This window comes from Amycolatopsis oliviviridis (genome assembly GCF_014654365.1).
In the GTDB taxonomy this organism is placed as follows: Bacteria; Actinomycetota; Actinomycetes; order Mycobacteriales; family Pseudonocardiaceae; genus Amycolatopsis; species Amycolatopsis oliviviridis.
In genome coordinates, this window is record NZ_BNAY01000010.1 from 1 (window position 1) to 230,686 (window position 230,686).

Below are 230,686 nucleotides of genomic sequence, written 5' to 3' on the forward strand. Positions count from 1 at the left end.
TACCTGAACACCTACGGCATGCACTCGATCCACGGCCGCGCGCCGTCGATCGCGACCGGTCTCGCGACCGCGCGGCCGGACCTGTCGGTGTGGGTCGTCACCGGCGACGGCGACGCGCTGTCCATCGGCGGCAACCACCTGATCCACGCGTTGCGGCGCAACGTGAACATCAAGATCCTGCTGTTCAACAACCGGATCTACGGCCTCACCAAGGGCCAGTACTCGCCGACGTCCGGGCCGGGCATGGTCACGAAGTCCACCCCGATGGGCTCGGTCGACACCCCGTTCAACGCGCTCGGCGATGTACTCGGTGTTACGGCGCAAGATCGTCCTGAATGTGCTGTAGGAGATGTGTTTGAGATCGGCGACCGCGTCGTCGGGTACGTCCACCGGGCGAGCGGCCGTTGCCCCGATTCCCTTGCGAATGACCGCGTCCGAACGCCTCGGCCAGATCAGCGGGCCGAACGGCGGGCTCAGCAGGAGCCGAAGGATCAGCGGCTGGGAAAGCAGTGCGCCGGGATGCGGACCGCAGCTGATCAGCGCGACCGACCGCACCAGATCGGGGCGCTGTTCGGCGAGGGCGGTGGCGACGTAGCCGCCGCTGGAGTGCCCGACGACGGTGACAGCGCTGAGGCCGAGGTCGTCGAGTACCGCGGCCACCCGGCTCGCCTGCGCGGGTACGTCGTAAGGCGGTGAAGGTGGGGATTGGCCACAGCCTGGAAGGTCGACCCGGATGACGTGGTGGTGACCGGCAAGGGCCGGGACCACCGGGCTCCACGAGGCACCCGAAGCACCCGATCCGTGGATGAGCAACAGCGACGGCGCCCGCCGCGGGCCGGCAAGCACACGGCCCATGCGTGGCGCCGCAGTTGACGGCGTAGCGGCTTACCTGCCCGACGATGACGCGGACGTCTACGACATCACCGACTCCGCCATCGGAGCGGACGCGATGGTGGCGGAAGCACGACCTCGCGACGCCGCAGTCACTGCTGGCGCCCAATCGAACTCGGACCCGCATCAACTCTGGTAGCTCACTGCGGCGCGGGTTCCTTCGAGTGACGTCCCAGGCTGCCGATCGCGGCCATGATCAGGACGACGCCCACGACACCGGCCACCGTCAGCCGCTCCCCCAGGAAGACGACGGCGATCACGACCGCGGTGACCGGCTCGAGCAGGGTCGCGACCACCGCAGCGCCGCTGGGTGTGGTCCGCAGGCCGGTGAACAGCAGCGCGTAGGCGAGCGCCATCGTCACCGCTCCGAGGTAGCCGATCAGTGCCCACGAGCCGATGTCGGTGGTCCAGACCCCGTCGCCGCTCGCCAGGGGCACGATCAGTCCGGCGGGAACGAGGACCATCGCGGCGACGGAGGTGGTCGTCGTGGTCATGGTCAACGTGTCGAGCCGCAGTGACAGCGGCGCGGCGGCTTCGGCGGAAAAGGCGTAGGCGGTTCCGGAGGCGAGTGCGGCGAACACTCCCAGAACCGGGTGCGGCGCTTCGCCGCCAGGGCTGCTGACGAGCAGAAGTCCTGCCACGGCGACCGTGATCGTGAGGAACTGGCCGACGGAAGGACGGCGACGACGCCGGACGCTTCCGGCGATCAGCAACAGCACCGGCGCGAACCCGAGACACACCACGGTGGTGACGCTCACCCCGGTCCACAGGACCGCCACGAAGAAGAAAAGCTGGAAGAGCGCCGTCGAGACCCCGACCGCGGTCACACGCCGCCAATGCCGCAGGCCGAGCCGCAGGCATTCGCGCAACCGGCGCATCGCGGCGGCAGCGATCACCAGGACGGCAACGGCGACGAAAGCGCGGTACCCGCCGATGGTCATCGGCGAGAGACCCGAGGCGTCGTGTACGACCGGGATCGCCGGACCGATCGTGCCCCAGAGCACGCCGGCCGCACACACCAGGACCAGCCCTCTCATCTGACCGGCGGGCGCTTGACCAGGCCTGGTTTCCGTTGATGCCACACCGGCAGCATGTCAAACGGACTCAAGACCGGCCGGGGCAGCGCCCCTTCCCCTTTCGGTCCACAGTGGACATATGGCCTCGCCGCGGGAATTATAGGATCTTTGTGGTGTTCGCGTGGGCCTGCTGTGGATCCGGTTGGCAGAGTGAGCCCAATGGCCAGTCGATGGTTTCCTCGATCACCCGCGAGCCAGGCGCCTTTGCGGCGTGTGGTGCTGACCTGGCTGACGACGGCGTCCGGCGGCGCGGAGCGTTCGACAGTCGAACTGGCCCGAGGTCTTCGCGCGCTGCTGGGGATCGAGGTCGTCGTCATCTGGTGGGACGGCGCCGGTGCCCCCGCGCCCGATCCGCGAGGTGTCCGGGTCCGGCAGGTAGCGGATTACGACGCCTACGAACGGGTGCTGCGCGCCGAACTCGGTGAAGATCCGGGCGGAACGGTGCTCATCGGTGCGCACCGGACGGCGATGGTCGACATCGTGACGGCGGAATCGTTCGCCGTGCCGGTCGTCTCGGTACTGCGGGGAATCCTGGTGGCGGATCAGCGCCTGCGCACGGTCGATGCCCGGGTCCGGCGGCTGGTCCCCCGGCTCCCCGGCGAACTCGACTGGGACGTGCTCTCCCGCGCGAGCCGCTGGGTCGGTGTCAGCCGGGCCGCGACGACCAGCATCCGGGAACTGGCCGGGAAACCGCTCGACGCGATCACCATTCACAACGCCGTCCGCCTCGGCCTGTACCGAGGACCGCGGAATCCGTCTTCGCCACGCAGGTTCGCGGTGGTCGCCCGAGCCGAGCCGTGGAAACTGATCGACAGGGTGATCCGGGCCTTCGCGCTGCTGCCGGACGATCTGGCCGCGCACGCGCGGCTCGACATCTACGGGACCGGTTCGGCGTTACCGGAGCTGCGGCGGCTGGCTGAGGGGCTCCGTTCCAGCCGCGACATCCACTTTTGGGGCGAGGTTCCGGATCACCGCTGGCTGGCCGCCGCCGACGTCCTCGTCGCCGCCTGTGACATCGAGGGCTTCGGCCGGTCGGTCCTCGAAGCGGGCGGTGCCGGGATCCCGCAGATCGTGCCGGATCGGGGAGGCAGCACGGAACTCGTGCTACCTGGGGTCACCGGCCTCGTCTATCCCGCCGACGATCCCGACGGACTCACCTCCGCGCTGGCCGAAGCCGCCGCCTGGTCAGCGGTCAGGCTCGAGGCCCTGGGCAGCCGCGCCCGGCTCAACGCCCGATCGTTCTCCCAGACCCGCTGCTTCCTCGCCTACGCCCGGCTCGCGCGACAGGTTCGCGCGGAGAACCGGACCTTCCCGCAGCTGTCGGTACCCGACCGGACGGCATAGATCGAAAGGATCACCAGAATGGGTCACGAAGCCGAACGTAACCACATCATCCGGGCCGTCAGCGACATGACCCGCTGGGGGACCCTGGACCCGGCAGGCGGTTCGGTCAGCGTCCGGGCAGGCACCGGGAACATCGTCAGCACCACCGCGAGTTCCGCGTTCGTCCGGTGGGACATCACCGCCCGCAACCTCATGGTCTACGGACCCGAGGGGGCGATCGTCGAACGCGCCACGGATCTCGCGCCCCCGGACGCGCCGCTGCATCTGGCGATCTACCGGGAATTCCCGGACTGCAACGCGATCGTGCACTCCCACGCGCCGTACAGCCTGGCATTCGCCTCACTCGGCCTTGGCGTGCCTTCCTGCACGAACAAGCTCGACACGATGGGTGAGGTGCCCTGCTTCACCTCCGATGACCCCTCGGTCAAGGAAGACGTCCTCGCCGGACGGGTGACCATCGACGTTGCCGAATGCATGGGGTCGCGCCCGGACGTGATCGCGGGCTACGTTCACACGGTGAACCCGCAGATGCTGGAGCATTTCGGCCCCCGCGCGGCCGAACTGAACCGGCACGGCCTCGGCTTCGTGGTCTACCGGCACGGTGTCTTCGTCTTCGCCCGCCACCTGGACGAGGCCGTCGAGAACCTGACGCGGATCGAGGTCAGCGCCCGGACCGCGTTGTTCCAGGCCACCCTGCACGGCGGGATCAGCGGGATCAAACCCGACGTGTTGCACCACCCCGGCGCCGCCTTGGCGGACGGCGTGTACTCGGGAAACAGCCGCTGAGCACGCGACAGGGCAAGAGAGGTGCGTCCGCGGGCATGCTCTTCGACGACCGCGGGCGCATTCTCGTCGTCAAACCCACCTACAAACCGGGCTGGGGGCTGCCGGGCGGGGTGATCGAGGAGGGCGAATCTCCGCTCGCGGCGTGCGAGCGGGAACTGCGTGAAGAACTCGGCATCGCGCCGGTGCTCGGCCCGCTCGCCGGGGTCGACTGGATACCGCCGCGGGACGGCCGCGACGACGCGAACGTGTTCGTCTTCGACGGCCGGATCCCGGACGAGCTGGTCCCCGCGATCCGGCTCCCCGCCGACGAGCTGTCGGACTGCCGGTTCGTCGACATGCCCGGCTTCCGGGAACTGATGGCCCCGCATATCGCCCGGCGGATAGCGGCCTGCCGCCGGGCGCGTGACGCGGGCCTGGTGGCCTACTTGGAATTCGGCCGCGAGATGCTGCCAGGCGCGTTCTGATCCGCCGTCCCGCGGAAGGCGAGCCAGCCGAAGCAGCCGAACCAGAATTCGCGCTCCAGCTCGAAACCCGCCACCCCGGCCTCGGCGATCACCTGTGCGCGGGTACGGGGACGCGCGGCCGGGCTTCTTTGCGCGTAACGGAGATCGACCAGTTCCTGGTCGTAGCTGCCGGTGCGGAAATACGCCATCGCCAAGCACACCACGCCGCCGGGCCGCACCAGCCGCGCCATGCTCTGCCACAGCGGCGCCGGATCCCGCAGATAGTGATAGGCGCCGACCAGCATCGCACCGTCGAAACGCCGCGCCTCGGAAAGCGCGAGGGGTTCTTCCAGATCTCCTTGGACGACGTGGATCCGAGGGTTGCCGGCGGTCCGTTCGGCCGAGACCCGGACGAAATCGGGGCTGACCTCCACCCCGACGAGCCGGCCCTGGGTTCCGCCGTTCGCGTGACGCGCGAGTTCCAGCAGCCCCAATCCGGTCCCGGATGCGAGATCGAGCAAATCGGCGCCCGCGGAAACCAGGGTGCGCACCGAGCACAATCGCGCGTACCGATAATACGGGAGCAGCATTCCCTGATCCCAGAGGTCGGCGTTCGAGGCGTCGAAACCCGACAGCGCCTGCTTTTCCACACGGGTCAGCGATGCCACCACGCGACCGAAACTCCCGCTGTATCCGAGTTCCCGGTAACTCGATTTTCCGGTGGCCAGCCGGATCAGCTCGTCGTCGATCGATCGCGATGGACGGTAATCGGTCACCGCGGCGAACCGCGCGGGCCGATCGCCGACACGGCGGACCGCTCCGCACCTGGTCAGCGCTTCGAGAAGCAGTTCGGCCACCACTGTTTTGCCTGGTACGACCCCGTGCCGGGCCACGAACTGCGCAACGGTCACCGGGGTACCGAGTGCGTCCAGAACCCCGTTCTCCACGGCCGCGTGATAGACGAACTCGTATCCGGAGCGCCGATATTCCAGGTAGGCGGCCGCCATCCGCTCCGGCGGGATGCGCAGAAGTTCCTCATCGGTGAAGTTCACGACACACCTCTCCGCGAGAAGATTTCGCAATGAATACCTCGATGGTCATCTTACGTCATTTCGAACGATTCGGAGATTCATTCCAACTCCGGGTTCCGGACATATTCGGCGAGGAGTACCGATTACGCCATCGGCGCGCGGTACGACTCGAACCGGAGGGCCATCCGGTCGACAGCGGTAGCCTGGATGCGTTGCACGAACCCCGACGTTGTGACACTCTGACTAAAAGTGTCACAACGTGAACGCGCAGTTGTCAGTTCGATCCCCGGGGCGGCTCCCCGGGGGCCTTGGGGGGCATGACCAATGGATTTCCGTGTTCTGGGTCCCGTCGAAGCCGGCCCGACGACCTGGGCAGGCGGCCTCGGCACGCCGAAGCAACGAGCGCTGCTGAGCGTATTGCTGCTCAACGCCAACCACATCGTCTCGGTGAACCGTCTCACCGGGATGCTGTGGGACGGCCCGGCTCCACGCTCGGCGACGGCGAACGTCTACAGCTATGTCGCCGGTGTCCGCCGCTTGCTGGAGTCCGCCGGCGACGCCGGGCGGGACAGGCTGATCACCAGGATGCCCGGGTACCTGTTGCGAGTGCGCTCCGACGAACTCGACCTGTCCGTCTTCGACCGGCTCACGACGCAGGGCCGGGCCGCGCTGCGGCGATCCGAGCACGAACTCGCCGCCGAGTGCCTGAGCAGCGCTTTGGCTCTGTGGAGGGGAAAACCGCTCGAAGACGTCCGCGTCACCCCCGCGCTGGTGGCGCCCATCACCGCATTGGAAGGCCGCCGGATCGACGCGCTGAACGACCTCGTCCAGGCACGGCTCCGGCTGGGACAGCACAAGGAGGTGGTGGGTGAACTTCGTGAGCTGGTCACGGCTTCCCCGATCTCGGAACTCACCTGGTCGCAGTACATGTTCGCGCTGTACAGATCCGGGCGCAAAGGCGAGGCGCTGGGCGCGTATCTGGACGCGCGGCGGAACCTGGTCTCGCAGACCGGGGTGGAACCCTCCACCTACCTGCGCCGGGTCCACCAGGCCATCCTCGCCGACGCGCCGTCCACCGAAGTACTCGCACACTGCTGGCGGGACTGACCTGTCCGTTCGACCGTCACCGGCAGCAGCGCCCCGCCGGCGAGCGGGGCGACCGCGATCACGGCGAACGCCCCCGCGTATCCGGCGCTGCCGATGACCGCACTCAGCGCCACCGGGCCGAGCGTGGTCACCAAGCCCTGCAACGTGTGCTGCACTCCCAGTGCCCGCCCCAGCCGGGCCCGCGCGGCGAATCCGGCGACGGCCGTGGAGGCCAACCCGTAGCCGGTGACCGTCGAGACGCAGGCGAAGAGCACCATCACCGCGCCCAGCCAGGTCCCGGTCACCGCGCCGATCACGACGAGCGCCAGCACGACGGCGTTGCCGAAGGCGAAGATCCGCATCAACCCCATCGGGGCACCGAGGCGGTCCGCGAGGTGACCCGCCAGCGGCCGGGTGAGCACGGTGAGCAGGAGCGCCCCGCCGAGCAGCCATCCCGCCTGGTCCGGGCGCCAGCCCCGATCGTCGACGAGATAACTGACACTGAACGTGAGCAGCGCCGACTGCGGCAGAATCAGCAACGCGCAAGCCCCGTAGATCCGTCGCCACGGCACCTTCCCTGGTTCGCCGGACACCGCGTCCGCCGGGCCGACGTCCACCCTCGGCTGTCCGCCGAACAGCAGCACCGCCACCGCGGCCAGCAGGCAGAGTCCGGCCATCCCGAGCCAGACAGTCGCCAGGCCGTGGCGGGCAGCGACCCCCGGCACGATCGCCGCCGCCACGGCCGAACTGAGCGGTGTCGCGGTCTGGGTCAGACCGAGGGCCAAGGCCCGCTGCCGCACCGGGAACCGCCGCACCACCGCCTGCCCGCTCGGCGCGTACACAGAACTCGCGGTCATCCCGACGAGGGCGAAGACGGCGAACAGGGCAGCGACGCCGTCGGTGGCCGCGGCCACGCAGAGGAACACGGCGCACAGGGTCAGGCCGCACGTCATGGCGCACCGTTCACCGAAGCGGTCGGCGAACAGTCCCCAGCCCAGCATCGCCACGGTCAGTCCGCCATTGGCGACCCCGACCAGTGCGCCCCCCAGTGCCAGCGACATCCCGGTCGTTGCCCGCAAAGCAGGCAGTACCAAGGAAAGCTGGAACACCGCGGTGGCACCGACCGCCCAGGCGATCAGGCTCACCGAGAGCAGCACCCAGCGGTTCGGGGCACGGACGTCGTCAGCGCCCATGAGCGCGCACCCACGCGGCCAGGTCGCCGAGGCCACGCAGATGTTCGTGCCTCCCCGGCGGATCGGGACAATCACGATGCGGGTCGAGGTGCAGGGGCCGGATACCGGCGGCGAGCGCGCCGTCCACGTCGATCCGGGCGGTGTCACCGACGTAGACGGTCCGTTCCGGTTCGGCGCCCAGTTCCCGCAGCGCGAGGTGGAAGATTCCGGGATCCGGTTTCGCGACGCCGACCAGCGCGGAGTCGATCACGAGGGACACCGGGGTCCCGGCGCCCGGCCCCACCTGGCAGATGCCCGCCCGCCGCAGCTGCTCGGCCACCAACCCGACCGAATTGGACACCACGCCGAGCGCGACCGGCAACGAACTCAACGAACGCAACGACTTCGCGGCTCCGGGGAGTTCGCGAGTCCACTTAGGACCGTCATAGGCGGCGGAGAGTTCGGCGATCACCCGCTCCGCCCGGTCGTCGTGGATCCCGCACGCCCGGGCGAACGCCTTCAGGTACGACAGGCGGTTCCGCGGCGGGAACCGGTCGTTCACCGCGGTGGCCGCGTAATGGGCGCGATCGATCAGGGCCAGGTCGGCTCGCGCCCCGCCGTCCCGCAGGCTCCGGAGCACGGCCTCGGCGGCCGGCATGATCAGCACACCCCCGGCGTCCAGCAGCACGGTGTCGACCGGTGCGCGGGGGCTCATTCCTTCGCCTCCGCGGAATCGCCGTACCAAGCCGGTTTCGTGGATTCTTCGTAATAGACCGTTCCGCCGCCGAGATAGCCCTCGACGCACGAGCGGACCCGGCGTTCGGTGTGCGGTTCCACCTCCGGCAGGTCCGACACCGGGAAGAAGCCGAATTCGGCGATCTCGCCGGGGTCCGGCACGATCGCCGCCAAGGCGGTCTCGGGCATCCGGCCGGCGAACACGAACAGGTTGGACGCCGCACGGCGCGGCCGGGGCGGGAACCACACCACCCCGACCAGCCGTTCGAGCACTGGGGTGAAACCCAGTTCCTCCCGCACCTCGCGCACGCACGCCGCCATCGGGGACTCCCCGGACTCGATCACGCCTCCCGGCAGGTCCCAGACCGGCTTGTACCCGGGCCGGACCAGGAGTACGCGGCCGGCGCCGTCGAGCTGCACCGCCCCGGCCGCGCCCCTGGTCCGGGCGAGTTGCGCGTAGTACGCGCTCTCGGCGGAGCCGTCAAACATCCGCGAGCTGCTGTTCGACGGCCAGTCCCGGTTTCGGGAAGAGCAGGTTGGGCTCGATCCCGGCCAGCCCGCCACGCAGGATCGCCTGGAAGACCGCCGTCCGGGCGCTCATCTCGACCCTGGCCAGGTTCTCCACGGCCTCGGTCAGCCCACGGGCGAAGGTGAAGGCGCCGTGGCGGTACAGGACGCACGCGAGGCCGTGCCGCTTGAGTTCGTCCGCCCGCGGACCCAGCTTCTCCTTCAGCTGCGGAATGAGCTGATAGGTGTCGACGGCCGCGATCTCCGGCCGCTGGGCGATGCCGTCGGGCAGCTTGACCTCGGGCCGCTCCGACTCGCCGCTGAGCACCCCGCCCTTCACCGCGGTGTCGTCGGCGATCAGGCAGGGCACCTCGCCCAAGGTGTCCAGCTGGTTGACGCAGGACGGGATGCCCATGCCCAGCGAGGCGAACGCGAGCACGTAGGCGCTGTGCGCGTGCACGATCGCGCGGCAGTCCGGGAACATCTCGTAGGCGGCCATGTGGATCAGCGCGCCCACCGGCGCCACTCCTCCGGTGCGTTCCCTCAGCTCGCCGGTCGCCGAGATCACCGTCATGTCACGCGGTGTCACCTTCCAGCGCGCGAAGGCCGAACCGGTGGAGGTGACGACGATGTCGCCGTTGTCGGCCCGCACGCTCAGACCGCCGCCGGTGGTCTCGATCAACCCCCAGCGGGCCATGTCGTTGATGCTCTCCACCAGCAGCTGCCGCTCGGCTTCGTACAACATGTTCTCTCCTTCGTCGTGGGTTTCCGGACCGGGAGGCTCAGCGGTGCAGGCGCGCCAGTTGTCCCGGGGTGGTGCTCTCCTTGCTCTGGAACCGTTCCCGCGGCCCCAGCCCGAATTCGGGCAGCGGCTGCTCGCGGCCCTCGATCAGGTCGACGGTGTACTCGCCGTACGCGGGCCCGAACTTGAACGCGTGCCCGCCCCCTCCGGCCAGCCAAGCGCCCTCCGAATCGGCCACCGGGGCGAGCAGGAAGTGCTGATCGGCGGTCAATTCGTATTGGCAGACGTGCCGGGACACCAGCGGCGCCTCCGCCAGCGCCGGGAACCGGTACCCCAGCGCCCGGCGGGCCGCCTTCTCCGCCTCCGGATCGGGACGGCGGTCGGCCAGGTCGGGATCGATGACCGGTGCGGCGCCGAGCGCGCCGCCGACCTTGAAACCGCTGTCGTCGACGTCCCCGGCCCCGTACGCGCCGCCGTCGACCCACACCGGCAGGCCCGGTGTGCGCCACCGCGGTTCGACGCCGAAGTAGAAGACGTTCTGCCGGACGGACTCGATGTCCACCAGCCGCGGGAACCAGCGGCCCAGCCACGGGCCGCAGGCCCAGATCGTCCGGTCGGCGCGCAGCACCTCGCCGTCCACGATCGCCCGGCCCCGCGCGTCCGGCCGGGCGAGGGCGATGCGCAGCCGGGCTCCCGCCCGCAGCGTCCGGCGCATCAGGGTCAGTACGCCCAGCCGGGCTCGCAACACTCCGCTGCTCGGCTCGTACAGCACGAATTCGAGGTCGTCGCAGCGCACGTCGGGGAAGAAGTCGCGGGCCGCTTCGGGTGCCAGCCGCTCGACCGGGAGGCCCAGCGCTTCGAGACCGCGGGCGCTCTGTTCCTCGAATTCGGCCTCCCCTCGGGCGAACCACACGACGCCGACGTTGTGGAACAGGTCGATTCCCTCCTCCGCCCCGATCTCCTGCCACAGTTCCCGGGCCCGCCAGGCCCGGCGGGTGTACCAGGCGTCGATGTCGCGGCCACCGCCGTAGGACAGCCGCAGTACCCGGGAGGTGTCGTGGCTGGAGCCACGCACGTGTCCCGGGGTGTACTGCTCGACGACGGTGACCGACCATCCTCGGTGGACAAGGCTGTGCGCGATGGACGCGCCGACGATCCCGGCACCGACCACCACCGCGGTGGGTGCGTCAGGCATGGGCTCTCCTTTCCCGCCCGGCGGTGTCGCCGAGCTGTGCGATCGCGTGGTCGATACAGGACAGGAGCGCTTCGGCGTCGGCGATGTCGATCGCCGGGAACATTCCGACGCGGATCTGGTTCCGGCCGAAGCTGCGATGGGGTTCCAGGTCGAGGATTCCGTGCGCTCGCAGCCCGGCGACCATCGCCGTCGCGTCGACGTGCCCGGCGAACTCGACGGTCGCGACCACCGGCGAGCGCTGGGCCGGGTCGGCGACGAACGGTGCCGCGTAGGGCGAATCCTCGGCCCAGCCGTAGACCAGCTCGGCCGTTTTCGCCGCCTTGGCCGCGGCGGCGGCCAGCCCGCCGAGACCGAGCAGCCAGTCGATCTGCTCGGCGAACAGGAACAGCGACGCCACCGAAGGGGTGTTGAAAGTGAGGTCCCGCGCCGAATGGTCGAGGGCTGCGGGCAGGCTGAAGAACTCGGGGATGTACCGGCCGCTCGCCGCGATCTCCTCGGCGCGGGCCACCGCAGCCGGGGACATCAGCGCGATCCACAGCCCGCCGTCGGCGCCGAAGCACTTCTGTGGAGCGAAATAGTAGACGTCGAACGCTTCCGGCCGCACGAGCATGCCGCCCGCGGCGCTGGTCCCGTCGACCAGCACCAGGCCCTCGGCGCCGGGCACCCGGCGGATCGGCATGGCCACGCCGGTCGAGGTCTCGTTCTGCGTGAGCGCGTAGGCGTCGACGTCCGGCTCCGCGCGCGGTTCCGGATGGGTTCCGGGCGGGCTCTCGATCACCGAAGGCTCGGCGAGCCAGGGCGTGCCTCTGTCAACCGAGGTGAACCGGCCGGAGAACTCGCCGAAGGACAGGTGCTGGGCGCGGCTCCGGACGAGTCCGTAGGTGGCGATGTTCCAGAAGGCCGTGCCACCTCCGTTGCCGAGCACCACCTGGTAGTCCTCGGGCAGGGCGAACAGCTCCCGCAGCCCGGCGCGGACCCGGCCGAGCAACGCGCGCACCGAGCCGCGCCGGTACGAGGTTCCCAGGAAATCCGCGCCGCGCGAGGCGAGCGCGGCCAGTTGTTCGGGCCGCACTTTCGCCGGGCCGCAGCCGAATCTCCCGTCGGCGGGCAAAAGGCCGTCCGGAAGGCTGAAATCCACCACTCGATCGTCAGGCACAAGACCGGATCGTAGAGCCTTTCCACGCACGTCGACGTTCACCGGAGCTTCCCTGTGGGACATTTGTGGGACGCCTATGGAAATCGTGTGGAACTGCGAAAAAGGGTCGATCATCGGCGGATTTCGGGTTGACCTCGGCAAGCGGGACGAAGCAATATCGGACCGGCAACCCAGGCCACCGAGGGGACACCAGTCATGCGAATAACCGTTCTCGGGACCGGCTATCTGGGTGCCACGCACGCGGCCTGCATGGCCGAAATGGGATTCGAAGTACTCGGTATGGACACCGATCCGGAGAAGATTTCCGCGCTCTCAGCCGGAACACCCCCGTTCTACGAGCCGGGCCTCGAGCCTCTCGTCCGCCGTCATCTGAGATCCGGCAGGCTCAGATTCACTTCCTCGTACAGTGAGGTAGAAAAGTTCGCCGCCGGCGCACTCACCCTGCATTTCCTCTGCGTCGGAACGCCGGAGAAGAAGACCGACAGGGCGGCCGATCTCCGTTTTCTCGAAGAGGCGATCGACCGGTTGGCCGTCGTCCTGCGCGGGCCGAGCCTGGTGGTCGGGAAATCGACGGTCCCGGTCGGCACCGCGGAACGGCTCGCTCGCCGACTGAACGCACACGCGCCCGCCGGTGCGCACGTCGAACTGGCCTGGAATCCGGAGTTCCTGCGCGAGGGTTTCGCCATCGGCGACACGCTCGACCCGGCGCGGCTCGTCTTCGGCGTGAGTTCCCCGCGTGCCGAATCGCTGCTGCGCGAGGTGTACCGGATCCCGCTCGGCCGCGGCGTGCCGCTCGTGGTCACCGATCTGCCCACGGCGGAACTGGTCAAGGTGTCCGCCAACGCGTTCCTGGCCACCAAGATCTCGTTCATCAACGCCATGGCCGAGGTCTGCGAGAGCACCGGTGCCGACGTCACCCACCTGGCCCGCGCGCTCGCCCACGATCCGCGCATCGGCGGGCAGTACCTGCTTCCCGGCCTCGGTTTCGGCGGCGGCTGCCTGCCCAAGGACCTCCGGGCCTTCCGGGTCCGCGCCGGCGAACTCGGCATCGGTCACACCTTGGGTTTCCTGCGCGAGGTCGACGCCGTCAACCTCCGTCGACGACGCCGGATGGTCGACCTCACCCGCGAGCGGTGCGGCGGTTCCTTCCGCGGCAAACGGGTCGCCGTCTGGGGCGCGGCGTTCAAACCCGGCTCGGACGACATCCGCGATTCGCCCGCGCTCAGTGTCGCCGCGTCCATCCAGCTCCAAGGCGCCGAGGTGACCGTGTACGACCCGAAGGCCGCGGACAACGCGTACAAGAGTTTCCCGAACCTCACCTTCGCGAGTTCCGCGCTGGAGGCGGCGATCGGTGCCGACGTGCTCCTGCATCTCACCGAATGGCAGGAGTTCCGTGAACTCGACCCGGCGGTGATCGGCGCCGTGGTCACCACGCGCCAGGTCGTCGACGGCCGCAACACCCTGGACGCGCGGCGGTGGCAAGAGGCGGGCTGGAGTTTTCACGCGCTCGGGCGTCCCGCCCGCCGATGACCAGGGCCCTGGAGTGTTTCCCCTGTCCCCGCCGGTCGTCCGGCTTGGCTTGGAGCGCGCTCCAGGTCCTAGCGTCGGAGGCGTTCGTCAGCCGTTGAGGTATCGAGGAGACCGTCGGGGCGATGGCCGAGCTGGTCGAGGCGGGCGAGGTCCGTCATCTGGGCCTGTCCGGGGTCGACGGCGAGCTGCTGCGACGGGCGCACGCGGTGCACCCGATCACCGCGGTGCAGAGCGAGTACTCGCTGTGGACCCGCGACGTCGAGACGGTCACCCCGGTGCTGGCCGAGCTGGGAGTCGGGCTCGTGCCGTACTCGCCGCTGGGGCGGGGGTTCCTGACCGGCACCCTGGACCACTCCACACTGGGCTAGAAGGACTTCCGGCGCACCGAAGCACTGTCCGCGCTGGACCCGCTGAGCGACCAGGTGACAGGCGAGCGCTACACCCCCGCGCACACCGCTGAGGTCGCGCGGGGTTAGCGCCCGCGGGCCGTTCGGCCCGAGAGTCCGTACGCTGGATCCTGTCGGCTGTCTCTGGGGGTGGTCATGGGAAGAGTCGCCATCATCGGTGATGTCGGCGGGCACCCGGTTCAATTGCGCCGGGCCTTGGCCTGGCTCGGTGCCTCCGAAGGGGAACTTCCACCGGATCTGACCGTGATCCAGGTGGGCGATCTCGTCGATCGCGGCCCGGACAGCGCGGGAGTGCTCGACATCGTGGCGAAGTTGCTGGACGGGCGGCGCTGGATCCAGCTCGCGGGAAACCACGAGACGCAGTACTTGCCGGGCGGGGCCGTCTTCTGGCGCGAACCTCTCGCGGAGGGCGACGTGGCTCGGCTGCGGCAGTGGTGGGCCGATGGGCGGTTGCGTGTGGCCGAAACCGTCCGTACCGCAGCGGGCGAGGAACTACTGGTCACTCACGCGGGCTTGACGCTCGCCTGCTGGCAACGGCTGGGAGAACCGATGTCGGCGACCGCGGCCGCGGAGTCGCTCAACGAGCGTCCGGAGTTGATCTGGGAAATCGGTGCACACGGCCGCGACGGCAATGCGGGTCCGCTGTGGGCCGAATCGGGCGCGGCGCTGCACGAACCCTGGATGGGCTATCGCGGTGTCGTACCCTTCGGCCAGATCCACGGGCACTCCACGGTCGCGCGGTTCGCCGATCGAACCTGGCGGTGCGCCGGGCGGGTCCGGCAACGCGCGGCGGTCGATTGGCAAGCCCGCCACGTTCACGTGCGTGTCGGAGGACGCGTGTTCACCGGCGTCGACCCGGGGCACGGCCGGACCGGCGCCGCCGATTGGCAACCGCTGGTCCTCGACGACGCCACCGTCACGACCCCGAGCCTGCGCTAGGACGATGGACTGACCTCGGGTCCGGGTCCCGTTCAGCAAAAGGCTCTGTTCAAGTCATCTGGCGTTCGAAGGGCACTGATTGACTCTGTCGCGTCGGCCACCTTCTCGCGACGAGGACAAATGACTCAGCCCGTATCCCCCGGCAGCGGCGACGGCGATCCGTTGGCCACATTCGCCGCCGAACTCGAGGGAATCCAGGCGAAGGCCGCAGCGGCGCAGGAACGCCTCCGGTCCGCCGTCGCCACCGTGCAGGCACCCGACGGAGCGGTCTCGGTGACCGTCGGCCCGAGCGGGGCCCTCCAAGACCTCAGATTCGGTGCCCGCGCGTACGAACGTTCCCCGCAGGCCCTGTCCGGTCTGGTGATGCAGCTGATCGGCCGCGCGCAGCAGAAGGTGTCGGCCGAGGTCGCCGAGGCCTTCGGCGGCTTGGTGGGCGAGAGCTCGGCCGCCCGCGAGCTGCTGGACGAGTTCCTGCCGGAACCCGGACAGGACAACGAACCGCCCCCGGACAACCGGAACGAGTTCCCGCCGGCACAGGACGCCGGACCGCGGCCGCCCTCGCCGCCGCACCGCCCGCCGACTCCCCCGCCGGCTCAGCAGGGCCAGCCACGCCGCCGTCCCCGGCCCGCTCAGGAAGAGGACGAAGGTGAAAGCAATCCTTGGTAGGACAGAGGAGTAACAGTGGTTTCCGGAGCAGGTTTCTCGGTCGACCCGGCCGAGTTGCGGAAGTTCAGCCGGTTCCTGTCGGACACCACGCAACCGGCGGTCCAGGACGCGGCGAACCGGATGCAGGCCGCCAACGGGTTCGACAACGCCGCGTTCGGGTTCCTGCTCGCACAGGCACTGGCCGTGCCCTCGCGGATCACCATGGCGACGATCACCGGTGAGATCGACAAACTCGTCGGCGACATCGGCAAATCCGCGGCCGACGTGAAGAAGGCGGCCGACATGTACGCGAATCAGGACGCGGACGCGGCCACGACCATCGGGACCTTCAAGACGGAGCTGGGCCAATGACCGTTCCCATCACCGGGGCGAACTCCACGACCGGCGCGGGTGTGTTCGACAGCTGGCATATGGTGGCCGATTCGATCGGCAAGGTCCAGACCGCCCACGGCGGCGACCTCGCCGCCGTGGGCGTGGAGCTGGGCGTCAACATCGTCAGTGCGGCGCTCGACACCGTCGCGTTCGTCATGGACCCGTTCGCGAAATTGGTCGCCGCCGGCCTCGGCTGGCTGATCGAGCACATCTCGTTCTTGAAGTGGCCACTGGACCAGGTCGCGGGCAATCCCGCGGAGGTCACGAAACTCGCCAACGAACTGCACAAGATCGGCGAAAGCCTGCGCAACACCGGCACCGGGCTCGACGAGACGCTCAAAGCGACCATCACCCAATGGGAGGGTGAAGGCCACGACAGCTTCATGAAGTCGATCAAGGACCGGAAAGGCTGGATCGACGCCAACGCCAAGGCCTCCGACGTCGCCGGCTACATGGTCGAAACCACCGGAGCCCTGATCGCGGCCGTCCGCACGCTGATCCGCGACATCATCACCACGATCCTCGGCGACATCATCGCCACCATGCTGATCGCCCTCGCGATGGCCGCGTTCACCTTCGGCGCGTCGATCGTCGTCGGGGTGGGCAAATGCGTCGTGACGGTCTCGGTTCAGGTAGCGGCGATGGTGGCCAAACTCGGCAAGGTCGTCGCCTACGCCGGGCGCACCCTCGCCCGGCTCACTCACCTGTCGAAACTGGTCAAGCCGAAGGCCGGCGCGAACCCGGCCCACGAGATGACCACCCGGCCCACGAACGTCCCGAACTTCTCGCGGCCGCTGCCGCCGGGTAACCGGCCCCCGGGACAGCAGCCACCGCCAGGCACCGCGATCAGCCACGACGGCCCGCCCGTTCCCGCGGGCGCCACCCCGAGCACCCGGCCACCCGGTGACGGAACCACACCGAACTTCTCGCGGCCGATGCCCAAGCCCGCGGATCCGCCGCCGCCGAAGTCCTACCTGAGCAACTACGACATCCCCATGATCAAGAAGCACGAGAACTGGCTGAAGACCAAGTTCGGGGACAGCTACGCGAAGATGAAATGGGTCGACGACTGGCTGAAGAGGAAAGCCCCCGACTACTACCCCATGCTGAAAGCCCTCTCCGACGCCAAGAGTTCGAAGAACTGGGTCGGCTGGGGCGGCAAGAGCATAGTCCAGGTCGACCGCGGCCTCACCGACATCCAATCGCAGGCAGAGGCCGCGTGGGCCGAGGAAGACAAGAAGCAACAGCAGCCGCACTAGGGTTTGCCTGGCGATTGTCGTAACGGGCCGCCGGGCCGTGTCCTTGCCTGATCCGTGCGGCCGTCGGACCGGACGGCGGCCTCGGCCACCAGCGCCATCACGTCGTCCGACGCTGCCGCTTCGCGAATTTGGACCGGACGGTCCACGATGGGTAGCATCGAGCCTGTGCCACGTCCACGTCAGTTCGATGAGCAGCGCGTGCTGGCAGCTGTGCAAGCGGCGTTTTGGGACAAGGGCTACGCGGGCACCTCACTCGAAGATCTCTTGGCGGCCAGCCGGCTGGGCAAGGGGAGTCTGTACGGGGCGTTCGGGGACAAGAAGAGCTTGTTCTTGCTTGTACTGCGCAAGTACGACGAGGCCAATGACCGAATGCTGCGTACGTGGCTCGAACAAGCCGATCGCGGTATCGATGTGATCCGGAACTTCGTGACCGGACCCGTGCGTGACCCCGATGGCGAACAGGCCCGCCGGGGTTGCCTGCTGGCAAACACGGCGATGGAACTCTCGGCGAGCGCCGCCGAGGTGGCCGCGGAGGCGCGCCGCAGCTACGCCTCGACCACGGACGCGCTGACCGACGCCATACGACGAGCGCAGCGCGAGGGCGACGTCGCACCTCACCTCGATCCGGACCTCACTGCCCGCGCGGTGCTGTCCGGTCAGCTCGGGCTGATCTTGCTCGGCCGAATCGGTCAGGACCCGGCCGCGTTGTCGGCCACGGCCACGGCTCTGCTCGACGGCTTGCTGCCTAAGCCCTGAAACCCCCTGCCGTAGTGGCGTGTGACACACCACCACGCGAGTTATTGACCGCGCGGTCCATAACGAAACATTATGGACCGCACAGTCAACAACCTGGATGGAGTCGTCATGAAGGTGCTGGAGGGCAGGGTCGCGGTCGTGACCGGCGCGAACGCGGGTATCGGGCTGGCGATCGCGCGGGCTTACCGTGCCGAGGGGGCACGGGTGTTCGTCGCCGGCCGTCGCCAGGACCAGCTCGACAAGGTCGAGGCCGATCTCGGCCCTGAGGTCACCGGTGTCCGCTGCGACGTGGGCCGGCTCGAGGACCTCGACGGGCTCTATGCGACCGTCGCCGAGCGGGCGGGTCATATTGACGTTCTGGTGGCCAATGCCGGGATCGGGATCGCCGCCCCGCTGGGTGAGATCACCGAAGAGCAGTTCGACGCCATGTTCACCACCAACGTCAAGGGCTCGCTGTTCACCGTGCAGAAGGCGTTGCCGTTGCTGTCGCCAGGGGCCTCGATCATCCTCACCGGGTCGACGGCGATTTCGCGCCCCCAGCCGTACCTGCCGGTGTACGGGGCGACCAAGGCCGCGATCCGCAACCTGGTTCGCGGGTTCGCCCACGACGCAGGGAAGCGTCGGTACCGGATCAACGTGCTCTCGCCCGGCGGTACCCGCACGCAGGGTTTGCAAGAGCTGGTCTCACCCGAGGAGCTCACCGCCGCCGGGGCGTCGGTGCCGCTCGGCCGACTGGCCGAACCCGACGAGATCGCCGCGGCGGCCGTCTTCCTCGCCTCGGACGCGTCCAGCTACGTCAACGGGTCCGAGCTCGCCGTGGACGGCGGCTTCGCGCAGATCTAACGCACGCCGGTGATCCATCGCGCCGGGTGGGTCTCAGACCAGGAGGCTGGTCTTCAACGCGTCGATGGTCGCGTCGTCGAGGTGGAGTCCTTGACGAGCGTAGGCCTCCATGGACCCGTAGAGATGGTCGACCTCGTCGAAAGCCGCGCGCAGCCAGCTCAACTCGACGGCCTTGGAGTCGCCCAGTTTGTCATTGCTGAGCATGAAGTCGGCCTCGACGGCCGCACGCGGCACACCGAGCAGGCTCAGCAGGATCGCCGTCCCCCAGCCGGTGCGGTCCTTGCCCGCCGAACAGTGGAAAACAGTGGCACCGGAACCGTTCGCCGCGATAGCGCGCAGCAGGTCACCGAACGCGTGGTCCGCACCCACGAAGTCCACCATGAACGGGTAACCGATCGACTGGCCCAGGTTGTCGGATCCGTTGAGCAGCCCGGCCGCGATGGCCTTCATCAGCGTGACGGCGGCGTTGTCATGGAACCGCAGCCCGTGTTCCAGCGAGACCACGTCAGCCACCTGGTATCGAGCGCCCGAAGGCACCCGGTCCGGCTCGTCGTGGCGCTCCTTCACGTTGCGCAGATCGACATCCAGCGAGACGTTCGCCGCGGTGAGCCGCCGGAGATCCGCATCGGTGAGCCGGGAAAGCCTGTTGGACCGGAAGACCACGCCGGTACGCACCGTGCGGCCGTCGGCCGTGGTGTATCCGCCGACATCGCGGAAGTTCTTCGCCCCCTCCAGGCTCACCGCGCCGGCGACGACGGCCGGGGCATCGACGGTCGCCCACGCCGGCACGGTCACCCCACCGGCGACCGCGGTCGCCGCAATGACGGCCACGAGCAGCTTTCGCACGCGCATCTCGCTTCCTCCAACGACATTCCGGACCGAACGCGAATATTTCCCGCGTACACCGGGGAGGACAACGGCAAATGCTGAAGGGTTCGCGGGGAATTCACCATGCGGACACCGGCACCCACCAGCCCGCCGACGATCGCGAGCCGACACCGCGTGAGCGACTGGGTTTGACGGAGGGTTGAGGCCTTGGCATCGTCGAGGAACCAGCTGTAACGAAAAGGGGAGATCATTGCCCAAGAGCCATCACTACATCGCCACGGTGCGCTGGACCGGCAACACCGGGACGGGCACCACCGGCTACCGCGACTTCAGCCGGGATCACGAGATCAGCGCGGGCTCCAAACCGATGATCCCCGGTACCGCCGATCCGGCTTTCCGCGGCGTGGCGGAGCGGTGGAACCCCGAAGAACTCCTGATCGTCAGCCTGTCCCAGTGCCACATGCTGTGGTATCTCGTGCTTTGCGCACGTGAGGGCATCGTGGTCACCGAGTACTCCGACAGTCCCTCCGGCACCATGGTCGAGAACGCCGCCGGCGGTGGCCGGTTCGAAGAAGCAATCCTACGCCCGCTGGTGAAACTGGCGTCCCCTGCCGACCGCGAACGAGCCCTCGCGGTACACGAAGAGGCCCACAAACTGTGCTTCATCGCCAACTCCGTCAACTTCGAGGTCCGAACCGAGCCGACCTTCGCCGACGAGTGACATCTGGACAGCGACCCGGACCGCTCGACCCGCCGTCCTCGGACAGGCACGGGTCAGGTGGTCGCGTCGATCAGGTCCCGGATCGCGGCGATGCCCCTCGCCACCCGGTACGGCGACTCCGTGCCCACTGAGATACGGATGTGCCGGTCGCACGAGTCACCGTAAGCGATGCCCGCCACCACGCTGACCGAGCTTTCCCGCAGCAACCGGGCGGCGAACTCCATCGAGTCCAAAGTGGACCGACCGAGCGAGGCGAACAGATGGAACGTCGCCGAGCCCGGCAGGGTCTCGATACCGATGTCGGCGAGCTGGCCCGACCGGTACGTCGAAGCCGGCCCAATACCCGGCGAGCCGCTGCCTCAGCTCCGGCAACCCCCGCGAGCGCCAACCGCGACGAAGGGAACTTCCGCCTTACCGCTTACTAGAACAGCGGCAGACCGGGTTCCAGGCCCAGCCGGACACGACCCGAACCGCCGAAGAACTCCGGCGCCTGGTTGACGTGCTGCAACGCGACCATCCCGTCGCGGTGGAGCCGTTCGAGGGTGTTGCCCCGGTAGAGCGAGGTGGAGCTGCCCAGCCGGTACATCGCGACCAGGGCGTCCCTGCCGACGGCGGCCGCATGGGCCATGGCCGAGTGCAGATCGGCGTGCAGGTCGAGGGTGGTCTCCCCGGCGCGTTCGGCGGTCTCATCGATCCGCCGGGCAACGTCGAACAGGAACAGGCGCGCGGCCTTGACCGCGGCCTCGTGACGGGCCAGCGTTTCCTGGACGTGAGGCTGCTCGGCGAGCGGACCACCGAACGGCGTCGTCTTGCCGGGGGCGAGCGCGACCAGCTCGTCGATGGCCTCCTCCACCGTGCCCAGCGCGACGGCGGTGCAGCCTGCGAAGACCAGCAGGATGGGGTTGAGCCGGTAGGTGGGCCGGTCCAGTCGCAGCGGCTCGTCGATGTTCGCGGTCAGTTCGGCCGGGACGAACGCGTCCTCGACCACCACCCGGTGACTGCCGGTCGCGAGCAGGCCGCTGACGTCCCAGGTGTGCTCGATCTTCAGCTGGTCCTGCCGGACGTGGAACAGCCGCACGTCCGGTTTGCCCGCCTCGGTCATCGCGGGCTGCTCGCCGTCCAGCACGACGCCGAGCGGCACGAACCACTCGGCCGCCTCGATCCCGCTGACGATGTTCCACTGTCCGGAGAGCCGGTATCCGCCGTCCACCGCGACAGCCTTGCCCGGCTGGCCCGCGTTCGCCAGCACCGGTTCCGGGCCGCCGGTCCAGACTTTCGCCGCGCCTGCTTCACCGAGCATCGCCGCGGTGAACCCGAAGTTGGCGTTCCACACGACCCAGGCGACCGAGGTGTCGATCCGGCCCAGCCGCTCGTACACGGTCAGCGCGGTGGTGAGCGACACCTCGAGCCCGCCGTACTCGGCGGGGGTGAACAGGCTGAAAGCACCCGCGTCGCGAAGTTCGGCGACCAGGTGACCGGGCAGACGGCCGAGTTCGCCGGCTTCGTCCCGCGCGGACTCGATCGCCTCCTTCAGCAGGTTCGGCAGGGCGAGTGCCCGGGTGTCCCCGGGAGTGGTGTCGGACATGGGTCCAGGCTCCCAACGCGGCGTATACAGGCGATCTACGTCGCCGTCTCACGGAAACGCCGTTGTCAACCCGCGAAAGACGGTGGTGTGCCGGGAGCCTTCGTCGCAGACTGTCGCTTCGAGGTGAGCCATGACCCGAACCGACGAATTCGCCGAGGTGCTGCGGACCGGGCCGTTCTGCCGTGCGTTGTCGATGGCGGTGCAGGCCCGCGGTCTCAGCCTCCGGCAGTTGCACTACCGCCTCGACGCCCGAGGCGCTTCGGTGAGCGCGATGACGCTGAGCCATTGGCAGAGCGGCCGAAGCGTGCCGGAACGGGAAGAATCGCTTCGCGCGGTAGAAGTCCTCGAAGAGGTGCTCGCGTTGCAGGCTGGTTCCCTGCGCCGGCTGGTCGGTTCCCGGCGCCCGCGAGGCCGCGGCGTACGTTCCGCGATATCGCTTCATCGCCGACATCGGGCGTGGGGACATCCGGCCTTCCTGCCGCCGCTGCTCGAAGAATTCCGGGACAGCCTGGTGAACCCGGCCCGCAAGATCGAGCTGCACGAGACCTTCCATATACGGGCCGACCGGCGCACCGGCCGTCTCGTGGTCCGGGAGCTCATCGAGGCCAGACAGGACCGGACCCGCACGATGATCTTCGCGGCGAGGAGCAAACCGGGCATTCCGCCGCCCATGGTGGCCGAGACCCGCGGTTGCCGACCGGGTACGGTGCTGACACTCGAAGAAGAGGGCTTCTCGCTGACGGAATTGGTGCTGGACAGGACGTTGCGGCGCGGCGAACGGCTGGCCATCGGTTTCGTCCAGGAGTATCCGCGGCCGATCGTCGCGGAGAACCACCACCGCAGGATCGCGGAATCCGTGGGTCACTACCACTGTGAGGTCGTCTTCGCCGACGGCGCGGAGCCGGTCGCGTGCCGGACCTGGCGGACCCGCACGCCCGAGAACCGGACCACCGGCTGGGTCACCGTACGCCCCGACGCCGAGCACATCGTCCACGTCTCGCGGCGGAACGCGGCTCCCGGAATCCACGGTCTGCAATGGACCTGGGAATAGCTTTTCTCTGTTTACGGATTCTTTCGCCGAGGGTTTCCCGCGCGGAGCCGTCTGGTTATTTTCGAGACACACAGTTCCTGTGTCACAGGAAGATCCCGACGAAAGCAGGTCCACAGTGAACAGCAGAACCGCCCGCGTCCTGGCCGTCGCCACCCTCGCCGGCACGGTGTTCGGCATCGCGGCCCCGCAGGCTTCCGCGAGCGCGGTACCGAGCTACCGGACTTGGGTGTCCGACGTGCACACGGCGATGCAGGGCGGCACGACGTACCTCGACCAGCGGATCGCCAAGGGTGGCACGAAACTGGCCGTCGTCACCGACATCGACAACACCGCGCTCGAGACCTACTACCATCCCGGCGAGCCGACCGCGGACGTGCTCGCCTTCATCAAGCACGCCAAGGAAAAAGGCGTCTCGGTGCTGGTGGCCAGCTACCGCAGCAGCGCGAGCAGCGCCAAGGAGGCGCTCACCGACGCCGGTTACCCGGTGGACCGCGTCTGCGTGCGCAAGAGCTCGGAATCCCACGCGACCGACACGAAACAGCGCTGCCGCAAGGAATACGCCGCCGCCGGGTACACCATCATCGCCAACGTCGGGAACCGTCCCGGTGACTTCACGGGCGGCAACTACGAGAAGGGCTTCAAGCTGCCCGACTACGACGAGCAGCTTTCCTAGCCCACGAAGCTTTCTTCCACGCGGGGGCAGCACAGGGGTGTGTGGAGATAGGGACCCTCGACGTCCCTATCTCCACACCCCCCGAGGATATCGGCCCGGTCGTCCTGCCTCCGGGCATCGGTTGGTGCTCAGCGGCCCTGATGAGTGAAACCGGCCCAATGTTCGACGTCGATTTCGACGACGGTCGCCGGGCGTAAGTTCTTCAGCTCGTCGGGCATCGTCTCAGGCAGCTTCGGCTCCGGGTCGAGCAGGGATATCTGAGCACGACGGAGCGCTTCGCCGGGCGGAAGCAGCTCGTGGCGAAGGTTGTGGTGGAACAGGAACATCAGGTGAGCGGTCACCCAGCCCGCGGGGACCCGCCACAGTGAGCCGATCACGGTCCGCGTGCCGAGAGCGAGAAAGGTGGTGGAAAGGGTCAAGGCCTCGTCGTAGTCCGATCCGGACACGTGAGTGGTGCAGCCCGCGAGTACCACCAGACCGACATCGAGTGGCCGGGTCGGGCTCAGTGCGAGCAGTTCCGTGGCGGACAGGTCGCTCCTCGGCTCCCCCGCCAGCTCGATCGTCGACAGCAACGGATCCCGCATGTTCGCGACAGCGTGGCAGGCCAGATGCATGAGCCGCAACGGGCTTCGCAGATGGTCGAGCACTTCGGACGGCTTACCCGGGCCTTCCGGGGCGGGAACCCAACGCCGCGGTTGTTGTCCCGTGCCGCCCAGGAGCACGCCGTCGGCGTAGAACGAGTCTCGGACGGCTTTGGCTTCGACTCCGCCCGCCAGCAGGTTGCGTCCGGGGTTCCCGACCAGCACAGCGCACTCCGAGTCCACATCGGTACGCCCGACGGCTTCGCAGAACAAACGGCCCGAGGGAACATACGAGATGGTCGCGTCCTGAAGCAGGTATCGGCGGCGGTCGCCGACCAGCCGGTTGGCGGCGTGCCACGGCACCTGCCCCAGCATGCCGATCGGGACCAGGACGATCCTCGGATCACGATCGCCCGCGTGCTGCCGCCCGAACTCCAGCAGTTGCTCGCCGGCCGCTCGCCAAGACCAGTCACAGAGGTCCTTGAGCGCGTCTCTCCAGCGGAGGTATTCCGGCCCGACCCGATCGGCGGCGCCGTCCCACTCGCCATAGGCCGCCTGGTACCGCTCGACTTGGCTCCCCCGTCCCAGCGCGGGCAGCGATCGGACCACCGGTTCTCCTTCGCGCGGGACCATGACCGCCACCGCTTCGTGCTGGTCGTTGGCCGGGAGCAGGTAAGCCAGCACGTCCGACCCTTGAGCCCGCAACGTCTTCTGGAGTTCTTCGACGGTGGGAGGAGTCAGGATGCCGCGAGACTCCCTCGTCAACGCCATCAGCACCTTACGGCGCAGGACACCCCAGCCGTTGCCAGGACCGCCGTGCTCATGCAACAACGCCTGTTCGAGCCCACCGGCGGCCTCCCATTCGGCCGCGAGGTCCGCCCGGCCGATCCCGGTCAGCAGCGCCGAGACCGAACGACTCGTGTTCGCGGCGTGCAGCACGAGACTCCGCCGGGAATCGAGGATTCCGATGAGATCGGCGACAGCGTCATCCTCGATGCACCAACCGACGAGCTTCTCAGCGGTCGGCACCGCGGTACGCGCGATCTCCAGTGCCTCGGCACTCTCCGACTGCAGCAGCACGCGCCAGCCGGCGTTCTCCAGGACATCCATGCCGACCCGCCTGCTGCCCACGAGATCGTCCGGGCCACCACGGCGCCGAAGCAAGTCGGCGAGCGATTGGAGTTGGTCTTCGAGACCAGGGTAATCGTCGCCACGAAGCCAATCCAGCAGCTCGGTATGTGCGTCGATCGCGTCGTCGAGTACTGCGGGATCTGATGGGTTCAAAGTGGACAGACACCCGTAAGCCGTGGCACGGATACCCTGTACCGCCTGGTTGACGGTCGGGTCGGAGCTCCTTTCCATCAGATCATCGAGTCTGCGACAGACGACTCGGACGCCCTCGACATCACGATTCAAAGCGGCGTTCGACAGTTCCTCGCTCAGGACGAACGGTTCGAACAGACGCTCCAGCCAGAGATCCTCGGTCACCGAAGGGTGCAATGCGGGCAACGGATCCGCGCCGACCTTCCGGGTCACCGGCCGCAAGATGATGTCGGTCAGTTTGAGGATCGGTGCGAGACCGCTGGATTCCGGCAAGGAGACCATACGCTCCCAAGCCGCCTTGCCCAGAGCATAGATCCGGGCCGGACTCTGCCGTGCGTGAAAGGCCCGTAACAAGCGGAAGATGCCTTGCAACGCGTCGGCTTCCGCCTGCTTGACCGGCCGCTCGGCGATGCGCCCGATCACGACACACAGCTCGATACCCGCGTCGATGGCGCGCAGTGATCCCGACACCGACCCCACCATGAGCAGCAACGAGGCCGCGAAGCCGAGCAAGTCGGCGCGTTCCTGCCTGAGCGACGGAGCGGCGGCGAGTTGTTGCAGGTTGGAGAAGTCCACAACCCCATCACCGTTCACCGCTTGCCCCAGGTTGACCACGAGTTCGTGCATCGCCGCGAACGACAGCCGTTCTTCGTCCGACATGTCGTCGAACACGTCCGCACCCTGGAACAGTCCCTGCATTCTGTCGATCAGTTCGTACAGGTCGGCGGGGTAGGTCACGACCAGGTTCGGGGCCGCGGTCATGATCGCGAACCACGACAGTCCCAGTTTGGCCGCCAGGAGCTCGCCGGTTTCGGTCGGCTCGCCTCGGCGGGATTCGTCGACCACCTGCCCGGCGTCCCGGAGCCAGTCCAGCACCGGATGCTCCTGAAAGAACCGGGACAGATCCGGCCGCTCGCCGTTCTGGAAAACCGCATCCAGCCGCCGCCAATGCATTTCCTCGACTAGAACCGGTTCAGGCATCGGGAACTCGAGAGCACGGGTTGCGCATTCGACCGTCCGATCCGCGTGCTCCTGCTCTCGCGTGAGATCGAAGATCAGACTGTGCGCTTCGGTGATCATGCTCCACGGAAGCCAAGCGTCTTCGCCTGCCGGATCCTGCAGCTCGGCCTGCTCTTGGAGCCAGGAGATCGCGGCGCGCAGATCGGCAGGATCCCCGTTCTCCTTGCCACGGTTGAAGAGCTCGCCACCGAGGGTCCAGCCAAGATCCGGATCAGGGTCTGCCGCCACCACGATCCGCAGGCTTTCGATCAGGCGGTCACGGTCGTCCGGATCATCCTGATCACGCAGGTTGTTCTTGGCCATGAGCAGCCGGGCCAACAGGAGATGCCGTTCTCCTCGCGCCGGGTCGTCGTGCCCGGTCATCCCGATCACCCGGACCGCGGTATCCAGGGCGGCCGTCAGCTCGACCTCGTTCTCGGTCAGCCTGAACCGCAAGCGACGCAGCTCTGCGAGCAGGTATAGGGCTTCGGACAGGCAGGGATGATCATCCGGGAGCCGCGTCGGCGCGCCCAGCTTAGCTATCGCCCGCTCCAGGTCATCCGGCTCGTCCATCAGGTCGAATCGCGTGCCAAACACCCTCGCGGCCTGGTAGTCCAGGGTCGCTTGGTCGAAGGCGTCGGCAAGAGTCCCGTCGAATCCGCGCAAGACAGCCGACACTTTGTCGAGCTCGGCGACCTGCTCGGCAACGGATAAGTTCCCCTTTTCCCAGAGGTCTTCCACCCAGGACATGTGCAGGTTCACCAGGTCGAGCACGGCTTCGGCGTACTCTTCCGGCTTTCCCGCCGTCGCCACGGCCAGTCCGCCCCAGTGGAACGCGGGCTCCCATTCGGCGGCATCCCCCGCGATAGCGCGATAAGTGTGGCCGAAAGACAAGGAAATCCGCCAGGAACAGGCGAGCGGGTCGTCCGGCGCGAACTCGGCACCATGGCGCAGCAGGCGCATCGCTTGCTCCAGCCGGGTCGCGAAATCGTGGTTGTCCTCGTCGAGAACGTCCATCAGGAGGTAGCCGACCGCACCGGTTCCGGTGGCGTCGAGAACGGTGGGATTCTGGTCGGCAATCACCGTCAACCGGTCGGCCTCGGCACGAATTCGCGCTGCTCCCCAGTGGTTTTCACTCATCGCACTCCTCGGGCCACCGGCTTTGTCATGCACAGATCGAGCAAGCTGTCCGCGCTGTTTCGCCGCCGGGGCCGGATCACCCGGAAGGCGCATTGCACCCTGTCCTTCATGGACGGTGCTCAGGACGTTCCCGCCAGCTCGGCGAGCCGCACGAGCGCCTGATTCCGGCTTTCGCCGTCCGCCAGCAACACTTCGGCGCGCCTTCGCGGCAATACACCCTGGTGGGCGAGCCGGCGAATCAGGTCGCGAAGGGCCTCGTCCCGATCCGATTCGGGCTTCGACCACACATCCGTCACCAAAAGCGGCACGACCGCTTCGTCGCCGAGATCGGCGATCGGATCGAACTCGCGCAAGGCGATCTCCTCGGCTTTGTCCAGCGCCGGATCGCCGGTGAGGTCGTCGGGATCCGCCCGCCTGCCCAACGGGCGTTCGACGTAGGCCTCCCACCAAGTGACCAGCTCCGGCGCGGTCACGGTGCCGACATTGACCCGCGGCCCGGTTCGGCAGACCCGCTCCACGGTCCGGAGGACTTGCGGCAGGACGGCCGCATGACTCGCCGGATCACCTCCGAACCGATCGGTGCACCGGTCGGCGAGCCTGCGAAGCAAACCCGCTTCACCGCGAAGTGGCCCCTGGAAGCCGGCTTCGTCGACGAGCATCACCAGCACTTCGCGATGGAGGTCGTCCGGGAGCGCCCGGCCGTGGCGGTTGTCCCGCACCGCCCGGGGCTTCACCGGGGCTCCGCGGTCACGCCGGGCTCGGCGGTCCAGTTCGACCAGCCGGAATCGCAGTTCCTTGCGCACCGCACCCGCGAGGTTGTCGAAGCGGTGGCCACGATCGACGACGAACTGCCAGGTGAGCTCGAAGGCGTCCGCGACCAGGTCACGACAGGGGCAGATGCCGGACAACCGATAGCCCCCGGCCGCCGCCGACGCTCCGCGCCCGGAAAGCCGCAGGCCCGCGATCCGCAACTCGGTGTCGCACCGGCCGACACGGTGACACCGGTGAGTCAGCGCGCGAGGACCGCGCAGTTCAGCCCAGAAGGCTTGGGCGACGTCTCGGCTGATCGGTGGATCGACGGGAACCGCTGCAGGCATGGCATACTTTTATATGCGAGAGAAGATCGATTCTAGTGGTCGATCTCGAACTGTGACCGAGGACACCTTGACCGCCACTTTCCTTACTGATGGGTATACGAGTAGCCCTTGACCGGATCGAAGTGAGACGACGATGCCCCTCCTGCCTGCCGTCGTACCCTTGACGACCGAGAAGCGCGCCGAGCGCGTTCCGGGGCGGCTCGCTCGCAACATCGCTCCGCTCTTCGGCGTGCCTTTCCCCGAAAGTCAGTTCGGTCCGATCAGCTGGCTGTGCGACTTCACCCGGATAACGCTCACGGAGATCTCTCGCGGCGCCCCGTCCCCGCCACGTGCCCACGCGGCGGAGATTCGCGAGCACGGGGACGTGGACGGCTGGTGGATGCATCGCCGGGCGATCGTCGCGCGCTCGCTGCCCCAAGAGATCGTCAACGCCACCACCAACAGATTCGGGCCGGACACCAAGGCGGCCGTGGTGCTGACTGCGGCCAATGTCCTGTTCGAGCCGGTGACGACGGCGATCGAGACCGTGCTGTCGCTCGTCAACGGGCCGGAAGGCGGCGAGCTGCCGATCTCACTGCGGATCACCGTCTGGGCGTCCTGTCTCGTGGAGGTGTTCCGCTCCCAGCCCGCGCTGGTGGTGGCCGCGGCCAAGGCCAGGGTGATCCAGCGCGAATCCCTCGATCGGCCACGCTTCCCGCGCGCCGCCCGGCTACGCGGCATGCCCGTGGCACGGTGCGAAATAGGCGACTCCGACGATCTGCCGGATCCGGCCACGCATCCCCGCGATCTTCAGGTCTTCGACCGGACGGTCGACCGGCTCCGGTTACCGGAACAAGGAATCCCGCCGGACGGGCTCGACCTCGACGACGACGAAAGGACCCGCTCGGCGGGCCGGAACCTCGGCGACGAGCTGGTCGACCGACTCCTCCAGTTGCTCGTCGATGCCGGTGAGCCCGAAGGGGTCGGCTACGTGTGGATTTCCGAACGGGCTCCTGATCAAGTCGTCGCGGAAGCCCTCCTGCCCGCCTCGGGCCTCGTGGAGGAGTTGCTGGACTACTGGTCGTCGGTCCACGGGAAGGTCGCGGAACCCGGCGGGACCGTGGTGCCGTCACTGCCGTCGCCCGCGGAGTTCGCCGCTTTGCCCGAACTCGTACGCCGGGCTCTCGCACTCGGCGTGCTCGGCGTGGCACGACGGCTTCGGCCGCGGGCCGGTTCGGCGGAACTGCCCCTCGGAGAGTTCCTGAACCTGCTGACCTCGCTCGAAACACTCGTCGACGAGGGCCTTGCCCCGGCCGACCCTGGTTCGGCGGTGGTGCGGGCCCGGATCGCGGTGTTGCGGGTGACGGTTCTCCGGCACGACCGGGCGAACCAGCTGGCCGGGCCGTTCGGAGAGCTCATCGTGCGTACAGCGCACTGCCTCGCGCTCTTCTCGGACGGCGTCCTCGACCGGGGAGCCACGGCCGACGTGCTCAGCGCGGCGTGCGTCGAACTCAACGCCGTCCGGTGGACGAACGCCGAGGACCCGAACGCCGGACTCCCCAATCCCGCCACCCTCGACGGGATGCTCCGCGATCACTGGAGGAGCTACGGCGAGATCCTCGAACTGGACCTCACCTCGCTCGATACCGAGGACCGTCGCGGAGCCGGCCACCATCTGCACAACTACGCGGCTTTCCTGGGAAGTCACCAGGACGACATCACCGACCTGACCGAAGCGGCGAGGCTGTTCCGGGGCACCGTCATCCCGTCCCGCCAACGGCTGTACCGGCGGACCGGCGCGTTCGGCCCGCTGGGCCGCACCTGCTACGTCGCGACCGGTGCCACGACGAAACTGGCCGAGGCCGCACTGGCGGACGGGCGTATCGAGGATGCCGCCGAATGGGCCGCACTCGGATTCCGCTGGATCGGGCGGGTCCTGGAGGATCGCGAGTTCGACAGCCTGCAGGACGGATCGGGCGACCAGGCCGGTCTGTTCGCGCTCCGAGCCGCGGCGGCCTTGGTGATCGCACTCGAACTCGAAGTTCCCGGCACCGGAGAGCGCGAACTCGACCGCCTGCACCGGCTGCTGGACACCTTGGACCGCTGGCAGTTAAATACGACTCGCGGACGTGCCGAAAACTACGTACGTCACCAGGAAGTCGAACTCGTGCGCAAGCGGGCGGCCGAACTCGTGGCCGCCCGCTGATCACCGCACCTCGTGGATCCAGTACTCCCAAGGTCCGGTATATCGGCGAAGCTGCGCGCGGGTCGCGTCCGGGGTGGAGTATTCAGCGAAGGCGGTCAGCGTCGAGTAATCCTCGACCGCGCCCCATTCCTCCCAGCTCCGGTGCGGGCAGGCTTGGTCCGCCTGGACCGGCTTGCGGTTCGCCGGTGCCCGTCCTTCACCCACGCCGCAAGCACAGATCGCCGGACGTTCCGGAGCGACGCGGAGAAATCCCTGCGCCGGGGCCCGGACCACGACGGCGGCGACCATCGCCGAACGCGCCGACGTCGTCGCACCACGCGTCATCCGGACGCGGAGCTTGCTCTGCACGAGCTTCACCGCGGCCGATCGCTTCGTCCACAGTGGAGGAAGAATGATCTGCGCGATGCCGATTCGTTTTTCCCCCAGCAGAAGTGCGTCGGCCACCTTGGCGGAGACCAACCTGAGGTGACCGAGCGATTCGGGATCGAGCGCCGGCGGGGAGGCAGGCGGGTCACCGAGCAGAGCCGCCACCCGGCGCACGCGATCGACGAGGAACGGCAGTTCGTGCTGATCGTCGGGCGGGCGCTCGCCGGTGAGCCACTGGGTCACGATGTGTCTTCTCGGTCCGGCTCCGGTGTAGAGGGCGTCGAGCACGTGGCGCGCCAGTGTGTCCGCCGCGACCGACGACGTCTCCACCGGCTCGGCGTCCCGGGCGGCGAACGTGCTGTCGTCCTCGACCGGAATGGACGAGGACGCGCCCGCCGACATGAAGGTCAGCTCGCGGTGGAGCAGGCCGAAGACCTCCGCCGCGACGGGACCGCCGATCGTCTTCGCGAACTCGCGGAACGTCACCACGATGTCGGGTTCCGACCCGCCACGCCACCAAGACTGCCCTGGCGCTCTGGTCAGTCCACGACGCAGCCGCAGGGCGACCACTTCCGCTATGTCGGCGACATCGGCGATCGGGTCGACCGAAGCCCCGGCGGCCTCCGCCACCGCCACCCGGTACGCCGCGACCTGACCGACGATGTCGGCGTTCCCGAGTATCGGAAACGCCTGGTCCGTTCCGTCGGCCACGCCGAGTCCGGCGCGGTGCGACGCCGCCAGTTCGTCGGCCCTCACCAGCACCGCCCGCACTTCGCTCGCCGCTGTCTCAACCCCCGTCTGGGCCAGCAATGCCGCTGCCACCATGGTGACGAAGAGGGGCGGCACGTTCTCCGCGCCCACTTCGCCGGTGACCCGCGCGGTCGCCACGAGCAGGCCGATCGCGGCCTCGTTCTGGGCCTTCCGGCAGGGTACGGCCAGTTCGGCGGGCACCTGAAGAGCGAGCAGTTCGTCGTGCACCTTGACGATGTTCGTCACGTTCGCCTGCACGGAAGCCTTGGACCTGACCGAAAGCACCGCCGCGGCCAGGAAGTCGTACTCCGCCTCCGGCAAGGACCGTTCACGGCGTGCGAACGTCGCGCGCACCGACCGCGCTCTCGTGGTCATCAGATCGAGAACGGCATCGAGCGTTCCGTGCTGGGCCAGCAGGTTCTCGATGTCCTCCTCGACGAGACACTCGACCGCCTTGGCCGCGCTCAGCCGGAACCGGGCGTCGTCGAACGGCGTGGCTGTCGTCGTCATCGTTCCTCCGTGTCGGTGCGGAACCGCAGCGCCGGTTCACTCGACAGGTCACCCAGCGGGAGCTCCGCCAGCAGGACACCTTCTTCGCCATCCGGCTCGAACGGGGCCCACGTACCCGAACCGTCGTCCAAACCCGCGAGGAGGCTCACCTCGCCGACCGCGTGTGCCCGGACCACGATTCCCCGCTCCCCCAGCTGTTCGTAGACCGCCCACGCCAGCTCGGCATCCACCCCGGCGGTCGCGGCCATGGCCTCCGGGATCGTGAAGGCATGCCAGGCGACTTCGCCCCCGTCACGGAATCCTTCGCCCGCCGAGGCGAGTGCGCCGACCGCCTCCCGGAGTTCGCCACCGCCGATCCACGTCCACAGATCCCGCGCCCAGCTGCCCGCCGAGACGGCGGGAGGATCCGGTTCGGGCGCCAGCACCCGATCCCGGTAGGGCGCCCAGGTCTCGGCGATCTCTTCGAGTTCGAGAAGATCCAGCCGCACGGAACCCGAGCCGCCGCCGTCGCGGACGAACGACGAGGCCAGGGCGGCGAGCCGATCGCCGAGCAGCACCGGGACGTCGCCGGTGATACCGGTGGCCAGGGTGAGTTCGACGAACGCGGGTGGCCCGGTCCGGTCGTCCTCGACGAAGGCACACGCCAGCCCCGAGTGCAGGCGCCGGAACACCGTCGGTTCGGCGGTCAGCAACGTCACCTGCAGGCGGCCGAAAGCAGGAAGCCAGTCGAGCCGCGCGTATCCGTCCCAAGCCGTGAGCATCCGATCCCTCCCTCTCAGCCGAGCACGACGCGCCGCGCGCCGGCTTTCTCGGCCGTGTCGCGGACCTTGCCCGACGCGGGAATTGCGCGGTCACGCAACTGACGCACCTCGTCGATGCGCTCCGGCGCGGACCGGACGAGCGGCACTATGTTGCGGAAGGCGCTCCGGTAGTACTCCACCGGAACGGCTTCGTCACCGACGCGAATGGCTTCGTAGCCGATCTCCGCGACGGCGGCCTCGACGTCCGACCCGGCGAAACCGTCACTCAGCCGCACGAGTTCGTCGACGACGTCATCGGCCACCGGGACACGCAGGTACTTGCGAAGATAGATCTGGATGATCTCCCGCCGCTCCTCCGCATCGGGAAGGTCGACGAAGAACATGTCGTCGAACCGGCCGCTCCGGAGAAGCTCCTGCGGCAACGCGCGAACGTCGTTGGCGGTCGCGACGACGAACACCCGTGAACGCGATTCCTGGAGCCAGTACAGGAACTGGCCCACGAGCCTGGTCGTGACGCCCGTGCTGTCGGTGCCCGAACCGGCCAGTCCCTTTTCGATTTCGTCGATCCACAGCACACAAGGCGCGACCGTGTCCGCGGTGGCGAGTGCTTCCCGGAACCGGCTTTCGGACTGACCGACGTAGGTCCCGAGTACGGAACCGATGTCGAGCCGGTAGAGCGGAAGCTGCCAGTCGCTCGCTATCGCCTTGGCGGACAACGACTTCCCACAGCCTGGCACGCCGACCAGCAGCACTCCGCGCGGCGGGCGCATCCCCCGGTCACGCAGATCCATGGTGAGCAGGGGACGCTTGCGGTCCAGCCATTGCCGCAGCCCCTCCAGCCCTCCGACCGGATGGTCGCCGCTGCGCACGGCGACTCGTTCGATCCCCGCCAGCTCGCTGAAGATCGAGTCCTTCGCCCGGCCGAGTTCGACGAGCTCGGCTTTGGTGATCGACTTCTTGACGACGAAGGTCGCGAGGATGTTCAGTGCTTCGATCTTGGTGACGCCGGTCAGGATGGACGCGGCCTCCTCGCATTCGGCTCTCCCCCATTCGATCCGGATGACGGACTCGTACTGGTGAAGGAACTCTTCGATGTCGGCGCGCATCTCGTCCACGTCGGGCAGGTCCAGGGTGACGGCCATGCCCATCCGCTGCAAGGTGCTCCAGGTCGGATCGGCGGAGATCACGACGATGCATCCGCCGTGTTCCTCGGCCAGCTGGGCGAGGTCGACGAACCGCCTCGAAATCTCGTTGTCCTCGCCGAGATGCTGGACATCGGTGAAGACGACGGTCAGGTTCGCGCGTGCCTGGAACCACTCGCCCGCGAGGTCGAGCGCGCCGAGCAGCGACTTGTCATCCGAGACGACCTGCTTGTTCCGCAGGTCCCGCAAACCCTGGCTGAGCGTGTGCACGATGATCTCGAGCTGCTTCCCTTTGGCGAGCTCTCCCAGCATCTCCAGGGCCCGGCCGCGTTCGACCGTGCGCACGGACACAAACGGAATCCTTGCGAGCAAATAGGATTCGATCCTGGACTTCGTCTCGGCGCCGTTGGGCATGCCTGTCCTTTCCGCTACTTCAGTATGATCCGCCGCCTGGTCGGCGCTCCACCGGACGGTGCGACGGCGCTCCGGGTGAGCGCGGGAATCAAGCTGTTCTGCCGGATGGCGTTGCGCAGCTCGACCGGCGCCTCACGGGCCGAGTCCTCGAGGCTGCGCTGAGACGACGTGACCGTCTCCTTCAGCGCCGTGGCCAGGCTTTCCCGGAGTTCGGCGGGGAGGGCCGGATGGCCGGTCAGCGCGACCAGCGGCCTGAGCCGTCTGCGGGCGTCGGCCAAGATCACCGCGATAGCGGTCACGGCCCGGGCGGGATCGGCGAGAAGCATCTGCTGGTCCCGGATCAGGGCATCGCTCCACTTCCGTTGCCTGGCATGGAAAGCCTCCGCGATGTGGCGGGTGAGCCGTTCCAGCATCTGCGGTCCCAGGTCGACCCCGACGGAGACCAGGTGCCCTGACGGCAGATCCTCGCCGCGGCCGAACGCGCCGAGCCAGTGGACCCAGGCGGCGTAGGCACCCGGAGTGCGGTGCATCGGTCACGTCCTCTTGTGACGTTCGAGGAACTCCGCCAGCGGAAGGAGGTTCCATTCGGGCAATTCCAGGGCGATTTCCTCGTCTTTCAACGCGTGCGCGGGCTTCGGTTCGGCCGGGACGGCTAGCTCGCGCTTCTCCCCGGGAGGACCGACAGTCGGATTCGGCATGCTCAAGCCCCTCGTCTCTGATCCGGCGCCGGCCCGGCGAACGCCACCTCGTTCAACCTGTTCAAGAAGTCGCGCAGACTCGTCGCCGACGCGAGTTCGCGTTCCCACTCCGCACGCAGGTCGACGAGTTCCGCGATCCCACCCCGTAACTGCGCGACCGCGACCGCCTTGCGCTGCTCTCCCTGTTTGCGAAGTTCGGCGCGCTTCGCGGGCAGACCGCGCGCCTGGAATCCGGACCAGGCTCCGGCCGCACCCGCGCCGATCAGCAGGAAGACCGCCAGTCCCGGATTGTGGGCCAATGCCGCCCAGAGCGTGAAGATCAAGCAGATCCCGGCCGCGATCGCGGAGTTCAGCGGTGGGCCGACGAACCGGACACGGGAGACGGCGGCCTCGGTTTCGGCGTCGATGTGGTCCGCGAGACCGGCGACGAGGTCGTCTTCCCTGGTCGTCGTGTCGATACGTTCGGTCCAACCCTCGATCTGGAATTCGACGGCGGCGGGCTGAGCCGAGACGTTCGCCGCTTCGAGCCTTCCGGCCCCCTGCACGATCCAGTCCTTGGCGAGCGCGACGGCGAACCTGCGCGTGCCGAGCGACGCGTCCGAATCACGGGTCCCGACGGCGGCGTTGCTGATCAAGGTCAGGAAGTCGACCGTGGTCTCGTGCAGTGGCCGCGCCGCTTGGACGGCCTTCGTGGCGATGTCCTTGTCGCCCTCGGCCTTGACGATCTCCTGCAGCTCGTGTTCCTTGCGGCGCAGGGGGCTCTCTTCGACGTCGTAACCGGTGACGAGGCCGTCGAGGATGTCGTCGACGCGCTCCCGGAGGTCTTCACTCTGCGGGACAGGGCCGGTGAACATCGCGCGGAACCGCTGCTCCGCCTCACCATGCACCGTCGCACCCTCGTAGAGCTCCTTGAGTTGCGGCCAGGTGGGACTTATTTCGGACAGCACCTGGTACCGGCCGTCGACGGGTCGCCGGTAGGTGTCGATGAGCTCGGCCCAGCGGGCGATCTGCTTGTCGACGGTCTCCGACTCGCCCGACAACCGGTCGTACCAGATGCTCATCTGGCCCATGACCAGCGGCCTCGACTCGTGGCCGAACGCGCCCTGGCTGACCGCGTCGAGGATCACGGTGAACTCACGGGAGAGCTTCTCCGGATCCTGCCGGGCCGTGTACTGGCGCAGCCATCGGGCTGTCGCCGCGTTTCGCTGGTGCCGCCGCAGGATCAGCGCGAAGAACAGGGACGCCTTGTCGCTGTCGCGGCGGGTCGCCTCGGCGAGTGCCTTACGCGCCAACTCGGGATCGTCGCGGATCCAGGCGGCGACGGCGACCAGGGCGGGAGCCAGCCAGTACCGCGGGGTGACCAGCATGAGTTCTTCGGTGAGGCTGCGCATCGTGCCGTGCGAGACGATGCCGACGTCGAGCGCCTGCAGCGTGCCGGTCGCCAGCCTGCGCACCTCGCCGAAATGCCCGTACTTGGTCTCGAGTTCCTGCCGTACCTGGAGGATCTCGGTATGCGCGACCTGCAGGTTGTGCCGCAACTCGTCGCGGCGCAGGTACTCGTGGAAGTCGCGCTTCAGTTCGAGCAGATCCTGCTGCGTCCGGTCCTGGGCGTCGGCGACCACACCGATCGAAGACTGCATCAGATCCTGCTTGCGTTGCAGGTCGCTTTGCGTGTCGGCCACGTGCGCGACCATCCGGCCGAGCTTGGTGAGGTCGGCCGTCGACACCTGTACCATGTTCACGAGTCACTCTCCATGATCACGATCGAACCGTCCGCACGGGCACAAACCATGCGGTCGGGATACACCTCGACGGCGAGGTAGGCCGGGGACACGGCCAGCGCCCGGGCCCGTTCGAGTCCACCCGGCAGCCCTTGACCGTGGTGATAGTGCTCGATGATCGAGCCGTCCAGAGCCAGCGTGTGCACCTCGAAAGGTTCACCGAGATAACATTTACCGACGATGCCCAGCGGGGTGCTGCAGTATTTGTCGGCGAATTCTTTCCGGATCCCGTCGACGAACTCGTCGATTTCCACCGCGCCCAGACTGCCGGAACCGTCGAGCGCCCGCAGTGCGCGAAGATAGTTTTCGGATCTTTTCCCGGTATGCAGCCGCCCACCTGTTCGCGTGGAGTTCTTCGAGGCCGGAACAGATCGCGTGAGCGCACCGCTCCGACTGTTGATCAATGGTCTCGGCACGCCGCCGTCCCCCTGTTCTCCAGCATTTTCCGCCTATAGTCGCCGTTTCACGCGAAAGCATTACGGACCGCCTTCGCACGAGGCGGTCTTCACTCGGATGGCCCATTCACCGCGGCAAGATCGAAAGTGCCAGCAGCGCGAGTGCCGCACCACCCCAGAGGGCCACGGCCAGGAAACCCGCGGCCCGCCCGAGTCTCGCGCCGCCAGGCAGGCGGGGCGTCACGACGTCACCGGTGTCGACCTCGGCCAGCCTGCGCACGCGCACATCACCCGTCTTGTCCCTGCGCCCGTAAACCTCGACCACGACCCCGGACGCCGGCGCGGCGGGCGCCCATTCTCCCTGCGCGACGCAGCGGTGCTCTCCCCCCTCGACGTCCTTGACCAGCAAAGACAAACCGCCGACGGTCCGAGATCGGGCGATCTTGCGCAGTGGCAGGGTCCACGGCCAGCCCGCCCCGCCACCCGCGGCGGCCCGGTGCTCCGCGGGCAAGGTCCATCGCAGCACGACACCGGGTACGGCGAGCAGGATCGCCGCACCGCCGAGCACCAGGAGCACCATCCCGAGAGGCGCCCCCACCACGATGGCGAAGACGAGGGTCAGGCCGGCGAACGCGGCACCGATCCGGGCCGACCGCACGAAGTTCTGGCTCATGACCGGCTCCTGACGGACGGCGCCGAAACGCACCACGGTGCCCGTGAGAATCCGGCCCGGCACTCCCGCCCGTGGTCCGTCAGATACCGGAGCCGCGGAGATCACCATTCTCTTCGGCGGTTCGGTCGGTGTCTTTCCCACTTCGCCGCCACACGCCGGACAATGCGTGTCCTCGACGGTCAGTGGCACACGACAGGAAAGGCAGATCGAGATCATGACAGTGACGCTCCTTTTCGACCGATCGAAACAGAATGCAGTCCGTCGACGATTGTGTCGAGTGCCGTCGTGTCACGAAGGTCTCGATCCGAGAACGGTCCATCCGCTTCGCCGGAGGATCTGAAAGGTGTTACCAGTGGACGAATCTCCTGATTCCGCCGCTTCGGGAAACAGCCCTTCCCCGAGCCGTCCGCTATGGGGGCCGGCGCGCGGTCCCGAGGAAATTCCACCGCCGTCACGTGGCGGCGGGGCTCCGGCTCCGCCCCCAGCGGAGCCGCCCTCGGAGCGGATACCCGCCGACGACGCGACCGTTCCCCTCGCGCCCGTCACGCGGTCCTCGCGTTCCTATCGGCCGATGATCGCCGCGGGAGCCGCCACCGCGGTCTTCATCGGCGTCGCCACGGTCGTGGCGGTCACGGCGATCGCCGACAGCGGCAAGCCCGCCGCCGGGCAGGCGACCGGCTCCGCCTCGGTCGCCATCACGACGTCGTATCCCGACGCTTACACGACAACCGACACGACAACCGAATCGGCACCGGTCTCCACGACGACGTCTTCGGAGACGCCGACGGTGACCACCGGTTCCGTACCGGCCGGTTATCGGAAGGTCGAAGGCCCGGCGGGGGTCGAGGTGACGATCCCCGCCGGCTGGCCGGTGAAGAGCGGGACGATCCCTTCCAACAATCAAGCCGACGCCCCGGACGGCTCGGGCAGCTTCCTCCGCTACGGCGGTACGCCGACGCCTTCGATGCCGCTTCGCGAGGCGGTGGCAGAGAACGAAACCTCGAACTCAGGCATCCGCGCCGGCTATCAACGCCTGCGGCTGGACTACGTATCGACCGAAGCCAATGAGACGGTGGTGTGGGAGTTCCTGTTCACGAAGAACGGCGAACAGCGCCATTCCCTGGGCTGGTTCTGGCGGAAGAACGGCTACGACTACGTCGTGTACGCCTCGGCGAAGGCCTCCCGGTGGGACGAACTCCAGCCGGTCCTCGACGTTCTCACGCGGACCGCCGGTCCCCGGTAGCGCGCCCGGCCCGCCACCGGAGGTGACGGGCCGGGCGGTGTTCAGCTGTCCAGCCACTTCCGGAACAGCGCGAGGATCGTCGCGGCCAGGGCGGCGATCCGGCCGAGGGCGCTCAGGACGACGAACCACCGAGGCTCGCGGTCATGGGGGCGTCTCGCGTGTTTCCTCATCGATCCTCCTTCGGATGTGCCGCTCAAACGTTGTTGGGGTCGTCCTCGTCGCCACCGCGCATCGGTCCTCCTCCGCGTGGTCCGTGGCCCGCGGGCCATTCGGTCGGGTTACGACCGAATGGGCGGCGGCGGCGATCGGCGCGCGGTTGTTCGCGAGGCGCCGACGGTGCGCACGCGCGGCCGGATCACGAGCTTAAGGACTGGAGGAACCCACGGACGCAACAGCGGTCCCCGCGGCCGGCAGAACGGTGCATTGCCGACGACCGCGGAGACCGCTCGCCCGTGCCGATGAAGATCACTTACGAAAAGGTCACCCGAACAGCTTCGCGTTCATGGCGCCCTCCTTGGTGTCCGAGACCGCGGCCTGGAGGCCGGAGACGACCTCCGCCACCTTCGGCTGCGCCGCGTCATCGGGGAGAGGTTCTTTCTTGAGCTCTTCGCCCATCTTCTTGAGCTCTCGTTCGAGGATCTGCTGCAACGACGCGTGGTCCTGCTTCTCGGCGTCCTCGATCGACGCGAAACCGGTCCGGATCCAAAGCGAGGTCTTCTTGTCGAGCAGGTTGACCTGGAAGACAGCCTCGTTCCGCTTGACCCCGTCCGTGCCCACGACCGGCACCACGCTGATCGTGGCGGGGTCGATGGAGATGGACGGCGCAAGCGGACCTGTTCCGGCAAGGCCCAGCTTCTGCCGGTCGAGCCCGTAGGGTGGCTTGTCGCCCGGACGGGACACCGCCCGGGCGATCACGGCGATGGCGTAGGCGATCTCAGCCTTGATCTTGAACCAGCGGTTCTGACTGGCGGGCGACGGTTTGCGCCGTCCGTCCAAGAACGCCCCGATGCCGCCATCAGGGTCGACCGAGCGGCCTTTCACCTTGCGGTCGAAAGCGGGCATGGACAGGCTGCCGTTTCCGAGAGTGGTGCCGGATTCCAGCGAGGACGGCGAGACCACGGCGTAGGACATGTTCTTCTGGCCGAACTGGCTCGTGATCTCGGCGGTGTGAGCGGCGCCGATGTTCATGGCGATCGGCGCGCATTCGCCCGCGTGCGCGCCGGCGATCCCGGTCGTCAGCTCGGTCATCGTGGTACTGCGCCGCGTGGACATGTCGAAGAAGGCCCGGGCGTCTTGGAGGGCCTTGCGGTACTTCGAGACGTCGGCTCCGACTGCCGTGGCCTTTTCCTCGAGTTCGGAGCCCAGCCGCTGCATTTCCTCGGTGGACGGCACAGGCGACTTCCGTTCCATGAGGTCGTACCGCTCCTTGGTCCAGGGGACCGAGCCGATGATGAACTCGACCGCTTCCTGGTTCTTCTTCTGCTTGAGGAGGGATTCCGCTTGCGTGACCTGGCTGTCCGTCATGGACATCACCGCGATGGCCACCAGGTACGAGGTATACGACTGGGTGGCCGTTCCCGGCGCCTCGACACGGTGCTCGCTCTCGTGCTCGATCGGCTGAATCTGGAAGCCGGGCAGCACCATCGCCGCGAACTCCGCGGCGCTCACCTCGCCTTGCTTGAGCATTTGCAACGCGACCTTGAGACGGTCTTGAGGGTCTGGTTTCGCGGCGAACCAGCCGAGGTCCGGCCGGGGTTTCTCGACGACGTCTCCCTCGACACCGAGGTTCCGCAGACCGGCGGTGTGGTAGAGCCGGTTGAGCATCGTGGCGATTTCCACCTGCCCGATGCGCGATGCGTGCTGCTCGTCGAAAACGACCACGAAGGGGCTACTGTTTCCCTTGGCGTCACCGGGTTTTCCGACCCCGGCATAGGTGCCCGGGCTCAGCGAGTAAGACGTCTTGTCAACTGGACAAGCAGATTTCGGCTGATACTGCTCCGCCGGCGCGTCACAGCCGGTCGTTCCGGCGCAGAGAAGAATCGCCACCATGACGACGATTCTCGCTCTTCTGGTCCGGATTCGATGTTCCATGGAGTGGATCTCCTTCAATCGAATTGTTCCTGCCACGCCTCGAGCGCGCTCTCGATGACGAGCCGCTCGATCGGATAGCGCGGGCTCAGGGCTCTCAGTGCATCCAAGGCGGCGGTGGTTCCCAGTCGCCCCAGTGCCTCGACGATCCGAACGGTCACTTCGGGATCGAAGATCTCGTGGAAGCCTCGCTTCAGCACCGCCACGGCGTTTTCGTAACGGCCGCTGCCCAAGGCTTTCGCGGCCGCGATCTGCTCATCGACGTTTCCGGACAGCAGGTCCGCTTCCAGCGCGCGGACGGCTCCCGGCGACGCGGCCCTGCGTGTGGGCACGGATTCCGTCAACAGGGTCGCGGCGAACGCGGCCGCGTTGCGCGAAGCTTGTTCCTGCCAGCCTTTCCGGTCGGTCTCTTCCTTCCGGCTGTCGGCGTAATCGCTGATTCCCCGGATGACCACCATCGGCAGCCCGTCGTTCAAATGGCTCGCGACCGCCGCCCCCGCTCCCTCCATTTCGATGGCCGCGGCGTCGTCGTACCGGGTCTCGCACAGTCGCGCGAGTGACGACTTGACCGAATCCAGCACGACCTCGCCGGAGGCGATCGCGCGCACGACGGCTTTCGCATTCGCCCGCCGGTCGCCGATACGCGCACGCGTCCACGCGCCGCTCCCGGCGATCTGTTCCGCTCGCTGGAGACAACCGTGGTCGAGGTGCCAGCCGGTGGGGCGGGGCTGGAAACCGGCGTCGTTCTCCTTACCACTGTGGATCGCGTAGATCTTCTTCGCCACCACCACGTCGCCGAGTTCGAGGTCGGTGTGCAACCGGCCCGCCACGCCGACGAACAGCGCCATGTCCGGCTCATAGGAAGCGATCGCCCGTTCCGTCAGGACGGCCGCGGACGAATTCCCTTGCCCTGTCCTGGCGAGCACGATCCGCCATGGACCGTGCCTCGAGCGGCCGACGGTGAAGATCGTGCCGGCGGAGTGGACCTCTTCTCGAACGTCGAGCAGATGTTCCAGCACGGCTTTGTACTCGACAGGGATCGCCGTCAGGACGACGGCGAGTGGAGCCGGATCGACCACGATGTCCTCAGCAAAGGAGATGACCCTTTGGGTCAGTCTGACGATAGTGGGCGATGGTAGGACGAGGATCACTTGGCGTCAACCTGACGAGAAGCTAGAGTTCGGCCGTGCCCACCAAGTCCAAGGATTCCTGGAAGATACCGAAAGTGGCGGTGGCCGTGGATCTCGCGGTCTTGACCGTCCGCGACGACGAACTGCAGATCCTGCTCATCGAGCGCGCGATTTCACCCTTTCGTGGGCAATTGGCCCTGCCCGGTGGATTCATCGCGTCCGAGCGGGAGGACATCGACGCCGCAGCCGTGCGCGAATTGGCCGAGGAGACCGGACTCGACGCGAATACGCTGCATCTGGAGCAGATGCGTACTTACGGCACCCCCGAACGGGATCCGCGCGGCCGGGTCGTGACCGTTTGCTATCTCGCCGTCGTCCCGGACCTTCCCCTGCCCACCGCGGGCGGGGACGCGCGCGCGGCGCACTGGGAACCCGTCCGGACCGTGCTCGACGACAGCACGTCCGTGGCGTTCGACCACGGATCGATCATCGCCGACGCCGTCGACCGGGCCCGCGGCAAACTCGAGTACACGACTCTCGGTGCCGCCTTCTGCGCTTCTCCCTTCACCATCAGCGAGCTGCGCCACGTGTACGAAACCGTCTGGGGCCAGCGGCTCGACCCCCGCAACTTCCACCGCAAGGTCACCGGCGTCGAAGGGTTCCTCGTCGCCACCGGCGAGCGGACGACCCGCGACGGCGGGCGCCCGGCGGCACTCTTTCGCCGAGGAGACGCCCGGCTCATGCACCCGCCCATCCTGCGCGCTGCGAAGCAGTGACCGACCACGTTCCGAGGTGAGACCGCGATGGTGACCGCCGTGACGATCTCCGTCGTCTGCCTGGCGGCGGCCATCGTCCTGTGGTGGAACACTCGCCTGGTACGGCGGCGAAGCCCGCGGGTTCTCGACGCCGGCGAGATCACCCTGTACCGGGTGCGGCGCAGACCGGAGCGCCACCTCGGCATCGTCACCGGCGATCTGCGCCGGGCCCGCTGCGCCGAGCTGTGGGTCAACCCGGAGAACACCGCGATGCGGATGTCCCGCGTCGACGAACTGTCCGTCTCGGCCATCATTCGCTACGAAGGGGCCTGCCGCGACGCCGCGGGACGTGTCACCGCGGACGTCATCGCCGACGAACTCGAACGCCGGGTCGGCCCGCGGCGCCCCATTCCCGCCGGCACGGCCATCATCACCGGAGCGGGTGACCTGGCCCGGCTCGGGGTCCGCTACGTCGCGCATTCGGCCGCGGTGCAAGGTGAACCCGGCGGCGGCTACCACCAGATCCGCGACGTGGGCCGATGCGCCACCGCGGTGCTCGCGGCGATCGACCGCACCACCGACCCCAAGCCGGTGCGGTCCGTGTTGTTGCCCTTGCTGGGCGCGGGACAGGGCGGGGGTGATCCGATGTCGACCGCCCGCGCACTGGTCGGCGCGACGCTCGACTACTTCGCCGCCACACCCGCCTCGGCGATCACGGCCGTGTACTTGCTCGCTTACACCGACGTCGACCTGGCCGCCTGTCGGAAAGCGTGCGACCGCGCGCCTCTGCTCCCCTTGTCGCCCGGCCGGGAGGGACATCACAGCGAACCGGTCCGCACGACGGCGGTGGCCGCACCGCCGTATCGACAGGCGCGCAAGACCTTGCGGATCGGGCTCACCCTCGACGTCGTCGGTTTCGGCGGCCGCTCCACGACCGGCCGCGAGAGCCTCGAACACCGGATCCCGGCCTTGCTCCGCCGGGCCCTTGCCGACGCGGGCGCCGATCTCGACCAGGTCGATCATCAGTGGCACGGCGACGGCGCCTCGGTCTACCTGCCGAACGACACCGACCCGTCCCGGACGCTGCCCGATCTCGTCGAGGCGATCGTCCGGTGGCTCGACGACGACAACCGGCGCCACGAAGACCGGATCAGGCTGCGCATGGCCGTGGCACTGGGACTCCTCGGCCACAGCGGCACGACCGGGTACACCGGGCCGCTCGTCGTGGACCTCGCCAGGCTGATCGACGCCCCTCCCCTGCGCCAGGCCATCGCCGACGAGCCGGACCGGGACCTCGCCGTGCTGACCTCGGACCACGTGTACTCCGCCGTCGTCCGTCCGGGAACCTTCACGCTCCCCGGACGGTTCCGCCGGGTCGAGGTCACGGTGAAGGAATTCGCCGCGTGCGCTTGGCTGTGGACACCGGGACGCGTCACCCGAAGACCCACCGTGCCGGCACCACGGCCACAGCCGCCCGCCGACCTCGTGGATCCATAGTGGACGGTCACGGGCGGCACGGGCCGAAAGTGACCGGCGTCACTCTTCGCCGGGCCGCGGCAACCTCCGGTGAACGTGGACGCCTTCAAGCTCAGGAAGAGAACCTCTACCGAAAAACTGGGGAACGAATGAAGAGACTTTCCGTCGTCTTGACCGCGCTACTGGCGGTTCTCGCGTTGACCCCCGCCACGCCCGCCGGCGCGACGCCCCGCTTCGACCGGGAACTCCAGGCCCGCATCGCGCGCGCCCAGGCGTACGCCGACAGCAGGCCCGGTGACACCGGAATCGTCCTCCGGGACCGGTGGACCGGCGCCGTCTACCGGAGCGCGGCCGCCGGGACCCTCATCTGGGCCTGCTCCACCCCGAAGCTGGCCATGGTCGTCGACCTGTTGCTGCGCAACGATTCCGGAGCCGTCCGGCTGACCGCCGAAGACCGGGACCTGATCCACCGGATGCTCAACTCCAGCGACGACGCCGCCGCCCACACCCTGTGGACCCGGTACGGCGGGGAAGCCGAGTTCGCCAAGCGATTCCCGTCCTACGGGATGACCGACATGCGGTTCACCGACCAGCACCCGCACCACTGGGGCTGGATCCTGACCACCGCGAACGACCTGGACCGACTGGTCAACTACGTCCTGACGAAGCTGCCCTCACGGCACCGCGACTACATCGTCCGCGAGATGCGCACCGTCGACGTCAACCAGCAGTGGGGAGTCTGGGGTGCGGGTGCCGCCGCGCGACCGGGCAACAAGGACGGCTGGTCCGACGACAACGACGACGGCTCCTGGATCATGAACTCCGTCGGCTTCGTCGGCCCGCACGAGCGGTACACCCTCGCCCTGATGAACAACACCAAGGTCATCCAGAACGGCTACGAAACCGGTCAGGAGACCACCACCAAGATCAGCGAGATCCTGTTCAAGGGTTACTTCGGGGACTGACCCGCCGCGTCGGGCCCGGCGGATCCCGCCGGGCCCGACGCGGTCCTCAGGACCCCCCGGATCCGTAGGGCCGGGTGAGTATCTCCAGCACATGACCGTCGGGGTCGTCGAAGTAGACACCCCTCCCCCCGTCATTGGTGTTGATCTCACCGGCGCCGCTGTGCCTCGGCCCCGCCCAGTACGGCACCTCTCCTTCGCGGATCCGCCCGAAGATCGTGTCGAACTCGTCCTCCTCGACCAGGAACGCGTAATGCTGCCTGGTGAACTCCCCGGTGGCGCGCATGACATCGAGCGAGACCCCGTTATCGGTCTGGACCACCAGGAACGGGCCGAATTCGGCAGGTTCGGGCAGCCCGAGGATCGAAACCAGGAAATCCGCCGTGGCGGCCCGGTCGGTGGCGTTGATGATGGTGTGGTTCAGCTGCACTGTCATGAAAGTACGGTAGAACCTCAGGTTTACTGGAGGTCAACCCGCCGTCACCGTCGGTCCTGGTCAGTAACACTTCCCCGGCCCTCGCGACTTGTGTACTGCAAGCCGACACGAAGGGGACGTGATGCGTGCTTTGGTGATGGCCGGCGTGGCCGGTCTGCTGACCCTGACCCTCGCCCCGCCCGCGGCGGCGACCTCCGGCGTACCGGAACAGTGGTCGGCCGGACCGTTCACGGCGCAGGTCGCGGTCATGGCGGGGGATGTCGACGGCGACGGCAAGGACGATCTGGTCAGCTACAACACTTACCTGTACGGATGCTATGTACTGCGGTCGAACGGTTCCGCCTTCCAGCCACAGCAGAACTGGGGCGCGGGCAACTTCCTGAGCAGCGGCTTCAACGGTAACGCCAACTTCGTCGGGGACATGGACAACGACGGCCGGGCCGACGCCGTCGCGGTCCGGCGGCCCACGACGTCGACACCGCGTGGCATCTTCGTGGCGAGGTCGATCGTCGACTACTACGGCGTGGAACGCTTCGGCACACCCAAGCAGTGGCTCGACAACACCATCGCCGGCGACTACGGGAACCTGGCCGCGGATCTGGACGGCGACGGGGACACCGACATCATCGGCCTGTTCGACGTGGCCACCCTGGCGGCGCGGTCGGAAGGCGGCACGACGCTGCCGCTGGTCGCGTGGGCACCGCCCATCCGCGGCCAGAAGGCGACACTGGCGGCAGACGCCACCGGGGACGGCAAAGCCGATCTCATCCTCGTCGACGCGGGCGGCACGAGAGTGGTGCCCGGCAGCGCGAACCGCTGGTTCGATCCGCCGGTGTCGTGGTCGGCGGTTCCTTTCCACGGCAGCAAGAAAACCCTCACCGCGGACATCGACGCCGACGGCGACGCGGACCTCATCGCCGTCAACGACACCGACGTCCAGGTGATGCGCTCCACCGGTTCGGGCTATTCCGCGCCGGAGGTGTGGTACGCGGGTTCCTTCTCCGGCACCAAGGAGACTCTCACGGCCGATGTGGACGGAGACGGCGACGCGGACCTCGTCGCGGTGAACACCGGCGACGTCTGGGTGCTGCGCTCGCAGTAGGCGGACCGTGAGCAGGGTCCGGACGACGGACCGCCGCCGGCCTCGGCCGGGCCCGCCTGTTCGCGGGCCCGGCCGAGGCCGGTGATTCTCAGCCGACCGGGGTCAAGGCCGCCAGGTGTCGTTCACCGCCGACGTGCAGCCGCTCGAAGCGGCGCCGACGCGATCGGCACCCGACTCCCACGTGACGGCGCCGCCCTCCTTGCGGATGTACTTGTACCGGAAGGCGGTCCCCTTCGGCAGGGTGACGTTCACTGTCCACAAGGGATAGCCGACCGACGACAGCGGGACGGCGTTCGCCGGGTTCCACGCACCGAGTTCGGGACGATCTCCGACGACGAAGATGTTCTGGCCCCAGGAAGTGGTGGCGTTCACCGTGAACTTCGTCGAAACACCGGTGCACGCCGCGCTGTAGCGCTGCTTGACCACCGACGGGGTCTCGACCGGGGCGCCGGCGTCGATCGAATGCGCCAGCCGGACGAACTGCGCCATCGACCACGCCAGCGGTGTCGCCGCGCCGGTGCCTTCGCCGAAGGTGAACCCGCCGGCGCTCTGCCGGTCCCAGACCTGTTCGGGGATCAGGAAACCGGGATTCGCCGAGGCGGCCATGGCGGACAGATGCGTCGTCGCCGGGCGGCCATTGGCCAGTTCGTATTCTCCGCGTTCACCGGTGAGCAACGGCCACAGCCGTCCGACCCCGGCGCCGGTATAGGGACCACCGGAAGCGGTCTCGCCGTAGCCGTCGTGGTTGTACCGGTACCACATCGGCCCGTTCGGGGTGTCCACCTTGAGGGTCGAATCCACTTCGGGCAGCGAGGCGGCGACCTCGGGATCGGCCGCCGGTTTCACGCCCAGCCGGACGAGATCCAGGAAACCGGCGTCGATGATGGCGCGCTCGTCGTGGTTTCCGCCGCCGTTCTGCAGGAAGACGTTCTGGCCGTCGTTCGGAGCGCCGTTGCCGTCGATGCGGTGGAAGTACCGGCCGTCGCCGAGCGGCCCGGACGTGGTGAACGTCCAGGCGTTGACCTGCGCCTGCCACCTGTCGGCGGTCTCGCGGTACCGGGCTGCACTCGCGGTGTCCCCGTTCCGCTCGGCGACGTCGGCGGCGCAGATCAGCCCGGCGATCTCCGCGGCGATGGTGGACGGCGAGTAGCCGCCGTTCTCCTCCCAGCGTTCCTGCGGGGTGGAGGGACCGTGCGCGACGAGGAAGTCCGCGGACTTCTTCACCTTCCCCCACATCCCCGCGTCGAACCGGCCCAGCTGCCACGCGAGCACGATCGGGAAGGCGACCTCGTCCATCTGCAGGCTGGTCCAGCAGTTGGTGCCGTCGAGCCGGGTGTTCTGCGGGAAGGAACCGTCCGGTCGCTGCTGCACGGTGAACAGATAGTCGACCGAACGGTCGGCCGCCGCCGAGTCGCCCGCCGCGATCTGCGCGGTCGAGACCTGGTACAGGTCGCGGGACCACACGGCGTGGTACCCGCAGTCCCCCGTCGTGTTCGCGTCCTTCGCCTCACCCCACGGATTGGTGAGCGAGGCGACGTTCGCACCCGGGTAGGTCTTGTCCTCGTGCGCCTTGAGGGTCATCAGCGCGACGTTGTACTGCGTGGTCAGACCGGCACCGGTGATCGAACGGGGTACCGCGGCCAGCGAGGAGAGGTAGCCGCTCCAGCCGGACCGGTACGCGGTGTCGGCCGCCGCGAAACCACCCGCGAGCGAGGCCGACGCGTTCGCCGACGCGGCGCCGCGATCGCCGCCGAAACCGAGCGCGAGCGTGAAGGTGGTGTCGGTGCCCACCGGAATCTGCCCCAGCTGCACCAGGTTCCCGGGTGTCGAGGCCGAGTCGTACTGCGCGCCGAGAACGTGATCGCCGCTCAGGTCGACGTAACCGTCGCTCGCGGTCCCGCTGTAACCGCTGGTCGCCTTGACGAAACCGGTCGAGGAGGCCAGCGCGCTGGACACCGGCCCGTCCGAAGCGACCAGCTGTCCGCCGGAAGTGGCGCCGGTGTCGCCCATTCCGCTGTTGTTCAGGGACGGGTTGTACAACGCGTACAACTGCAGCGGACCGCCGCTGAGCACCTCGAACCTGGTCTGGATCAGCACGGTGGACCGGGCCGGGTCGGCGGTGTGGGTCTTGGTGATCCGGTAGCGGCCGTCGGTGGCGGTGTTGATCTGCCGGTAGCTCAGGGACCGCGGATCGGTGAGCACCAGCTGTTTGGTGGTGTGATCGCGTTCCAGCCGGGTGAAACCGGCGCCGTCGGAAACCACGTACTGCAGGTCCTGGACGTTGGCGACGTCCACGGTCGGATAGTAGATCTCGTGACTGATGCCCTGGCCGAGGGTGAACCACACCTTCGACGCGGCGCCGGTGGCGGTGCCGAAACCTTCCTTGCCCCCGGTCGTCCAGGCCGCCCCGGTGCCCGGTGCGCCAGGGGCGTCCGCCAAGGGCGCGGCGCTCGCCGGCGTGGACGCCAGGAGCGCTGCCGCGGTCAACAGCGCTATCGGCGCACGACGGCGCCTCGGAAACTTCATGACGGTCCTTCCCACAGGCTTCATCGACGGCAGGATTTGTTGTTAGCGGCAACTTATTACCTGGCCGCCTGGACCGTCAGGGCCGATCGGAGTAACCCGGACCACTCGGACCGGTGGTCCGGTCCCCTGCCCGGCACCGGGCCACGGCGTCGCTCAGTCGGCCTCGACCGCCACCGGGGGACGCAAGACGGGTTCGGCGACTCGCGACTCCGCAGGGATCTGAGCGACCACGAGGTACCCGCTGCCGAGCCATCGGCCGGGCCCCCGGCTCACCGTGCGCTCGGGGGCGTACCGCCAGCGGTAGGTCCACGGCCGCACCAGGCGGTCGAAAGGCGGGACCAGCGCGGTGATGTCGTAGAACAGGACGTCGTGTGGCCGCAGGCCCGATTCCCGCATCCGGCCAACCAGTCGGGACGCCGGCAGGGCGTGGATACCACTCTTGTCCGCGCGGTGCCTGCGCTCTTCCGGGACCCCCAGGAGCCCCTCCAGCCGGCCGAGCAGGCGCCGCGCCGGCCAGAACGCGCCCCATTCGAACAGCCGGTACGGGCTGAGCGGGTTGAGCATCGTGATCACGACGAACCCGCCGGGCTTCGTCACGCGCGTGATCTCGCGCAGCACGCGGTCGGCATCGACGTACTCCAGCACTCCCATCGCCAGCACGATGTCGAAGCTGCCGCCGGGGAACGGCAGGTCGCCGATGTCGGCGACGTGCAGCCGGACCTTGTCGTCTTCGCGCAGGCCGCGCGCGGCGATGTCGATCATCGCGGCGGACTGGTCGCACGCGGTGATGCGGAACCTCCCGCCGTCACCGCCGAGCAGGTGGTGGACCATCATGCCCGGTCCACACCCCACATCGAGCAGGTCACCGGACGGGAAGGACCGCAAAATCTCCGCGATGGCATACAGCCGCGACGCGAAATAACGCTCACTCGGACCGGATCGATAAGCCTGCGCGTAATCGTCGGCAAACCGGGGATCCTGATAGTGGAGACGGACCTGTCTTCCATGATCTGAATGGCTGTTTCGACCGAACACCTGCCTACCTCCGTACTTTTGTCAGGCACCGCAAGAGATTCCGGAAATCATCGGCAGCGTAGACCAGCTTCGGCGTTTCATTGCGCGATTCGCAGAATGCGAGGAATATTCCGGACTCCGAGTACCGGAATGAGAGGAATCCATCGGACCATTCGTACCGATCTTCCAGCCCGGGATCGGTGGCAAGATTAAGGAAAGATATTTCGGCGGGCAAAGCAGACCGACGGTCGCCGTTCTTCGCCGATTCGCGAAACGAGCGAACGCGCTCGCGACGGTCCGGACCGTGAGGTGCGGTGTCCGAGGCTGCGGCCGGGCGGGCTAGTTTGCTCGGGTGAGTCTTCTTGATGACGTGGCCGAGCGCGACGGCTGGCGGTGCTGGGTGTGCGACGAACCGGTCGACCCCGGCATGTCGGTGAACGACCCGCGGGGCCCCAGTGTCGACAGCCGGACCGCCGACCGGAAGGCCAAGATCGCCGAACGGCTCGCGCATCGCGGGTGCAACACCCGCAAGGGCGCGGTCAAGGTGGTCATCGCCTGGCCCGACCGTCTGCACGTGGTCGAACCCGCGCCGCTGATCACCGTCGCCGGACGGCTGGAACGCAAGGGAGGCCGCGAGATGGTCGCCCGCTGCCCGACCGAGCAGGACGCCAAGGAGGCGGCGGACTGGCTGGTGGACCGGTTCTCCCGGCTGGTACCGGGGCTGCCGGTGACCGCGGCCGTCGAGCCGGGTGGCGGCCAGTTCCTCGTCATCCTGGCCGCCGGTCGCCGCTGAGCCGCACCCCGCGGCGGTGCGTCACGACAGAAGGCGCCGCACCTGGCCGTCGTGCACGTCGCTCACCCATTCCCAGCCGGGCTTGGCCGACGGGCCGATCCGCGGGTCGTCGGGAGCCTCGCCCTCGCGCAAGGCGAGCACGTACGCCCGATCCCGCTCGATCCGTTCGCGAACCTGACCGGCTCCCCCGGCCGACCCGTGGCCGGGGACGACGACATCGACGTCGCCCGCCACGTCCTCCAGCAGCCGCAGCGCCGCCAGATAGTCCTCGATCGGGTCGGCGTCGCCGTCGAAGTCGAGCATCGGGACCAGGACGTCGGAGAGCATGTCGCCGGCGACGAGCACCCCGCGCTCTTCGATGACCAGCGCCGCGTGGCCCGGTGCGTGCGCTCGATGCTCGACGAGCCGGACCCGAGGACCGTCCCAAGGGAACCACTCCGTCCCGGCGGGCAAGGCGGAGATGAGGCCATACAGATCCAACGAGACCTTCTCGGCGATGCCTGTCGGCTCCAGGTGCTCGGTGATGAGGGCCTTCGCGTCCGGGCCGGACAGTTGCTCCTCGACGGCGGCCGCGCAGCGGGCGGTGCCGTAGCGGGGAACCGCGCCGAGCCGGGCGTGCCAGAGCAGGTGATCCCAATCCGGATGGGTCGAGAAGCCCGCCACCACGCTCTGGCCCGCACTCGACAGATCGTGCGCGAGGCAGACCATTTCGTGGTCCTGGATTCCGGGATCGACGAGCAGTACCCCGGCCCCGCCCCGCACCACGACGGTGTTGCTCCGCACGAACTCGCTCTCGTGGATGAGCACGCCCTCGGCGACCCGCGTCAGCACGGGCGGACCTCTTTTCGCTTCCCGTCCGCCGTCCGCGGTTCGGTGCCGCTCATTTCGTCGCCTCCTGGGTCAGCCGATGAGTCGACCGATTCTGGCCCGCGACAACGCTGCGGGCAACGACCGGCAAAGGCGGGAATGTTCCATTTCATCGCGCCGCGAACGGAAAATGGCAGGCCGGACCGGCGTCTCGTTCCGCGCCGAAAACATCCACGGCCTTTTCACCGGCTATTCCGAACGCGAGGTCCGGTTCATTCACGAGCCGGCGTTCAGGCGATGTCCAGCACCGCCTTGCCGTGCAGTCGCCGCTCGAGCAGGGCCAGGGCCGCCTCCTCGTGGGAAGTCCATGCCGCTCGCCTGCTGATGCCGGGGTCGATGCGGCCGGCGGCGATCTCGGCGGCGAGCCAGGTCAGGTCCGCGGAGAAGTCTTCGCCCGCGTCGGCGAGCAAGAAGTAGGTGCGGATCGACCGGTCGTGCCGTCCGTCGGTCGGTGTCAGCGCCGCCGCGGGGAAGATCGAGTCCGCTCCGGACGACCGGCCGACACTCACCACCGTGCCACCGGCCTGGACAGCGGCGAACGCGTCGACGAGCTGTTGCCCTCCGACGTTCTCCAGCACCCCGGACACCGGCCGTTCCACGTGCGCCGGGTCGGCGTGCACCTCGTGCGCGCCCAGCGCCCGGAGGCTGTCCTCCAGCGCGGGATTCCCGCTGATCGCCACGACTTCGGCACCCGCGCGGGCGGCGAGCTGGATCGCGTAGCGGCCGACTCCGCCGGAAGCGCCGGTGATCATCACCCGGCGGCCGAGGAGCGGCCCCATGCCCCGCAACACCTGCAACGCGGTCAGGCCGGCGACTGGGATCGTGCTCACCGCGCCGAGATCGGCGCCGTCCGGCACGGCGCCGAGCCGGGTGGCCGGAACCGCCCGCAGCTCGGCCCAGCCCGCGGTCTCGCCGAGGGTGACCACCGACGTCCCGGCCGCGGGGCCCGAACCGTCGACGGCGGCCTCGACCACCACGCCCGCCGCGTCCCAGCCGATCAAGGCGCCGTCCGGGGTCGCCGGGTCGGTCGCGCCCTTGACCTCGCCGTAGTTGAGCGAAACCGCTTCCACCCGGACGAGCGCCTCGTCGGGCGCGGGTACCGGATCGGCCACGTCGGCCTGGGAGAGATGAGCCTTCGCGGTGTGGTCGACGACGAGTGCGCGCACGATCTGGTCTCCTCTGCTCAATGTGCCACAGTGTGGCGTTTGCTCCATTGAAGCATATGCTCGCCCGGGGCGGGGTCGGTTAGACTCGGCTCCATGACGACCACCGGGGAGCCCGCGACACTGCGTGAGCGCAAGAAGCTGCGCACTCGCCAAGCCCTGGCGGAAACGGCGATCTCCCTGTTCGGCGAGCACGGTTTCGACGCCACGCCGCTCGACGCGCTGCTGGACGAGGTGGAGGTGTCGAGGCGGACCTTCTTCCGCAACTACCGCTCGAAGGAGGACGTCGCCCTCACCGCCGTCAAACGACTCTGGAGCGATTTCCTCGTCACCCTGGACGAAACGGAGAAATCCGGGGCGCTGGTGGACGTCTTCCGCGACGCACTCCTGACCACGCTGGCCCGCATGGACGACGGCTGGTATGAGCGTTTTCCCGCGACACTCAGGTTGATCGATCAGTCGGCCTCGTTGAACGGCCATTCGCTCAGGCACTGCGCGGAGATCCAGGCGGAGGTCGCGCACCGGCTCGGTGACGCGGACGATCTCGAACTGCGCATGCTCGTCGAATTCTGCGTGGCCACCTGGCGGTGCGCCCTGGACGAGTGGCTGCCCGACTGCGCCCCCGGCGAACTGCCGGGTCACGTGCGGCGAGCCTTCTCCGCCATGAACGACAGCCTGCTCCGGCGAGCGTGACGGCTCAGATCGCCCCGGTCCGCAAGGCGTACGCCACCGCGTGCGACCGGTTCCGCAGCTTCAACCGGGAGGTCATGGCGTAGATGATGTTCTTCACGGTCCGTTCCGAATAGGACAGTTCGGCCGCGATCGCGTTCGTGTCCAACCCTTCGGCCATCAGCCGCAGCACCTCGGTCTCCCGCGGGGAAAGGCCGGTCGCGGCGGGCTCGGGAATCCTGAGGAAACCACCGCGGAACCGCTCGGCCTGCTGGAACAGCGTGCCGAACGGAGTCACCCCGGCCGCGGCGGCACGGACGATGTCCGGCAGCTCTTCGCCCGCCACCGCCGCCCGCGGCAACAGCCTGACCACCCGGCATTCCACCACGACCGGCAGTTCGCTTTCCCTGATCCGGTCGAGCATCAGCACGATCGGTTTCCCTGTCCCGGCGCAGCGGCGCAGTGCCGCGATCGCTTCGGCGGTCAGGCTTTCGAACGCGGCCACGACGACGTCGGCATCCTCGCGCGGCGAGCCGTCGACGACCTTCATGCCCGTGCGGGATCCGAAGCAGCTGACCATCCCGGCCACCGTGAGCGGATCCAAGGCGCAGACACGCACCCGCACTTTCACGGCCGCCCGACGGTCGTGTCGATCAGTTCGTGGGCGAGATCGAAGCGGACGCCGTCGGGGTTGGTCAGGCCCGCGTCCTCGTACCAGGTCTCGTCGGCCTCCGGATGCGGTCCGCTGACCCCGATCCGGCCCTTCCCGTACGGAGCGACGACGACCGCGGCGGCTCCGTTGTCGTAAGTCGCCAGGACGGTCGCGTCGGCTCCGTCGTCCAGGCGGAAAGCAGGTCCGTCCTGGAAGTACATATGCCGGGACTCGCCCTTCCAGGTCACCTCCAGCACGGTGTCGCGTTCGTCGGGGACGCCGGAACCGGGAGAACCGGCGTATCCGTAGCTGTCGCCGGGCAGCAGGTCGAAGCCCGGGTCGCGGCCCGCCAGATAGCCGCCGAAGCACAGGCCGAGGTAGCTGCCACCTGCCCGGATCCAGTCGCGCATCACCTGGGCCGAGCCGCGCAGGTCCCGCCAGGTTCGCTCCAGATCGTCACCACCGCCCGGCTGGACGTACAGCCGCGCCTCGGCCAGCGTGGCGGCGGTGAGCGGGACCCCGGTGCCCGGGCCGACGTACTTGACCTCGAACGGTCGCGGCGCCTTGCGCAGCAGCGTGGCCACCGACGGCGCGCAGTCCGCGCAGCCCTGCGGACCGTTGTACACCAACGCGAGCGGCTTGCGACCACCCACGTCCCCGAGGGCCTGCCGTCCACAACCGACGGTCAGCAATGCGGCAAGGGGAAGCGCGCCGAGAAGCACTCGACGTCTGTTCACCCCACCCGGCGAAGGGGTGATCTCCGGATCCGTTCCAGGCACTGTTTCACTCCTGTGTCTTCCGAGCGCGGCCGTGGTCCTTTTCGTCGGTTTCCATGCTCCGGGCAGGCAGCGACCCGCCGCACCGGCGACCCGGCCCGAACAACCCGCCGACCGGCTGCCACCGCCCAGCCGATCGGCGGGCACGGGCCTTCCCGGCTCGGGTGGTGCCCGTTCGCCGGATGCGACGAGACTGGGTGCATGATTCGAGTGGTCGTCGTCGACGACGAGGAGCTGGTGCGCTCGGGGTTCCGCCTCATCCTGGAGGCCGCGGGCGACATCGAGGTCGTGGCGACCGTGACCGGTGCCGAGGCGGTCAAGGAGATCAGCCTGCACGGCCCCGACGTCGTGCTGCTCGACATCCGGATGCCCGACGTCGACGGGCTCACCATCCTGCGGCAGCTGTGTGGCCTGCGGAAGACACCGGCCATCGCGATGCTGACGACCTTCGATTCCGACGAGTACATCGCGACCGCGTTGCGTTCGGGCGCGGCCGGGTTCCTGCTCAAGGACACCGCGCCCGCTCTGCTCGCGCATTTCGTCCGGACGCTGGCCGCCGGTGGGGTGGTGCTCTCCCCCAAGGTCACGCGCACCGTCGTCGGCGGCTATCTCGAATCGGGGGCGGGCTCCCCCGCGGCCACCCAGGTCGGACGGCTGTCGGAGCGCGAACGCGCGGTGCTCGTGCTCATCACGGACGGGTTGTCCAACGCGGACATCGCCGCGCGGATCCACCTGAGTGTCGGCACGGTCAAGGACCACGTGTCGGCCATCCTCACGAAACTCCAGGTGCCGACCCGCGTCCAGGCCGCCTTGGTGGCGCAACAGGCGGGCTTGCTGAGCAACGGCGACGGCCGCTCGTGAACCGGGTGGTGCGCCTGCTGCTCGTCGACGCGTGCCTGATCGCCGTCGCCGCGATCGACGCGGGACTGGGCCGGGCCGAACCACTGGCGTTCGGCGCCGCGCTGGTGGCCCTCGCCATCCTGCCGCTCCGCCGCCGGTGGCCGGTCTTCGTCTTCGCCGTCACCCTGCCCGCCCTCGCGATCTCGGGTTCGGTCATCGCGACGCTCATCGCCCTCTATTCGGTGGCATTGCTGCGTTCGAACCGGTATCTGCTCGTCGGCTGCGGTGTGCTGGCCACCGCCGGTTACGTGTTCCCCGGCCTCGATCTGCGGTTCGAGGAAACCGACATGCTCACCGTCATCTACGCGGTCATCACCCCGGCCGCGCCGATCTTCCTCGGCAGGCTGGTGCACACCCAGCGCGAACTCACCCTGCGGCTGGACGACATCCGGCAGGCCCGTGCGCACGAACGGATCCTCGACGCCCAGGCCGTCCTCGCCAAGGAACGCACCCAGCTGGCCCGCGAAATGCACGACGTCGTTTCGCACCAGGTCAGCCTGATCGCCGTCCAGGCGGGCGCGCTCAGCGTGTCGACCACGGACCCGAACGCGAAAACCGCCGCCGAGAACGTCCGGAAGCTGTCGGTCGACACCCTCGACGAGTTGCGCCACATGGTGAACCTGCTGCGGGCCTCCGGCAGTTCCACCACCGAGCTGATGCCGCAGCCGACGCTGTCCGACCTCGACCGCCTGATCGCCGGGAGCGGTATCGAGACGCGGCGGACCGGGACGGCGCCGGACGGCATCGACACGGCCGTCCAGCGCACGATCTACCGGACCATCCAGGAAGCACTGACCAATGTGCGCAAACACGCGCCGGGCAGCACCGCGACCGTGGACATCGCGCACGACGGCACCGATCTCACGGTGACCGTCGGCAATACCCCCGCGACCCGGCCGAACCTCACGTTGCCCAGCGCGCGTCATGGCCTGCTCGGGCTTCAGGAACGCGCGGCGTTGCTGGGCGGCACCGTCGTCACCGACGCGCTCCCCGACGGCGGATTCCGCCTGCGGTTGCGGCTGCCCCTCAGCGGTCAGCGGAGCCGACCGGCCTCCTGACCGAGACTTTTCGGGCAACCTCGCCGCGACGAACGGGCAATTCCGGGTCGATCGGGGAATCACGGGCAGGCCGCGCGTACTTGAATCGATCATGGTCACCCTCCGCCCGCTCGCCTCGTCCGATCTCCTCGTGTCCCCGCTGTGCCTGGGCGGGAACGTGTTCGGCTGGACCGCCGACGAAGCGGCGTCCTTCGCGGTGCTCGACACCTACCACCGTGCGGGCGGCAACTTCGTGGACACCGCCGACTCGTACATGTACCACTTCCCCGGCAACGAGCCGGGCCAGTCCGAGACCATCATCGGCAAGTGGCTCGCCGCCCGCCGCAACCGCGACGAGGTCGTCGTGGCCACGAAGGTCGGCGACCACCCCGGGTTCAAGGGCCTCGCGCCGGCGAACATCAAGGCCGCCGCCGAGGAGTCCTTGCGACGGCTCGGCACCGACCGCATCGACCTCTACTACACCCACTTCGACGACGAGTCCGTCCCGGTCGAGGACATCGTCACCGCGCTCGACGACCTCGTGAAGGCGGGCAAGGTCCGCGCGATCGCGACGTCCAACATCAGCCCGGAGCGCCTTTCCGCCTCGCTGGCCTTCTCCGCCCGGGAGGGCCTCGCCCGCTACGTCGCGCTACAGCCGCAGTACAACCTCGTCTCGCGCGACACCTACGAGGGCGAGCGGCGGGACATCGTGCGACGTGAAGGGCTGGCCTGCGTCCCGTACTTCGCGCTCGCTTCCGGTTTCCTGACCGGCAAGTACCGGCCGGGGCAGACCGTCGAGAACATCCGCAATCTGCCCGGCCTCGCCGGCGGGTACGCCGACACCGAACGCGGCGTGAAGGTCCTCGCCACCTTGGAAGAGGTCGCGACGGCCCGGGGCGTGGAGATGGCGACCGTCGCGGTGGCCTGGCTGGCTCAGCAGCCCACGGTCACCGCGCCGATCGCCTCGGCCCGTACGGTCGAGCAGTTGCCGGCCTTGCTCGCCCTGTTCGATCTGCGACTCTCCGACGTCGAACTCCGTACCCTGACCGAAGCCTCGTCCTGATCAGCTCGCGGTCACCGCGGTCCGTAGAGCACGACGGTGTTTCCCCAGGGATCGCGCGCCACGGCCCGGACCTCGTGCGGGCCACGCTCCGGCTGCCGGACCACGGATCCACCGCGCTCGACGATCGCGGCCACCGCCGCGGCCACGTCGGGGACCTTGAAAGACGCCGCGGGGACGCCGCCGGTGACGTCCTCCGCGGGACCGGCGAGAGCCAGCGTGGTGCCGCCCGCGTCCAGGGCGGCGTAGCGGTCGCCGTCCACGAATTTCGTCTCCAGCCCGAGAGCGGTGGAGTAGAACCGCACGGCGGCGTCGACGTCCGCCACCGGGTGCAGCACGTTCCCGATCCTGGCCGGGTCGACCTTCGCGTTTTCGCTCATGCGGCGACCGTAGCGGTATTCACTCGTGGGCGGCTGAGATGTCGGTACCGGTGGTCGCTCACACGCCGACCGGTGGTGACGAGCGAGGTGAAGGGGACTTTCCCCTCATCGCACGAGCGGAAAGTCCCCTTCGCATCGGGTCTTGCGGCCCGCAGGGGTGACCGGGGACTGGGAAGCGTCCCGAACGCCACGTTCGGGACACCGGCGAAGGCAAGCGAGCGTCGGCGCGGTGGTCGCGAGTGGCGAATGGGGTTATTGAGGGGTAAGGCAAAGGTGGCGTGGCCCTGGCTGCCCCATCTGCCGGTTTCGGAGTGTTGTGAAAGCCACTTTCGCAACGTTGAGCGTTGTGAAAGTGGCTTTCACAACACCGGCGAACCTCAGCCGCCCGCAGGACCCGTGGCGAAGGGGACTTTCCGCCTATGTGATGAGCGGAAAGTCCCCTTCGCCGCACTCGCGTCTCCCGAACACCAGTCCGTCAAGACAATTGCCCTGCCCCCTCAAACAGACCCGAATCGCCACTAACGACCCACCAGGCTCTCGCATCAGCGCACGAGCCCGGATTCCCAAGCCCACACGGCGATTTCGGTGCGGTTGCGGGCCGCGATCTTGCGCTGGATCGAGGCGAGATGGGTCTTCACCGTCGACAGGGAGATCGTCAGCTCGTCGGTGATCTCGGCGTTCGTCCGCCCCCGCGCGATGGCCTTGGCGACGTCGAGTTCGCGCTGGGTCAGCGCGGGATCGGCACGGCGGGCGCGCCGCCGGGCCGAGGTGGCGGTGAAATGGGCCAGCAGCCGGGTGGTGATCGACGGCGAGACCAGCGCTTCCCCGTTCGCGGCCGCGTGCACCGCCTCCACCAGCAGACCGGGACCGGCGTCCTTGAGGAGGAAACCGCAGGCGCCGGCGCACAAGGCCTCGTGCACCAGTTCGTCGAGGTCGAAAGTGGTGACGACCAAGACCCGCAACGGGTCTTCGACGTCGGGGCCGGCCAGTCGCCGGGTGGCGGCGAGACCGTCGACCAGCGGCATGCGGATGTCCATCAGCGTGACGTCCGGGCGCAGCCGCTGAGCCAGCCGGACCGCTTGCTCGCCGTTCTCGGCCTCGCCGACCACTTCCAGCCCGGGCACCCGCTCCAGGATCAGCCGGAAACCCGTGCGTACCAAGGCCTGGTCGTCGGCCAGCAGGACTCGCAATGTCACCGCGCGGATCCTCCTTCCGGTACCGAGGCGGCCGAAACGCCGCCCGGCAAAGGCAGTTCGGCGAGGACTCGCCAACCTCGCTCACCGTGTGCCCCGGCGGTCAGCGTGCCGTCCAGCGCCGCGATCCGCTCGGCCATCCCGATCAGGCCGTAGCCGCCCGGCGACCGGCGCACCCGGCCGGGCCGGAGCCCGTCGTTGCCGACCTCGACCCGGAGGCACCGGCGGCCGTCGACCGGCTCGACCAGCACGGTGACGTGGCGGGCGTCGGGCGCGTGCCTGCGCGCGTTGTTCAGCGATTCGAGGACGACGCGGTGGACGGTGGACACCGTTTCCGGCGCGACCGCGAGTTCGGCGAGCCCGTCCGCCAGCCGCAGCGTGACACTTTCGTCGTCGCCGACCGCCGCTTCGATGGTCTCCACCAAGCCGCCCACGGTGACCTGCGACGCGAGTTCGGGGCTGCGCAACATCATGACCAGCCGCCGCACCGCACCGAGGGCTTCCGCGCCCGCGTGCTCGATCTCCTTGATCAGCTCCTGTTCCGGCCCGTCCGCGAGGACGACGCCGGCGGCCTGCGTGCGGACCACGACTCCGGTGATGTGGTGCGCGACCAGATCGTGCAGTTCCCGGGCGAGGGCGAGCCGCTCCCGGTCGCGAGCCGCGGCCAGCGCCGCGTCACGGCGGGCTTCGCCGTCCCGCAGTATCAGCCCGACGATCACGCTGCATCCCCACAGCAGAGCCCACACCACCGCGATGGACAGCGTCGTGAACGTATCGGCGAAACGCAGGACCGGGGCCGCGGCCATGGTCAGCCCGCCGAGCACCGCGAGCACGGCGGCGTGACCACGGGGCAGCCGGTGACACGCGGACCCGACCAGGATCGCCAGCGCCAGCGCCTCGGCGTCACCGCTCGGTGCCGCGGCCGGTTCGACCAGGAAACCCACCGCGCTGCAAGCCAGTGAAAGCGCGATCCCCGACGACGTCAACGCCGCTGTCCGCGCCGGGAAACGGCGCCGCAGCAACGCGAACACGCCCAGCGCCAGGCCGGCCGTGAAGTAGAGGATCTCGCCCGCCGGGGGCGGACCGGCCAAGATCAGGCGCCGCACCAGCTGTTCGATGTTCAGCCCGGCCAGCACCACGACCTCGGCGATCACCAGACCGCGACCGGGCGGCGGGGTGGCGGTCGGAAGCACGCGGCCGTCCTTCCTGTTCGCTCGTCCGGTGATCATCATGCCTCAGCGATGACAGGGGCGCCGGGTGTGCCGGATGATCCGGCACACCCGGCGTCCCCGGTGTTTCATCGTGGTTCGGCCGCGCACGCGAGGTCGTGCTTCGGGCGCTCGCCCGTCAGCAGGAAGGTGGTCGCCGCCGTGTCGGCGCACTTGTTGCCGACGTAGGGATAGACGCCGTGCCCGCCCGCGTCGACGGTGACCAACCGGGCCCGGTCGCCGAACGCGCGCCGCAGCTTCTCGGCACCCGCCAGCGGTGTCGCCGGGTCACGCTGGTTCTGCAGCATCAGCACGTTGGACGGACCCCGGTCGCCGACGCGCACCGGCGGGTCGGCCGGAGCGGACCAGAACGCGCAGGGCTGGACGTTGGCACCGGCGGCGCCGAACATCGGATGGCGGAGCCGGTCGATCGCGACGGTGCGCTGGTAGGTGCCCACCGATCCGGGCCATCGGGAGTCGTTGCAGATCATGTAGTAGCGGCCGGAGACCAGGTTTTCGATCCCGGGCGGAGCGTCCGGACCCATCGGTGGGAGCGGCTGATCCTTGTCGAGCGCCTGCCAGATCTTGCCCACGAGCGGCATTCCCAAGTCATTGAAGAGGAAGCCGTAGGTCAACATCCGGAACGTCGGGCCGTCGACGTCGCGGACCGGCGCCTTGTCCAGCCGCGCGGCGAGGTCGAAGTACTTCGCGGTGACCTGCTCAGGGGTGCTGCCCAAACCGTAGGTGGCCGAGTTGGCCGCGGCGAATTTGGCGAAGTCCGGGAACCGGTCGTCGAAGCCCTGGGCGTACAGCCGGTCGTTCGCGTAGTCCCAGCCGTCCGGGCCCACGTTGCTGTCGAGCATGATCCGGTCGCTGCGCTGCGGGTACAGCGTGGTGTAGACGGCGCCGAGGTGGGTGCCCCACGAGTAGCCGGCGAAGGAGATCTTCTTCTCGCCCAGCGCGGCCCGGATGCTGTCCATGTCCCGCGCGGTGTTCGCCGTGCTGACGTGCGGCAGCATCCACGCCGACTTCGAAGCGGCGCACTGCCGGGCGATGGCCTTCGACTGCTCCGCCCGCTTCGCCACGTCGGCGGCGTCGCGCGCATATGGCGGGACGTTGCCCACCGCGCTCTGCTCCGGCGTCAGGTCACAGGTCACCGGGGTGCTGTGCCCCATCCCGCGCGGGTCGAACCCGATCAGGTCGTAGCTGTCGAGCACGGCCTGTGGCATCTTCGCCGTCCTCAGGTCGGCGGGGAACTTCAGCCCGGCCGACGGGCCGCCCGGATTGGTGAGCAGCACGCCGCGACGCTGTCCCGGGTTCTTGCTCGCCAGGCGGGAGATCGCGATGTCAATCCGCTTGCCGCCCGGGTCGTCGTAGTCGAGCGGGACCTTGATCGTCGAACATTCCAGGCCGGGCGCGGCCGCATCCGCCGGACACGGCCCCCAGTTCACTGTCTCCGGCGACGCCTCCGGTGACGCACCAGCAGGCGCCGCCGCCGCGGCGGCGGCCGCCAGGATGGCGATCGCGAGCGCGATGGACCACGTCTTCCTCATCCGAGACCCCTCTTCCGATCTGTTGGCGAATCCCCATCCTGTTCACCGGACGGTGAACGCGCATCGAGCGCGGGAATGGTTCCGTCCTCGCCTTTGGTCGGCCAAAAGGACTAGCCCGAAGGAGCAGGAGGCGGGCGGGCAGGTGAGCAGGCCGGCGCCGGTACCGCGTGGGTCGGGGTGGTCGTGAGTGGTAAGTGTCGTTCTAACGGCACTTACCACTCACGACCCACTCGCGCTCACAGCATCGCGTTCACGCCCGTGAGGTCGCGGCCGATCAGCAGCTTCTGCACCTGGCTGGTGCCTTCGTACAAGGTCAGCACGCGGGCGTCGCGCAGGTACTTGCCGACCGGGAACTCGTCGATGAACCCGTAGCCGCCGAAGACCTGCAGGCAGTTGTTGCTGACCCGTACCGCGGCCTCGCTCGCGTGGTACTTCGCGATGGACGCGTCGGTCGCGTAACCCTTCGGCGAGACACCGGAATCGGCGATCCGCGCGACGTGATGGGTCAGCAGGCGGGCGGCCCGGACGTCCACCGCGGACTCGGCGAGCAGTTCCTGCACCAACTGGAACGACGCGATCGGGCGGCCGAACTGGGTGCGCTCGGTCGAGTACCGCACGGCGGCGTCGACGGCGGCCTGCGCCAGCCCGACGGCGCCCGCCGCGACCGAGACCCGGCCGCGGGACAGCGCGCCCAGCGCGATGCCCAGACCGCGGTCCACCTCGCCCAGCCGGGCCGAATCGGGCACGCGAACGCCGTCGAAGGTCAGCTCCGCGGTCGCCTGGCCGCGCAGGCCGAGTTTGCCGTGGATCTCCCGCGCGGTCAGGCCCGGCGAGTCGGTCGGCACGAGGAAGGCGGTGAGGCCGCGCTCGCTGGTCCGGGCGAAGGTCAACGCCACCTGCGCCCAGGTCCCGTTGGTGATGAACATCTTCCCGCCGTCGAGGACCCAGTCGCCGCCGTCACGCGTGGCGCGGGTGCTGACCGACGCCGCGTCGGAGCCGGTGCCCGGCTCGGTGAGGGCGAAACAGCCGAGGGCGTCGCCGCTGACGAGGCGGGGCAGCCACCGCGCCCGCTGCTCGTCCGTCCCGTGCGTCACGATGGTCTTGGTGACCAGGCCGAGCGACACCGAAACGATCCCGCGCACCGCGGAGTCGCCGCGCCCCAGTTCCTCGGTCACCAGGACGTAGGACAGCATGTCCGCGTCCACCCCGCCGTAGGTCTCGGGCACCATCAAACCGAGGAAACCCAACTCCCCCAAGCGTTTCACGATGCCGCGATCGACCTGTTCGGCGCGGTCCCACTCCGCCGCGTGCGGGACGATCTCCTCGTCGACGAACCGCGCGGCCATCGCGCGGATGTCGCGTTGTGTCTCGGTCAGGCCGAAATCCGGTGAGATCACGGTGTTTCCTTCTCCAGTGGGTAGGCGGGCGCGGTCAGGGGCAGGCCGAGTTCGGCGCGTTCCCGCAGCCAGCGCGTCGGCCGGTACCGCGGGTCCCCGGTGCTCTCGTGCAGCCGGTCCTGGAGTTCGAGCAGGCGGACGGCTCCGATGTGGTCGCCCCAGGCGAGCGGTCCGGCCGGGTAGCCGAGCGCGGCCGTGACGGCCAGGTCGATGTCCTCCGGTGTGGCCAGCGAACGTTCCGCGATCGACGCGGCGACCGAGACGATCGACGCGAGCAGCCGCTGGGCGACCGAACCAGCGGTGTCCCGCACTACCGACACCGCTTCCGCGCCCAAGGCGCCCAAGGCGCCGATGGCGGCGCGGACCGCGTCCGGGTCCGACGCCGGGGTCACCGCCAGCACCCGGCGGCGAGTGGAGAGCGACAGCGGATCGACGCCGAAGGTGCGGGACGCGGGCAACCCGTGCGCGGCGATCGCCGCCGAAACCGTGGTGCCCCAGGTCGGGACCAGCACGACGGCCCCGGAGGTCGGCTCGTCCGACGCCGTCGGCAATGCCGCGCGCAGGGCGTCGGCGTCCGGTCCCGATCCGGCGATCCACAAAGGACACTCGGCGGCGATGACGGGTTCTTCCGGGGTGACCTCGGCTCCGGGGCGGTGGTCGTAGAACCCGCGCCCGCTCTTGCGGCCGAACAGCCCGGCGGCCACCCGGTTCGGGGTGAGGAACGAGGGCCGCAGCCGGTCGGAATGCCGGAATCCGGTCCAGATCGAGTCGATGACGGCGGCCGTCACGTCGAGACCGGTCAGGTCCATCAGCTCGAACGGGCCCATCCGCAGCCCGAGCACGTCGCGGGCGATCCGGTCGATCACCACCGGTTCGGCGGCCGAGTCCTCCAGCAGCGCGAACGCCTCGGTGACCAGCCCGCGCCCGGCGTGGTTGACCAGGAAGCCGGGGGTGTCGGCGACCGTCACCGCGCGGTGGCCGGACGCGCGCACCAGCTCGGCCAGCGTGCCGGGGATGTCGGAACGAGTGGCCGCACCCGGGACCACCTCGACGATCTTCATCAACGGCACCGGGTTGAAGAAGTGCAGCCCGGCCAGCCGCGACGGATCGGCCAGTGTCGCGGCGATCCGGGTGACCGGCAGCGAAGACGTGTTCGTCGCGAAAATCGTCGAGGACGGCAGTATCGCTTCCAGGGCGGCGAACAACTCCGCCTTGGTGTCCAGGTCCTCGCGGACGGCCTCGATCACCAGGTCCACGTCGTCGCCCGGCGCCGAAACCGCGTCCAACGGCACGAGCCTGGCGCGGACCTCGCCCGCTTCCGGTTCCGTCATGCGCCCCTTGACGACCGCACGGTCGAGCAGCCGCCCGATGAAGTCGATCGCCTCGCCGACCGCCTCGCGCCGGGCGTCGGCGAGTTCGACGGTGTGCCCGGCGGTCGCCGCCCACTGCGCGATACCCCGGCCCATCACGCCGGTTCCGATGACCCTGATCCGCATGTTCACTCCTCAGCGCAGGTAGACGCGACCCGGGTCGACTTCTTCACGCAGCCGCCGGAGTTCGGCGGCCGCGGGCGGTTCGATGGTGGCCAGGTCGTCCGCGACCTCCAGCGGCCAGCCGGTGGCCGCGCGCACCTGGCCCACCGTCACGCCGGGATGGACGGCGACCAGCCGCAACGGTTCGCCCGCCCCCGGCCGCGCGAGGATACCGAGCTCGGTGATCACCCTGGTGACCCCGGCGCCGAGCGGCCGGATGCCGTCCGCCAGGGCCCGGTCCGGGCCGGGCGAGGTGCAGAAGTCCAGCTTGTCCACAAAGGACCAGGGGTCGTGGCGGCGCATCACGACGAAGACCTCGCCGGAGTTCGCCATCACCTCCATCGCGCCGCCCGGGCCGGGCAGCCGCACCGCGGGTTCGGCCCAGTCGCCGATCACCGACGAGTTCAGGTTCCCCCACCGGTCGATCTGCGCGGCACCGAGGAACCCGACGTCGATGTGCCCGCCCTGCAACACGTTCCCGAAGAGCGCGGGCATCGACAGCACCGCCTCGGCGCCGGTGATCAGCACGGCATCGGCGATGGTCTCCGGGAGATGCGAAGGATGCGCCCCGCAGACCCCGGACTCGTAGACGATCTCCAGGTCCGGCGCGACCGTGAGATGGGCCAGCGACGCGGCCAGAGTCGGCAGGCCGATCCCGGCGAACACGGTGCGTTTCCCGGCCAGTTCCCGGGAAGCGACCACCGAGAGCAGCTCGGACGACGTCGTCGTGCCGGTGTCCTTTGTGGACGTCATCGTGCGTTCTCCCGTCGCTTGCCGTAGTTCACCGGCAGGCTCAGCGCGTCGTCGACGGCGAGGCCCGCCCAGTGGCTCTCCCCCAGTTTCGCCACGTACTCGGTGTGATCCCGGGTGCCGAGCACCCACTCCGCCAGCCACTCTCGCAGACGCACCGGATCCGCGCTGATCGCCGACCAGCCGCGGTAGAACGCGTTGTCGCGGTCGTAATAGCCCTGTGCGAACGACGGATGCGCGCCACGCGGGCAGGCGACCACGGCGTCGACCGCGTGCGAGGGAATGAGCGTGCGGTTGGGATCACGGCGGATGACGTCGTCGTCCACGATCTCCTCGACCACCACCACGGCCTTCTTCGCCGCGTACACGGCTTCGGCCTGGATCCCGGTCAGGCCCCAGATCTGGGTGTTGCCCGAGCGATCCGCCCGCTGGGCGTGGACGATCGTCACGTCCGGGTTGACCGGCGGCACCACGTAGACCTGCTCCCCGTCGTCGTAGGGCGAGCGCACCTTGCGGAGGCCGGGGTTGACCGATGGCAGATCGCTGCCCGCGAACGAGCGCACCGGGTAGAAGGGCAGCCGCTGCGCGCCGGCCAGATAGCGGCCGATCATCCCGTAGTGGCTGTACTCCTCGAACTCCAGCGGCTCGGGGTCGGCGCGCTCGATCCGCCGCCGCAGTTCCCCGAGGGAGCCCGCCGAGGAGTTGCCGACGAACGACGACACCAGCTTGCGCACGCAGCCGCCCGCGAGCATCTGGTCCACGACGATGTCCGCGGTCATCCGGACCACGGTGAGGTCGCGGCGGCCCTGCCGGATGATCTCGTGCCCGGCCGCGGTCGGGATCAGATGCGTGAACCCTTCGAGCGCGACGGTGTCGCCGTCGTGGACGAAGGCGGCGATGGCCTCGGCCATCGTGGTGGTCTTGTCGGTCACGGGTTCACCGTGCCAGGCAGCATTGTGCAGAGTCCAATACCGAATTAAGGTCAGATTGATATCGGGTACTGAATAATCGAGGTGCGACATGGAGTTCCGTCATCTGAACGCCTTCCTGGCGGTGGCCGAGGAACTGCACTTCGGCCGCGCCGCGAAGCGCCTGCAGATGGCCCAGCCGCCGCTCAGCCAGCAGATCCGCCAGCTCGAACGCGAACTCGGGGTCGCCCTGTTCGAACGCAACACCCGATCGGTGCGCCTCACCAGCGCGGGTGAGGCTTTCCTCTCGCCGGTGCGCACCGTTCTCGACGACATCGACCTCGCCACCCGTGCCGCGAAGGCGGCGGGCCGGGGCGAGTTCGGCCGGGTCACCGTCGGTTTCGCCGGAGCGTCGAGTCACGAATCGCTGCCGCTGCTGACCAGGGCGGTGCGGGCCGCGCACCCCGGGCTCGAACTGGTGATGCGCGGGCAGACCTACGCCAACGTCGCGCTCGACCGCGTCGCGGACGGCTCGCTGGACCTCGGTTTCGTACGGCTGCCGGTCACCCAGCCGGGGGTACGGGCCAGGGTGATCGACGAGGAGGAGCTGATCTGCGCGCTTCCGTCGGACCACCGGCTGGCAGGCTACGACCGCATCCCCATCGAGGAACTGGCCGCCGAGCTGTTCGTCAGCTTCCCCGCGAACGCGGGCTCGACGGTCCGCGAGGCCACCGTCAGGGCCTGCACCGAGGGCGGTTTCACCCCGAAGGTGGTCCAGGAGGCGCCGGATTCGTACACGATCCTGGCGCTGGTCGCGGCCGGTGTCGGCGTGACGCTGACCCTCACGTCCTGCCAGCACATCCAGCAGACCGGGCTGGTCTACCGGCGTCTCGCCGGGAAAGGCATGCGCCTGCAGGCGGCGCTGGCCTGGCGCGCGGACAACCCGTCCGCCGCGCTGCGGACGGTGCTCGCGGTCGCCCAGGAGGCACTGCCCACGCCGGCACCCAGCGGCGATTGATACGGAGAAGCACTTACTGACTGGCCTATTCAGTATTGGACGTGTCTCGGTGGCGGCTGGCAGGGTTCCGGCCAGAACAGGGACGTTGGCGCCGGGGGTCGCCGTGCCCGGGAACAACGGCGATCCAAGGAGCAGGCATGAGTGCGGCGAATGCGACCGCGAAACGCGCGGGAATCGGGGCGTTCATCGGCTCGACCATCGAGTGGTTCGACTTCTACATCTACGGAACCGCGTCCGCGCTGGTGTTCGACAAGGTCTTCTTCCCCGAACTCGACGGAGCGATCGGCACCCTGGTCGCGTTCGCGACCTTCTGGGTCGGCTTCCTCGCCAGGCCGCTCGGCGGCATCATCTTCGGCCACATCGGCGACCGCCTCGGCCGCAAGAAGACGCTGGTCATCACGCTGCTGCTGATGGGCATCTCGACCACCCTGATCGGTGTGCTCCCCGGTTACGCGACGATCGGGATCGCCGCGCCGATCCTGCTCGTGGTGATCCGGATGATCCAGGGCATCGGGCTCGGCGGCGAATGGGGCGGTTCCGTGCTCATCGCCTCCGAACACGCACCCAAGGGGAAATCGATCCTCTACGGCGCCTTCGCGCAACAGGGTTCGCCGGTGGGCAACACGCTGAGCACGGTCAGCTTCCTCGCCATCAGCCAGCTGCCGGACGCGGCGTTCGTCAGCTGGGGCTGGCGGATCCCGTTCCTCGCCTCCGCGCTGCTGGTCGTGGTCGGGCTGTTCATCCGCCTGAAGGTCACCGAATCCCCGGCCATGGCGGGTCTGATCGAGGCCAAGAAGGTCGCCAAGCTGCCGCTCACCGAGGTGCTCCGCAACCACCCGATGCTGATCGTGCTCGGCATCGGCGCCTGCACCATCGGCCTGTCCGCCACCTACTTCAAGTCCACCTTCGCGCTTTCGTGGGCGACGTCGGACATCGGCTTCAGCCGCAGCTCCTTCCTCACGATCATCCTGGTCGCCAACATCACCCAGATCCTCGTGCAGCCGTGGGGCGCGGTGATCGTCACGAAGATGACCAGCTGGCGTCGCGCGGTGTCGGTGATGCTGCTGCCCGAACTGGTGCTGATGCCGCTGATGTTCCTGCTGATCAGCACCGGGGACTACGCCTCGGCGATGGTCGGCGTCGTGATCGCCACCGTCCCGCACTGCCTCTACTACGCCGCGCTCGCGGGCATGCTCGCCAGCCGGTTCCCCGCGCATGTGCGCTACACCGGGATCTCGCTGTGCTACCAGCTGTGCGGCACGCTGCTCGGTGGCACGACACCGATCGTGGGCCAGTTCCTGCTCAACCTCACCGGCTCGATCACCGCCGTGATCGTGTTCGCGGTCTTCCAGGTCCTGCTGACGCTGGGCTGCATGCTGGCTCTGCTGAAGCGGCCCAACTACGACGAGCGCGCCGAAGAGCCGGCGCCCGCCACCGCGGCGGTGACCCGATGATCACCGCGAACGGCATCGAAGAGATCCGAGCACTGGCAGGACGCGACCTCGGCACTTCGGAGTGGCGAACGGTGACGCAGGACCTCATCGACACCTTCGCCGAGGTTTCCGGCGACCACCAATGGATCCACACCGATCCGGTGCGCGCCGCGGCGGGGCCGTTCGGCAGGACGATCGCCCACGGCTACATGACGCTGAGCTGGGGCATCCCGATGCTCGCCGAACTGCTGCGCGTCACCGGCGTCGGCATGGCGTTGAACTACGGGCTCAACAAGGTCCGGTTCCCCGCGCCGGTCCCGGTCGGCGGCCGGGTGCGGCTGCGCGCGTCCGTGCTGGAGGTGACGGCCGTGCCGCGGGACGGCGTGCAGATGGTGCGTGCCTTCACCTTCGAGCTCGAAGGAGCGCCGAAACCGGCCTGTGTCGCGGAATCGGTGACTCGCTACTACCTGTGAGAGTCGCGAGTCCGATCAGGAGCTACGCTCGGCGGCGATCAGCGAGGCGACGGGTCGAAAGCGTCACGTTCCGCCTGAAGTCCGTGAAGGCCTCCTTCCCTACCCTGAAGGTAGTGAAGGAGGCCTTCATTACCTTCAGGACTGCCACGTTCGCCCCAGACACACCAAAGTCACAGCGGCTGCGGGGCAAGGGTCCCGAGCGCCACGTTCGAGACGATGAGCGTCCCGGGCGGGGCGCACGAGACGCCGCCAGGCACCCCACCTCCCGCAATTAGTCGCCTAAATGCGTTACCCGAGCGCGACTCGACGCCGATCAGGAAGCGACGGTGTCGAGTAGCCGGTTGAACCGGAGTCTCGTGGCACGTTCGACGGCGGAAAGCGCCCCGGCGACGGTCAAGACGACGTTCCCCCACGTGGGCAGATCGACCGGCGAGACGAACCGGCCGACGTGCTCGGCGATGGCCGGGACCCGGGTGACCGCCTCGATGCCGTGCATGAGGCTGATGACGAGCGCCGTCAGGAGGACGAGGAGGGTCACCGCGCCGACAACGGCGCTCGTACGCGGGAACCGCCGCCCGAATCGCGCCCGCAGTCCTTCCTGCGAACGATCGTGCGGGCGCAGTGCGCGTTCGGTGCCGTCCTCGGTGACGAAGTGGATGCGCTTCATTCCGAACGCGCTGGTCGCGACCTCGATGACACCGCCGGGCACCGGGAACGACGTCGGCAGGTTGGACCGATGGATCTGGACGCCGTCCCGGTACAGCGCGGCGGGGCTCTTCCCGACCGCGTTCTCGTGCTCCTTCTTGCTTTTCGCGTCGGCCATGTGCCGGACATCGACCGCGTACACGTGGGTTTCCCCGGACGGCGTCACGAGATCGAGGAAGAGCACTGAACGGGAGAAAAGCTGCCAGAGCCGGTATTCCGGGAGCGGGCTCCCGTCGCCGGGCCTGACCTTGCCGAGCTGCCACCGTCGTTTGAGGTTCTTCATGGTCCTTTCTCTTCTTTCGGTTCCAGAGGCTCGATCAGTGCATTCAGCCGCCGCAGGACGTCCAGCTGCGCCGGGTTGTACAGCTCCACCAGTCCACTGAGGACGGCCCGATCGGTCAGGGCCACCCGTGTCCTCGCGTCCGTCAAGGACGGTTGTGCCTCGAGCTGGTCTCGCGCGACCGGCGCGAGTGCCTCGGCCAGCCGCTGTCTCGTGGCGTCGTCGGCGTCGGCCGGTAGCGTGTCGAACTCCGCCTGCGCCGGAGGACGGGGTGCCGCGTGCAGCTCCCGCATCGCCTCCATCGTCTTCGCGTCCAGAACTCGCGAGAAGACCATCAGCATCGAACGCTCCACTTCGGACAGATCGGCGACGTCTCCGTCGAAGCCCGCCGGAAGGTCGACGAGGCTGCGGCGGTCCAGGATCAACGCCAGTTCCTTCCGCATCCGCTCCTGCCGTTCGATGCTCACCTTCAGTTCGGCGTCCAGCGCGCGCAACGTCCGCTCCGCGTTCCCGTCCGACTCGTCCATCGCCTCGATGTCGGACAGCGGCACCCCCAGATCGACGAGCCGCCGGATCCGCAGCAGCCGGATCAGATGCGAGATGCGGTACCGCTTGTACCCGTTCGCCCCTCGTTCCGGCTCGTCGAGCAGACCGATCCGGTGGTAGTAGCGGACGGTCTTCAGGGTCGTGCCGGCCAGCTCCGCCAGCTCACGTGTGCTCCAAGCCATCCCCCGAAGTGGACACCATGCCCCTGGGGCACAGTCAAGGAGGATCACCGGATGGCGCCCGCGGCGAACGTCTTTGTTGACCCTGCCCCGAGGGCACGGTCTCTACTCAAAACGGACAGACGCCCGACGCGCCACCCGAGGGGAAACCATGCGGAGAGCCTTGACCATCGCCGTCGCCGCGGCCACGGCCGCAGTGATGTTCGCACCACCGGGACTCGCTGAGCCCGGCCTGAAGTGGGGCGAATGCCCCGCCGACGTCGCCAAACCCGGCCTGCAGTGCGGCACCATCGACGTCCCGCTCGACCACCGGAACCCGGACGGGCAGCAGATCCAGCTCTCGCTTTCCCGCCTCGCGAGCAAGAACCCGGACAAGCGCCGGGGTGTGCTGCTGACCAACCCCGGCGGACCGGGCGGCAGCGGCCTCGACTTCCCGGGCGGGCTCGTCGACCTCAAGATGCCGCAAAGCGTCCTCGACAGCTACGACATCCTCGGCTTCGACCCGCGCGGGGTCGGCCGGAGCACTCCGGTCACCTGCGACCTGACGACGGAACAGCAGTACAGGGGCAACATCCCGCCGTACGCGCGCAACGCGGCGGATGTGGTGACCCAGGCCCGGAACGCGAAGACCGTCGCCGAGCAGTGCGCCAAGTCCAAGACGGCGAACCTGCTCCCCTACCTGTCGACCGCGGCCACCGCGCGCGACATGGACCGGATCCGTGAGGCGCTGCACGAGGACAAGCTCTCCTTCCTCGGCTACTCCTACGGCACCCACCTCGGCGCGGTCTACACCACGCTGTTCCCCGACCGCGGCGACCGGATCGTGCTCGACAGCAACCTGGTCCCGGGTGGTCTGGACCGGACGGGCAGCAGACTGTTCGGGCCGGGCATGGAGAAGCGATTCCCGGACTTCGCCAAGTTCGCCGCGGCGCGTCCCGAGTACGGCCTGGGCACCACCCCGGAAGCGGTGACCGCGAAGTACTTCTACCTCGCCGGCCGCCTGGACCGGGCCCCGGTGCAGGGCTACGACGGCAACCTGTTCCGGCTGGCGACCTTCGGATCCCTGTACCGCGACAGCCGGATGCCCGGCTTGGCCGAGATCTGGAAGGCGCTCGACACGAACCAGCCGCTACCTCCGGCGGCCGCGGCGGATGCCCCGCAGACACTGGAGAACAAGGTGGCCAGCCACCTCTACGTGATCTGCAACGACTCCCGCTGGCCGACGTCGGTGGGCAGTTACCTGCACGACGTCTCCGTCGACCGGAAGCGCTACCCGATCTTCGGCGCGTCCGGGGCCAACATCCGCCCGTGCGCCTTCTGGCGGTCCGAGCCCGCCGAACCGCCCGTGCGGGTCGGTGACCGGGGCCCGTCGAACGTTCTGCTGGCGCAGAACACCCGCGACCCGGCGACGCCGCTGTCCGGTGCCGAGCAGATGCGGCGCGCCCTCGGTGACCGGGCCCGGATGGTCACCGCCGATCAGGGCGGCCACGGTGCCTACCTGATCGGCGCGAACAAGTGCGCCAACGACACGGTCACCGCGTTCCTGACCACGGGCGAGCGCCCGAAGGACGATCGCGCCTGCGTGGCGGAACCGGCCTGACCTCCTCCGGTGCCGGGCCGGTCCGCGCCAAGACCGGCCCGGCACCCTTCGAGGACCAGTCTTTCGAGCGAATCGGCAACGTATGACGCTGTGTCACTGGTCCCGTCGTCACTCCCGTAAGACCATCGAAGGGCGTCCACTCCTCTGTGGACGGTGCGGAGAACGGGAGAACTGTGCGAAACGACCTGCTGATCGTCGAGGATCTGCTCCTGCTGCTGCTCGACGACGAGACCGGGACCCCCGCGGCGGCGGGCACTCTGCCCTACACCCTCGGCGGCGCCGTCCTCGCCGAACTCGCTCTGCTCGGCAGGGTCGAGACGGGTGATCCTTCCGCGTTGAACGGTCCCCGGATCATCGCGGTGGGAGACGGACCGCTGCCCGACCCGGTCCTGCAGGCCGCGTACGACCGGATCGCCGAGAAGACCCAGCGTGTGCAGCCATTGCTGCTCGCGATCGGAGGCGACCTCTGGAAGACGCTGACCGACAGGCTCATCGAACGCGGCCTCATCCGGCGCGAGAAGAAGCGGGTGCTCGGCCTGTTCCCCATGACCCGCCTGCCCGCGGCCGACACGCGGCACGAGGCGGCGCTCCGGGACGAGATCCGCGCCGTGCTGGTGGAGGACAAGACTCCCGACCCGCGCACGGCCGCGGTGACCGCCCTGCTGTCCGCGAGCGGTGCTCTCCCCGCGCTCCGGCCGACTCTCGCGTGGTCGGCGAAGGTCTACAAACGCGCGAAGGAGATCGAGAACGGCAACTGGGGCGCCGAAGCCGTCAACGCCGCCGTGGTCCGCACGGCCGCGGCCATCGCGGTGTCCACCGCCGTCGTCGCGGTCACCGTCACCACCACCACGACGTAGCGGGTAGCCGGCTCAGCGAACCAGCCGGCCCGCCCGGATCGCGGAGTGGAGGACGCCTGACAACGTGCCGGTGATCAGCACGCCCAGGAACAGATTCCCGGCGGCCGTCGCGATCCGGGCGCCCAGGTCGGCGTCGATGCTCAGCGGGACGATCACGGTGATCGCCGTGAGAAGCAGCATGATCGACACGAAGAACGACCTCGCGCGCGGTGTCCCGATCAAGAGCAGATGCAGCAACCCGGTCGCGGCCAGCGCGGCGACCGCGGCACACGCCGCGTAGGCCGTGGCGCCGATGCCGCCCCAGGCGCCTCCCCCGCTCGGGACCAGCACGGGCACCCCGAACAGTCCACTCGCGACGAGGATGACCACGATCGCCGCCAGGGCCGCGACCAGTGCCGTCGCGCACCCGCCCGCCCAGAGCCTGCTCACCACGAATCGGTGCCGCGGTTCTCCCGCCATGATCCCTCCGCGATCTCCCGCCGACCGGACGCCTTGCCGTGACGGAAACCCTTGCCGTCACGAGAACCCTTGCCGTCACGAAAACACAGCGGAGCGCGCCCGCACTCCCCCGATCCGGGTGAGGCCGGGCGGCCGGGGCACGTCGTCACGGCGAAGCGGACCGGGCCGGTCTCGCCCGCAACGGGTGACCCGGCCGGGCTCCGCGCGGACCACGATCGAGCGCACGCCGAGCTCGAGGAGGTCCGATGACCATGACGACCACGGAGAGACCGCTAACCGAACCGGGCGGGAGCACGTCGTGAGCACCCGCACCGTCCCGGCCACCGCGTGGATCTCCTGGATCGCGCTCGCGCTCATGACGACCAGTTCGGTCGCGAGCCTGCGCCCGTCGCCGACGATGGCCGTGTACGGACTCGCGGCCGTTTTCCTTTACATCGTCCCGGCGATCGTGTTCCTGCTGCCGACTTCGCTCGTCTCGGCCGAACTCGCCTCCGGCTGGTCCGGCGGCGTCTACAACTGGGTCGCGCTCGGGATCTCCAAACCGATGGGCTTCCTGGCCGTCTGGTGCCAGTTCGCGATGACCATCTTCTACTACCCGAGCCTGCTCGGGTACGTCGCGAGCACGCTCGCGTACGTGTTCGACCCGAGCCTCGCCGACAGCGGCTGGTGGACGGCCGCGGTCATCGTCGTGACGTACTGGTCAGGGGTCTGGATCTCTTCCCGTGGCACGAAAGGCGTCGCCGGGCTCGCCGGCGGCGGGCTCGTGATCGGCACGCTGATCCCCGGGGCACTGCTGGTGGTCCTCGGCCTCGTGTTCCTCGGGCAGGGAAACCCGTCCGCGGCGCCGATGTCGGCGGGCGACCTGCTCCCCGCGTGGGCCGGGCTGGCCAGCCTCGTGCTGATCGTGAACAACTTCCTGTCCTATTCGGGGATGGAGATGAACGCGGTGCACGTGTCCTCGTTGCGCAAGCCGGGCAAGGAGTTCCCGCGCGCGATGTTCGTGGCGATGGGGCTCGTGCTGCTCATCTTCATCCTGCCCGCGCTGGCGATCAGCTGGGTCGTCCCGGCCGATCAGCTGTCGCTCACCGCCGGGGTGATGCAGGCCTTCGACGCCGTGTTCGCCAACTTCGGGATCCAATGGCTGACGCCGTTGATCGGCATCATGCTGGTCCTGGCGTCGCTCGGCGGGATGCTGACCTGGCTCGCCGGACCGTCCAAGGGGCTGCTGCTGATCTCGCGGCAAGAGGGCTACCTGCCGCCTTTCCTGCAACGGCTCAACAAACAGGGCGTGCAGCAGAACATCCTCGTCGTCCAAGGCGCGATCACGACACTCATCGCGCTGCTCTACGCGTTCATCCCGGACGTGTCGAGCGCGTACTGGATCTTCTCGGTGATCACCACCCAGGTGTACTTGATCATGTACCTGCTGATGTTCGTCGCCGCCGTGCGGTTGCGGCGCAAGTTCCCCGATCACCCGCGCGGCTACCGCGCGCCGATGCTGGTCGGTCTTTGCGGGGTCGGGTTCTGCGCGTCGTTGGCCGCGCTGCTGGTGGGGTTCGTCCCGCCCTCCCAGTTCGGTTCCGGCAATCCGTGGGTGTACCTCGGGATCGTCGCGGGCGGCGCGCTCGGCCTCGGCCTGCTCGTGCCGTTCCTGTTCCACCGCCTGCGTAAACCTTCGTGGCGTCTGCCCGAGCAGTCCGAGACGAGCCCATCATGACCACAGTGGACAGAGGGTCGAGCCACAGACAGCGGAAGACCGTGTACGTCGTGGTGGGCATCGTGCTGGGTGTCCTGCTGCTGACCGGGTACCTGCTGTTCCGCTCCGCACGATCGAACGCCGACGCGGAGGCGAAAGCCGATCTGCTCATCTCGCGGCTCGTCCAGGAAGGCGCGCGCACGCCGTCACAGGAACAGCTCGTCCGGCTGTTCGGTACGGACGGCGGCTCGATCTGCGCCGACCCGGACGCGGCGTTCGCCCGTGCGACGAGCGAAGGCGGGATCTCCGGCGGCGGGCCGGGCACGCGACCGGTGCTCCCGGAGGCCGCCCTGGTCCGCGGGCAACTGCTCGTCGTCGAGGTCTACTGCCCCGAGAAACTCGCGGGCTTCAAGGATTTCCTGAACCGACAAGGCTTCGCCAACGTGACAGGAGGATGAGGGAGATGGATCTCCGTGACCGGGTGAACGAGCTGATGCCGCAGGCACAGGAGGAACTCGCGGAGCTTGTCGCGATACGTTCCGTCGCGGATCCCCGGCAGTTCCCGCCCGACGAGTGCCGTCGTGCCGCCACCTGGGTGGCGGACGCCTTCACCGAAGCCGGATTCACCGACACCCGGCTCGCCGACACCCCGGACGGCAGCCAGGCCGTGATCGGTTCCCGTTCGTGCGGCAAGGAAGACGCGCCGACGGTGCTGCTCTACGCGCACTACGACGTCCAGCCACCGCTCAAGGACGACGCGTGGCATACGCCGCCGTTCCAGCTGACCGAAGTGGACGGACGCTGGTACGGACGCGGCGCCGCCGACTGCAAGGGCAACATCCTCATGCATCTCACCGCCCTGCGCGCGCTCGGCGACGACCTGCCCGTCAACCTCAAACTGGTCGTCGAAGGTTCAGAAGAGCAAGGGACCGGCGGGCTGGAGGCCTTCGTCCCCGATCATGCCGAGCTCCTTCGGGCGGACACGATCCTGGTGTGCGACACCGGGAACGTCGCGGTCGGGCAGCCCGGCGTCACGGTCAGCCTGCGCGGCATGGTCACCATGGTCGTCACCGTCGACGCGCTGCCGTCCGAACTGCATTCCGGCATGTTCGGCGGCCCCGCCCCGGACGCGCTCGCCGCGCTGGTGTCCGTACTCGCCACCCTCCGCGACGACGAGGGCAACACCACCGTTCACGGCCTGCCCAACGACGGTCTGTGGCCCGGAGCCCCGTACCCGGACGCGCAGTTCCGCGTCGACGCCGGGCTCTTCCCCGGCGCGCCGCTGCTCGGCGGTGCCGGCGTCGCGGACATGCTGTGGGCGCGCCCGGCGGTGACGATCCTCGGTATCGACTGTCCTCCGGTGGTCGGCTCCGCCGCCGCGATCACGCCCCACGTCCGGGCCCGGCTGAACCTGCGTATCCCGCCCGGCGTCGAGCCGGACGAGGCGGCGGCCGCGCTGACCGCGCACCTGATCGCCGCGACGCCCAGGGGTGTGCACCTCTCGACGGAGGTCGAAGCGTGTGGTCAGCCCTTTCGCTCCGCGATCGACGGCCCCGCCTTCCGGGCGATGGCCGACGCGATGCAGGCCGCGTACGGCAGGCCGATGAGCAAGCTCGGGCAAGGCGGGTCGATCCCGCTCTGCACCGTCTTCGCCGAGACGTACCCGGACGCCGAGATCCTGCTCATCGGCGTCGAGGAGCCGCAAGCGCGCATCCACGCGCCCAACGAAAGCGTGTCACCGCAAGAGATCTCGGCCATGGCGCTGACCGAGGCGCTTTTCCTGCGGAACTACGGAAGTCCTTACTAGACGACTGCCGCGTGCTTCCCGCTCGGCTGGTCCTCGGCTGCCTGGTCCAGGATGCGGTTCGCGACCCGGCTGAGTGCCTCGTCGAGTTCCTCGTGTCCTTCCAGGCCCCAGTCCTGCAGCCGTTCCGCCAGCCAGTCCTTCCACGCCCGGATGAGCTTTTCGAGTTCCGCGCGCCCCGCCTCCGTGGTGGCCCACTCCCCGGATTTGAAGGCTAGGTGTCCGGTGAATTCCAGGCGTGCGAAGGCGGCTTCGAACACCTCGGGCGGGATGCCGTAGCGATCGCCGATCACCTTCAGGGACGTGGGTTTGTCCCGCCGTTCTCGCAGCCGGACCTGCCCCAGGCACCACAGCCCGCCGGTATCGAGCTCGCAACCGGACTTCGCGAGGACACCCGCGGAGGCCGCTTTTCCGTCGCGTGCCAGCAATCGGCCGACAGCGCGCTCGAGATCCTGGTCCCCGTTGCCCGACTCCGGCATCGCGAAACCCTCGCCGAGGTCCGGCGCGGCCGCTCGCGAGGTGTCCCGCAGCGGAACCTCCTTGAGGAAGAAGGCCAGCACCAGCGCCACGAGCCCGACCGGCGCGGCGTAGAGGAACACCGTGTGCAGGGAATCGCTGTATGCCTGCACATAGGGGGCCGACACGGAATCCGGCAAGGCGTGGAGCGCGTTCGGGACCTGCACGGCTCTGGGGTCGATTCCGGGTGGCAGCGGATGTTCCGCGACCGCCGCGGCCATGTTCGGTGCCAGCTGGTTGGCGTAGATCGTGCCGAAGATGGCCGCCCCGAAAGAGGAACCCAAGGACCGGAGGAAGGTCACGCCGGAGGTCGCCACGCCCAGATCGCGGTAGTCGGCGGTGTTCTGCACGACGATGACCAGGACTTGCATGCTCAAGCCGATGCCAAGGCCGAGGACGGCGAAGTAGAGGGACATCTCCCAGAAGCCGCTCGTCGGGGTCAGGCGCGAGAGCAGGTACAGGCCGAGCGTCAGCCCGACCCCGCCCGCGATCGGGAAGATCTTGTACCGCCCCGTCTTTCCGACGACATTGCCCGCGAAAATGCCGGCCACCAGCAACGCGATCACCATGGGCAGCATCCGCACCCCCGAACTGGTCGCCGAGATGCCGTGGACGTACTGCAGATAGGTCGGCAGGTACGACAGCGCGCCGAGCATCGCGAACCCGACGACGAAGCTCAGGATCGCGGAAACGGCGAAGACGGGATTTCGGAACAGCCGCATCGGCAGGGTCGGTTCTTTCGCCCGTTTCTCCGCGAAGACGAACAGCACCAGCAGGATCACCGAGCCGATCGACATCCCGATGATCGTCGGCGAATCCCAGGCGTACTGCGTGCCTCCCCAGCTGGTGACCAGCGTCAGGCCGGTCGCTGCGAGCCCGATCAGCAGGATGCCGAGGTAGTCGATCACCGGCCTCGCGGCTGCCTTCACGCTCGGCATCGCGCTCGCCGCCACGATCAGCACGAGGACCGCGATCGGGACGTTGACGTAGAAGGCCCACCGCCACGACAGGTGGTCCACGAACAACCCGCCCAGCATCGGGCCGAGCACCGTGACGACGCCGAAGACCGAACCGAGGATGCCCTGGTACTTGCCCCGCTCACGCAAGGGCACGACGTCGGCCACGAGCGCGGTCGCGGTGACCATCAGACCGCCCGCGCCCAGCCCCTGCACCGCGCGGGCGACGATGAGCCAGATCATGTCGTCGGCGAACCCGCAGAAGAACGAGCCCACCGTGAACACGATCACCGACAGCTGGAACATCAGCTTGCGGCCGAACAGGTCGCCGAGCTTCCCGACGACGACGGTCATGATCGTCTCGGCGAGCAGGTAGGAGGTGATCACCCAGGACAGATGCCCGGCCCCGCCGAGGTCGCCGACGATCGTCGGCAGCGCGGTCCCCACGATCGTCTGGTCGAGCGCCGCGAGCAACATCCCGAGCATGACCGCCGCGAACACCGCGTTCCTGCGCTTGCGGCTCAGCACCGGCGGGGTGACGTCCGGTCTGCCGACCTCGGCGGTCGTGGTCATCGAGTCTCCCTCGCGTCGGGCACCCAACGTAAGACAGGCCCTGGGGAAGGCGCATTTCGATGATCACCCGATCCGGTGGTCCTCGGGAGAGGTCCGGAATGGACGGTCCGTGAAGGGCTCCTTGAGGGACCCTGGGTCCCTCAAGGAGCCCTTCACGGACTTGTGGCCGGGCTAGCCGAGCGTCCAGTACACCGCGTGGCTCTTGCCCGCGGCGGTGTAGGCGGTCCCGACGACGCGGCCGCTGTCGGTGATCCGGTAGGCCCGGCTGCTGGTCCCGCCGGGCAGCGCGCCGAGCTGCCTGCGTTCCCCGTTCCGGAACCAGACCGTCGCCTGGCTGCTGCAGGTGCCCACCACGGTGCCGTCCGCGTTGACCGCTTCGGCGTCCGCGCCGCGGCCGTCGTCGGACAGGGCGGTGACGTGGCCGTCGAGGTCCCAGCGCACGGCCGACCGCTTCGGCGGATAGAGGTAGCCGGAGCCAACCACGTAGCCGGTGGAGCCGATCCCGTAGACCCAGACCACGTGCGGGCTGGGCCATTCCATCGGGTGCCGGACGCCGGCCTGGTCCCACCTCGCCGGGACGACGGGCCCGCTTCTGGTGTCGCTCACGGTCCCGGCGATCACGCCGCTGTCGTTGATCACATGTGCCCCGCTGCTGTAGGCCTGCGGCTCCAGCTCGGTGATCGGCCCGCCGTTCACCCACCGCGCGGACTGGTTCGCCCCGGTGCGGAAGCCGCCGCCCGTGATGATGGAGCCGTCGGCGGAGATGTCCTCGGCCATGCTCCACGTCTCGCCGGGAAGGGCGCCCAGATCGGCGACCGTGCCATCCGGGTCCCAGCGGAAACCGTGGTACTGGCTGTCCGCTGTCAACCAGGCCCCGACGACGACGTTCGTGTCGCTGATCGCCAGCGAGATGGCGTTGCGGTGGCCGGCCGGAAGCTGGAGCTGGGTCGCCTGACCCGCGGCGTCCCAGCGGGTGGGCACCGCGATGCCCGAAGTCAGCACGTAGCCGGCGGAAACCCCGCTGCTGTTGATGTCGCGCACCTGGCCCTCGGTGCCACCCGGCGTCGGGAGTGCCATGATCTGGCCGTTGGCGTCCCAGCGAACCGGCAGATCGCGCCTCGGGCTCCGGCCCACCTGCGACAGCCCGACCATCACCCCGGCTTCGTTGACCGCCAGGACCGTACTTTCGTCGTCGCCCGGCAGCGTGCCGAGATCCACCGGTCCGACCGGGGTGGCTCGCGCCGTCCCCGTCATCAAGCCGGTGACCACCACGGCCGCCACCGCCACCGACAACGCCCGTCTTCGTCCCGAGGGCACACGATTCCTCATCATGACGACTCCCCAATCCTGATCTGATTGCCTGCGCTGTGCGGACCCCGGTGCGACCGTAAGGCAATCGATCCGGAAATGGCTCCTGCCACGATCACGTTCCACACGAACAGCCGAAAGGTGAGGAAATGGCGGTATTTATGCCCTCAACCGCAGCTGATCGCGTATTCGGAAAAGATTCCGTAAAGGACACGACGCGCGTTCACGGATTCCTCATCGGACCGGTCCACGGTCTGCGCACAGGCGACCAGCGCCTTCCACAGTGCCCAACCACGCCCCCGTGCCCAGGTCTCTTCGTCGACGGACAGCCGCTCGCGGAACGCCTGTCGGCCGTCGGCGGTCAGCAGCGTCCAGGCGATGGCCATGTCGCACGACGGGTCTCCGACCCCGCAGGTCCCGAAGTCGATGACGGCCGCCAGCTCCCCGCCGTCGAGCAGGAGGTTCCCCGGCGCCATGTCGCCGTGGAACCAGCGATCCTTTCCGTCCCAAGGGGTGTCCAACGCGGTCTTCCAGATCTCACGGGCCGTGACGACGTCGATGTGACCGTCCAGCGCCGTGAGCGCGCGCTGGGCCGTGGCGTCGTAGGTGCGCAGGGTGGCGCCACGGAACCAGTTGTGCTTACCCGGCTGGGGCCCGTCGACAGGGTCGACGCTTTGGAGCGCTGCCAAGAATCCGGCCAGGTCGACGGCGAAGCGGACAGGGTCGGCGATGCGATCCGCGCTCGCCGGTTCGCCCTGGAGCCACGGGTAGATCGACCACGGGAAGGGATAGTCCGCACCGGGACGCCCCTTCGCCAGCGGGACCGGGATGGGGAGCGGTAACCGCGGCGCGAGCGCCGGCAGCCAGCGCTGTTCCTTGTCGACTGCCAGGGCGTACTCGGCCGCGCTCGGCAGACGTACCACCATCGCGTCGCCGAGCCGGAAGGTGAAGTTGTCCCAGCCGCCTTTGGCCACGGGCCGGACCGGGAGACCGGCCCACTCCGGGAACCGGTCTGCGATCAACCGGCGAACCTGTTCGACGTCGACGGTGATGCGCTGGGGCACGGGCCCCAGATCTGGTGTGCTGCTCAAGGCCGCGTTCCTTGCTCGGGCGGCCGCGTCCCGGCCGGTCGGGTGGTCGTGAGTGACGATTCGGACTACAGCCGAGGGTGCCATAGGTACCTAATGAATTCTGGCTGCGCTCGGTCGCGGGCGCGCGTGAAGGCCCCCTTCCTTCGGCTGAGCCGAGGGAAGGGGGCCTTCACGCGCTTAAGTAGGTAGATGTGTCCACATGGGACACTCAAGAGCGACCCCATGTCCGATTGATGTCTTTAAGTTAGGTTTCGCGTAGGGTCGTGAGTGGTAAAGAGGGTTCTATTGAGAAGTAAGACAGAAGTGGCGTCTTCAGTCGCTCGCCCCACACCGGACCGGTGCTCGACGGTGACGAGCGCGGTGAAGGGGACTTCCCCGCATTGCATGAGCGGATGGTCCCCTTCACCTCGGGTCTTGCGGTCCGCGGGGGTGACTCGGGTTCGGAAGCGTCCCGAAAGCCACGTTCGGGACGCCCGGGTGTCCCGAACGTGGCTTTCGCGACGTCGGCGAAGACAGGCGAGCGGTCGGTACGGGAGGGCTGGCGGCAGGGCAGTGTTGTGAAAGCCACTTTCACAACCTTCAACGTTGTGAAAGTGGCCTTCACAACATCCGAGGCCGACATGCACGCGAGCGAGCATGAAACATTTTGCTTTACCCCTCAATAACCCTCTTTACCACTCACGACCCAGGCTATCGGCGCTCGTTGAACGGCGTCAGCGGGTCCCAGAGCTCTTCGCAGTGGTGCTGGCGCGGAATCTCAGTGGTGAGCTGGCTGTCCCCCGCCGCGTTGAGCGACATGACGACGGGATTGTCCTCGGTGTACGGCTCCCAAAGCGGCGTGCCGTCCACCGTCGGATTGCCGGTGCGGGCGAATCCGGTCCACTGCGCGAGCAACTGATCCGACAGGACCTGCTGATTGGGGGTGAGCTTGACGCCGTTCGGGAGCATCAGCAGCATCATTTCGGCGACGTGGTAGGCGCCGTTCGGTTTGGTGGCGTCCAGGAAGAACTGCGGCGGAGCGTCGGGGTCGTCGAACTGGTAGGCGAACACCGGGATGTGCCGGGACAGTCGTTCGCTGTTGAGCACCGAGGGGCAGACCGAATTGGAATCGGCCACGATGGTCCGGTAAGCGAGGAACGGCGCGGGCGCCGGGAATCGCCTCAGCGGATACGTCTCGAAGACCGCGGGCGCGTGCTCGCCGTACTGCTGGCGCACCAGGTTCTCGTAGTCGGCCGGGGTCGTCGCGGACGGCAATTGGGTCTCGTCGCGGTCCACGCCGTGGATCAGCGCGACGTCGTTGACGTGCCCGGTGGCGAACGCCTCGCCCGGAGACATCGGCAGGAACTTGCCGTCCACGATCGGCGCCACCGTGCCGTTGCCGGGCTCCCTCCCGTTGCCCGCCTGTTTGAGGAGGGCGGCCGCCGGTGCCTTCCGCAGGCACGCGGCGGCTTCGGCGGCGACGCCGCAGCCGACACCGGCGGCGAACTTCGCGCCGGCCTGGTGAGCCTCCTCCTCGGTGGGCAGTTTCGCCTTGCAGTCCTGCGCCTGCCACTGGGTGTTCACGCCGAGCAGCGAGTTGTACTCCCCGCTTTGGGCGATACCGCGCTGGAACAATCCCGCCGAACTCGGCGCAGCCGTGTGGGCGCAGACGCTCGAGCCACCCGCCGAGGCACCGTAGATCGTGACGTTGCGGGGGTCGCCGCCGAACCGGGAGATGTTGCGCTGCACCCAGCGCAACGCGGCCTGCTGATCCAGCAATCCGTAGTTCCCGGCGTGCTCGCCGAAGGATTCGTGGGCCAGGAAACCGAAGATCCCGAGCCGGTAGTTGACTTCCACGCTGATGACGTTGCCCCCGGTCACCAGACGGCTGGCGTCCTGCGGTTTCAGCAGCAGGAAGCCGCCGCCGTGGATCTGCACCATCACCGCGAGCGGCCCGGGCGCCGGTTTGGCGGGTGCGCGGACGGTCAGGTTGAGGCAGTCTTCATTCTCCGAACCCGGCCCCAGGCCCGCCGGTTGCGGGCACTGGTTGCCCTCGGTGGTCGCGGCGAAGGTCTCGGTCCACGGGGCCGGCCTGCGCGGCGACTTCCAGCGAAGTTCCCCGGTCGGCGGTGCGCCGTAACGAATCCCCTGCCACGACGTCACCCCGGCGGCCGTGACACCGCACACCGGACCGTCGCCGGTCTTCACCGTGGTATCCGGCGAGCAGACCGGCGCGGGTGGATCTCCCCTGTTCGGCTCACCGGCCATGGACACCGAACCGGTCAACGGCGTCGCGATCAGCACGACGGCCGCCAGGGTGGCGACCATCTTTCGGTCGAGTCTCATCCGTCCTCCTCCTCGGCGATGACGATCTCCAGTCTTGCCACCGCCGAGGAGGACACAACCTCCGTTCGGGGCCCGGGAATGGTCAAATTCCCGGGCAAGATGGTCTTCGCCGGGGTCCGGATTCAGCCGGACAGGAATACGGAAACGAAGACCGCGAAAACCACGGAATTCACCGGTCAGGATTTGACCCGGGTCTTTCCGGGCGCGAGATCGGAGAGGAGCGCGGACTGTTCCCGGCGATAGGCCTCGACGTTCGCCAGTTTGACGTCTTCGTAACCGCGAACCAAATCGGGCAGCTCGGCCAGTGCCAGCAGCCTGCCGCGATCGGCGTCCTCGGTGCCGAAAGCGGTGAGGATCGTTTCCCGGTATTGCGTGACGAGTTCCCGCTCCACCTTCCGGACGTGCGCCTTGCCGAAGGGATCCCAGCGCGTGCCGCGCAGTTTCCGCGCGGCACGCAGCGCGACGAAAATCGGGCGGAACTTCGGGCCGAGCGCGATTTTCCGCTTCATCCCCAGCGCGCGGAGCACGGGAGGATGCAGGCGGTAGGCGTAACGGCTGCCCACCCCGAATTCCGCCTCGATCCCCGCGATCACGGCGGGATCGAGCGAGAGCCGCGCGACCTCGTACTCGTCCTTGTAGGCCATCAGTTTGTGCAGATTGCGCGCCACCGCCTCGGTGACGGCGGTCGAATCCCCTTCGAGAACCCGGACCCGCTCGACGAACTCGGCGTACTCCCGCGCGTAGCGAACGTTCTGGTACTGAACGAGCTCCGGGACGCGGATGTCCAGCAGGCGCGCGAGTTCCGAACCCGGCTCGGAGCGCACGAGCGCGCGGGCACGGAGGGTGGCCGCCGACGGGGCGGGAGTCGCGGCGACGGCGGGCGGGGCGACCGCGGCGTGCAGACCGTCGGGATCGGCGACGAGCTGCCTGCCGCGCCGGAAGGCCTGAAGGTTGCCCGCGACGGCGACCCCGTTGAGCTCGATCGCGCGTTCCAGGCTGACCGCGTCGAGCGGGATGGCGCCGGTCTGGTGCGCGGCGCCGAGCTGGAGGATGTTCGCGAACTGGTCGTCGTCGAACAGGGTTTCCGCCAGTGCCCGCGCGTCGAGCGCCACGGTCCGCGCCGCGTTCTCGGAGATCGCGCCGCGGACGGCCGCCGCGTCGGGGAAGGAAACGGTGGTGTCGACGACCATCCGGCCGGTCGGCACCTCGGTCGTGGAGACCACGGCGGTGGTCCTGCCGGGATCGGTCACCGTCAGATGTGCCGGGTCGGCGCCGACGAGGACGTCACAGGCCAGGTAGAGATCGCATTCCCCGGCGGCGAGTTTCGGGGCCTGCGGCGTCGGCTCGGCGGTGATCTTCAGATCCGAGACGACGGCACCGCCCTTCTGCGCGAGCCCGGTCTGGTCCAGGGTCCGGACCTGCTTGCCCTCGATCACGGCCGCGGTGGCGAGGATCTGCGCGACGGTGACCACGCCGGTCCCGCCGACGCCGGTGATCCGCACGGTGAAGTCGGTGCCGGCGCTCGCGGGCTCGGGCAGTTCGGCGGCGGTGATCTCGCCCGCCTGCCGCCGGTGCTTCCGCCCGGTGGGCACCACCGTCATGAACGAGGGGCAGTCCCCCGCCAGGCACGAATAGTCCACGTTGCACGACGACTGGTGGATCGTGGTCTTGCGGCCGAACTCGGTGCTGACCGGCTGCACCGACAGGCAGTTCGACTTCTCGCCGCAGTCCCCGCATCCTTCGCAGACACGCTCGTTGATCACGACCTTGGCGGCCGGGGTGTCCAGCTTGCCGCGACGTCGCTTGCGGCGTTTCTCCGCGGCGCATTCCTGGTCGTGGATGAGCACTGTCACGCCGGTGATACCGGCCAGTTCCTCTTGCGTGCTCAGCAGTTCGTCACGATGCCGGACCTCGACACCGTCAGGCAGGCTGACGCCGCGGAACCGTTTCGGCTCGTCACTGGTGATGACCACCTTGGCGACGCCTTCGACCAGCAGCAGCGACGCCAGCCGCTCCACCGGGAGTCCGCCGACGGCGTCCTGGCCACCGGTCATCGCGACGGTCGCGTTGTAGAGGATCTTGTAGGTGATGTTCACCCCGGCGGCCACCGCGGCCCGTACGGCAAGGCTGCCGGAGTGGGTGAACGTGCCGTCGCCGATGTTCTGCACGAAATGTTCGGCGTCGACGAACGGCTCCATCCCGAGCCACTGCGCGCCCTCGCCGCCCATCTGCGTCAGGCCGACGACTTCGCCGACCTGTTCCGGTTCCATGAACAGCGCCATCGCGTGACAGCCGATGCCGCCGCCCACCACGGTTCCCTCGGGCACCTTGGTCGAGGAGTTGTGCGGGCAGCCCGAGCAAAAGTACGGCGTCCTGGTCAGCAGCGGGATCGAAATGCGCTCGCGACGGCGCTGCTGCCGCCACGCGGTCACGGACGGGATCTCGTGATGCTCGCTCAGCCGCCCGGCCAGCACCCTCGCGACGGCGTCCGGGTCGAGTTCGCCGAGTTCGGTGCACAGGGTGCGGCCGTCGGGGCCGGTCTTGCCGTACACGGCGGGCGCGCCGGCGGTGCCGTAAAGCACCTCCTTGATCGCCGACTCGACGAAGGAGCGCTTCTCCTCCACCACGACGATCTCGTTCAGGCCCTCGGCGAACCGGCGGACGATCGACGGTTCGAGCGGGTGGATCACGCCGAGCTTGAGGATGCGGATCCCGTGCCGGGACAACGCTTCCGCGTCCAGTCCGAGCAGCCGCAGCGCCTGCATGAGGTCCAGATAGGACTTTCCGGCGGTGACGATGCCGACGCGGTCCGCGGGTCCTTCCTGGACGATCCGGTTGACCCCGCTCGCCCGCACGTACTCGACGGCGAGCGGCAGGCGTTCGGTGTACAGGCTGCGTTCGAGCGCCATCAGCGTGGTCCCGAGCAGCCGGGAGCTGGGCTTGTGCCGGTAGGGCGTGAAACCCTTGGCCAGCTCCGGCGCCGTCCAGCGTGGCCGGACGTGGGCGGTGCTCGCGGCGTCGGCCACGTTCGCCACGAGTTTCATCGACGACCACAGCCCGCTCGCCCTGGACAGTTCGACGGCGTGCAGCCCGAAGTCCAGGATGTCCTGTGAGTCGGAGGGGAAGAACACCGGCATGGCGAGGTCGGCGAGCGCGAGCTCGGAGGCGCAGGGCACCGACGAGGACTTGGCGTTCGGATCGTCGCCGACCAGCGCCACCGCGCCGCCCGCCGGATCGGTGCCCGCGAGGTTGGCGTGCCGCAGGGCGTCCGTCGCCCGGTCCAGGCCGGGCGCCTTGCCGTACCAGAAGCCGGTGACCCCGCCGGGTGACGAACCGACCGACGCGGTGAGCTGGCTGCCCATGACCGCCGTCGCGGCGAGTTCCTCGTTCAGGCCGGGGCGGTGCACGACGTCGTGCTTGTCGAGCAGGACGGAGCGGCGGCCGAGTTCGAGGTCGTACCCGGCGAGCGGGGAACCCTCGTATCCGGAGACGAACACGGCGGGCGAGGCCCCGGCGGCGCGGTCGTGCCGCACCCGGTCGAACAGCATCCGGACCAGGGCCTGGACCCCGCTGAGATAGACGGTGCCGTCCTCCCGCAGATAGCGGTCCTCCAACGTGAACTGCTCCACCAGACCTGCCTCCTTCGGCACCCCCGCGTGACGTCACGACAGGAGACCCGACCTCGCCGGGCCGTCGCAACAAGCGGCAGTCTATTGCTCCCGATCGCGCAAAAAATCCGGCCCATCTTCACCGGTGGCCGATATCCGTTGCGTCTGCGTACCATCTCGGCTCATGGCGGACCTGCTCATCGACGAGACCGATCGCGAGATCCTCGAACTGCTCCGGGAAGACGCCCGGCGCACCCTCGGGGACATCGGCGCCCGCGTCACGCTGTCCACCGCGGCGGTCAAACGCCGCATCGACCGCATGCAGGAGAACGGCGTCATCACCGGCTACACCGTCCAGATCGATCACGCCAAACTCGGCTGGGGCATCGAGGCGTTCACCGAGCTGCGGTTCACCGGGACCACCAAGGTGGGCGAGATCGTCCGCACGACCACCCGGATGCCCGAGGCCCAGGCGGTGTTCACCATCGCCGGGGACCCCGACGCGCTCGTCTGGCTGCGGGTCCGGGACATGGCCCACCTGCAGCGCACCATCGACGAGATCAGGCGGCATCACCAGGTGACGGGCACGAAGACCCTGATGGTGCTGGACTCGTGGACGCGGGGCCAGCAGTGGCCCCAGCCCGACGCCTGAGCTTCTGCGTCCCGAGCGGCGGTGTCCCGAGCGCCACGCCCGGGACGCTGAACGTCTCAAGCGTGGCGCGTGAGTCCCGAAGACGGTTCTTGAGGCAGGGCCATCGGCTGGGTGAGGGGTGCAGGTTGGTCGTGAGCGGTAAGTGGCGTTAGAGCGGACCGGTATTTACCTACCCACACCTGACCTGCGCGAGGGTGGCGGTTCAGCGGCCGCCGGGCTCGACGGTGCAGGAATTGGGACGTTGAGTGTCCTGATTCCTTCATCGTCGCGTGGGTCGCCCGGGCTCGGATCTTGATCAACGGAAGATCCGGGACACTCAACGTCCCCAATCCTCCGTTGATCAAGGTCGTACCGGTCACGACCGGCAGCAGACGAGATGACGGGGGAAGATTCCGGACGCTCAACGGCCGGAATCTTCCCCCGTCGACCGCACCGGCATCCAGCACTCCACACTCAACCGTCAGTCACATCAGTGGGTAGGTAAGTACGAGTCCGTTAGAACCCGACTTACCACTCACGACCATCCGAGAACGGCCAGCCCCGCCGTGACACCCGCCCAGGCACGACGCTTGGGGTGTCGCGAAAGCCACTTTCGGGACACCTACGCACCGACGCCTTCACCTCGTTCCCAATGTTGCATTTGGGAGCTCAGCCGCTCGACCCAGCCCGACGCCTGAGCTTCTGCGTCCCGAGCGCCACGCCCGGGACGCTGAACGTGTCAAGCGTGGCGCTCGGGACCCAGGAACCGGCGCCCGACGCGGGCGAGGTACTCGGCGAACTCCGGTGGGTCCTCCACGGTGAACCCGATGTCGGTGAGCGTCAGGACGACAGCCAGCCACTCGAAGGAATCGACCTCCGCGACGTACCGGCAGCGGTCGCCGCCGAGCGCTTCGAAAGTCCCGTCGACCCGGTGCAGCCGGGCCGCGGCCTCATCGGCGCCGACGTCGAGGGTCAGCGTGATCCGGAGCGATTTCGTGCTGTGGAAGCGTTCCTGGAGATGCCCCGCGACGTCGTCGACAGGCAGCTCACGGGGCTCGAACGCCACCTCGGTCGTCTTCGGCGCGTCGATCCGGTCGAGGCGGAAGCTCCGCCAGTCCCGCCGGTCGAGGTCCCAGGCGTAGAGGTACCACCGCCTGCCGAGCTGGACGAGCCGCATCGGCTCGACGGTCCGGGACGACGGGCCGTCCTTCGCCGTGTACGCGAACTCGAGGCACCGCCGGGCCGCGATCGCCGCGGCGAGGAGGCTCAGCACGTCAGGACCGACCCGCGGCTGTTCACCGCTCCCGAACTCGACCGCGGCGAGCATCGCGTCGGTCCGCCGTCGCAGCGCCGGCGGGAGGATTCGCCGGAGTTTCGCGGCGGCGCGGTCCGCGGATTCGGCGGTCAGGTCGATGCCGGTCCCGCCCGCGGCGGCGAGACGCAGGCCGAGCACGGTGGCGATCGCCTCGTCGTGTTCCAGCATGAGCGGCGGCAGCGCGGCGCCCGCGACCAGCCGGTAGTTGCCTCCCGGACCGCGGCTGCTCTCCACGGGATAGCCCAGACCGCGGAGGTGGTCGAGGTCCCGGCGGAGCGTGCGGGGCGGGACCTCCATGGCCGTCGCGAGTTCGGCGGCGGGCCAGGCCCGGCCGGTCTGCAGGAGCGACAGCAGCCGCAGCATCCGTTCGCGTGGCGCGGTCACGACACCTCCCGATAATTGTGGCCGTAAACCGGCCACATCTCATCGTAGCGTGAGGTCATGGCGAAAGTTCGAGACGATCGTGGCCGGTGGATCACCGTGGAGGGTGCCCGGACGAACAATCTCCGCGAGGTGTCGGTGCGGGTGCCGAAGCATCGGCTGACGGTGTTCACCGGCGTATCCGGATCGGGGAAGTCGTCGCTGGCGTTCGACACGATCGCGGCCGAAGCCGAGCGGCTGGTCACCGGGACCTACCCCGCCTTCGTCCGCAACCGGCTCCCCCAGCATCCGCCCGCCGACGTCGACCGGATCGACGGGCTGATCTTCACCACGATCGTGGATCAACGGCGGTTCACCGGCAACGCGCGGTCCACCGTGGGCACGGCGAGCGACATCGCGCCGTTGCTGCGCCTGCTGTTCTCCCGCCTCGGAAAGCCGGGAGCGGGCTTCTCGCCCGCCTACTCGTTCAACGATCCCAGCGGGATGTGCCCGCGCTGCGAAGGGCTCGGCGTGGTCGACGACATCGATCTCGACCGGCTGCTCGACCGCTCGCGAAGCCTGCGCGACGGCGCCGTGCGCTTCCCGACGTTCGCACCCGGGACCTACCGGTGGAAGCGGCTCGTCCACTCCGGACTCGTCGACCCGGACGTCCCGTTGCGACGGTTACCGGCGACCGAAGTGGACACTTTGCTGCACGCCGAGGGACTTCCCCTCGACAATCCCGGCTCCGACTACCCCAAACACGGTCTCTTCGACGGCGTCGTCCCGCGGCTGCGGGACTCGTACCTGCGCAAGACGCCGTCGCGCCTCACCGCCGAGGAACGGGAAGGGCTCGCCGGAGTCGTCACCCGCGGCGTCTGCCCGGACTGCGCGGGGACCCGCCTCGCCGAGGCGGCGCGCGACAGCCTGATCGACGGGCGGTCGATCGCGGACTGGTCGGCCCTGCCGATCGGCGACCTGCGTGACGTCGTCGCGGCCGTGCGCGATCCGTCGGTGGCGCCGCTGACCCGGGCGATCCGGGAGCGGCTCGACGCGCTGGCGTCCGTCGGCCTCGGCTATCTCAGCCTGTCCAGGGAATCGAGGACGCTGTCCGGCGGCGAGGCCCAGCGCGTCAAGATCGTCCGCCACCTCGGCAGCGCGCTCAGCGACGTCTGCTACGTGTTCGACGAGCCCAGCACCGGCCTGCACCCGCACGACGTGCACCGGCTCCTGGAACTGCTGGCCAAGCTCCGCGACGCGCACAACACGATCCTCGTGGTCGAGCACCATCCGGCGGTCATCACGGCCGCCGATCACGTCATCGACCTCGGCCCGGCCGGCGGTGAGGGCGGTGGCCGCGTCCAGTTCGAAGGCGGTCCCGGCGCACTCGCCGCGAGCAACACCGCGACCGGACAGAGCCTGCGTACGCCGCTCTATTTCCGGGAAAAGCCTCGCGCCGCACGGGAAACCGTGACGATCTCCGGCGCCCGCAGCCACAACCTTCAGGACGTCACCGTCGACGTGCCGCTCGGCGTCCTGACCGTCGTCTCCGGGGTCGCCGGCTCCGGAAAGAGCAGCCTGATCACCGGCGAACTTCCCCGGCAGCATCCCGATTTCGCCGTCGTCGACCAGGCTCCGCTGCGCGGTGGCATCCGCTCCACCCCCGCCACGGTGCTCGGTGTCGCCGAACCCGTCCGCGACGCCTTCGGCAAGGCGACCGGGAAACACCCGTCGTGGTTCAGCGCCAACGGCCGGGGAGCCTGCCCGGTCTGCAAAGGGAAAGGCGTCATCATCACCGACCTGGCGTTCCTGGACGACGTCCAGACAGGCTGCGACGCCTGTGGCGGCACCCGGTTCAACCCGGAGGCGCTGGCCGCGCGCCTGAACGACCGGTCGATCGCCGACGTCCTGGCGATGAACCCCGCGGACGCCGCCACCCTGTTCGGCGAGAGCTCCGCGATCGGGCGACGGTTGCGTTGGCTGGACCGGGTCGGACTCGGCTACCTGACGATCGGGCAGAGCCTCGACACCCTGTCCGGCGGTGAGAGGCAGCGGCTCCTCCTCGCCCGCCACCTCGCCGACGCGGGCCCTTCGGACGAACTGCGCCTGGTCCTCGACGAACCCACCGCCGGTCTGCACGGAAGCGACGTCGACCGGCTGCTCGCCCTCTGCGACGAACTCGTCGACGGCGGCGCTACCCTCGTCCTGATCGAGCACGACCAGCAGGTGATCGCGCACGCCGACCACGTCATCGACATCGGGCCCGGCGCGGGTTCCGAGGGCGGGACGGTCGTGTTCGAGGGCACGCCGTCGGCGCTGGCCGACGACTCCTCGTCGCTCACAGGCCGCTACCTGCGAAATCGGTGATTACGCGTTCCCGGCGCCGGACGGCGCCGGGAACACCCACCCGCCCGGGAACAGTTCCCGGGCGAGCGCGATGATTCCCGATCAGGCTTTGCCCGACACGCCGGTACCGAACAGTTCCTCGTTCGACTATCGGTGATCTGGCCCACCAGGCCGGATCATGCGGCGAGGGTGGAGCCATCCGGCGGGACCGGTCCCCCACCCTGCCGCACAGCCTCTTCCTCCCTGTCGACGACCTTGGTGAGGAAGTGCTGCTGTCCCAGCGTCCACACGTTGGTGGCCAGGAAGTACAGCAGCACGCCGATCGGCACCGGGAAGAACGAACCCGAGACCAGCATGCCGACCGGCGCCAGGTACATCATCAGTTTGGTGATCCCCGCGGCCTGCGGCGCGGTCGCGGTCTGCCGGTTGAGACCCGAGCGGATCGAGAAGAACGTGGCCAGCCCGGCGATCAGCATCAGCGGCACCCCGACCGCGATCATGTGGACGTGGTCGGTGCCGAACGCGGCGAGTTCCGAGGCCGGTTGCGAAAGCCAGTTGCCGAGCTTCGCGCCGAACAGGTCGGCGTTCAGGAACGACTCCACCCCGGCGCGGTCGAAGACGTGGTTCGACCGGGCTCCCGGCGTGAAGTCGCGCAGAACCCAGTACAGCGAAAAGAACACCGGCAGCTGGATCAGCGCCGGGAGGCATCCGCCCAGCGGACTGGATCCGCTTTCGGAGTGCAGTTTTTGGATCTCCTCCGCCATCCGGCGACGGTCCTTGCCGTATTTCTCCTGGATCTTGCGCATCTGCGGGGCGAGCGCCTGCATGCGTCGGCCCGCGCGCAGCGCGCTCAGCGCGGGCTTGACCAGCAGAAGGCGCAGGGTGAAGACGAGGAACACGATGGACAGTACCCAGGCCACGCCCGAGTCAGGGCTCGCAACGGCGCCGAAAACCTTGTGCCAGAACCAGAGAATGGCGGAAACGGGGTACAGGAAGACATCGAACATGAACGGGTCACTCCGTCGTTTGAAGGTGCGTGGGCAGGAGTGACTGCCTCACCTTCGGACGAAGAGAGGTCAGGCAGCCAAGATGCCCAGTGACGGAGCTCGTGGCCGGACGCGGCCGCGCGCGTCGGGGTCGCGAAGACTCAAGAACAGCTGCGCGCGTTCACGCAGCTTGATGACCCGCACCTTCATCGCGGCGGCCGCCGGTTCCGGACGGAAATGCGCCGCGAGCGCGAGCAGGACGACGGCGAGGGACGCCGTCAGGGCGGCGGCCAGGCCGAGCGGGTTGGCCACCGTGATCGACGCCGTCAGCGCGGTGACCAGGCCCAGCGGGTTGACCCCGCCGACCACCGGGAGCACGACGAACAACTCGGGCAGGAACAGCGCAAGCATCAGCTTGAGCCGCACGCCGAAGTAGGTTCGCTCCACGTCACCGAGGCTACCGGAAATATTGCGTTGCGTGATTTCCGCGGCCACGGGCAGTCTGGCGAGATGGGTCACGTGGAAGTCGCGCACGTCGAGTACTACCTGCCCGACGGGCGGTTGCTGCTCGGCGACGTCTCGTTCCGCGTCGGCGAGGGCAACGTCTGCGCGCTCGTCGGGGCCAACGGGGCGGGCAAGACGACCTTGCTGCGGCTGATCTCGGGCGAGCTCGCCCCCGACGGCGGCTCGGTGACCATCAGCGGCGGGCTCGGCGTGATGCCGCAGTTCGTCGGCTCGGTACGCGACGAGCGGACCGTGCGGGACCTGCTCGTGTCCGTGTCACCGGACGCGCTCCGCGCCGCGGCCCGCGCCGTCGACGAGACCGAACTCGCGTTGATGGAACGCGACGACGAAGCGGCTCAGATGGCTTACGCCCAGGCGCTCGGCGATTGGGGCGACGCCCGCGGCTACGAAGCCGAGGTCATGTGGGACAAGTGCACGACGGCGGCGCTCAACCTGCCGTACGAGAAGGCGCGCTGGCGTGAGGTGCGCACCCTGTCCGGCGGCGAGCAGAAGCGGCTGGTCCTGGAGGCGCTGCTGCTCGGCGGTTGCGGTGTCCTCCTGCTCGACGAGCCGGACAACTACCTCGACGTCCCCGGCAAGCTGTGGCTGGAAGAGCGGCTGCGTGAGACCCAGAAGACCGTGCTGTTCGTTTCGCACGACCGGGAACTGCTCGCGCGGGCGGCGAAGAAGATCATCAGCGTCGAACCCGGACCCGCCGGCGGCGACGTCTGGGTGCACGGCGGCGGCTTCGACACCTACCACCAGGCACGCACGGAGCGGTTCGAACGCTTCGAGGAGCTCCGCCGTCGCTGGGACGAAAAGCACGCCCAGCTCAAGAAACTCGTCGCCGACATGCGTCAGTACGCCGCGCGCAGCGACGAGATGGCCTCGCGCTACCACGCCGCGCAGACGCGCTTGCGCAAGTTCGAGGAGGCGGGCGCGCCCGCCGCTCCCCCGCGCGAACAGAAGATCACGATGCGCCTGCGCGGCGGCCGGACCGGCGTTCGCGCCGTCACCTGCGAGGGGCTCGAACTCCGCGGCCTGATGAAACCCTTCGACCTGGAGATCTACTACGGCGAACGGGTCGCGGTGCTCGGCTCCAACGGCTCCGGCAAATCGCATTTCCTGCGGTTGCTGGCCGGTGAGGACGTCGCGCACGACGGGATGTGGAAGCTCGGCGCCCGAGTCGTCCCCGGCCACTTCGCGCAGACGCACGCGCATCCCGAACTGCTCGGGCGCACGCTCGTCGACATCCTCTGGACCGAACACGCGCGCGGTCGAGGACCCGCGATGAACATCCTGCGCCGGTACGAACTCGACGGTCAGGGCGACCAGCGGTTCGAGAAGCTGTCCGGCGGCCAGCAGGCGCGGTTCCAGATCCTGCTGCTGGAGATCGGCGGCGCCACCATCCTGCTGCTGGACGAGCCGACCGACAACCTCGACCTCGCTTCGGCGGAAGCGCTCCAGCAGGCACTGGAAGCGTACGAAGGCACCACGGTGGCGGTGACGCACGACCGATGGTTCGCGCGCTCCTTCGACCGGTACCTCGTGTTCGGCACCGACGGGCACGTGCGGGAAACCCCGGAACCGGTGTGGGACGAGCGGCCGGTGCAGCGCCAGCGATAATCACTCCCGGGTAAGGCAAGACGACACGCCGACCGAAGGCACCTTCGGCCGGCGTGCCGTGTGTTTCAATGCCGCCGCACCGCGTGCCCGTCCACCGGCGACCACGCCGAACCCGTTCGAAGCTGGAGATCCCGTGAGGGCCGCCGCAATCCCCTTCGCCATCGCCGCCTTGTGCTGCGCGGCGTTCCTGGTGAGTTTCCTTCGCGACCGACGTCGGCTGCGGAACGGTTTCTACCTGTTCTTCGCGCTCTTGTTCCTCGGCATCACCTTCATCGCGCTCCTCGCCTCGGTGTCCCCCGAGGCGGCGGGCTTCGTCGCGCTCGGCGTGATCCTGCTGATCGTCCCGACGGTCCTCGCGCTGACGGTCTTCCTGATCTGCAACGGGATCACCATGCTCCGCCGCGAAGGCCGCCGTCTGGCCAACGTGCTGTCGCTGCTGACCGGACTCGGCATCTGCGCGCTGATCGTGTTCAACGCGACGGTGACGCAACTGGACTGGGAGCCTCTCGACATCGTCCGGGGCAGCCTCAACGGGATCCTCGTCTACGTCTCGTTCCTCTTCGTCTGTTTCCTGCTGTACTCGATCGTCTACGGCCGCATCCGCACCGAGAAGGGTGTGGACTTCGTCGTGGTGCTGGGCTCGGGACTGCTGGAGGGCCACAAGGTGCCGCCGCTGCTGGCCGGCCGCCTGAAGCGGGCCAAACGCGTCGTGGACGCCGAGGCCCGTCGCGGCCGGGAGCCGATGGTGGTCACCTCGGGCGGGCAAGGGCCCGACGAGGACCTGCCGGAGTCCCACGCCATGGCCGAGTACCTCGTCGAGAACGGGGTGCCGCGGGAACGGATCCTGCTGGAGGACCGATCGCGGACGACGTTCGAGAATCTCACCTTCAGCGCCGAGATCATGAAGGAGCGGAAGGCGGACTACCGGTGCACGGTGGTCACGAACAACTTCCACGTGCTCCGCGCCGCCCTCATCGCCCGCCGCGCCAAGGTGAACGGCCAGGTCATCGGGTCGCCGACGGCCTGGTACTTCTGGCCGAGCGCCACCATCCGCGAATTCGTGGCGATCCTGGTGGACCACAAGATCAAGAACCTGGTCATCTGCGGGCTCATCGTGCTTTCCCAGGTCTCACGCGCCTTCTCGTGAGTGGTGGTCGTGGGTCCGACGAGAGGTAAGCGTTGTGAAAGCCACTTTCGCAACGCTCTGCCGAAGTACATGAAGGACCCCTTCCTTGCGATAGGCGCAAGGAAGGGGTCCTTCATGTACAGCAGGCGGACAGACGCCGGTGCAGGTGCGTGAAGGCCCCTTCAGCCGTCTTTGGCACCCCGGGGCGAATTCCCGCCGCCACCGCCCAGAGCGCCGTGACAAATCCCGGCCGTCCGTTGACAACACCGTTTTCACCGGGCCATCGTCCAGCGCATGACCACCGACACCCGGCAGGCGATGGCGCTGCTGTTCGACCGGACGGCGAAGACCTACGACGCCCTCGGCGTCGACTTCTTCGGCGTGTTCGCCAAGGAGCTGCTCGACCGGGTCGGCCTCGTCCCCGGCGAGCGGGTGCTGGACGTCGGCTGCGGACGCGGCGCGGTGCTGTTCCCGGCGGCCGAGCTGGTCGGCCCGGACGGATCGGTACTGGGCATAGACCTATCCGCCGAGATGATCGAGCGTACCGCGAAAGATATCGAGGACCGCGGAACCCACGTCTCCGTTTCCCTTATGGACGCCCAAGAACCGACGCTTCCCGAAGCCTCCTTCGATGCGCTCCTCGCGTCCTTCGTGGTCTTCTTCCTGCCGGATCCGGTCGCCGCCCTGCGGTCATGGCACCGTTTGCTCCGCCCCGGCGGCCGGATCGGGGTGACGACGTTCGGCGCCGACGATCCCCGATGGGCGGCCGTGCGCGAGGTGTTCAAACCGTTCGTACCGCCGGAATTGGCTTGGACGCTGGCGATCAGAGCCGGCTTGTTCTCCTCCGTCGAGGGCTTCGGCCAGGCCGTGGAGTCGGCGGGCTTCACCGGCGTCACGTCCGAGGAACGTGTCTGTCCGGTGAAGTTCGCCGACCCCGGGCACTGGATCGACTGGTCCTGGTCGCAGGGCCAGCGGATGTTCTGGGAGCTGGTTCCGGAAGACCGCCTCGACGCCGTGCGCCGGGCCGTTCTCGCGGAACTGGAACCGTTGCGCGAGCCCGACGGGAGCGTGGTGCTGGCGCAGACCGTGCGCTACACCCTCGCCCGCCGGGCTTGACTCACAACGCGAGCCGCGGCCACGATTCCGTGTCCCGCGCCAGCTGCCGGTCGTGCGTGGCGATCACCACCGCGGCCGGCGTGGTCCCGAGTGCGGCGGTCAGCTCGTCGACGAGGGTGGCGGACAGGTGGTTGGTCGGTTCGTCCAGCAGCACCACGTGCGGGCGGTGGGCCAGCACCAATGCCAGATCCAGCCGGCGCCGGGCTCCGACCGACAGCTCGGCCACCGGCCGGTGCCGGTCGTAACCGGCGAGCAGACCCAGTTCACCCAGCCCCGGCCCGGAAATCCCGGCCCTGGCGAGCTGTTCGTCGTACAGCTCCATCGCCGTCCGCCTGCCCGGCAGGTCGGATTCCTGCGCCAGCCTGCCGATCCGCGCCGACCGGGAGCGGGTGACCGTGCCCGTATCCGGCTCCAGTTCCCCGGCCAGCACGGTCAGGAGCGTCGATTTGCCCGCGCCGTTGGGTCCCGTGATCACCAGCCGGTCACCGCTTTCCAGTACCAGGTCGACCGGACGCGCGAGCCGTCCGGCCACCGTCACCCCGGCTGCGCGGAGCAGCGTCGCGCCGCGACGTTCGGGTAGCCCGGGCATGGCGAACCGGGCGGGCGGCGGCGGGACGGCCACCACGTGCTCGGCCAGTTCCTCCTGCCGCCGGTGGACCGCGCGGACCAGCCCCGGCGCGCGGGTGGCGCGGGCATGCCTGCCGGTGCCCTTGGGCGGACGCCAGTTGTCGCGCAGCCGGTTCCGCGCCGCGCTCAGGTCGCCGGCCAGCCGTTGCCGTTCGGCGATCTGCTCGGCGTGCGACGCCTCCCAGCGAGCGCGTTCGGCTCGCCGTCCCTCGACGTAGGCCGCGTAACCACCGCCGTAGACGCGTGGCCGGTCGTCGCTCGACGGATCGAGGTCGACCACCGTGGTGGCCACGTCCGCGAGCAACGCCCGGTCGTGGCTGACCAGGACGACCACGCCCGGGTGGGCGCGCAGCCGCTCCGTGAGGTGTTCGAGCCCGGCGGCGTCGAGATGGTTGGTCGGCTCGTCGAGCAGCAGGACGGGATGTCCGGCCCCGAGCAGGCAGGCCAGCCGCACCCGGTGGCGTTGCCCGACCGACAGTGTCCCGAGTGGACGGTCACGATCGCCGACGGCGTTCAAGGCGGCCAGCGATACCTCGACCCGCCTGTCTGCGTCCCACGCGTCGAGGGCCTCGGCCTCCTCCAGCGCCGCGGCGAAGAAGTCGTCCGCGCCGGGACGACCCTCGCCGAGCGCTTCGGTGGCGGCCTCCAGCCGGGCCAGCGCATCGCGGACGGCGGCCAGTTCGAGGTCGATCAGCGCGCCGACGGTGTCGGTGGCGCCGAGCGGGATCTGCTGGTCGGCGACACCGACCGAACCCGCGCGATGGACCTCGCCCCGGTCGGCGGCCAGTTCGCCGGCGAGGACACGGAGCAGGGTGGTCTTGCCGCGACCGTTCTCCCCGACGAGGGCGACGCGCTCACCCGCGGCGGCGACGAGGTCGACCCCGGAAAGCACGGGCCGTCCTCCGAAGGAGAGGTGGACGCCGGACAGGCGGACGTGCGCCGCGCGCACAGGCGCGGGCGAAAGAGGGGATGACATGAAAGAACTGCCTCCGGTGAAAGTGATGAGCAGGAAGAACGAACTCCGGTATCCGCGGTTCGCGGCACCGGTGGAGGCGTCGTTCCTCAGAGGAACAGCAGTAGCTGCATCACGATCACGAGACTAGGACACGCCCGGACGTCCGCGCATCCGATTTTCGGCGGGCGGGAGATCCACACCTTCGCACCATCCCCCGTGCCTGCCGATCACGGCGTGGGCACCCACTCCCACCTGCGAAGACATGCCGATCCTTACCCGCGAGCGCGGACTCAAACCCGCACTTTCCGGGGTCACCCACAGGTACACCACGTCGGTTGCCATGATCACCGGTCCGGTCGACGGTGGCCTTCTCACCAGCATCTTTCGAGAGGAGCCAGGACCGATGGCGAAGACCATGCAGCCGCAGGAACTCATCGACAGTGCCGTGGTCGACCCGACCGGCCACAAACTCGGCAAGGTCGGCACCGTCTACCTCGCTGACGCGACGCATCAGCCGGAGTGGATCACGGTCAAGACGGGCCTGTTCGGCTCCAAGGAGAGTTTCGTCCCGCTCTCGGGCGCGCACGCGGACCAGGATGGCGTGCACGTCCGCGTCGACAAGGACGCCGTCTCGGAAGCGCCTCGTATCGAGGCCGACGGCCACCTGTCCCAGGAGGAAAGCGCGCGGCTGTACCAGCATTACGGGCTGCCCATGCCGCGGACGTCGCCGGACGGCCGGATGGACGACCGGGCGCAGGGTCGGGGCACCCAGGGCCAGGGCACCGGCCGAGGCGACACCGGCCGCGGCAAGGCCGGGATGGACGCGGCCGCCGGGAAGTCCGACCAGGACGCCGAGCACACCATGACGCGCTCCGAGGAGCGGCTGAAGGTCGGCACCGAGCAGGTCGAAACCGGTCACGTACGGCTGCGCAAGTACGTCGTCACCGAGGAGCAGCAGATCACCGTGCCGGTCAGCCACGAGGAGGTGCGGATCGAGCGGGAACCGATCGCCGACGCTTCCGGCGGGAGGGCCGAGATCGCCGAGGACGAGCAGGAAGTGGTGCTGCACGCCGAGAAACCGGTGGTGGACAAGGAAACCGTCGCGGTCGAGCGGGCGAGGCTCAAGACCGAGACGGTCACGGAGGACCAGACGATCTCCGGCAAGGTCCGCAAGGAACAGTTCGAGGTCACGGACGACGAAGGCAAGCATCGCAAGTCCTGATCCCGGAACGGGGGCGGCTCGCGCGACGGGCCGCCCCCGGGTTCAGCGCGGACGCCGTACGCGGGCGGCCGCGACGACGAAGCCCGCGGCCACCGCGCCCGCGATCGAGCAGCCGACGCCGGACAGCACCGCGGGCTCGTGCACGCGCAGCGCCGAGACGCACAGCCACGCCGTGGCGCCGAACAGCAGGCCGAGGACCGGCCCGCCGACGAGCGCGCCCCGCCAGCGACGGCCGTTCCGGAGGGTCCTCAGCCCGGATTCCAGATACGCCAACGCGAACAACGCCAGGATCAGGCTGCCCGCGCCGAGCGCGCTCGCGAGCGGATGCTGCCGGGTGACGACCGTGAAGGACTCGGGAACGCCGTCCGCCGTCACCGTCGCGGTGACGGCACCGCCGACGATCCACCGGGTGAGCCCGGGGAACCGGAGATCGGCCCGGAAGCCGTCTCCGTCGGGCTTTGGTACCGCCGACGCCGAACCGAGCGGGATCCCCGCCGCCGCGAGGTCGAAGGTCACCTGCGCCGGGTTTCCCCGGCCGGTCACCGTGAACGTCTTGCTGAGGTCCACGGTCGCCGACGACGCGGCGGCGCCGTCGACCGTCAGCGCCGTGGCTTCGTGGGGCAGGCGTTCCGGAGTGAGCACGGCGAGCACCACGAGCGCGATCGCGGCGAGCGCCGCGGCCAGCCGGAACCAGAGCACCGCACCCGGACGCCCGTCGGCCGGGGACTCCGGTTCGAACGTCGCGCGGGTCGCCGACAGCGTGGGATCCGGCGCCGGACGGCGAACCGGTCGCGTCGGCCCGTCCCCGACCGGGGCCGTCGCGGCGACCGGGGTGCTGAGCGCGGAGATCACCCTCGGAGTGAGATGACGGACCGGGACCCGGGAACGTTCCAGCCAGCCTTGCCCGTAGACGGCGGTGGCGGCCGAGGCGAGGTCGGCCGCGAAGGTCTCCGCGTCGCGGTAGCGGGAGTCGAGTTCGCGCGCGAGGCTGCGCATGACGACCCCGGCGATCGGCGCGGGCACGCCGTCGATCGGCCGCGGATCGGTGAACATGTGCTGGCGCATCATGCTGATCGCGCCCCGCGTGTTGTCGAACGGCAGCTTCCCGGACAGCAGTTCGTAGAGCACCGTGCCCGCCGAGTAGACGTCGGCCGCCGGGCTCAGCGCGTTGCCCATCGCCTGTTCGGGGGCGATGTAGGCGGGTGTGCCGAGGACTTCGCCGCCGTGCGTGACGAGGGTGGCGCCCTCGCTGATCACCTTCGCGATGCCGAAGTCGGCCACCTTCATCACGCCTTGCGTGGTGAGGAGCAGGTTCTTGGGCTTGACGTCCAGGTGCAGCACGCCCGCTTCGTGCGCCGCGTGGAGCCCGGCGAGCATCGCCAGAGCGATCGCGCAGGCCTGCTCGGCGCTGACTCCCCCGCTCTGGAAACGGCTGTGCACCGTGCCGCCGTCGAGGCGTTCCATCACCAGCAGATGCTCGCGGCCGGTGCGCACGTAGTCGTAGACGGGCACGATGTGCGGGTGGTCGAGGCTGGCCAGCACGCGCGCTTCGCGGTCGAAGAGTTCGCTGCTGACGGCGTGGTTCAGCACGTCCCACGGCAGCTGTTTGATGGCGACGTCACGACGCAGCGAACGGTGGACGCCCGCGAAGACGACCCCCATCCCGCCCTGGCCGATCGCGGCCCCGATCTCGTACTGCGGCAGCGCCGCGACGACCTCGGCGGGTGCGCTCATCGGTTGAATTCCCTGGTGGTGTCGGAAAAGCGGACCGTCTCGTCACTGTCGGGCCCGGGTGCCGGATGTGGTGTCAGGTAACCGAGCAGGAACGCGATGACGGCGGCGCCGAGGACCACCGGGATCTCGATGGCCGGTTCCGGCGGGACGAGCCGCAGCACCGACAGGGAGACGACGGCGACGAGCCCGGTGCCGAATCCGGCGGGGAGGAAGCGCAGGCCGCGGCGCCAGCGGTTCGCGGGCAGGCGATGACGGGCGAGCGCGAGCAGGGCGGTCAGCCACGCCAGCACGGTGAGCACCAGCATCGCGAGGCCGAAAGCGCCGTAGACGGACCATAAGGACCCGCGGATGTCGGCGACCGTGGACGCCTCGCCGAGCGTGCCGCGCTGCGCGTCCAGCAGTTCGACAGTGGACGGCAGCAGCCCGATCGCCTGACCGGACAGGTCGGCCATGTCCAGGACGAAGGTCCTGGTGACCCGGCTGTGCGCGGGGACCTCGAACGGCGCCGTGGTGTCGTAGGCGAAGAACGTGAGAGCGAGCGCGACGCCGGACACCCGCACGCTGCGGACCTTGACCGGCGTCCCGCCGCTGTTGGACGCGGTGACGGTGAGTTCGATCTGCTTCGCCGGGTCGATCATCACCGTCGCGTTGGTGATGGGCCGGTCGTCGAGGGTGACCGCCAGGTCGAGCCTGCCGCCGCCACTGTCCGCAGTGGCCGGTGGCGAGCCCAGGAGGACCGCGCACAGACCCAACGCAACCCCTGCCGCGATGACACGTCCCATTTTGCGCATCCCCTGTTTTCGTAATCCGACTGGTCCGGAATGCTACAGCGAGTACTTACCGGAGAGGGACGTCGCAATGCGTATCGTGGTTCGCCTGATATTCGGCACCGTGACCGGCTTGTTGTTCCTGCTTTCCCTACCTGGAGCAGGAAACGCGCAACAGTCCCCTTATCAATCGACGGTTGGTTTGAAACCTTCGAGCGGACCCGCCGGGAGTTCTTTCACCATTTCCTGGAATTTCTCCCCGTGCAAAGGGCCGATTTCTTTCACCTGGGAAGGCGCGGCCATCACTTCGGTCAGCGCCCCGAGTGGACAGGTGGGGGCGACGGTCCCGGGCAACGCGACACCCGGCGGCCACACCGTGTCGGGCACCTGCACGAACGCACGGACCGGCCAGCCGCTGACCGGAAGCGCGGTGTACAGCGTGACCGGGACCGTGACCACCGCGCCCCCGACGACGAAGGTGCCTCCGACCACGAAACCGACCGTCCCGGTGACCACGCCGACCAGGCCGGGGACGACCACCACGCCGACCACCCCGGTCACCACGACGACCTCGCCCACGACGACGACAACGCCGTCCACAACGGACACGCCTCCGCCGTCGACGGATGTCCCGTCGTCGAGCAGCACCACACCGAAGGCGAACGACCTGATCCTCGACCGGCCGAGCGTGCAGCCCGGCGAGAAGCTGTCCGCGACGGGCAAGGGCTGTGTGCCCGGCGAGCCCGTCAACCTGACGTCGAACGGTGACAACGTCGGCCACGCCTACGCCGACGGCACCGGCGCCTTCACCACGGCAGTCGAGTTCACCCGGATCGAGGCGGGCAGGCACACCGTCGTCGCGGACTGCGGCGTGCGGTTGACCGGCGACGTCGAGCAGGTCGTGACCAGTTCGTCCGGCGGGCACAGCGGGACCCTGGTGGTGCTGGTGTTCTTCGTGCTGGCCGGGATCACCGTGATCCGCTTCCCCTGAGGCCGGTAAGGGCCGGTGATGTCAGCGGGGAAGCTTCACTACGGTGACGAAGAAGTTGTCGATCTGCCGCACCACGTCGATGAACCGGTCGAAGTCGACCGGTTTGGTGACGTAGGCGTTGGCGTGCAGGTCGTAGCTGCGGAGGATGTCCTCTTCGGCTTCGGACGTGGTGAGCACGACGACGGGGATGCTGCGCAGCTCCGGCGACGCCTTGACCTCGCTGAGCACCTCGCGGCCGTCCTTGCGGGGCAGGTTCAGGTCGAGCAGGATCAGCCCCGGCCGTTCCGCGTCCTCGTACGGCGCTTCACGGCGCAGGAACTGCAAGGCCTGCTCGCCGTCGGACACGACCGAAAGGGTGTTGCGGATCTTGTGGTGCTCGAACGCCTCCTGCGTCATGAGGACGTCGCCGGGGTCGTCCTCGACCAGCAGGATGTGGATCGGTTCCAGGGAGTCGGTCATCCGCGCACGTTTCCTTCGCTGACTGGCTGGGCCGTCGCCGGTTCCGGCGCCGGTACTGCGGGCAGGGTGAAGCAGAACCGGGTCCCGGTCGCGACGCCGGTGTCCAGCCAGACCCTCCCGCCGTGGTGTTCGACGATCTTGCGGCACAGCGCGAGGCCGATCCCGGTGCCCGGGTAGTCGCCGCGGCCGTGCAGGCGCTGGAAGATCACGAAGATCCGCTCGGCGTACTCGTCGCTGATGCCGATCCCGTTGTCGGTGACGGAAAATCGCCAGTCCGCGCCATCACGCTCGGCGGAGACCTCGATCTCCGGCGGATCCTCCCCTCGGAACTTGATCGCGTTGCCGACCAGGTTCTGGAAGACCGCCGTCAAGAGGGACTTCTCCCCCAGCACCGCCGGAAGGTCCCCGTGCGTGACCCGGGCCCCGGACTCGGCGATCGCGTCTTCGAGATTGCCGAGCGCGGTGTCCAGCAGGTCCCCGGTCTCCAGCAGGACGTTCTCCCCGGGACGACGGCCGACGCGGGAGAAGGCGAGCAGATCGTTGATCAGCGCCTGCATCCGTTTCGCGCCGTCGACGGCGAAGCCGATGTACTGGTCCCCGCGTTCGTCCAGCTTGCCCTGGTACCGCTTCTGGAGCAGCTGGCAGAAGCTGGCCACCTTGCGCAGCGGCTCCTGCAGGTCGTGCGAAGCGACGTAGGCGAACTGCTCCAGGTCCGAGTTCGACCGCTCCAGCTCGCGGGTCCGGACCGCGATCGTCTCCTGCGCGCGCTCCAGATCCGTGACCTCGGCGATGATCCGCGACCGCAGCGATTCCACATCGGACGCCAGCTCGCGCATCTCCTTGGGGCCCGAACCGCGGACCTCGCGATGGATGTCGCTCGTGGCGACGTCACGGACCTCGGCGGCCAGCCGCCGGATCGGTTTGATCAGGTTCCGGTGCAGGACGAGAAAGACCAGCGCCAGCGCACCGCAGAGCAGGACCGCGATCACGATGAGCATCGCGCGCAGGACGTCGGCTGAGGACGACAGATCCTCCCGCGCGTCCAGCCGTTCCGATTCCAGGCGGCTCTGCAACACGCTCAGCGAACCGCGGACCTCGTCGAACAGCGGTTTGCTCGCGTCCACCTGCGCGCCGGTGGCGGGGGCGCCGGCGAGCACGGGTTCGATGACCGCCCGGCGCCAGGTCGTCGCGGCCCTCAGCACCCGGTCCAGATCGTCTCCGATGGCGGTGCCGGGGATGGCGCCGAGCCGCCACAGCTCGGCGACGGCGGCCTCCTGCGCCCGCAGCCCCTCCTGGTACGGCTCCAGGAACTCGCGCCGCCCGGCCAGGATGTAGCCGCGGACGCCGGTCTCCTGGTTCAGCATCGCCGTGGCGAGGGACGTGGACTGCAGCACTTGCGGACCGGTCACGTCCAGCAGCCTCGCGCGCGAATCGGTGAGGTTCGTCAGCGCCAGCGACCCGGCCACGATCGCGCCGCCGAGCAGCAGGGTGGCGATCACCCCGGACAACGCGGCCCAGCGGCTGATCGACCAGACGGGTTTCATCGAGGCGGCTCCCCGGAATCGAACGTGAGCAGGGCCAGCGCGACGTCGTCGTCCAGCGGCCCGCCGTGCAGGACGTCCATCTCGCTGATCAGGTGGTCGAGTATCGCGGCGGAGCCGCCCTCGGCGGTCAGGCTGTCCAGGGCGGTGGCGGCCATCCGTTCGAGGCCGACCCGTTCCCCGCTGCCCTCGACGCGTCCTTCGAACAGACCGTCGGTGTACAGCAGCAGCGACCAGCGCGGTCCCATCGGCACCGTCAGCTCACGCCATCCGATGCCGGGCGCGACGCCGAGCGGTGGGCCGAGCGCCTCCCTGGACAGCAGCCTGCCGCCCGAGTCGTCGACCAGCAGCGGCTGCGGATGACCGGCCAGGCTCATCCGCAGCGACCGGCGGTCCGGGGCGACGGTGATCATGCAGACGGTGGCGAACAGCGGGCCCAGCGCCTCGTGCTGCAGCATCTTTTCCACCATCGCCAGCGTTTCCGCCATCGGCAGCCCGGCGAGCACGACCGAACGCCACGCGATCCGCAGCGCGACGCCGAGCGCCGCCTCGTCCGGGCCGTGCCCGCAGACGTCCCCGATGACCAGCTGCAGGGTGCCGTCGGGGAGTTCGACGGCGTCGTAGAAGTCGCCGCCCAGCAGGGCCCCGTTCCGGCCGGGCCGGTACCGCACCGCGAGACCGAGCCGGGGATCGGTCACCAGGGGCGTCGGCAGCAGACCGCGTTCGAGCCGCGCGTTCTCACTGGCCAGCAACTGATGCTGGAGCAGTTGCTGCTCCACGCGTTCGGCGCGGCTGCGTTCCCAGGAGTAGCGCAGGGTCCGCGCCAGCAACTGGCCGTCGACGTGATGTTTGACCAGGTAGTCCTGCGCGCCGGCCCCCAGCGCGGACACGCCGAGCGCCTCGTCCTCACGGCCGGTCAGGACGATCACCGCCGTGGACGGCGCGTGCTGCCGCAGCCGGGTCAGCCCCGTCAGGCCGGTCGCGTCCGGCAGTTGGAGGTCGAGGAGCACGCAGTCGGCGGTGATCGGCCGCCCAAGGACCTGCTCGAGTGTCGTCGCCCTTTCGAGCACGACCCGTTCGAGGCTCTCGGCCGCGTCCGCGAGCATTTCCTCGACCAGGAGCGCGTCGCCGTCGTCGTCCTCGATCAGCAGGACATGCAGACGATCCAGCTGCGGTGAGGGTCTACGAGGTGGGGACTGCTCGCCGTGCCGCACGGCGTTGGACACGGACAGCCACCTTTCCTCACCGGATTTCCGGCGCGCGAACAGAAGACGGCTGTCTTCTCAACCATCGCGAAGAGTACCGGTCGTACCGGACAGGCCGCCGGTTCGGACACCCGACACGCCAGTGTTCGATCACGGCGGCGGCCGGGGCGGCCGCATCGCCGCGAAGACCAGGAGCAACGCGCCGAGGAAGAGCGCGGTGACGGCGAGGTCGATCAGGAAGCCGACGACGAGTCCGGTGATCATCGCTCACTCCTGTGCCGTCCTGGCGGCCTCGCGACGGCGCGCGTACAGGCTGGTGAACGAGACCGCGGCGAGGACGGCGATGATCACGCCCAGCGACAGCGGGGTCGGGACCTGCGGCACGGCGGGCCAGATCCCGTGTGCCCAGTGCAGGACCAGCTTCACCCCGATGAACGCGAGAATGATCGCGAGACCGTGGTTCAGGTGGATCAGCTTCGCCAGCGCGGAGTGGAGCACGAAGTACAGGGCGCGGAGGCCGAGCAAGGCGAAGGCGTTCGTGGCGAACACGAGATACGGGTCTTCGGTGATGCCGTAGACCGCGGGCACCGAATCGACCGCGAACACGACATCGGTGGCGAAGACCGCGACGACCACGACGGCCAGCGGGGTGAGCGCGCGCCGCCCGTGTTCGCGCACGGTCAGCCGGGTGCCGCGGTAATCGTCGGTGACCGGCATCAGCCGTCGCAGGAACCGGACCGACCGCAGCTGGGAGAGATCCTTCTCGTTGTCGTCCTTCGACAGGGCCTCACGCAGGATCTTGACCGCCGACGCGAACAGGATCAGGCCGAAGACGAGGAACGCCCAGGTGCCCGCCGACAGCATCGCGGCCCCGGCCGCGATGAACACGCCGCGCAGCACCAGCGCGCCCACGATGCCGTACAGCAGGACACGTTGCTGAACGGCCGCCGGGACCGCGAAGGCGGCGAGCAGCAGCATGAAGACGAACAGGTTGTCCACCGACAGGGACTTCTCGACGACGAACCCCGTCATGAACTCGACCGCCTGGCCACCGCCGAATTCGAGCCACAACCAGAGCCCGAACACCACCGGGAGCGCGAGGTAGAAGACCGACCACCCGGCGGCCTCCCGCATCGACACCTCGTGCGGTTTGCGGGTCACGGCGAAATCGGCGACGAGCAGGGCGATCAGGACGGCGATGCTGATCGCCCACAGCCCCGGGGATCCCACGGACTCGGACATGGAGCCTCCTCGAACTCGAAGTTCGAGGTCTCCTTCACCCCTGCGGGGCGGCCTCCCGGGGACACTTGCGGAGTGTCCGTACTGACCGGGCAGACCCTTGGGAAGTACTCCCCTCGTCGGACCAGTATCGCACTCGGTAAAGAGTTATTAAAGACCGGGTCAAGCGGGCCCCTCCCTGAGTACGCCGCGCACCGCGTCGACGGACAGGTCGTCCCACGGGAATTCGGCCATCCACCAGGTCGCGCCCGCCTTCGCGTACGGCTCGAGATCCGTGCCCGCGGGGACGCCGATCGCGAAGTCGTACGGTTTCTCGTCGTCCTCGCGCAGCGCGGTGATCGTCTCGACCATCTTCGCGAACTCGTCCGCGTGCGGCAGGTTCACCGGGAAGAAGCCGTCGTACCGCGCGGCCCGGCGCATCGGCTTCGCCTTCCCGGGGAAACCCGCGAGCCACACGGGAACCGGGCGCGCGGGCCGGGGCAGGAAGGTGATGTCGTCGACCGTGTAGTGCTCGCCGTGGTGCCGCACGGGCTCGCCGGACCAGGCGGCGGTGAGGATCTCCAGCGACTCGTCCAGCATCTCGCCGCGTTTGCGGTCGTCCTGTTCGTCACCGGTCTTCGAGAACTCGCCACCGAAACGGTCACTGCCCAGCCCCGCGCCGAGGATCAGCCTCCCGCCGCTCAGCCGGTCCAAAGTGGCCGTCTCGCGGGCGAGTTTGACCGGACGCCGGCGCGCCAGCGGCGTGACCATCGGGCCGAAGACGAGCTTCTCCGTGGCGGACGCGACGGCGGCGAGCGTGATCCACGGGTCGGCGATCGCGCGCACCGGCTCGTCCCAGCGGACGTGGTCCCAGACGAACAGGCCGTGCCAGCCCGCCTCTTCGGCCTCCGCGGCGAGGCGCGCGATGACCACCGGGTCGGACAGCTCGTCGAAGATCGGCAGCCAGAGTGCCGAGCGCAGATTCATGCCCGCGACCGTACGACGCCGCACCGACAGTTATGGCCGTTTCGGTCACTTTCGCAATTAGCCCGCTAATTGCGAAGGTGACGCCGGTGCCAGCGCCGCGTCGGCCCGGGCGGTGCCGGCACCCTCGCTCGCCTGCTGTACATGAAGGCCCCCTTCCTTGCGCCTATCGCAAGGAAGGAGGCCTTCACCGCCCTAGCAGTGCGGGCGAGCGTGCGGTGTCACTCACAGTGAAGGGTGTGTGGAAATGGGGACATTGGACGTCCCTATTTCCACACACCCCTTCGCGACCGGACCGGTCACGCGGGACTGTGTGGATTTCTGCGCATCCAACGCACCAAAATCCACACAGTCAGTGACACGTCACCTTTGCCTCACCCCTCAAAGAACCCGAATCGCCACTCACGACCACCTGGACCGACGCCGACCGCAACCAGTCACCTACTTGCGACAGCGCCGGTACCGAGCCGGGGCCGCAGTCAGTCCTCTCGATGCGGTTTGACAGGAGCACTAGAGTTCAACCAGACGGTTGAATACGCTGCGGAAGAGGACGACGATGACCGACCTGACGATCACGCGCCTCCTCGACGCGCCCCGCGAGCTCGCCTTCCGCGTCTGGACGGATCCGGACCATCTCGCCCACTGGTGGGGCCCGGCCGGGTTCACCACCAGGTCCTGCACTGTCAACCTCACCGAGGGCGGCCGCTGGCGCATCTGCATCAGCGACGGCGAGACCGACCTGTGGGCCTCCGGCGTCTACCACGAGATCGTCCCGCCGGAGCGGCTCGTCTTCAGCTTCGCCTGGGAGGAACCGGAAGGCGCGCGAGGGCACGACACGCTCGTCACGGTCACTCTCTCCGAACTCGACGGCAAAACCGAGATGTCGTTCCACCAGGCCATCTTCGAGACCGTGGCGGACCGCGACGGCCACGTCGAAGGCTGGCAGTCCTGTTTCGGCCGTCTCGCCGCCTATCTCACGGAGTGTTCACCAGATGCGAGCGGTCGATGAGATCACCCATGGCCTGCCGAAAGTCACGGCGCCGCCGCTCGCTCCATCCGACGGTCAGCTGGTAGAAGACCTCTTCCTGCCACCGGTGAGCTTGGTCGAGCATGACCAGGCCCGCCGGGGTCAGCGACACCTCGCGACGACGAGCGTCGGTCCGCGAGGATTCCATGGACAGGTAGCCCGCCTCGACCGCGGCCTTGATCAGCCGCGAGACCCCGCTTTGGTCGATGCCGACTTCTCGCGCGATCGCGTTGACCGTCGCCGGCACCTCACGCCCGGCAAGGGAATGGACGGCCTCGCCGACGAGGACGAGCCTGCCTTGATCAGCGAGGTCACCGGCCGTCGACCTGCGCGCCCAATGCCGGACGAAAGCGAACAGGGCCTGCCCAGGACCCGGATCGCTCATTCGGTGGCCGCCATCTCGCGGCAGATGTAGGCCAGTTCGAGCGCCGACTTCAGGTCGGGCAGCCGCAGCGCCGCGGTCACCTTGCCCTCGGCCACCCGGAAAACGGTCGCCACGCGAGTCGGCCCCTCGCTCTCGGGCCACGTCGCGTCCTCCTCCACCACCATCAGCCGATCGCTGACCGGATGCCACGATCGCGGCTTCAGCCTGATCCCCGAGCGATCCACCCAGTCGGCGAACTGCCCGGACGTGATCGGGCCCGCCCCTTTCGGCCCGAGGACGACGACCGGATCCCCGACCGCGCCTGCCGATCGCCTCAGGTCACCGTCGTTGACGCTCTCGTGCCACTCGTTGATCGCTGTCTCAAGGGTCGACTCCATGACCCAAGTGTATGCGAAACGCATAGATCTCGACAGCGTCAGCCCACCTGCCGAAGGATTTCGCGCGCACGCGCCACCCCGTCTTCCTCGCGCAGCCGCGCGGCGACGTACTGCGCCCCGCGTCGGAACAGGAGGTTGCCCGACAGCTCCAGCAGCCGCGCGGTCAAGGCGTCCGCGGTGAGCTCCCGCAGCGGCAACGGACGCGGTCCCGCGCCGAGGCGGGACACCCGATCGCCCCAGTACGGCTGGTCGGAGAAGACCGGGCAGACCAGCGCCGGGACGCCCGCGCGCAACGCGGCCGCGGTCGTGCCCGCGCCGCCGTGATGCACCACCGCGGCGGTACGCGGGAAGAGCCACGCGTGCGGGACGTCCTGAATCGTCAGGAGATCGTCGTCGCCGGATTCGGCGTCGGTGGCGAGCACGCCTCGCAGCCCCACCCGGCGCAACGCCGTGCGGACCGCGGCGAACGTCCGCTCCGCCTCCGACGGCCGCATACTGCCGAACCCGACGTACACCGGAGGCGGGCCCGAGGCGAGGAAGTCGCGCAGGCGCGGATCCGGCCGCCACGCGGCGGGGGTGTCGAGGAACCAGTACCCGGTGACGTGGACCCTGGCGGGCCAGTCCTTCGGCCGGGGCACGACGGCATCGGAGAACCCGCACAGCACCGGGGTTTCCGCCCGCCGGGGGCCACGCCACCCGGCCGCCGGGAGTCCGAGTTCCGCACCCCGCCAGCGATCCACCTCGGGCCGCAGCACCTGCCAGGCGACGGCGTCGACGGCGTGAAAGCTCAGCCGCCGTCCGCACGGCCCGGCCTTGGCCGCCCACGGAAGCAGCGGATGCGCGAACTTCCTGGTCGGCACGCTCGGCTGATAATGCAGTTCGACGTCAGGGACGCCGAGCGAGGCACCCAGGTGCGCCCCGAGGAACCCCAGCGTCGGAGCGAGCACGAGGTCGGCCCCGGCCGCTCCTCGGTGGACGTCGGCCAGCAGGCGTTCCAGGATCGGGGCCAGCGCACCTCGCAGACCGCGCAAGAACGCCGCCGGATTGCGGCTGCCCTCGGTCCATTCGCGGCCGCCGTCCGAACCGAGGATCTCGCCGGGATCCGCCGAGAGCGGCGCGAACTCCAGACCGTGCGCGGTCACCCAGGCCCGGAATCGCTCGGCCGCAAGCACCCGGACCCGGTCACCGTGAAGGCCGCGCCCCAGCGCGACGCACGGCTGGACGTCGCCCCGCGAGCCGGGAGCGACGATCACGACGAGCCGGGTCACCGTTTCGCCGCCGTCAACCGGTAGCGGAGCCGGAACGGCAGGTTCGCCAGCGCCGCCGCGATCCGTGCGTCCCGGCCGACCAGATAGCGCGGCGCGACACGGCGGGCGGTCAGCGCGTGGACCACGACCCTGGCCGCCCGTTCGGGCGGCACACCGTTCCGCGCGGACCGCTCGGCACTGCGTTCGGCCTCATCCAGTTGTGCCGCGTACCTTTCCCGCGCGGCCGGCGGCAAGGCTGCGCGCACCTCTTCGGCGGCGGCGCGGGCACGCGGCCAGATCGAGGTGGCGACCGCGCCGGGCTCGACGAGGACGACGTCGATCCCGGACGGCGCCAGTTCGGCGCGCAGGCTGTCGGTCAAGCCGACCAGGGCGAACTTCGACGTGTGATAGGGCCCGACCATCGGTCCCGCGATCCGCCCGCCCATCGAGCCGACCGTCACCACCCTGGCGGCGGGATCGGCGCGCAACGCGGGCAGCATCGCCTGCGTGACGGCGAGCTGACCGGTGACGTTGACCTCAAGCTGCTGCCGGAAATCCTCGATCGGGACGTGTTCCAGCGGTCCGGGCCGGGCCATCCCGGCGTTGTTCACCAGACCTCGCAGCGGTCCCGCCGCCGCGACCTGCTTCCCGCACGCCGCGATCGACGCCGTGTCCCGGAGGTCCATCCGGAGGACGGTGACCGCTTCGCCGTGGACGCGGGCGAGTTCGGTTTCGTCCGCGTCGGTGCGCACACTGGCCCAGACGTGCGCCCCTCTCCGGACGAGTTCGGCCACGCAGGCCCGGCCGATCCCGCTCGAAGCCCCGGTGACCACAAAGGACGGACGAGTCACGACGCCTCCCCCGTCTTCACCGGTGCCGAGAGGGCGCGCAGCATCCGCGGCCAGGTCTTGTGCAGCTGGTCCTGCCAGTACGCCCAGTGGTGCGTGCCCGGGCCGTAGAAGTCGGTCATGACCGGGACACCGAGGCGGTTCAGCCGGTCGGCCATCGCGGTGGTCTGCCCGGAGCACAGGAATTCGAGCAGCATCGCGCCGGGGAGCACGTCGATCGGGAGCTTCCCGTCGTACGGGCCGGGCAGACCGTTGCCCGTCGACAGGTACAGCTCGGTGCCGCGCAGGCGGTCGGCGTTCACCAGCGGATCGTGCGCGTCCCAGCGGGACGCCTCGCGCCGCCGGTCACCCCAGAGCGCCTCGGGATCCTGCCGGGCCGACGCGACGATCGCGCTGGTCAGAAGCTCGCCGTACGGGCCGGTGGGGTTGAGGTTGCCGCTGAACGACCCGGCGAACCGGAACACCCCCGGCCTCCGCGCGGCCAGTTCCACCGCGCCGTAGCCACCGAGCGAGAGCCCGGCCGCCACCCTCCGCCCGTCGCCGCGATAGCCGCGATCGATCAGCTGCGGGATCTCGACCGCGGTGAAGGTCTCCCATTGATTCAGTACGACGTCCTTGCCGTAATTCCACCAGTCGGAAAAGAACCCCGCCGAACCGGAACCCGGCATGACGACCAAGGCGCCGGAGTCGTCGGCGAGTTCCCGGATGTCGGTGTTGGCCGTCCAGCCGCGATAGTCCTGCAGCCGCGTCTCCCCGGCGAGCAGATACACCGACGGCCACTTCCGATCCGGTTCGGTGGCCCACCGCGACGGCAGGATCAGCCGCACCATCGCGTAACTCCCCACGCCGACCGAGCGCACGGTGAGATCCAGCATCCGCGGATCACCGTCCACAGTGGTCTGGGCGACGACATGCGAACCGTCGTCGGCGCGGGCGTCCGGGACGCCGTTCCCGGCCCGCGCCGGGGCGACGGCGACGCTCGGCAGCAAGCACGCCACGGCGGCCAGCACCGCGACCGCCCGCGGCAGCCTCGAAGTAATGCGCATACGTAATCCTTTGTCCCGGTCGTTCGACAGAATTCGAAAATGTGACGGCGATTACCCGCGAAAGGAAGTCGGAGATGGCGTCACGTTAAGCGGAAGAACCCCCTCCAGGCAATTGTCCTGCCCACAATCCGGGAGGACAATATGAATGCCAGGGAAACAAGAAAACGATCAGCCTCCCCCATCAGGGTGACCCAGCGCTCACGGAGCGTGAACGACACTGGCACGGCAGTACCAGACTGCCGCACACACCTGCGAAAAGTCCGGAAACGGCAGGTCACACCCAGTACACGAAGGACATTTACGTTCTCTTGATACCTTCCGGTATTCGATTTCCCGTCGTAGCCTTCGTCGTGCCGCCCGGGTTCGGCGTCCCCTGAAGCGACCCCGGTGCCTGCGTCCCACCGAAGGGACCGTGACCCCTCAGGACCCTTCCGAAAGGGCTATTCATGACTGCCCGAATTCGTGCTCTCCTCGTCTCCGCCGCCGCGGTGGCCACCATTTCCGGCATGCCGGGAGAATCGATTCAGGCGGCCGCGGCGCCACCCTCTCCCGCCGTTCCGCCCGCCGCCTTGCTCCCTCCCGAAACCGTCCCGCACGCCTCCGCGCGCGACGGTTTCGACCTGGCCTCGACACTGTCGGCACAGTCCAAGCAGGACCGTGAAGAAAGCCGGGTCGATGTCGGTGGCTGCGAGGACGTCGTGCACGGCAGGCTGGTCGGCGACGACGCCACCGGCCAGGGTTTCCAGTCCGCCGTACCCGGCGGCCAGGTGTCCGAACTGGTCGCCCGCATGACGAACCCGCCCGATCTGGCGGCCTGGGCCGCGCAGGCCGGGCGGTGCTCGAAGGTGACGGTCGACGACGCGGCCGGTTCCGCGGTGTCGACCGTCACCGTCCACCCCGCGCCCGTCGTCCCGGACGCGAAAACCCTTTCCTACCAACAACTCCTGACGCTTCCCGGACAGCCCCCCGAGCTGCCGGGACTGCGCCTGCGCACCGTCGCCATCGCCGCCGACGACGTCTTGGTCGTGCTTCGTGACGCCGGGCCGACCGGCCTCGACCTCGACGCGCTCGCCGTCACCGCCTGGCGGCACGCCGCCGGACCGCTCGGCCGCTGAACCCCGCACCACTCCGACCCCGAGGAGAAAGCCATGTCCCTGGCCCCCGAAAACCTGCCCGCCACGGCCGGCCCCACCCTCCCCGCCTGCCTCCGGCATTGGGCCGACACCGGCGGCGACCGGCCCGCGCTGACCTTCGCCGACTTCGCGACCGATCGCGCCGGACGGCGGCGGACCCTGACCTGGAAGCAGCTCCGGGACCGCGTCGACGCCGTCGCGGGGGCGCTGCCCGTCCGGCCCGGTGACCGGGTGGCCGTGCTGTGCCCGCAGAGCGCCGACTACGTGGTCGCCTTCCTCGGCGCGATCACCGCCGGCGCGATCGCCGTGCCGCTGTTCGACCCCGGGCTGCCCGGGCACGCCGGACGGCTCGCCGCGGTGCTGACCGACTGCTCCCCCACCGCGGTGATCACCACCTCCGCGACCGAGGACGCCGTCCACGAGTTCCTCGCCGGTCTGCCCGGCGGCGAGCGCGTCGCCGTCGTCGCGGCCGACAAGCCGTCCGAAGGCCCGGCCCGCGCGTGGCCCGCGCCGGATCCGGTGCCGGACGACGTCGCCTACCTGCAGTACACCTCCGGATCGACCCGCAGCCCGGCCGGCGTGGTGCTGACTCACGCGAACGTGCTGGCCAACGTCGGTCAGGCGGTCCGGGGACTCGGCATCGACCCGGCCGCGGGGACCACGGTGTCGTGGCTGCCGCTGTTCCACGACATGGGTCTCGTGCTCGGCCTGATCACGCCGCTGGCGACGGGCATGAGGTCGGTCCTGATGGATCCGCTGGCGTTCATCGAACGTCCGCTGCGCTGGCTGGAACTGCTCGGCGACTTCAACGGAAGCTGGAGCGCCGCCCCGAACTTCGCGTTCCACTACGCCGCGAGCCGGGTCCGAGAGGAGGACCGCGCCAAGCTCCGCCTCGACCGCGTCGCCGCGATCGTCAACGGCGCGGAACCGATCAACCCCGACGTCCTCGCCCGGTTCCACACCGCCTTCGCCGATTCCGGCTACCTGCCGGAGAAGACGCGCCCCGCGTACGGGCTCGCCGAGGCGACCGTCTTCGTCACCACCGGTCCCGGTGTCCCGCCGCGCGTCACCACGTTCGACCGCGCCGCGCTGGGAGCGGGCACGGCACGGCAGGCGGACGACGGGCTCCGGCTGGTCGCCTGCGGTGTCCCGGTCGGCCAGCACGTCGCGCTGGTCGACCCGGAAACCGGGGTCGCGCTGGAAGACGGTTCGGTCGGCGAGATCTGGGTCCACGGGCCCAACGTCGGCACCGGCTACTGGGAGAAACCCTTGGAGAGCACCGAGACCTTCGGCGCCCGGCTGACCGGCGCCCACGACGGGCTCCCGGAGGCGCCCTGGTTGCGCACCGGGGACCTCGGCGTCCGCTACGACGGGGAGGTCTACATCGCGGGCCGGATCAAGGACCTGCTCATCGTCGACGGCCGCAACCACTACCCGCAGGACGTCGAGGCCACGGCGGCCGCGGCCGACCGCGACATCCGTCCGGGCAGTGTCGCCGCGTTCGCCGTCGAAGGCGCGGACACCGAAGCGGCGGTCATCGTCGCCGAACACCGCGGTCACACCGACCTGACCACGGCGGACGAACAAGCCCTCGCCGTGTCGATCCGGCGGCTGGTCTCCGACGCGCACGGCCTCGCGCTGCGCGACGTCGTACTCGTCCCGGCGGGCCTGGTCCCCCGGACCTCCAGCGGCAAGATCGCGCGCGGTGCCTGCCGCGACCGCTACCTCGCCGGCGATTACGGAAAGGCCCTGGTGCGATGAGAAACCCGTCGCTCGACACCCCCGCCCTCCGCAGCTGGCTGCTCGACACGGTCGCACAACACACCGGCGTGGACGCGGCCCGGCTCGAAGCCGACCGTCCCCTCAGCGACTACGGCCTGTCCTCCCGTCAGGCCGTAGGCATCGCCGCCGATCTCGAAGACCTGCTCGGCACTCCGCTCCCGGCCACCCTGCTGTGGGAAAGCCCGACCATCGACCATCTGGCCCGCTCCCTCACCGGCGGCACCGAGCCGGAACCCGAGCCGACGGGCACGGACCGGCGCCGGACCGACCCGATCGCCGTCGTCGGCCTCGGCTGCCGCTGGCCGGGGGCGAACGGCCTCGACGAGTTCTGGGACCTGCTGCGCGGCGGACGGGACGCCGTCCGGACCGCGCCGCCGGGCCGGTGGGACGCCGACGCGGCACCGATCGTCGGCGGCTTCCTCGACGACGTGGCCGGGTTCGACGCGGATCATTTCGGCATCACTCCGCGCGAAGCGTCCACAATGGACCCTCAACAGCGGATGCTGCTGGAGGTCACCTGGGCGGCGCTGGAACACGCCGGGATCGCCCCGGCCTCCCTGCGCGGCAGCCGGACCGGCGTGTTCACCGGGATCTCCACCCACGACTACGGGCATCTCACGATGTCGGCCGGCGGCGTCGATCTCTGGACCGCCACCGGCGCGGCCGGGAGCATCTCGGCCAACCGGCTGTCCTACGTCTACGACCTGCGCGGACCGAGTATGGCGGTGGACACCGCGTGCTCGTCGTCGCTGGTCGCGGTGCACCACGCGGTCCGCGCGCTGCGCGACGGCGAGGCGGATCTGGCCTTGGCAGGCGGGGTGAACCTCATGCTGCTGCCCGGACCGACGGCCGCGTTCGCGGCGGCGGGACTGCTCGCCGGCGACGGCCGGTGCAAGACGTTCGCCGCGGGCGCCGACGGCATCGCGCGTGCCGAGGGCTGCGGCGTCGTCGTGCTCAAGCGGCTGGCGGACGCCGAGTACGACGGCGACCGGGTGCTGGCGGTGATCCGCTCCACCGCGGTCAACTCCGACGGCCGGTCGCAGGGTATGGCGGCGCCGAATCCCATCGCCCAGCAGGACATGCTGCGCACGGCGTATCACGGCGCCCGGCTCGATCCGTCCACTGTGGACTATGTCGAGGCGCACGGCACCGGCACACTGCTGGGTGACCCGATCGAGGCCCGTTCGCTCGGCGCGGTGCTCGGCAAGGACCGCCCGGCCGACGCCCCGTTGCTGATCGGTTCGGTGAAGACGAACATCGCGCACGCGGAGGCGGCCGCGGGGATCGCCGGGCTGATCAAGGTCGTGCTCGCGCTGTCCCGCGACGAACTGCCGCCCCAGCTGCACTTCTCCGCGCCCAACCCGCACATCCCGTTCGACGACCTGCGCCTGAAGGTGGTGACCGAGCCGACGCCGTGGCCGCGCCGGTCCGGCCGCGCCACGGCGGGGGTGTCGGCGTTCGGGTTCGGCGGGACCAACGCGCACGTCGTCCTCGAACAGGCGCCGGGCCCGGAACCGGCCGCGGACCGCACGGGCGTCCGGATCGGGCTGCTGTCCGCGCGCACCCGCGACAGGCTCACCGAACGCGCGACACAGCTGGCGAACTGGCTGGAATCCACGCCGTCGCTATCCCTCGCCGACGTCACCCACACGCTCTCCCGGCGCGACAACGGCGGACCGCACCGCGCCGCCGTCGTCGCCGGGGACACCGCCGAGCTGGCGGTGCTGCTGCGCGCCGTCGGCGCCGAGACCGATCCGCCGCCCGCGGGCGCGGTCACCGGCACCGCGTTGAGCACCGACGGCCCGGTGTTCGTGTTCTCCGGGCACGGTTCCCAATGGCCGGGGATGGGTCGCGGGCTGCTGTCCGCCGAACCCGCCTTCGCCGCCCAGGTCGACAAGCTCCACGATCTGTTCACCGAGCACACCGGCCGATCGCTGCGCGCCCTGCTGCTCACCGAGGATCCCTTGTCCCTGCCCGAAACCCAGACGGCGATCTTCGGGACGCAGGTCGCGCTGGCCGCCCAGTGGGAGGCGCTCGGTGTCCGGCCCGCGGCCGTCGTCGGGCATTCCCTCGGTTCCGCGGCGGCCGCCGTCGTGAGCGGCGTGCTCACTCCCGACGAGGCCGTCCACCTGGTCGCGACCCGGGCCCGGCTCCTGGGCACCATCGGGCCGGGCGGCGCGATGGCGGCGGTGGAGCTGGCGCCGGAGGAACTGGAGCTGTACCCGGACATCGAACTCGCCGTCGAATCCGCGCCGGGTCAGCTCACCGTGGCCGGGGACGCGACCGTCCTCGACCTGCTCGTCGCGGAACTGGAGGCCGCCGGGCTGACCGCGCGGCGGCTGCCGGTCGAGGTCGCCGGGCACTCCGCCCGCGTCGACCCCGTCCTGCCAGCGCTCCGGGAGGCTCTCGTCGAACTGGGCGGCCGCCGTCCGACGGTGCCTTGGTACGACACGGTGCTGGCCGATCCGCAGGAGCTGCCGGACTTCGACGCCGGGTACTGGGCCGCGCATCTGCGCCGTCCGGTCCGGTTCCGCCACGCCGTGGCGGCCGCCGCCGCGGACGGGCACCGGGTCTTCCTGGAAGTGTCGCCGCATCCGATCCTGCGGGGTTCGGTGGCCCGGACCCTGGCGGCCGAGGGAATCCACGACGCCGTCGTCACCGGGACGCTCCGCCGTGGTCAGGACGAGGTGCGCGCGCTGGGCACCGCCGCGGCCGAGCTCTACTGCGCGGGTACCCGCATCACCACCGCCGATCCGGACGACGGCGCCCGGCTGGTCGACGTCCCGCCGATGCCGTGGCGGCACGAACGGCACTGGTACACCGCCGCCGAGGAGGCGCCGTCGTTCGCGACGCGGGTGAAGGAACCCGAGCCCGTGCGCGGCGGCGGCAGAGATGGTGGTGGTGGTGGTGATCGGCTGACCGAGATCGTCGCCGCCGTGATGGGGCTGCGTCCCGACCGCATCGACGCCGACGTCCCGCTCGTCGAACTCGGGCTGGATTCCCTGATGGCGAACCGGATCCGGGAGACCGTCCGGCGGGAGTTCGGCACCGAACCCGATGCCGCCAGTGTGCTCAGGGGCGCCACTCTCGCCGACCTCGGCCGGGATCTCGCGCCACGCGAGAACGAGGATCCGCGTCCGGCCCGGGGTCGTGCCTGGGACGCGGCCGACCGTCTGGTGCTGCGGCTGTGGCTGGAGCACACCGGAACCGACGCGGGCGGCACTCATGTCCGGCTGAGCGAGAGCGACACACCGGACCGGCTGGCCGAGTTGCTCGCCGGAGGGCTCAGCACCGAACTCGACACGCCTGTCGACGCCGCCGAACTCCGCCGGCACGACTCCCTCGCGGCCATCGCCGACGTCGCCCGCGCCGTCCTCGACACACGGGAGGAGCGAGGGCCGGTCCACGTCCTCACTCCCGGCGAAGACGGTGTCGCGCCGCTACTGCTGTTCCACCCTGGCGGCAGTACGTGCACGGTGTACCGGCCGCTGCTGGACAGGTTGCCGTCCGCCGTACCGTGCGTCGGGTTCGAACGCGTTCCCGGGGTCAGCGTCGAGGAACGGGTCGAGCGGCTGCTGCCGCTGGTGCGGGCGCAGCGCCGCGACCGGCCGTACCGGCTGGCGGGCTGGTCGTTCGGCGGAGCGCTGGCGTACGGAGTCGCGGCACGGCTCGCCGAAGAAGGCGAAGACGTCGAGTTCGTCGCGCTGATCGACACCATGCTCCCCCTCCCGGAGCCCGATCTCGACCCGCGCGCGTCGTCCGCCCGGCGGTTCCTGCGGTTCACCGGGTACGTCGAAGGGACCTACGGCCGCGAAGTCCGGCTCGGCCATGAGGAACTGGCTCCGCTGCCCGAGGAGGAACAGATCGAGCTGACCATGCGACGGGTCGCCGAAGCCGGACTGCTCAGCCCCGGCGTGCTCCGGCATCAGCGTCAGTCCTTTTTGGACACCCTGGCGGCCGAACGCGCCACGCCCCGCCGTTACGACGGCCGGGTCGTGCTCTACCGGGCGGTCGAGCAGTACGCGGCCGGATTGGCGATGGAGCCACGGTACTCGCGCACGGATCTCGCGGCGGGCTGGGCGGAGTTGTGCCCGGAGCTGGAGATCGTGCCGGTCGAAGCGCACCACCTGTCGGTGGTCGACCCGCCGCACGTCGATGTCGTGGCGCGGCATCTGGCGGGACTCCTGTGACCACGGCCCGGGCCGAGCGAGCGGTCGACCGCGCCCGGCCGCTCTTGGCGGTACTCGGCGCCGGGCTCTTCCTCGTGGCCGTCGACGCGACGGTGCTGCACGTCGCGTTGCCCGACCTCGTACGGCAGCTGCGGCCGGGTGCGGCGGCTCAGGTGTGGATCGTGGCGATCTACCCGCTGACCGCCGCGCCGCTGCTGCTGCCGTTCGGCACCCTCGGCGACCGGTACGGACGGCGGCGCGTACTGGTCACCGGGTACGTGGTGTTCGGGATCGCGTCGCTGGGCTGCGCGTTCGCGCCGAACGTGCCGGTGCTGCTGGGTTTCCGCGCGCTGCTCGGCGGTGGCGGCGCGATGATCATGCCGGTGACGATGTCGTTGCTCCGGGAGCTCTTCCCGGAGCAACGAGCGCGTCGCACGGCGATCGCGGTGTGCAGCGGGATCGCGGGGACCGGCTCGGTGTTCGGACCGATCCTCGGCGGGGTCCTCGTCGAGGCGTGGGGCTGGCGGTCGACGTTCCTGCTGAACCCGCCGGTGATCCTGGCGGCGGTGGTACTGGCTCTGCGCTGGCTGCCCAGGAGTTCGCCGGGACGACGGTCGTGGGACGCGCTCAGCGCCGTCCTCGCGGCGGGCGGTGTCCTCGGGATCGCTTTCGCCATCGGGCATCCCGGGTCCTGGTTGCCCGCCGTCGTTTCGGGCGCGCTGGGCAGTGTCCTCATCGGACTGTTCATCCGCCGCCAGCGCCGGACCGATCCACCGCTGCTGGATCTCACCCTGTTCCGGGTGCCGGGAGTGCGAGCCGCGGTGGGCGGGATCCTGCTGGTGATGAGCACACTGGTCGGACTCGGCCTGTTGTTCGCCCAGTACCTCCAGGTGGTGCTCGGCCTTTCCCCGACGGCGGCGGCGACCCGGCTGTTGCTGGTGCTGGGCGCGTCGGCCGTCGGCAGCGTGGTGACCCCCTCGCTGCTGGGTCGGTTCGGCAACGCGCGGGTCCGCAGGGCCGGCTTCGCGGTGACAGCGGTGTCCTTGCTGGTCCCGGCCGCCGGACCGGCCGCGCTGACGTCGCCGGTGCTGCTGGGCGCCGGGCTCACGGGACTGGGCCTGGGAATGGCGCTCGCCCTCACGTCGAGCACCGACACCCTGCTTTCGGCGACCTCGGCCGACCAGGCGGGCGGCGCCGCGGCGGTGGAGAAGACGGGTTACGAACTGGGCGCCGGTTTCGGGACGACGGTGTTCGGTTCCTTGGCCGCCGTGGTGTACGCGGGACATCTGACCGTCCCGGCCGGGGTGCTCGAGGCTGCTCGGCAGCTGGCCTTGTCGGGACCCGCTCAAGCGGAGACGGCCGCCTCGGGACTTCCGCCGCAAGTAGCCGGCGAACTGCTCGACGCCGCCCAGGCCGCCTGTACCACCGGCTTGCAGGTGTCGGCGGCGGTCGCCGGTGGGTTGTTCGTCCTGGCCGTCCTCGTCAGCTCGGGCGGGCCTCCTCGGTGAACTGCCCGGCGTACTCCCCCGTCGGCGGGATCTCCTGGATCACGTCGATCAGCACGCCGTTGGGATCCGCGACGATGAAGTGCCGCTGCCCGAATTCCTCACTGCGCAAGGAAAGCTCCTCGGGCAGCCCCGCTTCCCCGACCAGCCGCCGGTGTTCGGCGTCGACGTCTTCGACCTCGAAGTTCAGCAACAGTCCCTGCACGGGTTCGCCGAACCCGGCGGGAATGGTTTCGTGGCCGGGCGCGAGGATCGCGAGCTCCCACTCACCGCGCTTGAGGCTGACGTACCAGTCGGCCTCGAACGTGAGCTCGAAGCCGAAGTGGCCACAGTAGAAGTCCCGCGTCTCGGCGATCTTCTCGGTCATGAGAACGGGATAGAAGCTGGTCAGACGCATGGTGCCGCCTTGTCTCGCAAACAATACCGACCGTCGGTTTGTTTTTACGACGTTAGCCAACCGACGGTCGGTATGTCAAGATTCCGGACATGGCCCGCACGAAGCAGCAACAACGCGAAGAGACGATGGAGGCGCTGACCGCCACCGCCCGGCGGCTGTTCGCCGAACACGGGTACGGCAAGGTCGGCCTGGAGACCATCGCGCAGACCGCGGGCGTGAGCAAAGGCGCGCTCTACCACCACTTCAGCAGCAAGGCCGACCTGTTCCGGCACGTACTCGGCGTCGTGCAGCAAGACGTCGGCGAGCAGATCGCGCGGGCCGCGGACGCCTCGCCCGACTCATGGACGGGACTGCTGGCGGGATGCCGCGCGTTCCTCGCCGCGGCGACCGATCCGGAGACGCAGCAGATCATGCTGCTGGACGGTCCGTCGGTGGTCGGCTGGCAGGACTGGCGCGAACTGGACGAGGAGGCTTCCGCCCGGCACCTCGCCGAAGCGCTGACCGGGCTGATGACCGAGGGCCTCCTGGCGAAGCGGCCCGTCGAACCGTTGGTGCGCCTGCTTTCCGGCGCGATGAACGAGGCCGCGGTCTGGCTGGCCCACTCCCCCGACCCCCAAGCCGACCTCGCCACGACCATGGACACGCTCACGCCGATGATCGAAGCACTGCGCTGAGCGAGACTGTTGAGCTTCAGAGCTGCCGCCCAACGCGAAAGGCCCCACTCAGTGGTGGACTGTAAACGAGCGGTGTAGCTCCCAATCCTGGAAGCGCATCTGATGACCGGCGTGGAGAACGCCGAGGACTCGATGCCCGCGCCCGGCCTGGACGGCCCGGATGAGCGGCTCGTCGCGCAGTTGCCGAGCCGTGCCAAGCCGTCGGGTGAATCGAGACCTTGGCCGAGCGGCGTACTCGATTCGTCATGCTGGCGCGCATTCCTCACGATCGCACAGCCGAGAATGTGGCCCTACGGTCGGCCGCAAAGATGCCGGTGTACTTTTGCGATCCGCGCTCACCCTGGCGACGCGGCAGCAATGAGAACACCAAGGGATATCTGCGCCAGTAGCTCCCCAAAGGAGCCGACCTATCCGGGTATACCCAGGACGAACTCGATGCCATCACATACGGACTCTACGACCGGCCACGGCAAATGACACGACCTCACCTCGGAAGTCTTCAAACCTTGTTCACTATGCCTTTGACCTGCTTGTATACCCCTTAAGCGATCTTGCTTGAGGGGGTGAAAGCAAAATGGCAGTCGAAGACCTGGTCCGAGCTGTGACCGGAGCGATCGCCAAGCTGCCCACGGCCCAGCTTGAACAAGTGAGCCAAGCACTGCAAGAAGCGCACGGCACTCTTGCGAGGGTTACCGAAGGCACGTTCGACCCCGACGCGAAGCAAGCCGTCGCCGTCCTTGGCAGTGGCGTCGAGGGTGCAGGACTCGTACATCAAGCGGTCGAGGGTGCGCGGCAAGCGCTTCAAAGGTACCTCGGCAAGCTCGGCAGCGTCGAAGCTCCAGCCGCACCTCCCAGCTGGCGGGAACCGGCCGCAGTGAGCGACGAGCCAACGAAGCCGCGGGCGCTCACCCCGGCCAAGCTGGCACAGCTGCGTGCTGAGCTTCCGCCGCCGGTTCCAAGACCCAACCCCGAGAGTAAGAAGACCCACGGCCGATGGATCGACGCTCAGGGCAACGTGCAGCAGACAGTGAGCGGCGATGATGAGCAGTCCGCGATCGCCTGGCAGCTGCTGCAAAAAGCCGGGCTGCCGCCAAACCGCAAGCCGGTCGTGACGACACACGTTGAGGCGAAAGTGGCCACCCAAATGATCAAGAGCGAGCAGCAGCACGCCGAGTTGGTACTAAATAATCGGCCTTGCGTAGGCCCTTTGGGCTGCGACACTCTCTTGCCGGTGTTGCTCCCCGAGGGCTACTCCGTCACCGTGTACGGTCCCGAAGGCTTCACCGAGACCTTTGAAGGAGGCGAGCAGTGGTAACGCTCGACGTTTGGTACGACCAAACACCGAAAGACGAGGACGGCAACGTCGCCATTCGCGTTGCGACGGCCGCCGAGCTCGACGCCTTGCTCGACCGTATTTTGAAGGAGACGGAGGAGCACGCTGCTTCCCCGATGATCCAGGTCGCCATCTCCGGCATGAAGCGCTCGCCGGTGCTCGAGGTCGGCCTCGGCCAGAAGAAGGGCTTCATCGGGTACACCTCGCGCACCGAAGGCGGCTGGACTCAGGGCGATGGCGACCCCAACACGATGGTCGACTACATCTACATGGGCAACCACTCGCAGGTACAGGCCAGCGTGGAGGTGCCAATGAGCACGGTGCGGGCGGGGTTGCATGAGTTCTTGGGGAGCGGAGAGCGACCGAGAATGGTAATAGACCAGCAACCCTAGGCATTATTGTCGAGCAACGCTTCGCTCTCGTCCGGCTGTCTCCCGACGTTGTCGCCACCCTGGAGCTGTTTGCCGATCCTCAAGGCTTCTACAAGCGCGGGTAGCACCAGCATCAAGAAGACCATGGCCAAGCTGGTGTTCACCACCCTCCAACTCGACGCCCACGACCCAGACGACAGAAGCCTTGACGTCCGTGTCGGACGTCAAGAACTGAGCGAGGGCATCGCCAGCTCAGTCGAAGCAGGGAGCACCTCTGGTTCGACATACGCCGTCATCAGCACACCAGCCTCACACAGCAAACGAGACCCCACCCTGGAGGGTGGGGTCTCGTTTGCTGATGCGACCGAAGCGGAACCACTCACCGCTGTCCTTTCGGACGTTGGTTCAGGCAGGGCCGCTTTGGTGGGCGATACTGGGATCGAACCAGTGACCTCTTCGGTGTGAACGAAGCGCTCTCCCCCTGAGCTAATCGCCCGCGGTACGAACTCCGGTTCACTGGAGGAAGTGAACCTGGTGCGCGATACTGGGATTGAACCAGTGACCTCTTCCGTGTCAGGGAAGCGCTCTCCCGCTGAGCTAAACGCGCGTGATGTAGTTGTTCGTACGAGAGATACCTTAGCGGACCCCGTTCCCGGGCCGTCACAGGGGGTTGCTTATCCGCGAGGGCTCAGGGTTTCGGCAGCCGCGAGGCGATCGAGCCCGCGATCTCCTTCGCCCGGTCGCAGGGGCTCGCGCTCCCCTCGCGCGCGAGCAGCCGGACGGCGACGTGTTCCGCCTCGCGGTCCGGGAGCGCGCGGTGCTGCCAGGTCACGGCGCAGTTCGAGCCGCCGAACTCCCGGACGCCGCCGGTGATGCCGTTGCCGAGGTCGACCGGCGTCTCCTCGGGCACGTACGCGCCCCGCTGCAACTCGACGGTCAGCGTGTCCCCGCCACCCACCCACTCGCAGATCCGCAACGTCCGCGGCGCGGACTGCGCGTTGGGCACGTTCTTCCCGATGACAGCCGGATCCGCGACCGCGCACGGGTCGAGCGGGAGGATGCTCGCCTGCTCGCCGGGGCGGTCGACCTCGTGCGTGCGCAGCCGGGTGAGGGCCGCACTCAGCATGTCGTCGGCGGCCTTGCAGGGATCACCTTCGCGGCCCGGATGGGAGACGACGACGCCGAGCCGCCGGTCCGCCGGCAACTGGGCGATCGAGTCGCATCCGCCGCTGACCGTGCTGCGCAGCAACGGAACGCCCTCGGCGGTGCGGTCGGTTCGTTCGAGACTGCTGGCCGTCACGCCTTCGCCGAGCCGGACTTCGAAGGTGACACCCTTGAGGCCGGTGTACTTGCAGCGGGCCGGGTAGCTCGAATCCGTCTCCGCCTTCAGGGTGCCGAACTCCTGCACGAACCGGCCCGCGAGCACCTTGCACGGATCCACCAGGCGTAAGCGTTCCGCGCTGAGCGCCTCGGTCGCCGCCAGCGAAGTCGTTCCGGGACTCTCGGGTTTGGCGTAGCGGGCGACGGAGAGGCCGAGCGCCACGATCCCGGCGACCAGCAGCAGGACGACCCCGGCCAGCGAGCCGAACAGAATCTTCTTCGTCCGCGGCGCCATCTTCTTCGGCGGTGGCCGCCAGATCGGCAGCGGCAGGGCCAGTACCGAGCGTACTTCGGCGTCCTGCTGCTGGATCCGGGCGTGCACGGCGGGCGGCCAGGGCCGCGCACCCGGCGGCACGGGGCCGAGGTGGTCCAGGATCTGTTCCGGGGTCGGCCTCCGTGCGGGGTCTTTGGCCAGGCACGGTTCGGCGAGCCGCCGGATCTCGTCCGGGACTTCACTGAAGTCCGCGGCGGTGTGCACGACGTTATACAGCGTCTGCGGTGCGGTCGGGCCGGTGAACGGGCCGCGTCCGGTGGCCGCCATGACCAGGATCGCGCCGAGGGAGAACACGTCGCTCGCGACGGTGACCTGTCCGCTTCCCGCCTGTTCCGGGGACATGAACGCGGGCGAGCCGATGATCGCGCCCGTCCCGGTGAGTTCCTGTGCTTCCTCCACCGCCCGCGCGATGCCGAAGTCGATCACCCTGGGGCCGTCACTCGTCAGGATGATGTTGCTGGGTTTGAGGTCGCGGTGGATCAGCCCGGCGCGGTGGATCTCGGTCAGCGCGGCGGCGAGCCCGGACGCCAGCAGCCGGACCGACTCGGCGGGCAGCGGCCCGGCGGCGTCCACCGCTTCCTTCAACGACGGCCCGGTGACGAAGACCGAAGCGAGCCACGGGGTTTCCGCTTCGGCGTCGGCGTCCATGACCGCGGCGGTGTACGCACCGGAGACCAGCCGCGAGGTGGCGACCTCGCGGCGGAACCGTTCGCGGAAACGCGGATCGTGCGCGAACTGGGCGTGCAGCTGCTTGACCGCGACGAGCCTGCCGTCCGGGGCCAGGCCGAGCACCACCCGGCCCATGCCGCCCTCACCGAGTTCGGCGATGATCCGGTACGGGCCGATCTGGCGGGGTTCGCCGGGGTTCAACGGTTTCACTGATCAGCCCTACGGTTTCGGGAGTTTCGGCAGCAACGCCTCGGCGAAGCCCTTCGCCTTGTCGCAGGCCTGGGCGGCGGTCAGTTTCGTCCCGCTCGTGCCGAACGTCAGCTCGATGTTCTCGCCTTCGCGGTCGCTGATCGGCCGGTGCTGCCAGGTCAGCGAGCAGGTCGAGCGCGCGACGCCGTCGTCCGCCTCGGCCAGGAACACGGTCTTGCCGCCGATGTCCAGCGTCGCGGTGTTCGAGTAGTAGGAGTCCTTCGACTGGACCGGCGGATAGCTCTTCAGGAGCTTCAGCCGCAGACTGCCCGCCGCGTCGTACCGACATTCGTGCAAATGCTCGCGAACGGCTTCGACAACCGGCCCGATCAGCCGATCGGCGGTCGCCGGGCCGACCAGCGCGCACGGATCCAGCGGGGCCAGCGTGCCCGCCGGCAGCTCGCGTTCCTGGCCACCCGCCCTGATCCGTTTCACCGCGTCGGTCAGTGCGGCTTTCACCACCGAGCACGCCTCGTCCTTTGTGGACATCGAATTGATCCGGGCGCTCAGGCCGGTGTTCTGCACGCCGGTGACGGGTACGGAGACCCCGCAGGAGTCGTCGGTTCCCTTGAGGGTCAGGGGAAGTCCTTCGAGTTGGCCACTCGGCTCGCCGTCGACGAGGCCGCCGCCGATGGTCAGGTCCAGCCATTTGCCCGCGGGCGAGGCGTACGTGCACGAGTCGAAGTCGACGGAGTTCTCCTTGCCCAGCTTCCCGAATCCGGGCACGGAGCGCCCTTCGAGCACCTTGCACAGGTCGACCTTGCGCAGGTTGTCCGGGCCGAGCGGATCCGCGTTGACGGGAGTGGTCTCCGGCACGTCCGGGACCGCCGGGCTGCTCGGCGCCGCGACGGCCGGAGGCGGATCGTCCCCGTTCAGCGACACCGCGGCGACGACGCCACCGACGAGCAGCACCACGGCGGCCGCGGCGAGTCCCGCGTAGAGGCCACGCCGGGACCGCTTCGGCGGTGGCGGGTTCAGCAGCCGCCGCACCTCGGCCTGCTGGGTCTCGATGAGGTGCGACACCGCGGGCGGCCACGGAGTGACCATCGGCGGGATCGGGCCCAGCCGCTCCAGCACCCAGGCGGGCGACGGCCGGTCCGCCGGGTTCTTCGCCAGGCACGGCTCGACGATCTGCCGGAGCTCCGGCGCCAGGTGCCGCAGGTCGGGCTGGACGTGCACGACGTTGTACAGCGTGTGCGGGGTGGACGTCCCGGTGAAGGGGTTCGACCCGGTCGCGGCCATCACCAGCAGCGCGCCGAAGGAGAACATGTCGCTCGCCGGGGTCAGCGGCTTGCCCTCGGCCTGTTCCGGCGACATGAACCCGGGCGAACCGATCACGGCGCCGGTATGCGTGAGCTCGGAGTCGCCTTCGACGGCGCGGGCGATCCCGAAGTCGATCACCCGGGGGCCATCGCCGGTGAGGATGACGTTGCCCGGCTTCAGATCCCGGTGGATCAGCCCGGCGCGGTGGATGTCGCCCAGCGCCAGCGCGAGCCCCGCGGCGAGATGCCGGACCGCCATCGGCGGCAGCGGCCCGCCCGCGGAGACCGCCTCCGACAGCGCCGGTCCCGGCACGAACACCGAGGCCAGCCATGGCGTCGGCGCGTTCGGGTCGGCGTCCATGACCGGGGCGGTGTACGCACCGGACACCAGCCGCGACGTCTCGACCTCCCGCCGGAACCGCTCGCGGAAGCCTGGGTCCTGCGCGAAACCCGGGTGGACCTGCTTGATCGCGACCAGGCGCCCGTCGGACGAGGTCCCGAGCAGCACCCGGCCCATCCCGCCCTCGCCGAGCGCGGCGAACACCCGGTAGCGCCCCACGCCGGTGGGTTCGCCGGTGTTCAACGGCTTCACGAAAGGCCCCCTTGGTCCGGGCGATGGTACAGAACCACCCGGAAGTGTCACGCAGGGCGTCGGTCCGACCGGCCGAAATCCTTCAGGCGAAGACTGTTGGACACGACGAGCACGGACGACAAGGACATCGCCGCCCCGGCGATCAGCGGGTTCAGCAGTCCGAGCGCGGCCAGCGGGATCGCCGCGACGTTGTAGCCGAACGCCCACGCCAGGTTCCCCCGGATGATCCGCAACGTGCGATCGGCGAGCCGGATGGCGTCGGGGACCACGCGCAGGTCCTCGCGGACCAGCACCATGTCGGCCGAGCGCAGCGCGATGTCGCTGCCCTGGGCCATCGCCATGCCGAGATCCGCGGTGGCCAGCGCCGGGCCGTCGTTGATCCCGTCGCCGACCATCGCCACCCGCGCTCCCCCGGCCCGCAGTTCCTCGACGACCTGGGCTTTCTCCGCGGGCAGGACGCCGGCGCGCACGTCCGAGACACCGATCTCGTCCGCGATCGCGCGGGCTGCGGCCTCGTTGTCACCGGTCAGCAGCACGGTCCGCAGGCTGAGCGCGTGCAGATCCTCGACGGCTGCCCGCGCCGACGGCTTCACGACGTCCCGGATCACCAGGTGCCCGGCGACCCGGCCGTCCACCGCGACGAGGATCGCCGTCGCCCCGTCCCGCTCGGCGGCCGCGAAGTCTTCGGGGACGCCGATCCCGCGATCGGTGAACAAGCGCGCGTTGCCGACGAGGACGTCGCGTCCCTCGACCTCGCCCTGCGCGCCGAGCCCGGGCAGCGCGCCGAACCCTTCGACGGCGGGCAGATCCGGCAGTTCGGCCCGCGCCGCGGTGACGACGGCGGCCGCGATGGCGTGTTCCGAACCGGCTTCCACCGCTCCGGCGAACCGCAGCATCTCGCCGACGGTGAACCCGTCGGCGGGACGGCACGCGGTGACGGTCATCTTCCCGGTGGTGACGGTGCCGGTCTTGTCCAGCACGACGGTGTCCACCGTGCGGCTCGCTTCGAGCGCGTCGGGCCCCTTGATGAGGATGCCCAGCTGGGCGCCGCGGCCGACGCCCGCCATGAGCGCGGTCGGCGTGGCCAGGCCGAGCGCGCACGGGCAGGCGATGATCAGCACGGCGACGGCCGACGCGAAGGCGTCACGTGCGGGAGCCCCGCCGAGCAGCCATACCGCCAGGGTCAGCGCGGCCACGCCGAGGACGGCGGGCACGAACACCGCGCAGATCCGGTCGACCAGGCGTTGCACGGCGGCCTTGCGGGCCTGCGCGCGTTCCGCCAGCGCGGTCATCTGGGCGAGCTGGGTATGCGTACCGACCGCTGTCGCGCGGACGACCAGCCTGCCGTCGCGGTTCACCGAAGCACCGATGACCCGGTCCCCGGCGGCGACCTCCGCGGGCACCGGCTCCCCAGTCACCGCGCCGACATCCACAGTGGACAGTCCACTGTCGACGATCCCGTCCGCGGCGATCGACTCCCCCGGTTTCACCACGAACAGGTCATCGACGGCCAGTTCGCCGATCGGGACCATCCGCTCGGTTCCGTCCCGCAGCACCCGGACGTCCTTGGCGGCCAAGGCGTCCAGCGCGGCCAGGAGCCCGGCGGCGCTGCGCCGGGACCGGCTCTCGAAGTACCGGCCCGCCAGCAGGAAGGTGGTCACCCCGGCGGCGACGTCGAGGTAGATCGCGTCCGCTCCGGCAGCCGTCGGCCCGAAGCCGATCCAGTATCCGGGTTCGGTGCCACCCGCGAAGGCGGACCACGCCGACCACGCGAACGACGAGAGCACCCCCAGCGACACCAGGGTGTCCATACTGGACGAACGATGGCGGAGGTTGCGCAGTGTGGCCCGATGGAACGGCAGCGCGGACCAGAACACCACCGGAACGGCCAGGACGAGGCACAGCAGTTCCCAGCCGGGGAACCGCAGCCGCGGCACCAGGGCGAGCGTGATCGAGAGGTTCCCCAGCGGGATCGCCAGCAAGGTGGCGACGACCAGCCGTCGCCGGAGATCGCGGACGCGGGCGAACCCGGTGTCCGGATCCTCGTCCCCGCGGATCTCCGCCGTGTAGCCGGATTTGCGGACGCGCTCGATGAGGACGTCGTCGGCCAGTGCCTCGGGCACCTGCACCGTGGCGCGCTCGGTCGCGTAGTTCACCGACGCGCGGACGCCGTCCAGTTTGTTCAGCGTGCGTTCCACCCGCGCCGAACAAGCGGCGCAGGTCATCCCCGACACGGTCAGCTCCACCGTGCGGACGGCGGCCTCCGGCGCGGAAATCGTCATTTCGTGGCACTCCCAGGATTCACCAGTGGTTCCTTGGTGGTGGAACAGGTGTCCCGGGTGGTGTCGCGAGGCAGATTACCGCCGCCGGGAACCGAACCCGACGGCGGCCCGACTACTGCGATGGTGGTGGAAGCAGGTGTCCGGGGAGTCCGGCGGGAAGCGTCGGTATGCACCAGCGGCCACAGCGGCCGCGCGTGAAGGCCCCCTTCCCGCGGCTGAGCCGAGGGAAGGGGGCCTTCACGCGCTTCAGGTAGGTGAGTGTGGCGGTGGTACTTCGGTCCAGGTGGTCCCTACGCCTTCCGCGGCGTCAGCACGAGGTCGAACGTGTTCCCCTCCCCCTGCACGAACGTGCTCAGGTACGGGGTGAACGCGCCGCAGCCGGTCAACGGCGCCAGCGCGTAGGTGCCGGCGAGCGTGCCGCCGGCCGCCATGGTGAAGCCGTCGCCGGTGCGCAGTTCCGCCGTCGACGGTGCCGACGTCCTGCAGCCCGGCCCGCTGCTGACCGGCATGCCGACGAGCGTGACGAGCGGGAGGACGGTGGTGAACCGGGGACGCGCGACGAAACCGGGCCCGGCGAGATCGCCGCCCTGCGGTCCGTCGGCGACGAACTCGAGATCGGCCGCGCCCGGCACGAAGCCGAACAGCCGGAACTCGGCGTGCGCCTTGTCGAACACCGGGCCGCCGCTGAACACCGTGGCCGCGGTGGGGCTCAGGTCGAACGCGCCGGTCAGCGGCGCGGTGGCGCCGAGCGCCTTGACGCCGGTCTTCCCGGCGACCGTGTACCGGTGCCCCGCCGGCTTCTCGCCGAGGTCGAAGGAGAGCAGGACCGCGTCCTGACCGGGGTCGAGCGTGCAGTCCGAGGTGAACGAGCCGAGCCCGGTGAACGAGCCGTCGGCCTTCTTCGGCGTCAACCGCGTGGTGAAGTCGCCGACGGTCAGCGTGGTCTTGCCCGGTTTCGCGAGCGTCACCGTGGGCACGGAACCGGTCGCGACCGGGCTGAAGGTGCCGGACGGCGGGACGTTCGTCTTGGCGACGTTCAGCGGGATGCGCACCGGGAAGGGGTTCGCGTCGCCGTTGACCAGCGTGACGCCTGCCGCCGCGGTGCCTTCGATGGTGGTGGCGCCGACGAGGTTGAGCCCGCGCGCCGCCTTGTCGGGCACGGTGACGGTGATCGTCAACCCGGAGGTGGTGAGCGTGCCGCCGGGCGCGGTCGGGACCTCGAAGTCGGCCTTGATGTTCACGTCGAGCTTCTGCAACCCGATCAGCGGGAACGGGCAGGTGAACGACAGTTTCTTGTCCACGGGAGTGCCCGCCGCCGCGCTGCGGACGGCGACGAACAGCAGGCTGCCGGCGGTGAGCAGGACGATGAGGCCCGCCGCGAGCAGCATCCGGACGTTGATGCGAAGGGGCATGGTCGCCTTCCTGACGGCGCTAGAACGGCACTGGAACAGCGCTGGGACGGCACCGGTCCCCGCCGCGGTGAGCGACGGGGACCGGCTTGCCTGGCTACTTCTTGGTGAGGTTCAGGTCGAGCGTGTTGCCGTCGCTCTTGGCGAACGCGCTGACCCAGTCGTTCAGCTGACCGCAGTTCTGCAGGGCCGACAGCGAGTAGGTGCCCGTCAGCTTCCCGCCCTTGAGCAGGTCGAAGTCGGGACCGGTGGTCATCTCGCTGGTGGACGGGCTGACCGTGCCGCACTTCGGGTCGTTGCTGATGGGGATCCCGAAGACCTGCACGCTCGGCAGGAACACGTTGAACTTGATGTGCGCCTTGAAACCGGTGCCGACGAGCTCACCGGTCTGCTTGCCGACCTGCTCGACCTTGATCTCCGACTTACCGTCGATGAACCCGAACAGCTTGAACTGGGTGGACGACGGGTCGAGCTTGAGGTCACCGGTGAACGTCTTCGAAGCCAGGTCGACGTCCGCGTCGAAGCCACCGTTGATCGCCGCGGTGCTGCCGAGCGACTTCAGCGCGGTCTGACCCTTGATGCCGAACGCGTACTTGATCCCGCCGCCACCGGGGGTAGTGGTGGTGGGCGGAGTCGTCGGCGTGGTCGGCGTCGTGGGGGTCGTCGGCGTGGTCGGGGTGGTGGGCGTGGTCGGCGTGGTGGTGCCGCCCCCGCCGTCCCCGATCTTGATCGTGGCCAGGGTGTTGTTCTGGCCCGGGTCCTGCGTGCACGGCGCGTCGATCGTGCCGTCCGGCGTGATGCCGGTGACCGAACCGTCGGCCTTGCGCGGGGTGACCTTCAGCTGCAGGTCACCCACGGTGATCTTCGCCTCGCCGGGCTGGTTGAAGGTCAGCGAAGGGGTCTTGCCCGCCGCGTTGACCGTCATCTCGCCCGAGGTGGGGATGTTCTGCTTGGCGATGTCGTTGGGGACCTTGACCGGGAGGTTGAGCCCCGGTGCCGCCACGGTCGCCGCCGCGATGGCCTGGCCTTCCAACGTCGTCGCACCGATCAGGTTGAGCCCGCTGACCGTGTCCGCGTTGATCGTGGAGATGGCCTTGATGTCGAACGTGCCGGTCGGCTGACCGGTCTTGACCGACAGCGGAAGATCGGTGTTGATCACCACCTTCAGCGACTGCGACCCCACGAGCGGCAGGTTGCAGTGGTAGTTGAGCGGGAGCGAGATCGGATCGGCGACACTGTTCTGTGCCCCGACCACGAGTACCGCGGTGGCAAGCCCCACGGCACCGGCAGCGGCGGCGGCGACCGCCTTCTTGGTTCCTCTACGGTGACTCACGATCGTCCTTCCGTGGTATCAACGATGATACGAAACGGCGTACAATTCCCCAGAGCAATGAATATCGGCCCGAGAGAATTCTCCGGGTAGCGACGATGTCTGACGGATCGCAACCGAACAGTAAACTAACGACGCGTCCACACCGCTATCAAGTGCTTCCCCGGAAAAGTTGACGCAGCCCCGGTAAATTGTCACCCTGGCACGGTGCGCACACCCGGTTCCTAGTAGCGACACATGGGTTTCCCCAGCACAGAGCCACTTGAGCCCACCAGCGGAACCGCTGACGCGGGTGACAATCCCCCCTCGCGAAATTATCTCGCACGTGCCAATCGCCCTTTTCCGGTCGCCGACCGTCTTGCCTGCCGGATTCTTTCGTGAGTAACCTCGCGGTTCAGCAAGCCGGTCACCGCCGACCACCGCGGAATCCCGCTCCTCGTGCCACGGCCGGCCCTCTTTCGCCGAATTCGACGGGGAAACCATGAAAAGAATGCGCCGCACGGCAGCGCGAACCGCGTTCGCCATCGTCTCCGCGACCGCCGCCGCGGTCCTGCTGGGCGCCTGCGGGTCCGACAAGCCCGCCGACACCGGACGGCACGCCGATCCGGCCGCGCTCGCCTGGGTGGACAAGGTGTGCTCCGGGGTCGCGACGGGCTCGGCGAAGCTGTCCCAGCCGCCCGCGTTCGACCCCGCCAACCCTCAGGGCACCAAGACCGCCATGGTGGGTTTCCTGAATTCGCTCTCCGCCGCGCTCGACGACATGGCGGGCGGGATCCGGAACGCCGGGGTACCGCCGGTCCCGGATGGACAGTCCGCCGTGGACAAGGCCACCACCACGCTCGGCGAGACCAAGTCGAAGGTGTCCGCGACCCTGGCGAAGATGCAGGACGCGAAGGTCACCGACCAGGCGAGTCTCCAGAAGGTGGTCGCCGACGCCGACTCCACGATGAGTGGCCTGAGCGAGCCGGAAGGCCCGATCAAGCATCTGCGCGCCAACCCGGAACTGAACCTCGCGTTCGCCGAATCCTCGACCTGCCGTCAGGTCTACGGCGGCAACGCCTGACTGTCGACCGCCGTGAGACGAAGTGGTCGTGGCGGTGTCGCGGGCCGGGTGGGACATGCTCCCCGGGAGGGTTGTGAAAGCCACTTTCGCAACGTTCAAGGTTGCGAAAGTGGCTTTCACAACACGCCGGTGCCGCACACCGTCTTCGACCTTTCCCTCAGCCAAGCCCACCCGACCTGGAGGCCCGGCCGTGCCGATCTCGTTCCCCCGCCCGTCCCGCCGGACGCTCGCCGCCGCGCTGGCGATCGTCCTGTCCGCCGGTCTGCTGACCGCGCTGGCCGGGAGCCCGGCGAACTCCGCCACCCCGGCGGCGTCCGACGACTCGTTCTACACCCCGCCGTCCCCGCTCCCGGCGGGCAAGCCGGGTGACGTCATCCGTTCGCGGATCTCGAAAGCCGGACCGCGTAAGGATTCCGTCAACGCCTGGCAGGTGATGTACCTGTCGACGGACGCCCTCGGGCGGCCGGACGCGGTGACCGGGACGGTGCTGGTGCCGAAGAACGTAGACCCGGCCAAGGCGCCGATCGTCTCGTTCGCGGCCGGGACGCACGGTCCGGCGTTCGAGTGCACGCCGTCGAAGATGATCGACATCGGCGCGTTCTACGAGCAGTCCGGTCTCGACGACGCGCTCGACGCCGGATACGCCGTCGCGCTCACCGACTACGAGGGCTACCGCCAGGATCCGAAGACGACGTACGTGGTCGGGCGTTCCGAAGGCCCGGCGGTGATCGACGCGGTCCGCGCCGCGCAACGGCTGCCGGAGGCGAAACTGTCGGCCGACGCCAAGGTGGCCTTCCGCGGGTACTCGCAGGGCGGCGGCGCGGCGGCCTGGGCCGGTGAACTGCAACCGGCGTACGCGCCGGAGCTGAACCTCGTCGGCGTCGCCGCCGGCGGCGTCCCCGCCGACCTCGTCCAGGTCACCCTCCAACTCGACGGGAAAGCGGGTTTCGGCGTCTTCGCCTACGCCCTCGTCGGCCTGGACAACGCGTATCCCGAGCTGAAGCTGGACTCCTTCCTCAGCGACAACGGCCGCGTGAAACTGGCGGAGATGCAGAAGAGCGCGTGCACGTTCGAGCTGCTCACCACCTACGCGAACCAGAAGATCGCCGACTACACGACCAGCGCCGGGTACGTCCGGCCGGAATGGGTCAAGCGGCTCAACGAGAACAAGCTCGGCGCGACACCGCCGAAGGTCCCGGTGTTCCTGTACCACGCCACCCAGGACCAGCTCGTGCAATTCGCCCAGGCGGACGCGTTGCACAAGGCCTACTGCGCCGCCGGGGTCAAGACGACCTGGAAGACCTTCGACACCGACCACATCACGGCGGTCTACACCGGCAACGCCGACGTCCTGGCCTTCCTCAAGGACCGGGTCGCGGGCGCCCCGGCGACGTCGAACTGCTGAGCCCGCGATGCTCAGAACCGCCCCCTCGTCCTTTGTGGACGAAGCGGCGGCCGGCGGTGCGCGGACCGGGAAGCGGCGTGAGCTGCTCCGGTTCGCCACCGTCGGCCTCGCCGCGTTCGGCCTCACCCTCGGGACGAACTACGGGCTGAAACTCACCGTCCTGCAAGAGAAACCGGTCACCGCGCTGGCGATCGCGACCGTCGTGGCGACGGCCTTCGCGTATCTGCTTTCCCGGCGCTGGGCGTTCCACACCCGCGGTGGCAGGCGCCGTCTCCACGAGGCGGCGCTGTTCTTCGCCGTCAACGCGATCGCCGTGACGATCAACCTGTGCCCGCCGCTGATCTCGCGGTACGTCCTGCGCCTCGAAGTCCCGGAAGTCAGCTTCCTCGCCCAGGAGATCGCCGACTTCGTCAGCGGGATGCTGCTGGGTACCGCGGCGGGTTCGGCGTTCCGCTGGTGGGGCTACCGGCGCTGGGTGTTCCCGGTCGCCGGGGCCCGTCAGAAGTCCGCGGGACGCAGCCGTTCCGCCCGCAGCGCCAGTTCGATCCGCAGCCGCTGATCCGGATCGTCCAGCCGTTCGCCGAACAACTCCGCGAGCCGCCGCAGGCGTGCCCGCACCGTCTGCGGGTGCACGGCGAGCTGCCGGGCGATCTCGGGCGCGCTCCCCCGCGTCTGCACCTGCGTCAGCAGGGTCGCCGACAGCTCGTCGTGCTGCTTCGGCGCGAGCCCGGACAGCGGTTCCAGCGCCTCCCCGGCCAGCTGGTCCAGCAGGAACTCGTCGGCGAGCAGCAGCAGCGTGGTGAGGTGCTCTTCGCACCAGAGCACCGGCCCGACCGTGGTTATCATCCCGCGCCGGGCCAGTTCGGACGCGCGGCGCGCGATCCGGAACGACTCGGCGGCCTGCTCCGCCGGCACGGGCACCCCGACCGTCGCCGACCAGCCGGAAGGCAGTTCCCGCAAGCCGTCGAGATCGGCTTCGGGACAGGCCACCAGGGCACCGGGCGCGTCGGACACGAAATCCGCGGGCACCGCCGAGGGCAGGAGGCCCGACGGGAAGGCGGGCGCGCCGGGCGTCGCGGTGAAGACGACCGCCGTCACGCGGGGCGGGATCCGCCAGCCGATGGCGACGGCGAGCGCGCCCGCGTCGGCCTGGGTGTACCCCGCGCCGGCGGTCAGCAGCCGGAACAACCGGGCCCGCTGCTCCGCCGGTCCGGTCGACTCGGCCTGCGCGGCGTTGTACCCGTCCGTCAGCGCCATCGTCACCTCGACGACGTCGCCGAAGAGGCATTCCGCGGCGCCGTAGAGGACGTCTCCAGACAGCTGGAGCTGACGGCCCGCCGCGGCGATCGACCGCCACAGCACCCGGCTCGAAACCCTGAACGCCGCCTGCGCGGCCTCACGGCTGAGTCCTTGATGGAACGCGATCCGGCCCTGGGCGCGGAAATCCGCCAGCAGGTCGTTCTGCAGCAGTTCGGGGACGCCCACCCGGTCGATGGCGCGCTCGATACTGCGCCTGGTCAGCTCGACGGCCGCCGCGCGGGCCTCGCCGTCACTGAACACTTCGGCGCATTCACCGATCTCGGAGACCACGCCTTCGACACAGTGCCGGGCGATCACCGGGATCCGCGGCCGGACGGCGTCGCCGAGTTCCCTCGGCAGGCGTGCCCACAACGCGCCAACGGGCTGCCAGCTCACGTGTGCGTTCTCCCGCTGTTGAGTAGGCCGACGATTACGGGCACGAATTCCCTTTCGTCCGCGCGCCATCGGCGCACTCGAATGCACGGAGCGTAGGACCGGCGCCACATCCGTGTCAAAAGCCGCCGCGCCGAAACGCCCGTCCGTGTCACCGGCGCCGGGAATCGCGACTTTCCGTCATCAATTCAACGTCACATTCGCGGTACACGCCGTCGGCCGATCCAGTAGAAACACTCCGGCATCCGTTCCCGTCGCCCCGACGCGGTTGCGAAAAGGGATTCATGTTTCCCGTCCCCGGTTCGAAGAAAATCAAAGGGTGGTCTTCGTGGTCGAGTACCGCAGTTTCGGCATGCTGGCGACGCTGCCGCGTTCGCTCGGCGAAGAACTGCGTCCGTATACCGGGCACGCCGCGGCCGCCATGATCAAACAGGTACAGCGGTCGGTCAGCGCGTACTCGCAGCCGTTGCGCGGCGTCTTCGGCCGTGTCCTGGTCGTCTCCTGCGAGCGGGCGGTGCGGCATTACGTCGACTGCATCGGCGATCCGGACCTCACCCACGACCGCTGGATCGACTTCTACCGTATGCGCGGGCGGATCGAGTTCACCGAGGGCCGGAGCCTGGAACCGTTGCACGACAGCGCGACGATCGGCGCGCGGACGGCGTGGCGGGCGATGCGGCCCATCGTGCGCGGGCTCGGCGTCGGCGCGGGGGTCATCGCGCTCGCGGCGGAATCCGTCTTCGTCTACGTCGACGAACTGTGCGCCACCACGATCGAGGGCTACCAGGAGGCGGAGGCCAAGGCGGCGGGCGCGATCCCGCTCCGGCGCCGCCGCCTGCTGGAGCTGATCGCCCAGGCACCGGAAGGGTCCGCGTGCAGTATCGCCAGCCTGGCCGACGGCGCCGGCTGGCGGGTTCCGGGGGCCGCCGCCATGGTCGCGCTCCAGCGCTCCCCGGGTGCGCCCGGCTTCCCCGCCCACCTTCTGGACGACACGGTGCTGCTCGACCTCGATTCCGCCGAGCCGTACCTGCTCACCGCGGATCCCGACACCGACCTCGCACCGCTGAAGGACGGGCTGGACGGGTGGCGGGTGGCGGTCTCCCCTGTCGTGCCGCTCGTCGACGCCCCCGCCGCCCTCCGCACCGCCCGCCGCGCGCTCCTGCTGACCAGCGAGGACGCGCCCGGTCCGGTCATCTGGTGCCGGGACCACCTCGCGACGCTGTGGCTGCTGGCCGAGGACTTCCTCGGCGCCGAACTGGCCAAGCGGAGCCTCGACCCGTTCACCTCGCTGAGCGAGAAGCAACAGGAGCGGCTCAGCGAAACCCTGCTGGCGTGGCTGGAGACCCGCGGCGGAGCGCCGGAGATCGCGCAACGGCTGGGCGTGCACCCGCAGACCGTGCGAAACCGCCTCCGGCAGCTGGAAGAGCTGTTCGGTGACCGGCTCAAGGACGCCGACGACCGGCTGGGCATGCAACTCGCGCTGCGCGCGCAGCGGCTTATGCGCGCCCACCGCCGCGACGACGGGACGCCAGGGAACTGACGCGCCGGACCCGCCGCTCCGGCGGCCGCACGGTGGGCAGCACCCAGCGGAGGCCGCGGCGGGCACGGTTCGCCCTCGGCTGGTCGACGTGGAAGTCAGCCCGGCAGGCCATCGCTTTTCTCCCCGTGGTGACGGGTGTTTACCGACGCTTTCCTGAATACCGGGACGGTGGGAGAATGTCGATGCGGAATTGCCCCGCCGTCATGGTTTTGGCATCCGGATCGGGGTCCGGCGCGAAATTCTTGTCATCCGGGTGGCAATTGCCGGACGGGTCCGGCGACACGCTGACGGAACCGCCGTTCTCCACGTTATTTTGACGCCTGACCACGGAAAGGCGGGACATGGCCCTCGAAGCGCGCACACTGACCCTGCACGGGCAGGAAATCCGGCTGCGGGAATACCTTCCGTCCACAAAGGACATCACCGGCGAACCGATCGTGCTGCTGCACGGGATCTCGGGCAGCGGTGAGACCTGGGCCCCGCTGCTCGACCACTTCGAGCGGACCGGGTTCGGGCGCCGCGTCCTCGCCCCCGACCTTCCCGGCCACGGCGATTCGGGGGCACCGCGGGCCGACTACGGCCTCGGCGCGATGGCCAGCGTCGTCCGCGATCTCCTCGCGCTCACCGGGAACCGGCACGCGACCATAGCCGGGCACTCGCTCGGCGGCGGGATCGCGATGCAGTTCGCCTACCAGTTCCCGGAGATGTGCGCCCGGCTGGTGCTCGTGGGCAGCGCCGGACTCGGCCCGCAGGTGACCCCGGTCCTGCGCGCGACGGCGCTGCCGGGGTCCAAGGCGACCCTGACCGTCGCGGTCAACCCGGTCACCGTCGCGCTCGCGCGCGGGCTCGCCGCGGCCTGCCGCGCGCTCGGCGGGAAGCTCTCCCCCGAGACCAGGGAGCTGACCCGGCACCTCGCGTCGCTGGCCGATCCGGGCAGGCGGCGGGCGTTCCTGTTCATCGCGCGAAGCCTGATCGACCTCCGCGGCCAGCGCGCGAGCGCGATCGACAAGCTCTACCTCGCCAGGGAGGTGCCGACGCTCGTCGTCTGGGGCGCACACGATCCGCTCATCCCGGTCGCCCACGGCAGAAGGACGGCCGAACTGCTGCCGGACAGCCGCTTGACGGTGTTCGAAAATGCGAAACACTTTCCACATGTGGCCGACCCGGCCCGGTTCGGCGGCGAGCTCGAACGCTTCCTCGCCGAGACCGCGCCCGCCCGGTTGAGCCTGGACGAGGTCGTCGAGGTGCTCATCCGCGCCAGCGAGGCGGCGGAGGCGCTCGAGAAGGTCCCGGAAAAGTTGTCATCCGGACGCCATCTGAGGCCTGCCTAAATGTCACTCGCCACCGGATCGGACCACCCGTTCGGGTGTAGTCCATCCAGGTGGCCGATCAAGGCCCCGCCAGCCGTTGACAGTCCTCTCAGCCGGATTTTATGTTGCGTGAGCCACAAAATCTGGATCGGCTTCACCGTTGAAGAGGCTGATTTTGTTGCCAGCAAGGATAAAAACATGACCGACTTGGATACCGGATTCTCGCGGCACGACCTGCGGACCGCACGGCCCGAACCCGACGTGCGTCACCCCGCCAACCCGCACCGCCAGCCACCGGGTCCGGTCCAGCGACCGCGCGCCTTCACGCCGGCACCGAGAACCCCTGTGGAGAACCGACCTGTGCGCAGCACCGGTGCGAACGGCCTCTGGGCGTCACTGCCCAGGGACATGGGCGAGCGGTTCCGGCCGCGAGCCGACCCCTTGGCACGAGCCATCCTCCAGGAGGTGCAACGAGCCGTCCCCGAGTACGCGCAGCCGTTGGAAGGCGCGTTCGGACAGATCATCACGCAGGGTATCCGTCAGGCGATCCTGCACTGCCTCGATACCGTCGGTCAGGGGACGGCCTCGCTCGACAAGTGGTCGGCGGTGTTCCGCAACCTCGGAAGGGTCGAGTTCAAGGAGGGCCGCAGCCTCGACTGCCTGCAGACGGCGTACCGCGTCGGCGGTCGCGTCGCGTGGCGGCACGTTTCGGAATTCGGGCAGGCGATCGGAGCGGACGCCGATCTCCTGTGCACCGCGGCCGAAGCGATCTTCGCCTACGTGGACGAGATTTCCGCACTGTCCATCGAGGGCTACACGGCCGCGCAGGAGCGGGCCGCGGGCACCAGGGCCAGACGCAGGCGCCGGCTGCTCGAACTGATGCTCTCCGACCCGCCGTCCTCACCGCAGTCGATCGCGTCCCAGGCCGCCAACGCCCAGTGGGCGATGCCCGCCGAGGTCACGGTCGTCGCGCTCGAACGCCGGCTCGGCCCGGCGGATCCCGACAGCGCCGACCTGGACGCCGACGTCCTGGTCGACTTCGAAGGTCCCAAACCCTGTCTCGTCACCGGGGACCCCGAAAAGCACCTGAAGGACCTCGCCGAACGGCTTCCCGGCTGGCGAGCGGTGATCGGCCCGGCCGTGCGGCTCACCGAGGCGCCGCGCTCCCTGCTGTGGGCACGCCGCACGCTGCGGCTGGTCCAGCGCGGGGTCCTGCCGGACAACCCGGTCACGCGGTACAGCGACCACCTGTCCACCCTGTGGCTGCTCGCCGACGAGTTCCTGGTCCGTGAGCTGTGCACGCGCAGCCTCGCCCCGTTCGACGACCTCACCCCCAAACAGCGGGCGCGGCTCGGGGAGACGTTGCTGATCTGGCTGCAGTCGCGGGGCAGCGCACCGGAGATCGCGAAGAAGCTCAAGGTCCACCCGCAGACCGTCCGGTACCGCATGCACCAGCTCATCGATCTCTTCGGCGACCGGTTGAACAACGCCGACGACCGGCTCGACATGGAGATCGCCCTGCGCGCGGAGGCCCTGCTCGCCGACGACTGACCAGCGTTTCCCACTCACAACGAGGTGACGAGGTGACCCGACCGCAGGATGGTCGCAGCGGGGTCGAGGCGACATACGGCCCGCTCCTCACGCCCGCTCGGCCCGGAGGGTCGAGCGGGCGTCCGGTCCAGCTCTGGGCGCTGTTGCCGAGAGAGCTGGCGACCGTGTTCCGGCCGGTGCTGGCCGACGTGGCCGGGGAGGTGGTCCGCGAGATCCAGCGGACCATCCCCGACTACGCGCGGCCGCTGGACGGCGCGTTCGGGAAGGCGCTCAAGACCGGCGTCCAGATGGCGTTCCTGCAGTTCGTGGAGCGGATCGGGAACCCGGAAGCACCGTCGGAAGACCGCCGGACCGTGTTCCTGAGCCTGGGTGTCCAGGAGTTCCACCAGGGCCGCAACGTCGACGTCCTCCAGGCGGCGTACCGGGTCGGCGCCAGGGTGACGTGGCGCCGGGTGGCCGAGGCCGGGCGCCGCGCGGGAGTGCCTTCGGCGACGCTGTGCCTTCTCGCGGAAGCCATCTTCGCCTACATCGACGAGCTGTCGGCGCTGTCGGTCGAGGGGCACGCGGAGGCGCGGGAGAAGGCCGCCGGCGCCCTGGAACGTCGCCGGCACCGGCTGATGGAGCTCCTGCTCGCCGAGCCGCCGTCACCGCCCGAGGTCGTCAAACACGCCGCCGACCTGGCCCGCTGGCAGCTGCCGGACCTGCTCGTCGCCGTCGCTCTCGACCAGCCCTCGGACGAGACCCCGTCGGCCGCCACGACCGCGCTGGCCGACTTCGAGAGCACGTCCCCCTGTCTGCTTCTTCCCGCTCCACAACCGGACGAACGAGAGCAATTCGCCGAAGACCTGGCGGGCTGGCGGGCCGCGATCGGCCCCGCCGTCCCGCCCGCCTTCGCCGCGCGCTCACTGCGAGCGGCGCGAGAGGCCCTCCGGCTCGTCGATTCCGGCGCGCTCGCCGACGAGCCCGTGACGTGGTGCGTCGACCATCTTTCGCGGCTGTGGCTGCTCAAGGAACCGTTCCTGGCCGCCGAACTGGTCCGGGAACGGCTCGGTCCGTTGGCCGGGTTGACCGGGAAACAGCACTCGCGCCTGGCCGGGACGCTGCTGGCGTGGCTGGAGACGTGCGGGAACGTCCGCGAGGTGGCGGAGCGGCTCGCGGTGCATCCGCAGACGGTGCGGTCCCGCGCCCAGGAGCTGGAGGCACTGTTCGCGGATGGGCTGCGGGATCCGGAACGGCGGTTCGAGATGATCCTGGCCTTACGAGCCGCCCCCTCCTGACGTCTGCGCCCCAGGCAACGTTCACGGAGGCGTGACTCGCGTGCTTGGAGCCGTAACTCACGTGTTTGAAGGCGGAACTCGAGTGTGCGGTCTCTGAGCACGCGAGTTACGGCTCCAAGCACGCGAGATCCGGCTCTGAGCACGCGAGTTCGGGACTCGCGCCCTTCCGCATTTAGAGGACGAAATGCGGAGGGGGTCAAGCGGCGGCGAGGGCGGTGATTCGCCAGCGGCCGTCGGAACGTTCGGCGCTCACGCTCAGCTGGGCCGCACCGGTACTGCTCTGCCCGTCCCCGCGCACGCCGGTCTGGTCCAGGAACACCAGCAGCGACGCCCGGTCCCCGTCGAGGACCTTGACGCCCGAGACCACCGGAGTCGACGTCACGACCAGCTTCTGCTCCGCCGCCAGCCCCCGGACCTGTGCGAACAGCTGGTCGTACTGCCCGAGCGCCGGCCCGGTCAGGACCTCTTTCGCGGCTCGCTCGCTCTTGGCGGGATCGTCGTAGCGGTAGGAGAAGACCGTGCCGAGCGCCTTGCCGACCTGGTCGCTCACCTCCGCGGTGGTGGCGACGTCGGTCAACGCGGTGTTGTGCGCCAGGACCGACGTCGCGTCCCGCGCTTCGATCGCGAACCACCCCGCGAGGCCCGCCATCACCACCGCGACCGCGAGGGACGCCACGGCGGCCCGCCGCCGCACCGGAACGACGACGACCGGAGCCGAAGTGTCCTCGGGAACTTCTTCGGGAGGTTCGAGGACGCGGGTGCTCCCGCCCATTTTCCCGGCCACCTTCACGGTGCGCCGCGCCGGTTTGACGGCTCGTTTCGTGCTCATCCCGTCCTCCGTCAGGGCTTTCCGGTGTCGGTCACCGGCACCTGGCCGAGCGACGTGACGCGCCACCCGTCCGGTGTCCGGTTCAGGGCGGCGCGGAACCGGTTGTGCTTGGTCACGGCTTCCCCGCCTTCGGGCCGGACTTCGAGCTCGACCGAGGCGATGACCTCGGCGGTCCCGCCGCCGCTGTCCACTTCGGTCACCGCGGCGTCGACGACCCGGCCGGTGGTGACGGTCTTCGCCTGGCCGATCCGGCCGAGCCCGCCTTCCCGGTCCCGCGCCAGTTCGTCGTGCAGCGCGCCGCCGGACAGGTTCAGCCAGTTCTGGTAGCCCTGCTCGGCCTGCCGGTAGTCCAAAGTGGTCAGTGCGGCCACGGACTGTCTGCCCACCCGCAACGCCTCCTCGCGGATCGTGGCCCGCGCGACGCCGTCGTCCCGGCCCGCGTCCCACCACGAGTAGCCGAACCAGGCGGCGAGAGCGGTGGCCACCACCGCGAGCAGGACCGTGATCCGAGTGAGTCGCGTCATCGTCTTCACCTTCCCGGCACGTTCTGCGAGCCGCGCACGTTCGTCGGGTTGCCCTTGGGCAGGGCACAACGCGCCGCGGTGTTCAACGGGCGCGCCGACGTGTCGAGTCCGTCGCGATAGCCGGTGCCGTAGCCGGTCACACAGGGCGGCGGATCGAAGAACGTCAGCGAGAGCCCGACGTGCGCGCCGTCCGGCCCCATGATCGCGTGCCCCGCGGCGACCGCCTTCGGTGCCGTGACCAGCAGTTGCTCCATGCCGTCCTGCCGCGTTTCCAGCACGTCCGCGGTGGTCAGCAGATTCGCCAGCAGGATGCCGAGGCTCGGGCCGGTTTCCCGCAGCAGCGTGCTGACCTCGTTCGCGGCCGCCGGCACGGCCGGGATCAGCCGTCGCAGATCCCCGTCGGAGTTCTTCAGCGTCGCGGCCAGCAGTTTCGCGTTGGCGCCGAACGAGCGGATCGCGTCCGCCTGCGAGACCTGGGTGTCGAGCACGGTCTGCGCGTCGGTCACGAACCTCGTCAGCGGACCGACGTGCGCGCTCGCCTCCCGCACGAACTCGATCCCCCGCCCGACGAGCTGGTCCAGCGCCGGGCCCGCGTCGGTGGTCGCGTTGTACAGCTCGTCGACCACGGTCCGCAGGGCCGGTTTCGGCACCGAATTGGCGAACGAGTCCACACTGGACAGGACGACGTCCACCGGGAGCGGGATCTTCGTGTCCGCCTCGGAGATCACCGAACCGTCCTGCAACACGGCACCGTCACCGCGACGAGGCCGCAGGTCGACGTACTGCTCGCCGACGGCGGATCGGTTGGCCACGACGGCTTCGGTGTCCGCGGGCACCTCCGGGCCGCCCGGGTCGATGTCGAGGTCCACTTCCATCCCGGACGCGGTCAGCCGCAGGTCGCCGACGCGGCCGATCGGCACGCCCCGGTAGGTGACCTCGGCGTTGCTGAAGATGCCGCCACCGGTGGGGAGCCGGACTTTGACGGTGTACCCGCGGTCGAGCACCAGCTTGTCCAATCCGGCGTACGTCGCACCGACGTAGGCGATGCCGAGGACGGCGATGACCACGAAGACCACCAGCTGGACACGGACGAACCTGGTCAGCATCAGCGACCACCGCTGTTCTTGAAGGTCAGGAACGTGTTCAGGTAGTCACCGCGGATGGCTTCGAGGGCGGCATCGGGGAACGGGAACGTGAAGATCATCTCCATCGCTTTCGGCAGTTTGTCCCCGGAGTCGGCCAGCCGCCGCAGCAACGGTTCGAGCGCCTTGAGATCGGCGACGAGGTCGTCCTTGCTGCGGTTCACCGTGTCGACTGCGACCGACGTGAGCCCGTCCAGCGACTTCAGCATCCCGACAAGTGCCTGCCGCTGCTGGTTCAGCACCTCGATCCCGGGGGTGAGGCCGTTCAGCGTCGCCTTGATCTCCTCGGTGTTCGCGTTCAGGGTCGCCGCGAGCTTGTTGACGCTCTCGATGGCGCGGGTGATCTCCGCCTTGTGCTCGTCGAGCCCGCGGACGAAGATGTCCAAATTGGACAGCAGGCTGCGGGCCGCGCTTTCCTTGCCGCCGAGCGCGTCGTTGAGTTCGCGGGTGATGTTCTGTACCTGCGCGACGCCTCCACCATTGAGCAGCAAGGAAAGCGCGCCGAAGACCTCCTCGATCTCCGGGGTCAGCGACGACCCGGCGAGGGGGATCACCGCGCCGTCGGTCAGCCGCCCGTTCGGGGTGCCGTCGTCCGGTGGCGCCAGCTCGACGAACTTCTCGCCGAGGATGCTCGCCTGCCGCAACCGTGCGATGGCATTGGCAGGCAGGTTCACGTCGCCGTTGATCAGCAGGCCGACCACCGCGCTGCGGCCGTCCGGCGCCAGGTCGACCGTCCGCACCTGGCCGACCGGGACGTCGTTGACCTTCACCCCGGACTGCGGCACGAGATCCAGCACGTTGCTGAAACTCGCGGTGACGTGGATCGGCCGCTCCCCCAGCGCGGCGCCGCCGGGCAACGGGATGTCGTAGACGTCGACGCCGCTGCTGCATCCGGTCGCGGCCAGCGTGAGGACCAGGACGGCCGCGCAGTTGAGCCGGGACTTCATTTCGCCCCCGAGAATTCGGTGATGTTCCCTCGCCCGTCCAGCGTCCCGGCGCCCTGGTTGTACGCGCCGAGGACGTTCGCCAGCGCGTTCGGCGCGGCGTCGAGCGCCTCGCTCAGCGACGCCTTCTGCTGGCTGAGCACCTTGGTGATCTCGGCGAGCTTGTCCACATCGGACTTGACCTTGCCGCGGTTGTCCCTGATGAAGCCTTGGACGACGCTGAGCGCCTCGGTGAGTTCGGTCATCGCGCCGGAGAACTGGTCCCGCTGATCGGCCAGGACCTTGCTGATCGAGGAGATCTGCTGGATCGCCTCTTTCACCTTGCCGTCGTTCGAGGCGAGCATCGCGGTGAACTTGCTGATGTTGTCGACCGAGTTGAACAGGTCGTCCTTGGAATCGCTCGCCGTCCTGGCGAACTCGCCGAGGTTCTTGATCGCCTCGCCGAGTTTGCCGCCGTTGCCGTCGAGGTAGATCGCGGCCTTGGTCAGCACGTCGCTGACCGCGCCGTCGCGGTTGGCGCCTTTGGGTCCCAGCGCGGTCATCAGCTGGTTGAGGCTGCCGAGGAGTTCGTCGACCTCGACCGGGGTCACGGTGCGCTCGGGCGGGATCCGGGCGTCGCCGCCCAGCTCCGGCCCGCCGAGGTACACCGGCGTGAGCTGCACGTACCGGTCGGCGACCAGGCTCGGCGTGATCACGACGGCGCCGACGTCGGCGGGCAGTTTGACCTCGGGCCGCACCGCCATGGTCACCTCGACGTTCGTGCCCTTCGGCTCGACCTTGGTCACCGAACCGATCGGCACCCCGAGCACACGCACCTCGGTGTTCGGGTAGACCCCGACGGTCGCGGTGAAGTAGCCGGTGAGGACGCGGTCGGCCTGCCGCGTCAGCAGTGGCCAGGCCGCCGTCACGAGCAGCCCCGCGACGACGGCGAGCGCGAGCCGCCGCATCCAGGCCCGTCGCCGCGCGTGGGCCCCGAGATCGGACAGCGAGAAGTGGCGCCCCATCAGCGTCCCCCGTTCCTCGACGGCATGCAGCTGCCCGGCGTGCCGCCGGTCGGGACGAGCCCGCAGATGTAGGTGTCGATCCAGCGGCCGTTGCCGACCGCGTTGCCGAGCAGCCGGTAGAACGGCCCCGCCAGCCGCAGGCTCTCGTTGAGCTTGTCCTGGTTGCGCTGCAGGACCGTGGCGACGCGATCGAGCTGGTCGAGCGCGGGCCCGAGCGTCTTCTGGTTGTCCGCGACGAGTCCCTTGAGCTGGACCGACAGGTTCTTCACGCCGCTGAACAGCTTCGCGATGGCGTCCTTGCGCGCGTTGAGCTCCGTGAGCAGGGTGTTGCCGTCGCGGATCAGCGCCTCGATCTGCTGCGACCGGTCACCGAGCGTCTGGGAGACCTTGTTCGTGTTCTGGAACAGCTTCACCAGTTCCTCGTCGCGCGAGGCGAGGGTCTTGGACAGCGCGGTGATGCCGTCGAAGGCGGTCCGGACGTCCTGCGGTGTGGAGGCGCCGAGGGTTTCGGACAGCGTCCCGAACGCCTTCGCCAGCTGATCGGTGTCGATCGCGCCCACCGTGTTCGCGAGATCGTTGAAGACCGCGGTGACGTCGTAAGGCGAACTCGTGCGCTCCACCGGGATCGGCTGGTCCGGGTCGAGTTCCGCGTTCCCGACCGGGTCGATGACCAGGTTCTTCTGCCCCAGCAAGGTCTTGATCTTGATCGACGCGGTGGTGCGGTTGCCGATCCAGGTGTCCTTGACCCGGAACAGCACTTTCACCTTGGCGCCGTCCAGCAGGACGTCGGAGACCTCGCCGACCTTCACCCCGGCGACCCGGACCTCGTCGTTGCGTTTGAGGCCGGCGGCCTCGGTGAACTCGGCCGCGTACGTGGTGCCGCCGCCGATCAGCGGCAGATCGTCGGAGAAGAAGGTCGCCGAGCCGGCGACGGCCATCAGCAGCGCCGTGACGGCACCGACGATGATCGGGTTGCGGGTGCGGAAAGGTTTGATCCTGGGCGCTTTCACCGGCACCGTCCCTGCGTCAGCGGGATGCCGACCGGCGGACCGCCCGGGGCGGGCGGCGCGTCCGATTTGACCGAGCACAGGTAGAAGTTGAACCACGAGCCGTACGAGACCATCGCGCCCATGCGGTCCAGCTTCTTCGGGAGGTTCGTCAGGAACTGTTCGAACACCGGGGTGTTGTCGGCGAGGTTCTTGGACAGGTCGCCGAGGGTGTCGATACTGGCCTTCAACGGTGCCCGGCCGTCTTTGAGCAGATCCGCGGTGGCGGTGGTGAGCTCGCCGAGCCCGCCGATCGCCTGCCCGATGGGTTTCGCGTCGCCCGCGAGCCCGGAGACCAGTTGCGCGGTGACGTCGACGAGTTTGTCGAACTGATCGCCCTGGGAGTTCAGCGTGTCGAGCACCGTGTTGAGGTTCCCGACCACCTCGCCGATCACCTTGTCCTTGCCTGCCAAGGTGTTCGTGAGGGACGCGGTGTGCTCCAGGAGGCTGTCGACGGTGCTCCCCTCCCCTTGCAGCACCTGGACGATCTCGAACGACAGCTGGTTGACGTCGTTCGGCGAGAGCGCCTGGAACAGCGGTTTGAACCCGTTGAACAACGCGGTGAGATCCAGCGCCGGGGTCGTGCGCTCCGGCGGGATCAGCGCACCGTCACCGAGCGCCGCCGGACCGTCCGGACCGGGATCGATGGAGAGATACCGCTGGCCGACGAGGTTGCGGTACCTGATGGTGACCGTCGCCCCCGCGGTGAGACGGCGCTTGTTCTCGATCGAGAACCGCACGTCCGCCAGCCGCCGCTCGACCACGCCGATGGAGTCCACCTGGCCGATCCGGACGCCGGCCATCCGGACCTCGTCGCCGGGGTTGACCGACGTCGCGTCGGTGAATCTGGCGGTGTAGCCGACCGTCGTGCCGACCCCGGAGTTGGCGATGGTGATCGCGAGGATCCCGGTCGCCACCGCGGTGATCACGAAGAAGATCAGGCCCTTGATCGCCGGGCCCAGGACACTCCTCATCGGACGGTCACCTCCGTTCCGCGCAGGGCCGGGCCCACGAGCACGCTGCTCCAGTCCGGGACCTCGGCCGGTTTCATCCCGAGCGACGGCGCCAGGATCTCGGCGACCAGCCCCCGCTCCCCCTTCGAATTGGCCGGACCGAGGTCCCCATCGGCGGCGAACGACACCGCCGCCGAATTCCCGCCCCCGCCGTAACACCGCGGGCCGCCCTTTTGGTCGAACCGCGGATCGTCCCGGCCCGGCACGTACTTGTCGCGCGGGTCGTGGACGGACAGCGTCACGTGCAGGCCCGGCTCGCCGGTGCCCTTGCCCAACGCCTTCTCCATCACCGGTTTGAGCCGGTTCACCGCGTCGAACAGACAGGGGAACTCGGGTGAGTAACGGGAAAGCAGTTCCAGGGTCGGCCTGCTCTTCACGCTGACGCCGATGATGTTGTCCTTGTTCTGCACCAGGAACTTGTTCAGATCACCACTCGCCGTGGTGACACTGGTGTACAGCTTGTCGAGATCCGCGCGAGTGTCCACAATGGTCTTCGCCGTCGTGGACAGATCGGAAAGAGCCTTGAGGATGTCGGGCGCGGCTCCGGTGTAGAGATCGGCCACGTCGGCGAGACCGCTGATGTCCGCCTTGAACTGCGGCATCAGCGGGTTCACCTGGCCGAGGAGGTCGTTGAGCTGGACGATGCTGTCCCCCAAGGACTTCCCGCGATTGTCGAGCGCGAGCGAGATCGCGCCGAGCGAGCTGTTGAGCTTCTGCGGCTGCACCGCCCGCAGCAGGGGCAGCAGATCGCCGAGGACGCGTTCCAGTTCGATCGCGTTGGCCGACCGGTCCTGGCCGATGACGTCGCCGTCGCGCAGCGAGCCACCGGCGGGCCGGTCCGGGAGCACGAGGTTGACGTACCGCTCGCCGAACACCGTCTTGGGCAGGAGCCTGGCCGAAACGTTGCGCGGCAGCTGATCGATCTTCGCCGGGTCGATGGCGAGGTCGATCTCGGCGCCGTCCGCACTGCCCCGGACCGCGCGGACCTCGCCGAACGGGACGCCCCGGACCTTGACCTCGGCGGGCGGGGCCAGCTGGTTGCCGACCCGGTCGGTCTTGAGCGTGACCAGTTCCGCGCGTTCGAAGTCCTTGTTGAAGATGGCGACGGCGACCCAGCCGAGCAGCACGAGGATGACGAGGAAGATCACCCCGGCCGCCTGTGTCCGCGCCCGCGCGCTCATCCGGAGACCTTCACCGTCGTGGTGGCGCCCCAGATGGCGAGGCTGAGGAACAGGTCCAGCACACTGATCAGCACGATCGAGGTCCGCACGGCGCGGCCGACCGCGACCCCGACCCCCGCCGGTCCGCCCGCGGCACGGTAGCCGTAGAAGCAGTGCGTGAGGATGACGCCGACACTGAACACGAGCACCTTGCCGAACGACCACAGGACGTCTTCCGGCGGTAAGAACAGTGAGAAGTAGTGGTCGTAGGTCCCGCCGGACTGGCCGAAGAAGACGACCGTCGTCACCCGCGAACCGAGGTACGAGATCAGCAGGCCGATCACGTAGAGCGGGATGATCGCGATGAACCCGGCCACGATCCGGGTGGTGACGAGGTACGGCATGCTGCGCACGGCCATCACTTCGAGCGCGTCGATCTCCTCGGAGATCCGCATGGCGCCCAGCTGCGCGGTGAACCCGGCGCCGACCGTCGCGGACAACGCGAGTCCCGCCGAGAGCGGCGCGATCTCCCGGGTGTTGAAGTACGCGGTGAGGAAACCGGTCATCGCGGAGATGTTGATCTGGTTCAGCGCGCTGAAACCCTGCAACCCCACCGTGATCCCGGTGAACACGCACAGGCCGACCATCACTCCAACGGTGCCGCCGATCACCGCGAGCGCACCGCTGCCGAAGGTCACCTCGGCGAGCAGGCGCACCACTTCGCGGAAGTAGCGGGTGACGGCCATCGGGATCGCCGCGAGCGCGCGGATGTAGAACAGCAGCTGGTCGCCCAGCTCGAAAAGACTGTTGCCGGGGCGTTTGAACGCCTCGCGGGCCCGTTCGGGGACGCTGGTCACGGGATCAGGTTCCCTTCGCGGGGACGAGCTGCAGGTACAGCGCGGTCAGGATCGTGTTGACGAAGAACAGGAGCAGGAACGTGATCACCACCGACTGGTTGACGACGTCGCCGACGCCTTTCGGGCCGCCTCTCGGGTTCAGTCCCCGGTAGGCCGCGACGACGCCGGCGAGGAACCCGAAGATGAACGCCTTGATCGAGCTGACGACGAGGTCGGGCAGCTGGGCGAGCGCGTTGAAGCTCGCGAGGTACGCGCCCGGCGTCCCGCCCTGCACGATGACGTTGAAGAAGTAGCCGCCGAGGACGCCGACCACGCTGACCAAACCGTTGAGCAGCACCGAAACCCCGATGGCCGCTTGGACGCGCGGCACGATCAGCCGGTGGATCGGCGAGACGCCGAGCACCTCCATCGCGTCGATCTCCTCGCGGATGGAACGGGCGCCGAGGTCCGCGCAGATCGCCGAACCGCCCGCGCCCGCGATGATCAGCGTCGTCACGATCGGGCTGGCCTGCTGCACGACGGCGAGGACACTCGCGGCGCCGTTGAACTGCTGCGCGCCGATCTGGCTCGTGAGCGAACCGAGTTGCAGCGAGATGACCGCGCCGAACGGGATCGACACGAGGATCGCGGGGGTGATCGACACGCTCGCGATGAACCAGAATTGCTGGATGAACTCGCGGATCTGCACCGGACGGCGGAACATCGCGAGGATCACGTCGAGGCCCATGGCGCACATGCGGCCGAATTCGCGCAGTCCCGCGGCGGCCTTCTCCGGCGCGCGGGCGAGCAGGGCGACGGGATTGGTCATCGTCAGGCTCCGCATCCGTTGGGGGGCGGGCCCGAGCCGACGCACCGCAGCTTGAGGTTGGTGACCAAGGTGTTGCCGGGGCCGGAAACCAGGCCGGTGAGCAGCGGGCTCAGGTCCTCGCGCACCCCGCAACCGGTGAAGCCCGGCGTCGGGAAGGTACTGGTCGCCTTGACCGACGGGGCCGGGAATCCGAGCGGTATCAACGCTTTGATGTTCACCGCGACCGACTGCGCGGTCCGGCAGTTCGGCCCGACGTCGAGGACCTTGCCGTCCACTTTGACGTTGGACAGCTTGATGAACACCTTGGACGTGACGTCGGAATCGCCGCACAGGTTGGTGCCGACGGACTTGCAGTTGGTCGTGGCACCGGTCTTCACCTCGACCGTCCCGGTGGCGTCGCCGTCCGGGATCAGCTCGACCGTGCCGGTGGCGGGCATGAACCGGAAGGACACGAAGTAGCTCTCCGTCGACGGGATGGCGAGCTTGCCGGTGACCGGCACCTTGCCCGACAGGCCGAGGAGCGAGCCGTCGAACCGGCCCTGCGGGAACGTGATGTCGGAACCGAGTTTGGCGACGTGGCTCGTCGTGGCCTGCTTCTCGTCGCCGACGTAGAAGCCGAACGGCAGCCCCGCCGCGGCGGTCACCTGCCCGGCTTCGACCTGCCGCGTGGGTGTGGGCGCGGGTGCCGGCTCGGCGGAGGCGGAAGCCAAGGAAAGCGCCCCCAGCCCCAGCACCGCCGGGAGCAGGAAGGCGCGCGGAACGCGCCCGGTCATCACTGACATTCGGGCTTCCTCACTTCGACTTCTCCGGCCGAACGGCCAACTCGTGCAGACGCTACTGGCGGATGTACCGACAGACAAGTAATGCGTGGCCGGGGGTTCCGGAAACGGGAAAGGTTGTAATGGGCGTAACTGTTTTGGAGTGCGGCTCGTGAGTGGTAATGACGGTTCCAACCGGCATTACCACTCACGAGACCTGTCTTACTTCTTGGTGAGGTTGATCTCCAGGCTGTTCCCGTCATCCGAAGCCATCGCGCTGATCAACGGCGTCAGCAGGCCACAGCCGCGGAACTGCGGCAGCTTGTACTCGGCCGTCAGCTTGCCGCCCTTCAACGGGTTGAAGCCGTGCGACGAAACCAGCGGGATGTCGGCGGGCTGGGCCGTCTTGCAGGTCGAGCTCGCCAAGATCGGGAACCCGAACAGCCGCACGGTGAGCAGCTTGACGTCGGCCTTCGTGTCGGCCTTCACCGCGCCGGCGTTGACGGTGCCCGTCACGTCGCCGACCTGGTTGATCTTCACCGTCGCCGAAGCCGGGAAGAACCCGAGGAAGCGGAACTGCACGTTCGACGGCGGCAGCGAAAGCTGCCCGGTGAACTTGCCCGACTGCGCGTTCAGCTTCGCGGTGAACTCACCGGGGCCGAGCGGGAGCTTCGCGTTCAGCCCGGCGATGGTGGTCTTGCCCTTGACGCCGTAGGTGATCTGCGTGTCGCCCGGCGGCTGCGTCGTCGTGGTGGTCGGCGCGGTGGTCGGGGTCGACGGCTGGGTCGTCGGCGTCGGCTCCGTGGTGGGAGTCGGCTGGGTGGTCGGAGTGGGCTCGGTCGTGGGCGTCGGCTCCGTCGTCGGGGTCGGCTGCGTCGTCGGAGTGGGCTCAGTCGTCGGGGTCGGCTCCGTGGTCGGAGTCGGCTGGGTCGTCGGCGTCGGCTCCGTGGTGGGAGTCGGCTGGGTGGTCGGAGTGGGCTCCGTCGTCGGCGTCGGTTCCGTTGTCGGAGTGGGCTCCGTGGTGGGAGTCGGCTCCGTCGTCGGGGTCGGCTGAGTCGTCGGAGTCGGCTCGGTCGTCGGCGTCGGCTGAGTCGTCGGCGTCGGCTCCGTGGTCGGCGTCGGCTCCGTCGTGGGAGTCGGCTCCGTGGTCGGCGTCGGCTGCGTGGTGGGCGTCGTCGGGGTGGTCGGTGTCGTCGTGCCACCGCCGGCGGGCTTGATCTCGAACGTCCCCAGCTGCTGGTTCTGCCCCGGCTGGACGACGCAGTCCGAGGTGAACGTGCCGAGGTCGGTCGGCTGGCCCTGCGCGTTCTTCGGCGTCATGGTGGTGCTGAAGTTCCCGACCGTCACCGAGGCGGTGCCCGGGCTGGGGAACGTGACCGCGGGCGCCTTGCCGCTGGTCTTGACGTGGAACTCGCCCGACTCCGGCACCGGCGTGACCGGGATGGCCAGCGGCAGACCGAGGTTCAGCGTCTTGTCGACCGGGTACTTCAGCACCGCGGCGGCCTTCGCGCTGCCCTCGACGGTGGTGGCGCCGACGAGCGTGAGCCCCGAGGTCGCGTCCGCAGGGACGGTGACGTCGACATCGAAGGTGATCGGGGTGGACGTCTTCCCCGCCACGGCGTCGTCCGGCAGGACGGTGTCGACCTTTACGACCAGGGTCTGGTCGCCGATCAGCGGGAACGGGCAGGTGTACTTCAGCGTCAGCGACGCGGGCGCCGCTTCACTCAAGCCGGCACCGACCACACCCAGGGTGGCCGCGACGGCGGCCACCGTGCCGGCGGCCAAGGCTTGCACGGATCTTTTCGACTTCAGTGGGAACTTCACAACGGTCACTCCCGGGGAATCGGAGAAATTGCGTGACACAGCCGAAACGGCGTGGACACGGAAGCGGTAAATTACCTGTGCCCATCCACACCGGCAAGGACACCGAATCCATTTGTCATCCAGGTGGGATCGGGTGACTCATTAACTGGCATCGCCACCGCGGGCGAAATCGAATTTGTCACCTTCGTCAGCGGACTTCGGCGCGGAACTGTCACGCGCGTATTCTTGTGACGCGCGTGCGGAAGATCTCGCGCTGGATTGTCACGCGTGTCCGGAGTCCGTGCGCGTTCATTGCGGCCGTGCCGAAACCCCCGCTACGTTCGGCGAATGGAGCAGGCTGCCATCGAAGTGAACGGCCTCGCCAAGCACTACGGTGAAGTGACGGCTCTCGCCGGCGTCAGCCTTCGTGTCGGCCGTGGCACCGTGCTCGCGGTGCTCGGGCACAACGGCGCGGGCAAGACGACGCTGATCGACATCCTCAGCACCCGCGTCAAACCGAGTGGGGGCAGCGCCAAGGTCTGCGGGTTCGACGTCGTCCGCGCCGGGCATCACGTCCGGCGGCGGATCGGGGTCACCGGCCAGTTCGCGGCGGTCGACGACGCGCTGTCCGGCCGCGGCAACCTCGAACTCGTCGCCCGGCTGCTGGGCGCGGACCGGCGCCAGGCGAGGGCCCGCGCCGCCGAACTGCTCGCCATGTTCGGCCTCGACGACGCGGCGGACCGGCCCGCCCGGACGTATTCCGGCGGGATGCGGCGACGGCTCGATCTCGCCGCCGGGCTCGTCGGCTCCCCCGACGTCCTCTTCCTCGACGAACCGACGACCGGCCTCGACCCGATCAGCCGCGCCGGCCTCTGGGACGGCGTCGAACGGCTCGCCGCGCACGGCACCACCGTCGTGCTCACCACGCAGTACCTCGAGGAGGCGGACAGGCTGGCGGATCACGTCATCGTGCTGGGACTCGGGCACGTCACCATCTCCGGGCGGCCGTCGGAACTGAAGGCCAGGCTCGGGGAACGGACCGCGACCCTGACCTTCGGTACCGACCTCGCCGCCCGCCGGGCGCTGGCCGCGCTGCACCGGCTCGGCATGAGCTGTACGCCGTCCGCGTCCGGACTGGTGATCGGCGTCCCGTTGTCCGGGCCCGCCGACATCACGGTGCTGGTCCGCGCGCTCGACGCGGCGGGCGCGCCGATGCGGGACCTCACCGTCGCCGAACCGACGCTCGACGACGTCTACCTTTCCCTGCACCGGAATCCGGCGGTCCCGTCATGACCGAGGCACGGCACCGCGCGCCGTCCCCGCCGCTGCTGACCGATCCGGCGACCTGGCCGCCGAGCACCTTCGGGACCCAGGTCCGGGTGCTCGCCGTCCGGTCGCTGAAGACGGCGTTCGGAGACCGGCGGCTGGTGTTCTTCGGGCTGCTGCAACCGATCGTGCTGCTCTTGCTGTTCAGCCAGGTCTTCACCGGGGTCAGCACGCTGCCCGGTGTCGCGGCCTACGAGGGGTACGTGAACTTCCTCGTCCCGGCGACGCTGGTGAACATCGCGATGACCACGGCGATGAGTTCGGGCGCCGGTCTGCTCGCGGAGATCTACAGTGGATTCACCGGGCGCCTGCGGTGCATGCCGATCAGCCTGTCGGCCGTCCTGGTGGCCCGCACGATCTCCGACTCCGCACGGCTCGGCGTGCAACTGCTGGTGACCACGCTCGCCAGCGTGGTGCTGCTCGGTTTCCGGCCGACCGGCGGCGTTTTCGGGGTCACGGCGGCACTTCTGCTCACGCTCGTCGTCGGCTGGTGCCTGAGCTGGATCTTCGTCGCCATCACGACCTGGCTGCGCAAGGCCGAAACCCTGCAGATGGCGTCGTTCGTGGTCATGTTCCCGCTGATGTTCTCCTCCAGCGCCTACATGCCGCTCGACACCATGCCGACCTGGCTGCGCGTGGTCTCGGCACTCAACCCGCTGACCTACGCGATCGATGCGACGAGGGCGTTGGCGCTGGGACGGCCGTCGGGCTGGTCGATCCCGGTGTCGCTCGCGATCGCGGCCGTGGCGGCGCTGGCGGGCGGGTGGATCGCGGCCCGTACCTTCCGTTCACCCCGGGAGACCGCACCCCGATGAGGCCCCCAACCCGGGACTCGCGTGCTTGAGCACGTAACTCGCGTGATTGGAGCCGGATCTCGCGTGTTTGAAGGCGGAACTCACGTGGCGGGAAGGCGAACACCGAGATCCGGCTCCGATCACGCGAGTCCCGTGTCTAAGCACGTGAGATCCGGCTCCAAGCACATGAGTCACGTGCTCAAGCACGCGTGGGCGCCCGGAGGGCTCAGTGTGGCAGGGACTCCAGGTGGTCCGCGGCGGCCACGACTCCCCCGGCCGCCGCGAACGAAGCCCGCACCCGCGCGGCCGCCGCGGCGTAGGCGGGCTCGGTGAGCACCTCGGTGACCGTGCCGCGGATGTCCGGCGCCTTCACTCGGTCGAAGCGCAGCCGCAGGCCCGCGCCGGCGGCCTCGACCTGCTGAGCCAGCATCGACTGGTCGTCCCGGATCGGCGCGATCACCAGCGGCAGCCCGGACGCGAGGGTCTCGCTGACGGTGTTGTGCCCGCCGTGGCAGATCACCGCCGCCGCCTTCCGCACGACGTCCGCCTGCGGGATCCGCCTGGCGATCAGCACCGTTTCGCTGAGCAGTTCGCCGGTGGGGTCGACGACCAGGCCTTGGACCTCGGGCATCCCGGCGAGGGCGTCGACGCATTCGGACAGGAAGCGGCGGCCGAGCGCGGCGTTGGCGGTGCCGAGGGTGGCGACGACCAGCGGGCGCCCGTCGAGCCGGTCCCACGAGAACCCGACCGGCGGCGCGGGAGCCAGCGCCGGGCCGACGAACCGGACCGCGCCCGCGTCGGCGATCGGCCCGGTCAGGGACACGGTGGTGAAAGCCAGGACCAGCTCCGGGGAGAACCGCAGGTCGCCGCAGGACACCTTGTGCCGCGTACGGAGATCTCCTTGCAGTTTGCCGACCCAGGCGGCGATCTTCGGCATGGCGGCCAGCGGATCGCCGAGTTCGGTCGACGTCGACGCCGAGGTCGCCCACGGCAGGCCGCGGCGGCTCGCGACCAAGGCACCCGCGAAGGCCTGTTGATCGGCGATCACGACGTCGGGGCGGAAGGCGGCCACCGCCTTCTCGACGCCGGGGACCATCGCGTCCGCGAGCGGGACCAGGTACTGCTCCCACAGGAACTTCAGTGCCGCGAACCCGCGCAGTCCCTCGGGACGCCGCTCGACGGCGAACTCCAGCGAGTCTCCCGCCGTGTACACCCGGCCCGCCCGCGTCAGCTCCGACGTCGTGGGTTCCGGACCGCACCAGGCGACGTCGTGACCACGCCCCACCAGTTCGCCTGCCACCGCGCGCAGCGGCGCCACGTGTCCGGTCAGCGGTGGCACGACCAGCAGGAACCGGCTCATCCGCGCGGCCTCCCGTGCCGGGAGATCCAGTTCAGTACCAGCTCCCGCACCTCCCGGTGCTGTTCGACGAGCACCGAGTGCCCCTGCCCTTCGAACACGTGCAACTCACCGCGGGGCAACAACGACGTCAGCGCGTCGAGATCGTCGGCCTGATAGCCGTGACTGCCCAAAATGGACAGTACGGGACAGTCGATCCCCGCCACCTGCTCCAAGGTCAGCAACGGACCGAGTGGAACCTCCTCCGCCATCGACGTGGCCATGATCCGCTCGGCCGCCATTTTCGCGAGCCGCCGATGATGGGCGCTGTAGTTGGCCTCGATCCACTCGAAGCTCTCCTCGACCTTCAAGAAGCGCACGGTGTGCTCGAGGATCTGCGCCATCTTGTCCGCCCACAGTTCGGTGGCGGGCTCCGATTCGATGCACACGATGCTGCGTACCCGATCCGGTTTGGCCACGGCGTAGCTGTACGCGAGAGTGCCCCCGAAACTGTTGCCCACCAGGTGAACGGGCCGGTCGAGGTCGAGCTGGGCCAGCAGGTCGTCGAGGTCGGCGACGAAGTCCGCGATCGTGTACCCGCGCTCGGGGCGTTCGGTCTTGCCGTGCCCGCGCAGGTCGTAGCTGATCACGTCCACCCCGGCGGCGGCGACCGGCGGGGCCAGCGTGAGATAGAAGCTCGCCAGGCTGTCGGTGCCCATCCCGTGCAGGAACACCACGGTCTCGGTGCCCCCGCCGGGCACGAGCTGCACGTTCGTGCGCAGCCCGTTGACGGTCATCGTCGGCACCGCCTCAGCCCCGTTCGCCGAGGCGGGCGGCCACGTAGTCCGCGATGTCGCCGACCCGGAGCCCGATCACGTCGTCGAGATCCTTCTCCGCCAGGAACTCCGCGAGGTTGACGTCCTCCCCGAAGAACTCGGCGAGGATGCTCGCGAAGGTGACCAGGTCGATGCTCTCCAGCCCGAGATCCTCGTGGAAGGTGGTCCCCGGGGTGATCTCGATGCCGAGGACGTCGACGTCGCCGACCAGTTCCCTCAGCAACTCCACCACCGTGCCGAAGACCGAGGTCGGGCTCTGCTGTTCGATCGTCATGTTCCGCTCCTGTTCCTACCCGAGATTCCAGGCCACCACGTACCCGGGGATTCCGGCGAACTCCGCGCCGATGCCGATCTCCTCGGCCAGCCCCGCCAGCTCTCCTTCGGCCCGGACCGCGATCCGGGGCGACGTCGTGGTCTCCTCCCGGACGAGGGCGACCGCGACCTCTCCGGCCGACGCGACGGCCACGGCCAGCGGCGGCACCGTCCGGCCGTGGAGCCCGGTCACCCCGGTGCCGTCGGCGCTCACCCGGAGTTCGGCCGGGTAGACGTCGTCCAAGCCGAGTTTCGCGCGGACCGCGTCCTTGATCGCGATCCGTTCCAGCAGCCACCCGCGCTGCCGCCGGGGCGCGCACGCGGCGAACTCCGCGCGTTCCTCGGCGCCGAGATAGATGCCGGCGTAGATGTCGCGCGCGGCGGGGCTCGGCCATCGGTCGGTGACCACCGTCCACCCGCTCTGGTGGTCCTCGGAAAGCCGGTGCCGGTCCGGGAAGGCGTAGACGCGGTGGGCGGACCGGTCGCACGGGAACCGGATGTCGCGCCACTGGTCGATCCGGGCGAGCACGACACCGTCCCGCACCAGTTCGGCGTCCATCTCCAGCACGTCCGGCCGCGGCAGGCGGACCCGGACCACACAGCCGACCGTGGTCCCCGGCGCCGGTTCCGGGCCGTACCAGGTGATCCGGCCCATCGACGTCGGGAAAGCCAGCAGCGCGTCCGCCTTGGTCGCCATCAGCCAGCAGCCCAGCAGCTGGCCGACGTTGTCCAGCAGCGCGCCGGGCGCGGGCGGGACGACGAGGTCGCCGCGGATGTGCCGTTCGCCGAGTCCAATGAGCCGGGCGAGGCCTTGGTAGGAGGGACCGTGGAACATCTCGCGGCGCGAGTAGATCTCGGCGGCGGTCAACGGCGGCGCTGTCTCCGGTCCCGGCAGCGAGGACGGCTTCGGCGCCGTGGGATACGTCCGCGCCAGATGGACGTCCATACTGGCGTGAGGTCCTATTTGGACACTGATCCGGTCGCCTTCCCGGGTCATCGAAAGCGGCACGCGTGCCGCCGGGGCGGCGATCAGCCACCGGGAGAACGCCGCGTTGCTCACCCCGGTCGCGACCGTGCCCGGCCAGTTCCGTTCCGCCTCGCGGCAGGCCAGGTCGACCAGTGCCGTCGCGGGGACGGTCGGCCGGAAGTCCGCTTCCTCGGGCCAGCCCTCGCGCTGACGGAAGAACCGATGATCCACCAGATGAGGCATCGTGGCGAGCGAGACGTCCACAATGGACTCAGTAGGCTCCTCGGTGCGCCGCGCCGCCGCGTTGACCACGCTCGCGGCGGCCTGCCTGGTCTCGGCGAGCAGCGCGGTGAACTCCGCGACGATCGCGTCCGGCACTCCCTCCACCAGCCCGGGGACCTCGCCCGCGCTGTCGAACATGCCCTTGACGTCACCGTCGACCGACAGCAGCGTGCCCGCCGTGTCGATCCGGGTGCGGCGCGGCTCCAGCGCGTCGAACGCGGGCCGTCCACCCTCCACCCAGACCGCGGTGGCCACCCGGCGCAGCTGAGCGAGACCGGGCCTCGTGCCGGAGGACGCCGGGATGACCAGATGCGGCCGCGTGCCCAGCGTGTCCGCCACGAACGAGCCGACCTGACCGGCGCCCGCCTGCACGAAGACGCGGGCGCCGTCGGCGTAGAGCGCGTCGACGAGTTCGCGGAACCGGACCTTGCGCACCAGATGGGCCAGGTACAGCTGGCGGACCTCCACCGGATCCTCGGGATACGGCCGGGCCGTGGTCGCCGACCAGACCGGGATCCGCGGCGCCTTCAGGTCCAGTTCCGCCGCGAGCCGGGTGAACGGGCCGAGCCGCGAGCGCATCAGCGGGGTGTGGAACCCGGACCGGAACGGCAGTGTCCTGGCGACGACGCCGTGCTGTGTGCAGAGCTTCGCGAGCCGGGCCGCGGCCGCCGGGTCGCCGCACACGATCGTCTGCCGCGGCGCGTTCTCGTGCGAGATCATCAGTTCCGGTTCGGCGGCGAGCAGCGCCTCCGCCCGCTCCGCGGAGCACCCGAGCACCAGGAACTCGGCGTCCGGCAGGGTGAATCCCTGCGGCCAGTACCGGTCCAGCATGTCCTCCGTGGACTGTCCCGGGTACATCCCGGCCGCCTGCATCGCGGTCCACTCGCCGACGCTGTGCCCGGCGAGCAGATCCGGCTTGACGGCGAGCCGCCGCAGCGCCGTGTCGAGCAGCAACCCGACCTGCGACACACTCGACGCGCGGGCGAGCACGCTCGCCGTGGACCACTCGGGCCGCTCCAGGCCGAAGTGCCGGGCGACGTCGGCGCAGCGTGGTTCCGCGTCCGCTTCCAAACCCGGGTAGATGAACGCGGTCTTCGCCCCGTCCTGCTCCAGCAAAGGTGCGATGCCGCACCAGATGTCGTTGGGCCCGTGCCAGGACTTGCCCTCGGCCGCGACCTTCGCGAGCACCCTGCGCGCGACCTCCAGCCGTTTCCCGGTCGGCCCGACGATCCCGATCCGGCAGGGGCCGTGCCCGCCGGATTCCGGATCCGGGCGGTCGAGGAGGACACGTAGTTCGTCCGGCGTGGACGCCGCGAGCCGCAGCACCCGCTCGGGTTCCCCGCTCACCTTGGCCCGGCGCGGCCGCGGCGGTGCGGGGTCGGCCTCCTCCAGGACCACGTGCGCGTTGACGCCGCCGAAACCGAAGGCGTTGACCGCCGCCCGGCGTGGCACGGCACCGGCCGCCCACGGCTCCGCGTCGGGCAGGATCCGGAACCGGGTCTTGTCCAGCAACGGACTCGGATCGGCGCAGTTCAGCGTCGGCGGCAGCACGGCGTGGTGCAGCGCGAGCGCCGCCTTGACCAGTCCGGCGGCCCCGGCGGTCGGCATGGTGTGCCCGATCATCGCCTTCACCGCGCCGATCGCGGCCCGGGGCCCGTCCGGCGGGCCGAACACCTCGGCGAGGGTGGCCAGTTCGGCCGCGTCCCCGGTCGGTGTCGCGGTCCCGTGCGCCTCCAGCAGGCCGAGCGCGCCGGGCGCCGCGGGATCGAGACCGGCCGACGCCCACGCGCGGCGCAGCGCCAGGGTCTGCCCCGCCACGGCCGGGCTGAGCAGGCTCGCGCCCTTGCCGTCGCTCGACGTCCCCGATCCCCGCAGCACCGCGTAGACTCGGTCGCCGTCGCGGCGCGCGTCGTAGAACCGCTTCAGCACGACGATCGCGGTGCCCTCGCCGATCAGCAGGCCGTCCGCGTCCCGGGAGAACGGGCTGATCCGCTGGCTCGGCGAAAGGGCGCCGAGCTGGGTGAACATCGACCAGAGCGTGTCGTCGTGGCAATGATGCACACCGCCGGCCAGCACGACGTCGCAGCGGCGGCGGGCGAGCTCGCCGATCGCCTGGTCCACCGCGAGAAGCGAGGACGCGCAGGCGGCGTCCACCGTGTACGCGGGGCCGCCGAGGTCGAGGCGGTTGGCCACGCGCGACGCGGCGAGGTTCGGCACCAGCCCGATCGCGGTGTCCGGCCGGAACTCGCCGAGCGGTTTCAGCAGGGCGTCCCGGAGCCGGTCGAGCATCTCGGGCCGCGCCGACGGGAGGAGCTCCCGGACGGCGCCGGTGATCTGGCGGACCGACCGGACCCGCTGGTCGAAACGCTGAAGACCGGGCGAGAGATAGCCGCCCCTGCCGAGGATCACGCCCACGCGTTCGAGATCGCCCAGCCGTCGCAGGCCACCGGCGTCGTCGACCGCGGAAGCGGCAACGGCCAGCGCGACCAGCTGGTCGGGCTCCATCCCGTCGACGGAGCTGGGCGCGATGCCGAGCGCCGTCGCGTCGAAGTCCAGGCTGTCGGCGACGAAGCCGCCGCGCCGTCCGTAGGTGCGGTCGGGCGTGCGGCCGTCCCCGTCGTGGAAACTCGGATCCCAGCGGTGCGGCGGGATCTCGGTGATCGCGTCGGTCCCGGAAACGATGTTCTGCCAGTATTCGTCCACAGTGGACGCGCCGGGAAGGAACACGCCCATCCCGACGATCGCGACGGCCTCTTGGTTCACCACGGCTCGCTTCACCACAGCGATGCCGTGTAGAGCACCGAGCGGACGTCGGCCGGGCCGTAGGCCAGCTCGCGCAGGAGCGCGGCGGTGCCTTCGTCCGGATCGATCAGCGCGACCTCGCGGCGTTCGTACTCGCGCGCCAGCTCCGGCGACACCATGCCGGCGTGGTCGTCCGAGGGCGCCCACGGTCCCCAGTGGACGGTCAGCGCCCGGCAACCGGTGCGGTCGGCCCACTGTTCACCGAGGGTTTCCAGCGCGTCGTTCGCCGCCGCGTAGTCGGTCTGACCGCGGTTGCCCAGCACCGCGGCGATACTGCCGAAGAAGGTCACGAAACCCGGCCGCACACCGAAGTGTTCCAAGGCGTCGAGCAGGGCCCGCGCACCGTCCACTTTGGTCCCGTAGACCATACGGAACGACTGCTCGTCCTTGTCTGCCATCAGTTTGTCGTCGATCACTCCCGCCGCGTGGACGACGCCGTCGATGCGGCCGTAACGGGTGTGCAGGTCCTTGACCACCTGCCGGACGGCGGCGCCGTCGCGCACGTCGAGCGACCGGTAGGCCGCGGTGCCACCGGCGGCACCGATCTGGTCGAGCGTCCTGGCGATCTCGCGCTGGGCCAGCACGGTGCGCACCCGGCGTTCGATGTCCACCAGCGAACCGCCGCGCGCGGCCAGGGCCGACCGCATCCCCGGCGCGTCGCCGGGCAGGTCCTCGTCGCCGGGTTCGGCAGGCCACGGGGTGCGGCCGGCCAGCTCGATCCGGCATCCGCTCGCCGCCAGCGCGACCGCCGCCCGCGCGGTGATCCCGCGAGCGCCGCCGATCAGCAGGAGTACCGAATCCGGGCCGAGACCGAGTGCCTTGACCTCTCCGCCGCCGGGGCCCGCGCCCGCGTAGGCGATCGAGCCCAGGGAACCGGCGGACGGCTCGAAGGCCGCTCGCCCGGCGGTGTCGTACCGCACGGTGGCGGGTCCCTCGGCGATCACTTCCTCCAGCAGGATCCGCGCCAGGTCCACAGTGGACTCCAGCTCGACCAGCCTGGTCGGTTCGCTCCGTTCCCGGGCCGCGGCGCGGACGAGACCGCGCAGGCCGGCAGCGTGCCCGGTTCCCGGCCTCGCCACCACGACCACCGCGCCCTTGGCGTCCTTCAGCAGGCTGAAGACCTGCGCCGCGACCGGTTCTTCGGCGTCCGACAACGGGTTCAGCACGAGGACGATGTCCGCGTCGTCCCGCTCCGCCGGTACCGCGCGCGCTTCGGTGAACACCGCGCGGACCGATTCGGCCAGTTCCTCCTGGCCGGGTTCGAAGCTCACCGCCACCGTTTTGCCGTTCACCTTGGCGAGGTCCGGCGTTCCGAGCGGTGCGGCCACCCGGCCGATCAGGTACCGGCCGGGCGCCTGGCCCGCCGGAGCCTCGGCGGGCGCCGGTGCCGCGACGACCGGAGCCGCCGGTTCGAGCCACTTCCGCAGCCTGGCGGACAGGGCGTTCGCCGTCCGGTCCCGGCTGAGCTGATCCTGGGCGTCGTCGTGCACCTTCCCCGAGAGCCCGAGCTTCGCCAGCAGGGAGCCCGCGATCTCGGTGCGCTTGATCGAGTCGATGGAAAGGTCCGCTTCGAGGTCGAGATCGGCGTCGATCATCTCGGCGGGATAGCCGGTGCGTTCGCTGATCGCGCCGATCACGGTCGCCAGGACATCCGTGACGACGGCCTCCGCGACCGGGGCCGGGGCCGCGACGGGCGCGGACACGACCGGCGCCTCGACCGGCGGCAGCGACGCCGGGACGACCGGGGCCTGCACCACCGGCGCCGGAGCGTGCGGGGCGGTGCCGAGGTAGCCCAGCATCACGTCCCGTTGCGCCGCCAGCAGTTCGCGGCTGGTGCGGAGGAATTCGACGACGGCCTGGTCACGACCGGGCGCGGGCTGGTTCATGGTCGTCCTCGGGATTCGTCGGGCGGGCACGAGCCCATGGGCGGGGACCTCGCCGCCGGGCGCGCGGACGGTCTGGCCGTCCACGGTCCAGGCGGGCTTCGGAAGCGGGCCGACGCGGACGCGTCCGCGGAAGAGCCGTTCGGTACGCACGTCGACGCCGGTGAGCGCCAGTCGGGCGAGCGCGGTGAGGAACCCGCGCAGGCCCGGGCCGCCGGGGTCGCACGCGATCACGGTGTACGGCCGGTCGCCGAGGATGTCCTTGACCAGCCGGGAAAGCACCTGGCCCGGGCCGGTCTCGACGAACGTGCGCGCGCCCGCCGCGTACATGTCCTCGATCAGCTCGACGAAGCGCACCGGTGAGCCGATCTGCGCGGCGAGTCCGGTACGCACCTCCCCGGGTTCGTACGGCCGGGCGGTGCGGTTCGACCACACCGGCGGACCGGGCTCGCCGACCTCGGCGTTGTCGAGGTCGACGGCGAACACGTCGCTCGCCCCGGCCACCAGCGGGCTGTGGAAGGCGCAGGCGACGGGGATCCGCTTGGCCCCGATCCCCTGGCCCCGCAGCACCCGGACGGCCTCCTCGACGGCGGCCGTCGGTCCGGAAAGGACGGTCTGCCCCGGTGCGTTGTGGTTGGCCAGGACGACGTCCGGATGGTCGAGGGCGGCGGCCAGTTCCTCGCGCGACGCCTTCACCGCGGCCATCGCGCCCGGATCGGTGCCCGCGACCTCGGCGATCGAGCGGGCCCGCGCCCGGCTGAGCGCGACCAGGGCCGGGGTGTCGAACGCGCCGGCGACCGACAGCGCGGGCAGCTCGCCGTAGCTGTGCCCCGCCAGCAGATCCGGCCGGACGCCGAGGTCGGCGAGCAGGCCGCACAAGGCCGATTCGACGAGCCCGAGCGCGGGCTGCGCGACCCGCGTGTCCTTGAGCGCCTCGTCCTGCGCCGCGCGTGTCTCCTCGGTGAAGGCACGCGGCGGGAACGTGGTCGCGGCGACGTCGGGGGCGAGCCGCAGGACGTCGGCCAGCTCCGGGAAGTGCACGAACAGCTCAGCCAGCATTCCCGTCCGCTGGCTGCCCTGTCCGGGGAACAGGAACGCGACCGCGCCGGCTTCGGTGTTCTTCGCGGTGAACCCGCCCCGGCCCTCGGCCGCCTCGCGCAGTTCCGCGACGTCGCTCGCGACGACCGCGAGCCGGACCGGCCCGGACCCGCCCTGATCGGCGGCGAGGGCGGCGATCTCCCGCAGCGGACGGCCTTCGTTCGCCGCCAGCAGGTTCCGCAACGCGGCACGGGCGCCGTCCACGTCGTGACCGCGGAGCAGGACCAGCTCGGCGTCCCAGTCACGCGGCCCGTGGCGCCGTCCGGGCGGGACTCCCGGTGCGGCCAGCACGGCGTGGAAGTTGGTCCCACCGAACCCGAACGCGCTCACCCCGGCGAACTCGCGTCCGCGTGGAACCGGCATCGGCCGGGCGCCGGTGGAGAAGGTGAAGGGACTGCGCTCGGCGTCCCAGGCGGGGTTCGGCGTGCTCAGGTGCAACGTGGGCGGCACGACCTGGTGCCACAGCGCCAGCGCCGCCTTCGTCAGGCCCGCCAGTCCCGCGGCGCATTTCGTGTGCCCGATCTGGCTTTTCACCGAACCGAGCGCGCAGGTGCCCGGTTCGGCGCCCGCGTCGAGGAAGAACTCGGTGAGCGTGGTCAGCTCGGTGGCGTCGCCGACGACCGTGCCGGTGCCGTGCGCCTCGACCAGCGAGACGTCCGCCGGGGACACCCCGGCGTCGTGGTACGCCCGGGCGAGGGCTCGCCGCTGTCCTTCGGGACGCGGCGCGGTGAGCCCCAGCGCCTTGCCGTCGCTGGCCGCGCCGACGCCCTTGACCACGGCGTAGACCCGGTCACCGTCGCGTTCCGCGTCGGCCCGCCGCTTGAGCACGAGACACGCGACGCCCTCGCCGAGCGCGATCCCGTCCGCCGCCGAATCGAACGGGCGGCACCGGCCGGTCGGCGACAGCGCGCCCGCGGAAGTGAACATGAGGTAGTCGTTGACGCCGTTGTGCAGGTCGACCGCGCCGCACAGGACCATCGAGCTCGTGCCCGCCCGCAGTTCCTTCACCGCCAGGTCCAGCGCCGCCAGCGAGGAACCACACGCGGCGTCCACCGTGTAGTTGGCACCGCCGAGATCGAGCCGGTTGGCGATCCGGCCGGAGATGACGTTGGCGAGCGTGCCGGGGAACGAGTCCTCGGTCAGTTCCGGCAGTTGCGCGAGCAGCTCTTCCGGGACGTCTTCGAGGTAGCTGGGCAGCAACGCGCGCAGGACACCGGCGTTCGCCAGGTCTCCCCCGGCCTCGGCGCCGAAGATGACGCTGGTGCGCTCGCGATCGAAGCCGCCGTCGCCGTAACCCGCGTCTTCGAGAGCGCGACGAGCCGTCTGCAACGACACGAGCTGGGCCGGGTCGATGCTGCCCATCGACTTCGGCGGGATGCCGTACGCGAGCGGGTCGAAGTCCACCGGCGGCAGGAACCCGCCCCATTTGGACGTGGACTGGTCCGCGTAGACCTGCTTGTCCCAGCGCTGGTCGGGGACCTCGGTGACGGCGTCCGCGCCGCGCAGGACGTTGGCCCAGAAGGCCGGGAGATCGGGCGCGCCGGGGAACACGCACGCCATGCCGACGATGGCGATGTCACCGTCCACAACGGACTCTTCGGGCGGGGTCCGCGCGGCCAGCAGTTCCGCCGCGCCCTCGGTGACTTCCCGGTGCAGGGCGGCGATGTCGGTACGCCGCTCGCGCAGGACGGTCACCTGGCCCGCCATGTACATCCCCTCGGCGAGCTGGCCGAGCGTGTCGACCTCGACGAGGGCGTCGCCTTCCCGCCGGATGCCCTTGCTCGCGATCCGCAGCCGCCCGGTGTTGAGCTCCTCCAGGCGTTGCCAGCTCTCCTGCGGCGAGACCCCGTCCGCGCGGAGCCCGGCCTTCAGCGCGGCGAACTCGTCGGTGTACGGGCTCGGCAGGCAGCGGGTGAGGTGCCCGGGCGCGGTCTCCAGCGTGACCGTGGACCCGGCGTCGAGCACCCTGTCCTGGAAGACCTCGGTGATGGCGCCGTGGGTCACGGCTTCCTCGGTGAACAGGTACGCGGTGCCCATGAGGACGCCGATCCCGGTGAGCGGTTCCGCCATCGCCGAGACCATCGCGGCGGACCGGGCGTCGTGGATCCCGCCCGCGAACAGCACTTCGACGTCCTCGGCGCCGTGCTCGCGCAGGACGTCCAGCTGCTGCTCCCACAGCACGAAACTCGACCGCGGGCCGATGTGGCCGCCGCATTCGGCGCCCTCGAAGACGAACCGGCGGACACCGGCGTCGAGGAACTGCCGCAGGAGGATCGGCGACGGCACATGGAGGAAGGTCGCGATCCCGTCGGCCTCCAGCGCCTTGGCCTGCGCGGGTTTCCCACCCGCGATCAGCACGCAGCGCGGGCGCGCGGCCCGGACGGCCGCGAGCTGCTCGGCGCGCAGGGCCTCCGGGACGAAGCCGAGGATGCCCGCTCCCCAGGGCCGTTCGCCGAGCGCCTCGGCGGTGCGGCCGAGCAGTTCGGCGGTCTTGGCACCGTTCGCGGTGGCCACCGCGACGAACGGGAACCCGTCTTGCCCGGCGACGGCGGCGGCGAAACCGGGCTGATCGCTCACCCGCGTCATCGGTCCCTGCACGACCGGCAGCCGGGTCCCCAACGTGCGGCACAGCCGTACGCCTTGGTCCGAGGGGCTCACCGACGGCGGTACGGCCAGGGATCGCACGACGGATCGGACAGCGCTTTCCGCGTCCTCGAAGCGATTCGCGAACAGCGCCGCGAGTCCGTCGTCGGCCCTGAGCAGTTCTTTTCGCGCCTCCGCGGGGACGTCGGCCTCAGGGAAGAGGCCGAGTCCGTCGAGGACCACACCGGCCGCGCCCCCGGCGAGCGCCGCCACCGCGGTCCGCGGCCCGATGCCTCCGTACGCCCACACCGGGACGTCCTCGCCGAAGCGCTCCAGCAGTCGCTGCAGCAGGACGAACGTGGTGAGGTCCGAGCCGCCTGCCTCGGCGCCCTTCGCCACCAGACCGGAGGCGCCGACGTCGAGCATCCGGACGGCCTGCTCGACGCCGGTCACCTCGGCCAGCACGGGGAGGTCTCCCCTGCCCTGCCACACTGCCCCTTCGGCCAGCAGGACGAGCCCCGCGCCGCTCTCCCGCACCTCTTCGTCCCGTACGTGACGGCCCGCCGGGATCCGGACCCCGAACGGGAATCCTCCGTCCATTATGGACTTCGCTTGATCGAGATCGAGGATCCCGAGGCCCCCGCCCCTGGCGACGGCGGCCGCCAGCCCCGGATCCGGCCGTCCGAGCGGGTTGACGCCGAGTACCCGCGTGCGCGCCGTCGCATGACTCACCGGCGGACCTCCTGTTCGGCTGGGCTGGTCGAACCTCGCCGGGTTCGGCGATCTTCAGCGGGATTCCCAAGAAATAACCTACTTGCCGCAGAGAGCGCAATACTCTTGCGGGAAAACTCGGAAAACAAGGGAACGCATGCTAAAGTCCGGCGCCGGAAACAAATATGTCGACACGGTCAGAACGAGCCTCTGACCTGCACTTTTATCACCCGTATCGCATATTTGAACAAAGCACTGCTCACCGGCGTGACAAAACAGAATAATTGTCATCGAAAGCAGACGGATAAACCATGGAGCGCATGTGGAAGTGACAGGACGAGTCGTCGTGCTGACCGGCGCGGCACACGGGATCGGCGCCGCCATGGCCCGGCGGTTCGCCGCCGAGGGCGCCGCCGGAGTGGTCGTCTCCGACCTCGACCTCGAGGCGGCGGAGAAGGTCGTCGCCGGGATCACGGCCGCGGGCGGGGCGGCGATCGCGCGCCACGCCGACGCGTCGTCCAAAGAGGACTTGAAGATGCTGGTCACCGAGGCCCGCGCGGAGTTCGGCCCGGTGGATCTGTTCTGCTCCAACGCCGGCGCCGCGTTCGGCACCGGTGTGCACGCCGCCGACGAGCAATGGTCGCGGTCGTGGGCGATCAACGTCATGCAGCATGTGCACGCCGCCCAGGTCGCGCTGCCCGCGATGTTGAGCCGGGGCGAGGGATATCTGCTGATCACGGCCTCGGGAGCGGGTCTGCTGGGCACCCCCGGCGACGCGCCGTACTCGGTGACCAAGCACGCGGCCGTCGGGCTCGCCGAATGGCTGGCGATCACCTACCGGTCGCGCGGGGTGCGGGTCAGCGCGCTGTGCCCGCTCGGGGTGCGGACCGCGTTGCTGGAGCCGGGGATCGCCGCCGGGCATCCCGCCGCGCTCGCGATCGCCGCCGCGGCGCCGCTGCTGGAACCGGAGGACGTCGCGGAATCCGTCGTGCACGGCCTGGCGTCGGAGGAATTCCTGATCCTGCCGCACGAATCCGTGCGGGAGACCTACGCCCGCAAGGCGGCGGGTCTCGACGAATGGATCGACCGCACCATCCTCGAAACCGGCGCGCGGAAGAGGTGACCATGGAGTACCGCAGGCTCGGCGCGAGCGGGTTGTCCGTCAGTGAGATCTCCTACGGCAACTGGCTCACGCACCCCGACGGGGCGGAATGCGTCCAGGCCGCGCTCGACGCGGGCGTCACGACCTTCCACACCGCCGCGGCCTGGGACGGCGGCGCGGCCGAGGAGAACCTCGCCGCGGCGCTGAGCCACGCGCGCCGCGACGACCTCGTCCTGTGCACCGGCGTCTTCTGGCCCGAAGGCCCGGGCGTCAACGACGCCGGTCTCAGCCGCAAGCACCTGACGACGTCGCTGCACGGATCGCTGCGGCGGCTGCGCACCGACCACGTCGACGTCTACCAGTTGCTGCGGTTCGACTACCGCACCCCGCTGGAGGAGACGTTCCTCGCGCTGTCGGATCTGGTGCGGCAGGGGAAGATCCTCTACGCGGGCACTGCGGAATGGACCGCGGAGCAGTTGCTGGAGGCGCGGCCGCTCGCCGAGCGGTACGGCGTCCCGCTCGTCGCGAATCAGCCGCACTACTCGATGCTCTGGCGGGTCGCCGAGGCCCAGGTGATGCCGGTATGCGAACGCGCGGGGATCGGCCAGTTCGCCTCGGTCCCGCTCGCACAGGGCGTGCTGACCGGCAAGTACCGGCCGGGCGAGATCCCGCCGGACTCCCGGGGCGCGAAGTCGGTCGAGGCGCGGCCTCTGCTCCTGCCCGACCTCCTCGACCGCGTCGGCATGCTGCGCGGCGTCGCCGACGAGGCTGGGCTGACCATGGCCCAGCTGGCGCTCGCGTGGACGTTGCAGCACAACACCGTCGCGTCGGTGGTGACCGGGGCGAGCAGCGCCGCCCAGATGACCGAGAACGCGAAGGCGTCCGGAGTGGTTCTGGACCTCGACGCGCTGACGCGGATCGACCAGCTGCTGGGGAGTTTCGTGCAGACGGACCCGCGGCTGACCTGGTCGCCGCCCGCCACCTCCTAGGTCTGGTGACGGTGCGGTGACGCCCGGATCGCGGGGCCGCGACGGGCCGGGTGGCATCCTGCTTTCGCCTGGTAAACCGAGCTGAGCAGCGAAAGCGCCGGATGCCCCCACCCTTGAAGGCCCTCGGTCCGCGACCGCCCACCCCGACCGCGTCGCTCGCGGTCCGGCCACGCGGCCTGGAAACCCCCGGCGCGATGGTCCGGGGTACGGCAGGTGTGGGCCGCGGCGCCCAGCCGGGCAACACGGCCGTGGCCGCGGCACGGGGCGGCCCGCCCAGGTCGCCCGCTTGGACCGCGCAGCTGATGCTGGCAGGCCAGAACCTGGTGGGCAACCAGGCCGTGGCGAGCCAGGCCACGGCGCCCGCCCCGGCCACGCCTGCCGTTCCCGCACCGGCACCGTCACCGGCCAAGCTCCAGCCGGCGCCGAAGAAGCCCCCGCCCGCCAAGCCGACCACCCGGAAGACCGAGGCGCGGCCCGCGTCAGTTCCGGACAAGAAGGACCTGGCGAAGGACAAGGCGCCCGAAGAACGCCCGGAGAAAGGCGCCGGGAAGGAAAAGGGCACCGGCCCACGCTCGCCGGGCGCCGACCCGAAGTTCCAGGCGCTGAAGAAGGACGTCGGCGCCAAGAAGAGAGCGGTCGGCACCAGTCATCCACCGGCGGCCGCGGAAGCGGGCGCGGCCCACGACGCCGCGGAAGCCCCGGCGGACGACCAGGAGGCCCGCGGCAAGGCGGCACACGCCGAGGACATGAACGCCGCCCAGCCGAAGACGTTCGACAAGCAGGAGTTCATCCGGGCGGTCAAGAAGGCGATAGCCGACAAGGCCCCGAAGAACCTGGACGAGGCCGACAAGTTCGGCGAGTCGGGCAAGGCCGAAGAGGTCAAGACCGAGGTACAGGGCAAGGTCGGCGAGGGCAAGGACGGCTCGGCGCAGGAGATCGCCGAAACGACCGCGGCCCCACCGGAACCGGCGCCGGACGCCAAACAGGTCGTGCCCATGGCCGCGGACAAGGTGCCGGGCAAACCGGGCACCCCGAACCCGGCCCAGGCGACCCCGGACCGGCTGCACCCTTCGGCCACGGACCTGTCGGCGGGTCCGGATCAGGTCAAAGCGCAGATGGCCGGCGCTCAGGTCACCGAACGGCAGTTGTCGTTCGAGAACTCCCGGGAACCCCAGTTCGACAAGGCGGTCAAAGAGAAGAAGACCCTGGAAGCCCACTCGGAGGCCGCCCCGAAGAAGCTGCGCGCCGACGAGGCCGGCGAGCTCAAACAGGTCAAGAACACCGCGGCCGCACAGGGTTCCACCGCGATGGCGGGCATGCTCGCGACCCGCGTGAGCACCGGCCAGCGGGTCGGCACCGGCAAGACGGGCACCAAGAAGACCTTCGAGGACAAACAGAAGGAGGTCACCGACCTCCTGCAAAAGGTCTTCGACCAGACCAAGAGCGACGTCGAGAAAATCCTGGAGGACTTGGACCAGAAGGTCGACGACCAGTTCACCACGAAGGAGAAGAAGGCGCGGGACAGCTTCACCCGCGAACACGAAGAGGGCATGGAGCGGTACAAGGACGAGCGCTACGGCGGGTGGACGGGCAAGGCCCGCTGGGTGCGCGACCTGTTCGCGGGCCTCCCCGAAGAGGCCAACCGGATCTACGAACGCGCGAGAGACAACTACCTGGCGGCGATGGAGCGGATCATCACCGAGATCGCCGACACGGTGGAAGCCGAGCTCAAACGTGCCAAGGACCGCATCGCCGCGGGCCGCACGGAACTGAAGGCGGCGGTCGACAAGCTCCCGGCCGACTTGAAGGCGATCGGCCGTCAGGCGGCGACGGAGTTCGAAGGCAAGTTCGACGAACTCAAGGACACGGTCGACGAAAAGGGCACGGAACTGGTCGACACCCTGGCCACCAAGTACACCGAGGCGGTCAAGTCGGTGGACGACGAGATCGCCGCCGAGAAGGAGAAGAACAAGGGCCTGGTGGCCAAGGCGGCCGACGCGATCGGCGGCGCCATCAAGGCCATCATCGAACTGGGCCGCATGCTGATGGGTGTCCTCCGCAAGGCGGTGTCGGCCATCGGCGCCATCCTGAAGGATCCGATCGGCTTCCTGGGGAACCTGGTCACCGGCGTCGGCGGCGGGCTGAAACTGTTCATGAAGAACGCGGGCCGCCACCTGCAGGGCGGTGTGCTGGCGTGGCTCCTGGGCACCGGCGGGGCGATCGGCCTGCAACTTCCCGCGACGTTCGACATCCTCGGCATCCTGACCCTGATCGCCATGCTCCTCGGCCTGTCGTGGCCGAACATCCGCGCCCGCCTGGCCCGCCGGGTCCCCAACCAGGCCCTGGTGGCGGCGGAAACCGCCGTCCCGCTGGTCTCACAGGTCAAACGCCGGGGCGTCGCCGGCATGTGGGACGACCTGAAGACCCGGGTCGGCGACCTGAAGAAGAACCTGATCAGCAACCTGGTCTCGTACCTGCTGCCCACCATCATCATCGCGGGCATCACGTGGATCGTGTCCCTGCTCAATCCCGCGTCGGCGTTCATCCGCGCCTGCAAGATGATCATCGACATCATCCGCTTCATCGTCACCAACGCCCGCCAGATCATCGCCTTCGTCAACGCGGTCCTGGACGCGGTGCTGGCCATCGCCCGAGGCGGCACCGGCGGCGTCCCCGCCTTGGTGGAACGCGCCCTGGCCCGCGCGATCCCCGTCCTCATCGGCGCGCTGGCCGCCCTCCTCGGCATCGGGGGTATCGCAGGCAAGGTCAAGCAGATCTTCCAGAAGATCGCCCGCCCGGTGAACAAGGCCATCGACTGGGTCATCACCAAGATCGTCGGCCTGATCAAGAAGCTGTGGGCCAAGATCAAGCCCAAGCCGAAGCGGCCCAAGAGGAAGCCCGGCAAGAAGGACGAGAAGAAGAGCGACCACGACGCCAAGGTCGCCGCCGGTCTTGCCGCCCTCAAACGCGAGCAGAGGAAGTATCTGAAAGACGGGCAAATCTCCCGCGAAGACGCCACGAAGGTCGCGAGCAACACGAAGCGCGCACATCCTGTCTTCAAGTCGATCACCGTGTCCGACGGCGGAGGAACCTGGGACTACAAGTACGTTGCGAGCTCCGGCAAGGTAACGGGTCCGCAAAAGAAGAAGGACCGGGCTATCGAGAAACTGATCGGCGAAATCAAGGAGAAAGTCAAGGAGAAATGGTTGAAGCCCGGTGCCGGCTGGGGCGGGAAACCGATTTCCGCGAGCAACCAGGACGGATACACGACAGGCAAGGGCAGCGAGCAAGAGAAGATCAACACACTGGGCGCCGCGCACGGCGACCATCACGATACGTCCATCAGGACCCCTGGCTGGTCGAGCGGAAACTGGACACCCGACCACCAGCCCATCACCAAGCTCACCCGCGGCGACAACATGTCGGACAAGGAGCAGAAGAGGCTCAAGACATTCCTGCGAGGAGCGAGAGTCAAGACCACGCTGACGAACCAGAAGCTCTACCCGCACTCCGAAGGTAGCTCGAGAGCACAGGGTGGTACGGTCACCGCGATCCGCTCGAAGGTCAAGAAACTCGTGGGGCTCGAAGACAGGCGATGAAGATGCAGCGAGATCTCTCCGACTGGGACATCATTCCGCTACTCGACGAACACGCCAAGAGCTACGACTTCCCCGTACTGAACAACGAGGACATCGACCTGGCAGGGGTTCGCCTGACGGCGTTCCGCGGCGAGGACGAGTGGCTCGTCGTGTTCGAGGAGATCGAAGTGTTCCGGCGGCAAAGGTTCGCCAACGGTGTTTTCGCGTACGGCAACAAGATCGCGAAATCTGGGTCACAAGGATCCGACGACCTGATCCTAGGGGAACCTCTCGGCTCACCACCGTTGTGGGACGACACAGGAAACTTCCTACTCGATCCCGAGGACTTCCGGATTCGCGCCTGCCACAGCGGTAACGAGTACCATTTCACACCTTCGCCGCGAGAATACGAGCGCGCGGGCATTGTTCCGGACAACCACGAGCACGATGCCGCCAAGATACTGCGGTTTCTGGTGAACGAGATTCCAGCGGAGCTGTACGCAACGGATGACCGCCTGCTCCGCACATGCGGTAAAACCGAACCACTGGCAAGGTTCACGCAGCTGACGGGATGGCGACACCCGGATGTCATCGACGATGAACTCCCCAGCGACAGCCCCTGCCTCCAGAGTCTGGCCGCCGCGCTCATCGCCGATGATCCGGCGATCTATGAATGTGCCCCTGAGCAGTGGAACACACACTGGTCGGCCTGGCCGCCAGTGTGAACCCGGACTATTGAGAGGTAAGGCAAAAATGGTGTGCCCGAATCCACTGCCGAGAGGGCCCCTCGCAGTCAGCTTCAAAGCAGAACCCCGCAGCGCGGCCTGACACCGGCCCCAGGAGAGCTGGACGCGCTCTCGACCGTCCACAAGGGACAAAGCCTTTAACCGGAGTGCCTGACTTGAGCACTTTGGGCAACTTTCCGACGGGGTCGTGAGTGATAAAGAGGGTTCTAATGAGGAGTAAGGCAAACGTGTCTGGCCGCGTGGCAAGGCCCGTGAAGGCCCCCCTACCTCGGCTCAGCCGAGGGAACCCGCCCTTCACACCCTTGCCTCGTGGACGAGCGCGAAGCGTCGCTGAGAGTGAGGGGTGTGTGGAAACAGGGACGTTCAACGTCCCTGTTTCCACACACCCCTACGCGACTGGACCGGTCACGCGGGACTGTGTGGATTTCGGTGCGTCCAACGCACCAAAATCCACACAGCCAGTGCCATGAGTCCTACGTCGCGCAGAGCAGGCTTGAACGCGCCATATTTGCCTTAATTCCCAGTAACCCTCATTGCCACTCACAACCCCACACGAAACCGCACTTAACGGCATCAATCGGACATGAATTCGCCCTTGAACGTCTCATGTGGTCACTCGGGGCGAGCGCCTCGCCCAACCCGGCCGGATCGCCGTCCGCCGAGGCCCACGCGACGTAGCCGTCCAGCCGCACCAGGAACGACGGCCCGGAGTCCGCCTCGACGAGCCGGACGGGTGGCCGTTCTTCGGTTCCCTGCTGCTGACGACCACGGGCTTCACCAAGGCGCGCAAGGGCGAAGCCGAACTGGAGCAGGAGGAGCAGTTCCTCCGGCGGATCGACCCGGCGATCCTGCCGAACTTCAGCCGCGCGATCCCCGCATTGAAGGCGCACGACCCCGAGCCGGACTTCATCCGGGCGCTGGATCTGCTGATCAGCGGCCTGGTCGCGGCCACAGCATCGGGACCAGGAACCGCCTAGCCACCTCGCGGACCTGCTCGTCGTCGTCGAGGTCGACGACCTGGCTGGGGGTGACCAGGAACGACGCGGAGACCCGGGTCATCAGCTCGGCGACGAGTTCGACGTCGACGTCCTCGGAGACGTTGCCGGCTTGCTGCTCGCGGCGGAGCTGCCCCGCGACGAACCGCTGGACCGTCGCCAGGGTGTTGCCGCCGTCGCTGACCATCGACGGGACGAGCACGTCGGGCTCGACGGCCATCAGCCCACCGATCAGCGGGTTGTGCCGGATCGCCCGCAGCGCGCTCGCGAAGCCCAGCACGACCCGGTCCGCGGCGGTCTCCGCCCGCTGGATGTCGAGCAGGAACTGGTCGAAGTAGCGGCGGAACTCGCGGCGCACGACCTGTTCGACCAGGGCGTCCTTGGTGGCGAACCGACGGTACGCGGTGATCCGCGAGACGCCCGCGCGGCGCGCGACGTCCTCCATCGTGGAGCGCCGGATGCCCATCCGGCAGAACTGTTCGTAGGCGGCGTCGAGCAGCCGGAGCGCGATCTCGTCGCTCTCCTCGGCGCGTTCGAGCGCGTCGGCGAGGGCACGCTCCAGCAAAGAATCCGGGTCTGGCGTCTTCGCGATGATTGTGCTCTCCTTGAGATACGCGGTTGCACTACTTGTATCACAGTATCAATCCGCAGGTCCGGGACTCAAGGAGGAGTACTGGCGCATGACCGAACTCAATCGACGCAAGATGCTGATCGTCAGTGGCGGAGCGACCCTCTTGGGGGCCATGGGGATGGCCCAGCCCGCCTGGGCGTGGAGTCCGAGCGGTTCGGTGGCCGGGGCGGGGGCGGGCACCGATCCGAAATGGGTGTGGGACGCCGAAGCCGATCCTGTGGTCGCCGCGATGCTCGACCGGGGACAGGTCGCGGCGGTCAACCAGGCGCTGCGGACCTGGACCAGGAACGACCAGCCGACGCCGTCCGGGCTCCCGCCGGACCTGCGGGAGTTCGTCGAGCACGCACGGCGGCTCCCACCATGGGCCGATCAGTCCAAATTGGACGCGGCGGCGGATTTCATGAAGGTCAGCGGCCGGTTCGTCAATCTGCTGAACGGGCTCGGCGGCGGGATGCTGAGCACCGCCATCCCCAACGAGGCGAGGGCGGTCTACTACTCCAAGGGCGGCGCGGACATGAAGGACCGCGTCGCGAAGACGGCCAAACTCGGCTACGACGTCGGTTCGCTCAACGCCTACCGGCCCGACGGCCAGATGATCGTCTCGGCGGTGAAGACCCGTCTGGTGCACGCCGCCGTCCGGCATCTGCTGCCGCAATCGCCGCACTGGCAACAGGGAATCCCGATCAGCCAGAACGACATGCTGGTCACCTGGCACACCCTGCCGACGTACACGATGCGCAAGCTGACCGACTGGCGCGTCCGGGTCTCCTCCGCGCATTCCGCCGGGTACCTGCACAGCTGGCAGGTGACCGGGCACATGCTCGGGATCCGCGACGAGTACCTGCCGTCCACTTGGGACGCGGCCCACGCGCAGTCCAAGCAGGTGCTGGACCCGGCGATGGGCCCGACCCGCGAGGGCGTCGAGCTCACCGACATCCTCCTCGACATGCTCGCCGAGCAGACCAGCCCCGGCCGCGTCGACCGGCCGATGGTCAACGCGCTGGCCCGCCACATCATCGGTGACCGGTTCTCCGAGTGGAACGGCATCCCGCGCGAGCCGATCTGGGATCCGCTGATCGGCACCGCCTTCCCCGCGCTGGTGGCGTTCCACGAGAAGCTCATCCCGCTGCCGCTGGTGCCGCAGGCCGCCTGGGTGCTGGACGAGGCGATCCGGCAGTACATCCGGCTGTGGCTTTCGGAGGGCAGGCCGGTGAACATCGAGATCCCGGACATGAACCGCCCCTCCTGACCCTGCCGAGCGCTCCCCCGCCGAGTGTCATGAAAGGGGCGTTCAGGACAAAAAATGTCCTGAACGCCCCTTTCATGACATCTCTGACTACCGAGGATCAGCCCAAACTGGAGCAAGACCTCGCATCGGGATCCTGCGCGCCCTTGGGCACCCACCGCACGTTCGCGAACGAAGCGGAGAACTTGCCGTCGGTGTACACCAGGAACGGCGTGTTGACGTTCTCCAGGTCCAGCCCGTTGGCGAAGCACGACACCGGGATCTTCACCGTCGACTTCGGCGCGCCCGCCAGGTCGGTGAACAGCTTGGTCGCGTTCACCTCCGAGAAGCACGGGTAGACGCAGTGCATGCTGATCACCGTCCGGCCGGCCGGAGCCTCGTGCACGACCGTGTCGAACTCCAGCGCCGCGTCGGCGTTCAGGTATCCACGCAGATCGTTGGTACCGGCCGGGTTCTGGAAGTACAGCTGCGCCGGGCCGGTGCCGGTCCAGGTCGACTTCAGCCCGTCCTGCTGCACGTTGACGTCGGACTGCACGACGGAGATCTCGGCGTGCGAGGCGGTGCCGTCCGGGCCGATCTCGGTGCCGCCCCAGTTCTCGGCGGAGCCGATGAAACCCTTGTACGGCGCGACATCGGTACGGTTGAACACCTCGAGGTCCTCGGTCGCGGTGCCGCCGCCACCGGTCGAACCACAGGCCACCGGACCGGCGGTCTCGTCCAGCTGCCCGATCGTGACGCGCTGACCGGTCTTGAGGCCGTAGCCGAGTTTGAACAGCGGGTCGTAGTCCGCCGAGCCCGGGTTCAGCGGCGTCTGGCACGCGCTCTTCGGCCACGAGTACGACAGGGTGCCCTTGAAACCGCCCTTGACGAGGACGTCCGCGACACCGCCGCCTTCGGTACCGGGCAGCCACGCCGCCACGAACGCGTCGGAGCGGTTGATCTCCTTGTTCATGTACAGCGGGCGGCCGCCGACGTAGACGGTGACGACGGGAGCGCCCTTGCCGCGGACCTTGTCCAGCACCGCCAGGTCCTCGGGGTAAAGCTTCGAGGCTTCCAGGGTCTTGCGGGTCAGGTCGCCGACGCCTTCCGCGTACGGGGTCTCACCGATGACGGCGATGACCGCGTCGTAGCCCTTGGGGTCGGTGTCGCCCTTCTCGTCGAAGGTGACGTTGACGTCGCCGAGCTGCTGCTTGAGCCCGGCGAGGATCGACGTGGCGTTGGGGAAGTCGGCGTTGGTGTTGCCGGTCCCCTGCCAGCTCAGCGTCCAGCCGCCGGTCTGGTTCTGGATGCTGTCCGCGCTCTTGCCGACCACCAGGACCTTCGACTTCGGCTTCAGCGGCAGCACGTTGCCGTTGTTCTTCAGCAGCGTCTGCGACGAGCGGACCGCATCACGCGCCAGCCAGGTCTCCTTCAGCGCTTCGTCGGAGTTGGCGTAGGAACGGTCGGACGGCTTCTGCGACTCGTACAGCCCGGAGCGCAGCTTGACGCGCAGGACGCGGGTCACCGCGTCGTCGATCCGCGAGACCGGGATCTGGCCGCCGTTGACCTGGGCGACGGTGTTGGTGATGAACGCCTTCCAGTCGTTCGGCACCATCACGATGTCGATGCCGGCGTTGATCGCCTGCGGGCACGAGGAGTTCGTGCAACCGGGGACCTGGCCGATGCCGTTCCAGTCGGACACGACGAGGCCGTCGAAACCCATCTTGCCCTTGAGGATCTGGTTCAGCGCCTTGTCGCTGCCGTGCAGCTTGCCCTCGTCGATGCCGAGTTCGGCGTTGGTCCAGCTGTTGAAGGACACCATCACGGTCTGGGAGCCCGCCGCGAGCGCGCCGTAGTAGCCCTGGCCGTGGACGTTGATCATCTCGGCCTCGGACGACGGGTTGACGCCCTGGTCCTGTCCCTTGAGCGTGCCGCCGTCACCGATGAAGTGCTTGGCGGTGCCGATCACGCCGTTGTAGCCGATGCGTTTGGTCGAGCCGTCCTGGAGACCGTTGATCGCCTCGTAGCCGTAGGCCCGGGTGATCCGCGGGTCCTCGGAGAACCCTTCGTAGGTGCGGCCCCAGCGGTCGTCCCGCACGACGGCCAGCGTCGGCGCGAACGCCCAGTCCTGGCCGGTGGCGCGGATCTGCCGGGCCGTCGCCGCGGAGACGTCGCGCACCAGGCACGGGTCGTGCGCCGCGCCGAGGCCGATGTTGTGCGGGAAGACGGTGGCCCCGTACACGTTGTTGTTGCCGTGCACGGCGTCGATGCCCCAGATCACCGGGATCTTCGTCCGGCCGGCCTTCGACGCGTCCCAATAGGAGTCGGCGAGCTTCAGCCAGTCCTGCTGGGACGCGTGCTTGTCCTTGTTCGGCCAGGAACCGCCGCCGTTGAGGACCGAGCCGATGGAGTACTGGCGGACCTCGTCGGGGGTGATGGCGGCGATCTCGGGCTGGGTCATCTGCCCGACCTTCTCCTCCAGGGTCATCCCCTTGAGGATCTCGGCGATCCGCTGCTCGTCACCGCCTTTGCCCTTGAACCGGCTCTCGACCTTCGGCCAGTCGGCCAGCGTCGGCAGGCTCTTCTCGATCCGGGCGCAGCCGTCCCGGTCGAGCGCCGGCTTCCCGATCACGGGCTGCTCGGCGGCGACGGCGTTGGGTGTGGCCGCCAGTGCCCCGCCGAGCAGGGTGAGACTCAGCAAGGCGATGAGCGGACTTCGGCGCGCACGAGGACGTCTTGCCATGGTCTGGTCCATTCTGCGGAAGGCGGGGACCGGCCGATCTTCACCGGACCGGGCGGCGGCGTCAAGAGTTTCCGGCCGGTACGGGGACTGTTAATTTTTGCCATAAAATAAGACTTGACAAGTCACCCGGCCACGCGCCGCCCGCCGCGCCGCTTGGCGATGTACGGCAGCGCGAACAGGTACAGACCGCTGAACATCAGCAGGAAGAGCGGCGGCAGCGGCGTGTAGAGCACCCATTGGGCCGAACTGCCGAGCGCCAGGACGACGAAACAGATGATGACGGTGGCGACGAAGACGAGAGACGTCCACCGGTGGAACGTCCGGATCCGCTTGCTCACGAGAACCTCCTGGGAGTCGTTTGCCTGTGGCGGAAACGCTAGGGATTCCGGGAGCTCCGGTGCTTCTCGATTCCTGACCGGCTCGCTTGACCTCCATCTTGATCGAGCTTCTACCTTCGCGGAAAACGAAGGGAATCACCCATGACCGTCTTGGTAACCGGGGCCACCGGGAACACCGGCCGCCACGTGGTGGCCGAACTCGTCCGCCGAGGGGAACGCGTCCGGGCGCTCAGCCGGAACCCCGCCGAAGCCAGGCTCCCGCCGGGCGTCGAACTGGTGCGAGGCACGCACACCGCACCCGAAACGCTGACCGACGCGCTGAACGGCGTCACCCGGCTGCACATCACCGCGACCGCGGGACTCGCCGACGTCGGCGCCGAACTCGTCGAACGCGCCGTGGACGCGGGCGTGCGGCGGATGACCATCGTATGGGGCGGCTATGTCGGGCCGACGGAACAGGCCATGGCCGAATCCGGGGTGGAGTGGACGCGCCTGGAGCCGCAGGAGTTCATGTCCAACGCGCTGACCTGGGCCGACTCCGTCCGCGCCGACGGCGTCGTCCGCGAGCCGTTCGACCTTCCCAGCGCGGTGGTGCACGAGGGGGACATCGGCGCCGTCGCCGCCACCGCGCTCGCGGAGGACGGGCACTCGGGGAAGGTCTACAACCTCACCGGACCGGAATCGCTGACCACGCGTGAACGGATCGCGGTCCTCGGCGCAGCCTTGGGCCGAGACATCGGCCTGGAGCAGATCTCGCGGCAGCAGGCGATCGACCGGCTGCTGGCCGACGGCGTCCCGGTGGCGGACGCCGAATACGTCGTCGGATGGCACAGCGATCCGCCGATGGAGGCGAGGACCGTGGACCACACCGTCGAGCAGGTGCTGGGACGTCCGGCGCGGACGTTCGCGCAGTGGGTCAGTGAGCATCTGGACCGATTCCAGGGCTCGTGAGTGGCAAGTGTCGTTCTAACCTCACTTGCCACTCACGACCCACCCATCCGACTCGGTCCCGGCGCTTGCCCGCCTGCTGTACATGATGGCCCCCTTCCTTGCGCCAGGCGCAAGGAAGGGGGCCATCATGTACTTCGGCCGGGCGTGAAGGTCGAGTTTCCTCGGCTGAGCCGCGTGAAGGGGGCCTTCACGCGCGGCCACTGTGACTGTTGTGACTGCTGGTGCGCTCGGGGCGATCACGACGGTAGCGAAGGCCTCCTTCACTACCTTCCGGGTAGGCAAGGAGGCCTTCACGGACCCGAACCGCGACTGATCGTGGCCAGAACCCAGCAGGTACTCAAAACGCCCTTGGCCCTAGCGGCACTCGCCACTCACGACTCTTTGAACCAGGCGCCGATCCCGGCGAGCGCACCCGGACCGTAGTCACCCCTGACGTCGTCGGCCAGATCCGCGATGGTGACCGCGCGCAACGCCGCCCGCCACTGGGCTTCGGCGTTCGCCATCGCGCGGCTGATCGCGCACGGAGCGGTGCACGCTTCGGGCGGCGTAGCCATCGGGCCGCGTTGCCGGATCTCCGTGCAGGCGAAGGCCGGACCGGGCCCGTCGATGGCCTCGACGACGTCGAGCACCGTGATCTCCGAAGGCGGCCGGGTGAGGACGTAGCCGCCGGCCTTTCCCTGCACCGACCGGATGAGGTCGGCCCGAGAAAGGGCCTGGAGCTGCTTCGCGAGGTAACTGGGCGAGACGTCGTGCAGCTGCGCCAGGCGCGCGGCGGGCGCGGGTTCGTCGACCGAGGTCAGCACGACACAGCAGTGCAGAGCCCATTCGACTCCGCCGGACATCTTCACCCGGATTACTCTAACCCGCCTCTTGACTCGGACACAATATATCCGAGTAAGATCTCGGACATGAGGTGTCCGAGTTAGCGGGCGCCGGTCGAGGAAGGGCACAGGGTCATGAAATTCGCGATCATCGGCGGCACCGGGCTGATCGGTTCGCAGGTCGTGCGGAACCTCAACGAGGCCGGGCACGAGGCGGTGCCGCATTCGCCGTCCACCGGGGTCGACCTCCTCACCGGCCAGGGCCTGGACGCCGCACTCGACGGCGCCGACGTGGTCGTCAACCTGACGAACTCGCCGACCTTCGACGACGCCTCCCCCGCGTTCTTCCGGACGTCGATGGACAACCTCGTGGCCGCGGCGAAGAAGGCGGGCACCGGGCACTTCGTGATCCTGTCGATCGTCGGCGTCGACCAGGTCCCCGAACTCGACTACTACCGCGCGAAGACGCTGCAGGAGGACATCCTCAAGGAAAGCGGGATCCCCTACTCGATCGTCCGCGCCACGCAGTTCATGGAATTCGTCGACGCGGTCCTGTCCTGGACCGCCGACGAGAACACGGTCCGCCTGCCCAGCACACCGATCCAGCCGATCGCCGCGGCGGACGTCGCCGCCGCGGTTTCCGAGGTCTCGGCGGGAAAGCCGCTGAACGGCACCCTCGACGTCGGCGGCCCGGACGTCTACCCGCTGGACGAACTGGGACGGATCACCTTGTCCGCCAAGGGAGACACCCGTTCGGTGGCCAACGACGAGACGGCGGGCATGTTCGCCGCCGTCAAGGGTGACGTCCTCACCACCAAGGACGGCGCCCGCATCGCCGCGACCCGCTACCTCGACTGGCTCAAGTAGGCGACAAGTACATGAAGGCCCCCTTGCTTGCGCCTGGCGCAAGCAAGGGGGCCTTCATGTACTCGAGGATCAGCTGGGCAGCAGCGCCGGAGCGGCGAGACGGCTGGCGTTCGCCGCTTCGTCGTCCGGCTGGGCCTGCGCGGAACGCTCCGCCTCCACCCGAGCGAGGTAGTTGGCGACCTCGCGCTCCTGCTTGTGCGAGTCCCATCCCAGCAGCGGCGCCATCAACCCGGCCACCACCGGCGCGGCCGTCACCCCGCGGTCCCGCTCCTCGATGGAGATCCGGGTGCGGCGCGTCAGGACGTCCTCCAGATGCAGCGCGCCCTCGTGCGAGACGGCGTAAACGACCTCCGCCTTGAGGTAATCCGCCGTCCCCGGGATCGGCTCGCCCAGTTCGGGACGCTCCGAGATGGACTCCAGGATGTCCTCGATCGCGGTTCCGTAGCGCTGGAGCAGGTGCTCGATCCGGCCGATCGGCAGCCCCGTGCGCTGCACGAGCGAGTGCCGCGCGCCCCACATCTCGTGGTAGCCCGTCGCGCCGACGATCGGGAGCCGCTCGGTCCACGACGACGGCGCCGGACGGCCGAGGTCCTCCACCGCGACGTCGACCGCGTCGGCGGCCATCACGCGGTACGTCGTGTACTTGCCGCCGGCCACGATCACGAGACCCGGCACCGGATGCGCCACGGCGTGCTCCCGCGACAGCTTCGTCGTCGACGTCGCCTTCGCAGCCAGCAGCGGCCGAAGCCCGGCGTACACGCCTTCGATGTCGTCGGCGGTGATCGGCGTGCGCAGGACGGCGTTGAGGTGACCGAGCACGTAGTCGACGTCCGCCTGGCTGGCCGCCGGGTGTTCGCGGTCGAGGTCCCATTCGGTGTCGGTGGTGCCGACGATCCAGTGCCGTCCCCACGGGATGACGAACAGGACGCTCTTCTCCGTGCGCAGGATCAGCCCGGTGTCCAGGTCGATCTTCTCGCGCGGCACCACCAGGTGGATGCCCTTCGACGCGCGCACGGTGAACGGCGCGGGGATGCCCGCCGCTTCCGCCATGTCGTCGCTCCACACGCCGGTGGCCGCGACGACCGTCTTCGCCCGGACCTCGATCTCCGCGCCGCTCTCGCGGTCGACGACCTTGGCGCCGACGACGCGCTCGCCGTCACGGATCAACGACGTCACGCGCGCCCGGGTCAGGACGGAGGCGCCCTGTTCAGCGGCGGTCCGCGCGATCGTCATCGTGTGGCGGGCGTCGTCGACCTGGGCGTCGTAGTACTGGATGGCGCCGATCAGGGCGTCGTCCGCGAGGCCTGGCGCGACCTTGCCCGCGCCGCGCTTGGACAGATGCCGGTGCCGCGGCAGCGCGCGAGCCCCGCCGAGGGTGTCGTAAAGGGTGACACCCGCGCCGATGTACCCGCGCTCCCAGACCCGGTGCTTGAGCGGCACCAGGAACTTCACCGGCCGCACCAGATGCGGCGCGAGGGTCTGCAGCAGCAGGCCGCGTTCCTTCAGCGCCTCGCGCACCAGCTTGAAGTCCAGGTTCTCCAGGTAGCGCAGCCCGCCGTGGATCAGCTTGCTGGACCGGCTGGACGTCCCGGCGGCGAAGTCGCGGGCCTCGACGAGCGCGACGGAGAGCCCGCGCGACGCCGCGTCGAGCGCGACGCCGGCACCGGTCACTCCCCCGCCGACGACCAGCACGTCGATCTCCTCGCGGGCGAGCTTGCGCAGCGTCTCGGCGCGGTAGACCGGGGAAAGCGGTACGGGTGTCACTGTCTTCCTCCTGTTCATCGGGCTCACTCGACTTCGACCCAGTCGAGCGTGCGGCCGACGGCCTTCTGCCAGCCCGCGTAGCCCACGGCGCGCTGTTCGTCCGTCCACGACGGCTCCCAGCGCTTGTCCTCGTTCCAGTTCTGTTCCAGCTCGTCGGTGGACTTCCAGAACCCGACGGCCAGCCCCGCCGCGTAGGCGGCGCCGAGCGCGGTGGTCTCGGCGACGACCGGCTTCGACACCGGCACGCCGAGGATGTCGGCCTGCAGCTGCATGCACAGTTCGTTCGCGGTCACGCCACCGTCCACCCGCAACACGTCGAGCGTGACTCCGGAGTCGTTCTGCATGGCCTCGACGACGTCGCGGGTCTGGTAGCAGATCGCTTCGAGCGTCGCCCGCGCCAGATGCGCGTTGGTGGTGGCGCGGGTGAGGCCGACGATCGCGCCACGCGCGTCGGAACGCCAGTACGGCGCGAAAAGCCCGGAGAACGCGGGGACGAAGTAGACGCCGCCGTTGTCCTCGACCTGCCGGGCGAGGCTTTCGCTCTGAGACGCGCCGCTGATGATGCCCAGCTGGTCTCGCAGCCACTGGACGGCCGAACCGGTGACGGCGATGGAGCCTTCCAGCGCGTAGACCGGCTTGTCGTCGCCGAACTGGTAGGCCAGCGTCGTGAGCAGGCCGTGCTTCGAGCGGACGACCTCGTGGCCGGTGTTGAGCAGGAGGAAATTGCCGGTGCCGTAGGTGTTCTTGGCCTCGCCGGGGCGGAAGCACACCTGGCCGACGGTCGCCGCCTGCTGGTCGCCGAGCACACCGGTGATGGCGACCTCGCCGCCGAGCGGGCCGTCCGCGCGGGTGACGCCGAAGTGACCGTTGTTCGACGACGGCCGGATCGACGGCAGCATCTGCTTGGGGACACCGAAGAACGACAGCAGTTCGTCGTCCCACTCCAGCGTTTCGAGGTCCATCAGCATGGTGCGCGACGCGTTGGTCGGGTCCGTGACGTGCACGCCGCCGTCGGGACCGCCGGTGAGGTTCCAGATCAGCCAGGAATCCGTGGTGCCGAAGAGCGCGTCGCCCTTCTCGGCGTCTTCGCGGACACCGTCGACGTTCTCCAGGATCCACTGCAGCTTGCCGCCGGAGAAGTAGGTGGCGGGCGGGAGACCGGCCTTCCGCCGGATGACGTCGCCCTTGCCCGCGCGTTCCAGCGCCGAGGCGATCCGGTCGGTGCGGGTGTCCTGCCACACGATCGCGTTGCAGTACGGGCGCCCGGTCCGGCGGTTCCACACGACGGTGGTCTCACGCTGGTTGGTGATGCCGAGCGAGGCGAGGTCGGCGGCGGTCAGCTTCGCCTTGTTGAGCGCGGTGGCGATGACCGAGCGGGTCCGCTCCCAGATCTCGGTCGCGTCGTGCTCGACCCAGCCCGGCTTCGGCAGGATCTGCTCGTGCTCCAGCTGATGGCGGGCGATCTCGTTGCCGCCGTGGTCGAAGATCATGAACCGCGTGCTGGTGGTGCCCTGGTCGACGGCGCCGATGTAGTCAGGCATGGCTTTTCTCCTATCGGGACGGCTCAGGCGGCGGTTTCGAGGTCCTTGGCGGGCAAGGCTTCCGGCGCGGGATCGCTGGGGAGGTAACGCTCGATGAAGAACTTGTAGATCGCGCCGCCGATGACCGCGCCGACGATCGGCGCCACGATCGGGATCCACCAGTACGGATAGCCGTACTGGTCGGTGAACGCGGTGTCGTAGCCGGTGAGCCAGGACATCAGCCGCGGGCCGAAGTCGCGGGCGGGGTTGATCGCGTAGCCGGCGTTGGTGCCCCAGGCCATGCCGATCGCGACCACGAGGAAGCCGACGACGACGGGCGCGAGGTTCGCGGCGGGCGCGGTGTTGCGGAGGTCGGTGATGGCGAAGATCACCAAGGCGAGGATGGCGGTGCCGATGATCTGGTCGCGGAACGCGCCCCAGTCACCCACCGGCAGGGTTCCGTTACCCGGAAGGGTGGAAAAGACGCCCTGGGTCTTGATCGTCAGCCCGGGGTCGGCCGCGTTGAGCACCTCGGTGTAGTTCCAGCGCACCAGCAGGGCGCCGAGGAACGCGCCGGCGGTCTGCGCCAAGGCGTACGGGGCGACCTTGCGCCACGAGAAGCCCTTGAACACCGCGAGTGCCACGGTGATGGCGGGGTTCAGATGCGCGCCACTGATCCGTGAAGCCACATAGACACCCAGCGTGACACCGATCCCCCACGCCCACGCGATGCTGTCGTGGTCACCGATGCCGCCCGCGACGACCTGAGCCACCACCCCGCAGCCGAACAGTATGAGGATCATCGTCCCGACGAACTCCGCCGCCAGTTCGCCCGCGAGTCCGCGAGCCTTGAGGTTTCGCACCATTGCTTCCTCCACAAAGGACACCGTTGCCCTGTTGAGGCCGAAGTTAAGTTCGCGGAAACCCCGGGTCAACGGACACCGGTCGGCATTGTCGAACGTCCGAAGACGATGTTCGACATTGTCGAATCAGGGCCGGTCGGGCTACGGTTGGGCCGTGCCCGGTCCGATCCAGTCCATCGAGCGCGCCGCCGCGATCCTGCGGTTGCTGGCGCGAGGTTCCGGCCGTCTCGGGGTCGGCGAGATCGCCGATTCCCTCGAACTCGCCAAGGGAACGGCGCACGGCATCCTGCGCACCCTGCAGGGGGTCGGCTTTGTCGAACAGGACCGCGACACCGGGAAATACCAACTGGGCGCGGCGTTGCTGCACCTCGGCACGAGTTACCTCGACGTCAACGAACTCCGGTCACGCGCGATCAACTGGGCCGACGCGCTGGCCGCGCGCAGCGGCGAGGCCGTCCGGATCGGCGCACCGCTGGAGGGCCGGGTCCTGGTGGTACACCACGTGTTCCGGCCTGACGACAGCCTGCAGACACTCGACGTCGGCACGCTCCTGCCGCTGCACGCGACGGCACTCGGAAAAGTACTTCTGGCCTACGACACCGGTCTCGTGGCATCGTTGCGCACCGGCGGGCCGGAGGCCTACACCCGCCGGACCCTGATCACCCAGACCGCGATCAAACGCGCCTGTGGCAAGGTGCGTGAGGCGGGCTGGGCGAGCGAGAACGGCGAAATGATCTCCGGCGAGGCCGGGATAGCGGCGCCGATCCGCGGGCACGGCGGCATCGTGGTCGGCGCGATCGGGGTGTCCGGCGCGGCGGACCGGATCTGTGAAGCCGACGGCAGCCCGATCCCCCGGCTGCTCGGCCACGTGCGCGACGCGGCACGGGCGGTCTCCCGCGATCTCGGCGCGTCCCGATGGTGATGGAGGTGCTCGCGTGGTCCAGCGCTACGTGATGTCGATCGACCAGGGCACCACTTCGACCCGGTGCATCCTGTTCGACGCGCGCGGCAGGCTGGTGTCGGTCGCGCAGCGCGAACACCAGCAGCACTTCCCCCGGCCAGGCTGGGTCGAACACGACGCGACGGAGATCTGGCGCAACGTCGGCCGGATCGTGCCGCAGGCGCTGGCCGACACGGGCGCCGAACCGGCGCAGGTGGTCGGGCTCGGCATCGCGAACCAGCGCGAGACGACGGTGCTGTGGGACAGGCACACCGGCAACCCGGTCGGGCGCGCGATCGTCTGGCAGGACACCCGCACCGACGCGATGCTCGAACAGCTCGCCCGCGAGCCGGGCGCGGACCGCGTCCGGCGGCTGTGCGGGCTGCCGCTGGCCACCTACTTCTCCGCACCCCGCATCCGCTGGCTGCTCGAAAGGACCCCTGGCCTGCGGGAACGCGCCGAACGCGGCGACGTCCTGTTCGGGACGGTCGAGAGCTGGCTGATCTGGAACCTGACCGGCGGCCCGGAGGGCGGCGTCCACGTCACCGACGTCACCAACGCCTCGCGCACCATGCTGATGAACCTGCGGACGCTGTCGTGGGACGACGAACTGCTGGAGTTCTTCGACGTTCCCCGCGCGATGCTGCCGGAGATCAGGCCGTCGACCGAGGTCTACGGGACGACGTCGCGGGTGGTGCCGGGGATCCGGATCGCGGCGGCGCTCGGCGATCAGCAAGCGGCGTTGTTCGGCCAGACCTGCTTCGCGCCCGGCGAGGCGAAATGCACGTACGGGACGGGCAGTTTCCTGCTGCTCAACACCGGCCCGACGCCGGTGCACTCCACGCACGGCATGCTGACCACCGTCGGGTTCAAGATCGGCGACGAACCCGCCGTGTACGCCCTCGAAGGGTCGATCGCGGTCACCGGGTCGCTCGTGCAGTGGTTCCGGGACGGGCTCGAGCTGATCGGCAGCGCGCCCGAGATCGAGACGCTGGCGAGGACGGTCGAGGACAACGGCGGCTGCTACATCGTGCCGGCCTTCTCCGGCCTGTTCGCGCCGCACTGGCACAGCGAGGCCCGCGGCGTGATCGCCGGGCTGACGTCGTACATCACCAAGGGACACCTGGCCAGGGCCGTGCTGGAGGCGACGGGCTGGCAGACCCGCGAGGTCGTCGACGCGATGAACGCCGATTCGGGGCTGGCGCTCTCGACGCTCAAGGTGGACGGCGGGATGACCGCGGACAACCTGCTGATGCAGTTCGTCGCCGACGTCCTCGACGTGCCGGTGGTCCGCCCGATGGTCGCCGAGACGGTGTCGCTGGGCGCGGCGTACGCGGCCGGGCTTTCGGTCGGGTACTGGCCGGATCTGGAGGGCCTGCGCCGGAACTGGCACCGCGCCGGGCAATGGCTGCCTTCGATGGACCCCGCCCGCCGCGACAGCGAGTACGCGCACTGGCGGCAGGCCGTGGAGCTGACGTTCGGCTGGATGCGCCCGGGGCCGACGGCCGCTCCCCCGGGTTCCGATCTGGTCGAGGTCGTCCTGGCCGATCACCGGCGGATCGAGCAGCTCTTCCGGGACCTCCGCAACGACGAGGCCGACCGTCCGGCGCTGGTCGCGGAACTGTCGGCGTCACTGGTCGCCCATGCCACCGCGTCGGAAAGGATCATCCGTCCTGATGGGACGGACAGCGGCTTCGCGGAAGAGCTGCTGGCCGCACTGGAATCCGCGGACTCCGAGAAAGCCTTGGTGACACTGGAGAATTCAGTGGACGCGCATATCCGTTCGGAAGAACGCGGACTGCTGAACGAACTCCGGCGCACACTGTCCACTTCGGACCGCATCGGCCTCGGCCGGGCGTTCGTCGCGGAACGGCAGCGGCAGCTGGACCTCGACTGCGGCTCGATCACGCACGTCCGCGAGCAAGGGCCCCGGCTGCGGCTCTCGTGGCATTCCGGCGGGGCGTGCTAGCCTGTCGCCGTGCGCCACTGGACTCGACTCAGCTTCACTCGACTCGTAGTCAAGCGCGCCGGCTGAACCAGGTCGCCGGCGCGCATTCCGGCGACCCCTCGACACGGGGCATCTCCCGGGACCTGGCCCTCCATGGCCTGTTCGTTTTCCCGCCTTCGGAGACCACGATGTCGCTCACCGCTTTCCACGTTCCCGCCCCTCGCTCGTCCATGCTGATCCGCCGCCGGATCGCCACCTACTTCGTCGGCGGCGTCGAGCAGATCCCCGGCCTGGTCGACGCGCTCGGCTGCCTGGTCCACGACCTGTCGCTCGACGTGCGCGACGGGGTCCGCGAAAGCACCATGACCTGCGCCGTCCTGATCGCCGAGGACGAGATCGACCCATTGCTGGACCGGCTGCGCGAGCTGGACGCGGTCGTCTCCTCGGAACTGCTGTGACCCCTGGTCCTCGCGAGTAGTCACCTACTTGCGAGGGCGCGAAATCGCGGTCCCGGCCCGTGAAGGCCTCCTTGCCTACCCTGAAGGTAGTGAAGGGGCCTTCACGGACTCGGCGATCGCCACTACAACCCCAGAAGCACCAGCAGTCACAGCTGGTGCGCGTGAAGGACCCCTTCACGCGGCTCAGCCGAGGAAACTCGACCTTCACAGCGACCCAAGTACATGAAGGCCCCCTTCCTTGCGATAGGCGCAAGGAAGGGGCCTTCATGTACAGCAAGCAGGCAAGCGCCGGTACCGAATGGGTCCGGGTGGTCGTGAGTGGTAAGTGTCGTTCTAGCGGACTCGTATTTCGCTACCCACTGGTGTGGCTGGCGGTCGAGTGTGGAGGATTGGGGACGTTGAACGTCCGGAATCCTCCCCCGTCACCTCGTCTGCCACCGGTCGTGACCGGCACGACCTTGATCAACGGAGGATCGGGGACGTTGAGTGTCCCCGATCCTCCGTTGATCAAGATCCGAGACCGGGCGACCTCATGCGACGGTGAACCTCCACCCTCGCGCAGGTCAGGCATAGGTCGGTAAACGCTGGTCCGCTCTAACCCCACTTACCACTCACGACCACCCCGCCCACTTGCACGGTTCCGTGCAGCCGATCCCCGAACGGACGCCAGCCTCTTGACTTAGTTAGGAAGCCTTCTTAACTTCGATTTCATGGCCGAAACTCCCCGAAACAGCAGGTCCCAAGCCTACCGTCGGCTCAGCTTGGCCGAGAAACACGACAAATTCGTCAATCAGTACTCGCGGCGGACCCTGTTCCGGGTGGGCGCGGTGAGCGGGGCGGCACTCGCCGCCGGCGGTGTCCTGCTGCCCGGCGCCGCCGCGGCCTCCCCCGGGCCGACGGGGCCGACGGTGCTGCTCAACGCCGACAAGGTCGCGGGTTCGGCGCTGCGGCCTTTCGGACGTCACATCGCCTACGGGGCCGACCCGTCCCAGCAGGTCGTGATCTCCTGGCAGGTCCCCGCGGCGGTGACCGCGCCGTTCGTCCGGATCGGCACGGTCCCCGGCGACTTCAGCCCGCCCATCCAGGCCGAGGTCCGGGCGCTGACCAGCCAGATGTCCTGGCAGCACCCGGTCGAGGAAGTGCCGCCGAACAGCCCGAAGTCGATCACCCAGTACTACCTCCACGCCCGGATCGACCGCCTGCTGCCCAACACCACGTACTACTACGTCGTCGGCCACGAGGGTTACGACCCCGCCGCCAGGCTCGGCGAGATGGCGAGTTTCCGCACCGCCCCGGCCGCGGGCGGCGACGGCACGTTCTCGTTCACCGCGTTCGGCGACCAGGGCGTCGGTTACAACGCCGTCGCGACCAGCAGCCTGATCGCGGGCCTCGACCCGGCCTTCCACCTCGCCATGGGCGACCTGAGCTACGCCCTCGAAGGCGAGGGCGGGCACCCGGAGGAGGACCAGTACGACGCCCGGTTGTGGGACTCCTTCTTCGTGCAGAACGAACCCGTCACCGCCGGGATCCCGTGGATGATGGCGCTCGGCAACCACGAGATGGAGGGCTGGTACTCCGCGGACGGGTACGGCGGCGTGCGGGCGCGTTTCACCATGCCGGACAACGCCTGGGACGGCTCCACCTGCATCTACTCGTGGCGCTACCAGAACGTCGGACTGATCAGCCTGGACGGCAACGACGTCTGCTACAACAGCCCGTCCAATCTGGACTACACCAAGGGCAAGCAGCTCAAGTGGCTCGGGAAGACGCTCGCCGCCTTCCGCGCCGATCCCACGATCGACTTCATCGTCGTCTACTGCCACCAGTGCACGTACTCCACCTGCCATTCCAACGGCGCCGAACTCGGCGCGCAGAAGGACTGGGCTCCGCTGTTCGACAAATACCAGGTCGACCTGGTGCTCAACGGGCACAACCACATCTACGAGCGCACCGACCCGATCCGCGCCGGCAAGGCCGTCAAGAAGGTGCCGTCGCGAGGGACCACCAACCCGGTCAAGGACGGGACTACCTACATCACCGCGGGCGGCGGTGGCGGCAGCGTCTCCGAGTTCCCGGCGCCCGACACCTACCTGGGACACGAGACCAGCAACGACGCCCCGGTCCCGATGAAATACTCGGAACGGGACGGCCAGGACCGCACCAAGAAGGTCACCTGGTCCCGTGTCCGGTTCCGCGGCTACAGCCTGGTCGCGGTCGACGTCATCGCGGGCACGGGCACGACACCGCCCAAAATGGACGTCCGGGCGATCAGTGCCGACGGCACCCTCGTCGATCAGATCATCGTGCAACGCTCCTGACCCGGCGGTGGCCCCCGGCACCGCCGAGCACGGGGGCCACCGTCTTCCTCGCATCGACCGGAAAGTCGTTTCACATCGGCCGATCGGCCGGTATCCGAACACGATGTCCGGCCCGGTTTCCGAAGCGCCGAAATGGTTTCCGTGCCGTCTGCCGCTGTTACAGAGTCATGACAAGAACGAGACAGGACAACGATGATCGTCTCTGAACATCGGCATCATGTTCGACGACGAACGAACCAGGCCGATCGCCGTTCCCCGCGCGAACCGGCGGCTGCGTCTACACGCGACCGTCCTGACCGCTTCCCTTCTCGTCACCGGGATCCTCGGCTACGTGATCTTCCAGGCCAACGCGGAAAGCCGTCCGGCACCGGAAGAACGGGTCGCCACCGTGGTCTTCGACCGCACGTCGGGCAAGCCGGTGGTCGACGAACAGGGTTCGGAAAGATTCCGCACGGCTTCGGTGGTGAAACTGTTCATCGCACTGGACGCGATCACCCGCGGCCCGCGCAAAACCGACGAAGCCCAGATCAAGCGAATGCTGTCGAAAAGCGACGACGCGATCGCCAACACGCTGTGGACCCGGAACGGGGCCTCCGCGATCGTCACGAGGACGGTCGCCGCCATCGGCCTGAAGAACACCACGCCGCCCGCCGACGCGGGTCGCTGGGGCGACACACTGTCCACCGCGGACGACATCGTCGCGACCTATCGGCACATTCTCGCGCTGCCGAAAGCCAAGCGAAATCTGATCCTGAAGCCGCTGCGGGAGGCACCCAGGACCGCCGCCGACGGGTTCGACCAGTACTTCGGCATCCCGTCGGTCTTCCACGACCGGCCGTGGGCGATCAAACAGGGCTGGGCGGCCGGACACGGCGCCGTGGACGCGCACACGACCGGACTCGTCGGCGAAGACGACCGCTACATCGTGGTCATCCTGTCCAGTCACGCCGACGGCACGGCCCTCGGGGTGGCGACGGCATCGGCTACCTCGGCCGCCGCGGCCCTGGTTTCCCGTCTGGAAAAGTGACCTCGGCCGCGTTCTCCACCGTTGTCCTGAAAGCGCTTACAAGAAGCTCCGCGAAACAGGCCCGGGGGACGGCCGAGACCCCTCCGGTCTGGGCTTTCAGCACGGCGAGCTGCTCGTTCGCCAGCGGCGCGACCCGGTCCAGGAACTGCCCGAGGAACCGCAGCGCCGCGAGGGGCGGGATCCCGGCCCCGGCGAGATCCGCGACCGCCCGTGAAACGGACTGTCGCACGACCGCGGGCGCTCCCGCGTCGTCCTTGCCGAGCACCCCGTGCCGTTCCAGGCACCGGGCGACGGCGGGCTGGTCGCGGGCGATGTCGGCCATCGCCGCGTCCAGTCGTTCGGCGGCGTCCGCCGTGGTCGTCCCGAGCATCGCGGCGATGGAAACCAGGTTGAAGCCCTGTTTCTGCAGCACCGTGATGCGGCGCAGGCGCCGCAGATGGACCGGACCGTAGTAGGCGGACCTGCCGCGGCGGACCGGCGGGGGCAACAGGCCTCTCGTCTGATGCGCCCGGATATTGCGTGCCGACATGCCGACGATCGTGGACAGTTCTTCGATCGTGTATCCGGCCGGTCGCGACGAAAAGGGCTTCACGCCGACCACCTTAACCAATGGTCGGATGAGTACGCGGTTGCCATAAGTCCATCGGTTCACCCCTCGGAACACAAGGTGAACGGGAGGTTTACATGGTTTCGTGCCAGTCAATGCCGGTTTTGGGGCGTTCTCCGCCCGCCGACTACTCCGGTCAGGCGATCTTGGTGGGCCGGGGACTTCCCGACCGTTTTAATGCAGCCAAGACATCTGATGTCTCGACTCTGTCGACGCCCGCGGAGCGCCGCTGAACCCGATGGTTGGTCGTCAAAGTTTCAACCTTTTCACCAGGAGGTTTTCGCATGTTCTGGAAACGGATCGCGGTCGCCGCCGTGGCCGCGACCGGGTTGGCCGCGGCGCTGGTGGTGTCCCATCAGGACACTCCCGCCGTCGCGATCGAGCCCGCCGCGGCGAAGGTGCCCGCGTTCGACCACATCGTCCTCGTGATGTTCGAGAACAAGGACTACAAGGAGATCAACGGCAGCTCCAAGGCACCGTACTTCAACAAACTCGCCTCGCAGGGGGCGAAGTTCACCAAGGCTTACGGGACGACACATCCGAGCCAGCCGAACTACATCGCCCAGTTCGCGGGCTCGACGCACGGTGTCGACAGCAACAAATGCCAGGATCTGGGGAACAAGGAGAACATCGCCTCCCAGCTGGCGGGGATCGGCAAGACGTTCGTCGGCTACGCGGAAAGCATGCCGTCCGACGGCTACACCGGCTGCACGAAGGACAAATATGCCCGTAAGCACAACAGCTGGGTCAGCTTCGGCAATGTCCCCGCCTCGGCGAACAAACGCTTCTCGTCCTTCCCGACCGACTTCACCAAGCTGCCGCACGTCGCTTTCGTGACCCCGGATCTGTGCAGCGACATGCACGACTGCTCGGTCGACACGGGCGACAAATGGCTGAAGAAGAACCTCGACGCGTACGCGCAGTGGGCCAAGACGCACAACAGCCTGCTGATCGTCAATTTCGACGAGGACAGCGGGACGTCGGTGAACCAGATCTACACCACCTTCGTCGGCGCCCACGTGAAGCCGGGCAGCTACAGCGAATCCATCAACCACTATTCAATCCTCCGCACGATGGAGGCGGCGTTCGGCCTGCCGGGCATCGCCGAGGCGGCCAAGAAGTCGCCGATCACGAGCGTGTGGCAGTAGTCGGGTGAACCCCGCGGGCGTGTCCACTGTGGACGCGCCCGCGGGCGGGAAAGGGTGGTCCGTCGCGTGTACCTGTCCACGATCGGCCGCCGGGAGCATCCCGGCGGCGTGTCCAAGAAGTCCTTCGCCCTGCTCGGCGGGAACGTCTTCGCCCTGGGCACCGTCAGCCTCGTCACGGACGTGTCGTCGGAGATGGTGACCGCCGTGCTGCCGGTGTACCTGGTGCTGGGGCTGCACCTGGGCCCGGCGGCGTACGGCGTGGTGGACGGCCTCTACACCGGCGCGACCGCGCTGCTGCGCCTGGTCGGCGGCTACGTCGCGGACCGGGTCCGGCGGCGCAAGGCGGTCGCGGGGCTCGGCTACGCGATGTCGGCGGTGGCGAAGCTGGGGCTGGTGGCGGCCGGTTCGTCGGCGACCGCGATCGGTGTGGTGCTGACCGCGGACCGGACGGGCAAGGGCCTGCGGACCGCGCCCCGCGACGCGCTGATCACCCTGTCGGCTCCCGAGCACATGCTGGGCCGCGCGTTCGGGGTGCACCGGGCGATGGACAGTGTCGGCGCGTTCCTCGGCCCGCTCGTCGCGGTCGCCGTGCTGGCCGTGGCGGGTTCGGCGACCGGGGTCGAAGGGTTCGACGCGGTCTTCGTGACGAGTTTCTGCATCGCCGCCGCCGGGGTACTGCTGCTGGCGCTGTTCGTCCGCGACCGCCGCGCGCCCAAACCGCCGTCGGGCACCGTGTCCTTGCGGGCGGCGGCCGGGCTCCTGCGCGGCGCCGGCGTACGACGCCTGTTGATCGCCGCCTGCGTCCTCGGCCTCGCGACCATCGGCGACGGCTTCGTGTACCTCCTGCTCCAGGCCAAGGAGGACATCGCCACCGGCTGGTTCCCGCTGCTGGCGGTCGGGACGAATCTCGGCTACCTGCTGCTGGCCGCGCCGCTCGGTGCGCTGGCCGACCGGATCGGCAGGCTGCCGGTGATGCTCACCGGCTACGGCGCGCTGGCCACCGTCTATCTGCTGCTGCTCAGCCCGCTGACCGGCTGGGCGTTGTTCGCGCTCACCCTGGGCCTGTACGGCGTGTTCTACGCGGCGACCGACGGCGTGCTGATGGCACTGGCCGGGCCGCTGCTGCCGGAAGCGCTGCGCACCACCGGCATCGCGATCGTGCAGAGCGGGCAGGCACTCGCCTACTTCGTCTCGTCCGTCCTTTTCGGACTCTCTTGGCAGTTCTGGGGTGCGACCACGGCGATCGCGATCGCCGCCGGGACGGTGCTCGCCGCCGTCGCCGCCACCTTCGTTCTCTTGGCTCCCCGCAGGAAGGCACGACCGTGAACACCCGCACCCGCGTCCTGATCGCCGTCACCGGAGTACTCACGCTGGCCGCGGCCGCCGTGATCTACGTCGGGGTGGCGGGCGCGCGCAACCAGGACACCGCGTCGGCGGGCACCAGCGGCGCCGTCACCCTCGAAGGCGGACGGCTGCTGTTCCGCAGCACCGCCGACGCCGACCGCGGACACGTGTCCAGCGTCGCGGCGGCCGATCCGGGCGGCGCCCGGGCGGTCTCGACAGTGTCCTGCGCCCGGGTCTACGCGGCGGGCGGCACCGGGATCTGCCTGCGCCCGGAGACCGGCCTGACCACGTATCAGCTGGCGGTGCTCGACGGCAAGCTCGCGGTCACGCAGGAGATCCCGCTGGTCGGGCTGCCCAACCGGGCGCGAGTCTCGCCTGACGGGCGGCGGCTCGCGTGGACGGTGTTCGTCACCGGCGACTCCTACAACGGAGGCCGGTTCTCCACCCGCGCCGGCACCCTCGACCTCACCACCGACAGCGTCGAAGGCACGCTCGAGGACTTCGCCGTGACTGTGGACGGCAAGCCGTACAAGGCGGCCGACTTCAACTTCTGGGGCGTCACCTTCACCCGGCAGCCGAACCGCTTCTACGCCACCATGTCCACCGGCTCCCACCGGTACCTCGTCGAGGGCGACTCGAAGGCCCGGACCGTGAAAACCCTGCGGGACAACGTCGAATGCCCGTCGCTCTCGCCCGACGAGACCCGCATCGCCTTCAAGTCGGCCATCGACGGCGATCCCGCCAAGGGCTGGCGAGTCTCGGTGCTCGACCTCGCGAGCGGCACCGTGACGCCGCTGGCCGAGACCCGGAACGTCGACGACCAGCCCGCGTGGCTCGACGACCGCACCGTCGCCTACGCCCTCCCCCGGGCGCAGGGACATTCCGACGTCTGGGCCGTTCCCGCCGACGGCACCGGAGCGCCGCGCCTGCTCATCCCGGAGGCCGAATCACCCGCCGCACTCCCCTAGCGAGGGGCGGCGGCGCCCGGTGTTGTGAAAGCCACTTTCGCAACCTTCAGCGTTGCGAAAGTGGCTTTCACAACGCTTCCCGACAAGACCTGGACATCGTGCTGGTCACCGGCGGGCGGCTGCGCGTGGTGCCCGCGGCGGAGGTCGGGTTCACCGCCTGAGCGGGCGTGATCATAGGATCGGCCCGCCATGATCACGAACTTCCTGCTCGACCACTCAGCCCTGGTGCCGGTGGCGATCCTGCTGGTCGCGCTCGTCTGCGCCGTCCTCGGCCTGCTGTTCGCGGGCAGGCGCCGGATCCTGTGGGCCCTCGCCGGGGTGTCGCTGGTCCCGGTCTTCGCGCTGACCCTGGTCCCCGCCGGCCGCACCATCGACGAGGTCATGTGCACGGTCCAGTTCTCGCTGCCCACGCTCGGCGCGGTGGAACTCCTGGCCAACGTCGCGCTGTTCCTGCCGCCGGTCTGCTTCGCCGCGCTGGCTTCCCGGCGTCCGCTGACGATGTTCGCGGCGGGCTCGGCGCTGTCCGCTCTGATCGAGGCCCTGCAGGCGTTCGTACCCGCGATCGGCCGCGCCTGCGACACCAACGACTGGCTGATGAACACCATCGGAGCGGTCCTCGGCGCACTCCTCGCGACGGGTACGGCCTGGCTGGTGAACCGCCGCGCTCAGTCCGGCAGTTCGACGGGCGCGATGTCGTCGTAGACGTCGCCCGGCCCCGGGTTGGCCGGATCCGTCTCGCCGCCGAAGTGGTTCAGGACGCCCCACACCGCGTTGAGCGCGGTCTGGACGGCTCCTTCCGCCCAGCCGGCCGTCCACGAAACGTCGTCACCGGCGAGGAAGAGACCGCGGTGGCGCTCCTCCAGCCTGTCCTGCTTGAAGTGCGTGAACAGCCGGTGCTGGTAGCGGTAGTGCCCGGGCAGGTTGGCCTTGAACGCGCCCATGAAGTGCGGCTCGGCCTCCCACGACACGGTCACCGGGTCGCCGATGATGTGCCGCCGGACGTCGACACCCGGGTAGATCTCCTTCAGCGACTGAAGCATCACCTCGACCCGCTCGGACACCGAGAGCGGCAGCCACTTCAGCGAATCGTCGGCCCAGGTGTAGGACAGGCAGATCACCGCGGGCGCGTCCGGATCGTCGCCGAGCAGGTAGGTGCCGCGTGGCATGCGGTCGGTCAGCGTCATGCTCATCGTGTCGCGTCCGGTCACCGGATCCTTGTCCAGCCAGAACGGCCGGTCCACCGGGACGAAGACCTTCGAGGACTCCATGTAGTGCGTGCGCTCGATCGCCGTCCAGTGGTCGATCGGGAACAGCGCCTCGTCGCATTCGATCTTCGACAGCAGCATCCAGCTCTGCGCGGTGAACACCGCCGCCGGATAGGTGCGGATGCGCCCTTCGGTGTCGGTCACGGTGATGTTGTTCGGCGCGGTGCGGTGCAGCCGGGCGACGCCCGGGTTCGGGCTGCCGCCGTGCAGCGAGCTCAGGCTCGTCCCGGCGGGCCAGAACGCGATGTCCTCGGGCGCGTGTTCCCACAGCCGCAACGGAAGCTGCCTGCTGCCGCCGGCGATGCTGCGGTGCTCGTCGTCGGCGCCGGTGTAGACCACCCGCAGGATCTCCAGGATGGAGTTCGGGAAATCGGTGTCCCAGCCGCCGGTGCCGAAGCCGACCTGCCCGAAGATCTCGCGGTCGCGGAAGGAGGCGAACGCGGGTGACTGACAGAGGAAACCGTAGAAGGTCTGGTCGTCCAGGCGCGGCACGAGTTCGTTCCACAGCCGCTTGATCGTCTTCGTGTCGCGTTCGCGGATCGCCTTCTGCATCTCGGTGAACGCGGCCTGCTCGGCCAGCGTGCTGTCCCAGGCGGCCGCGACCTTGCCGAAGACGGCAGGGAGTTCGTCGGCCGTGCGCGCGTAGTGGCTCTCCCCCTTGAGATCGACGACGGTGCTCGGCGTGCCCGGCGCCAGCGGGTTCGGGAACGGCGTCGTTTCCAGGCCGACCTTGTCGATGTAGTGGAACAGCGCGGTCGACGCCGGCGGGAAGCGCATCGCACCCATCTCCGCGACGACGTCGTCCGGGCAGCCCGGGAGGTTCACGGTGCGCAGGCGGCCACCGATCTCGGCGATCTCGTACACGACCGGTCGCAGGCCCAGCTTCATCAGCTCGTACGCGGTGACGATGCCCGAGAGGCCGCCGCCGATCACCGCCACCTCGGTGCCGTGCCGCTCGGCGGGCAGCGCGCCGAGACCGGCCGGGTGGGCGAGGAAGTCGTCGTAGGCGAACGGGAAATCGGGGCCGAACATGGTGATCGGGCGGCCGGCCGGTTCGTCGTGGTGGATCGCGGTCGGGAGGGCGGAGGTCATGCGGAAAGTCCTCGGTACAGATCGGGCCGTCGGTCGGCCAGGTGGGTGTTCTCCAGTCGCGACGCGACGAGCGCGTCCCGGGTGACGTCGGCGCGGATCAGCTCCGGACCGGCGCCCGCGCGGGCGAGTACTTCGCCGGTCGGGGCGACGACGCAGGACCGCCCGCAGTAGGTCAGGTCCTGTTCGGTGTCGCAGCGGTTCGCGTAGGCGACGAAGAGCTGGCTTTCGTAGGCGCGGGCGGGCACCAGCGTGTCGGCGACCAGCTCGTACGGGCTCATCAGCGCCGTCGGCACCACGAGCAGTTCGGTCCCGGCCAGCGCGTGCGCCCGCACCAGCTCGGGGAACTCGACGTCGTAGCAGATCAGCAGGCCGATCCGGAGACCGTCGAGGTCCGCCTGCACGACCGCTTCGGCGCCCGGCTCGAACCAGTTCCGGTCGATGTCGCCGAACAGATGGGTCTTGCGGTAGTTCGCCAGACGGCGTCCGTCCGGGCCGATCAGCTGGACGGCGTTGTAGACGCGGCCGCCGTCGGACTCGGGGTAGCCGTAGACCAGCGCGACACCGGTTTCCCTTGCCAGCGAGGACATCCGGGCCGCGGTCGGACCGTCGGCCGGCTCGGCGAGCTCCTGGGTGCGGGCGCCGATGTGATAGCCGGTGCTGATCATCTCGGCGGCGACCACGAGATCGGCGCCCGACGTCGCGACGGCGGACGGCAGTTCGGCGTAGGAGCCCTGATGGACGGCGATCTTCACACCGACGACGATATCCGCCGTTTCGATGCGCCGATAAGGGTCGATTGTTGCGTGTGGAGTTGGCAGACCATCGAACTGATGCGGTTTGACGCAATTCCGTGGCGATTTGTTGTCTGGATCACCCGCCCGGCGGCGGCTCCTCCGCGTGATCGTCCGCCCAGCCGAGCGCCTCGGTGATCGCCTTCTCCGCGATCGCCGACATGGTCGACATATAGGTGCCGCTGACATGGTTGTCGTCGAGGTAGACGAGCACGTTGCCGATCACCGGCGGGCACACCTCGGCCGTGCAGAAGTAGTCGCTGAAATCGAGGAACCGCACGTTCCGCGGCAGATCGGCCAGCGTCTCGTACGGCGGCTCCTCCGCGTAGAGGTCGTAGCGCGGAGTGGCGCACTCGGGCGCCTGCGCGCCTCGGCTCTCGACACAGGCCGACGGCGACTGGCCGAACCGCGGGTTGTCCCGCACCGCCAGCACCGGGATGCCCGCCTCGTCGACCTTGCGCCATTGGGCGACGTAGCCGCCGGGAACCCGTTCCTCGACACCGGTCCGCACGTCCCTGGTACCGATCGTCATCACCGCGTCGGGCCGGGTCGTGACGATCTCGTCCACCACGGCGGAGTTCCAGTCGATGCAGGCCTGGTCGCCCGGTACGGCGTCGGAGTCGGTGGAGAACGGGCAGCCGCCGCGCAGGATCGAGGTCACCTCCCAGTTCCGCTGCTCGGCGATCGGCAGCAGGGCGCCGAGGAACTGCCCCGCGTGCGAGTCGCCGGTGACCACGATCCGGCGGGTGGGATGCCCCGACGTCTCCGAGGTGCAGACCTCGAGGTCGGCGTTGCGCGGGGACACCCCGCAGCGGGCCGGGTCGATCCCCGCCCAGTCTTCGGACACGGCGACGAAAGACGGGACGAGGGAGGCGTCGGCGGCGCCCCAGTACTTGAAGCCTTCGGTGTGCGCGAGCGCGCCGGGGTGGTCGGGATCGTTGACGGCGATCGAATAGGTGTCCGCCTGGCTCACGCTCACCCACTGCCAAGCGCCTGTCGCGGCGAGCACGGCCGCGAGCGTCGCGGCGCCGAACCGGTAGGCGCCCCATCGGGTCCGGACCCCGATCTCCGACGCGCGCAGCGACCGTTCGACCAGGTGGTGGGTCAGCACGGCGAGGACGAAGGACAGCGCGATGATCACCGCGCCGCCGCGCAGGCCGACCTCTTCCCGGTCACGGGCGACGAGGTAGAACACCAGGACCGGCCAGTGCCAGAGGTAGAGCGCGTAGCTCAGGTCGCCGAGATACTTCAGCGGGCGGCTGGACAGGAGACGGTCCGCGCCGCCCTTGAACGCGGTGTCGCCCGCGAGGATCACCAGCGCGGCCGAAAGCGTCGGCCACAGCGCGAGATAACCGGGGAAGACCGTCCCGACCTGGAGCACCAGCCCGCAGGAAACGAGCCCCGCGACGCCGGCCCAGCCGAACACGACCCGCGCGGACCGGGGCACCCGGACCCGGTCGACGAGCAAGGCGAGCAGGCCACCGAGCGCGAATTCCCAAGCCCTGGTCAGCGAATCGAAGTACGCGAGCGGCTGGTCGACCGCGGTGAGCCACACCGAGTAGGCCAGCGAGGCCGCGAACACCATGCCGAGGACCGTGATCAGCAGCGGAAGGACTTTCCGCCCCGCCTTCCTGGCGATCAGCAGCACCAAGCCGACCAGCAGCGGCCAGACCACGTAGAACTGCCCCTGGATCGACAGCGACCAGAAGTGCTGGACGACGCTGGCCGAGTTGTGCTGGGCGAAGTAGTCGGTGGAATCCGCGGCGAGCTGCCAGTTCTCCAGGTAGAGCGCGGAGGCGACGACCTCCTTGATCGTCTGGAACCAGCGGTTCTGCGGCAGCAGCACCGTGCTCGCCGCGACGATCAGCAGCAACACGGTGAGCGCGGCCGGGAACAGCCGTTTGATCATCCGGCCCCACATCGGCCGGTACTCGATCTTCCCGCGCGCCGCCGCGCGGTAGAGCTGGCCGGTGACGAGGAACCCGGAGATCAGGAAGAAGGCGTCGACGCCGCCGGAGATCCGGCCGAGCCACACGTGGTAGACGACCACCAGCACGCACGCCAGCGCCCGCAGTCCCTGGATCTCCGGACGGAACCGTCGTTCAGCCGAACTCTCCCGCACGCAACCACCCACCAAGATCACCGGCCACCGACGGGCGGGGACCCTACGGCAGGAAGCTGTGAACGAGCTTAGTTCGGATGATCGGATGGCTACCGCCGGGTAGGGCTTCTGGCGGGCGCGGGCGCCGGTACCGAGTCGGCCGGGCTGGTCGTGAGTGGTAAGTGACGTTAGAACGGCACTTACCACTCACGACCCCCTGGACCGATCGGCTAGGCGAGGTCGACCGGGGCGCGTCCCTACCTTCCTTCGCTTCGTCTACCTGAAGTCCGTGAAGGCCCCCTTCACACGGCTCAGCCGAGGAAACTCGACCCTCACACCTTCCCCAGTACATGAAGGCCCCCTTCCTTGCGATAGGCGCAAGGAAGGGGGCCTTCATGTACAGCAAGCAGGCAAGCACCGGGACCGAAGGGGTCGGGGTGGTCGTGAGTGGTAAGTGACGTGAGAACGTCACTTACCACTCACGACCGGCGCGAGGGTCAGGTCGACTTCTGGCCGTCGATGCTTTCGCGCAGGATGTCGGCGTGGCCGGCGTGCTGCGCGGTCTCGGCGATGACTTGCGTCAGCACCCGGCGCACGCTGCGCACCGCGCCCGGCGGGTTCCACGGCGCCTCGGGCAGCGGATGCGTCGCGGACAGGTCGGGGATCGACGAGACGATCTCCTTGGTCCGCGCGGCCACCCGCTCGTACCGCTCGAGGATCGACGCGAGGGTGTCGCCGGGCAGCATCTTGAAGTTGTTCTGGTGGTCGATCGCCCACTGCGGGTACTCCCGGGCGGTCCCCGCGCCGAGGTCGGCCCAGGTGACGCCTTCCGGCAGGTCGTAGGTCATCGCGGACGGACCGTCGACCGCGAAGCGCAGCCACATCTCCTCGATCGAGGCGACGTGTTTGATCAAGCCGCCGAGGCTCAGCGCACTGACCGTCGGGTGCTCGTCGAGCTGCTCATCCGTGAGCCCCTGGACGGTGGTGGTCAGCGCGGCGCGGACGGCGTCGAGGGCTTCGAGCAGGTCGGCGCGTTCGGCGTCGAGGATCGTGGCGGTCATCGGGCCCTCCGTGTTGTCGTTTTCTGGCACAAGACGACTCTCGCAGGGGTAGAGGACAGGATGTGGCCGCTACTGGCGGCATGATGGAAAACATGCCGAAAACCTCCGCGCGACTGCTGTCGATGCTCTCGTTGCTGCAGGCTCGCCGCGACTGGCCGGGAGCGCTGCTGGCCGAGCGGCTGGACATCAGCCCGCGGACTGTGCGGCGTGACGTCGACAGGCTCCGCGAACTCGGGTACCCCATCGCGACCGTCAAGGGGCCCGACGGCGGGTACCGGCTCGACGCGGGGTCCGAGCTGCCGCCGCTGCTGTTCGACGACGACCAGGCGGTCGCCCTGGCCGTCGCGCTCCAGATCGCCACCACGAGCGGCGCGGGGATCGAAGAGGCCGCGATGCGGGCGCTGCACACCGTCCGGCAGGTGATGCCCTCGCGGCTGCGACGCCGGATCGACACCCTCCAGGTGACCGCCGTCGAGTCGCCGTCGAGCCGAGCCGATCCCCGTGTCGACGGTGACGTCCTGCTGGCGCTCGGCGCGGCCGTGCACGCTCGCGAGGTCCTGCGGTTCGACTACGCCGGAGCGTCTCCCCCGCGCCGGGCCGAGCCCCATCACCTGGTCACCTGGCACGGCCGCTGGTATCTCGTCGCCTGGGACCTGGACCGTCAGGACTGGCGTACTTTCCGGGCCGACCGGATCACCCCGCGCACGCCGACCGGCCCGCGGTTCACCCCGCGCGAACTGCCCGTCCCCGACGTCGCCATCTTCGTCGCGAGCCGGTTCCGGGGTTCGTCCGACACCGGCGAGTGGCCTTGCCGCGGCGAGGTGATCCTCGATCTTCCCGCCGCGACGGTCGCCCACTACGTCCGCGACGGCGTCGTCGAGGAGGTGGGGCCGGATCGATGCCGTCTGGTGCTGGGTTCGTGGTCGTGGGCCGGGCTCGCGGCGAGCATCGGACGGTTCGACGCGGACATCGAAGTAGTCAGGCCCGTTGAGCTGAAGGAGGCCTTCGCGGTCTTGGCCGATCGGTACGCGAAGGCGGCGAACGGACGATCAGGAATCGAGAAGCACCCCTGACCACTCCGCCCATACTGTTGCCGTCATAACGACGAAACTGCGGCTTCCGAGGTTCCTCCTTCCACCACATCACCGATTCCCGCCAGGAAGTGGACGAGATCTTCCGGGCCGCCGTCGCGGCGGGCGCGACCGTGGTCAAGGAGGCCGTCGCGGGCGACTGGGGTGGCTACTCCGGTTACTTCGCCGACCCGGACGGGTATCTCTGGAAGATCGCGACTGTGTCCTGACGGCGACCAGCGCCCGGCGGACTTCTGCGCGAGACTGAGGCCATGCGACTGGATCTGAGCGGGAAGACGGCCCTGGTCACCGGATCGACCCAGGGCATCGGGTTCGCCATCGCCACCGGGCTGGCCAAGGCCGGTGCCCTGGTCGCGCTCAACGGCCGGGGCGAATCCGGTGTCACGGCCGCGATCGACCGGCTGCGTGGCGAAGTACCGGACGCCGACGTCATCGCGGCGGCCGGTGACGTCTCCACGGACGAGGGCACCGCCCGGGTACTGGAGGCGGTGCCCGACGCCGACGTCCTGGTCAACAACCTGGGCATCTTCGGGACACAGTCCCCTTTGGACATCACCGACGACGAGTGGCGCCGGTACTTCGAGGTCAACGTCCTCGCCGCGGTGCGGCTGACCCGCGCGTACCTGCCGGGGATGACGGACCGCGACTGGGGCCGGATCCAGTACATCGCCAGCGATTCCGCGATCGTCATCCCCGCCGAGATGATCCACTATGGAATGTCGAAGACCGCGTTGCTCGGCGTCTCCCGGGGGTTCGCCAAGGCCGCGGCGGGGACGGGCGTCACGGTAAACTCGGTGATCGCGGGCCCGACCCACACCGGCGGTGTCGAGGACTTCGTGTACGAACTGGTCGACAAGGATCTCCCGTGGGACGAGGCCCAGCGTGAGTTCATGCGCCGGCACCGGCCGCAATCGTTGCTGCAGCGGCTCATCGAACCCGAGGAGATCGCCAACCTGGTGGTGTACCTGGCTTCCCCGCTCGCCTCGGCCACCACCGGGGCCGCGGTCCGCGTCGACGGTGGTTACGTCGACTCGATCGTGCCGTGATCCCTCACGACTTGTGGTGCACCTCCTGGAGGCCGAACACCGGCGTCGGGATGCCCTCGTAGCGCGCTTTCAGTTGCAGCGCCAGGTAAAGGGAGTAGTGCCGCGACTGGTGCAGGTTCCCGCCGTGGAACCACAGCCCTTCCTGCCGGGTGGGCTTCCACATGTTGCGCTGCTCCCCTTCCCACGGTCCGGGGTCCTTCGTCGTGTCCGAGCCGAGGCCCCAGCATTTGCCGACGCGGTCCGCGGTCTCCTGTCCGACGAGGTCCGCGACCCAGCCGTTCATCGAGCCGTAGCCGGTGGCGTAGACGACGACGTCCGCTGCGAGTTCCGTGCCGTCGGACAGCACGACCGCGTCCCGGGTCAGGTGGTCGACCTGACCGTGCGCCAGCTTGATCTTCCCGTCGGCCACCAGTTCCGAGGCGCCGACGTCGATGTAGTAGCCGGAGCCGCGGCGCAGGTACTTCAGGAACAGGCCTGATCCGTCGTCGCCCCAGTCGTGCCGGAATCCGGCCGCCTCCAGCCGCGCGTAGAAGTCCTTGTCCCGCTCGCGGATCGCGTCGTACACCGGGATCTGGAACTGCGGCATGATCCGGTACGGGATGGACGCGAAGATCATGTCCGCCTTGTCGGTGGTGATCCCCGCCCGCACCGCGCGTTCCGAATACAGGTCGCCGAGGCCGAGGTCCATCAGGGAATCCGACTTGACGACATGCGTCGACGACCGCTGCACCATGGTGACGTCGGCGCCGTGTTCCCACAGCGCCGCGCAGATGTCGTGCGCGGAGTTGTTGGAGCCGACCACGACGGCCTTCTTGCCCGCGTAGGCGTCCGGCCCGGGGTGCTGCGACGAATGGTGCTGATCGCCGCCGAACTCGTCCATCCCGGGGAACGACGGGAGATTCGGCTTGCCGGACATCCCGGTCGCGAACACGACGTGCCGCGGCGTGAGCACCAGCTCCTCGCCCTCGCGGACGACGGTCACCAGCCACTGCTGCTTCTCCTCGTCCCAGGACGCCGAGGTCACCTCCGTACTGGTCCAGTACGGCACCTCCATGAGCCGCGTGTACATCTCCAGCCAGTCGGCGATCTTGTCCTTGGGCGCGAACACCGGCCAGTTGTCCGGGAACGGCAGGTAGGGCAGGTGGTCGTACCAGACCGGGTCGTGCAGGCACAGGTTCTTGTACCGCTTGCGCCACGAGTCGCCCGGCCGTTCGTTGCGTTCCAGGACGAGCGTCGGCACATCGAGCTGCCGCAGCCGGGCGCCGAGCGCGATACCGCCCTGGCCGCCGCCGATGACGACGACGTACGGCTGCTCGTCGTAGCCGAGCCGCGTCTGTTCTTCCTCGCGCTTCTCGGCCCACGACTTCCGGCCGCGGACAACGCCGTGCGCGACACCCTTCGACCGCTGTTCGTTGCGCCGCTCCTCGAAACCTTTGAGCTCGCGCAGGCTCGTCAGCAGCGTCCAGGCGCCTTCGTCCTTCAGCCGCAAGTGACCCTTCGCACGGCCAGTCGCGGTCTCGAACTCCAGCCACGCTTCGGTCACGCCGTCGGCTTCGGTCGGCGTCTCGGTGGTGCGGAATCCGGACGGCGCGATCCGGTCGAGGCAGGCGCCGAGCAGGTCGGTGACCCCGTCGCGGCCCTCGACCGTCTTGATCGTCCAGGTGAAAGCGACCAGGTCGCGCCAATAGCTGTCGACCGCGAAGAGCGCGGCGGCGGCCTCGGCGTCACGAGCGGTGAGGGCCGCTTCGAACCGGCTCAGCCAGGCATCGACCCGAGCCTGCGGCGAGCCCGTCGCCTCGATCCGGTCCACCGTCTGTGTCATGGCCACTCCCAAACCTCGGCGTTTCGGCTGTTACCCCGATCACACGCCCGGGGCGGCCGGAGCGGCAAGGGTTGCAGCGTGTTGCAGCGCGATTCCTTGGCGCGTTCGCGTCGGCCGACCTATGCTGGTCGGTCGACGCGATGGTGCGGAGGTGGCCTATGGGCGTGTTCAGCTCGGTCCCGCCCGGCGCCGACCTGCCGATGCACGCCCGCGACCTGGTCCGCATGCACGAAGCCGTGATCGGCGGCGGCCGTCCACGCGTCCGGCCGCGACCCTTGGTCTCGCGATCGTGGTCGCGCGCGCTGAGTCTGGGGCTCGCCGCCGACGGCGTGAACACCCGCGATTCGGTCCCGCTCGACGAGGTCGCCCGCCGTCGCCGCGCCTCACCCTTGCGGCATGTCGTGGACGACCTCGGACAGGTGCTCGGGACGACGTCCGACACCGCGAACATGCTGCTGGTGGTGACCGACGCCGAGGGCGTCATCCTCTGGCGGGCGGGTTCGCCCGCGGTCAAACGGCGCGCCGACACCCTGGGCTTCACCGAAGGCGCCGACTGGACCGAAACCCGGGTGGGCACCAACGCGATCGGCACCGCGCTCGCCGAAGCCGCGCCGGTGGAACTGCTCGCCGGGGAGCATTTCGAACAGGGCCAGCATCCTTGGTACTGCACCGCGTCGCCGGTGCACGACCCTCGCACCGGCGAACTGCTCGGGGTGATCGACGTCAGCGGACCGGCGCTGACCCTGCACCCGGCGATCGGCGCGCTGGTGGAGACCGGGCGGCGGCTCGTCGAATCCGAACTCTGGCGCCACCACCAGCAGGGCCTGGACAGGCTGCGCAGAACCGCCGAGCCGGTGGTCGCGGGCACGGGAGGACCGGCGCTGCTGGTGGACGACGACGGCTGGGTGGCCCATTCCGCCGGTATCGCGCCCGGGACGCGGATCGCCGCTCCCGTGGAAGGCCAGATCCTCGCCGTCCCCGGGCTGGGCGCCTGCCTGCCCGAACGGCTGGCCGAAGGCTGGCTCGTGCGCCCGGCCGACACCGCGCGCCGGGTCCGGCTGGATCTCGAACTCGGGCACGCGCCGATGCTGCGGATGCGGTCGGGGGACGTCGGCTGGGTCCGCACCGTGACGCCCCGGCACGCCGGGATCCTGGTGCACCTGCGCACGGCGGGTCCGGCCGGGCTTTCGGCCGAGGCGCTCAGCCGCGCGCTCTACGGTGACGCCGAACACCTCGTCACCGTCCGTGCCGAGGTCTCCCGGCTGCGACGGCTGCTGGGCGCCATCGTGGACACCCGGCCGTACCGGCTGGCCTCGGGCGTCGACCTTTCCGTCCACAAAGGACTCGAAGTCGGCGGCTGAGCCGCGATCGGTTGCGACAGGTCCGGACCGGGTACTCCGCTCACATGGAGATACTGCTCGCCGGAGCGGGCGTTCTGGCGCTGTGCGCCGCGGTGCTGCCGAATCTGCTGCACGAACGCGCGCTGTCGATGCCGCTGATCCTGCTGCTGGGCGGGCTCCTCTTCGGATTGCTCCCCTTCGGACACCCCTACGGCGAGGGCGTCCTCGACCCGCGGTCACATGTGGGCGCGGTCGAAGTGATCACCGAACTCGGCGTCCTGGTGTCGCTGGTCGGCGCGGGGCTGAAATCCGACCGCCTGATCGGCTGGCGATCGTGGAACTCGACCTGGCGGCTGCTGGCGATCACGCTGCCGTTGTCGGTCGGCGCGATGGCCCTGCTCGGCTGGTGGGCGCTCGCCCTGTCCCCCGCCGCCGCGCTGCTGCTGGGGGCCGTGCTGTCGCCGACCGATCCGGTGCTGGCGAGCGATGTCCAGGTGCCCGCGCCGCATACCGAGGACGGACGCGGGTCGGACAACGAGATCCGGTTCACGCTGACCTCGGAAGCCGGGCTCAACGACGGGCTGGCGATGCCGTTCGTCCTGCTGGCCCTCGCGCTGGCCGGAACGACGACGGTGTCACCCGTGCCATGGCTGCTGACCGAAGTCCTCGCTCCACTGGCGATCGCCGTCCTGGTCGGCCTCGCCTGCGGCCGGTTGCTGTCCTGGCTCATGTTCCGGGTGCGGCACCAGCGGCTGCGCCTCGGCGAGTACTCCGACGGGCTCGTGGTGCTGGCCATCGCGTTCCTGCCCTTCGCGCTGTGCGAATGGCTGGGTGGCATCGGCTTCGTCGCGGTGTTCACCGCCGCCGCGACCATCCGCGCCAGCGAGCGGTCGCACGAGTACCACGGCGTGCTGCACGAATTCGGCGATCAGCTCGAAAGGCTCTTCGTGGCGCTGGCCTTGCTCGGTCTCGGTGTCGCGCTGGGCGACGGGCTCCTCGACGGCCTGAAGCCGGTCGAGGTCCTGGTGGCGGTCGCGGCGGTCGTAATCGTGCGCCCGTTGTTCGGCGGGCTGGCGCTGATCGGGGGCACCACCACGCGACCGGCGGCAAAGGCGATCGCGTTCTTCGGCATCCGCGGGATCGGCAGCCTCTACTACCTGTCCTACGCGCTGGGACACGGCGATTTCCCGATGGCCGACTCGCTCTGGCGCGTCACGGCTCTCACCGTCGGGGTTTCGGTCCTCGTCCACGGCCTGCTGTCCGGCCCGGTGATGCGCAGGCTGGAGAACCGGGGGTTGCAGAACGCCGAGAGCCCCCGGCAGACGCATTCAGAGGACTAAACGCGGGGTTCCCGATGCCACTCCCGGCCTTCGAGCCGGGCCTTCACCCGGTGCAGAGTGGTGGCGATGTTGGCGCGGTTGGTCGCGACGCGATCGGGCTCGCCGGTGATGAAGATGGCGAGCGGGACGAACCATCCCGGCACCCGCAGCCAGTTCGTCACGGTGACGCGGCTGCCGTCGCCTTCGGGGCTGATCTCGTACTCCCAGCGGGAAATCGGCACGAAGAAAGGGGTACGGACCCGATAGGCGAACCGCCGTCCCGGTTCGGCCTCGGTGATCTCGGCATGCGTCACCCAGCGCCGCAGGCCGTTGCGGTTGCTGCCCGCGAACCAGTTCCCGACGCGCGCCTCGGTCGCGCCGCGGATCCAGCGGGCCTTGCACAGTTCCTCGGCGCACTCCGCCATCGCGACGGGATCGCTGACGAGCCGGTACACCTTGTCGGGCGCGGCCGAGATCGTGATCTCGCCGGTCGCGATCGGTTCACTGTAGGTCAGCTTGTCTCTCGGCCTCGTCACCATCGCGCCCTCCCGGTCGGCCCCGCCAGCGCACCAGTACGAGGGCGGACCGGTCAAGACCGGCCCGGGAAAGCGCGCACATTCGCATAAATCCCGGCCGGTCAGGTCGTCGGTTCGGCAGTGAAAATGACTTCGAAGCCCAGTGCCCGCAACAGCCCGGTGAGCATCGCCTTCGTGTTGGCCCTGGCTCGTTCGAGCAGTCCGGAGGTCTGCGCGGCTTCCCCGATCCGCTTCTCCGCGGCGAGGTGGAACCGTTGCTGGTCCGGTACCGACACCAGCGCCGAAAGCCGGTCGAGCAGACCGCGCTCCTGGCCGAAGACGTAGCTGTGCTCGTTGTCCAAAGCGGGTTTCGCCAGCTTGGGCTCGGGCAGCCGCACCTCGACCGATCGACGGTCTTCCGAGACGGTGAGGGAATTCTCCACCAGCGGGCCGAAATCGACGTACGCGTCGACAGAGCCGGACGCCACGAACAGGGTCCGCTCCCCGGCGATGGCCGCCGGCACCCATTTGACGTCCTTCTCGATGTCGACGACGACCTGGTAGTCGCCGGCCGCCGCGTGGTACTGACTCAGGTCGCGGACCGCCTGGAGCACCGCGGGCCGCGTACGGTCCACAGTGGACGTTCCGAACGGGTCGAGCTTCGGCAGCAGCCCGGCGATCTGCAGTGCCGCGCCGACGACCAGAATTCCGGCCAGGGCGAACGCCCCCAGGCGCACCCAGCGTTTCTTCACGCCCACCACCGCCTCTCCAGCGCTTGGAGTACCCGGTGGACGCCGTCTCGAAGCGCCGGAACCGGTTTCTCGGACGATCGGCGGAACCGGATTTCGCACTTGGAGTAGTTTGGCCGCATGCAGAACGTCTTGCCCGCGCCGGAGAAGACCGGGCTGACCAGCTCGGCATTGCACTGGGCGGGTTTCCTCGGGATCGCCGTGCTGGTACTGGTCACCTCCGGGATCGGCCTGCCGTCGGTGCTGGTGGTGGCGCTGGGCGTCACCGGCATGGCGACCCTGGTGCTGTCATGGCTGGGCATCGGACGGCTCGCCGCCGGGCTGCCCGAGCGGCGGCTGTACTGGATCGCGGTCTCGTGGTGCGCGCCGCTGCTGGTCGCGCGCCCGCTGTTCAGCGGTGACATCAACAGCTATCTGGCGCAGGGCCTGATCGCGGCCAAGGGGTTCGACACCTATCTGGTGGGACCGGCGGAGGCGCTCGGCGCCGATTCGCCGGTGACGCTCGAGGTCAGCCACTACTGGCGGGACACGCCCGCGCCGTACGGTCCGGCGTTCGTCGCGCTGGCCCGCACGATCGCCCACCTCGCCGGGGACGCCTTCGTCCCGACCGTGCTGCTGCACCGGCTGCTGGGGCTGGCGGGGATCGCGCTCCTGGCGTGGGCGCTCCCCCGGCTCGCCCGCCGCGTCGGGGTCTCGCCGTCGATCGCGTTGTGGCTGGCACTGCTCAACCCGCTGGTGCTGTGGCACATCGTGGCGGGCGTGCACAACGACGGGCTCATGGTCGGGCTGATGGTGGCCGGGCTGGAACTCGTTCTCATGGGCGCGGCCAAGACCGGCGCCGCCCGGCCCGCGCTGATCGCGGCGGGCGTGATCGCGGTCAGCGCCGCCGCCAACATCAAGATCGTGGCCGTCGCGGGCCTGCTGTTCGTCGGCGTCGACCTGTTCCGCCGGGCGACGCCCGCCGGCCGGTTCGCGGTGGCGCTCGGGTTGCCCGCCGGATTCGCGGCGGTCACCGTGGCGATCTCGCTGGGCAGCGGCCTCGGGTTCGGCTGGGTCCGCGTGCTCTCCGGGGTTTCCGGCCAGGTGCACAGCTGGATGGCGCCCACCAACGAACTCGGCTTCCTCGTCGGCGGCGTGGGCAAGATCTTCGGCGCCGACCTGACCGACGGCGCGATCAAGGTGTTCTCGCTCATCGGCGCGATCCTCGGCCTCGCCGTCGGCGCCCGGCTGTTGTGGCTCACCTACCGCGAGAAGATGCACCCGCTTTACGGCGCGGGACTGACTTTCGCCGCGATGCTGGTGCTCGGGCCGGTCGTGCAGCCGTGGTATCTCCTGTGGACGGTCGCGCTGCTCGCCGTCAGCCTGACGACCGACCGCGGCCGGTGGATCCTCGCCGGGATCAGCGCGCTGTTCGGTGTTCTGCTGCCGCCCGCGAACGGCGGTGCCGTGTCACTGGCGCTGGGCTACCTGATCGCCGTCGTGCTCATCGGCGGCACCTTGTTCTTCCTCAAGCGAAGGAATTTGTTGCCGGAGATCAGGTTCCGCAAGAGCCGGACGTAAGGGCTCCAGCGCGCGGGTGTCCGGACCGTGCCGGTGAGTTCACGCTCGGCACGGTCCAGGCAGTCCTCCAGCAAGGCGTCGTGCATCGGCCGCCACAGCAGCGGGTACGTGAGCCAAGCGGGATGCCGCAGCCGCAGCACCATGAGATGCACGAGCTCGGTCTCCCCGGTTTCCGTCACACGCATGGTGAACTCGTGGAACCCGTCGAAGCCGCGCGGCGCGGTGAACCGGAACCTCACGGACTTCCCGGCTTCGTAGGACTCGACGCGATACCGCACCGGTCCGTGCCCGCCGTCGGCTCCGACGCCGAGCGGCCGGTCGAACCTCATCGGCGGCCACGCGCCGATGGGCCAAAGCCTGTCGTCGTCAGTGGACAGTGTGTCGATCAACGCGCCGACGCGCTCTTGCGCCACGTCGACGATCCGGGAATGCCTGTTCCACACGCGCATCGCGCCTCCTAGTTCTAGAGACCTTCCCCTAAAACCATAGTAGAGGATAGTCTCTGAAAATGGGACGGCCACCACGGCACACCGCCGACGACTTCCTCGACGCCGCGGTGCGGATCTTCGCCGCTGAAGGGGTCACCGGGGTGACCATGTCGGCCGTCGCCCGCGAGGTCGGCGCGCCGAGCGGGTCGATCTACCATCGGTTCCCCGGACGTCCGGCCCTGCTCGCCGCCGTCTGGTTCCGCACCCTGACCCGCTTCCAGCAGGGCTACCTCGAAGCCCTCGAACAGGAACCGGCCACGGAGGCCGCCGTCGAAGCAGCAGCCCAGGTCGTCCGCTGGTGCCATGCGTATCCCGCCGAGGGGAAGCTCCTCTACAGCGGCGACCGCGCACTCGGCGTCGACGACTGGAGCGCGGAAGACCGCGCCCGCGCCGCCGACGCCAATCACCGCCTCGACGCGGCGATCACCAAGGTCGTCCGGCGGCTGCGTCCACTGACCGGCCGGAGCACCGACGAGCTGATGCTGGCTCTCGTGGACCTCCCCTATGCCGCGGTGAGGCGACACCTCGATCGCGGCCAAGCGCCGCCGCCGCGCACCGTCGACCTGGTCGCCCGCACCACCCGCACGCTGCTGTCGGGCTGAGCTCAGGACCGGACCGGGAGCGCGAGGGAGAACTCCTCGCCGTCGAGCAGATCGAGCAGCAGGCGGGCGGCGCGGCCGGGCGGCCGTTCACCCCGGGTGGCGATGGTCAGCGGCCAGACGAGGCCGGGTTCGTCGAGCGGGATCGTCCGGACCCCTGCCAGCAGCCGGAGATCGGGCACGACGGCGATACCGAGTCCCGCGGCCACGTAACCGGGCACCGCGCGCAGATCGGCGACCTCGACGACGACCCGCCGCGGCGCCCCGATCGCCTCGAAGGCGCGGTCCAAGGCGACCCGGTTGCCGAAGCCGCGCGGATTGTCCACGAACGACTCGCCCGCGACGTCCGCCAGGGTCAGCGATGGGCGGTCGCCCAGCCGATGACCGTCGGGCAGCACGACGACGAACGGCACCGAGCCGACCAGCTTGGTTTCGAGCCCGGCGAGATCGGACTCCGGCAGGCCGAGCAGGGCGACGTCGAGCCTGCCCTGGCGCAGGTCCTCGGCCAGTCCGGTCGATCCGGTGATCGACACCGTGACGTGCAGTTCGACCAGCGGGTACCGCCGGTGGAAGGCGCCGAGCAGCTCGGGCAGGTCGAGGTCGCCGACGCTGGTCAAGGTGCCGAAACGGAGGCTGCCGCGCAGGCCGGCGGAGGCGTCGGCGACCACCTCGCGTGCCCTGTCGAAGGCCTCCAGCGCGGCTTTGGCCTCGGGCAGGAACACCGCGCCCGCAGGTGAGAGCGCGACGCGCCGGGTCGACCGGTCGAACAGCTTGACGCCCAGCTCGCCTTCGAGTGCCTGGATGGTCGCCGAGACGGTGGACTGCACCGCGTACAACCGTCGAGCGGCGCGGGTGAAACTGAGTTCCTCGGCGACGGCGACGAAGCATTCGAGCTGACGAGTCTCCACGAAGCGGAATTATCGCAGTTTCGGATAACTGTGACCAGCATTGTTCGTTGGACTTGGATGATCCCGGGATCCACAGTGGAGACATGCTGAACAGTGCCACCCTCCCCCGTCCCGCGCTCCGGCGGATCAGCCACGGCCGCGGCTTCTGGGTCATCGCGGCCGCGTACGCCGCCTCGCTGGCCTTCTCCACCGTCCCCACCCCGCTCTACGTGCTCTACCAGCAGCGTGACGGCTTCCCGACCTACGTCGTGACCATCGTTTTCGCGGCGTACGCGGTCGGCGTGATGGGCAGCCTGTACCTCGCCGGTCATGTCAGCGACTGGCTGGGACGACGGCGGGTGATCCTCGCCGCGACCCTGACCCAGGCGCTCTCCGCGACGCTCTTCCTGGCCTGGCCGGACGTGCCAGGGCTGATCCTGGCCAGGTTCATCGGCGGGGCGGGGATCGGCGCGCTGACCGCGACCGCCACCGCGCATCTGTCCGAGTTGCGCGCCGTCGCCCGGCCGCGCGAGGACCACGCCCGCGCGGGACTGATCGCGACCGTGGTCAACATGGGCGGGCTGGCGCTCGGTCCGTTGTTCGGCGGCGTCTTCGCGAGCTATTCGGCCGAGCCGCTCACCACACCGTTCGTGTTCTTCCTGGTCCTGTTGCTCGCGGCGGCCATCGCGGTCGCGCTCGTGCCGGAAACGGTGGAACGTGCCGAGGAACGGCCCGCGTACCGGCCGCAGCGCGTCTCGCTGCCGTCGAGCGCGCGGCCCGCCTTCTTCGGCGCGGCGATCGGCGCCTTCGCGGCCTTCGCGATCACGGGACTGTTCATGGCGCTGACGCCGACCTTGCTGGCGCAAGGGATGCACCAGAGCTCACGGATGCTGGCCGGGCTCGCGTCGTTCTCCGTGTTCCTGGCGGCGGCCTCGGCGCAGGTGGTCTTCGCCGGGCTGGCCAGGCGGACCCAGCTGCGGCTCGGTCTCGGGCTGATGGTGACCGGGCTCGTGGCGCTGCCGGTCGCGGTGACGACGTCCCAGCTGTGGCTCTTCCTCGCCGGCGGGATCGTGGCGGGTGCCGGTGTCGGGCTGGGCTTCCGCGCCTCGGTGGCCACCGTCGCCGCGCTCGCCGAGCCGCCGGTGCGCGGCGAGGTGCTCGCGGCCCTGTTCCTGGCCGCCTACGCCGGACTGGTCCTGCCCATCCTCCTCGTCGGCATCTCGCTGATCTGGCTGCCGAGCGCGTGGGCGCTGATCGGATTCTCGGTGCTGGAACTGGGTTTGCTCGCCTGGTCCGCACCCAAGGTGCTCACCCGCTGACCGTCCACAGTGGCCCGTCGCGGTGGTGATCCTCGTCAAACCCGGGGGCGCCCCGCGCGGGCGGTGTGCGATCCTGGTCGTGGAACCTCGTGATCGAGGTCCCCGGACGAGTGGGTGCCGTACCCGGCCAGCGACAAGACGGCGCTCTGGGAGCGCGTCATGTCGTGGCTTGTCCTGATCGTTTCGGGTGTTCTGGAAGCCGTGTGGGCCACCGCCCTCGGCAAGTCCCAAGGATTCTCCCGGCCCGTACCGTCGGTGATCTTCGGCGTCACGCTGGTGGCGAGCATGGTGGGTCTCGCCTACGCGATGAGGGATCTCCCCGTCGGCACCGCGTACGCGGTCTGGGTCGGGATCGGGGCTTCCCTCACCGTCGCCTACAGCATGTGGTCGGGCGCGGAAACCGTTTCGCTGGCCAAGATCCTGCTGATCGTGGGAATCGTGGCCTGCGTGGTGGGGCTGAAAGTCCTGCACTGAGCCGAAAAGGGGACCGCCCCCGACGCACGGACGACGTCGGGGGCGGTCGGTCCGGGCGCACCCCTGCGTGTGGCCCGGACGGCTAGGCGGTCAGGCGCGGGCCCAAAGCGCTGGGACGTTGGGCGGCTCCCATCCAGCCTGTGCGGTGTGGCCCTGGAGGGCCCGGTAGGAAACTCCGTTGTAGGTGACCGTCGCGCCCGCGGCGTAGGTGGTGCCGACGGCCCAGGTGCCGGTGGGCGGGTTGGACGTCGTGTTGGTCGGCGTCGTGGTGGTGCTGCTCGGCGGGTTCGAACCCGAGGTCACCAGCTTCAGGCCGTAGACGCTCAGGATCACCGAGACCGGCTGGAAGTAGAACGTGCCGCCCGAGGTGCAGTTGCCCGAACCACCGGAGGTGACGCCCTGGGCCTGGTCACCCGCGAGCCACGAGCCACCGGAGTCGCCCGGTTCGGCGCAGGCGTTGGTCCGGGTGAGGCCGGAAACGGTGCCCTGCGGGTAGCTCACCGAGGCGTTCTTCTGCTGGATGGTGCCGCAGTGCCAGCCCGTGGTGGAACCGGAACGGCAGACCGAGGCGCCGATCGCGGCCTCCTGCGAACCCGCCACCGGCACGGTGCCCGGGTAGCGGTTGACCAGCCCGCGCGGGGTGTTGCCCGCGTCGACGCGGACCCACCCATAGTCGTTGCCGGGGAAGGTGGAGCCCGCGACGGACCCGCTCGGGTTCGAGGTCCGCGTGCCGGTGGTGCCGCAGTGCCCGGCGGTCACGAAGCCGCCCTCGACCGAGAAGCCGATCGAGCACCGGCCCGAACCGAAGGTGTAGGCGTTGCCGCCGATGACGTCGATCAGCGGGACCGGGCTTTCGGTGCTGGTCTCGACCCGCACCGCGTCGGCGCGCACCCCGGACGCGGTCGCCCACGACTTCGCGGCGGCCTCGCCGCCGGCGTGGGCCAGGACGACGATCGAGTTGGTGGCGACGTCGACGTACCAGCCGGGCACGCTCTTCGGCGCGGTGGATCCCTTGGTGTCCAAGGACAGTTTGGCCGCGTCGAGCTGGGCCGCGCTCCGCGTGACGGTCTTCGGCGTCGCGCCCGCCGCGCGGACGGTGCCTTCCAGTGCCGCGTCGGTGACCGCGACGGTCAGCTTGGCCCCGGCCGCGTCCAGCCACGATCCGCCGTAGGACGGGCCGAGCCGGGTCTTGAGAGCGCTGTCGGCGTAGGCGGCCTTCTGCTCGTCGGCGAGCCGGGTTCTGGCCTGATCAGGGCTGATCTTCAGATCGCGCGCCATGGCCGCGACGATCTCCGACTGCACCTGGTCGGATGCCGTGACGGTCTGGCCGGCGCTGGCACTGGGTGTCAGCGCGACGGCCGTGACCAGGCCGGCTCCGGTAAGGGCCGCCGCGGCGGCCGCTACGATCTTTCGGTTCATTTCAGGCGTTTCCTCACCGACGTTCCGGAAGAAGATCTCGTCCAGACCGTACGAGGCGCCTGCTACAAAAGGTACATACCATTTAGGTCATATCCACCCAGTGGACTGGACCTTTCGACGGCTTTCGCGCTGGTCAGCCCACTCCGGCGTCCGTGTAGTCCACGCCGTAACCCGGGTTCAACTCCAGATACTTCGAGTAGGTCGGCCGCCGGTCGATCAGTTCGCCGTACACCGCGCGGGACAGGGCGATCATCTCCGCGGCGAAGGGACCCATCTCCCCGCGCTCCGACCAGCCGACGAGATTCCGCCAGCTCAACGGATTCCCGGCGATGGGGACCGCGACGATACCCGGGATCTCGTGGAACAACGGCTGGCACAACACCACGGCGTGTCCTGACTCGACCATCTCGATACAGGTCAGCACATCGGTCTCGTAGAGCGAACGCGGCGTGAACCCCGACCGCGCGCACGCGGAGGCGAAACAGTCGCCGAAACACCCGTCGCCCGGGGTCGCGCACCACCGTTCGTTCGCCAGCTCACCGAGCTCGACCTCGTTCTGCTGCGCGCGTTCGTCCCGCGCCGACATCAGCACGAACACCGGATGATGCGCGAGCGTCCGCCAGCGGAGACCGGGCTCCGGCGGCGGGGCTGCGTCACCGCAGACACCGACGAAGGCGAAGTCGAGCCCGCCCTCCGCCGTCATGTCCGCGAGTTTGTTGGCCGACCACGACGTATGCGTGGCGACATGGATGTCCGGATGGGTGGTGCCGAGGCGCTGCAGGAGCGCCCCGAGCATCGGCCCCGTCGCGGAGCCGAGCCGCAAGGTCATCGGCTCGCCGGTGCCGGCGTGCTGGGCGAGGCGCGCGGCCTCGTCGTGCAGCGACGACACGGCGGGGAGCACCATCTTGGCCCGGTCGAGGACCAGGAGACCGAGCGCTGTCGGCCTGGTGCCCGTGTGATCGCGCAGGAAGAGCTTCCCGCCGAGTGTCCGTTCGATGCGCTTCAGTTGTGCTGTCAGTGCAGGCTGCGCCATTCCGAGCGTGTTCGCCGCTTTGGTGATACTCCCGAGTTCGGCGATCGCGCACATGATGCGCAGGTGGCGCAGTTCCAGCTCCATCCCTCTACGTTAGTAGACATAACTGGACTGGACCAGACAAACGATTGAGCCAAATGGCTTCGTATCGCTTGGTTCGCGGTATGCCATCGATGTCAGCAATCCCGGACATGCCAGGGCGTCCGCCCGATACTGTCACCACGGAACCGAAGAAGAGGGGGTTCAGTGGCGGACGAGCGTGGACGGATCCGGCGATCGCTGGCGCGCGTGATCACCGACGACAACCTGGATCTGTATGTACTGGGCGTCGTCGCGCTCGTGTTCACCGTCCTGGGCGCGACCGGGATCTCGGACGTCAAAACGCTTTCGTCCGTGGTGACGGCGCTGCTGGCCTTGCTCGCCTTCTCGCAGATCCGCTCGCGGAGGCTGACCGAACAGGTCCGGGACTCGAACCGGGGCGGCCCCGCGGCACTCTTCGAGCCGGAGTTCCCCGCGAACCTCATCACCCGGCGTGCCGAGGCTTTCGACATCCTCCTCATCGGCCATTCGATGACCAGGACCGTGCAGGGAATGCGCAGTGACATCCGGTCGATCCTGGAATCGGGCGGACGAATCCGGGTCCTTGTCCTGGATCCGACCGATGAAGAACTCGTCGCGGTCGCCGATCGCCGAACTTCCCAAGGCCTCGGACAGGGGCGGCTGCGGCAGCGGATCCTCGCGACCCTGGACGAACTGACGTCCTTGAAGAGCAGGACGAGCGGCAGGCTGGAGATCCGGGTGTCGTCGCGGATCTCCTCCGCGGGCTTCAACTGTCTCGACGTCTCCACCAAACGGGGACTGATCTGCGTACAGCACTACGAATACCGGCCGACCGGTGAAGCCTCGCCCGTGTTCACAGTGGAACCGAAGGACGCACCCTGGTACCGGCACTTCGCCGACGAAGCGGAACGGCTGTGGGAGGACGGCACGCCCTGGCCACTGTCCCCCGCGGACAGGATCACGCGAGCGCGCCGCCCGGTGTTCAGCGAGGACTTCGGCCCCGAACTCGCCGAGGCCATGGACGGTGCGAAGGAACTGCTGGTCACCGGTTTGGCCCGCAACACCTTGGTGAACAACGGCTACGGCAAGCTCGAAGAACGGTTACGCGCCGGAGCCAAGATCCGGTTCGTGCTGATCGACCCTCATTCGCCCGCGATCGACACGGCGGCTTCCCGTTACCACGCGGTACGTTCGCCGGAGAGCGCCCGTGAACGCGTCCTCCACACACTCCGGGTACTGACCGAACTGCGCCGCTCGACCGGCGGCGATCTCTCCGTCCGGCTCGTCGCGCATCCCATCGCCATCGGGGTGATCGCCACCGGCTCGGCCCTGTTCGCCGAGTACTACACCTACCAGGCCGCGGGTGAGCCGAAGTTCGTCCTGCAGCCCGCGGACGGCGCGGCGTACCGGACCTTGCTCGGCGAGGCGGACGCCTTGTGGGACAGCGGCGAACCGTACGAGCTGGCCTTGGACGAGGTGGAGACACCGGGCAACTGACCAGGACCGGTCACGAGAGAAGGTGTCTTCGGTGCGTCCAAGCCAGGTGCAAGGCAGCCGCCGCGCCCGGTGAGAGGGAGCCCGCGGCTCGCAGGTACCGAAGTGTGTTGGCTTCGAAGGGCACCGCTCGAGCGGACAAGTCTCCTTCGGCGTTGGTGGCCACCGCGGCGGCGAACAACTCGTCGTACAGGTCGGGTTCGATCACTGCCGCGGTAAGGATGTCGCCGGAGAGGGTCAGAGCGTCGAGCGTGATACCGAGACACCACACCTTGATCCGCCCATCACTCAGGGCTCGGTCCATGGTGACGAAGGGCTCCAGGACGTCGTAGGCGATCGGACGGCCGGTCCCGTCGTATTCATCGTGCCCGAGTAGTTCCTCGGCATACTCGCGCTGGATGGTGCGCCAGAGTGAGAAGTCCGCCGACACGGCCGCCGGCAGGACACTCGACGGCTGGAAGATCCCAGCCGGGAGCAGATGCGTCATTCCACCGCCGCCGGCGACGCGTGCGCCATCGCGATGGTGCAGTACGACGCTGGGAGAATCGCCGCCGCGGATGGTGAGCGTGCCGACGGCGCCCATCAACGTCCGGCGTTCGAGGTCGAAGGGGTCACCGATCAGTTTACGGAACGACAATCGCCGCCAAGATGGCTTCGCGGTGACGTAGGCGCCGTCGTGAGTCTTCCCGAGATGATGTTCGGCGGTTTCGTGGGCGACCGCTTCGTTGATGTCTATCGCGTCGAAGAATCCCATGTGCCCGAACTGAAGGTGAAGAGCGCCTGCGGTCTGCTCGACCCCGGTGAGACGAAAGCACAGTCTGTTTTCGAAGAGTTTCGGGAGAGCCAGGTCCCGGATCGCGTCGTGATAGCGGCGGTACCGATGGACTGCTCCCGTGAGTGGCCGAACGCCCTCGGACTCCACTTCGCCGCCGCTGACGACCGGTTCGGCACCGGCGGGGTCGAGAGCGATCCGGACGCGCTGAAGCGGGACGGGCTCCGCGGGGATCCACTCCGGGCAGGTGAGCACCCCCGCTTGGCCGAGGCCGTCCAGCTGATGGCCGGAATACAGCTGAGCAGCGGTGATAGCGAGAGCTCGCCGAGCCGTACCGAGAGCCTTACGTGTATCAAGCCAATGTCGTTGCTCGACCGCCGCGACCCCAGAGGGCGGATCGGACCTCCTCGGAGCTTCTGCTTCGTCCCACGGTGTCTCGACTGCCGACTGAGGTCGCACGAAGCCCAGTTCGCAGATCGGCACTTGGAAGAACTCCGACAGCAAGCGTCCATAATATGGCTTCGGTGATGCCGACTCTCCGGTTTCCCAACGGTAAACGGCCTTCCCGGTCAGCGTCAGGCCCCGCCCGTGGGCATCGATCGAAAGCCTGTTCAAGGCCTCGGCGAGCTCCTGTTGCGAGAGCCCTCGTGCCTTACGCAGAGCTACCAGCAGAACGTTGGGCACCTGGTGAGAACCGTGAGACGCCATGCGCTCACCGTAACGCCTGGAACTCACGGAGTAAGACCCAACGTCCGACAAACGTCCAGATCTCGTCCTGCGCTCGGGCATGGAACGTGGGCGCGGCGACCTGGAGGCCATCGTCGCCCGCTGCTGGAATGGATCCCGAGATTCCGACCGGAGGAGTTGACATGACAGCGACCCTTTCCCAGGGTGCGACCGGCAGGTCATTGATCTCGCCTGAGCTGTTCTCCCGCCTTGTGCGACGCATCGTCACGGACGAGAAAATGGATCAAGCTCTCGCTGAACGCATCCTGGATCAGGCACTCGCGTTCCTGTCGGCCTGCGCGGCCGATGCCGATTCACGCTTCGCGCCGAGCGAGCTCGTGGACATCGGTTGGCACACCTTCCTGCTTCACACCAAGGACTACGCCGCGTTTTGCAGTCGATCGGCCGGGCGGTTCCTGCATCACGTGCCCACCGACGAGAACGATCCGGACGCCAAGGGCGAGCAGGCCCGTGACACGTTGGCCCGCACGGTGACCGCGATCCGGACCGCGGGATTCATAGTCGATCCAGACCTCTGGCCACGGTCAGCGACAGGTTCGTGCACGGGCTGTCACAATGGCTGCCACGACGACCCGCCGCCCACACTCTGAAGAGGATCGATGGTTCGCAGTACCTGGGATGAGCTACCGGAGCCAGTGCGCGCCGCGATCGAGCGGCAAACGGGGCCGGTGCGCGCGGCCGAGATCCCCTCGGCGGGCCGGAACTCCGACTTCTCCGCGACGCTCCACCTCGTGGAGGGCGCTCCGGTGTTCTGCAAGGGAATAGCCGACGCCGAAGGCAAGCGTGGCGCGATGCATCGTCACGAGGCGGAGATCAACCCGCAGCTTTCTTCGGCTTGGGCGCCCAAGCTGCGATGGCGTACCGAGACGGATGGTTGGCTCCTGCTCGGTTTCGACCATGTGGCCGGACGTCATGCCGACCTCGCGCCGGGGTCGGCGGACCTGCTCCTGGTCACGAACACCGTGGCCATGCTCGGCCGCGATCTGACGAACTGTTCTCACAACGCTCCCCGGCTCGCCGAACAGTGGGCACGGTTAGCGCCATGGCGGCGACTGGCAGAGAACCGGACCGTACTGGACCAGTGGACGGCCCGGAACCTGGATCGACTAATGAGCTGGGAAGCGTGTGCGGTCGATGCCGCCGACGGAGACAACCTGGTCCACACCGACCTGCATCCCCTGAACATGCTGGTCTCCGGTGATCGTGTGGTCATCGTCGACTGGGCATGGTCACGCAAAAGCTCCGCGGCGGTGGACATCGCGTTCCTGATCGCCCGTCTCGTGGCAGCCGGGCACAGTCCCGCCAAAGCTGACCGATGGGCGGAGGAACTACCGATCTGGCAGCGCACCTCGCCGGACATTCGCCTCGCACTGGCCGTGGAGATCTGGGGCATCTGGGAGTACCTGCGAGAAGTACAGCCGCGGCCACTGTGGAACCAGCTCACGCCGGCCGCTCGCTCCATCGCCCGATTTTACCTCGGGGAGACACCGAATGGCGGTGAATCGCCACTCGCCGTCACCTGCCGGTGATCAGGTCGGCCGCCTTCTCTCCCACCATGATCGACGGCGCGTTCGTGTTGCACGACGGGACGACCGGCATGATCGAGGCGTCCGCGACGCGCAGGCCCGCCACCCCGCGCACCCGCAGCCGTGGGTCGACCTGGATCTTGTCGGCCCAGCCGGCGAAGTGCCGGAACGTGGCGATCGTGTTCGGCACGTCCAGCATCGCGGGCTGGCCCACCGGTTTGCCGATGTCGAGCGCTTCGAGCCGGGCCAGTTCCCCCGCGTCCCGCTCGACCAGATCGGCGAGCCGGTTGAGCAGACGCCCCCGCTCGACACCCGGGGTCTCTCCCCACACGCCTTCCAGCGCCGCACGCGCCGCCTTGACGGCACGATCCACGTCCTCCGCGCTCGCGTCGGCGACCTTCGCGAGCACCTCACCGGTGGCCGGGTTGAGGTCGTCGAACGTCTCCGCCGTGTCCGACCAGGACCCGTCGATGAACACTCCGCTGGTGAACCCGGACCTGGGATCGGCG

The 230,686-nt window shown here is 69.1% G+C and carries 195 protein-coding genes, 2 tRNA genes, 4 pseudogenes and 1 riboswitch (1 of these 202 cut by a window edge); of the genes and pseudogenes, 88 read left to right on the plus strand and 113 right to left on the minus strand.

Features of this window, described 5'->3' with window-relative positions; translation table 11 throughout:
- A pseudogene (locus tag IE302_RS34180) lies at nucleotides 1-321 on the plus strand (thiamine pyrophosphate-dependent enzyme); the annotation flags it as partial.
- Here IE302_RS34180 and IE302_RS34185 read toward each other — a convergent pair.
- Both IE302_RS34185 and IE302_RS34190 read right to left on the minus strand, forming a co-directional pair.
- A pseudogene (locus IE302_RS34185) lies at nucleotides 244-855 on the minus strand (alpha/beta hydrolase); the annotation flags it as partial. The pseudogenes IE302_RS34180 and IE302_RS34185 sit on opposite strands and share 78 nt — an antisense overlap.
- Nucleotides 856-1,031: 176 nt before the next feature.
- Nucleotides 1,032-1,973: a DMT family transporter gene (locus IE302_RS34190; protein ID WP_229908094.1), complete on the minus strand. Its 942-nt coding sequence runs from the start codon at nucleotides 1,971-1,973 to the stop codon at nucleotides 1,032-1,034.
- A 153-nt stretch (nucleotides 1,974-2,126) separates the two neighbouring features.
- Between IE302_RS34190 and IE302_RS34195 the strand changes: the two genes are divergently transcribed.
- The 3 genes from IE302_RS34195 to IE302_RS34205 are packed head-to-tail and all read left to right on the plus strand — an operon-like array spanning nucleotide 2,127 to nucleotide 4,561.
- Entirely contained in the window at nucleotides 2,127-3,311 is a 1,185-nt protein-coding gene (locus tag IE302_RS34195) for a glycosyltransferase family 4 protein (RefSeq protein WP_191258592.1), read from the plus strand.
- Between the two features lie 18 nt (nucleotides 3,312-3,329).
- Nucleotides 3,330-4,097, plus strand: coding sequence for a class II aldolase/adducin family protein (locus IE302_RS34200; RefSeq protein ID WP_191258593.1), 768 nt, complete (start codon nucleotides 3,330-3,332; stop codon nucleotides 4,095-4,097).
- Between the two features lie 35 nt (nucleotides 4,098-4,132).
- The gene (locus IE302_RS34205; protein ID WP_191258594.1) at nucleotides 4,133-4,561 is read left to right on the plus strand and encodes an NUDIX domain-containing protein; all 429 of its coding nucleotides are present in this window, start codon (nucleotides 4,133-4,135) and stop codon (nucleotides 4,559-4,561) included.
- Here the strand turns inward: IE302_RS34205 and IE302_RS34210 are convergent.
- Nucleotides 4,519-5,592, minus strand: a complete 1,074-nt coding sequence (locus tag IE302_RS34210; RefSeq protein ID WP_191258595.1) for a class I SAM-dependent methyltransferase — start codon at nucleotides 5,590-5,592, stop codon at nucleotides 4,519-4,521. The genes IE302_RS34205 and IE302_RS34210 overlap by 43 nt on opposite strands.
- A gap of 303 nt (nucleotides 5,593-5,895) precedes the next feature.
- Between IE302_RS34210 and IE302_RS34215 the strand changes: the two genes are divergently transcribed.
- Entirely contained in the window at nucleotides 5,896-6,678 is a 783-nt protein-coding gene (locus IE302_RS34215) for an AfsR/SARP family transcriptional regulator (RefSeq protein WP_191258596.1), read from the plus strand.
- Here IE302_RS34215 and IE302_RS34220 read toward each other — a convergent pair.
- Genes IE302_RS34220 through serC form a run of 6 tightly spaced genes read right to left on the minus strand, consistent with a single transcriptional unit; the run spans nucleotide 6,600 to nucleotide 12,164 of the window.
- Nucleotides 6,600-7,850 carry an MFS transporter gene (locus IE302_RS34220; RefSeq protein ID WP_191258597.1) on the minus strand — a complete coding sequence of 417 codons (1,251 nt, stop codon included), beginning with the start codon at nucleotides 7,848-7,850 and terminating at the stop codon, nucleotides 6,600-6,602. The two genes, IE302_RS34215 and IE302_RS34220, sit on opposite strands and share 79 nt — an antisense overlap.
- Nucleotides 7,840-8,544 carry an HAD family hydrolase gene (locus IE302_RS34225; protein ID WP_191258598.1) on the minus strand — a complete coding sequence of 235 codons (705 nt, stop codon included), beginning with the start codon at nucleotides 8,542-8,544 and terminating at the stop codon, nucleotides 7,840-7,842. The genes IE302_RS34220 and IE302_RS34225 overlap by 11 nt, the downstream gene beginning before the upstream one ends.
- The gene (locus IE302_RS34230; protein WP_191258599.1) at nucleotides 8,541-9,053 is read right to left on the minus strand and encodes an NUDIX domain-containing protein; all 513 of its coding nucleotides are present in this window, start codon (nucleotides 9,051-9,053) and stop codon (nucleotides 8,541-8,543) included. The genes IE302_RS34225 and IE302_RS34230 overlap by 4 nt, the downstream gene beginning before the upstream one ends.
- The gene (locus tag IE302_RS34235; protein WP_191258600.1) at nucleotides 9,046-9,816 is read right to left on the minus strand and encodes a class II aldolase/adducin family protein; all 771 of its coding nucleotides are present in this window, start codon (nucleotides 9,814-9,816) and stop codon (nucleotides 9,046-9,048) included. The genes IE302_RS34230 and IE302_RS34235 overlap by 8 nt, the downstream gene beginning before the upstream one ends.
- 37 nt (nucleotides 9,817-9,853) lie before the next feature.
- Complete coding sequence (locus IE302_RS34240) at nucleotides 9,854-11,008, minus strand: NAD(P)/FAD-dependent oxidoreductase (RefSeq protein WP_191258601.1); 1,155 nt, start codon at nucleotides 11,006-11,008, stop codon at nucleotides 9,854-9,856.
- Nucleotides 11,001-12,164 carry a phosphoserine transaminase gene (gene serC / locus IE302_RS34245; RefSeq protein WP_229908095.1) on the minus strand — a complete coding sequence of 388 codons (1,164 nt, stop codon included), beginning with the start codon at nucleotides 12,162-12,164 and terminating at the stop codon, nucleotides 11,001-11,003. Before serC ends, IE302_RS34240 begins: the two co-directional genes overlap by 8 nt.
- 195 nt (nucleotides 12,165-12,359) lie before the next feature.
- Here serC and IE302_RS34250 point away from each other — a divergent pair, with 195 nt between their 5' ends.
- The 8 genes and pseudogenes from IE302_RS34250 (at nucleotide 12,360) to IE302_RS34285 (ending at nucleotide 18,936) form a co-directional block, all read left to right on the plus strand.
- Entirely contained in the window at nucleotides 12,360-13,694 is a 1,335-nt protein-coding gene (locus tag IE302_RS34250) for a UDP-glucose dehydrogenase family protein (RefSeq protein WP_191258602.1), read from the plus strand.
- A gap of 101 nt (nucleotides 13,695-13,795) precedes the next feature.
- Nucleotides 13,796-14,035: pseudogene (locus tag IE302_RS42900) on the plus strand (aldo/keto reductase); the annotation flags it as partial.
- Between the two features lie 201 nt (nucleotides 14,036-14,236).
- The gene (locus IE302_RS34260) at nucleotides 14,237-15,040 is read left to right on the plus strand and encodes a metallophosphoesterase (RefSeq protein WP_191258603.1); all 804 of its coding nucleotides are present in this window, start codon (nucleotides 14,237-14,239) and stop codon (nucleotides 15,038-15,040) included.
- A gap of 120 nt (nucleotides 15,041-15,160) precedes the next feature.
- Complete coding sequence (locus IE302_RS34265; protein WP_191258604.1) at nucleotides 15,161-15,706, plus strand: YbaB/EbfC family nucleoid-associated protein; 546 nt, start codon at nucleotides 15,161-15,163, stop codon at nucleotides 15,704-15,706.
- A gap of 15 nt (nucleotides 15,707-15,721) precedes the next feature.
- The gene (locus tag IE302_RS34270; RefSeq protein ID WP_191258605.1) at nucleotides 15,722-16,057 is read left to right on the plus strand and encodes a hypothetical protein; all 336 of its coding nucleotides are present in this window, start codon (nucleotides 15,722-15,724) and stop codon (nucleotides 16,055-16,057) included.
- The gene (locus tag IE302_RS34275; RefSeq protein ID WP_191258606.1) at nucleotides 16,054-17,337 is read left to right on the plus strand and encodes a WXG100-like domain-containing protein; all 1,284 of its coding nucleotides are present in this window, start codon (nucleotides 16,054-16,056) and stop codon (nucleotides 17,335-17,337) included. The genes IE302_RS34270 and IE302_RS34275 overlap by 4 nt, the downstream gene beginning before the upstream one ends.
- Before the next feature lie 165 nt (nucleotides 17,338-17,502).
- Nucleotides 17,503-18,093 carry a TetR/AcrR family transcriptional regulator gene (locus IE302_RS34280; protein WP_229908097.1) on the plus strand — a complete coding sequence of 197 codons (591 nt, stop codon included), beginning with the start codon at nucleotides 17,503-17,505 and terminating at the stop codon, nucleotides 18,091-18,093.
- A gap of 108 nt (nucleotides 18,094-18,201) precedes the next feature.
- Nucleotides 18,202-18,936 (plus strand): SDR family NAD(P)-dependent oxidoreductase, encoded by a 735-nt coding sequence (locus IE302_RS34285; protein WP_191258608.1) that lies wholly within the window; start codon nucleotides 18,202-18,204, stop codon nucleotides 18,934-18,936.
- 33 nt (nucleotides 18,937-18,969) lie between these two features.
- Here IE302_RS34285 and IE302_RS34290 read toward each other — a convergent pair whose 3' ends face one another.
- Complete coding sequence (locus tag IE302_RS34290; RefSeq protein WP_191258609.1) at nucleotides 18,970-19,788, minus strand: tyrosine-protein phosphatase; 819 nt, start codon at nucleotides 19,786-19,788, stop codon at nucleotides 18,970-18,972.
- A 226-nt stretch (nucleotides 19,789-20,014) separates the two neighbouring features.
- Between IE302_RS34290 and IE302_RS34295 the strand changes: the two genes are divergently transcribed.
- Nucleotides 20,015-20,485, plus strand: a complete 471-nt coding sequence (locus IE302_RS34295; RefSeq protein WP_191258610.1) for an OsmC family protein — start codon at nucleotides 20,015-20,017, stop codon at nucleotides 20,483-20,485.
- A 53-nt stretch (nucleotides 20,486-20,538) separates the two neighbouring features.
- Here the strand turns inward: IE302_RS34295 and IE302_RS34300 are convergent, their stop codons facing one another.
- Together IE302_RS34300 and IE302_RS34305 are read right to left on the minus strand one after the other, a co-directional pair.
- Nucleotides 20,539-20,709, minus strand: a complete 171-nt coding sequence (locus IE302_RS34300) for a hypothetical protein (RefSeq protein WP_191258611.1) — start codon at nucleotides 20,707-20,709, stop codon at nucleotides 20,539-20,541.
- A 197-nt stretch (nucleotides 20,710-20,906) separates the two neighbouring features.
- Nucleotides 20,907-22,070 carry an acyl-CoA dehydrogenase family protein gene (locus IE302_RS34305; protein WP_191258612.1) on the minus strand — a complete coding sequence of 388 codons (1,164 nt, stop codon included), beginning with the start codon at nucleotides 22,068-22,070 and terminating at the stop codon, nucleotides 20,907-20,909.
- A 130-nt stretch (nucleotides 22,071-22,200) separates the two neighbouring features.
- On the opposite strand from IE302_RS34305, the gene IE302_RS34310 reads away from it, so the two are divergent.
- Nucleotides 22,201-23,121: a hypothetical protein gene (locus tag IE302_RS34310; RefSeq protein WP_191258613.1), complete on the plus strand. Its 921-nt coding sequence runs from the start codon at nucleotides 22,201-22,203 to the stop codon at nucleotides 23,119-23,121.
- A gap of 115 nt (nucleotides 23,122-23,236) precedes the next feature.
- Nucleotides 23,237-23,794 (plus strand): HAD family acid phosphatase, encoded by a 558-nt coding sequence (locus IE302_RS34315; protein ID WP_191258614.1) that lies wholly within the window; start codon nucleotides 23,237-23,239, stop codon nucleotides 23,792-23,794.
- A gap of 128 nt (nucleotides 23,795-23,922) precedes the next feature.
- Here IE302_RS34315 and IE302_RS34320 read toward each other — a convergent pair whose 3' ends face one another.
- Complete coding sequence (locus tag IE302_RS34320) at nucleotides 23,923-27,837, minus strand: CHAT domain-containing protein (protein ID WP_191258615.1); 3,915 nt, start codon at nucleotides 27,835-27,837, stop codon at nucleotides 23,923-23,925.
- A 119-nt stretch (nucleotides 27,838-27,956) separates the two neighbouring features.
- Complete coding sequence (locus IE302_RS34325; protein WP_191258616.1) at nucleotides 27,957-28,934, minus strand: hypothetical protein; 978 nt, start codon at nucleotides 28,932-28,934, stop codon at nucleotides 27,957-27,959.
- A gap of 160 nt (nucleotides 28,935-29,094) precedes the next feature.
- Between IE302_RS34325 and IE302_RS34330 the strand changes: the two genes are divergently transcribed.
- Nucleotides 29,095-31,119 (plus strand): hypothetical protein, encoded by a 2,025-nt coding sequence (locus IE302_RS34330; protein WP_191258617.1) that lies wholly within the window; start codon nucleotides 29,095-29,097, stop codon nucleotides 31,117-31,119.
- Here the strand turns inward: IE302_RS34330 and IE302_RS34335 are convergent, their stop codons facing one another.
- The 8 genes from IE302_RS34335 to IE302_RS34370 form a co-directional block, all read right to left on the minus strand.
- Nucleotides 31,120-32,745, minus strand: a complete 1,626-nt coding sequence (locus IE302_RS34335; RefSeq protein WP_191258618.1) for a hypothetical protein — start codon at nucleotides 32,743-32,745, stop codon at nucleotides 31,120-31,122. It lies immediately after the preceding gene.
- A complete protein-coding gene (locus tag IE302_RS34340; protein WP_191258619.1) occupies nucleotides 32,742-33,506 on the minus strand; it encodes a hypothetical protein in 765 nt (254 codons plus the stop codon). The genes IE302_RS34335 and IE302_RS34340 overlap by 4 nt, the downstream gene beginning before the upstream one ends.
- A 14-nt stretch (nucleotides 33,507-33,520) precedes the next feature.
- Entirely contained in the window at nucleotides 33,521-35,062 is a 1,542-nt protein-coding gene (locus IE302_RS34345) for an AAA family ATPase (protein WP_191258620.1), read from the minus strand.
- A gap of 14 nt (nucleotides 35,063-35,076) precedes the next feature.
- The gene (locus IE302_RS34350; protein WP_191258621.1) at nucleotides 35,077-35,592 is read right to left on the minus strand and encodes a hypothetical protein; all 516 of its coding nucleotides are present in this window, start codon (nucleotides 35,590-35,592) and stop codon (nucleotides 35,077-35,079) included.
- A gap of 3 nt (nucleotides 35,593-35,595) precedes the next feature.
- The gene (locus IE302_RS34355; RefSeq protein ID WP_191258622.1) at nucleotides 35,596-35,760 is read right to left on the minus strand and encodes a hypothetical protein; all 165 of its coding nucleotides are present in this window, start codon (nucleotides 35,758-35,760) and stop codon (nucleotides 35,596-35,598) included.
- Nucleotides 35,761-35,762: 2 nt separating this feature from the next.
- The gene (locus IE302_RS34360; protein WP_191258623.1) at nucleotides 35,763-37,502 is read right to left on the minus strand and encodes a hypothetical protein; all 1,740 of its coding nucleotides are present in this window, start codon (nucleotides 37,500-37,502) and stop codon (nucleotides 35,763-35,765) included.
- Nucleotides 37,499-37,795 (minus strand): hypothetical protein, encoded by a 297-nt coding sequence (locus IE302_RS34365; protein ID WP_191258624.1) that lies wholly within the window; start codon nucleotides 37,793-37,795, stop codon nucleotides 37,499-37,501. Before IE302_RS34365 ends, IE302_RS34360 begins: the two co-directional genes overlap by 4 nt.
- A 268-nt stretch (nucleotides 37,796-38,063) precedes the next feature.
- Nucleotides 38,064-38,609, minus strand: coding sequence for a hypothetical protein (locus tag IE302_RS34370; RefSeq protein WP_191258625.1), 546 nt, complete (start codon nucleotides 38,607-38,609; stop codon nucleotides 38,064-38,066).
- Between the two features lie 571 nt (nucleotides 38,610-39,180).
- Between IE302_RS34370 and IE302_RS34375 the strand changes: the two genes are divergently transcribed.
- Nucleotides 39,181-39,852 (plus strand): serine/threonine kinase C-terminal domain-containing protein, encoded by a 672-nt coding sequence (locus IE302_RS34375; protein WP_191258626.1) that lies wholly within the window; start codon nucleotides 39,181-39,183, stop codon nucleotides 39,850-39,852.
- A gap of 41 nt (nucleotides 39,853-39,893) precedes the next feature.
- Here IE302_RS34375 and IE302_RS43115 read toward each other — a convergent pair whose 3' ends face one another.
- From IE302_RS43115 to IE302_RS34385, 3 genes are all read right to left on the minus strand, one after another.
- Nucleotides 39,894-40,022: a hypothetical protein gene (locus IE302_RS43115; protein WP_268246789.1), complete on the minus strand. Its 129-nt coding sequence runs from the start codon at nucleotides 40,020-40,022 to the stop codon at nucleotides 39,894-39,896.
- 310 nt (nucleotides 40,023-40,332) lie between these two features.
- Entirely contained in the window at nucleotides 40,333-41,733 is a 1,401-nt protein-coding gene (locus tag IE302_RS34380; RefSeq protein ID WP_191258627.1) for a hypothetical protein, read from the minus strand.
- Nucleotides 41,734-41,957: 224 nt separating this feature from the next.
- On the minus strand, nucleotides 41,958-43,019 hold the full coding sequence (locus IE302_RS34385; RefSeq protein ID WP_191258628.1) for a phosphorylase family protein: 1,062 nt from the start codon (nucleotides 43,017-43,019) through the stop codon (nucleotides 41,958-41,960).
- 107 nt (nucleotides 43,020-43,126) lie between these two features.
- Here IE302_RS34385 and IE302_RS34390 point away from each other — a divergent pair, with 107 nt between their 5' ends.
- From IE302_RS34390 to IE302_RS34400, 3 genes are all read left to right on the plus strand, one after another.
- On the plus strand, nucleotides 43,127-43,846 hold the full coding sequence (locus tag IE302_RS34390) for an NUDIX hydrolase (protein WP_229908102.1): 720 nt from the start codon (nucleotides 43,127-43,129) through the stop codon (nucleotides 43,844-43,846).
- Between the two features lie 27 nt (nucleotides 43,847-43,873).
- Nucleotides 43,874-45,322 carry a macro domain-containing protein gene (locus IE302_RS34395; RefSeq protein WP_191258629.1) on the plus strand — a complete coding sequence of 483 codons (1,449 nt, stop codon included), beginning with the start codon at nucleotides 43,874-43,876 and terminating at the stop codon, nucleotides 45,320-45,322.
- Between the two features lie 128 nt (nucleotides 45,323-45,450).
- Complete coding sequence (locus IE302_RS34400; protein ID WP_191258630.1) at nucleotides 45,451-46,266, plus strand: serine hydrolase; 816 nt, start codon at nucleotides 45,451-45,453, stop codon at nucleotides 46,264-46,266.
- 46 nt (nucleotides 46,267-46,312) lie between these two features.
- Here IE302_RS34400 and IE302_RS34405 read toward each other — a convergent pair whose 3' ends face one another.
- On the minus strand, nucleotides 46,313-46,699 hold the full coding sequence (locus IE302_RS34405) for a VOC family protein (RefSeq protein ID WP_191258631.1): 387 nt from the start codon (nucleotides 46,697-46,699) through the stop codon (nucleotides 46,313-46,315).
- Nucleotides 46,700-46,820: 121 nt separating this feature from the next.
- On the opposite strand from IE302_RS34405, the gene IE302_RS34410 reads away from it, so the two are divergent.
- Nucleotides 46,821-47,801 carry an FG-GAP repeat domain-containing protein gene (locus IE302_RS34410; protein WP_191258632.1) on the plus strand — a complete coding sequence of 327 codons (981 nt, stop codon included), beginning with the start codon at nucleotides 46,821-46,823 and terminating at the stop codon, nucleotides 47,799-47,801.
- A gap of 102 nt (nucleotides 47,802-47,903) precedes the next feature.
- Here the strand turns inward: IE302_RS34410 and IE302_RS34415 are convergent, their stop codons facing one another.
- A complete protein-coding gene (locus IE302_RS34415; protein WP_191258633.1) occupies nucleotides 47,904-50,327 on the minus strand; it encodes a glucan 1,4-alpha-glucosidase in 2,424 nt (807 codons plus the stop codon).
- A gap of 153 nt (nucleotides 50,328-50,480) precedes the next feature.
- The gene (locus IE302_RS34420) at nucleotides 50,481-51,362 is read right to left on the minus strand and encodes a class I SAM-dependent methyltransferase (RefSeq protein WP_191258634.1); all 882 of its coding nucleotides are present in this window, start codon (nucleotides 51,360-51,362) and stop codon (nucleotides 50,481-50,483) included.
- A gap of 331 nt (nucleotides 51,363-51,693) precedes the next feature.
- Here IE302_RS34420 and IE302_RS34425 point away from each other — a divergent pair, with 331 nt between their 5' ends.
- Nucleotides 51,694-52,134 (plus strand): hypothetical protein, encoded by a 441-nt coding sequence (locus tag IE302_RS34425; protein WP_191258635.1) that lies wholly within the window; start codon nucleotides 51,694-51,696, stop codon nucleotides 52,132-52,134.
- Between the two features lie 21 nt (nucleotides 52,135-52,155).
- On the opposite strand, the gene IE302_RS34430 is transcribed toward IE302_RS34425, so the two are convergent.
- Both IE302_RS34430 and IE302_RS34435 read right to left on the minus strand, forming a co-directional pair.
- On the minus strand, nucleotides 52,156-52,965 hold the full coding sequence (locus IE302_RS34430; protein WP_191258636.1) for an MBL fold metallo-hydrolase: 810 nt from the start codon (nucleotides 52,963-52,965) through the stop codon (nucleotides 52,156-52,158).
- Between the two features lie 266 nt (nucleotides 52,966-53,231).
- Nucleotides 53,232-54,167 (minus strand): zinc-binding dehydrogenase, encoded by a 936-nt coding sequence (locus tag IE302_RS34435; RefSeq protein WP_191258637.1) that lies wholly within the window; start codon nucleotides 54,165-54,167, stop codon nucleotides 53,232-53,234.
- A gap of 93 nt (nucleotides 54,168-54,260) precedes the next feature.
- On the opposite strand from IE302_RS34435, the gene IE302_RS34440 reads away from it, so the two are divergent.
- The gene (locus IE302_RS34440; RefSeq protein ID WP_191258638.1) at nucleotides 54,261-54,857 is read left to right on the plus strand and encodes a TetR family transcriptional regulator; all 597 of its coding nucleotides are present in this window, start codon (nucleotides 54,261-54,263) and stop codon (nucleotides 54,855-54,857) included.
- A 4-nt stretch (nucleotides 54,858-54,861) separates the two neighbouring features.
- Here IE302_RS34440 and IE302_RS34445 read toward each other — a convergent pair whose 3' ends face one another.
- Nucleotides 54,862-55,413: a helix-turn-helix transcriptional regulator gene (locus IE302_RS34445; RefSeq protein ID WP_191258639.1), complete on the minus strand. Its 552-nt coding sequence runs from the start codon at nucleotides 55,411-55,413 to the stop codon at nucleotides 54,862-54,864.
- A gap of 47 nt (nucleotides 55,414-55,460) precedes the next feature.
- The gene (locus IE302_RS34450) at nucleotides 55,461-56,264 is read right to left on the minus strand and encodes a BPL-N domain-containing protein (protein ID WP_229908106.1); all 804 of its coding nucleotides are present in this window, start codon (nucleotides 56,262-56,264) and stop codon (nucleotides 55,461-55,463) included.
- Between the two features lie 198 nt (nucleotides 56,265-56,462).
- Here IE302_RS34450 and IE302_RS34455 point away from each other — a divergent pair, with 198 nt between their 5' ends.
- From IE302_RS34455 to IE302_RS34465, 3 genes are all read left to right on the plus strand, one after another.
- Nucleotides 56,463-57,122: a response regulator gene (locus tag IE302_RS34455; RefSeq protein WP_191258640.1), complete on the plus strand. Its 660-nt coding sequence runs from the start codon at nucleotides 56,463-56,465 to the stop codon at nucleotides 57,120-57,122.
- Nucleotides 57,119-58,219: a sensor histidine kinase gene (locus tag IE302_RS34460; RefSeq protein ID WP_191258641.1), complete on the plus strand. Its 1,101-nt coding sequence runs from the start codon at nucleotides 57,119-57,121 to the stop codon at nucleotides 58,217-58,219. The genes IE302_RS34455 and IE302_RS34460 overlap by 4 nt, the downstream gene beginning before the upstream one ends.
- A gap of 91 nt (nucleotides 58,220-58,310) precedes the next feature.
- Nucleotides 58,311-59,261: an aldo/keto reductase gene (locus IE302_RS34465; RefSeq protein ID WP_191258642.1), complete on the plus strand. Its 951-nt coding sequence runs from the start codon at nucleotides 58,311-58,313 to the stop codon at nucleotides 59,259-59,261.
- 11 nt (nucleotides 59,262-59,272) lie between these two features.
- On the opposite strand, the gene IE302_RS34470 is transcribed toward IE302_RS34465, so the two are convergent.
- The 8 genes from IE302_RS34470 to IE302_RS34505 form a co-directional block, all read right to left on the minus strand.
- The gene (locus tag IE302_RS34470; RefSeq protein WP_191258643.1) at nucleotides 59,273-59,638 is read right to left on the minus strand and encodes a VOC family protein; all 366 of its coding nucleotides are present in this window, start codon (nucleotides 59,636-59,638) and stop codon (nucleotides 59,273-59,275) included.
- 542 nt (nucleotides 59,639-60,180) lie between these two features.
- Nucleotides 60,181-60,834, minus strand: a complete 654-nt coding sequence (locus tag IE302_RS34475) for a response regulator (RefSeq protein ID WP_005163124.1) — start codon at nucleotides 60,832-60,834, stop codon at nucleotides 60,181-60,183.
- The gene (locus IE302_RS34480) at nucleotides 60,831-62,024 is read right to left on the minus strand and encodes a sensor histidine kinase (protein ID WP_191258644.1); all 1,194 of its coding nucleotides are present in this window, start codon (nucleotides 62,022-62,024) and stop codon (nucleotides 60,831-60,833) included. The genes IE302_RS34475 and IE302_RS34480 overlap by 4 nt, the downstream gene beginning before the upstream one ends.
- Nucleotides 62,025-62,128: 104 nt before the next feature.
- Complete coding sequence (locus IE302_RS34485) at nucleotides 62,129-63,592, minus strand: alpha/beta hydrolase (RefSeq protein ID WP_191258645.1); 1,464 nt, start codon at nucleotides 63,590-63,592, stop codon at nucleotides 62,129-62,131.
- Nucleotides 63,593-63,828: 236 nt separating this feature from the next.
- Entirely contained in the window at nucleotides 63,829-64,989 is a 1,161-nt protein-coding gene (locus IE302_RS34490; protein WP_191258646.1) for an acyl-CoA dehydrogenase family protein, read from the minus strand.
- Nucleotides 64,986-66,485 carry a 3-hydroxyacyl-CoA dehydrogenase gene (locus tag IE302_RS34495; protein ID WP_191258647.1) on the minus strand — a complete coding sequence of 500 codons (1,500 nt, stop codon included), beginning with the start codon at nucleotides 66,483-66,485 and terminating at the stop codon, nucleotides 64,986-64,988. Before IE302_RS34495 ends, IE302_RS34490 begins: the two co-directional genes overlap by 4 nt.
- A gap of 9 nt (nucleotides 66,486-66,494) precedes the next feature.
- A complete protein-coding gene (locus IE302_RS34500; RefSeq protein WP_191258648.1) occupies nucleotides 66,495-67,274 on the minus strand; it encodes a CoA-transferase subunit beta in 780 nt (259 codons plus the stop codon).
- The gene (locus IE302_RS34505) at nucleotides 67,271-68,182 is read right to left on the minus strand and encodes a CoA transferase subunit A (RefSeq protein ID WP_191258908.1); all 912 of its coding nucleotides are present in this window, start codon (nucleotides 68,180-68,182) and stop codon (nucleotides 67,271-67,273) included. The genes IE302_RS34500 and IE302_RS34505 overlap by 4 nt, the downstream gene beginning before the upstream one ends.
- A gap of 109 nt (nucleotides 68,183-68,291) precedes the next feature.
- On the opposite strand from IE302_RS34505, the gene IE302_RS34510 reads away from it, so the two are divergent.
- From IE302_RS34510 to IE302_RS34520, 3 genes are all read left to right on the plus strand, one after another.
- Nucleotides 68,292-69,197, plus strand: a complete 906-nt coding sequence (locus IE302_RS34510) for a LysR substrate-binding domain-containing protein (protein ID WP_191258649.1) — start codon at nucleotides 68,292-68,294, stop codon at nucleotides 69,195-69,197.
- Between the two features lie 137 nt (nucleotides 69,198-69,334).
- A complete protein-coding gene (locus IE302_RS34515; protein WP_191258650.1) occupies nucleotides 69,335-70,651 on the plus strand; it encodes an MFS transporter in 1,317 nt (438 codons plus the stop codon).
- The gene (locus tag IE302_RS34520; protein WP_191258651.1) at nucleotides 70,648-71,103 is read left to right on the plus strand and encodes a MaoC family dehydratase; all 456 of its coding nucleotides are present in this window, start codon (nucleotides 70,648-70,650) and stop codon (nucleotides 71,101-71,103) included. Before IE302_RS34515 ends, IE302_RS34520 begins: the two co-directional genes overlap by 4 nt.
- A 313-nt stretch (nucleotides 71,104-71,416) precedes the next feature.
- Here IE302_RS34520 and IE302_RS34525 read toward each other — a convergent pair whose 3' ends face one another.
- The gene (locus IE302_RS34525; protein ID WP_191258652.1) at nucleotides 71,417-72,091 is read right to left on the minus strand and encodes a hypothetical protein; all 675 of its coding nucleotides are present in this window, start codon (nucleotides 72,089-72,091) and stop codon (nucleotides 71,417-71,419) included.
- The gene (locus IE302_RS34530; RefSeq protein WP_191258653.1) at nucleotides 72,088-72,816 is read right to left on the minus strand and encodes a MerR family transcriptional regulator; all 729 of its coding nucleotides are present in this window, start codon (nucleotides 72,814-72,816) and stop codon (nucleotides 72,088-72,090) included. Before IE302_RS34530 ends, IE302_RS34525 begins: the two co-directional genes overlap by 4 nt.
- A gap of 148 nt (nucleotides 72,817-72,964) precedes the next feature.
- On the opposite strand from IE302_RS34530, the gene IE302_RS34535 reads away from it, so the two are divergent.
- Both IE302_RS34535 and IE302_RS34540 read left to right on the plus strand, forming a co-directional pair.
- Nucleotides 72,965-74,413, plus strand: coding sequence for an alpha/beta hydrolase (locus tag IE302_RS34535; protein ID WP_191258654.1), 1,449 nt, complete (start codon nucleotides 72,965-72,967; stop codon nucleotides 74,411-74,413).
- Between the two features lie 173 nt (nucleotides 74,414-74,586).
- Nucleotides 74,587-75,270: a GOLPH3/VPS74 family protein gene (locus tag IE302_RS34540; protein ID WP_191258655.1), complete on the plus strand. Its 684-nt coding sequence runs from the start codon at nucleotides 74,587-74,589 to the stop codon at nucleotides 75,268-75,270.
- 12 nt (nucleotides 75,271-75,282) lie between these two features.
- Here IE302_RS34540 and IE302_RS34545 read toward each other — a convergent pair whose 3' ends face one another.
- Nucleotides 75,283-75,729: a DUF6069 family protein gene (locus IE302_RS34545; RefSeq protein WP_191258656.1), complete on the minus strand. Its 447-nt coding sequence runs from the start codon at nucleotides 75,727-75,729 to the stop codon at nucleotides 75,283-75,285.
- A gap of 298 nt (nucleotides 75,730-76,027) precedes the next feature.
- On the opposite strand from IE302_RS34545, the gene gadC reads away from it, so the two are divergent.
- The 3 genes from gadC to IE302_RS34560 are packed head-to-tail and all read left to right on the plus strand — an operon-like array spanning nucleotide 76,028 to nucleotide 79,232.
- Nucleotides 76,028-77,446, plus strand: a complete 1,419-nt coding sequence (gene gadC / locus IE302_RS34550; RefSeq protein ID WP_191258657.1) for a glutamate/gamma-aminobutyrate antiporter GadC — start codon at nucleotides 76,028-76,030, stop codon at nucleotides 77,444-77,446.
- Nucleotides 77,443-77,883 (plus strand): hypothetical protein, encoded by a 441-nt coding sequence (locus IE302_RS34555; protein WP_191258658.1) that lies wholly within the window; start codon nucleotides 77,443-77,445, stop codon nucleotides 77,881-77,883. The genes gadC and IE302_RS34555 overlap by 4 nt, the downstream gene beginning before the upstream one ends.
- Nucleotides 77,880-79,232 (plus strand): dipeptidase, encoded by a 1,353-nt coding sequence (locus IE302_RS34560; RefSeq protein WP_229908108.1) that lies wholly within the window; start codon nucleotides 77,880-77,882, stop codon nucleotides 79,230-79,232. Before IE302_RS34555 ends, IE302_RS34560 begins: the two co-directional genes overlap by 4 nt.
- Here IE302_RS34560 and IE302_RS34565 read toward each other — a convergent pair.
- The 5 genes from IE302_RS34565 to IE302_RS34585 form a co-directional block, all read right to left on the minus strand.
- Nucleotides 79,229-81,274 (minus strand): MDR family MFS transporter, encoded by a 2,046-nt coding sequence (locus IE302_RS34565; RefSeq protein ID WP_191258660.1) that lies wholly within the window; start codon nucleotides 81,272-81,274, stop codon nucleotides 79,229-79,231. The two genes, IE302_RS34560 and IE302_RS34565, sit on opposite strands and share 4 nt — an antisense overlap.
- 171 nt (nucleotides 81,275-81,445) lie before the next feature.
- Entirely contained in the window at nucleotides 81,446-82,606 is a 1,161-nt protein-coding gene (locus tag IE302_RS34570) for an HAF repeat-containing protein (RefSeq protein WP_373308063.1), read from the minus strand.
- A gap of 143 nt (nucleotides 82,607-82,749) precedes the next feature.
- A complete protein-coding gene (locus tag IE302_RS34575) occupies nucleotides 82,750-83,673 on the minus strand; it encodes an aminoglycoside phosphotransferase family protein (RefSeq protein WP_191258661.1) in 924 nt (307 codons plus the stop codon).
- 690 nt (nucleotides 83,674-84,363) lie between these two features.
- Entirely contained in the window at nucleotides 84,364-85,998 is a 1,635-nt protein-coding gene (locus IE302_RS34580; RefSeq protein WP_191258662.1) for a carboxylesterase/lipase family protein, read from the minus strand.
- 176 nt (nucleotides 85,999-86,174) lie between these two features.
- Nucleotides 86,175-89,627 (minus strand): indolepyruvate ferredoxin oxidoreductase family protein, encoded by a 3,453-nt coding sequence (locus IE302_RS34585; RefSeq protein WP_191258663.1) that lies wholly within the window; start codon nucleotides 89,625-89,627, stop codon nucleotides 86,175-86,177.
- A 163-nt stretch (nucleotides 89,628-89,790) separates the two neighbouring features.
- Here IE302_RS34585 and IE302_RS34590 point away from each other — a divergent pair, with 163 nt between their 5' ends.
- Nucleotides 89,791-90,258, plus strand: coding sequence for an Lrp/AsnC family transcriptional regulator (locus IE302_RS34590; RefSeq protein ID WP_191258664.1), 468 nt, complete (start codon nucleotides 89,791-89,793; stop codon nucleotides 90,256-90,258).
- Between the two features lie 718 nt (nucleotides 90,259-90,976).
- Here IE302_RS34590 and IE302_RS34595 read toward each other — a convergent pair.
- Nucleotides 90,977-91,936 (minus strand): helix-turn-helix transcriptional regulator, encoded by a 960-nt coding sequence (locus IE302_RS34595; RefSeq protein ID WP_229908110.1) that lies wholly within the window; start codon nucleotides 91,934-91,936, stop codon nucleotides 90,977-90,979.
- 57 nt (nucleotides 91,937-91,993) lie between these two features.
- Between IE302_RS34595 and IE302_RS34600 the strand changes: the two genes are divergently transcribed.
- On the plus strand, nucleotides 91,994-94,279 hold the full coding sequence (locus IE302_RS34600; protein WP_191258665.1) for an excinuclease ABC subunit UvrA: 2,286 nt from the start codon (nucleotides 91,994-91,996) through the stop codon (nucleotides 94,277-94,279).
- Nucleotides 94,280-94,434: 155 nt separating this feature from the next.
- On the opposite strand, the gene yidC is transcribed toward IE302_RS34600, so the two are convergent.
- Both yidC and IE302_RS34610 read right to left on the minus strand, forming a co-directional pair.
- Nucleotides 94,435-95,265, minus strand: a complete 831-nt coding sequence (gene yidC, locus IE302_RS34605; RefSeq protein ID WP_191258666.1) for a membrane protein insertase YidC — start codon at nucleotides 95,263-95,265, stop codon at nucleotides 94,435-94,437.
- Between the two features lie 69 nt (nucleotides 95,266-95,334).
- Nucleotides 95,335-95,691, minus strand: a complete 357-nt coding sequence (locus tag IE302_RS34610; protein WP_191258667.1) for a DUF6412 domain-containing protein — start codon at nucleotides 95,689-95,691, stop codon at nucleotides 95,335-95,337.
- A 63-nt stretch (nucleotides 95,692-95,754) separates the two neighbouring features.
- On the opposite strand from IE302_RS34610, the gene IE302_RS34615 reads away from it, so the two are divergent.
- From IE302_RS34615 to IE302_RS34625, 3 genes are all read left to right on the plus strand, one after another.
- Nucleotides 95,755-97,374, plus strand: coding sequence for an ABC-F family ATP-binding cassette domain-containing protein (locus IE302_RS34615; protein ID WP_191258668.1), 1,620 nt, complete (start codon nucleotides 95,755-95,757; stop codon nucleotides 97,372-97,374).
- A gap of 133 nt (nucleotides 97,375-97,507) precedes the next feature.
- Nucleotides 97,508-98,521, plus strand: coding sequence for a YdcF family protein (locus IE302_RS34620; RefSeq protein WP_191258669.1), 1,014 nt, complete (start codon nucleotides 97,508-97,510; stop codon nucleotides 98,519-98,521).
- 273 nt (nucleotides 98,522-98,794) lie between these two features.
- On the plus strand, nucleotides 98,795-99,616 hold the full coding sequence (locus tag IE302_RS34625; RefSeq protein WP_191258670.1) for a class I SAM-dependent methyltransferase: 822 nt from the start codon (nucleotides 98,795-98,797) through the stop codon (nucleotides 99,614-99,616).
- Nucleotide 99,617: 1 nt separating this feature from the next.
- Here IE302_RS34625 and IE302_RS34630 read toward each other — a convergent pair whose 3' ends face one another.
- The gene (locus IE302_RS34630) at nucleotides 99,618-101,219 is read right to left on the minus strand and encodes an ABC-F family ATP-binding cassette domain-containing protein (RefSeq protein ID WP_191258671.1); all 1,602 of its coding nucleotides are present in this window, start codon (nucleotides 101,217-101,219) and stop codon (nucleotides 99,618-99,620) included.
- Between the two features lie 382 nt (nucleotides 101,220-101,601).
- Here IE302_RS34630 and IE302_RS34635 point away from each other — a divergent pair, with 382 nt between their 5' ends.
- Nucleotides 101,602-102,420 carry a DUF2382 domain-containing protein gene (locus IE302_RS34635; protein WP_191258672.1) on the plus strand — a complete coding sequence of 273 codons (819 nt, stop codon included), beginning with the start codon at nucleotides 101,602-101,604 and terminating at the stop codon, nucleotides 102,418-102,420.
- Between the two features lie 42 nt (nucleotides 102,421-102,462).
- On the opposite strand, the gene IE302_RS34640 is transcribed toward IE302_RS34635, so the two are convergent.
- The 3 genes from IE302_RS34640 to IE302_RS34650 form a co-directional block, all read right to left on the minus strand.
- Nucleotides 102,463-104,154 carry a serine/threonine-protein kinase gene (locus IE302_RS34640; protein WP_191258673.1) on the minus strand — a complete coding sequence of 564 codons (1,692 nt, stop codon included), beginning with the start codon at nucleotides 104,152-104,154 and terminating at the stop codon, nucleotides 102,463-102,465.
- Nucleotides 104,151-104,936 carry a hypothetical protein gene (locus tag IE302_RS34645; RefSeq protein WP_191258674.1) on the minus strand — a complete coding sequence of 262 codons (786 nt, stop codon included), beginning with the start codon at nucleotides 104,934-104,936 and terminating at the stop codon, nucleotides 104,151-104,153. The genes IE302_RS34640 and IE302_RS34645 overlap by 4 nt, the downstream gene beginning before the upstream one ends.
- 171 nt (nucleotides 104,937-105,107) lie before the next feature.
- The gene (locus IE302_RS34650) at nucleotides 105,108-105,644 is read right to left on the minus strand and encodes a hypothetical protein (RefSeq protein ID WP_191258675.1); all 537 of its coding nucleotides are present in this window, start codon (nucleotides 105,642-105,644) and stop codon (nucleotides 105,108-105,110) included.
- Nucleotides 105,645-105,651: 7 nt separating this feature from the next.
- Here IE302_RS34650 and IE302_RS34655 point away from each other — a divergent pair, with 7 nt between their 5' ends.
- A complete protein-coding gene (locus tag IE302_RS34655) occupies nucleotides 105,652-105,912 on the plus strand; it encodes a hypothetical protein (protein ID WP_229908112.1) in 261 nt (86 codons plus the stop codon).
- A gap of 21 nt (nucleotides 105,913-105,933) precedes the next feature.
- Here IE302_RS34655 and IE302_RS34660 read toward each other — a convergent pair whose 3' ends face one another.
- The 5 genes from IE302_RS34660 to IE302_RS34680 form a co-directional block, all read right to left on the minus strand.
- Nucleotides 105,934-106,371, minus strand: coding sequence for a response regulator (locus IE302_RS34660; RefSeq protein ID WP_020634700.1), 438 nt, complete (start codon nucleotides 106,369-106,371; stop codon nucleotides 105,934-105,936).
- Complete coding sequence (locus IE302_RS34665) at nucleotides 106,368-107,915, minus strand: sensor histidine kinase (protein ID WP_191258677.1); 1,548 nt, start codon at nucleotides 107,913-107,915, stop codon at nucleotides 106,368-106,370. The genes IE302_RS34660 and IE302_RS34665 overlap by 4 nt, the downstream gene beginning before the upstream one ends.
- A complete protein-coding gene (locus tag IE302_RS34670; RefSeq protein WP_191258678.1) occupies nucleotides 107,912-109,138 on the minus strand; it encodes a PP2C family protein-serine/threonine phosphatase in 1,227 nt (408 codons plus the stop codon). Before IE302_RS34670 ends, IE302_RS34665 begins: the two co-directional genes overlap by 4 nt.
- 246 nt (nucleotides 109,139-109,384) lie before the next feature.
- Nucleotides 109,385-110,359, minus strand: a complete 975-nt coding sequence (locus IE302_RS34675; RefSeq protein WP_191258679.1) for a TerC/Alx family metal homeostasis membrane protein — start codon at nucleotides 110,357-110,359, stop codon at nucleotides 109,385-109,387.
- Between the two features lie 159 nt (nucleotides 110,360-110,518).
- Entirely contained in the window at nucleotides 110,519-111,322 is an 804-nt protein-coding gene (locus IE302_RS34680) for an LLM class flavin-dependent oxidoreductase (protein ID WP_191258680.1), read from the minus strand.
- Nucleotides 111,323-111,875: 553 nt separating this feature from the next.
- Here IE302_RS34680 and IE302_RS34685 point away from each other — a divergent pair.
- Nucleotides 111,876-112,328, plus strand: coding sequence for an SRPBCC family protein (locus IE302_RS34685; protein ID WP_191258681.1), 453 nt, complete (start codon nucleotides 111,876-111,878; stop codon nucleotides 112,326-112,328).
- Here the strand turns inward: IE302_RS34685 and IE302_RS34690 are convergent.
- Genes IE302_RS34690 through IE302_RS34710 form a run of 5 tightly spaced genes read right to left on the minus strand, consistent with a single transcriptional unit; the run spans nucleotide 112,294 to nucleotide 116,249 of the window.
- A complete protein-coding gene (locus IE302_RS34690) occupies nucleotides 112,294-112,731 on the minus strand; it encodes a MarR family winged helix-turn-helix transcriptional regulator (protein ID WP_191258682.1) in 438 nt (145 codons plus the stop codon). The two genes, IE302_RS34685 and IE302_RS34690, sit on opposite strands and share 35 nt — an antisense overlap.
- Complete coding sequence (locus IE302_RS34695) at nucleotides 112,728-113,108, minus strand: hypothetical protein (RefSeq protein WP_191258683.1); 381 nt, start codon at nucleotides 113,106-113,108, stop codon at nucleotides 112,728-112,730. The genes IE302_RS34690 and IE302_RS34695 overlap by 4 nt, the downstream gene beginning before the upstream one ends.
- Nucleotides 113,109-113,146: 38 nt before the next feature.
- Nucleotides 113,147-114,376, minus strand: a complete 1,230-nt coding sequence (locus IE302_RS34700; RefSeq protein WP_191258684.1) for a glycosyltransferase — start codon at nucleotides 114,374-114,376, stop codon at nucleotides 113,147-113,149.
- The gene (locus IE302_RS34705; protein ID WP_191258685.1) at nucleotides 114,373-115,206 is read right to left on the minus strand and encodes an SDR family NAD(P)-dependent oxidoreductase; all 834 of its coding nucleotides are present in this window, start codon (nucleotides 115,204-115,206) and stop codon (nucleotides 114,373-114,375) included. Before IE302_RS34705 ends, IE302_RS34700 begins: the two co-directional genes overlap by 4 nt.
- A complete protein-coding gene (locus IE302_RS34710) occupies nucleotides 115,203-116,249 on the minus strand; it encodes an alpha/beta hydrolase (protein WP_191258686.1) in 1,047 nt (348 codons plus the stop codon). The genes IE302_RS34705 and IE302_RS34710 overlap by 4 nt, the downstream gene beginning before the upstream one ends.
- A 446-nt stretch (nucleotides 116,250-116,695) precedes the next feature.
- Here IE302_RS34710 and IE302_RS34715 point away from each other — a divergent pair, with 446 nt between their 5' ends.
- From IE302_RS34715 to IE302_RS34730, 4 genes are read left to right on the plus strand one after another with little or no spacing between them, the layout of a single operon-like run.
- Nucleotides 116,696-117,364: a hypothetical protein gene (locus IE302_RS34715; RefSeq protein WP_191258687.1), complete on the plus strand. Its 669-nt coding sequence runs from the start codon at nucleotides 116,696-116,698 to the stop codon at nucleotides 117,362-117,364.
- A gap of 33 nt (nucleotides 117,365-117,397) precedes the next feature.
- The gene (locus tag IE302_RS34720) at nucleotides 117,398-119,143 is read left to right on the plus strand and encodes a fatty acyl-AMP ligase (protein WP_191258688.1); all 1,746 of its coding nucleotides are present in this window, start codon (nucleotides 117,398-117,400) and stop codon (nucleotides 119,141-119,143) included.
- Nucleotides 119,140-123,354, plus strand: a complete 4,215-nt coding sequence (locus tag IE302_RS34725; protein ID WP_191258689.1) for a type I polyketide synthase — start codon at nucleotides 119,140-119,142, stop codon at nucleotides 123,352-123,354. The genes IE302_RS34720 and IE302_RS34725 overlap by 4 nt, the downstream gene beginning before the upstream one ends.
- The gene (locus IE302_RS34730) at nucleotides 123,351-124,841 is read left to right on the plus strand and encodes an MFS transporter (protein ID WP_191258690.1); all 1,491 of its coding nucleotides are present in this window, start codon (nucleotides 123,351-123,353) and stop codon (nucleotides 124,839-124,841) included. The genes IE302_RS34725 and IE302_RS34730 overlap by 4 nt, the downstream gene beginning before the upstream one ends.
- Here the strand turns inward: IE302_RS34730 and IE302_RS34735 are convergent.
- Nucleotides 124,816-125,235 (minus strand): VOC family protein, encoded by a 420-nt coding sequence (locus tag IE302_RS34735; protein ID WP_191258691.1) that lies wholly within the window; start codon nucleotides 125,233-125,235, stop codon nucleotides 124,816-124,818. The two genes, IE302_RS34730 and IE302_RS34735, sit on opposite strands and share 26 nt — an antisense overlap.
- 89 nt (nucleotides 125,236-125,324) lie before the next feature.
- Here IE302_RS34735 and IE302_RS34740 point away from each other — a divergent pair, with 89 nt between their 5' ends.
- From IE302_RS34740 to IE302_RS34750, 3 genes are all read left to right on the plus strand, one after another.
- Nucleotides 125,325-125,909, plus strand: coding sequence for a TetR/AcrR family transcriptional regulator (locus IE302_RS34740; protein ID WP_191258692.1), 585 nt, complete (start codon nucleotides 125,325-125,327; stop codon nucleotides 125,907-125,909).
- A 574-nt stretch (nucleotides 125,910-126,483) separates the two neighbouring features.
- Complete coding sequence (locus IE302_RS34745) at nucleotides 126,484-127,224, plus strand: DddA-like double-stranded DNA deaminase toxin (RefSeq protein WP_191258693.1); 741 nt, start codon at nucleotides 126,484-126,486, stop codon at nucleotides 127,222-127,224.
- Nucleotides 127,218-127,634, plus strand: coding sequence for an Imm1 family immunity protein (locus IE302_RS34750; RefSeq protein ID WP_191258694.1), 417 nt, complete (start codon nucleotides 127,218-127,220; stop codon nucleotides 127,632-127,634). The genes IE302_RS34745 and IE302_RS34750 overlap by 7 nt, the downstream gene beginning before the upstream one ends.
- Here the strand turns inward: IE302_RS34750 and IE302_RS34755 are convergent.
- The 8 genes from IE302_RS34755 to IE302_RS34790 form a co-directional block, all read right to left on the minus strand.
- Nucleotides 127,631-127,780 carry a hypothetical protein gene (locus IE302_RS34755; RefSeq protein ID WP_191258695.1) on the minus strand — a complete coding sequence of 50 codons (150 nt, stop codon included), beginning with the start codon at nucleotides 127,778-127,780 and terminating at the stop codon, nucleotides 127,631-127,633. The two genes, IE302_RS34750 and IE302_RS34755, sit on opposite strands and share 4 nt — an antisense overlap.
- Before the next feature lie 254 nt (nucleotides 127,781-128,034).
- Nucleotides 128,035-128,109, minus strand: a tRNA-Val gene (locus tag IE302_RS34760).
- A 36-nt stretch (nucleotides 128,110-128,145) separates the two neighbouring features.
- A tRNA-Val gene (locus tag IE302_RS34765) sits at nucleotides 128,146-128,220 on the minus strand.
- Between the two features lie 81 nt (nucleotides 128,221-128,301).
- Entirely contained in the window at nucleotides 128,302-130,146 is a 1,845-nt protein-coding gene (locus tag IE302_RS34770) for a serine/threonine-protein kinase (protein WP_191258696.1), read from the minus strand.
- 9 nt (nucleotides 130,147-130,155) lie between these two features.
- Nucleotides 130,156-132,039 (minus strand): serine/threonine-protein kinase, encoded by a 1,884-nt coding sequence (locus tag IE302_RS34775; protein ID WP_191258697.1) that lies wholly within the window; start codon nucleotides 132,037-132,039, stop codon nucleotides 130,156-130,158.
- A 47-nt stretch (nucleotides 132,040-132,086) separates the two neighbouring features.
- Complete coding sequence (locus IE302_RS34780; RefSeq protein WP_191258698.1) at nucleotides 132,087-134,321, minus strand: heavy metal translocating P-type ATPase; 2,235 nt, start codon at nucleotides 134,319-134,321, stop codon at nucleotides 132,087-132,089.
- Nucleotides 134,322-134,611: 290 nt separating this feature from the next.
- Nucleotides 134,612-135,733, minus strand: coding sequence for a DUF6801 domain-containing protein (locus IE302_RS34785; RefSeq protein WP_191258699.1), 1,122 nt, complete (start codon nucleotides 135,731-135,733; stop codon nucleotides 134,612-134,614).
- Between the two features lie 94 nt (nucleotides 135,734-135,827).
- A complete protein-coding gene (locus IE302_RS34790) occupies nucleotides 135,828-137,063 on the minus strand; it encodes a DUF6801 domain-containing protein (RefSeq protein WP_191258700.1) in 1,236 nt (411 codons plus the stop codon).
- A 487-nt stretch (nucleotides 137,064-137,550) separates the two neighbouring features.
- Between IE302_RS34790 and IE302_RS34795 the strand changes: the two genes are divergently transcribed.
- The 3 genes from IE302_RS34795 to IE302_RS34805 all read left to right on the plus strand — a co-directional run bounded on the left by IE302_RS34795 (nucleotide 137,551) and on the right by IE302_RS34805 (nucleotide 140,087).
- Nucleotides 137,551-138,123: a hypothetical protein gene (locus IE302_RS34795; RefSeq protein ID WP_191258701.1), complete on the plus strand. Its 573-nt coding sequence runs from the start codon at nucleotides 137,551-137,553 to the stop codon at nucleotides 138,121-138,123.
- A 190-nt stretch (nucleotides 138,124-138,313) separates the two neighbouring features.
- Nucleotides 138,314-139,528 (plus strand): lipase family protein, encoded by a 1,215-nt coding sequence (locus tag IE302_RS34800; RefSeq protein ID WP_191258702.1) that lies wholly within the window; start codon nucleotides 138,314-138,316, stop codon nucleotides 139,526-139,528.
- Nucleotides 139,529-139,535: 7 nt separating this feature from the next.
- A complete protein-coding gene (locus tag IE302_RS34805) occupies nucleotides 139,536-140,087 on the plus strand; it encodes a GtrA family protein (protein ID WP_229908114.1) in 552 nt (183 codons plus the stop codon).
- Here the strand turns inward: IE302_RS34805 and IE302_RS34810 are convergent.
- A complete protein-coding gene (locus IE302_RS34810; RefSeq protein WP_191258703.1) occupies nucleotides 140,027-141,223 on the minus strand; it encodes a PucR family transcriptional regulator in 1,197 nt (398 codons plus the stop codon). The genes IE302_RS34805 and IE302_RS34810 overlap by 61 nt on opposite strands.
- A gap of 316 nt (nucleotides 141,224-141,539) precedes the next feature.
- On the opposite strand from IE302_RS34810, the gene IE302_RS34815 reads away from it, so the two are divergent.
- The 4 genes from IE302_RS34815 (at nucleotide 141,540) to IE302_RS34830 (ending at nucleotide 146,898) form a co-directional block, all read left to right on the plus strand.
- On the plus strand, nucleotides 141,540-142,760 hold the full coding sequence (locus IE302_RS34815; protein WP_191258704.1) for a PucR family transcriptional regulator: 1,221 nt from the start codon (nucleotides 141,540-141,542) through the stop codon (nucleotides 142,758-142,760).
- Between the two features lie 341 nt (nucleotides 142,761-143,101).
- Nucleotides 143,102-144,091, plus strand: coding sequence for an alpha/beta fold hydrolase (locus IE302_RS34820; RefSeq protein WP_191258705.1), 990 nt, complete (start codon nucleotides 143,102-143,104; stop codon nucleotides 144,089-144,091).
- Between the two features lie 339 nt (nucleotides 144,092-144,430).
- Entirely contained in the window at nucleotides 144,431-145,621 is a 1,191-nt protein-coding gene (locus IE302_RS34825; protein ID WP_191258912.1) for a PucR family transcriptional regulator, read from the plus strand.
- Nucleotides 145,622-145,653: 32 nt separating this feature from the next.
- Nucleotides 145,654-146,898: a PucR family transcriptional regulator gene (locus tag IE302_RS34830; RefSeq protein WP_191258706.1), complete on the plus strand. Its 1,245-nt coding sequence runs from the start codon at nucleotides 145,654-145,656 to the stop codon at nucleotides 146,896-146,898.
- A gap of 196 nt (nucleotides 146,899-147,094) precedes the next feature.
- On the opposite strand, the gene IE302_RS34835 is transcribed toward IE302_RS34830, so the two are convergent.
- From IE302_RS34835 to IE302_RS34890, 12 genes are all read right to left on the minus strand, one after another.
- A complete protein-coding gene (locus tag IE302_RS34835) occupies nucleotides 147,095-147,727 on the minus strand; it encodes a hypothetical protein (protein WP_191258707.1) in 633 nt (210 codons plus the stop codon).
- A gap of 11 nt (nucleotides 147,728-147,738) precedes the next feature.
- Nucleotides 147,739-148,251 carry an Rv1363c family protein gene (locus IE302_RS34840; protein ID WP_191258708.1) on the minus strand — a complete coding sequence of 171 codons (513 nt, stop codon included), beginning with the start codon at nucleotides 148,249-148,251 and terminating at the stop codon, nucleotides 147,739-147,741.
- Between the two features lie 5 nt (nucleotides 148,252-148,256).
- Nucleotides 148,257-149,357 carry an MCE family protein gene (locus tag IE302_RS34845; protein WP_191258709.1) on the minus strand — a complete coding sequence of 367 codons (1,101 nt, stop codon included), beginning with the start codon at nucleotides 149,355-149,357 and terminating at the stop codon, nucleotides 148,257-148,259.
- Nucleotides 149,357-150,340 carry an MCE family protein gene (locus IE302_RS34850; protein WP_191258710.1) on the minus strand — a complete coding sequence of 328 codons (984 nt, stop codon included), beginning with the start codon at nucleotides 150,338-150,340 and terminating at the stop codon, nucleotides 149,357-149,359. Before IE302_RS34850 ends, IE302_RS34845 begins: the two co-directional genes overlap by 1 nt.
- Nucleotides 150,337-151,341: an MCE family protein gene (locus IE302_RS34855; RefSeq protein WP_191258711.1), complete on the minus strand. Its 1,005-nt coding sequence runs from the start codon at nucleotides 151,339-151,341 to the stop codon at nucleotides 150,337-150,339. Before IE302_RS34855 ends, IE302_RS34850 begins: the two co-directional genes overlap by 4 nt.
- Entirely contained in the window at nucleotides 151,341-152,351 is a 1,011-nt protein-coding gene (locus tag IE302_RS34860) for an MCE family protein (RefSeq protein WP_229908116.1), read from the minus strand. The genes IE302_RS34855 and IE302_RS34860 overlap by 1 nt, the downstream gene beginning before the upstream one ends.
- Nucleotides 152,348-153,361 (minus strand): MCE family protein, encoded by a 1,014-nt coding sequence (locus IE302_RS34865; RefSeq protein ID WP_191258712.1) that lies wholly within the window; start codon nucleotides 153,359-153,361, stop codon nucleotides 152,348-152,350. Before IE302_RS34865 ends, IE302_RS34860 begins: the two co-directional genes overlap by 4 nt.
- Complete coding sequence (locus IE302_RS34870) at nucleotides 153,358-154,581, minus strand: MCE family protein (RefSeq protein WP_191258713.1); 1,224 nt, start codon at nucleotides 154,579-154,581, stop codon at nucleotides 153,358-153,360. The genes IE302_RS34865 and IE302_RS34870 overlap by 4 nt, the downstream gene beginning before the upstream one ends.
- Complete coding sequence (locus IE302_RS34875) at nucleotides 154,578-155,417, minus strand: MlaE family ABC transporter permease (RefSeq protein WP_007033208.1); 840 nt, start codon at nucleotides 155,415-155,417, stop codon at nucleotides 154,578-154,580. The genes IE302_RS34870 and IE302_RS34875 overlap by 4 nt, the downstream gene beginning before the upstream one ends.
- Nucleotides 155,418-155,421: 4 nt before the next feature.
- Nucleotides 155,422-156,225 carry an MlaE family ABC transporter permease gene (locus tag IE302_RS34880; RefSeq protein WP_005167237.1) on the minus strand — a complete coding sequence of 268 codons (804 nt, stop codon included), beginning with the start codon at nucleotides 156,223-156,225 and terminating at the stop codon, nucleotides 155,422-155,424.
- 2 nt (nucleotides 156,226-156,227) lie between these two features.
- On the minus strand, nucleotides 156,228-157,007 hold the full coding sequence (locus IE302_RS34885; RefSeq protein ID WP_191258714.1) for a hypothetical protein: 780 nt from the start codon (nucleotides 157,005-157,007) through the stop codon (nucleotides 156,228-156,230).
- 198 nt (nucleotides 157,008-157,205) lie between these two features.
- The gene (locus tag IE302_RS34890; protein WP_191258715.1) at nucleotides 157,206-158,807 is read right to left on the minus strand and encodes a DUF6801 domain-containing protein; all 1,602 of its coding nucleotides are present in this window, start codon (nucleotides 158,805-158,807) and stop codon (nucleotides 157,206-157,208) included.
- Between the two features lie 327 nt (nucleotides 158,808-159,134).
- Between IE302_RS34890 and IE302_RS34895 the strand changes: the two genes are divergently transcribed.
- Nucleotides 159,135-160,079: an ATP-binding cassette domain-containing protein gene (locus tag IE302_RS34895; protein WP_191258716.1), complete on the plus strand. Its 945-nt coding sequence runs from the start codon at nucleotides 159,135-159,137 to the stop codon at nucleotides 160,077-160,079.
- Nucleotides 160,076-160,927 carry an ABC transporter permease gene (locus IE302_RS34900; protein WP_191258717.1) on the plus strand — a complete coding sequence of 284 codons (852 nt, stop codon included), beginning with the start codon at nucleotides 160,076-160,078 and terminating at the stop codon, nucleotides 160,925-160,927. Before IE302_RS34895 ends, IE302_RS34900 begins: the two co-directional genes overlap by 4 nt.
- Nucleotides 160,928-161,132: 205 nt before the next feature.
- Here the strand turns inward: IE302_RS34900 and IE302_RS34905 are convergent, their stop codons facing one another.
- The 5 genes from IE302_RS34905 to IE302_RS34925 are packed head-to-tail and all read right to left on the minus strand — an operon-like array spanning nucleotide 161,133 to nucleotide 173,737.
- Nucleotides 161,133-162,266, minus strand: a complete 1,134-nt coding sequence (locus IE302_RS34905; protein ID WP_191258718.1) for a glycosyltransferase — start codon at nucleotides 162,264-162,266, stop codon at nucleotides 161,133-161,135.
- Entirely contained in the window at nucleotides 162,263-163,048 is a 786-nt protein-coding gene (locus IE302_RS34910) for an alpha/beta fold hydrolase (RefSeq protein WP_191258719.1), read from the minus strand. Before IE302_RS34910 ends, IE302_RS34905 begins: the two co-directional genes overlap by 4 nt.
- 4 nt (nucleotides 163,049-163,052) lie before the next feature.
- The gene (locus IE302_RS34915) at nucleotides 163,053-163,352 is read right to left on the minus strand and encodes an acyl carrier protein (protein WP_191258720.1); all 300 of its coding nucleotides are present in this window, start codon (nucleotides 163,350-163,352) and stop codon (nucleotides 163,053-163,055) included.
- Nucleotides 163,353-163,367: 15 nt separating this feature from the next.
- The gene (locus IE302_RS34920; protein WP_191258721.1) at nucleotides 163,368-167,405 is read right to left on the minus strand and encodes a beta-ketoacyl synthase N-terminal-like domain-containing protein; all 4,038 of its coding nucleotides are present in this window, start codon (nucleotides 167,403-167,405) and stop codon (nucleotides 163,368-163,370) included.
- An 8-nt stretch (nucleotides 167,406-167,413) separates the two neighbouring features.
- A complete protein-coding gene (locus IE302_RS34925; protein WP_191258722.1) occupies nucleotides 167,414-173,737 on the minus strand; it encodes a type I polyketide synthase in 6,324 nt (2,107 codons plus the stop codon).
- A gap of 301 nt (nucleotides 173,738-174,038) precedes the next feature.
- Between IE302_RS34925 and IE302_RS34930 the strand changes: the two genes are divergently transcribed.
- From IE302_RS34930 to IE302_RS42910, 5 genes are all read left to right on the plus strand, one after another.
- Complete coding sequence (locus IE302_RS34930; protein ID WP_191258723.1) at nucleotides 174,039-174,839, plus strand: SDR family oxidoreductase; 801 nt, start codon at nucleotides 174,039-174,041, stop codon at nucleotides 174,837-174,839.
- Nucleotides 174,840-174,841: 2 nt separating this feature from the next.
- A complete protein-coding gene (locus IE302_RS34935; protein WP_191258724.1) occupies nucleotides 174,842-175,807 on the plus strand; it encodes an aldo/keto reductase in 966 nt (321 codons plus the stop codon).
- A 101-nt stretch (nucleotides 175,808-175,908) separates the two neighbouring features.
- Nucleotides 175,909-179,406 carry a phage tail protein gene (locus IE302_RS34940; RefSeq protein WP_191258725.1) on the plus strand — a complete coding sequence of 1,166 codons (3,498 nt, stop codon included), beginning with the start codon at nucleotides 175,909-175,911 and terminating at the stop codon, nucleotides 179,404-179,406.
- Nucleotides 179,403-180,110 (plus strand): DUF7003 family protein, encoded by a 708-nt coding sequence (locus IE302_RS34945; RefSeq protein WP_191258726.1) that lies wholly within the window; start codon nucleotides 179,403-179,405, stop codon nucleotides 180,108-180,110. The genes IE302_RS34940 and IE302_RS34945 overlap by 4 nt, the downstream gene beginning before the upstream one ends.
- A 629-nt stretch (nucleotides 180,111-180,739) precedes the next feature.
- Entirely contained in the window at nucleotides 180,740-181,108 is a 369-nt protein-coding gene (locus IE302_RS42910) for a hypothetical protein (RefSeq protein ID WP_229908118.1), read from the plus strand.
- Here IE302_RS42910 and IE302_RS34955 read toward each other — a convergent pair.
- Entirely contained in the window at nucleotides 181,062-181,691 is a 630-nt protein-coding gene (locus tag IE302_RS34955; RefSeq protein ID WP_191258727.1) for a TetR/AcrR family transcriptional regulator, read from the minus strand. The two genes, IE302_RS42910 and IE302_RS34955, sit on opposite strands and share 47 nt — an antisense overlap.
- A 115-nt stretch (nucleotides 181,692-181,806) precedes the next feature.
- Between IE302_RS34955 and IE302_RS34960 the strand changes: the two genes are divergently transcribed.
- A complete protein-coding gene (locus tag IE302_RS34960; RefSeq protein ID WP_191258728.1) occupies nucleotides 181,807-183,006 on the plus strand; it encodes an oxygenase MpaB family protein in 1,200 nt (399 codons plus the stop codon).
- A 97-nt stretch (nucleotides 183,007-183,103) separates the two neighbouring features.
- Here the strand turns inward: IE302_RS34960 and IE302_RS34965 are convergent, their stop codons facing one another.
- On the minus strand, nucleotides 183,104-185,680 hold the full coding sequence (locus tag IE302_RS34965; protein WP_191258914.1) for a glycoside hydrolase family 3 protein: 2,577 nt from the start codon (nucleotides 185,678-185,680) through the stop codon (nucleotides 183,104-183,106).
- Nucleotides 185,681-185,847: 167 nt separating this feature from the next.
- Nucleotides 185,848-186,063, minus strand: coding sequence for a hypothetical protein (locus IE302_RS34970; protein WP_191258729.1), 216 nt, complete (start codon nucleotides 186,061-186,063; stop codon nucleotides 185,848-185,850).
- 141 nt (nucleotides 186,064-186,204) lie between these two features.
- Between IE302_RS34970 and IE302_RS34975 the strand changes: the two genes are divergently transcribed.
- The gene (locus IE302_RS34975; protein WP_191258730.1) at nucleotides 186,205-187,014 is read left to right on the plus strand and encodes an NmrA family NAD(P)-binding protein; all 810 of its coding nucleotides are present in this window, start codon (nucleotides 186,205-186,207) and stop codon (nucleotides 187,012-187,014) included.
- 371 nt (nucleotides 187,015-187,385) lie between these two features.
- Here IE302_RS34975 and IE302_RS34980 read toward each other — a convergent pair whose 3' ends face one another.
- Nucleotides 187,386-187,856, minus strand: a complete 471-nt coding sequence (locus IE302_RS34980) for an RrF2 family transcriptional regulator (RefSeq protein ID WP_191258915.1) — start codon at nucleotides 187,854-187,856, stop codon at nucleotides 187,386-187,388.
- Nucleotides 187,857-187,970: 114 nt separating this feature from the next.
- Here IE302_RS34980 and IE302_RS34985 point away from each other — a divergent pair, with 114 nt between their 5' ends.
- Entirely contained in the window at nucleotides 187,971-188,702 is a 732-nt protein-coding gene (locus IE302_RS34985) for an SDR family oxidoreductase (RefSeq protein WP_191258731.1), read from the plus strand.
- Nucleotides 188,703-188,771: 69 nt separating this feature from the next.
- Here the strand turns inward: IE302_RS34985 and glpD are convergent, their stop codons facing one another.
- The 3 genes from glpD to IE302_RS35000 are packed head-to-tail and all read right to left on the minus strand — an operon-like array spanning nucleotide 188,772 to nucleotide 192,852.
- The gene (glpD, locus tag IE302_RS34990; protein WP_191258732.1) at nucleotides 188,772-190,484 is read right to left on the minus strand and encodes a glycerol-3-phosphate dehydrogenase; all 1,713 of its coding nucleotides are present in this window, start codon (nucleotides 190,482-190,484) and stop codon (nucleotides 188,772-188,774) included.
- A gap of 5 nt (nucleotides 190,485-190,489) precedes the next feature.
- The gene (gene glpK, locus IE302_RS34995; RefSeq protein ID WP_191258733.1) at nucleotides 190,490-192,007 is read right to left on the minus strand and encodes a glycerol kinase GlpK; all 1,518 of its coding nucleotides are present in this window, start codon (nucleotides 192,005-192,007) and stop codon (nucleotides 190,490-190,492) included.
- 23 nt (nucleotides 192,008-192,030) lie between these two features.
- The gene (locus IE302_RS35000; RefSeq protein ID WP_191258734.1) at nucleotides 192,031-192,852 is read right to left on the minus strand and encodes an MIP/aquaporin family protein; all 822 of its coding nucleotides are present in this window, start codon (nucleotides 192,850-192,852) and stop codon (nucleotides 192,031-192,033) included.
- Nucleotides 192,853-193,003: 151 nt separating this feature from the next.
- Here IE302_RS35000 and IE302_RS35005 point away from each other — a divergent pair, with 151 nt between their 5' ends.
- The 5 genes from IE302_RS35005 to IE302_RS35025 all read left to right on the plus strand — a co-directional run bounded on the left by IE302_RS35005 (nucleotide 193,004) and on the right by IE302_RS35025 (nucleotide 199,540).
- A complete protein-coding gene (locus IE302_RS35005; RefSeq protein WP_093937206.1) occupies nucleotides 193,004-193,771 on the plus strand; it encodes an IclR family transcriptional regulator in 768 nt (255 codons plus the stop codon).
- A 13-nt stretch (nucleotides 193,772-193,784) separates the two neighbouring features.
- Nucleotides 193,785-195,758, plus strand: a complete 1,974-nt coding sequence (glpK, locus tag IE302_RS35010) for a glycerol kinase GlpK (RefSeq protein WP_191258735.1) — start codon at nucleotides 193,785-193,787, stop codon at nucleotides 195,756-195,758.
- A 167-nt stretch (nucleotides 195,759-195,925) separates the two neighbouring features.
- Nucleotides 195,926-196,195 carry a hypothetical protein gene (locus IE302_RS35015; RefSeq protein WP_191258736.1) on the plus strand — a complete coding sequence of 90 codons (270 nt, stop codon included), beginning with the start codon at nucleotides 195,926-195,928 and terminating at the stop codon, nucleotides 196,193-196,195.
- 761 nt (nucleotides 196,196-196,956) lie between these two features.
- A complete protein-coding gene (locus IE302_RS35020) occupies nucleotides 196,957-198,513 on the plus strand; it encodes a purple acid phosphatase family protein (protein WP_229908120.1) in 1,557 nt (518 codons plus the stop codon).
- Between the two features lie 217 nt (nucleotides 198,514-198,730).
- Nucleotides 198,731-199,540, plus strand: coding sequence for a serine hydrolase (locus tag IE302_RS35025; RefSeq protein WP_191258738.1), 810 nt, complete (start codon nucleotides 198,731-198,733; stop codon nucleotides 199,538-199,540).
- On the opposite strand, the gene IE302_RS35030 is transcribed toward IE302_RS35025, so the two are convergent.
- The gene (locus IE302_RS35030) at nucleotides 199,497-200,132 is read right to left on the minus strand and encodes a MerR family transcriptional regulator (RefSeq protein ID WP_191258739.1); all 636 of its coding nucleotides are present in this window, start codon (nucleotides 200,130-200,132) and stop codon (nucleotides 199,497-199,499) included. The genes IE302_RS35025 and IE302_RS35030 overlap by 44 nt on opposite strands.
- Nucleotides 200,133-200,431: 299 nt before the next feature.
- Between IE302_RS35030 and IE302_RS35035 the strand changes: the two genes are divergently transcribed.
- The 4 genes from IE302_RS35035 to IE302_RS35050 all read left to right on the plus strand — a co-directional run bounded on the left by IE302_RS35035 (nucleotide 200,432) and on the right by IE302_RS35050 (nucleotide 204,309).
- Nucleotides 200,432-201,295 carry an alkaline phosphatase family protein gene (locus tag IE302_RS35035; protein WP_191258740.1) on the plus strand — a complete coding sequence of 288 codons (864 nt, stop codon included), beginning with the start codon at nucleotides 200,432-200,434 and terminating at the stop codon, nucleotides 201,293-201,295.
- Between the two features lie 66 nt (nucleotides 201,296-201,361).
- The gene (locus IE302_RS35040; protein ID WP_191258741.1) at nucleotides 201,362-202,621 is read left to right on the plus strand and encodes an MFS transporter; all 1,260 of its coding nucleotides are present in this window, start codon (nucleotides 201,362-201,364) and stop codon (nucleotides 202,619-202,621) included.
- Nucleotides 202,618-203,607, plus strand: coding sequence for a TolB family protein (locus IE302_RS35045; protein WP_191258742.1), 990 nt, complete (start codon nucleotides 202,618-202,620; stop codon nucleotides 203,605-203,607). Before IE302_RS35040 ends, IE302_RS35045 begins: the two co-directional genes overlap by 4 nt.
- A gap of 189 nt (nucleotides 203,608-203,796) precedes the next feature.
- Nucleotides 203,797-204,309, plus strand: a complete 513-nt coding sequence (locus IE302_RS35050) for a VanZ family protein (protein ID WP_191258743.1) — start codon at nucleotides 203,797-203,799, stop codon at nucleotides 204,307-204,309.
- On the opposite strand, the gene IE302_RS35055 is transcribed toward IE302_RS35050, so the two are convergent.
- From IE302_RS35055 to IE302_RS35070, 4 genes are all read right to left on the minus strand, one after another.
- Complete coding sequence (locus IE302_RS35055; protein WP_191258744.1) at nucleotides 204,273-205,964, minus strand: flavin monoamine oxidase family protein; 1,692 nt, start codon at nucleotides 205,962-205,964, stop codon at nucleotides 204,273-204,275. The genes IE302_RS35050 and IE302_RS35055 overlap by 37 nt on opposite strands.
- On the minus strand, nucleotides 205,961-206,716 hold the full coding sequence (locus IE302_RS35060) for a carbon-nitrogen hydrolase family protein (protein ID WP_191258745.1): 756 nt from the start codon (nucleotides 206,714-206,716) through the stop codon (nucleotides 205,961-205,963). The genes IE302_RS35055 and IE302_RS35060 overlap by 4 nt, the downstream gene beginning before the upstream one ends.
- A 118-nt stretch (nucleotides 206,717-206,834) precedes the next feature.
- Entirely contained in the window at nucleotides 206,835-208,877 is a 2,043-nt protein-coding gene (locus IE302_RS35065) for an acyltransferase family protein (RefSeq protein WP_191258746.1), read from the minus strand.
- Nucleotides 208,878-209,353: 476 nt separating this feature from the next.
- The gene (locus IE302_RS35070; protein WP_191258747.1) at nucleotides 209,354-209,917 is read right to left on the minus strand and encodes a DinB family protein; all 564 of its coding nucleotides are present in this window, start codon (nucleotides 209,915-209,917) and stop codon (nucleotides 209,354-209,356) included.
- Nucleotides 209,918-210,009: 92 nt separating this feature from the next.
- On the opposite strand from IE302_RS35070, the gene IE302_RS35075 reads away from it, so the two are divergent.
- The 3 genes and pseudogenes from IE302_RS35075 (at nucleotide 210,010) to IE302_RS35085 (ending at nucleotide 212,054) form a co-directional block, all read left to right on the plus strand.
- Complete coding sequence (locus IE302_RS35075) at nucleotides 210,010-210,990, plus strand: helix-turn-helix transcriptional regulator (RefSeq protein WP_191258748.1); 981 nt, start codon at nucleotides 210,010-210,012, stop codon at nucleotides 210,988-210,990.
- A 65-nt stretch (nucleotides 210,991-211,055) separates the two neighbouring features.
- Nucleotides 211,056-211,217: pseudogene (locus IE302_RS35080) on the plus strand (VOC family protein); the annotation flags it as partial.
- A gap of 42 nt (nucleotides 211,218-211,259) precedes the next feature.
- Nucleotides 211,260-212,054 carry an SDR family NAD(P)-dependent oxidoreductase gene (locus tag IE302_RS35085; protein WP_191258749.1) on the plus strand — a complete coding sequence of 265 codons (795 nt, stop codon included), beginning with the start codon at nucleotides 211,260-211,262 and terminating at the stop codon, nucleotides 212,052-212,054.
- 4 nt (nucleotides 212,055-212,058) lie between these two features.
- Here IE302_RS35085 and IE302_RS35090 read toward each other — a convergent pair whose 3' ends face one another.
- Entirely contained in the window at nucleotides 212,059-213,876 is a 1,818-nt protein-coding gene (locus tag IE302_RS35090; RefSeq protein WP_191258750.1) for a flavin-containing monooxygenase, read from the minus strand.
- A 158-nt stretch (nucleotides 213,877-214,034) separates the two neighbouring features.
- On the opposite strand from IE302_RS35090, the gene IE302_RS35095 reads away from it, so the two are divergent.
- Entirely contained in the window at nucleotides 214,035-215,237 is a 1,203-nt protein-coding gene (locus IE302_RS35095) for a sigma-54-dependent transcriptional regulator family protein (RefSeq protein WP_191258751.1), read from the plus strand.
- 44 nt (nucleotides 215,238-215,281) lie between these two features.
- On the plus strand, nucleotides 215,282-216,556 hold the full coding sequence (locus tag IE302_RS35100) for a cation:proton antiporter (protein WP_191258752.1): 1,275 nt from the start codon (nucleotides 215,282-215,284) through the stop codon (nucleotides 216,554-216,556).
- On the opposite strand, the gene IE302_RS35105 is transcribed toward IE302_RS35100, so the two are convergent.
- The gene (locus IE302_RS35105; RefSeq protein ID WP_191258753.1) at nucleotides 216,553-217,074 is read right to left on the minus strand and encodes an SRPBCC family protein; all 522 of its coding nucleotides are present in this window, start codon (nucleotides 217,072-217,074) and stop codon (nucleotides 216,553-216,555) included. The two genes, IE302_RS35100 and IE302_RS35105, sit on opposite strands and share 4 nt — an antisense overlap.
- Nucleotides 217,075-217,172: 98 nt before the next feature.
- Complete coding sequence (locus IE302_RS35110; RefSeq protein WP_191258917.1) at nucleotides 217,173-217,808, minus strand: DUF4230 domain-containing protein; 636 nt, start codon at nucleotides 217,806-217,808, stop codon at nucleotides 217,173-217,175.
- A gap of 111 nt (nucleotides 217,809-217,919) precedes the next feature.
- On the opposite strand from IE302_RS35110, the gene mptB reads away from it, so the two are divergent.
- Entirely contained in the window at nucleotides 217,920-219,359 is a 1,440-nt protein-coding gene (mptB, locus tag IE302_RS35115; protein ID WP_191258754.1) for a polyprenol phosphomannose-dependent alpha 1,6 mannosyltransferase MptB, read from the plus strand.
- On the opposite strand, the gene IE302_RS35120 is transcribed toward mptB, so the two are convergent.
- A complete protein-coding gene (locus IE302_RS35120; protein WP_191258755.1) occupies nucleotides 219,263-219,808 on the minus strand; it encodes an SRPBCC family protein in 546 nt (181 codons plus the stop codon). The two genes, mptB and IE302_RS35120, sit on opposite strands and share 97 nt — an antisense overlap.
- A gap of 59 nt (nucleotides 219,809-219,867) precedes the next feature.
- Between IE302_RS35120 and IE302_RS35125 the strand changes: the two genes are divergently transcribed.
- Nucleotides 219,868-220,449 (plus strand): TetR/AcrR family transcriptional regulator, encoded by a 582-nt coding sequence (locus IE302_RS35125; RefSeq protein WP_191258756.1) that lies wholly within the window; start codon nucleotides 219,868-219,870, stop codon nucleotides 220,447-220,449.
- 2 nt (nucleotides 220,450-220,451) lie between these two features.
- Here the strand turns inward: IE302_RS35125 and IE302_RS35130 are convergent, their stop codons facing one another.
- Nucleotides 220,452-221,354: a LysR family transcriptional regulator gene (locus IE302_RS35130; protein WP_191258757.1), complete on the minus strand. Its 903-nt coding sequence runs from the start codon at nucleotides 221,352-221,354 to the stop codon at nucleotides 220,452-220,454.
- Between the two features lie 83 nt (nucleotides 221,355-221,437).
- Here IE302_RS35130 and IE302_RS35135 point away from each other — a divergent pair, with 83 nt between their 5' ends.
- Nucleotides 221,438-222,652 (plus strand): MFS transporter, encoded by a 1,215-nt coding sequence (locus tag IE302_RS35135; RefSeq protein WP_191258758.1) that lies wholly within the window; start codon nucleotides 221,438-221,440, stop codon nucleotides 222,650-222,652.
- A gap of 79 nt (nucleotides 222,653-222,731) precedes the next feature.
- A riboswitch (guanidine-III (ykkC-III) riboswitch) is annotated at nucleotides 222,732-222,800 on the plus strand.
- Between the two features lie 11 nt (nucleotides 222,801-222,811).
- On the plus strand, nucleotides 222,812-223,126 hold the full coding sequence (locus IE302_RS35140; protein WP_191258759.1) for a DMT family transporter: 315 nt from the start codon (nucleotides 222,812-222,814) through the stop codon (nucleotides 223,124-223,126).
- A gap of 90 nt (nucleotides 223,127-223,216) precedes the next feature.
- Here IE302_RS35140 and IE302_RS35145 read toward each other — a convergent pair whose 3' ends face one another.
- Nucleotides 223,217-224,545, minus strand: coding sequence for a carbohydrate-binding protein (locus tag IE302_RS35145; RefSeq protein ID WP_191258760.1), 1,329 nt, complete (start codon nucleotides 224,543-224,545; stop codon nucleotides 223,217-223,219).
- A gap of 133 nt (nucleotides 224,546-224,678) precedes the next feature.
- A complete protein-coding gene (locus IE302_RS35150) occupies nucleotides 224,679-225,662 on the minus strand; it encodes a LysR family transcriptional regulator (RefSeq protein ID WP_191258761.1) in 984 nt (327 codons plus the stop codon).
- A gap of 162 nt (nucleotides 225,663-225,824) precedes the next feature.
- On the opposite strand from IE302_RS35150, the gene IE302_RS42915 reads away from it, so the two are divergent.
- Complete coding sequence (locus tag IE302_RS42915) at nucleotides 225,825-227,135, plus strand: DUF5919 domain-containing protein (protein WP_229908124.1); 1,311 nt, start codon at nucleotides 225,825-225,827, stop codon at nucleotides 227,133-227,135.
- Nucleotides 227,136-227,145: 10 nt separating this feature from the next.
- Here the strand turns inward: IE302_RS42915 and IE302_RS35160 are convergent, their stop codons facing one another.
- Complete coding sequence (locus IE302_RS35160) at nucleotides 227,146-228,612, minus strand: helix-turn-helix transcriptional regulator (protein ID WP_191258762.1); 1,467 nt, start codon at nucleotides 228,610-228,612, stop codon at nucleotides 227,146-227,148.
- A 161-nt stretch (nucleotides 228,613-228,773) separates the two neighbouring features.
- Here IE302_RS35160 and IE302_RS35165 point away from each other — a divergent pair, with 161 nt between their 5' ends.
- Together IE302_RS35165 and IE302_RS35170 are read left to right on the plus strand one after the other, a co-directional pair.
- Nucleotides 228,774-229,241, plus strand: a complete 468-nt coding sequence (locus IE302_RS35165; protein WP_191258763.1) for a glycine-rich domain-containing protein — start codon at nucleotides 228,774-228,776, stop codon at nucleotides 229,239-229,241.
- 45 nt (nucleotides 229,242-229,286) lie between these two features.
- Nucleotides 229,287-230,180: a phosphotransferase family protein gene (locus IE302_RS35170; RefSeq protein WP_229908126.1), complete on the plus strand. Its 894-nt coding sequence runs from the start codon at nucleotides 229,287-229,289 to the stop codon at nucleotides 230,178-230,180.
- Here the strand turns inward: IE302_RS35170 and IE302_RS42925 are convergent.
- Nucleotides 230,167-230,686, minus strand: the 3' portion of a protein-coding gene (locus IE302_RS42925; protein ID WP_191258765.1) for an aldehyde dehydrogenase family protein. The gene runs 11 nt beyond the window's last position; the window shows 520 of its 531 coding nt (coding positions 12-531); the start codon falls outside the window, past its right edge; it ends in the stop codon at nucleotides 230,167-230,169. The two genes, IE302_RS35170 and IE302_RS42925, sit on opposite strands and share 14 nt — an antisense overlap.

Bases quoted from the DNA above. Each gene is read 5' to 3' on its own strand.
- IE302_RS34195 (WP_191258592.1), top strand. From the start codon at position 2,127: ATGGCCAGTCGATGGTTTCCTCGATCACCCGCGAGCCAGGCGCCTTTG.
- IE302_RS34200 (WP_191258593.1), top strand. From the start codon at position 3,330: ATGGGTCACGAAGCCGAACGTAACCACATCATCCGGGCCGTCAGCGAC.
- IE302_RS34205 (WP_191258594.1), top strand. From the start codon at position 4,133: ATGCTCTTCGACGACCGCGGGCGCATTCTCGTCGTCAAACCCACCTAC.
- IE302_RS34215 (WP_191258596.1), top strand. From the start codon at position 5,896: ATGGATTTCCGTGTTCTGGGTCCCGTCGAAGCCGGCCCGACGACCTGG.
- IE302_RS34220 (WP_191258597.1), bottom strand. From the start codon at position 7,850: ATGGGCGCTGACGACGTCCGTGCCCCGAACCGCTGGGTGCTGCTCTCG.
- IE302_RS34225 (WP_191258598.1), bottom strand. From the start codon at position 8,544: ATGAGCCCCCGCGCACCGGTCGACACCGTGCTGCTGGACGCCGGGGGT.
- IE302_RS34230 (WP_191258599.1), bottom strand. From the start codon at position 9,053: ATGTTTGACGGCTCCGCCGAGAGCGCGTACTACGCGCAACTCGCCCGG.
- IE302_RS34235 (WP_191258600.1), bottom strand. From the start codon at position 9,816: ATGTTGTACGAAGCCGAGCGGCAGCTGCTGGTGGAGAGCATCAACGAC.
- IE302_RS34240 (WP_191258601.1), bottom strand. From the start codon at position 11,008: ATGCCTGACGCACCCACCGCGGTGGTGGTCGGTGCCGGGATCGTCGGC.
- IE302_RS34250 (WP_191258602.1), top strand. From the start codon at position 12,360: ATGCGAATAACCGTTCTCGGGACCGGCTATCTGGGTGCCACGCACGCG.
- IE302_RS34260 (WP_191258603.1), top strand. From the start codon at position 14,237: ATGGGAAGAGTCGCCATCATCGGTGATGTCGGCGGGCACCCGGTTCAA.
- IE302_RS34265 (WP_191258604.1), top strand. From the start codon at position 15,161: ATGACTCAGCCCGTATCCCCCGGCAGCGGCGACGGCGATCCGTTGGCC.
- IE302_RS34275 (WP_191258606.1), top strand. From the start codon at position 16,054: ATGACCGTTCCCATCACCGGGGCGAACTCCACGACCGGCGCGGGTGTG.
- IE302_RS34285 (WP_191258608.1), top strand. From the start codon at position 18,202: ATGAAGGTGCTGGAGGGCAGGGTCGCGGTCGTGACCGGCGCGAACGCG.
- IE302_RS34290 (WP_191258609.1), bottom strand. From the start codon at position 19,788: ATGCGCGTGCGAAAGCTGCTCGTGGCCGTCATTGCGGCGACCGCGGTC.
- IE302_RS34300 (WP_191258611.1), bottom strand. From the start codon at position 20,709: ATGGAGTTCGCCGCCCGGTTGCTGCGGGAAAGCTCGGTCAGCGTGGTG.
- IE302_RS34305 (WP_191258612.1), bottom strand. From the start codon at position 22,070: ATGTCCGACACCACTCCCGGGGACACCCGGGCACTCGCCCTGCCGAAC.
- IE302_RS34310 (WP_191258613.1), top strand. From the start codon at position 22,201: ATGACCCGAACCGACGAATTCGCCGAGGTGCTGCGGACCGGGCCGTTC.
- IE302_RS34320 (WP_191258615.1), bottom strand. From the start codon at position 27,837: ATGAGTGAAAACCACTGGGGAGCAGCGCGAATTCGTGCCGAGGCCGAC.
- IE302_RS34325 (WP_191258616.1), bottom strand. From the start codon at position 28,934: ATGCCTGCAGCGGTTCCCGTCGATCCACCGATCAGCCGAGACGTCGCC.
- IE302_RS34335 (WP_191258618.1), bottom strand. From the start codon at position 32,745: ATGACGACGACAGCCACGCCGTTCGACGACGCCCGGTTCCGGCTGAGC.
- IE302_RS34340 (WP_191258619.1), bottom strand. From the start codon at position 33,506: ATGCTCACGGCTTGGGACGGATACGCGCGGCTCGACTGGCTTCCTGCT.
- IE302_RS34345 (WP_191258620.1), bottom strand. From the start codon at position 35,062: ATGCCCAACGGCGCCGAGACGAAGTCCAGGATCGAATCCTATTTGCTC.
- IE302_RS34350 (WP_191258621.1), bottom strand. From the start codon at position 35,592: ATGCACCGCACTCCGGGTGCCTACGCCGCCTGGGTCCACTGGCTCGGC.
- IE302_RS34355 (WP_191258622.1), bottom strand. From the start codon at position 35,760: ATGCCGAATCCGACTGTCGGTCCTCCCGGGGAGAAGCGCGAGCTAGCC.
- IE302_RS34370 (WP_191258625.1), bottom strand. From the start codon at position 38,609: ATGAGCCAGAACTTCGTGCGGTCGGCCCGGATCGGTGCCGCGTTCGCC.
- IE302_RS34375 (WP_191258626.1), top strand. From the start codon at position 39,181: ATGATCGCCGCGGGAGCCGCCACCGCGGTCTTCATCGGCGTCGCCACG.
- IE302_RS43115 (WP_268246789.1), bottom strand. From the start codon at position 40,022: ATGAGGAAACACGCGAGACGCCCCCATGACCGCGAGCCTCGGTGGTTC.
- IE302_RS34395 (WP_191258629.1), top strand. From the start codon at position 43,874: ATGGTGACCGCCGTGACGATCTCCGTCGTCTGCCTGGCGGCGGCCATC.
- IE302_RS34400 (WP_191258630.1), top strand. From the start codon at position 45,451: ATGAAGAGACTTTCCGTCGTCTTGACCGCGCTACTGGCGGTTCTCGCG.
- IE302_RS34405 (WP_191258631.1), bottom strand. From the start codon at position 46,699: ATGACAGTGCAGCTGAACCACACCATCATCAACGCCACCGACCGGGCC.
- IE302_RS34410 (WP_191258632.1), top strand. From the start codon at position 46,821: ATGCGTGCTTTGGTGATGGCCGGCGTGGCCGGTCTGCTGACCCTGACC.
- IE302_RS34415 (WP_191258633.1), bottom strand. From the start codon at position 50,327: ATGAAGTTTCCGAGGCGCCGTCGTGCGCCGATAGCGCTGTTGACCGCG.
- IE302_RS34440 (WP_191258638.1), top strand. From the start codon at position 54,261: ATGACGACCACCGGGGAGCCCGCGACACTGCGTGAGCGCAAGAAGCTG.
- IE302_RS34445 (WP_191258639.1), bottom strand. From the start codon at position 55,413: ATGGTCAGCTGCTTCGGATCCCGCACGGGCATGAAGGTCGTCGACGGC.
- IE302_RS34455 (WP_191258640.1), top strand. From the start codon at position 56,463: ATGATTCGAGTGGTCGTCGTCGACGACGAGGAGCTGGTGCGCTCGGGG.
- IE302_RS34465 (WP_191258642.1), top strand. From the start codon at position 58,311: ATGGTCACCCTCCGCCCGCTCGCCTCGTCCGATCTCCTCGTGTCCCCG.
- IE302_RS34470 (WP_191258643.1), bottom strand. From the start codon at position 59,638: ATGAGCGAAAACGCGAAGGTCGACCCGGCCAGGATCGGGAACGTGCTG.
- IE302_RS34485 (WP_191258645.1), bottom strand. From the start codon at position 63,592: ATGAGGAAGACGTGGTCCATCGCGCTCGCGATCGCCATCCTGGCGGCC.
- IE302_RS34495 (WP_191258647.1), bottom strand. From the start codon at position 66,485: ATGCGGATCAGGGTCATCGGAACCGGCGTGATGGGCCGGGGTATCGCG.
- IE302_RS34500 (WP_191258648.1), bottom strand. From the start codon at position 67,274: ATGACGTCCACAAAGGACACCGGCACGACGACGTCGTCCGAGCTGCTC.
- IE302_RS34505 (WP_191258908.1), bottom strand. From the start codon at position 68,182: ATGGCCGAGGCCATCGCCGCCTTCGTCCACGACGGCGACACCGTCGCG.
- IE302_RS34510 (WP_191258649.1), top strand. From the start codon at position 68,292: ATGGAGTTCCGTCATCTGAACGCCTTCCTGGCGGTGGCCGAGGAACTG.
- IE302_RS34515 (WP_191258650.1), top strand. From the start codon at position 69,335: ATGAGTGCGGCGAATGCGACCGCGAAACGCGCGGGAATCGGGGCGTTC.
- IE302_RS34520 (WP_191258651.1), top strand. From the start codon at position 70,648: ATGATCACCGCGAACGGCATCGAAGAGATCCGAGCACTGGCAGGACGC.
- IE302_RS34525 (WP_191258652.1), bottom strand. From the start codon at position 72,091: ATGAAGAACCTCAAACGACGGTGGCAGCTCGGCAAGGTCAGGCCCGGC.
- IE302_RS34530 (WP_191258653.1), bottom strand. From the start codon at position 72,816: ATGGCTTGGAGCACACGTGAGCTGGCGGAGCTGGCCGGCACGACCCTG.
- IE302_RS34535 (WP_191258654.1), top strand. From the start codon at position 72,965: ATGCGGAGAGCCTTGACCATCGCCGTCGCCGCGGCCACGGCCGCAGTG.
- IE302_RS34545 (WP_191258656.1), bottom strand. From the start codon at position 75,729: ATGGCGGGAGAACCGCGGCACCGATTCGTGGTGAGCAGGCTCTGGGCG.
- IE302_RS34555 (WP_191258658.1), top strand. From the start codon at position 77,443: ATGACCACAGTGGACAGAGGGTCGAGCCACAGACAGCGGAAGACCGTG.
- IE302_RS34560 (WP_229908108.1), top strand. From the start codon at position 77,880: ATGAGGGAGATGGATCTCCGTGACCGGGTGAACGAGCTGATGCCGCAG.
- IE302_RS34565 (WP_191258660.1), bottom strand. From the start codon at position 81,274: ATGACCACGACCGCCGAGGTCGGCAGACCGGACGTCACCCCGCCGGTG.
- IE302_RS34570 (WP_373308063.1), bottom strand. From the start codon at position 82,606: ATGATGAGGAATCGTGTGCCCTCGGGACGAAGACGGGCGTTGTCGGTG.
- IE302_RS34580 (WP_191258662.1), bottom strand. From the start codon at position 85,998: ATGAGACTCGACCGAAAGATGGTCGCCACCCTGGCGGCCGTCGTGCTG.
- IE302_RS34590 (WP_191258664.1), top strand. From the start codon at position 89,791: ATGGCGGACCTGCTCATCGACGAGACCGATCGCGAGATCCTCGAACTG.
- IE302_RS34600 (WP_191258665.1), top strand. From the start codon at position 91,994: ATGGCGAAAGTTCGAGACGATCGTGGCCGGTGGATCACCGTGGAGGGT.
- yidC (WP_191258666.1), bottom strand. From the start codon at position 95,265: ATGTTCGATGTCTTCCTGTACCCCGTTTCCGCCATTCTCTGGTTCTGG.
- IE302_RS34615 (WP_191258668.1), top strand. From the start codon at position 95,755: ATGGGTCACGTGGAAGTCGCGCACGTCGAGTACTACCTGCCCGACGGG.
- IE302_RS34625 (WP_191258670.1), top strand. From the start codon at position 98,795: ATGACCACCGACACCCGGCAGGCGATGGCGCTGCTGTTCGACCGGACG.
- IE302_RS34630 (WP_191258671.1), bottom strand. From the start codon at position 101,219: ATGTCATCCCCTCTTTCGCCCGCGCCTGTGCGCGCGGCGCACGTCCGC.
- IE302_RS34635 (WP_191258672.1), top strand. From the start codon at position 101,602: ATGGCGAAGACCATGCAGCCGCAGGAACTCATCGACAGTGCCGTGGTC.
- IE302_RS34640 (WP_191258673.1), bottom strand. From the start codon at position 104,154: ATGAGCGCACCCGCCGAGGTCGTCGCGGCGCTGCCGCAGTACGAGATC.
- IE302_RS34645 (WP_191258674.1), bottom strand. From the start codon at position 104,936: ATGGGACGTGTCATCGCGGCAGGGGTTGCGTTGGGTCTGTGCGCGGTC.
- IE302_RS34660 (WP_020634700.1), bottom strand. From the start codon at position 106,371: ATGACCGACTCCCTGGAACCGATCCACATCCTGCTGGTCGAGGACGAC.
- IE302_RS34665 (WP_191258677.1), bottom strand. From the start codon at position 107,915: ATGAAACCCGTCTGGTCGATCAGCCGCTGGGCCGCGTTGTCCGGGGTG.
- IE302_RS34675 (WP_191258679.1), bottom strand. From the start codon at position 110,359: ATGTCCGAGTCCGTGGGATCCCCGGGGCTGTGGGCGATCAGCATCGCC.
- IE302_RS34680 (WP_191258680.1), bottom strand. From the start codon at position 111,322: ATGAATCTGCGCTCGGCACTCTGGCTGCCGATCTTCGACGAGCTGTCC.
- IE302_RS34685 (WP_191258681.1), top strand. From the start codon at position 111,876: ATGACCGACCTGACGATCACGCGCCTCCTCGACGCGCCCCGCGAGCTC.
- IE302_RS34690 (WP_191258682.1), bottom strand. From the start codon at position 112,731: ATGAGCGATCCGGGTCCTGGGCAGGCCCTGTTCGCTTTCGTCCGGCAT.
- IE302_RS34695 (WP_191258683.1), bottom strand. From the start codon at position 113,108: ATGGAGTCGACCCTTGAGACAGCGATCAACGAGTGGCACGAGAGCGTC.
- IE302_RS34710 (WP_191258686.1), bottom strand. From the start codon at position 116,249: ATGCGCATTACTTCGAGGCTGCCGCGGGCGGTCGCGGTGCTGGCCGCC.
- IE302_RS34715 (WP_191258687.1), top strand. From the start codon at position 116,696: ATGACTGCCCGAATTCGTGCTCTCCTCGTCTCCGCCGCCGCGGTGGCC.
- IE302_RS34720 (WP_191258688.1), top strand. From the start codon at position 117,398: ATGTCCCTGGCCCCCGAAAACCTGCCCGCCACGGCCGGCCCCACCCTC.
- IE302_RS34725 (WP_191258689.1), top strand. From the start codon at position 119,140: ATGAGAAACCCGTCGCTCGACACCCCCGCCCTCCGCAGCTGGCTGCTC.
- IE302_RS34735 (WP_191258691.1), bottom strand. From the start codon at position 125,235: ATGCGTCTGACCAGCTTCTATCCCGTTCTCATGACCGAGAAGATCGCC.
- IE302_RS34740 (WP_191258692.1), top strand. From the start codon at position 125,325: ATGGCCCGCACGAAGCAGCAACAACGCGAAGAGACGATGGAGGCGCTG.
- IE302_RS34745 (WP_191258693.1), top strand. From the start codon at position 126,484: ATGGCAGTCGAAGACCTGGTCCGAGCTGTGACCGGAGCGATCGCCAAG.
- IE302_RS34780 (WP_191258698.1), bottom strand. From the start codon at position 134,321: ATGACGATTTCCGCGCCGGAGGCCGCCGTCCGCACGGTGGAGCTGACC.
- IE302_RS34785 (WP_191258699.1), bottom strand. From the start codon at position 135,733: ATGCCCCTTCGCATCAACGTCCGGATGCTGCTCGCGGCGGGCCTCATC.
- IE302_RS34795 (WP_191258701.1), top strand. From the start codon at position 137,551: ATGCGCCGCACGGCAGCGCGAACCGCGTTCGCCATCGTCTCCGCGACC.
- IE302_RS34805 (WP_229908114.1), top strand. From the start codon at position 139,536: ATGCTCAGAACCGCCCCCTCGTCCTTTGTGGACGAAGCGGCGGCCGGC.
- IE302_RS34820 (WP_191258705.1), top strand. From the start codon at position 143,102: ATGGCCCTCGAAGCGCGCACACTGACCCTGCACGGGCAGGAAATCCGG.
- IE302_RS34835 (WP_191258707.1), bottom strand. From the start codon at position 147,727: ATGAGCACGAAACGAGCCGTCAAACCGGCGCGGCGCACCGTGAAGGTG.
- IE302_RS34840 (WP_191258708.1), bottom strand. From the start codon at position 148,251: ATGACGCGACTCACTCGGATCACGGTCCTGCTCGCGGTGGTGGCCACC.
- IE302_RS34845 (WP_191258709.1), bottom strand. From the start codon at position 149,357: ATGCTGACCAGGTTCGTCCGTGTCCAGCTGGTGGTCTTCGTGGTCATC.
- IE302_RS34850 (WP_191258710.1), bottom strand. From the start codon at position 150,340: ATGAAGTCCCGGCTCAACTGCGCGGCCGTCCTGGTCCTCACGCTGGCC.
- IE302_RS34855 (WP_191258711.1), bottom strand. From the start codon at position 151,341: ATGGGGCGCCACTTCTCGCTGTCCGATCTCGGGGCCCACGCGCGGCGA.
- IE302_RS34865 (WP_191258712.1), bottom strand. From the start codon at position 153,361: ATGAGGAGTGTCCTGGGCCCGGCGATCAAGGGCCTGATCTTCTTCGTG.
- IE302_RS34870 (WP_191258713.1), bottom strand. From the start codon at position 154,581: ATGAGCGCGCGGGCGCGGACACAGGCGGCCGGGGTGATCTTCCTCGTC.
- IE302_RS34880 (WP_005167237.1), bottom strand. From the start codon at position 156,225: ATGACCAATCCCGTCGCCCTGCTCGCCCGCGCGCCGGAGAAGGCCGCC.
- IE302_RS34885 (WP_191258714.1), bottom strand. From the start codon at position 157,007: ATGTCAGTGATGACCGGGCGCGTTCCGCGCGCCTTCCTGCTCCCGGCG.
- IE302_RS34895 (WP_191258716.1), top strand. From the start codon at position 159,135: ATGGAGCAGGCTGCCATCGAAGTGAACGGCCTCGCCAAGCACTACGGT.
- IE302_RS34900 (WP_191258717.1), top strand. From the start codon at position 160,076: ATGACCGAGGCACGGCACCGCGCGCCGTCCCCGCCGCTGCTGACCGAT.
- IE302_RS34905 (WP_191258718.1), bottom strand. From the start codon at position 162,266: ATGAGCCGGTTCCTGCTGGTCGTGCCACCGCTGACCGGACACGTGGCG.
- IE302_RS34915 (WP_191258720.1), bottom strand. From the start codon at position 163,352: ATGACGATCGAACAGCAGAGCCCGACCTCGGTCTTCGGCACGGTGGTG.
- IE302_RS34935 (WP_191258724.1), top strand. From the start codon at position 174,842: ATGGAGTACCGCAGGCTCGGCGCGAGCGGGTTGTCCGTCAGTGAGATC.
- IE302_RS34940 (WP_191258725.1), top strand. From the start codon at position 175,909: ATGCCCCCACCCTTGAAGGCCCTCGGTCCGCGACCGCCCACCCCGACC.
- IE302_RS34945 (WP_191258726.1), top strand. From the start codon at position 179,403: ATGAAGATGCAGCGAGATCTCTCCGACTGGGACATCATTCCGCTACTC.
- IE302_RS34960 (WP_191258728.1), top strand. From the start codon at position 181,807: ATGACCGAACTCAATCGACGCAAGATGCTGATCGTCAGTGGCGGAGCG.
- IE302_RS34975 (WP_191258730.1), top strand. From the start codon at position 186,205: ATGACCGTCTTGGTAACCGGGGCCACCGGGAACACCGGCCGCCACGTG.
- IE302_RS34980 (WP_191258915.1), bottom strand. From the start codon at position 187,856: ATGTCCGGCGGAGTCGAATGGGCTCTGCACTGCTGTGTCGTGCTGACC.
- IE302_RS34985 (WP_191258731.1), top strand. From the start codon at position 187,971: ATGAAATTCGCGATCATCGGCGGCACCGGGCTGATCGGTTCGCAGGTC.
- glpD (WP_191258732.1), bottom strand. From the start codon at position 190,484: ATGAACAGGAGGAAGACAGTGACACCCGTACCGCTTTCCCCGGTCTAC.
- glpK (WP_191258733.1), bottom strand. From the start codon at position 192,007: ATGCCTGACTACATCGGCGCCGTCGACCAGGGCACCACCAGCACGCGG.
- IE302_RS35000 (WP_191258734.1), bottom strand. From the start codon at position 192,852: ATGGTGCGAAACCTCAAGGCTCGCGGACTCGCGGGCGAACTGGCGGCG.
- IE302_RS35015 (WP_191258736.1), top strand. From the start codon at position 195,926: ATGTCGCTCACCGCTTTCCACGTTCCCGCCCCTCGCTCGTCCATGCTG.
- IE302_RS35025 (WP_191258738.1), top strand. From the start codon at position 198,731: ATGTTCGACGACGAACGAACCAGGCCGATCGCCGTTCCCCGCGCGAAC.
- IE302_RS35035 (WP_191258740.1), top strand. From the start codon at position 200,432: ATGTTCTGGAAACGGATCGCGGTCGCCGCCGTGGCCGCGACCGGGTTG.
- IE302_RS35050 (WP_191258743.1), top strand. From the start codon at position 203,797: ATGATCACGAACTTCCTGCTCGACCACTCAGCCCTGGTGCCGGTGGCG.
- IE302_RS35055 (WP_191258744.1), bottom strand. From the start codon at position 205,964: ATGACCTCCGCCCTCCCGACCGCGATCCACCACGACGAACCGGCCGGC.
- IE302_RS35070 (WP_191258747.1), bottom strand. From the start codon at position 209,917: ATGACCGCCACGATCCTCGACGCCGAACGCGCCGACCTGCTCGAAGCC.
- IE302_RS35075 (WP_191258748.1), top strand. From the start codon at position 210,010: ATGCCGAAAACCTCCGCGCGACTGCTGTCGATGCTCTCGTTGCTGCAG.
- IE302_RS35085 (WP_191258749.1), top strand. From the start codon at position 211,260: ATGCGACTGGATCTGAGCGGGAAGACGGCCCTGGTCACCGGATCGACC.
- IE302_RS35090 (WP_191258750.1), bottom strand. From the start codon at position 213,876: ATGACACAGACGGTGGACCGGATCGAGGCGACGGGCTCGCCGCAGGCT.
- IE302_RS35095 (WP_191258751.1), top strand. From the start codon at position 214,035: ATGGGCGTGTTCAGCTCGGTCCCGCCCGGCGCCGACCTGCCGATGCAC.
- IE302_RS35100 (WP_191258752.1), top strand. From the start codon at position 215,282: ATGGAGATACTGCTCGCCGGAGCGGGCGTTCTGGCGCTGTGCGCCGCG.
- IE302_RS35105 (WP_191258753.1), bottom strand. From the start codon at position 217,074: ATGGTGACGAGGCCGAGAGACAAGCTGACCTACAGTGAACCGATCGCG.
- mptB (WP_191258754.1), top strand. From the start codon at position 217,920: ATGCAGAACGTCTTGCCCGCGCCGGAGAAGACCGGGCTGACCAGCTCG.
- IE302_RS35120 (WP_191258755.1), bottom strand. From the start codon at position 219,808: ATGCGCGTGTGGAACAGGCATTCCCGGATCGTCGACGTGGCGCAAGAG.
- IE302_RS35125 (WP_191258756.1), top strand. From the start codon at position 219,868: ATGGGACGGCCACCACGGCACACCGCCGACGACTTCCTCGACGCCGCG.
- IE302_RS35135 (WP_191258758.1), top strand. From the start codon at position 221,438: ATGCTGAACAGTGCCACCCTCCCCCGTCCCGCGCTCCGGCGGATCAGC.
- IE302_RS35140 (WP_191258759.1), top strand. From the start codon at position 222,812: ATGTCGTGGCTTGTCCTGATCGTTTCGGGTGTTCTGGAAGCCGTGTGG.
- IE302_RS35145 (WP_191258760.1), bottom strand. From the start codon at position 224,545: ATGAACCGAAAGATCGTAGCGGCCGCCGCGGCGGCCCTTACCGGAGCC.
- IE302_RS35150 (WP_191258761.1), bottom strand. From the start codon at position 225,662: ATGGAGCTGGAACTGCGCCACCTGCGCATCATGTGCGCGATCGCCGAA.
- IE302_RS35160 (WP_191258762.1), bottom strand. From the start codon at position 228,612: ATGGCGTCTCACGGTTCTCACCAGGTGCCCAACGTTCTGCTGGTAGCT.
- IE302_RS35165 (WP_191258763.1), top strand. From the start codon at position 228,774: ATGACAGCGACCCTTTCCCAGGGTGCGACCGGCAGGTCATTGATCTCG.